Annotated in this window: 166 protein-coding genes and 2 pseudogenes (2 of these 168 running past the window's edge); 47 read left to right on the forward strand and 121 right to left on the reverse strand. The window is 42.2% G+C overall.

Translation table 11 applies throughout. The features are described from left to right. Nucleotides 1-57, forward strand: partial view of a hypothetical protein gene (locus B4G94_RS24370; protein ID WP_286862636.1) — the 3' end only. Its footprint begins 99 nt before the window's first position; only the last 57 of its 156 coding nucleotides appear in the window; its start codon lies beyond the left edge, outside the window; it ends in the stop codon at nucleotides 55-57. A 347-nt stretch (nucleotides 58-404) separates the two neighbouring features. Further along, nucleotides 405-566: a hypothetical protein gene (locus B4G94_RS24375; protein ID WP_165305996.1), complete on the forward strand. Its 162-nt coding sequence runs from the start codon at nucleotides 405-407 to the stop codon at nucleotides 564-566. Nucleotides 567-806: 240 nt separating this feature from the next. Here B4G94_RS24375 and B4G94_RS24380 read toward each other — a convergent pair whose 3' ends face one another. The 10 genes from B4G94_RS24380 to B4G94_RS24425 form a co-directional block, all read right to left on the reverse strand. Further along, nucleotides 807-2,039, reverse strand: a complete 1,233-nt coding sequence (locus B4G94_RS24380) for a Ca2+-dependent phosphoinositide-specific phospholipase C (RefSeq protein WP_286862640.1) — start codon at nucleotides 2,037-2,039, stop codon at nucleotides 807-809. Nucleotides 2,040-2,050: 11 nt separating this feature from the next. Further along, nucleotides 2,051-4,855 (reverse strand): TonB-dependent receptor, encoded by a 2,805-nt coding sequence (locus B4G94_RS24385; protein ID WP_286862642.1) that lies wholly within the window; start codon nucleotides 4,853-4,855, stop codon nucleotides 2,051-2,053. A 246-nt stretch (nucleotides 4,856-5,101) separates the two neighbouring features. Beyond that, nucleotides 5,102-6,274, reverse strand: coding sequence for a helix-turn-helix domain-containing protein (locus tag B4G94_RS24390; protein ID WP_286862644.1), 1,173 nt, complete (start codon nucleotides 6,272-6,274; stop codon nucleotides 5,102-5,104). 757 nt (nucleotides 6,275-7,031) lie between these two features. Next, a complete protein-coding gene (locus tag B4G94_RS24395; protein WP_286862645.1) occupies nucleotides 7,032-7,592 on the reverse strand; it encodes a hypothetical protein in 561 nt (186 codons plus the stop codon). A 296-nt stretch (nucleotides 7,593-7,888) separates the two neighbouring features. After that, complete coding sequence (locus tag B4G94_RS24400; RefSeq protein WP_286862646.1) at nucleotides 7,889-8,896, reverse strand: bestrophin family protein; 1,008 nt, start codon at nucleotides 8,894-8,896, stop codon at nucleotides 7,889-7,891. A 34-nt stretch (nucleotides 8,897-8,930) separates the two neighbouring features. Next, on the reverse strand, nucleotides 8,931-11,564 hold the full coding sequence (locus B4G94_RS24405) for a sigma-54-dependent Fis family transcriptional regulator (protein WP_286862648.1): 2,634 nt from the start codon (nucleotides 11,562-11,564) through the stop codon (nucleotides 8,931-8,933). Between the two features lie 93 nt (nucleotides 11,565-11,657). Further along, nucleotides 11,658-12,329, reverse strand: coding sequence for a succinate dehydrogenase cytochrome b subunit (locus tag B4G94_RS24410; protein WP_286862650.1), 672 nt, complete (start codon nucleotides 12,327-12,329; stop codon nucleotides 11,658-11,660). A 76-nt stretch (nucleotides 12,330-12,405) separates the two neighbouring features. After that, nucleotides 12,406-13,158, reverse strand: coding sequence for an SDR family oxidoreductase (locus B4G94_RS24415; RefSeq protein WP_286862652.1), 753 nt, complete (start codon nucleotides 13,156-13,158; stop codon nucleotides 12,406-12,408). A 337-nt stretch (nucleotides 13,159-13,495) separates the two neighbouring features. Further along, nucleotides 13,496-14,494, reverse strand: a complete 999-nt coding sequence (locus B4G94_RS24420; RefSeq protein WP_286862654.1) for a DUF6268 family outer membrane beta-barrel protein — start codon at nucleotides 14,492-14,494, stop codon at nucleotides 13,496-13,498. Between the two features lie 66 nt (nucleotides 14,495-14,560). Beyond that, the gene (locus tag B4G94_RS24425) at nucleotides 14,561-15,403 is read right to left on the reverse strand and encodes an AraC family transcriptional regulator (RefSeq protein ID WP_286862656.1); all 843 of its coding nucleotides are present in this window, start codon (nucleotides 15,401-15,403) and stop codon (nucleotides 14,561-14,563) included. Between the two features lie 367 nt (nucleotides 15,404-15,770). Between B4G94_RS24425 and B4G94_RS24430 the strand changes: the two genes are divergently transcribed. Then, nucleotides 15,771-16,580 carry an AraC family transcriptional regulator gene (locus B4G94_RS24430; RefSeq protein ID WP_286862658.1) on the forward strand — a complete coding sequence of 270 codons (810 nt, stop codon included), beginning with the start codon at nucleotides 15,771-15,773 and terminating at the stop codon, nucleotides 16,578-16,580. On the opposite strand, the gene B4G94_RS24435 is transcribed toward B4G94_RS24430, so the two are convergent. The 7 genes and pseudogenes from B4G94_RS24435 to B4G94_RS24465 form a co-directional block, all read right to left on the reverse strand. Continuing rightward, nucleotides 16,577-19,021, reverse strand: coding sequence for a TonB-dependent receptor (locus B4G94_RS24435; RefSeq protein ID WP_286862660.1), 2,445 nt, complete (start codon nucleotides 19,019-19,021; stop codon nucleotides 16,577-16,579). The genes B4G94_RS24430 and B4G94_RS24435 overlap by 4 nt on opposite strands. Nucleotides 19,022-19,197: 176 nt before the next feature. Continuing rightward, nucleotides 19,198-21,408, reverse strand: coding sequence for a DUF4838 domain-containing protein (locus B4G94_RS24440; RefSeq protein ID WP_286862662.1), 2,211 nt, complete (start codon nucleotides 21,406-21,408; stop codon nucleotides 19,198-19,200). 1 nt (nucleotide 21,409) lies between these two features. Next, nucleotides 21,410-22,942, reverse strand: a complete 1,533-nt coding sequence (locus B4G94_RS24445; protein WP_286862664.1) for a YaiO family outer membrane beta-barrel protein — start codon at nucleotides 22,940-22,942, stop codon at nucleotides 21,410-21,412. 4 nt (nucleotides 22,943-22,946) lie between these two features. Then, the gene (locus B4G94_RS24450; RefSeq protein ID WP_286862666.1) at nucleotides 22,947-24,383 is read right to left on the reverse strand and encodes a glycosyltransferase family 2 protein; all 1,437 of its coding nucleotides are present in this window, start codon (nucleotides 24,381-24,383) and stop codon (nucleotides 22,947-22,949) included. A 24-nt stretch (nucleotides 24,384-24,407) separates the two neighbouring features. Continuing rightward, nucleotides 24,408-25,544, reverse strand: coding sequence for a HEAT repeat domain-containing protein (locus B4G94_RS24455; protein ID WP_286862668.1), 1,137 nt, complete (start codon nucleotides 25,542-25,544; stop codon nucleotides 24,408-24,410). Beyond that, nucleotides 25,537-25,917, reverse strand: coding sequence for a response regulator (locus B4G94_RS24460; protein WP_108632712.1), 381 nt, complete (start codon nucleotides 25,915-25,917; stop codon nucleotides 25,537-25,539). The genes B4G94_RS24455 and B4G94_RS24460 overlap by 8 nt, the downstream gene beginning before the upstream one ends. Before the next feature lie 468 nt (nucleotides 25,918-26,385). Next, nucleotides 26,386-26,682: pseudogene (locus tag B4G94_RS24465) on the reverse strand (DUF2314 domain-containing protein); the annotation flags it as partial. Between the two features lie 259 nt (nucleotides 26,683-26,941). Between B4G94_RS24465 and B4G94_RS24470 the strand changes: the two are divergent. Next, the gene (locus tag B4G94_RS24470) at nucleotides 26,942-27,403 is read left to right on the forward strand and encodes a VOC family protein (protein ID WP_286862671.1); all 462 of its coding nucleotides are present in this window, start codon (nucleotides 26,942-26,944) and stop codon (nucleotides 27,401-27,403) included. A gap of 83 nt (nucleotides 27,404-27,486) precedes the next feature. Here the strand turns inward: B4G94_RS24470 and B4G94_RS24475 are convergent, their stop codons facing one another. Further along, a complete protein-coding gene (locus tag B4G94_RS24475; RefSeq protein ID WP_286862672.1) occupies nucleotides 27,487-28,905 on the reverse strand; it encodes a serine hydrolase in 1,419 nt (472 codons plus the stop codon). A 429-nt stretch (nucleotides 28,906-29,334) separates the two neighbouring features. Continuing rightward, nucleotides 29,335-32,217 carry a leucine-rich repeat domain-containing protein gene (locus B4G94_RS24480; protein ID WP_286862673.1) on the reverse strand — a complete coding sequence of 961 codons (2,883 nt, stop codon included), beginning with the start codon at nucleotides 32,215-32,217 and terminating at the stop codon, nucleotides 29,335-29,337. Here B4G94_RS24480 and B4G94_RS24485 point away from each other — a divergent pair. After that, nucleotides 32,201-32,428 carry a hypothetical protein gene (locus B4G94_RS24485; RefSeq protein ID WP_286862674.1) on the forward strand — a complete coding sequence of 76 codons (228 nt, stop codon included), beginning with the start codon at nucleotides 32,201-32,203 and terminating at the stop codon, nucleotides 32,426-32,428. The two genes, B4G94_RS24480 and B4G94_RS24485, sit on opposite strands and share 17 nt — an antisense overlap. A gap of 401 nt (nucleotides 32,429-32,829) precedes the next feature. Here B4G94_RS24485 and B4G94_RS24490 read toward each other — a convergent pair whose 3' ends face one another. From B4G94_RS24490 to B4G94_RS24565, 16 genes are all read right to left on the reverse strand, one after another. Next, complete coding sequence (locus tag B4G94_RS24490; protein WP_286862677.1) at nucleotides 32,830-33,972, reverse strand: TlpA disulfide reductase family protein; 1,143 nt, start codon at nucleotides 33,970-33,972, stop codon at nucleotides 32,830-32,832. Nucleotides 33,973-33,974: 2 nt separating this feature from the next. Next, nucleotides 33,975-35,618, reverse strand: coding sequence for a S41 family peptidase (locus B4G94_RS24495; protein WP_286862679.1), 1,644 nt, complete (start codon nucleotides 35,616-35,618; stop codon nucleotides 33,975-33,977). Nucleotides 35,619-35,642: 24 nt separating this feature from the next. Further along, the gene (locus B4G94_RS24500) at nucleotides 35,643-37,646 is read right to left on the reverse strand and encodes a TlpA family protein disulfide reductase (protein WP_286862681.1); all 2,004 of its coding nucleotides are present in this window, start codon (nucleotides 37,644-37,646) and stop codon (nucleotides 35,643-35,645) included. 10 nt (nucleotides 37,647-37,656) lie between these two features. After that, nucleotides 37,657-39,027 carry a RagB/SusD family nutrient uptake outer membrane protein gene (locus B4G94_RS24505; protein WP_286862683.1) on the reverse strand — a complete coding sequence of 457 codons (1,371 nt, stop codon included), beginning with the start codon at nucleotides 39,025-39,027 and terminating at the stop codon, nucleotides 37,657-37,659. Between the two features lie 11 nt (nucleotides 39,028-39,038). After that, nucleotides 39,039-42,596, reverse strand: a complete 3,558-nt coding sequence (locus B4G94_RS24510) for a SusC/RagA family TonB-linked outer membrane protein (protein WP_286862684.1) — start codon at nucleotides 42,594-42,596, stop codon at nucleotides 39,039-39,041. Between the two features lie 26 nt (nucleotides 42,597-42,622). Continuing rightward, entirely contained in the window at nucleotides 42,623-43,651 is a 1,029-nt protein-coding gene (locus tag B4G94_RS24515; RefSeq protein WP_108632721.1) for a FecR family protein, read from the reverse strand. A 173-nt stretch (nucleotides 43,652-43,824) separates the two neighbouring features. Beyond that, nucleotides 43,825-44,421, reverse strand: coding sequence for an RNA polymerase sigma factor (locus B4G94_RS24520; RefSeq protein ID WP_108632722.1), 597 nt, complete (start codon nucleotides 44,419-44,421; stop codon nucleotides 43,825-43,827). A 158-nt stretch (nucleotides 44,422-44,579) separates the two neighbouring features. Then, on the reverse strand, nucleotides 44,580-47,765 hold the full coding sequence (locus B4G94_RS24525) for a sensor histidine kinase (protein ID WP_286862686.1): 3,186 nt from the start codon (nucleotides 47,763-47,765) through the stop codon (nucleotides 44,580-44,582). A 127-nt stretch (nucleotides 47,766-47,892) separates the two neighbouring features. Further along, entirely contained in the window at nucleotides 47,893-48,783 is an 891-nt protein-coding gene (locus tag B4G94_RS24530; RefSeq protein WP_286862688.1) for a collagen-like triple helix repeat-containing protein, read from the reverse strand. 528 nt (nucleotides 48,784-49,311) lie between these two features. Next, nucleotides 49,312-49,767, reverse strand: a complete 456-nt coding sequence (locus tag B4G94_RS24535; RefSeq protein ID WP_286862689.1) for a hypothetical protein — start codon at nucleotides 49,765-49,767, stop codon at nucleotides 49,312-49,314. An 18-nt stretch (nucleotides 49,768-49,785) separates the two neighbouring features. Next, nucleotides 49,786-50,349: a CHAP domain-containing protein gene (locus tag B4G94_RS24540; RefSeq protein WP_286862691.1), complete on the reverse strand. Its 564-nt coding sequence runs from the start codon at nucleotides 50,347-50,349 to the stop codon at nucleotides 49,786-49,788. Further along, nucleotides 50,268-50,654 carry a hypothetical protein gene (locus B4G94_RS24545; protein WP_286862693.1) on the reverse strand — a complete coding sequence of 129 codons (387 nt, stop codon included), beginning with the start codon at nucleotides 50,652-50,654 and terminating at the stop codon, nucleotides 50,268-50,270. Before B4G94_RS24545 ends, B4G94_RS24540 begins: the two co-directional genes overlap by 82 nt. A gap of 40 nt (nucleotides 50,655-50,694) precedes the next feature. After that, nucleotides 50,695-51,249, reverse strand: coding sequence for a DUF6266 family protein (locus B4G94_RS24550; RefSeq protein WP_286862695.1), 555 nt, complete (start codon nucleotides 51,247-51,249; stop codon nucleotides 50,695-50,697). A gap of 90 nt (nucleotides 51,250-51,339) precedes the next feature. Further along, entirely contained in the window at nucleotides 51,340-51,984 is a 645-nt protein-coding gene (locus tag B4G94_RS24555) for a DUF6266 family protein (protein WP_286862696.1), read from the reverse strand. Between the two features lie 501 nt (nucleotides 51,985-52,485). Then, nucleotides 52,486-52,830, reverse strand: a complete 345-nt coding sequence (locus B4G94_RS24560) for a hypothetical protein (protein WP_286862697.1) — start codon at nucleotides 52,828-52,830, stop codon at nucleotides 52,486-52,488. Between the two features lie 116 nt (nucleotides 52,831-52,946). Further along, nucleotides 52,947-53,981: a hypothetical protein gene (locus B4G94_RS24565; RefSeq protein WP_286862698.1), complete on the reverse strand. Its 1,035-nt coding sequence runs from the start codon at nucleotides 53,979-53,981 to the stop codon at nucleotides 52,947-52,949. A 286-nt stretch (nucleotides 53,982-54,267) separates the two neighbouring features. Here B4G94_RS24565 and B4G94_RS24570 point away from each other — a divergent pair, with 286 nt between their 5' ends. The 5 genes from B4G94_RS24570 to B4G94_RS24590 all read left to right on the forward strand — a co-directional run bounded on the left by B4G94_RS24570 (nucleotide 54,268) and on the right by B4G94_RS24590 (nucleotide 55,977). Continuing rightward, nucleotides 54,268-54,888 (forward strand): hypothetical protein, encoded by a 621-nt coding sequence (locus B4G94_RS24570; RefSeq protein ID WP_286862700.1) that lies wholly within the window; start codon nucleotides 54,268-54,270, stop codon nucleotides 54,886-54,888. Next, nucleotides 54,869-55,054, forward strand: coding sequence for a hypothetical protein (locus tag B4G94_RS24575; protein WP_286862702.1), 186 nt, complete (start codon nucleotides 54,869-54,871; stop codon nucleotides 55,052-55,054). The genes B4G94_RS24570 and B4G94_RS24575 overlap by 20 nt, the downstream gene beginning before the upstream one ends. Before the next feature lie 9 nt (nucleotides 55,055-55,063). After that, nucleotides 55,064-55,483: a hypothetical protein gene (locus B4G94_RS24580; protein WP_286862704.1), complete on the forward strand. Its 420-nt coding sequence runs from the start codon at nucleotides 55,064-55,066 to the stop codon at nucleotides 55,481-55,483. A gap of 88 nt (nucleotides 55,484-55,571) precedes the next feature. Beyond that, nucleotides 55,572-55,715 (forward strand): hypothetical protein, encoded by a 144-nt coding sequence (locus B4G94_RS24585; RefSeq protein ID WP_286862706.1) that lies wholly within the window; start codon nucleotides 55,572-55,574, stop codon nucleotides 55,713-55,715. Nucleotides 55,716-55,749: 34 nt separating this feature from the next. Further along, on the forward strand, nucleotides 55,750-55,977 hold the full coding sequence (locus B4G94_RS24590) for a hypothetical protein (RefSeq protein ID WP_286862708.1): 228 nt from the start codon (nucleotides 55,750-55,752) through the stop codon (nucleotides 55,975-55,977). A gap of 98 nt (nucleotides 55,978-56,075) precedes the next feature. Here the strand turns inward: B4G94_RS24590 and B4G94_RS24595 are convergent, their stop codons facing one another. From B4G94_RS24595 to B4G94_RS24605, 3 genes are read right to left on the reverse strand one after another with little or no spacing between them, the layout of a single operon-like run. Next, a complete protein-coding gene (locus B4G94_RS24595; RefSeq protein ID WP_286862709.1) occupies nucleotides 56,076-57,341 on the reverse strand; it encodes a TlpA family protein disulfide reductase in 1,266 nt (421 codons plus the stop codon). Nucleotides 57,342-57,346: 5 nt separating this feature from the next. Next, nucleotides 57,347-58,711, reverse strand: a complete 1,365-nt coding sequence (locus B4G94_RS24600) for a RagB/SusD family nutrient uptake outer membrane protein (protein WP_286862710.1) — start codon at nucleotides 58,709-58,711, stop codon at nucleotides 57,347-57,349. Nucleotides 58,712-58,717: 6 nt separating this feature from the next. After that, a complete protein-coding gene (locus B4G94_RS24605) occupies nucleotides 58,718-62,059 on the reverse strand; it encodes a SusC/RagA family TonB-linked outer membrane protein (protein WP_286862712.1) in 3,342 nt (1,113 codons plus the stop codon). Nucleotides 62,060-62,748: 689 nt separating this feature from the next. Between B4G94_RS24605 and B4G94_RS24610 the strand changes: the two genes are divergently transcribed. The 4 genes from B4G94_RS24610 to B4G94_RS24625 all read left to right on the forward strand — a co-directional run bounded on the left by B4G94_RS24610 (nucleotide 62,749) and on the right by B4G94_RS24625 (nucleotide 65,401). Beyond that, on the forward strand, nucleotides 62,749-63,186 hold the full coding sequence (locus B4G94_RS24610) for a helix-turn-helix domain-containing protein (protein ID WP_286862714.1): 438 nt from the start codon (nucleotides 62,749-62,751) through the stop codon (nucleotides 63,184-63,186). A gap of 11 nt (nucleotides 63,187-63,197) precedes the next feature. Then, nucleotides 63,198-63,596, forward strand: coding sequence for a hypothetical protein (locus B4G94_RS24615; protein WP_286862715.1), 399 nt, complete (start codon nucleotides 63,198-63,200; stop codon nucleotides 63,594-63,596). Between the two features lie 117 nt (nucleotides 63,597-63,713). Beyond that, complete coding sequence (locus B4G94_RS24620; RefSeq protein WP_286862717.1) at nucleotides 63,714-64,484, forward strand: sensor histidine kinase; 771 nt, start codon at nucleotides 63,714-63,716, stop codon at nucleotides 64,482-64,484. A gap of 5 nt (nucleotides 64,485-64,489) precedes the next feature. Next, nucleotides 64,490-65,401, forward strand: coding sequence for a response regulator (locus B4G94_RS24625; RefSeq protein ID WP_286862719.1), 912 nt, complete (start codon nucleotides 64,490-64,492; stop codon nucleotides 65,399-65,401). A 129-nt stretch (nucleotides 65,402-65,530) separates the two neighbouring features. Here the strand turns inward: B4G94_RS24625 and B4G94_RS24630 are convergent, their stop codons facing one another. The 13 genes from B4G94_RS24630 to B4G94_RS24690 all read right to left on the reverse strand — a co-directional run bounded on the left by B4G94_RS24630 (nucleotide 65,531) and on the right by B4G94_RS24690 (nucleotide 85,778). After that, nucleotides 65,531-66,643, reverse strand: coding sequence for a thioredoxin domain-containing protein (locus B4G94_RS24630; RefSeq protein ID WP_286862721.1), 1,113 nt, complete (start codon nucleotides 66,641-66,643; stop codon nucleotides 65,531-65,533). A 21-nt stretch (nucleotides 66,644-66,664) separates the two neighbouring features. Next, a complete protein-coding gene (locus tag B4G94_RS24635; protein WP_286862723.1) occupies nucleotides 66,665-68,083 on the reverse strand; it encodes a RagB/SusD family nutrient uptake outer membrane protein in 1,419 nt (472 codons plus the stop codon). 4 nt (nucleotides 68,084-68,087) lie between these two features. Next, a complete protein-coding gene (locus B4G94_RS24640) occupies nucleotides 68,088-71,615 on the reverse strand; it encodes a SusC/RagA family TonB-linked outer membrane protein (protein WP_286862724.1) in 3,528 nt (1,175 codons plus the stop codon). Between the two features lie 237 nt (nucleotides 71,616-71,852). Then, nucleotides 71,853-72,983: a FecR family protein gene (locus B4G94_RS24645; RefSeq protein WP_286862725.1), complete on the reverse strand. Its 1,131-nt coding sequence runs from the start codon at nucleotides 72,981-72,983 to the stop codon at nucleotides 71,853-71,855. A gap of 124 nt (nucleotides 72,984-73,107) precedes the next feature. After that, nucleotides 73,108-73,701 carry an RNA polymerase sigma factor gene (locus B4G94_RS24650; RefSeq protein ID WP_282255839.1) on the reverse strand — a complete coding sequence of 198 codons (594 nt, stop codon included), beginning with the start codon at nucleotides 73,699-73,701 and terminating at the stop codon, nucleotides 73,108-73,110. Nucleotides 73,702-73,990: 289 nt separating this feature from the next. After that, entirely contained in the window at nucleotides 73,991-75,178 is a 1,188-nt protein-coding gene (locus B4G94_RS24655) for a sialidase family protein (protein WP_286862729.1), read from the reverse strand. A gap of 18 nt (nucleotides 75,179-75,196) precedes the next feature. Beyond that, nucleotides 75,197-76,690 carry a TlpA family protein disulfide reductase gene (locus B4G94_RS24660; RefSeq protein WP_286862730.1) on the reverse strand — a complete coding sequence of 498 codons (1,494 nt, stop codon included), beginning with the start codon at nucleotides 76,688-76,690 and terminating at the stop codon, nucleotides 75,197-75,199. An 88-nt stretch (nucleotides 76,691-76,778) separates the two neighbouring features. Continuing rightward, entirely contained in the window at nucleotides 76,779-78,218 is a 1,440-nt protein-coding gene (locus B4G94_RS24665; RefSeq protein ID WP_286862732.1) for a PKD-like family lipoprotein, read from the reverse strand. Nucleotides 78,219-78,229: 11 nt separating this feature from the next. Next, the gene (locus tag B4G94_RS24670) at nucleotides 78,230-78,937 is read right to left on the reverse strand and encodes a DUF4843 domain-containing protein (protein ID WP_286862733.1); all 708 of its coding nucleotides are present in this window, start codon (nucleotides 78,935-78,937) and stop codon (nucleotides 78,230-78,232) included. Nucleotides 78,938-78,981: 44 nt separating this feature from the next. Then, a complete protein-coding gene (locus tag B4G94_RS24675) occupies nucleotides 78,982-80,412 on the reverse strand; it encodes a RagB/SusD family nutrient uptake outer membrane protein (protein ID WP_286862734.1) in 1,431 nt (476 codons plus the stop codon). An 8-nt stretch (nucleotides 80,413-80,420) separates the two neighbouring features. Continuing rightward, nucleotides 80,421-83,723, reverse strand: a complete 3,303-nt coding sequence (locus B4G94_RS24680) for a SusC/RagA family TonB-linked outer membrane protein (protein WP_286862736.1) — start codon at nucleotides 83,721-83,723, stop codon at nucleotides 80,421-80,423. A 106-nt stretch (nucleotides 83,724-83,829) separates the two neighbouring features. Then, on the reverse strand, nucleotides 83,830-85,071 hold the full coding sequence (locus tag B4G94_RS24685) for a FecR family protein (RefSeq protein ID WP_286862738.1): 1,242 nt from the start codon (nucleotides 85,069-85,071) through the stop codon (nucleotides 83,830-83,832). A gap of 110 nt (nucleotides 85,072-85,181) precedes the next feature. Further along, complete coding sequence (locus tag B4G94_RS24690; RefSeq protein ID WP_286862740.1) at nucleotides 85,182-85,778, reverse strand: RNA polymerase sigma factor; 597 nt, start codon at nucleotides 85,776-85,778, stop codon at nucleotides 85,182-85,184. 994 nt (nucleotides 85,779-86,772) lie between these two features. Here B4G94_RS24690 and B4G94_RS24695 point away from each other — a divergent pair. Together B4G94_RS24695 and B4G94_RS24700 are read left to right on the forward strand one after the other, a co-directional pair. After that, the gene (locus B4G94_RS24695; RefSeq protein WP_286862742.1) at nucleotides 86,773-87,000 is read left to right on the forward strand and encodes a hypothetical protein; all 228 of its coding nucleotides are present in this window, start codon (nucleotides 86,773-86,775) and stop codon (nucleotides 86,998-87,000) included. 22 nt (nucleotides 87,001-87,022) lie between these two features. Continuing rightward, entirely contained in the window at nucleotides 87,023-88,768 is a 1,746-nt protein-coding gene (locus B4G94_RS24700) for a hypothetical protein (RefSeq protein ID WP_286862744.1), read from the forward strand. 410 nt (nucleotides 88,769-89,178) lie between these two features. Here the strand turns inward: B4G94_RS24700 and B4G94_RS24705 are convergent, their stop codons facing one another. The 14 genes from B4G94_RS24705 to B4G94_RS24770 form a co-directional block, all read right to left on the reverse strand. Next, nucleotides 89,179-90,117, reverse strand: a complete 939-nt coding sequence (locus B4G94_RS24705) for an ornithine cyclodeaminase family protein (RefSeq protein WP_286862746.1) — start codon at nucleotides 90,115-90,117, stop codon at nucleotides 89,179-89,181. 178 nt (nucleotides 90,118-90,295) lie between these two features. Beyond that, nucleotides 90,296-91,321 carry a DUF5007 domain-containing protein gene (locus tag B4G94_RS24710; RefSeq protein ID WP_286862748.1) on the reverse strand — a complete coding sequence of 342 codons (1,026 nt, stop codon included), beginning with the start codon at nucleotides 91,319-91,321 and terminating at the stop codon, nucleotides 90,296-90,298. A 28-nt stretch (nucleotides 91,322-91,349) separates the two neighbouring features. Next, the gene (locus B4G94_RS24715) at nucleotides 91,350-92,054 is read right to left on the reverse strand and encodes a hypothetical protein (protein WP_286862750.1); all 705 of its coding nucleotides are present in this window, start codon (nucleotides 92,052-92,054) and stop codon (nucleotides 91,350-91,352) included. Nucleotides 92,055-92,088: 34 nt separating this feature from the next. Beyond that, nucleotides 92,089-93,711 (reverse strand): RagB/SusD family nutrient uptake outer membrane protein, encoded by a 1,623-nt coding sequence (locus B4G94_RS24720; RefSeq protein WP_286862751.1) that lies wholly within the window; start codon nucleotides 93,709-93,711, stop codon nucleotides 92,089-92,091. Between the two features lie 10 nt (nucleotides 93,712-93,721). Next, complete coding sequence (locus B4G94_RS24725; RefSeq protein WP_286862754.1) at nucleotides 93,722-96,859, reverse strand: SusC/RagA family TonB-linked outer membrane protein; 3,138 nt, start codon at nucleotides 96,857-96,859, stop codon at nucleotides 93,722-93,724. A gap of 293 nt (nucleotides 96,860-97,152) precedes the next feature. After that, a complete protein-coding gene (locus tag B4G94_RS24730) occupies nucleotides 97,153-100,212 on the reverse strand; it encodes a beta-L-arabinofuranosidase domain-containing protein (protein WP_286862756.1) in 3,060 nt (1,019 codons plus the stop codon). A 44-nt stretch (nucleotides 100,213-100,256) separates the two neighbouring features. Then, the gene (locus tag B4G94_RS24735) at nucleotides 100,257-102,503 is read right to left on the reverse strand and encodes a S9 family peptidase (RefSeq protein WP_286862759.1); all 2,247 of its coding nucleotides are present in this window, start codon (nucleotides 102,501-102,503) and stop codon (nucleotides 100,257-100,259) included. Between the two features lie 73 nt (nucleotides 102,504-102,576). Then, nucleotides 102,577-103,998 (reverse strand): APC family permease, encoded by a 1,422-nt coding sequence (locus tag B4G94_RS24740; protein WP_286862761.1) that lies wholly within the window; start codon nucleotides 103,996-103,998, stop codon nucleotides 102,577-102,579. Nucleotides 103,999-104,018: 20 nt separating this feature from the next. Continuing rightward, nucleotides 104,019-105,794 carry a DUF885 family protein gene (locus B4G94_RS24745; RefSeq protein ID WP_286862763.1) on the reverse strand — a complete coding sequence of 592 codons (1,776 nt, stop codon included), beginning with the start codon at nucleotides 105,792-105,794 and terminating at the stop codon, nucleotides 104,019-104,021. Nucleotides 105,795-105,809: 15 nt separating this feature from the next. Then, a complete protein-coding gene (locus B4G94_RS24750) occupies nucleotides 105,810-107,069 on the reverse strand; it encodes an NAD(P)/FAD-dependent oxidoreductase (protein WP_286862765.1) in 1,260 nt (419 codons plus the stop codon). A 23-nt stretch (nucleotides 107,070-107,092) separates the two neighbouring features. Continuing rightward, on the reverse strand, nucleotides 107,093-108,094 hold the full coding sequence (locus B4G94_RS24755; RefSeq protein ID WP_108632520.1) for a 4-hydroxyproline epimerase: 1,002 nt from the start codon (nucleotides 108,092-108,094) through the stop codon (nucleotides 107,093-107,095). A gap of 21 nt (nucleotides 108,095-108,115) precedes the next feature. Further along, nucleotides 108,116-109,600, reverse strand: a complete 1,485-nt coding sequence (locus tag B4G94_RS24760; RefSeq protein WP_286862767.1) for an aldehyde dehydrogenase (NADP(+)) — start codon at nucleotides 109,598-109,600, stop codon at nucleotides 108,116-108,118. A 91-nt stretch (nucleotides 109,601-109,691) separates the two neighbouring features. After that, the gene (locus B4G94_RS24765; RefSeq protein WP_108632522.1) at nucleotides 109,692-110,594 is read right to left on the reverse strand and encodes a dihydrodipicolinate synthase family protein; all 903 of its coding nucleotides are present in this window, start codon (nucleotides 110,592-110,594) and stop codon (nucleotides 109,692-109,694) included. Nucleotides 110,595-110,707: 113 nt separating this feature from the next. Beyond that, nucleotides 110,708-111,571, reverse strand: a complete 864-nt coding sequence (locus tag B4G94_RS24770) for an AraC family transcriptional regulator (RefSeq protein ID WP_286862768.1) — start codon at nucleotides 111,569-111,571, stop codon at nucleotides 110,708-110,710. Between the two features lie 218 nt (nucleotides 111,572-111,789). Between B4G94_RS24770 and B4G94_RS24775 the strand changes: the two genes are divergently transcribed. Continuing rightward, nucleotides 111,790-114,519, forward strand: a complete 2,730-nt coding sequence (locus B4G94_RS24775; protein ID WP_286862770.1) for a DUF5695 domain-containing protein — start codon at nucleotides 111,790-111,792, stop codon at nucleotides 114,517-114,519. A 47-nt stretch (nucleotides 114,520-114,566) separates the two neighbouring features. Here B4G94_RS24775 and B4G94_RS24780 read toward each other — a convergent pair whose 3' ends face one another. From B4G94_RS24780 to B4G94_RS24830, 11 genes are all read right to left on the reverse strand, one after another. Further along, on the reverse strand, nucleotides 114,567-115,469 hold the full coding sequence (locus tag B4G94_RS24780) for an AraC family transcriptional regulator (protein ID WP_286862772.1): 903 nt from the start codon (nucleotides 115,467-115,469) through the stop codon (nucleotides 114,567-114,569). A 1-nt stretch (nucleotide 115,470) separates the two neighbouring features. Beyond that, complete coding sequence (locus B4G94_RS24785; protein ID WP_108632526.1) at nucleotides 115,471-115,935, reverse strand: hypothetical protein; 465 nt, start codon at nucleotides 115,933-115,935, stop codon at nucleotides 115,471-115,473. A gap of 39 nt (nucleotides 115,936-115,974) precedes the next feature. Continuing rightward, nucleotides 115,975-117,408, reverse strand: a complete 1,434-nt coding sequence (locus B4G94_RS24790) for an efflux transporter outer membrane subunit (protein ID WP_286862774.1) — start codon at nucleotides 117,406-117,408, stop codon at nucleotides 115,975-115,977. 30 nt (nucleotides 117,409-117,438) lie between these two features. Beyond that, on the reverse strand, nucleotides 117,439-120,606 hold the full coding sequence (locus tag B4G94_RS24795; protein WP_165306148.1) for an efflux RND transporter permease subunit: 3,168 nt from the start codon (nucleotides 120,604-120,606) through the stop codon (nucleotides 117,439-117,441). Between the two features lie 52 nt (nucleotides 120,607-120,658). Then, entirely contained in the window at nucleotides 120,659-121,762 is a 1,104-nt protein-coding gene (locus B4G94_RS24800; RefSeq protein WP_165306147.1) for an efflux RND transporter periplasmic adaptor subunit, read from the reverse strand. Nucleotides 121,763-122,054: 292 nt separating this feature from the next. Next, nucleotides 122,055-123,329 (reverse strand): pepsin/retropepsin-like aspartic protease family protein, encoded by a 1,275-nt coding sequence (locus B4G94_RS24805; RefSeq protein WP_286862778.1) that lies wholly within the window; start codon nucleotides 123,327-123,329, stop codon nucleotides 122,055-122,057. A gap of 2 nt (nucleotides 123,330-123,331) precedes the next feature. Beyond that, nucleotides 123,332-124,411 carry an alpha/beta hydrolase family protein gene (locus B4G94_RS24810; RefSeq protein WP_286862780.1) on the reverse strand — a complete coding sequence of 360 codons (1,080 nt, stop codon included), beginning with the start codon at nucleotides 124,409-124,411 and terminating at the stop codon, nucleotides 123,332-123,334. A gap of 21 nt (nucleotides 124,412-124,432) precedes the next feature. After that, nucleotides 124,433-126,376, reverse strand: a complete 1,944-nt coding sequence (locus B4G94_RS24815) for a TlpA family protein disulfide reductase (RefSeq protein WP_286862782.1) — start codon at nucleotides 126,374-126,376, stop codon at nucleotides 124,433-124,435. A gap of 21 nt (nucleotides 126,377-126,397) precedes the next feature. Next, on the reverse strand, nucleotides 126,398-127,864 hold the full coding sequence (locus tag B4G94_RS24820; protein ID WP_286862783.1) for a RagB/SusD family nutrient uptake outer membrane protein: 1,467 nt from the start codon (nucleotides 127,862-127,864) through the stop codon (nucleotides 126,398-126,400). An 11-nt stretch (nucleotides 127,865-127,875) separates the two neighbouring features. Further along, nucleotides 127,876-131,508, reverse strand: a complete 3,633-nt coding sequence (locus B4G94_RS24825; protein ID WP_286862785.1) for a SusC/RagA family TonB-linked outer membrane protein — start codon at nucleotides 131,506-131,508, stop codon at nucleotides 127,876-127,878. A 48-nt stretch (nucleotides 131,509-131,556) separates the two neighbouring features. Continuing rightward, nucleotides 131,557-132,576, reverse strand: coding sequence for a FecR family protein (locus B4G94_RS24830; protein WP_286862787.1), 1,020 nt, complete (start codon nucleotides 132,574-132,576; stop codon nucleotides 131,557-131,559). 272 nt (nucleotides 132,577-132,848) lie between these two features. Here B4G94_RS24830 and B4G94_RS24835 point away from each other — a divergent pair, with 272 nt between their 5' ends. Further along, nucleotides 132,849-133,442, forward strand: coding sequence for an RNA polymerase sigma factor (locus B4G94_RS24835; protein WP_286862788.1), 594 nt, complete (start codon nucleotides 132,849-132,851; stop codon nucleotides 133,440-133,442). 87 nt (nucleotides 133,443-133,529) lie between these two features. On the opposite strand, the gene B4G94_RS24840 is transcribed toward B4G94_RS24835, so the two are convergent. The 4 genes from B4G94_RS24840 to B4G94_RS24855 all read right to left on the reverse strand — a co-directional run bounded on the left by B4G94_RS24840 (nucleotide 133,530) and on the right by B4G94_RS24855 (nucleotide 136,663). After that, nucleotides 133,530-133,919, reverse strand: a complete 390-nt coding sequence (locus B4G94_RS24840; RefSeq protein WP_165306142.1) for a cupin domain-containing protein — start codon at nucleotides 133,917-133,919, stop codon at nucleotides 133,530-133,532. 186 nt (nucleotides 133,920-134,105) lie between these two features. Beyond that, a complete protein-coding gene (locus tag B4G94_RS24845) occupies nucleotides 134,106-134,546 on the reverse strand; it encodes a Rid family detoxifying hydrolase (protein ID WP_206531894.1) in 441 nt (146 codons plus the stop codon). Nucleotides 134,547-134,687: 141 nt separating this feature from the next. After that, nucleotides 134,688-135,596: an alpha/beta fold hydrolase gene (locus tag B4G94_RS24850; protein ID WP_165306141.1), complete on the reverse strand. Its 909-nt coding sequence runs from the start codon at nucleotides 135,594-135,596 to the stop codon at nucleotides 134,688-134,690. A gap of 239 nt (nucleotides 135,597-135,835) precedes the next feature. Next, the gene (locus B4G94_RS24855; protein ID WP_165306140.1) at nucleotides 135,836-136,663 is read right to left on the reverse strand and encodes a helix-turn-helix domain-containing protein; all 828 of its coding nucleotides are present in this window, start codon (nucleotides 136,661-136,663) and stop codon (nucleotides 135,836-135,838) included. 165 nt (nucleotides 136,664-136,828) lie between these two features. Between B4G94_RS24855 and B4G94_RS24860 the strand changes: the two genes are divergently transcribed. Then, nucleotides 136,829-137,179 carry a hypothetical protein gene (locus tag B4G94_RS24860; protein WP_165306139.1) on the forward strand — a complete coding sequence of 117 codons (351 nt, stop codon included), beginning with the start codon at nucleotides 136,829-136,831 and terminating at the stop codon, nucleotides 137,177-137,179. A 115-nt stretch (nucleotides 137,180-137,294) separates the two neighbouring features. Here the strand turns inward: B4G94_RS24860 and B4G94_RS24865 are convergent, their stop codons facing one another. The 17 genes from B4G94_RS24865 to B4G94_RS24945 all read right to left on the reverse strand — a co-directional run bounded on the left by B4G94_RS24865 (nucleotide 137,295) and on the right by B4G94_RS24945 (nucleotide 168,432). Continuing rightward, nucleotides 137,295-138,368 (reverse strand): TlpA disulfide reductase family protein, encoded by a 1,074-nt coding sequence (locus B4G94_RS24865; protein ID WP_165306138.1) that lies wholly within the window; start codon nucleotides 138,366-138,368, stop codon nucleotides 137,295-137,297. Between the two features lie 41 nt (nucleotides 138,369-138,409). Further along, nucleotides 138,410-139,606 carry a TlpA disulfide reductase family protein gene (locus tag B4G94_RS24870; RefSeq protein ID WP_165306137.1) on the reverse strand — a complete coding sequence of 399 codons (1,197 nt, stop codon included), beginning with the start codon at nucleotides 139,604-139,606 and terminating at the stop codon, nucleotides 138,410-138,412. A 7-nt stretch (nucleotides 139,607-139,613) separates the two neighbouring features. Next, complete coding sequence (locus tag B4G94_RS24875) at nucleotides 139,614-140,816, reverse strand: redoxin domain-containing protein (protein ID WP_286862795.1); 1,203 nt, start codon at nucleotides 140,814-140,816, stop codon at nucleotides 139,614-139,616. Nucleotides 140,817-140,906: 90 nt separating this feature from the next. Next, nucleotides 140,907-142,403, reverse strand: a complete 1,497-nt coding sequence (locus B4G94_RS24880) for a RagB/SusD family nutrient uptake outer membrane protein (RefSeq protein ID WP_286862797.1) — start codon at nucleotides 142,401-142,403, stop codon at nucleotides 140,907-140,909. Nucleotides 142,404-142,410: 7 nt separating this feature from the next. Continuing rightward, entirely contained in the window at nucleotides 142,411-145,866 is a 3,456-nt protein-coding gene (locus B4G94_RS24885) for a SusC/RagA family TonB-linked outer membrane protein (protein WP_286862798.1), read from the reverse strand. 229 nt (nucleotides 145,867-146,095) lie between these two features. Further along, nucleotides 146,096-147,265, reverse strand: coding sequence for a FecR family protein (locus B4G94_RS24890; RefSeq protein ID WP_286862799.1), 1,170 nt, complete (start codon nucleotides 147,263-147,265; stop codon nucleotides 146,096-146,098). A gap of 95 nt (nucleotides 147,266-147,360) precedes the next feature. Then, nucleotides 147,361-147,948: an RNA polymerase sigma factor gene (locus B4G94_RS24895; protein WP_286862801.1), complete on the reverse strand. Its 588-nt coding sequence runs from the start codon at nucleotides 147,946-147,948 to the stop codon at nucleotides 147,361-147,363. Nucleotides 147,949-148,147: 199 nt separating this feature from the next. Beyond that, on the reverse strand, nucleotides 148,148-150,622 hold the full coding sequence (locus tag B4G94_RS24900; protein WP_286862804.1) for a glycoside hydrolase family 2 TIM barrel-domain containing protein: 2,475 nt from the start codon (nucleotides 150,620-150,622) through the stop codon (nucleotides 148,148-148,150). A 63-nt stretch (nucleotides 150,623-150,685) separates the two neighbouring features. Then, nucleotides 150,686-151,714, reverse strand: coding sequence for a glycoside hydrolase family 53 protein (locus tag B4G94_RS24905; RefSeq protein ID WP_286862807.1), 1,029 nt, complete (start codon nucleotides 151,712-151,714; stop codon nucleotides 150,686-150,688). A gap of 38 nt (nucleotides 151,715-151,752) precedes the next feature. Then, nucleotides 151,753-152,805 (reverse strand): DUF5111 domain-containing protein, encoded by a 1,053-nt coding sequence (locus tag B4G94_RS24910; RefSeq protein WP_286862809.1) that lies wholly within the window; start codon nucleotides 152,803-152,805, stop codon nucleotides 151,753-151,755. A gap of 77 nt (nucleotides 152,806-152,882) precedes the next feature. After that, a complete protein-coding gene (locus B4G94_RS24915) occupies nucleotides 152,883-154,448 on the reverse strand; it encodes a RagB/SusD family nutrient uptake outer membrane protein (RefSeq protein ID WP_286862810.1) in 1,566 nt (521 codons plus the stop codon). Nucleotides 154,449-154,492: 44 nt separating this feature from the next. Beyond that, nucleotides 154,493-157,477: a SusC/RagA family TonB-linked outer membrane protein gene (locus B4G94_RS24920; RefSeq protein ID WP_286862812.1), complete on the reverse strand. Its 2,985-nt coding sequence runs from the start codon at nucleotides 157,475-157,477 to the stop codon at nucleotides 154,493-154,495. A 156-nt stretch (nucleotides 157,478-157,633) separates the two neighbouring features. Continuing rightward, nucleotides 157,634-160,207 (reverse strand): hypothetical protein, encoded by a 2,574-nt coding sequence (locus B4G94_RS24925; protein ID WP_286862813.1) that lies wholly within the window; start codon nucleotides 160,205-160,207, stop codon nucleotides 157,634-157,636. Between the two features lie 159 nt (nucleotides 160,208-160,366). After that, on the reverse strand, nucleotides 160,367-164,290 hold the full coding sequence (locus B4G94_RS24930; RefSeq protein WP_286862815.1) for an ATP-binding protein: 3,924 nt from the start codon (nucleotides 164,288-164,290) through the stop codon (nucleotides 160,367-160,369). Between the two features lie 98 nt (nucleotides 164,291-164,388). After that, nucleotides 164,389-165,861, reverse strand: a complete 1,473-nt coding sequence (locus B4G94_RS24935) for a hypothetical protein (protein ID WP_286862816.1) — start codon at nucleotides 165,859-165,861, stop codon at nucleotides 164,389-164,391. Between the two features lie 119 nt (nucleotides 165,862-165,980). Continuing rightward, entirely contained in the window at nucleotides 165,981-167,465 is a 1,485-nt protein-coding gene (locus B4G94_RS24940; RefSeq protein ID WP_286862818.1) for a tetratricopeptide repeat protein, read from the reverse strand. A 499-nt stretch (nucleotides 167,466-167,964) separates the two neighbouring features. After that, nucleotides 167,965-168,432, reverse strand: a complete 468-nt coding sequence (locus B4G94_RS24945) for a hypothetical protein (protein ID WP_286862819.1) — start codon at nucleotides 168,430-168,432, stop codon at nucleotides 167,965-167,967. 298 nt (nucleotides 168,433-168,730) lie between these two features. On the opposite strand from B4G94_RS24945, the gene B4G94_RS24950 reads away from it, so the two are divergent. Then, the gene (locus B4G94_RS24950) at nucleotides 168,731-169,105 is read left to right on the forward strand and encodes a nuclear transport factor 2 family protein (protein WP_286862820.1); all 375 of its coding nucleotides are present in this window, start codon (nucleotides 168,731-168,733) and stop codon (nucleotides 169,103-169,105) included. Between the two features lie 156 nt (nucleotides 169,106-169,261). Here the strand turns inward: B4G94_RS24950 and arsB are convergent, their stop codons facing one another. From arsB to B4G94_RS24970, 4 genes are read right to left on the reverse strand one after another with little or no spacing between them, the layout of a single operon-like run. After that, nucleotides 169,262-170,293, reverse strand: a complete 1,032-nt coding sequence (gene arsB / locus B4G94_RS24955) for an ACR3 family arsenite efflux transporter (RefSeq protein ID WP_286862821.1) — start codon at nucleotides 170,291-170,293, stop codon at nucleotides 169,262-169,264. Between the two features lie 3 nt (nucleotides 170,294-170,296). Continuing rightward, complete coding sequence (locus B4G94_RS24960; RefSeq protein ID WP_286862822.1) at nucleotides 170,297-170,908, reverse strand: low molecular weight phosphatase family protein; 612 nt, start codon at nucleotides 170,906-170,908, stop codon at nucleotides 170,297-170,299. A 39-nt stretch (nucleotides 170,909-170,947) separates the two neighbouring features. Then, nucleotides 170,948-171,421: a DUF6428 family protein gene (locus B4G94_RS24965; RefSeq protein ID WP_286862823.1), complete on the reverse strand. Its 474-nt coding sequence runs from the start codon at nucleotides 171,419-171,421 to the stop codon at nucleotides 170,948-170,950. Between the two features lie 56 nt (nucleotides 171,422-171,477). Beyond that, nucleotides 171,478-171,807, reverse strand: coding sequence for an ArsR/SmtB family transcription factor (locus B4G94_RS24970; protein WP_286862824.1), 330 nt, complete (start codon nucleotides 171,805-171,807; stop codon nucleotides 171,478-171,480). Nucleotides 171,808-172,215: 408 nt separating this feature from the next. Between B4G94_RS24970 and B4G94_RS24975 the strand changes: the two genes are divergently transcribed. From B4G94_RS24975 to B4G94_RS25055, 17 genes are all read left to right on the forward strand, one after another. Continuing rightward, nucleotides 172,216-176,322: a hybrid sensor histidine kinase/response regulator transcription factor gene (locus B4G94_RS24975; RefSeq protein ID WP_286862825.1), complete on the forward strand. Its 4,107-nt coding sequence runs from the start codon at nucleotides 172,216-172,218 to the stop codon at nucleotides 176,320-176,322. 212 nt (nucleotides 176,323-176,534) lie between these two features. Next, entirely contained in the window at nucleotides 176,535-179,681 is a 3,147-nt protein-coding gene (locus B4G94_RS24980; RefSeq protein WP_286862826.1) for a SusC/RagA family TonB-linked outer membrane protein, read from the forward strand. Nucleotides 179,682-179,699: 18 nt separating this feature from the next. Beyond that, nucleotides 179,700-181,277, forward strand: a complete 1,578-nt coding sequence (locus tag B4G94_RS24985; RefSeq protein WP_286862827.1) for a RagB/SusD family nutrient uptake outer membrane protein — start codon at nucleotides 179,700-179,702, stop codon at nucleotides 181,275-181,277. 8 nt (nucleotides 181,278-181,285) lie between these two features. Beyond that, nucleotides 181,286-182,353: a cell shape determination protein CcmA gene (locus B4G94_RS24990; protein WP_286862828.1), complete on the forward strand. Its 1,068-nt coding sequence runs from the start codon at nucleotides 181,286-181,288 to the stop codon at nucleotides 182,351-182,353. A 95-nt stretch (nucleotides 182,354-182,448) separates the two neighbouring features. Next, nucleotides 182,449-183,429 (forward strand): glycoside hydrolase family 5 protein, encoded by a 981-nt coding sequence (locus B4G94_RS24995; protein WP_286862829.1) that lies wholly within the window; start codon nucleotides 182,449-182,451, stop codon nucleotides 183,427-183,429. Nucleotides 183,430-183,432: 3 nt separating this feature from the next. Beyond that, complete coding sequence (locus B4G94_RS25000) at nucleotides 183,433-184,545, forward strand: glycoside hydrolase family 26 protein (protein WP_286862830.1); 1,113 nt, start codon at nucleotides 183,433-183,435, stop codon at nucleotides 184,543-184,545. A gap of 344 nt (nucleotides 184,546-184,889) precedes the next feature. Then, entirely contained in the window at nucleotides 184,890-186,944 is a 2,055-nt protein-coding gene (locus tag B4G94_RS25005; RefSeq protein ID WP_286862831.1) for a S41 family peptidase, read from the forward strand. 19 nt (nucleotides 186,945-186,963) lie between these two features. Continuing rightward, nucleotides 186,964-188,091: a TlpA disulfide reductase family protein gene (locus B4G94_RS25010; protein WP_286862832.1), complete on the forward strand. Its 1,128-nt coding sequence runs from the start codon at nucleotides 186,964-186,966 to the stop codon at nucleotides 188,089-188,091. 35 nt (nucleotides 188,092-188,126) lie between these two features. After that, entirely contained in the window at nucleotides 188,127-191,714 is a 3,588-nt protein-coding gene (locus B4G94_RS25015; RefSeq protein WP_286862833.1) for a SusC/RagA family TonB-linked outer membrane protein, read from the forward strand. Nucleotides 191,715-191,724: 10 nt separating this feature from the next. After that, complete coding sequence (locus B4G94_RS25020) at nucleotides 191,725-193,143, forward strand: RagB/SusD family nutrient uptake outer membrane protein (protein WP_286862834.1); 1,419 nt, start codon at nucleotides 191,725-191,727, stop codon at nucleotides 193,141-193,143. Between the two features lie 5 nt (nucleotides 193,144-193,148). After that, nucleotides 193,149-194,006 (forward strand): hypothetical protein, encoded by an 858-nt coding sequence (locus B4G94_RS25025; RefSeq protein WP_286862835.1) that lies wholly within the window; start codon nucleotides 193,149-193,151, stop codon nucleotides 194,004-194,006. Nucleotides 194,007-194,008: 2 nt separating this feature from the next. Then, the gene (locus B4G94_RS25030) at nucleotides 194,009-194,929 is read left to right on the forward strand and encodes an ABC transporter ATP-binding protein (RefSeq protein ID WP_313533097.1); all 921 of its coding nucleotides are present in this window, start codon (nucleotides 194,009-194,011) and stop codon (nucleotides 194,927-194,929) included. A gap of 117 nt (nucleotides 194,930-195,046) precedes the next feature. Further along, nucleotides 195,047-197,386, forward strand: coding sequence for a Gldg family protein (locus tag B4G94_RS25035; RefSeq protein WP_286862836.1), 2,340 nt, complete (start codon nucleotides 195,047-195,049; stop codon nucleotides 197,384-197,386). A gap of 9 nt (nucleotides 197,387-197,395) precedes the next feature. Next, complete coding sequence (locus tag B4G94_RS25040) at nucleotides 197,396-198,715, forward strand: MutS-related protein (protein ID WP_286862837.1); 1,320 nt, start codon at nucleotides 197,396-197,398, stop codon at nucleotides 198,713-198,715. 8 nt (nucleotides 198,716-198,723) lie between these two features. Further along, nucleotides 198,724-200,043 carry a MutS-related protein gene (locus B4G94_RS25045; protein ID WP_286862838.1) on the forward strand — a complete coding sequence of 440 codons (1,320 nt, stop codon included), beginning with the start codon at nucleotides 198,724-198,726 and terminating at the stop codon, nucleotides 200,041-200,043. A 73-nt stretch (nucleotides 200,044-200,116) separates the two neighbouring features. After that, a complete protein-coding gene (locus B4G94_RS25050; RefSeq protein ID WP_286862839.1) occupies nucleotides 200,117-200,746 on the forward strand; it encodes an RNA polymerase sigma-70 factor in 630 nt (209 codons plus the stop codon). A gap of 11 nt (nucleotides 200,747-200,757) precedes the next feature. Continuing rightward, nucleotides 200,758-201,888 carry a FecR family protein gene (locus tag B4G94_RS25055; protein ID WP_286862840.1) on the forward strand — a complete coding sequence of 377 codons (1,131 nt, stop codon included), beginning with the start codon at nucleotides 200,758-200,760 and terminating at the stop codon, nucleotides 201,886-201,888. A 126-nt stretch (nucleotides 201,889-202,014) separates the two neighbouring features. Here the strand turns inward: B4G94_RS25055 and B4G94_RS25060 are convergent, their stop codons facing one another. The 10 genes from B4G94_RS25060 to B4G94_RS25105 all read right to left on the reverse strand — a co-directional run bounded on the left by B4G94_RS25060 (nucleotide 202,015) and on the right by B4G94_RS25105 (nucleotide 208,972). Continuing rightward, nucleotides 202,015-202,701 carry a hypothetical protein gene (locus B4G94_RS25060; protein WP_286862841.1) on the reverse strand — a complete coding sequence of 229 codons (687 nt, stop codon included), beginning with the start codon at nucleotides 202,699-202,701 and terminating at the stop codon, nucleotides 202,015-202,017. A gap of 396 nt (nucleotides 202,702-203,097) precedes the next feature. Next, nucleotides 203,098-203,538, reverse strand: a complete 441-nt coding sequence (locus B4G94_RS25065) for a hypothetical protein (RefSeq protein ID WP_286862842.1) — start codon at nucleotides 203,536-203,538, stop codon at nucleotides 203,098-203,100. 11 nt (nucleotides 203,539-203,549) lie between these two features. Next, entirely contained in the window at nucleotides 203,550-204,140 is a 591-nt protein-coding gene (locus B4G94_RS25070; protein ID WP_286862843.1) for a CHAP domain-containing protein, read from the reverse strand. Beyond that, complete coding sequence (locus B4G94_RS25075) at nucleotides 204,059-204,445, reverse strand: hypothetical protein (RefSeq protein ID WP_286862844.1); 387 nt, start codon at nucleotides 204,443-204,445, stop codon at nucleotides 204,059-204,061. The genes B4G94_RS25070 and B4G94_RS25075 overlap by 82 nt, the downstream gene beginning before the upstream one ends. A gap of 81 nt (nucleotides 204,446-204,526) precedes the next feature. Further along, a complete protein-coding gene (locus B4G94_RS25080) occupies nucleotides 204,527-205,168 on the reverse strand; it encodes a DUF6266 family protein (RefSeq protein WP_286862845.1) in 642 nt (213 codons plus the stop codon). A gap of 546 nt (nucleotides 205,169-205,714) precedes the next feature. Continuing rightward, nucleotides 205,715-206,002, reverse strand: coding sequence for a helix-turn-helix domain-containing protein (locus B4G94_RS25085; protein ID WP_286862846.1), 288 nt, complete (start codon nucleotides 206,000-206,002; stop codon nucleotides 205,715-205,717). A gap of 46 nt (nucleotides 206,003-206,048) precedes the next feature. Continuing rightward, entirely contained in the window at nucleotides 206,049-206,792 is a 744-nt protein-coding gene (locus tag B4G94_RS25090; RefSeq protein ID WP_286862848.1) for a LytR/AlgR family response regulator transcription factor, read from the reverse strand. After that, on the reverse strand, nucleotides 206,789-207,469 hold the full coding sequence (locus B4G94_RS25095; RefSeq protein WP_286862849.1) for a hypothetical protein: 681 nt from the start codon (nucleotides 207,467-207,469) through the stop codon (nucleotides 206,789-206,791). The genes B4G94_RS25090 and B4G94_RS25095 overlap by 4 nt, the downstream gene beginning before the upstream one ends. A 398-nt stretch (nucleotides 207,470-207,867) precedes the next feature. Then, nucleotides 207,868-208,749 (reverse strand): hypothetical protein, encoded by an 882-nt coding sequence (locus B4G94_RS25100; protein ID WP_286862851.1) that lies wholly within the window; start codon nucleotides 208,747-208,749, stop codon nucleotides 207,868-207,870. 82 nt (nucleotides 208,750-208,831) lie between these two features. Further along, on the reverse strand, nucleotides 208,832-208,972 hold the full coding sequence (locus B4G94_RS25105; protein ID WP_286862853.1) for a hypothetical protein: 141 nt from the start codon (nucleotides 208,970-208,972) through the stop codon (nucleotides 208,832-208,834). A 316-nt stretch (nucleotides 208,973-209,288) separates the two neighbouring features. Between B4G94_RS25105 and B4G94_RS25110 the strand changes: the two genes are divergently transcribed. From B4G94_RS25110 to B4G94_RS25120, 3 genes are all read left to right on the forward strand, one after another. Next, entirely contained in the window at nucleotides 209,289-210,281 is a 993-nt protein-coding gene (locus B4G94_RS25110; protein ID WP_286862855.1) for an AraC family transcriptional regulator, read from the forward strand. Between the two features lie 30 nt (nucleotides 210,282-210,311). Further along, nucleotides 210,312-211,187, forward strand: a complete 876-nt coding sequence (locus B4G94_RS25115) for a hypothetical protein (RefSeq protein ID WP_286862856.1) — start codon at nucleotides 210,312-210,314, stop codon at nucleotides 211,185-211,187. A 100-nt stretch (nucleotides 211,188-211,287) separates the two neighbouring features. Then, complete coding sequence (locus B4G94_RS25120) at nucleotides 211,288-211,695, forward strand: hypothetical protein (protein WP_286862857.1); 408 nt, start codon at nucleotides 211,288-211,290, stop codon at nucleotides 211,693-211,695. A 50-nt stretch (nucleotides 211,696-211,745) separates the two neighbouring features. On the opposite strand, the gene B4G94_RS25125 is transcribed toward B4G94_RS25120, so the two are convergent. The 4 genes from B4G94_RS25125 to B4G94_RS25140 are packed head-to-tail and all read right to left on the reverse strand — an operon-like array spanning nucleotide 211,746 to nucleotide 217,312. Then, entirely contained in the window at nucleotides 211,746-213,110 is a 1,365-nt protein-coding gene (locus tag B4G94_RS25125) for a RagB/SusD family nutrient uptake outer membrane protein (RefSeq protein ID WP_286862858.1), read from the reverse strand. A gap of 14 nt (nucleotides 213,111-213,124) precedes the next feature. Beyond that, a complete protein-coding gene (locus tag B4G94_RS25130) occupies nucleotides 213,125-216,322 on the reverse strand; it encodes a SusC/RagA family TonB-linked outer membrane protein (protein ID WP_286862859.1) in 3,198 nt (1,065 codons plus the stop codon). Further along, entirely contained in the window at nucleotides 216,319-216,945 is a 627-nt protein-coding gene (locus tag B4G94_RS25135; RefSeq protein ID WP_286862860.1) for a TlpA family protein disulfide reductase, read from the reverse strand. The genes B4G94_RS25130 and B4G94_RS25135 overlap by 4 nt, the downstream gene beginning before the upstream one ends. A gap of 4 nt (nucleotides 216,946-216,949) precedes the next feature. After that, entirely contained in the window at nucleotides 216,950-217,312 is a 363-nt protein-coding gene (locus B4G94_RS25140) for a hypothetical protein (protein ID WP_286862861.1), read from the reverse strand. A 592-nt stretch (nucleotides 217,313-217,904) separates the two neighbouring features. Between B4G94_RS25140 and B4G94_RS25145 the strand changes: the two genes are divergently transcribed. Continuing rightward, nucleotides 217,905-218,459, forward strand: a complete 555-nt coding sequence (locus tag B4G94_RS25145; RefSeq protein WP_286862862.1) for a hypothetical protein — start codon at nucleotides 217,905-217,907, stop codon at nucleotides 218,457-218,459. Between the two features lie 50 nt (nucleotides 218,460-218,509). Further along, on the forward strand, nucleotides 218,510-219,115 hold the full coding sequence (locus B4G94_RS25150; protein ID WP_286862863.1) for a hypothetical protein: 606 nt from the start codon (nucleotides 218,510-218,512) through the stop codon (nucleotides 219,113-219,115). Between the two features lie 308 nt (nucleotides 219,116-219,423). On the opposite strand, the gene B4G94_RS28170 is transcribed toward B4G94_RS25150, so the two are convergent. Further along, nucleotides 219,424-219,576, reverse strand: a complete 153-nt coding sequence (locus B4G94_RS28170) for an SAVED domain-containing protein (protein WP_376786667.1) — start codon at nucleotides 219,574-219,576, stop codon at nucleotides 219,424-219,426. Nucleotides 219,577-219,648: 72 nt separating this feature from the next. Here B4G94_RS28170 and tnpA point away from each other — a divergent pair, with 72 nt between their 5' ends. The 3 genes and pseudogenes from tnpA to tnpC all read left to right on the forward strand — a co-directional run. After that, a complete protein-coding gene (gene tnpA, locus B4G94_RS25155; protein ID WP_286862864.1) occupies nucleotides 219,649-219,933 on the forward strand; it encodes an IS66 family insertion sequence element accessory protein TnpA in 285 nt (94 codons plus the stop codon). Next, the gene (tnpB, locus tag B4G94_RS25160; RefSeq protein WP_286862865.1) at nucleotides 219,933-220,271 is read left to right on the forward strand and encodes an IS66 family insertion sequence element accessory protein TnpB; all 339 of its coding nucleotides are present in this window, start codon (nucleotides 219,933-219,935) and stop codon (nucleotides 220,269-220,271) included. The genes tnpA and tnpB overlap by 1 nt, the downstream gene beginning before the upstream one ends. Before the next feature lie 190 nt (nucleotides 220,272-220,461). Beyond that, nucleotides 220,462-221,868 (forward strand): annotated as a pseudogene (gene tnpC / locus B4G94_RS25165) (IS66 family transposase); the annotation flags it as partial. 28 nt (nucleotides 221,869-221,896) lie between these two features. On the opposite strand, the gene B4G94_RS28175 reads toward tnpC, so the two are convergent. From B4G94_RS28175 to B4G94_RS25185, 5 genes are all read right to left on the reverse strand, one after another. Continuing rightward, nucleotides 221,897-222,190: a helix-turn-helix domain-containing protein gene (locus tag B4G94_RS28175; protein ID WP_414711839.1), complete on the reverse strand. Its 294-nt coding sequence runs from the start codon at nucleotides 222,188-222,190 to the stop codon at nucleotides 221,897-221,899. After that, nucleotides 222,087-222,317, reverse strand: a complete 231-nt coding sequence (locus B4G94_RS25170) for a hypothetical protein (RefSeq protein ID WP_286862866.1) — start codon at nucleotides 222,315-222,317, stop codon at nucleotides 222,087-222,089. Before B4G94_RS25170 ends, B4G94_RS28175 begins: the two co-directional genes overlap by 104 nt. Nucleotides 222,318-222,818: 501 nt before the next feature. Then, nucleotides 222,819-223,301 (reverse strand): hypothetical protein, encoded by a 483-nt coding sequence (locus B4G94_RS25175; protein ID WP_286862867.1) that lies wholly within the window; start codon nucleotides 223,299-223,301, stop codon nucleotides 222,819-222,821. An 85-nt stretch (nucleotides 223,302-223,386) separates the two neighbouring features. Then, the gene (locus B4G94_RS25180) at nucleotides 223,387-225,981 is read right to left on the reverse strand and encodes an AAA-like domain-containing protein (protein WP_286862868.1); all 2,595 of its coding nucleotides are present in this window, start codon (nucleotides 225,979-225,981) and stop codon (nucleotides 223,387-223,389) included. Further along, entirely contained in the window at nucleotides 225,981-227,609 is a 1,629-nt protein-coding gene (locus B4G94_RS25185; RefSeq protein WP_286862898.1) for a hypothetical protein, read from the reverse strand. The genes B4G94_RS25180 and B4G94_RS25185 overlap by 1 nt, the downstream gene beginning before the upstream one ends. A 355-nt stretch (nucleotides 227,610-227,964) precedes the next feature. Here B4G94_RS25185 and B4G94_RS25190 point away from each other — a divergent pair, with 355 nt between their 5' ends. Continuing rightward, nucleotides 227,965-228,945 (forward strand): AAA family ATPase, encoded by a 981-nt coding sequence (locus B4G94_RS25190; protein WP_286862869.1) that lies wholly within the window; start codon nucleotides 227,965-227,967, stop codon nucleotides 228,943-228,945. A 21-nt stretch (nucleotides 228,946-228,966) separates the two neighbouring features. Next, nucleotides 228,967-230,686, forward strand: the 5' portion of a protein-coding gene (locus tag B4G94_RS25195) for a S8 family peptidase (protein ID WP_286862870.1). 782 nt of this gene lie beyond the right edge of the window; the window shows 1,720 of its 2,502 coding nt (coding positions 1-1,720); its start codon is at nucleotides 228,967-228,969; its stop codon lies beyond the right edge, outside the window.

Genomic DNA, 230,686 nt, shown 5'->3' on the forward strand with positions numbered 1-230,686 from the left:
ACCGAAATGATCACTGCATTAAAGAATAAAGACAGTACTCATGAAAGAGAGTATTAGGTTAGCAAATCCCCGTTACAAAGGGATACTTAAACTTTTATTCTGGGTAAAAATGAGCATCGCTCTTAGATCCTACTCCAAATAACCCTCAGCCCACAATCACGCAATTTAAATTACAATATATTAAAACATCTATATTAAAAACTGTAAACATTTCTCTACAACCAAACTCATAGACCTAAAAACATCATAGTTAATCAAAAGGATACCAATATAATTGTAACACGAAATTTTAGAAGCTAAAGAAAAACATACAAAGCGAAGACTAGCTAAATCACACTTAAATAAAGTCTTTAGCTATATAGTACAACTAAAACAAATAATTACACAATTAAAAAAACAAAATCATGGACAAGAAACAAAGTTATTGCACACCGCAGATCCACATATCTGTGATCGAACTAGAGCAGGGAATTGCTGCAGGCTCAAACTCCCATCGACCTGAACATTCACATGAAGGAAAGGAATGGGGGCAAAGTCATAATCCTCATAATGATATGGACGAATAGCCATTATACCCCAGGAAATAAAAATCTTGGGGTTCATTTTTTTACTTCAAAACAGCCCCCTTTCCTGGTCTGGCATAAATTCCATATTTACTGGATACCTTCCCTTATGCAATTATAAATACTGGGCTATGAATCTCAGGCAGCAATAAACTACAAAGCATAAAGTCGCTCGGAATTTTTTCCAAACGACCTTGATTTCTCAGTTCTTCAATAGTATTAGCATAGCTGCCAGTATATCTATCACTTTACAGATCCCATATGCTTGGACTTTTTCATCATACTGTTTATAGGATTTGGGCGTGCGACCTTACTGTTTGGCAGTTTTACATAATAGGAAGTATGGTAACCGTTTCCTGGTCTAAAAAAATCTGTAGAAACAATTTGAGCGCCACTGTTAAATGCCGCATCTGCCCTACCGTAATCGTTGATCTTGGCTTCATATGTTTCAATATCGGATCTACTCCTGACGATATACCCTGCTTGCACCAGATCCTGAATTTCCTGTTGACGGACCAGCGCATTATCCAACAGAACAAAAGATGCAAAGCTATCATTGGGATTTGACTGCACAAACATCATCCGCTTTTCAAGATTAGGTCTGTTTTTGGTATAAGCAGATTCAAGATTCATCCCTGCTGTTGTTGGCAGTAGCAAGAAAATAAATTTTCCACGGGATGCCTTGACACTGGGCCAATGACCAGCACGCACTGCTTCACGCAAAGTACTGTAATCCCCACGTATATCATCAGGTGTAATGAGCTTTTCTTTTCCCAACACCTCGACAACTTCGGCATCCAACTCATCAAAAGCTTTTTCATCAAATGGAAGTATATCGGCACTATTGGGGAAAAGCGGAATGCCCTTATCTTTAGCTTCGACCATAATGAAAACAGGTAGGTGTCCGGGGTTCTTTTCTGACCAAGCCCGCAAAGCTATAAGCCCGCTACGGAAGGAGGCATAATGTGATCGAAAATCAAAATCCGCTATATGTAGCATCTTGAAACCGGGTTTTTCCAGCTCTTCTTTTTGATATGGAGCCAGATCCGAAACTCCCATTTTATTTAGTACTTCATATCCGGCAGGTCTATCAAACCGATGTCCTGTGGGATCGTAATATACATCCATTTCTAAACTTCTGATACCGCTATCAAGTTGTACGTCAAACGCTGGGTGATCGTATTTCAACCCTTCACTCATTGTCATTGGATTGGGATGGAATTCTTTAAATGAGCTCAGTTTATCAGGAGGAAATAGTGTTGCCATCTTCTCCGACATTTTCGAAAAAATGGGGTCAGCATATGCCGCGAGACGTGGATCTACTGGCCTTGCATAACTATTGTGTGTACCAAGCACCTGAATCTGATTAATCTTGAGCTGATCAAGCTGTGATAACTCGGGCTGCTGAGCAAAGGCTGTTCCTATACCCAGCGAAAGCAAGGATACTTTGATGAAAGTGATTTGTTTTAATTTCATATTGCTATTGTTTAAAAAAGTTTTGCGCTGATTCCGACCTGGCCGCGTACAGAATACCATTCGGCTTGTTCTGCACGATCATAAACACCATGATAATAGCGTACTGGGGCACCAGTAATGTTATTTAACTCAGCGAATATTCTGAACTTGGAGTTAATCGAATAAGAAGAAGAAAGGTCCACTGAAAAATTGCTCGAATACCATCGGTAATGTTCAGGTCCGGCAATCTGCCGAATGGCATCGAGGTATTTTCCTTTATAATTTCCGGCAATACGGGCCATAAATTTGCTATTTTCAAAGATTAGGGAAAGATTGAAAATGTGTTTAGCCTGCTTGGGAATCACGCTTTCATCTTCTATTCGTTTTCCCTTGTCAAAGCGCGGAACTTTAGCCTTAGAATCTGTAAACGTATAGTTGGCATCTATACCAAATCCTTTCCATATCCCTGGTAAATCGACAAATCGCTTGGATATCCCGGCTTCAAAACCTGCTAACCAAGCATTTTGGAGATTATCCGGTTCGTTTACATTGAACATGACACCATTGATATTTTGGGTAGATTGATTCGAATAAATCAAATTGGAAAGTTTTTTATAGAATGCTCCTACCGACACCATACCAATACCACCGAAATAATGCTCAGCCATCAGGTCAAAGTTGCTGGCAAAAGTAGGTTTCAAGTTGGGATTTCCCCGTGTAATGATCCGGTTGATATCGTCTTGGGTTGTACCCGGATTGAGGTTTCCAAAGTCGGGACGCGCGAAGCTTCGCGTAAATGCCAGTCTAATAAGATCATTTTCAGTCGCATTGATCTTCAGATGCAACATAGGTAGAAAGGCGTTGTAGCTATTGTCCTGATTAATGGCCTCGACTTGAGTGGATTTGTCTCCGAGAGTAGATACTTTGCTGCCAGAGAAAGTGACTTTGTTGTATTCGTTTCGTATACCTGCAATTACTGTAAGCTGATCAGTCAATTTGTATTCCGCAGAGCCATAAATGGCGTATACATTTTCTCTTCCACTGTAATAGTTAGCTGCACCTGTGGCGTTTTCAGCCGAATCAACGCGGAAAGGGTACAGCTTATTGTCTGCAATTCCTGCTGGCGAAGCAAGCTGTCTGACTGATTCCATCGACATCTGGTCGATGAGCACATTGCTGTAAGGTGATCCAATTTCGGTCAAAAAACCGCCACGATATGGATAGGGTTCAGTGCCTAAACCGGCGAGTGTCGGAGCTGGTCCTGAGACACCTGCCACATAAACGCTATAGGGATTTTCTACGTTTTTGTCCTTATGAATAAATTTTCCACCAACTTTGATGGTAAGCGAACTGCTAGGCGTATATTTTAAATTGATTCCAGCACGTTTGTTACTCTCCTGGTTTTTGCTCCTGATATTGACAACTTGTGTTAACTTCATAGCCTCAGCACTAATAGGGGTGGTAGATGAAAGCTGTGGTAGAATTTTGTCAATATAGTCCCCCTCTCCATCCGGTGAGTCCATGGCGAGGTATTTCTTCCCATCTGCAGCCATACCATCGTAAGAAACTTTTTGAGAGAAAGTCGCCATAGGATAGTAGTCCGGATCTTTAAATTTAAATGCAGATTTATCCATGCTAAAGGACCAATCCAATCCTATCTTTTCAGAAAAATTCGATTGTCCGCTCAGCTCTCCGGAATAAAGATTTGTATGATAATCCGCGGCTCGCGTTGTTATGGTTGCTGTTTTAGTATTAAAATAAAAATAATTTTCACGCACCTGTTGCGCATCCAGGTACTCACTATAAAGTCCCTTGAAGATAATTTTATGCCTTTCATTGAAAGCATATTCAAGACCTCCATTAAACCCAATGGTGCTTCTGTGGGCTATATAATCGCGTAATTGGAGATCGGTAATAGAAAAAGCTTGGCTCGCATTGCTGTTTCCAAAATCATAATTTAGATTGTATCGATCTTGGGCGGCTGTTCGGTCCCAGATCACTGCCGAAAGGATATAGCCCAATTTTCCCTTGGCAACACGATCGCCAAAGAGAAGAGAGCCATTATATGATGCTCTTTGAGACTGCCCATTGTATCCACCGGCAGCACTGATGTTGAGCGTACGCTTAAGTGGCGCTGTCTTGGTAATAAAATTGATCGACCCACCAATGGCATCTCCTTCCATATCAGGCGTGATCGCTTTTGACAATTGTACATATTGAATCATTTCGGATGGAAAAATATCCATCTGAATTCTTCTGTCCGCATAATCGAGACTAGCAGAAGGAAGCCTATTTCCATTTAACAGTGAAGCGCTCCATTGGATAGGTGTACCCCGGACCGAAACATACCTTCCCTCGCCTTGATCCCGTTCGATAGAGACGCCTTGAATACGTTGGACGGCTTCTGCAGCATTTCGATCTGGCAGTTTACCAATGGCATCAGCAGCCAGCACCTCCATAATAGCATTTGCACTCTTTTTAATATTCAGTGCTTTAAGCTGAGAGCCGGCAGAAGAGCCTACTACAATGACCTCACCCAAGCTATTGTTTGAGGGTTGTAATTTAATGTTTCCCAAATGGATACCTTCTGTGGAAACTACTGTATCCAGTGTGAATCCCTGGTAACCGGTGTAGAAAATGGAAAGTTGGATACGTCCTTTTTCTTTTAAGATCAACGTAAACTTACCATCAAGATTGGTTTGTGTCGCAACCTTCCCAACTTGTACTGTTGCTCCGGGCAATACCTCATCGGTTGTTGAAGTGACAGCTCCTGTAATTTGTTGTGCCTGTAGAAAAATAGGCATCAACGAAATCAAAAAGAATAACGTTCTTTTCATATCATGCAATCAATTTTGTTATTTGCTGCGAAATTGATATTTCATAGAATAAGGGTCGTCTTTCTCGATAAAGAAGAACGTACTACTTGAAACAGAAGATATAAACACCTGTACCTATGTTAGTTACACGTGTTAATTTTTTATTAAGCTTTGATTATCGACGGATTGGCACCTATTTAATGACACAGAAATACTCTTTTCCCTGACGTATTGAAAAAGTTTTTGCGACTGGTAAAGCAATACATGTTAGGTATTAAGTAGGTTATAATATGGTTTTTCTTTTAAGTAGGCTGATGGAGTACAGCCCTGGACTTTCTTGAAATATTGATTGAACGAAGATTTGGAATGGAACCCAGCCTGAAATGCCAACGAGAGGATATTGATGTTCTCTCCCCTACTTCTATACTTATCCATCAGGCTAACCACTTCCATAATCCGATACTCGTTGACATACTGATAAAAAGATTTTTCTTTGTACTGATTCAATGTTTCGGAAAGGTGATGACGTGATACCCCGGCCCTTGCCGCCAGGCTCTCGAGTGTGAGATTGGGATCTAAAAACACCTTATGTTGGGTCATCAATTTTTCTACGTTCTCTAAGATACCGGCATAGTCCACACTAGTGTTCTTTTCATTTTCTGCTGCAGATAGATAAGTAGGCGTGTCACCCATAATCGCTATCGAGTCTTTAAGATTATCGGCAGAATTTGGCTCGTTTAGTTCTTCTTGTTGATACATGTAAATGTAAAGAAAAGAACTTACTTTGACATAGATTATGGATATACAGATAATCACCAAAATAGAATAGATAAATACCCGAAACCATAAATGGATAAAAGAAAAATAAGTAGATATATCAAATAGTTGGGCCCAGGAAGTGATGAAAAGAAATGCCAAGCCGATCAATAGGAATAGACAAGCTGCTAATTTGATCATACGCTTTTCCAACTTCCAGAACATCGGTATCTTCTCAATCCTAGCGAGAATCTTTAAAGGGTAATGAATATATAATATCGTATATGCATAACCAGATATCGAATTGTACATTTTAATAAATGGCGGTAATTCACCGGAACTGTTAATCACATAAGCGGCGATCCAAAAATAGCCAACCAACGCACACATCGATGGAAACATGGCCAAAAGGATATCAATAGGCTTTCCTCTATGTTCAAGATAGCTCATATAACACCATAACAGTCCTGGGTAGGCCAAAGCAATAAATGTATTGAACTGTTGATGGATCTTTGAATTGGGCCAAAAGACATTCAATATAAAGGTGATAGCCAAGTGTAAAAAAATGGCAGCTAATAAATACGAAAGAATATTATCATGCTGCCGATTGTTTTTTTTATTTTTTAATAAAATACCCAGTGCCAATAATGCTTGGGTTGCCCCCACAATAATAATATAATTCACGTCCTTGATCTGATTATGCTGCTCAACAAAGTTAATAATCAGGTATTATCAAATTGTTAAATAACAGAAGCCTTCAAACTGAGAAATCTAGGCGATTATTATTTCTGATTTTTCATAACTATTCAATTATTATCAAGAGATCAAGTCGTTAATATCCATTCTGTCCATACGTGTTTTAAGCGTCTCCAATTTGCAGTCAGGAAGGTTAATTAATAACAAATGTCCAATCTATTTTTCCATAATTTTTAGTCCAATAGCTTGTTCAATTCCGCAAACCGATCATTTGTAGAGTCATCGTCCCAATTATATTCCGTTCGCTGTGCAATAGCCAGGGCTTGTCCCTTGCCAGAAGACTTTGGATTTAATGATGCATTGAATAGGGATTTCTCTTTTTTCAGCTTCTAATTTACGTGTTTTACATAGGTAATTTTAAGGTCACTAAATGGAACAATTACTTACAGCTGGTGCCGAAGCACTGAGAAAGGCTGATACAGGACATTGTCGAAACAAAGTAATCATTAGTATTAGAAAGTTTATAGTATATACAACCCTAATTTTAAACCCCTCGAATTCGAGAGGTTTAGAAAACAAGCTGGTCTCAATAGTTTAATTAACAGCGCTCAACTTAAAAACGATTCCTTGCGATTTAGTACTGTTTATCCGTCGGGTAGCGGTTCATCGGGCTATTATTAAATTTTCTTTTCAGAAAGAGATTAGTTTTAATGGAATTGGAAAATTTCCTTTTACCCTAAAGTAGCTACTTTAAGGTATCGTTTATACTGATTTCTATTGGGATATCAATAAGCTTTTCAGGCCCTTGATCAATTTGTAATTTGAGCTGTACCGAACCTTTTAATTTTGAAAAAAATTGTTTGGTCTGTATCATTACACCTACATTTTGACAGAGTTTATGATCATAGTCCCAAAGACCAAAACGTTGCAGATATAATGGATTTTGAGCGGTATCCACCAAGTTCATTTCTTCGTTTTTTTCATTCCTAAGCTCAACACGTGTGAGCGTGCAATGTATTCCATCTGCTAAATCCGTTGCAAAGCTGCCTTGTTGCTTAGATACGAGTTCCATGGCCTTAGTTTCCGCTTGAGTCAATGGATAATAGCTCGCCAATAAAAACTGATTGGCCGGAATACGCTTTGCTTCGGTAAGATCGGTAATGCTAGGATGCATGTGACTGCCTAACGCATCTAAAACAGCTTGCTGTTCCGATACGCTCATCCTATCAGGCGTAGGTTTCGAATCGTTGTGACAATTTGAAAATAAAATTGCGGAAACTAATATTGGGAATAGTCTATTCATCATCTATTATTCATTAAATTTCATTGACTGGCTTTACTTACGCTGTAATCCAACACATCCTTTTCACTAAAATAAGTACTTTTTAAGCATTTTGTCCGGACAGTTACAATTCGCTGAGGCTAGTTTATTATTTGTTGAGCGTAAACTGATAAGCGCTTTGTAAATGAAAGCGACAATTCATAAATGAATTCAACTGTTGAGGTTAGTTTTCACAAGATTTTCTAACAAATTCAACTTGATCAATGAAATCAATCGTTTCTAAATTTAAATTTTTGGAATATGAAGATCTTCTGTTCCTATCACATAATAATATTATTTGGATTAACAATGGTCTGTGCAGGTCTCGCATCTCCCCATATATCTCTTATCTCATTTTCAAGAGTATAACATATGTGCGAAATAGGGATATCATTGGGGCTGCCCTCAAAAGGATTTTCAGTACTCTCTCCCACTTGATCTAATGATGTATATACCCAGGATATTATCATGCTGAAAGGGATGACAAGCCACACCATGTGGCCCCTCATCCATCCAGTTGTAAATTCATTGAATGAATTAAACTCCTTTAACATAGCAAAAGGCAGCAGAAGACAAAAAAGCCAAACAAATATCCGATTAACAGTGGCATACTGCCTTGGGTAAGGAAAATTTTTTATTTTTTCACTTCTCGCTTGTAAGGTAGAAAATTCACGCAAATATTTATGTAGTTCAAAAAAACGGGAATTATCAAGCGCACCGGTGTCAGACAACCTCGCCAGTGCGGCGCTTTGTAGACTCATCAGCTGTGTCAGGGGATTACTGGAGGAAATCACTTCTTCAAGTTCTTCATGACGAATATATTTTTGTAGTACTGTTGATAAGGCCATTTCCCGCTCTGGAATCGTGTAAAAGCTAGCATATTCACGATTATAAGACTTATCAATATTTTCCCAAGCCCGCTTGGAGCGTAACTCATACCGCAGCAGTGTGAGCCATGCCAAATGGCGAAATGCAATCTCACGTGCAGTATCCCGTTCTTTGATAAAATCGCGACACATTATTGCCCAAGCCCTGCTCATGCCGATCTTCAGCCCCCAAATGTCACGTGCCTCCCACGTCCTGTTGTAGGTCTGTTGGTTTTTAAATCCGACGACAAAGGCCGTAGCTGTTCCTAAAAAAGCCACTATTGGCCAGGGTACTACCATCCAGTGAAGGCCCAATAATTCATACATCAAGACTGGAACAATACTGATCAAGAGCAACAAAAACAGATTTCGTCGCGTCCAAAAAAGAAATTCGGTTATTTTATAGGTTCTTCCAATGTACATCGTTCAATGTCTTATTAAAAATAATGATAATCAATCAGGTAAAATATTCGCTCTTTCGAATATTTAGTTTTTTCATCTTTGAATGTAGGGTATTGCCAGGAATTTGCAGAATTTCTGATGCACTTCCCGGTCCCGAAATCTTCCCGGAACAACGCTTTAAAACCTGGATAATATAATTGCGCTCCAATTCATCGAGTGAATAATTTAAATACTGCAGCTCTTCCTGTCCAGATTCAGCATGCACCTTAGGAAGATAAACATAGTCAATCTCTGCAGTTGTGGTCAAAAGAATTGTCCTTTCAATCAAATGTTCGAGTTCGCGTACATTTCCGGGCCAGCTATAGCTACGCAATTGCTGAATTACTTTTGATCCTATTTTCTTCATTTTACGCCCTGTATTGCGACTATATTTCTGCATAAAAAAGTCGGTAAGCTGGGGGAGATCTTCCAGCCGCTCCCGTAGTGGTGGTAGGTGTATCGGAAATACATTGAGCCTGAAATACAGATCGGCCCTAAAACGTCCTGCCTTTACCTCTTCTTCCAAATTGCGATTGGTAGCCGCAATAAGTCGGACATCAATTTTTATGGTCTGCTGCCCACCGATCCTTTCCAGTTCGCGTTCCTGAATAATCCGCAACAATTTTGATTGCGCTTCTAACGGAAGTTCTCCAATCTCATCCAAAAAAAGTGTGCTTTGGTGCGCCATTTCAAATTTACCGATACGGCGTTCTACGGCGCCTGTAAATGCGCCTTTTTCGTGTCCAAATAATTCGCTTTCGATCAGATGGGCAGGCAAAGCTGCACAATTTACCTTGACCATGACTTTATCTTTTCGATCCGAGGATATATGGATACCCCGGGCGACCAGCTCTTTTCCAGTCCCGGTTTCACCTGTAATCAAGATGGTAGTAGCTGTACCCGCAACGAGCGACATCAGGTGATATACGTGTTGCATAGCCTCTCCACTGCCGATGATTTCAGAAAAATTGTAAATAGTTTTGATCTGCTCTTTTAAGTAATCATTCTCTATTTCCAAATTCTTTTTATAGGCCAATAGTTGCTCATTAGCACGGATATTGTCAATGGCAATTGAAATTTGTGAACAAATGCCTTTGATAAGCATCTTATTGAGCTGGTCCGCCAGCAACCATATCGTACCGATATTTTTGTCACCGATCCGCAAAGGCAGACCATACATATTCCTTCGCCCTGTGGTCTTCCATAATCGGGCATAATCGTTTCCTTTTTTAATTTCCTCCTCAACATTGAACACAAGCCCCTCCTTGCTGGCCAATACTTGGGCAGTATATAGCTCGTTGACTGTAATAAGATTGTTCGCTAATTTATCAAAATCGGATTTTGCGTCGGCAAACAGTGCGGCATCATACATAAAAGGAGATAAGTGGATGCCATCGGCTTCGATCACACGGATCATGGATAATCTTGTGGACAGGGTTTTATCCAGAACCCTACTGATCGCTGACTGGAGGTCTTGCTTTGTCCTCAGCTGGGTAATATCATTGCTGAAATCTAATAAAAAAGATTGCTCTTGCTGCTTTTTAACCAGCTGTTCATTAGCTAGCGTATTGGAAATCGCTGTTGAGATCTGCGCACAAATGCTCTGGAGTAAGGGGATATTGATTTCGGCAGTCTCCAATAACAACAGGCCTAAATTGGTCTCACCATTCCGCAAACGTATCCCTGTAAATGTCGCTATCCCCAATGACTTCCAATAATGGAGATAACCTGAGGAAATACCACGCTGCACCTCCCGGTCTACATCAAATAACAAAGGAATCGCACTTGTTAAAATACGATTCTGTAAACCATCATTGAGCGGTAATTGTTGGAACCAATCCACTTTGTTTTTCGGTACGGGATGCGTTCCGAAATCATAAATATAGGGTTCTGTAAAAGATTTCGTATCACCACAGATTCGTCGAATGACAAAACTTCCCGTAGGACTAAGTTGCTTCAATACATCGCGAACAGTCTCCGTTAACTCTTGCTTCGTCCGAACGGCGGCCATTCGGCTGCTGAATTCGAGCAGAAAAGTCTTCTCCTTTTCCCTTTTAAGTAGCTCTTCGTTTTTTATGATATTGGAAACTGCACTCGATATTTGGGGAATAATACCAACGATGACATCTCTGAAATTCTGGCTAAAGCCATTTATTTTATCGGTATAAATATGAAGGAAGCCAATAGCACGTCCCTCACGCATCAATTTGGCCATTAAAATTTCCCGTACACCTTTTTCATAATTGACGCGCAGAAATTTTGGGCTTCCCGGATCGTCCATAATATCCGATAACACAAATGAAACTGGCTCGGTTGAATTCAATACAGCTTGAATAAATGGTTCATTAAGGGGAAAACGGGCTTTTATCATTTCTGCATAACGTGGATGATCCCTGATCGGGGATCCGTCATTGTCAAGTAGAAAGGGGCTGTAGGTATCGTCTTTGTAATCGATGGTCGTAACAATGGTATGGGTAATAAAGTATAAGCCTTTTATGCCTTCCTTAAAAAGCCGAATGAGATCATTTTTGTCTCGAACTTTTGTTAGATCATTGCCCAATGCTAATAGTATCTCGCGCTCTTTCTGGTAATATGCGATACTCGGCTTGGACACCTCATTTTTAGGAATGGTTGTTTTATTTGCTTTCATGATATACAGAAGTGCGGTACGACGGTACCCTTACATTTTTACTCATGCGTTTATGTAGTTGGCTATAGTTCGAATATACGCAATTCTGAGTAATCAATTTATCCACTTAAAATAAATCGACAGTGGCATCAAGAATAATATAAGGGGCACAATTACTGAAAAGCTCGTTCCCATCCATTTTATAAAACCATTGTACCGACGATGCGATATACCGAGCGAAGTAAAAGCACTGGTAAAACCATGCAAGAGATGCCAAAATAAGGAGACACAACCAAATAAATAAACCAACACTTCCAGCGGGTTGCTAAACTTCTCCAGCATCAAATCATAAAGTGGCAGCTCCTCATCATAACGAAACTGGTGAATACGATTTGCTATCCAAAAGTTGGAGGTGTGTATCACTAAAAACAAAAGCAAAAGTGTCCCCAGCAAGGTCATACTCTTGCTATACCATTTTATTTTAGGCGTAGCCAATGGATAAGCATATTTAATGGGGCGCGCATCCCTATTTTTTTTCCATAATAGGAGCCCTTGCACGATATGGAGAACAAATCCAACAATAAGAACGATTTCCAAGGTCCTGATCACGGGATTTGTGGCCATAAAATGTGCGCCAATTGTAAACGTCGCTCCGCCATCATTATAGAATATGAGTGCATTGACCGACATATGCACCAACAAAAAACTGATAAGGAACAGTCCGCTCAATGCCATTGTAAATTTTCGGCCCAAAGAGCTCGTAAAGGTGTTATAAAAACTCTTCATAGTTATAATCTTTTTAAGAAGGGATAGATAGGCTTCGAAATCCAAGGGCATTATCTGCCCTTGGATCGGAATATATTTATTTTTGAGCACTAAGGCGAAACCATTCTTCAAAGGTTAGCTTACCCAATTTTGCATCCGAGGAAGGCACTAAAGTTAATTCTTCCAAGGGCGCACCAAAATATAAGGCATCCTTACTTCCAACAACTTTTTTGGAATTTTCTGTTTTGATCAAATATTGTTGCACCAGGCCTGCAAGTTCAAATTGTTCGGGGCCACCAATTTCCACGATTCCATTCATAGGCTGGCCAAGTACGAATTCGGTAACAAAAGAAGAAACATCCTCAGCTGCGATCGGTTGTATTTTAGCGGTCGACAGATTGATCACATCTCCATCCTGTGCAGAAGCAACGATGCCGCCTAAAAATTCTAAAAATTGCGTGGAATGAATGATCGTGTAGGGAATGCCTGATTTGACAATAAGATCCTCTTGTACTTGTTTTGCCCTAAAATATCCACTTGCCTGGAGGCGGCTCGTACCAACAACAGACAATGCAATATGGTGTTTAACTCCAGCATTAATTTCGGCTGCCAACAAATTTTTCCCAGAAGTCTCAAAAAATTCCATCACATCCTTATCCGCAAATGATGGTGAATTAGCAAGATCAATCACCACTTCGGCTCCGTTCACAGCTTCTGCTAAGCCTTCGCCCGTAATCGTATTTATACCAGTATTAGGGGATGCTGCAATAACTTCAAGCCCGAGTGCTCTCAACTTAGCTACAGTTTTTGTTCCGATCAATCCTGTGCCTCCAATAACTAAAATCTTCATATTTTTAAATTTAAAGTTTATCAATTCTTTATGGCGACTGAGACAACAGTGAGGCCAAAAGAAACAACTCTTTAATAATCAGATTTTTAAAAAACTACAACTATTTAACAGTTCCTGAAATAAAGTGATATCACCCGAATGATCACTATATATCGTGATTCTGCGTCTTTTAATTGTGTCTAAGAAATAGAGATCCCACCATCCACTGGTATAATAGTGCCTGTGGTCCACTTGGAATCTAAAATAGCTACGACAACAGAAACAATGTCTTCAACATTCCCTCTACGTTGCAAAGGAATTTGTACTAAATCGCCTGAAGGTTCTTTGGTTTAATCATTTATCTCCTGCCAATACGGTAGCTCAGTGCAGCTTTTCCATATGCCATGTTGGAAATAGAGAAATCATTGACTGTCTTTTGTTTGCTGTCGAACAGTTCATAACGATTCAAAAGTCCCATGCCGCCTTGTACCTGAAGCCAGATTCCTCCTATCAGGCGTTGATGTACCTGTAGGCCACCATGTATAGTGGAGAACTGCGCATAATCGACTTCCTTACCACTGTAACCACGATAATTTTTCAAATTAAATCGGGTCCAATCTATTGACCCCGCCAAACCAACCTGTGTGTTTGCACTCACACTATAAAGCACATTTAATCTGGGCCAATAAAACTGGGCTAACCATTTGTTATTTGGACTCCGATAATCAATTGATATTCCTGGGGTAATTAAAGTCTCGCCAAAGGAATGTAAAGCATGAACACCAAATCCAATTTCGAGATTCGATTCAGCCCCAAATTTTTTCGATACACCAAGTATTCCGTCCAGGATCAGGTCATCTAAGGAGAGCGATTTTTTAAAATCCGTAGCAAGGGTTGGCATTGCTATTCCCAAAATAGACCATTTGCCTGAAATGGGGTGTCGGATAATAATTACTGATTTTATCTCATGAATTCTTTCAATCCGGTTTGGATCTTCTATCGTCTCGTTGCCATAATTGAAATCCATTAAACGATAATTCAGATTACTAAAAACGCTTGTTCTGCCAATTTTTAAAGGAGGAATAGGCAGCCAGACATCATAGGTCTTCAGTTGAAATTTATTTCCTGAAAGGGAACTTTCTGAAGGCAAATCTTTAAAGTTAGCTTTACCATGGACAGTGGTGGCAATACCGCCAACATCCTGAATGATCTGACTATTGCTTTTATTTGAAAAGAGGAGCGTTAAAATAAAAATACCAAGATATGACCATCTGGGTGTCATCCGGTTTTTACAATAGGAAGTAAATTGGAGGTCAGTCCTGATGCCAAGGTTTCTAATAGCGATTAGTGTTTTCATTTTCTTTGAATTTAATAATACAAAGGTGGACTGAAAACATGCATTGCTTTAAAACTAAACCACTTTTTACTCGGACAAATCTTGCATAAAGGCAATTCTATATTCGGATGGGGTTACTCCTGTTATCTTTTTAAATAGGCGTCCGAAATAGCTAGGATCGCCATAATTGAGCTCAAAAGCAATTTCAGAAATACTCTTGGTCAGGTCCTGCAAAAGCAGCTGGCTCTGCAGGACACTTACTTTATTGATCCATTCCTTTGGACTTTCACCGATGGTTTCCTTGACACATCTATGGAGATAGTTTTCAGAAACAGACAGCTCGCCGGCATAAAATAAGACTGACTTATGTTTCAGATAGTATCTGTAAACCAGCTCTTTGAAGTTAAAAGTAATCTCTGCACCCCGATTTATACTTTTATTCAGTTCTTTACTTGAGGTAAGAATTTTCTGTAGTCCTGCCTGCAAAAGAGAATAGCAAACACCAAGATTCGGATTTGGGTAATATATCTCAATGCTCAATAGTTCAAACAGAGATGTTAACCATACGCTACTCTCCTCTGACAGATGAATAATTGTATTCGCAGAAAAGAGTTTAATGAGCTCCTGTTTTGACAACAATTGACTGAGTGTCTGATCTTCAAATAAAATCATGTATCCTGCAGCATCTGGGCTGACCTCCTTTAATGAAGTTACGTTTCCTTGCCTGACAAATAAGATTTCATTCTCTTTTATTGACACCAAATTAGCATCTACCTGTTGTTTTGCGCTTCCCCTTGTAATATGAACAATGAAGTTGAACTCGGGTCTATGTAACGGCGTGGGGACTTTAATGAAACTAGATGTTTTTCCGATATCATGTATCTGAACAGGTGTTCTTAAAATTGCAAAGTCAGTTGACATCTCTGACATAAACTGCCCCCTGAAATCTGTTGGAGTTATTCTCTTTATTTTAGTCACAGCACAAAACTATAGGGTAAATGATATCATGTATAAACTTTCATTAACAAATGAACGGAATTTAGATTTATCATTGTTGTTTTTATTGATAAAATAACTTCATTTTCTATTCTCAAATCATTTTTTTTAAATTCCTCTCCAGACATTATTAAGTCTAAAGGGTTGGGTTCAAGATGCAAAGAATAACTTATGAAATTAAAAATAACAATAAGGAAGTCCTAGCTGGCTACGGTGATGCTTAAGGCCTGATCTAGGACAATTTCCTTCAATACCACAAAACACGAGGATTTATTTTATTTTTACCTTTCAAATGACTTACATGGCTAGCAAAACAATTATCGTAAAAGATAAACTCGAACCCCAGAAATTATTAAAGGTTGTTGCATTTGACAATTCAAAAGCCATAACCAAACCACATAGACACAATGGATACCTTGAATTGGTATTTTTATCAAAAACATCTGGAAAACAAATTATTGACAACTGCAAAAGCCTAGTTAAGACGCCATGTATATTGATTATTCGCAAGGAATCCGTACATTGCTGGGAATTGGAGGTTCCAATCGAGGGCTATGTGCTCTTACTAAAAAAATCTTTCGTAGAACAGAGCTTAGATCTTGAAATCGCAAGGTTAGTCGATGAGATCAGTCAATTTGACATTCTTTACCTAAAAGAAAATAGAGTCATTCCGACCCTTCTGCAATTGCTATCACAGGAAGAAAACAAAATATGTCAGGAGGGATTGTTTAAATCACTTTTAGCTAAAACTCTTGAAAATATTGGCAAGACGGAGCAATCCACATCGGTCTCCAACGACCTGTATGTAAAATTTATTGAGCTGTTAAATACTGATTCGAAAATCATAAACAATGTCGCTTACTATGCAGGCCTGCTCCACACAAGTCCTCAAAATCTGAGTGCAGCTTGCAAGAGAAATGCCAATTACACGGCCTCTCAGGTATTGGCAACTTATATTATCAAAGAGGCGAAAAGACTTATTTTCTATACCAACAACTCAATCGCCGAAATTGCTTTTGTCTTGGGTTTCTCCGATAAATCAAACTTTTCAAAATACTTTAAGCGATACACAAACTTCACCCCTTCCGAATTCAAGAGACAACATAACTAAAATTCTTTTTCGCCAAACTCACTCTTAGGCAGTTTCAAAAGCTGATTCAGCTTATAAAAATTAAAATTGAGGTTAAGCATCAATATATTCTTTTCGTAAATATAATTAGTGGTGGTGAAAAAGTCATTTGAGGATGTCGTAATACGCTGCTCATTGACTCCCCATTTACCAAGTTCAATGAACTGCCATTGAAACTGTGCTTTAATTGCTCCTTTCAAAAAAGCCTTGCTCAGATTAAAGTGGGGGGCGACAAACCTGGAATCCTTTCCCTGTACCGTAGGCCTTTCTGAGAGATAGTTTACCTGCAAACCTGTACTCCAATTCTTGGCCAGATCTGCCTGAACCCCAGCGTTCAGGGAATACACCCAGTCACTATTACTGTTTGTCTCCTGATAAGTAAGCACTCGTCCAGATATCTTATAACGATACAGGTTAAGTCCACCGTTGACTTTTAACCAAGGGAGAAGCTTTCCCTCCCCTCCCAGTTCTGCCCCCAAACGGGTAGCATAGTCAGCATTGGTAAACACCCGATTGAGTATTGTATCTGCATACACCGAATTGACCCGTTGGATCGGATTTTTCGTGTGTTGGTAGTAGGTGTTTAAGAATATACTTCCTGTTTTTAACTTCTTCACAATACCAGTCTCGACATTAGTTGTAAATTCTGGAAGCAAGTTGGGATCTCCTTGTTCCAATGTCTCCGAGTGTTCGCGTTCGGGTATGGGATTTAGCTCAAAATTATTGTTTCGTTGAACTCGACGGGCAGCAGCAAATTTCCAGGACCAATCCTCGCTGAGGTTATGCATTAAATTGAACGTAGGATACAATTGGTGGACAGAATATGGATATTCCATCCCGGTATTGACTAACAGTACATCACGTTGATAATATTCATAACGAAGTCCAAGTGACAACTGTGTTCTTTCAAGTTTATGATCATATTGGCTAAAAATAGCATGCACCGTATTATTTGCATTTAACTTTCCTGTAAATTCGGGAATAAGTTTAATTGCCTCACCTGGCTTTTCCGTGGCAAAATATTCAAAGTTACCTTTCTGCCGATCATTTCTTAGTTGATAACCACTCAATAGCTCCCCATGCGACAATTTCCATTGATGTTGGACTGAAATCCGTAGCCCGTGTAAAGGATTGGTATAATTGTTATTTGTCCATTGGACAGTATCAATCCGATGTTCGATATTCGCGTTCTTGGTCGATCCATATATATTGGCGTACTCATAAATAGCACCTGCCTGCAATAAATGGGTATCACTAAACTTGTACTTATAATTGAAATCGATAAGATAAAATTCTCCCTGTTTATTCTGCAGATTGGAGTTGAAATAATTTATTTTTGAAAGTTCTTCACCTGTTGATGGACGAACTGTTCGATTTGTATAATCGATATCGGCCAGTCGATCCTGAAATTTCCGGGATGCCAACATACCTAAGTTAATTTGCTGTTTCTTTGATAGTTCATATGAACCATTCAATCTGAGACCAAAATTATACTTGTCAAAACTCCGTTCGCCTTTAGATGGAAAGAACGTCTGCCGATCGCCAATAATGGTATAAACGCTACCTTCTCTGAAACCAGCATTGTCGTTGCGCAGATAATTAGCCGAGCCGCTCAATTCGAGCTTATTTTTTTTTAGCTGGAAGGAGATATCTCCACCAAATCGTTTTTGCCTCCTCTTGTTCCCATGATTATCTATACTCGGCAATCCACCTTGGAGATTAACTATCCAAGCAAATCCATCCGATGAAGCTTTTTTCGTCCTGAGATTGATAATCCCTCCTTTGCCATCAGGATCAAATTGAGCTGAGGGGCTGGTAATATACTCTACATCGGTTACATCATTAGCTGCGATCTGGCTTAATATTGTCGCAGGATCTAGCAAGGAAGGTTTACCATTGATAAGTACAATAATGCCCGTATTCCCGCGCATGCTTATATTGCCATTCCCATCCACAGCAGCCGAGGGTAGATTTTTCACGATATCCAAAGCTGTACCGCCAACAGCATTTCCATACTGACTAGCCTGATAGCGCTGCCTATCAGCGGAGTGCTTCTGCGCGGCAAGCTCTCCAGTAATCTTTACTTCGGTCAACCGCTGATCCGTACTGACAAGCGCGATTTCAGCTAGATTGGTCTGGCTTCTACCATCGAAGTCCACTACTAGTTTTTTCTGGCGGTAACCGATAAATTTAACCACAATAGCATATTGCCCTCTTTTCAGATCGAAAAATCGGAAACCACCTATCGAATCAGCAACCGCACCATCGACAACATGACCATCCATATCGAGGACAGCGATAGTAGCAAAAGAGATTGGTAAACTTGAGATAGAATCCTTTATACTTCCAAAAAGCAAGGATTTTTGCGCATGCACTACTGTTAGCGTAAATAAAAGGTAGAATAGAATAAAAAATCTTTTCACGGGTGTCTAAGTTTCCCCAAAAATAGAAAAGTTAATAAAGATGGTGTACATACCTGAAAATTATACCACAGTTTTTTCAAATCGACCTTAATCTTACTGAAACAAAATGTTATACCTGGCGTTGCTATCTTTAAAATCGAATAAGAGTGGACGTCTGAACCATCTTCATTCTTATGTTAGTCCACCCAGATTTCATCACAAGCGATAGAGACTTTTCGTGTGGGATGATAGCGCCATTCTGGCAGGGAGGGAAATGGTAAGGCATAAACGCGAATTATTTTAACATCATCCGCTACTGGAGCTTTAAATTTGACTTTCTGCACTGTATAGTCTTCGTCTATTTCTTCAATTTTAGAGGAAAGTAACTCCTTAAAATTTTCACCATCTTTTGAAGCCGTGATACGGATCTCTTTTGGAATAAAAATCCAATGCCGTGCATCCTGAAGGAAATTGAGTTCTATAGCCTCCACCTTTTTTGCCTTTTCGAAGTTAAAGGCAATCTCCATAGGTTCTCCAGTCCATAAGAGCCAATTATAGCTATAATCCAGATAGCCGGGGACACGATCAGTCAGGGTCTGCATACCGTTGGCAGGGAATGAAGGGTCAAAAGGGTATTTCATCGTCATTTTTGCTTCAGCAGCTTTATTCACACGTACTCCTGTGCTAAATATCTCGCTCCATTCTTTCGCATATTGGTTGGGTGAGGCACCGCCCTCGGCAAGTTCAGCTACGCCGAGTTTCTTGGCATCTTCAACAAACTGTTGCAGCTTGCGCTGTACATTCGGCCTTACGTGCCACTCTCCATTCTCGTTGCTAAATATCCCATGTTGCCGTGGCCCATAAAACCGAGCCTGTTGTAAATAGGTATAATCCAGACCTAGTCCCAACCGTCTGATACGTTGTTCCAATACCAGGTTGCCTTCACTCCATATTTCAGCCTTTTCCAATAATGTACTATAGTGATCCATTTGCTCCGCACTTAAATAATCCTTTCTATTATCAATGGGATTTCCATAGATCGATAGCGCTGATGAGGCAGCAGGCAGAGCCTTTCGCCGAGCATTGAGGTAGGCTTTGACAGCTTGACCGGCCTTGCCATAATAAGCATTTACAAATTCATCCGTAAGCTGTTCTTCAGAGATCGTATTGTCCCACAACAAGTGGGACAGAATATAAGCATTTAATTCAGCCATATCACTATAGCTAGCACCCCCACCCTGCAAAAACACGCCCTCCACGCCTTGCTGTTTTAAATAACCCAGACTTTTTTGCAATGTTCCCTGAATAGGAAAAGGAACCAGATAATTTGTAAACTGTGTTAAATAATCCCACACAAAGACATGTGCAGCTTTGGATTTCCAATCACGCAGCTGCCTGCGGAATGTCGCTGCAGAAGGTTCGTTGCCAATATCACCTTTACGAAAAGCATCAATATTGCTTAATATCACCGAAACATTATTCGCCACGCGTAGATGGGCGGGGGCATTCGCTGTCTGTAAGTATGCGAGCGTTGTAAATTGCTTATCCGGAAATTTAGCGGCTACTCTATTCACAAAATAGATCAATGACCCCTGGGCTCCGCCTTCGCGTTTATCAATCGCTTGACAGCGATCACAGGTGCAGCTACCAATGTCATCATTTTGCGCTATCGACCAGTATTTAGCTTGCGGATTTTCAAGCATTCTTTGCCTGAAATATGCAACGGTATGTTCAAAAACAGCTTCGTTGGAAAGGCAGAGCTGGGTAGCTTGTCTTTTCCCATGATACAGTGAGTAGTATTCGGGATGTTCTTTAAAATAAATGGATGGCGGTAATATCTTGTTGAACGTATGTCCCCAATCCCCCCATTTTTCTTCTAAATTATGCAGTCCATACCAGTCTAAATATTCCTGATCCAATTCGATCGGGAAATAAACTTCGCGAAACTGGAAGTTAGGTTTCGCGAAAACGTGAAAATCGGCATCCACCACTAGCGAAGACAACTCGGGAACGAAGGTATTCTCCCTACCGGTATACCATTTCTTTGCACCGATAATATCTCTCACGTAACGGTAAGCGCCATAAAGAACCCCTTTTCCACTACCTTTAATATACATATTAGCCCCTCTAAACTGTATTGAATAGCTGTCTTCCGGGTAGCTTTTGCTTAGTGGCACCTGCTCCAGTATAATTGCCGGCCGATCCTGTTCCCGGGCCTGCAATTCAAAGCCTGTCCCCGTGCTCAATAAGGTAAATTCGTTGATTACCGCTGCTGCTTTCAGCAGGGCCGAGTTGTTTTGGTCAGTACGGATAACATAATTGGCCACACCTTCATTCACCAATGTAATCCGTTCTTTAGCCTGAGCGATTGTTGTGAAAAAAAACAGCGCTAACATATACTTCCACATATTAAAAATATTTCCTTAATGAAAGATTCAGATCATACTGATTGATAAATCTGTTTTCAGCCACCTTATAATAACTCCATCCACCCATAAGCGTAAATCCCCAGCTTTCGATACGATGTTGCCATCCGGCGTTGACTGATCGTGACAAAAAACCAAACCTGTCGTTTAAAAATTGGTACCGAGAAGGATCATCCGGAGATGTTCCGATATTAGCAATGACGGTGACATAAGAATTAGGCTTTTCACTATTGTAATAGTGCCTTACTGCCAGCGAGTAGGCCTGATTCCAACGCTGTTCATCATGCAACAAAAATCCCCGGAGATAGACAAAGGTCGGCCCAAGATACCGGCCTACCGAGGCCACCATGCCATAGTTTCCGTTATGGTCTGCCGATCGCACGTAACGCCCGCCTACATCAAAGAGCCAGGGGCCGGCCTCCCGATAAAGACTATATGCCGCCCGCCATGTCGGAAATACTGTTCCATCGGCCCAAGACAAATGATGATAGGCATATATTTTTGCGCTATAATTCAACCAAGCATCCAATCCCACCTGATACCCTTTTTCTCCTCTTCTGTTTCCATAGTTAAACTGACCAATGAACATCCCCTTTGTGCCCACTTTCTTCCCATATTCCACTCCAGAAATAAAGAAGTGTCCGTTGGGCCTATCTTGTGCGCTTTGGGTATGATTTAAGCCGACATAGAAGCTATAGGGTAAATTTTCCCGGTATACTTTTGCCTGTTGACGATAACTTTCCACTTGCGGTGATTGCCGCGACAGTCGTTGCATATAGGTCAGAGCGGTCTGATAATCTTTATTTGCAACAGCGATATTCGCTAACTGTTCTTGTATAAACACGGTACTATCCCCTTTATCCCAAAGCATCTCATAGCCACTTTTGGCTTTATTATAGTCGTTACCGGACATATAAGCACTGGAGCGGAGGTATAAATACCGGTTATCGCCAGCATCTGCCCGCTGCATACTGTCCGAAATTGATATGGCTTTTTGCAGCTCTCCACGTGCAATACATTTTAGGCCTTCTTTGTACCAATTGTCGATGTTATTGTTGACAGCATTTCGCATGCTCCTAGATTCATATTCCCGGTAAGCAGCTGCCAGCTCCATATCATCAGGAAATCGCGTGCGTGCCAGCTGCCAAACTTTATCGGCTTTGTCTAGATCGCCTTTCGCTTCATACAATAATGCTAGGGGCGAGTAGCAGTCTTTATACTTCGCATCATTTGCCATTACCTTTTCGAAATACGGAACAGCCCAATCTCCCCGGCCCATCTTTTGATAACTCAGTCCCAAAATATAGTTAAAATCGGTGTACTGCGGGTATTTTGCCAACACGGTGCGGCTCAGCATAACCGACTGATCAAGCTTTCCCTCATGCAGATAGCTGATTGCCTGCGGCACCAAACTATCCACATCGCATTTTTTATTTTGCCAGACCACCTGTGCGGAAATGGTATACGCTAACAAGGATTGCAAGAAAACGACCATCAATATCAATAATTTTTTCATTGCTCTATTTTTTAGTCCCATTCGGTGATAAGGCTGTTAAGGTACCTTTACGTTTCATTTCTCCCCAGGCATGTTTTTTACCGAAAAGCTCCTGTATATATCCTTTTATGGAACTGTACACAATGATCGGATGATATATAAAAGGTTCTAAAAATACAGTAAGGCATAAGCGGACAATATCCTCCCTGCGCTTGTAATACTTATAGACATAATTGTCCAACAAGATCGAAAAGCTGGTTAAAAAAACCGAAAACGCATATACGAAAATCAGTAACAGGATGGCCATCTGCCAATTGATACCATTTGTCAAGATCAGGTAGATATAAAAGAAAATACCCAGAATTTCCATAACCGGCGCGAAGAATTCAAAAATGGCATTGTAGGGAAATACGACCAGCCCAAACCTTTTATAGCTGGGATTGAAGAAAGCCCTGCGATGGGTGCGCATGATCTGCATCAAGCCCCTAGCCCACCGGATCCGCTGTCGGGTCAGCATTTTAAGGCTATCCGGCCCCTCAGTCCAGCATAATGTCTGGGGAATATATTTGACCTCATATTTTTCGTTATTGTCGCACATCTTCATACACATCCTGGTCACCATCTCCATATCCTCCCCTAGGGATTTTGGGTCATAACCACCCGCCATGATAAGTATTTCCTTGTCAAATAAGCCAAGGCCACCAGATACATTGGGGATACAATTCAGGTAATTCCATCCCATTTTACCGAGAAGGTATGACCGGATATACTCCATCTCCTGAAATCGCGCCAAGATGGGTTTAGGTAAGGCTGCTTCGACCAACATCCCTGAGTCCACATAGCTTGAATTGGACATCCGTAAAGTGGCCCCCACGGCGATGACCCGTTCTTTAGCGTCCAATACCGCCTCCATCAGATATACCAGTGTATCATTGGCAAGTACACAGTCAACATCTGTATTCAATATGTACGGAAAGGCCGCAACGTTTATTCCTGCATTGACCGCATCCGCCTTGCTTCCGCCGTTTATCTTGTCAACGACAGTCAGGTGTTTATGGGAAATATCACGCGATTTATAAATGGCTTTAATTTCCTTACAGGGAACCAAATAATCGACCAGAAAATCGACCGCTACCAGATCAAATTCTTTGATCAGTTTTGCCAAAGTATCATCCTTACTTCCGTCATTAACGATAACCACCTCATATCGCGGATAAAACAGCGTCATCAATGAACGCACGTTATTAACGATAGTCACGGACTCATTATAAGCAGGTGCGACAATACTTACCCCCGGCGCAATTTCCGATTCCATCAGCGTCTGGACATGTCTAGACCTGTGTTTTTGGAGATTCCTACGAATTGATAGCCATGACATGCGAAACAGCATCACATATACGACCAGCAGCAAAAGACAGTACAATCCAAAAACAAACTCTACTGAAGAAATAAAATGTGTCATATCAAACCCCTTCCTTTTAACTCTTTAAATGTAATGGACCATTGGGTGATTAACATAGCGGATGAGTTTACTTTCTACGCGATCCACCTGTTCATCTATTTTTCGCAAAAGCGGTATACTGTAAGGTCTTTGAGCGACCAATGAGCGATAAGCATGTTTTCGCAGGCTTAATGGCAAATTGCTGTCCATAAACAATCGGTTCAGAAAATCAATGGATTTTCCTTGTCCGACACGGCCGAGTGCCTTTAGTATTTCCAGCTTGGCTGCCAAGTTGCTTTCCTCTGTATATAAATCCTGCAATCGCTCCTCACTATCCTTAGCCAATAGCTTTCCCAACGAGTTAACGGCTTTTAAAGCAGTTTTTGATTCTTTATTGGCAGTAATTAATGCCCAGAGCCCAGCTTCGTTTAACTCCTGATAGTAGACCATCAGGTCCATGAACAAGCTGTTAACGGCAAAGGACTTTGACACATTCAACCATTGCGAAAACATATAGTTACCGTAATAGTCTCCCTGAACAACCGTCTGAAAGATATCGAGCGCCTGAAGCTGACTGATCCCAATTAGTCCTTCAAATACCCTGTCAAAGGCCTGTTCGCCTTCCACTTGCAGGAGGTATTTAGATGCTGCGACACGGATTTCAACCTGAGGGCTTTTGAGCAGCTGATCCAGGATCTTTTCCTGAATGGGTACCTTCATCAAGGCCAAATTGGCCAGAGATCCTACTGTTGTCACCATGTTTGTGGCCGAATGTCTGATTTCATATTGCGCTTCTTTATCAAAGCCCAACTCATTGAAAAGACGCCGCAGACTCTGCCCTTTCTCTCCGCCGACGGTGAAGATAAACTCGTGTATAATATGTCGGACCACATTGCCTACGAGCTTATTATGCAAGTCCAGTCCCAATTTATCCACTGGGAAATGACTGGCCCTATTGTTCACCAAAATCTGCTCATAGATAAAATCCCTTAATGCCGGATAGATCCGGGAATAGACATTCCGATATCGATAATCACGGTAATAAAAAAAGGCGATTCCAATTAGACAAATAGTCCAAAACAACACGCTCAAAAGCAGGGCTACGGTAACAAGTACCGCCCAGCCGTCACCTTCAAAAAAGGCGCGAATATCACGGATGATATGTACCAATGTGCTAAGCATGGCCAATTCTCAAACGTACACGTGAAATCAGCTCGGTAGGCGATATAGGCTTTTTCATATAATCGTTTGCCCCCACTTCAAAACCCTCAACAATACTGTTGTCGTCGTGATAGCCTGAAATAATTATAACCGGTACCTGATTATTTGTATTGCTCTTTCTGATCCGGTCTATAATTTCAAAACCATTGGCAAAGGGTAGTGCCAGATCAGTAATGACCAGATCAATTGATTCGTCCGAGACCAGAGTAAGAGCTTCCTTGCCTGATTTGGCTAGGAGTAGATCATACCCCTCACGTAAAAGAACAAATTGCATGGTGCCCAACAGAATCTCATTATCTTCGACAACAAGGATTCTCTTTTTTTTGTCCCACATAGTGTGTTTATATTAGTTTTTCATGGTGAAACAAAATTTGATAAAAAAAAAATCAATCTCTGTAGTGGAAGCACTACAGACTCGTTTAATGCATTTAAACTGCATTAATCACAAAAAACAACCAATAAAATGACATTAAAAAGACAATAGAAACAAAATTTGTATCAACTTCTAGTTGAGCTATTATATAAATTTAAACTCTTAGGATCAATCGCATCAAAATTGCTATAAGTCAACTCCGCCCCACTTTCTACCATATCACTAGCGCTGTTTCTACCTAAGGATCAGCGCTATATTGTCCTAATTTGGCCTTGTAAAGTCAGCAGATGAACAATACGGAAGGTTCATTATTCGTGACTAACTTAATTAGTAGTTTAAATATTTATAGCGCATAGTTATTTTATGTGCAAAACAACAATAGGGCATTGTTCGGTCTGCATTTGAGGTATTAAGGGGCTGGAATAATAGCTAATCTTCTATCGTAAAATCGATCGATCTGTTGAATTCTTCTTTTTCCGTTTCTGACAGCTGCTCACGCATGGCGCGGATCGTATATCCGCCGCGTAATACTCCTTTATCCAGATACATCCAATCTGATATTTTTTGTTTATCAACGACTATGGTGTCACCGATAGCTACCTCTTTTGTAGAGACGGGGCTGTTATGGACAACACCCGTAAATTGACCATTTAGATAGATGAGATTTCCTACCCAAATGTGCTCCAAACTGTTGTCGGGTGTATCAAACGCCAGTTTGAGGGCAAAACCTTCATACCCCCCTTTGCGGTTTTTGAAAAGCTTGTATAATTTCTTTTCCTATGCCAAGTTGACCGAAAAACAAATCGTTTAAATTTGTAAGACTGTCAATGATCAAAATTTAGATAGGATGAATAGAAGAACCTCAATTGTTTGTTTACCGATTTTAAAAAATCGCCGGAAGATGCCTGACATAAATTTAAACAGCTGGGGATAGTCGATTTTTCAGGTCCTAAGAAAATAAAAAAATAACCAAAATATAAAAGCTATGCAAAAGATAATTCCAAACCTATGGTTTGACAGCAACGCACAGGAGGCCGCAGAATATTATCTGTCGGTTTTCAAAGATGGTAAGATCATCAATATTACTTATTACCCGAATTCAGAAACCGAAGGACTGGCTGATTTCCAGAAGGATTTCGCGGGGAAAGTACTTACCGTTGAGTTTGAGATTCTGGGAATGCGTTTCATCGGGATTAATGCCGGACCGATATTCAAATTTAACGAAGCTATTTCGCTGATGATCCCCTGCAAAGACCAGACTGAAATAGACTACTATTGGGAAGCACTTACATCGGGTGGAGGACAAGAGAGCGTCTGTGGCTGGCTGAAAGACAAATACGGATTAAGCTGGCAGGTTTCTCCTGAAAATTGGGCGGAACTCAACAAAAGACCCGGTGCATTCAAAAAAATGATGGGAATGAAAAAGATCATTATTGCTGATTTCTAAAAGCAAGGTAACGACAAAGTCCATGTTCCAGCACTATAAACTGGAAAAGAAGCTTATGTGCTGGTACATTGGGCTCAGTTGTGCTATAAGCAATGTTCAAATATCGAAAATCCGATAGTCGAGACATCTAAGGCAGCATTGGACAGAATAACAATTGCTTTTTGGGATTTATCATCAAATGCAACAAAAGACCTAAATCCGCCTGTACCTCCAGAATGATGAAATATCTTTCTGTTTCCAGCTTTTTTAATACGCCAACCCAACGCCATACTTTGATCATTATCCACAAAAGTTATCTGATGGGTCAAATGAATGGCTTTTGTCAGTTTATTCTCGGAACCTAACTGTGCCTCCATAAAAGTAATCATGTCATCCAATGTCGATCTTATGGCCCCAGACCCCGCCAAAGATCCCAAGTGCCAATACGAGGTTGGTCTTCCTTTTTCATTGTATCCTTGTATGGCACCGGCATCTTTTAATGATGTATTTTTCATTCCCAGGGGCATACAAATATTGTCAATGACCAACTGTTCAATACTTTTATTATTATGGCGTTCTAATGCTACACCTAATACACCTGCGCCTAAATTTGAGTAAGAAAACTTGATTCCGGTTTGAGACAAAACTTTATATTTTTTCAAAAAATGGAAGAGCGAATCAACCGTGTAATGACTATATGGATCAGCCAGAATGACATTGGTCGTAAAAATATTCTCCGGGAGCCGAGGAAATCCTGCGGTATGATTGGACAGTTGCACCAGTGAAATCGGATGACCACGCCATGCTAAACGAGGAATAGAATCGGGCAGATATTTACTGATCGGATCGTCCAATTGCATATTGCCGCCAACTACTTCTTTTGCCAATAACAGTGAGGTGAAAATTTTTGTAACCGAACCGATCTCAAAAATACTTTTAGAAGCGTGCGGGAGTTGATTGCTTGTCTTAGCGATAGTCCCATAACTATATTTTCTTTGCTGCTTTCCATTAATTACCGCTAACATAACACCTGCGGTAGCGCCCTTTTGGATATACGGCCTGACGAATTTTTCAACCAGTAAATCTATGGAGTCTTTTAATGGATTATTGCTCCCGACCACGAAATTCTTATCTTGTATGACAAATGGCATTTCTTTGAAATTCATCCTTAGGACCCGCTTTTCATGATCGAGCAGAACAGAAAATAATTGGTCAGAGTTTTCAAATTTAATGGTATAATTGTATCCGCTGGCAGTCGAATCAACAAAAGAAAACTGCTCCATTGCGCCCACATTTGCCACAAACTTCTTCATACCCAGTGAAAACTTTTCTTTTGAAATTTTAGCCTGATAGATGGCAGATGATCGCCCATAGATCTCACCCGATTTTTTTTCATTGAAAAGCCCTTGAAACTCTTTCATAAAAGAATCGTAATCGGAACGAGTAACTTGGGCAGGCAAGAACTGAACTGAAAGCAGAAATAAAAGGAGAACGTAAAACTTATAATTTAGTTTAATTTTCATTTTATTACTAAATCAACTCATTCGCCAAAAACGCAAGAAACTTATAATGAACAAATTAAAAACGTCATATATTTAGAACTTGTTCAAAATCGGACAACTTATGTTCATTTATGAACAAGCTAAAAAGCTATTTGGATAAACTCTAAAATCGACATGTGATATCAAGGCCTTGTTACAAAATATGCTATTAATATCTGGAGTTCCACCGAAATCGGATATATCGAGTTACCAGCCGCTTCCATATTATTAGCCCCCCCCCAACGGTTCATAAATCGCATTAAACGAATTGTAAACCCCTTCATAAATAAGACAAAACCTCTATATATGTAAAATTGGAAGGTCTGTAATACTTGCCGTTATAGCATTGAATCAATAGCCGTGTTACATGTCTGCAAGGCATTGTTAATATAGATGCCCTAGACATAGCAATTAACGTAGTTTTTCCATCGCAAGTGTCAAATCTCTTATTGCCTGTTTTTGCAAATTACTTAAAGTAGTAGTAGTATCAGTCCACTGGAGCAGCAGATCATACCCCCAACTCCTACTCACTTTTCCCTCGACCGCTGACGGATTAAAATTGGGTTTCCTATTTCCGGTAATGTCCATCACAGAATTTAAATAAAGGTATATGGGAGTCAGATCTTTGGCTTTCATGTCGGCACCGATACTTAGGGCATATTTTACCGCTTTCTCATGCTGGTTGGATACGATATATATTTCCAGAATACAGAGCTGAAACAATTGCCTGTTTGCTGAGCCTTCCTTTTCATGGGCAATACGTTCAAAATAGTAGTCTATACTGTTTTGAAATGCTTCCAGCGCTTTCTCATCCGCATTCATCTTCTGATACAACGCTCCAACATCGGTCCAGCTTTCAGGTCTAAACCGCTTGGATAACGTAAGATAATCCTGCAACGCCGCCATGGTATCTTGGATGGCAAGGTAACTTCGCGCTCTATTGTCAAATGCAGGGACAACAAAATTCATTATACGGATCGGACCTATTGTATCCCGTTGAATAGCTCTGGTCAAATCAGAAATCGCCTCCCTATAATCACCCAGCCTAAACCTCGCTTCACCAAGATCGCGAAAGTTGAGTCTTTTTTTAGCCAAATCAGGATTAATTTCAAGAGCTTTATCCGCCAATTCGACTGTCGCCTTATAATCCTGATCATAGATAAAACATTGGCTGCTCCGATCTGCAAGAGCATGTACCATATCATTATCATGAGGTAGATCATCCATATCCATCAGCCCTATCTGCTGGAAGTACAGCAGCACACCACCTCGCTTTTCCGCGTGGCTATTCTGATTTTTAGGTGATTTTGGAAGTTTATTTTGTCGGAAATTCAATTCTGCCAAAAAGGGGCTGTTGATCATGTCCTTGGGTACCTCCTGAATATTATTTGATCCCAGACGCAGCTCCTTACCTAAAAAACTATCCCATCCGCTAGATGGCAGATTGGAAATATTACAGCTCGATAGATCAACAGCGTAGTATTTTGAGGGAATTGTGAATAATGATTTAAGAATATCAAAAGATGAAAAATCGTTATTGAAAATTCGTATTATCTTAATGTTTGACCAGTTTTTAAGATCACTTGGAAACTCGCGCAGCGCGGTACTTGCAAGTTGTCTATCGGTCTTCGGATTATCTTTACGCAAAATTTCCCTGGTATAATCGTATACATTGTAATGTGAAGGACGGTCATTGATTGCATAAAACTCCGTTAAATTTGAAAGCTGACCTAAGGACTCTGGCAGAATAGTTATATCGTTATGGCTTATATTTAATATTTTGAGCTGATCCATACTGCCGATAGAAATCGGTAGCTTTTTCAGCTGATTGATATCGATATACAGCTCACGAAGATTAGTTAACACGCCTAACTGATCTGGAAGTTTTTGCAGGAGATTGGTAGAAACGCGTAAGTTCTCAAGCGTAGATAGCTTGGTGATACTTTCTGGTAGTGCTGTTAAAAAATTATCACTTGCATCCAAACTCTTTAAACTAGATAAGGCCCCGATATCTTCCGGCAACGACATCAAATTGCAAAACGATAAATTTAATGTTTCGAGCTTTTTCAATCCCCCTAGCGATGGTAACGTAGCTAGCGGATTAGCTTGTAAGTTCAATTGCTGCAATCGGTGAAAGTTGCCTATAGCTGCAGGCACATCATGCAATTTATTACTTTGAAGTTCCAATGTTTTGAGGCCCTTAAGCGCTCCTATTTTATTGGAGATTCCAGTCAGCTGATTATGCGATAGGTTTAGGTCAGTCAATTCACTTAACTGGAATAGACCATAAGGTAAGGTGTCAATTGCATTTTCAGAAAGATCAAGCACACGTAGTTTTTTCAATCGCGATAGCTGCTCAGGCAAATAAAGTACAGATCTTGTTTTTGTAATCCGCAATTCCCTCAATTCTTTAAATTGAAACAGACCCAATGAAATCTGCTTGAGAGGGCCGTATACAAATGATAGTTTCTCCAGTTTGGCACTGCTGCTAAAATTGCCCATAAACCGGCCTAGATCATCGATATCATTGAAATATAATTCCAGCTTTTTTAGGGACTTCAATCCCCTATCCAAATACGTTACTGTATCTTTATTCTTAAAGGAGCTTAAACTTAGCGTTTCTATTCTTTTTTTATTGGGAAGTATCTCCAATATATGATCAATGCGATCATTTGGCGATGTGGAGCTGATCGCAATTTCACTTATTTGGGGTGGAAATTCAAATAGATCCATCAAGGGTTTATATTCAAACGAGATACCCCTCAATTGACTATTGTCTTTCAAACCTTTCGGAATATGCTGAGCGGGGAAAGCCCTGAAAATTAAATAATTTAACATTGGGAGCTTATTTAGCTCAGCAATTTCCCCAGCTAAGTTTATCTTGGAGTTTCCTTCGAATGCCAGGGCCCTTAATTGTTTCTGTTTATAAAATTCATTGTCCAGATGTAATGTCCCGGCAGGCTCCAAAGTGTCTATTCGAAAACTAAATTCCTTGAAAACAACAGCCTCCAAATTGGGAAATAGAAATAACGATTGACATAGACTATCCAGTTGGGACTGGTTTTCAAATTCTAGCCCTAGGTAACGGACCTGAGGCAAGCTATCCACAAGATCTTTTAGAAGAACAATATCCTTGGCAGTTATACGGGCAAAGGATATTCGATTGCTAGGGTGGTGATTTTTTATGAATCTTACATTACTTGGGAGGCCATCAAGAATTGCCTTATATCCAAGCAGATCCTGGGCGCTTAGCTGTAGGCTAAAAAAACTGAAAGCGATGAATAAAAACCTCATCAGACTTAATCTGGCAATCAAATTATTTCCCTTAACCATTTTATCAACTATTATATATCAGGTTCGAGGCCCTGCTGTGCTTAAAAAGAAAAGTTTCCCCCGCCACATCAAACAAATCGATAACAAAGTTATTATCGAAAGTTTAATTATTGGTGCGGGGATAATTAAGGTATTCCAGCCCGAAAGGACCAAATCCTTGAAAGAGATATAAAATCCAACCCATATTAATATCGTCATTAAGAAGAGTAGAATAAAAACTTGTTTTATTAATTCAGACTTCATATATCGGCTTTTGTTTCTTAAATATAAATATACTTATACTATCTAGCAAACAAAACCATATACCATTGAAAATCTATTGTAAGTTTTTTGTACAGGAAACCAGTAACAGAACAGCCGAGGGACCAAAAGCCGCTATTTCACTTGCTAAGAATCAAATAGGCCAACTATATCCAGCACCATAACTCGCGATCAGCAACGCAGGCTTTCACTGACCGTTATTAGGAAACTTATAAAAAAAGAAGCCGTATCTAACTTTTAACGTTTTGATACGGCCTCATTCCTTTCTAACCAAACATATGCCAGCACAGGATAGCTGGTACCGGCAAAAATCTATTTTGCAAAAATTTCTGCCAGTTTTTTATCTAGCGCCTCACCACGCAAATATTTAGCGATGATTTTGCCGTTCGGATCCACTAAGAAATTCATTGGGATTGCCTTCACATCGTACATCACCCCGGCTTCATTTTCCCACCCTTTGAGATCTCCGACCTGTTTCCAGGTAAGTCCATCATCCTGGATCGCTTTTAACCACTTCGCCTTATCGGCCGCCTTGTCCATCGATACGCCCAGGATCTCAAATCCTTCTTTTTGATATTTGGCATATGATTTTACCAGATTCGGGTTTTCCCGTCGGCACGGTGCACACCAGGATGCCCAAAAGTCGATCAACACATATTTTCCACGGTAATCGGACAACTTCACGGGTTTACCGTCAACATCAGGTTGTGTGAAATCCTGAGCCTCCACCCCTTCGCTTGTTTTTTTGACCAATGCGATGCGCTTTGCCAGGTCTTTCCCGAGGATGGAAGCCTGTAGGCTTGGATCTAATGTGGCAAATATCTTTTCGGCTTTAACAGCATCGAATTCAGGCGGTAAAGTAGAATTAAAAGCCATTAATCCCATATAGCTTTTTGGATTCCTGGCGACATAGTCCAATTTGGCGTCAATCGTCTGCTGCTGTATCGCATTTGCCCGATCCTCCAATGACTTGATATATTTCGGATCCTGCTGATCCGCAAGAGATTTGGCCTTATACTCATTATTCAAAGCCTCATATTGATCATAAATCGGTTTTAGTAACGCATTCACGCGCTCATTCTCCGCATTTAAAGGTGATCCCGAGATTTTGGCATGTTTGATGGAATCCGCGGCCACAAATTTAATCGTTGCTCCCTCAATTAAAAATGGTAGTATATCCTGTTTCGGTGGTTTGGCCGGATCAAAAGGAGCATTGTCGTGGATTATACGCAAATGCGCTTCCATCGGTGATGGGATACTTCCCTTAAATTCAAATTTTCCATTTTTCATCTCAACCGAATCGATCCGTTCCTTTCCGTCGTAATTAAGACGCAGGTAAGCTTTCGCTGGCTTATCTAATTTGCCTACTGTACCCTGTATTGTATAGTTTTGTTGTGCATATCCCAATACCGGTAATACACATGCCAGGGCCAGCGCCCATTTCATATTCTTCATATTTATTTAGTTTTTATTTTATGCTGTTCTACGTTTTTTTGGGAAAGCTGTCCCACGGTTCCTGACTGTAACAATTGTTTATATAGCTTTTCGTCACGAAGTACAGCTAAGGCTTGCTTAAAACTTTGGTTAGCTTCATTACTTACGCGGGCCTGGTAATCACCGTCCGTATATAATAGTGAACCCACTTGCGCCTTAAATTCAATATCAATGGCCGTATGTGCCCCAACCTGTTCTTCGGGCGGAACAGCCACAGCGAGTTTACGCGCAGCTCCAATCAGCTGCGAGTGAACTTCCCGGGGCACTTGAAAGCGGGTATTGAAGGTAGGGAAGTCTGGATAAGCCTTAAGAAGAGCATCACGATTTTGTTGTACAAACTCCAGACCTCCTTTGGCTACAATCCCATTGTTCATGAGCTGTGCCATCCACGTGCTATACTCATTTGTATCGATAGGCACAAAGCGGTCCGGCATAATCCCGCCACCGCCGTAGACAATTCTTTTGCTGGCAAGCGTTGTATATTTTAAGGAATCAGGAAAGGAACTATGTCCTTCTTCCAGCAATTCTTTGGATGCCATCCGGCGGTTAAAATCCTGAAAATAATCATCTTTCCCTTTGGTATATGGTTTTTGAATCGAACGTCCCGAGGGGGTATAGTAACGGGCACCAGTAAGCTGCATTTCCGAACCGTCAGATAGCGGAACGGGTTTCTGCATCAGCCCTTTTCCGAAACTGCGGCGGCCGATCACGACAGCACGATCCCAGTCCTGTAGCGCTCCGGTTACGATTTCACTGGATGAAGCGGTGGATTCATCAATCAGGACAACCAACTGACCGTCATAAAACTGACCGTAACCGCCTGTGAAGTAGTAATCCTTTCCGCCTTGGTTGGGTACTGAATAGAAGACTATTTTCTCTTTGGGCAAAAATTCGTCAACCACGCCAATAGCAGACTCCACATACCCACCGCCATTACTCTGCAGGTCAAGAATCAATTTTTTCATACCCTGCTCCTTAAGTTTTTTTAAGACGGCGTCTATCTCCTGCCGGGTAGTCCGATTGAAAATCGTAAGCGCAATATAGCCGATTTCCTTATCCACCATATAACTTTCACGAACAGACTTCTCCAGTATATTTTCTCGAATAATGCGCACATTCTTCACATCCCTGCTTCCTGATGATAAAATCCCGAGCACCACGGGTATATCTTTTTCACCGCGCAATTTTTCCATAATCTCCCGATTGCCCCATTTTTTTCCGGCAATACTGTCGCCATCGATACGAAGGATCTGATCGCCAGCCCGTATTCCTGCACGCATGGCCGGGCCATCGGGATTGACTTTAGTGACAATGGTCTGGTCATTATTTTTTAGAAATTGAATGCCTATCCCGGCAAAGCTTCCACTCATGGCTACGCGCATTTGCTCTGCTTCCTCACGGCTTGTGTAACGCGAATGGGGATCTAAATCCGATATCATCGCTTTGATCGCTGCATCCACCAGATGTTCTTCATTGACCTGATCCACATAATTCTGCTGAATAAGCTTCAATGCCTCCTCAAATTTATATTTTGGATTCATCTGTGCCTGTAAGGACAGACTCAGACCTACCATCCCTACGAGCAAGCTCGTTGCTTTCCTGTTCATATATTGTATAAATGATTTAATATTCTATTTTTCGTTTTTGAGGGTTTCGATGGCCAGGGACAGCTCGTCCATCAATTTACTCGGGCTTCCGGAGTAACCTCCGGAACAATAGCGCACACGACCGTCTTTCACGATGATCTTACGCGGAATGGACGAGTCCCCAAACAATGGAACCAATTGTTTGAATACCAGGTCCTGCTCATTGGTCTTTGGATTGACGGAATCGTGCAACAAATTGAAACGAAAGCCTTCTCCACGAACATAGTTTACCGATTTGCTCCTGTAATCTCCGGTCTGCATGGTTCCCAACATATAAACGGCTACATGGCTATCCCGGGCATATTTGTCTACCAGCAATTGCATCCCCGGAAACGCCATGATACAAGGCCGACACCACGTGGCCCAGAAATCCACCACAACGATCTTATCTTTCCAGTCTTCAGGTGTAATAAATAGTCCATCTGCAGTTTCCAGGCGGAAATCGGGCATAGGATGATTGACCCAATGATGATCCACATAGGCTTTCATTGCCGCTTTTTCTTCGTTGGATTTTAATCCCGCCAGATAAATTTGATACCCACTTTCATCGCCGGCATGTTCTTTTACGTAAATTGCCCTGAGTTTATCAAACATACGCGGTGTCATCGCATTGTACTTTGCAGTCATCTCCAATAAGGGCAATAATTGCTTGTCATCTCCCAAGCCCTCCAGCACCCGTAGATTGATCTCGTTCAGTTCAGCATTGTTGTATTTGCCATCTTCGGAGAGCAACAAGAAATATTTTCGGGCTTCCACATACTTTTTGAGGTCATTTAATAAGGAGATATGCGTGAAAAGGCGGTCATCCAAATTCTTGACCACATTGGAATCTGCCTGTGCCCTGTGGTCAAAATCTTCTTTGTATGAATTGTCGCCCCGGCGTGCAATCAATTTAGGCAGAATTGCCTCAGATACTTGATAAAGACTGTCTTTACCTACCATTTTAAACATGTAAGCACGCATGATGTTCCACCGCATCAGTTCATTTCCTGTACGGAAATCGACCTCATCGTAAAGCTTCGCGAACTTGTCAAACTGTTTCGATTCGAAATACGCCGTCCCCAGTCCACGGTACACCGTATAGTAGATGAATCCCTGACCATTGGGATGCTGGCGCCATTGTTGAACAGGAAAACGTCTCAAAAAATTCTCATACGAAGCGATTACGGCAGCCTTGTCCGGGCTGCTTCCCAGGGTATTGCTATAGGCAATAAAACGTGCTGTCGCACCGCTCGGAAAGTCATTATTTACTCGTTTTTCAATCAATTGAGTCAATTCCTTATCCTGGAGACGGCTACTTGAAAATGAATAGAGTTGATTAAGAACTTGGTCCGATACATCTTTTTGTTTTAATCCATCCACAATCAATTTTTTGGCATAAGCCGGAAAAGCATCTCCCAAAGCCAGCTTCTGCAAGGTCATAAAAGGCTGAAAATAGCTGAGGTATTGTTTTCCGGATAAAGCATACTCATGCTCGGCCAGGCTCTTCAGATAATTAGCGGGCAACACTTTAGGTTGATTGGTATAATAAGAAAAGATTCCGCCGCCGGCTATTGTAGGCACCTGAAAAGCAGCCTCGCCCAGATAGGCGCCCGGTACTGCTTTCCCTTTTGCATCGCTCAGGGAGACTGCATAGCCTTGGTCCTGATTGTTGTCCAGTAGATCCGGATGGTCAAGTGTTCCCTGATAGAATTTTGCGGCGATAAAGGCTGTTGTTGCTTTTACCGGTACCGTTGCAATCCATAGGCCAGCCGCATTCTTTTGCAGCGGTACGCTGATCTGCCTCCATGCGTAATCTTCGAATAAATATAAGGCCGCCTGTATGTCATCACTAAATTCCAGGTCCTTGTCTTTGGCATCGTAGACCACTTGCACAAGCGCCGTTGTTTTGGGTTTCGTCGGTTTAAAGACAGTGCTGTCAAATCGAGGCTGCGCATATAACACAGCCTGGACAAACAACAGCACTAAAAAAATCGTCTGTTTTTTCATGTTCTATAAATTATCGAGGGTTCTGACCAATTTCTGGGTTGAGTGTTAGCACTTCCTGGTTAATCGGATACACCAACCGTGGGCTGGAAGCTGTTAGGGTATAGGTCTGTCCATTGAATGTCCGACTGACGGCTTTAAAATAAGAGCCATCCAAAGTAAGGCGGCGCATATCATACCAACGAAGGTCAGTACCCACAAATTCCCTACGCCTTTCATCGATGACCGACTGCAACAAGTCGCCACTGACGTCTGCTGCTGTAAGGGCTACATATTTATCTGCTGCAAAACGCTTTTTTCGCAAAAGGTTTAGCAGCGCCACCACCTGAGCGCTGTTGTTCTGCCGTGCATATACTTCGGCACGGTTAAGCAGTATTTCGGGACTGCTCAAACCGACATAGGAGTTATTGGTGTAACCGCTGCTATTAAAAACTGGTTTCATATACTTGTATCCCTTATATGTCCCTGCATCGTTTCCGATGAACAGTTTTAATCGAAGATCACCCTCCCTATATAAGGAAATAAGTTCCGGATTTAATGGTCCGAGAACATAACCGGCACTTACCTTGGAAAGCAGGACTTCCTTGTCGTCGATGAGACGCGGGAAGGTCACCTCTTTGGTATAATCCTCAAGATTATAGACTGTCGGGTCCAGTGCAAGGGCAAGATCAGCATATCTGCCAGATTCTTCAAAATTGCGCATCGTCAGGTATACTCTTGACAACAGCGCATAAGCCGCAATCTTGGAGGGATGGTAATTGAAAGTTGGATAATTGGATAAATTTTCCGTTGCCGTGCTCAGGTCTGTAACGATCTGCTCATAAATGCGAGCTAATGACACGCGGCTTAAATTCTGAAAGAGATCAGCAGTCAGCAGCAAAGGCAGTCCTTGCTGACCTTCGGCTTTTGTGGGATCATATATCGGGGCGTACTGATTGGCCAGCGCATAATAAGCAAATGCGCGGTGGACACGAGCTTCAGCTGCCACAGCCAGCTTTTGCGCGGTAGTTCCATTTTGGCTTTCCATGACTCCGCCGAGAATCTCATTGGCAATATAAATCTGTTTATACAGATTGTTCCAAGCGACGTCCTGCTGATTGTCGACGTAGAAATACGCATTCCAGATATAGGCCCGTTGGTAATTTTCTCCCCAGGCTGATGAAGCTGATAAAGCGACCTCCGGAGCGATATTATCACTTGTGATAAGCGGAAGCACATAAGAACTTTCAAAGTTACTTTTATTGTTGAGTAAGTACAGGTAATCGTCCGTTGTCTTTAGCGTACGTTTATCATATTGATCTACTTCCACAAATTTCCGGCAAGAAGATACGAAAAGCGTACCGGAAGCAATTAAGCTATAGAGGATAATATGTTTGATTTTCATAATTTCACAGGTTAAAAGGACAGGTTTAGACTCATAAAATACGTTGGCGAAGGCGGAAGGTTTGAATAATTATTCAATGTCCGGTAGCTTGGATCTATACCGTCTTTATTTTTGCGCCAAATTAAGCCGAGATTACGCACGCTGGCATTTACATTGACCGATTTAAACGGCGTACGTTCCAGCATTTTAAATGGAAAATTATAGCCTAGATCAATCTGCTGTAGCCGAATATTACTACCACTGATCACTAAAACATCCGAATTGGCGTAACGGGATAAGCTATTATACTGGTAGCCCGCTTTGCTTAATCCAGGTACATTCGTAAAAGCTTCATCCCCCGGTTGACGCCACCTTTTTGCTAGATCAGACTGGAGTCCAATAGCCCCTGAATAGGGAGCATAGTCCGGATAGTTTTGTACCGAAAGACGTCTGAATACGTGCCCCATTTCATAGGTGATGCGAACCCCCAAAGTAAAGTTGCGATAAGAAAATGTATTGAATAGTCCCCCGAAATAAGGAGGCGTGGTACGGCCCACTTTCACCAGGTCTTCGGGCGTGAGGGCTGTTGCCGGTGCATCGGCACTCACAATTTCGCCGTTTTGTTTATATATCTGCGAACGTCCCTGGTTATCCAGACCCGCCCAACGATAAGCATACATATAGTCAGTAGCATTTCCTACGATCGGAATAGTTCCGGTGATATAATCAAGCACACGGGTAGGGCTTTTAAAACGGGAATCCGTCACTTCATTGGTATTGTAGCCAAAATTGAATAATGTTTTCCATTCCACCTTCGACCGCAACCAGATGGCACTCATTCCCAAATCAATTCCATGCCCCTCCATGGTGGAGCTATTGAATTTCAGGCTTGTCCAGCCATAGGTCGGATTATATGGGAAATCGTAGATAATGTCGGAAGATTTCTTCGTGTAATAATCCAGGTTAAACTGTAGTCTATTATTCCAGATTCCGTAGTCTATCCCTACATTAAATGTTTTCACCTTTTCCCAGCTGATCTGACTGTTGGCAGGTGATGCGATTGTTGCCGTTACTTCATTTGTGATCAGATCGTTGCTTGTGTTGATTACGACAACTCTATTTGCTCCTGTCGGAAGCGTACCATTCACGCCATAGGTCATCCGGATACCTAATGCATCCGCCCATTTTGACTCCTTTAAAAAGTTCTCTTTTTTAGCGTCCCATTTTCCCCCTATTGACCAAAGCGGTTTGCCGCGCTCGCTGCGCGAGGCACCGACTAAGGTAAAATCATCAAACCTTATGCTTCCGGAAAGAACATATTTACCGTTAAATGCCGAAAATGCTCCATTGGAATAATATGAAAGTGCACGATTTCTATTTTTTGCAATGGAAGTATTAGAGCTGAAATAACTGTCCCACCCGTAAATTGTCTTGTAGCTTCCTCTGGGATTGATCACAGCAGAAGAATAGGTATCGGCATTAAAGCCCAAATAGGCATCTGTAGAGGAACGATAGCTATTCTGTTTCCATTCTGCCCCTGCCAGAAAATTCAGATTGTGCTCGCTGGCGGCACCCAGCGGCTTGTTGATATTCAGCTGTGTCCTAAATAAATACTGGGATCCATTGTAATTGCGGATGCCTAATCTCCCCCCCATGGGGTATCCATATACATAATTACCTTTATCGTTGAATGTAGTACCGATGTTGATCAAATTCCGCTGACCATAGCTATTGACACCATCGATATTTTCCTGATTTTCCAGTTCGCGCTGCCATTGCCCCATGACCGAAAAGTCCGCCCAGCTCGTCAACTTGGTATTGATATCCATATGCATCCGTAGACGGTGGGACTGGTCATTATAACTCGCCGCATCAAGCTCTTCGATGGGGTTATAAGCCCAATCGAGATAGCCCTTTTTCTCAAAATCTTGCATTATTTCGGGTCTGAATTGAATATAACGACGGATATTATTTCCATTATCATCTTTCAACTGTTCGTAAGGAAGCAGACCACCGGAGCTAATATTTGACGATAACGCATTAATTGCTGCCGAATTACCAATGGAGTTTCCATAGTTATAAGTAATGCCGGTGGCGAGTTTTACCCGGTCGTTGAACAGCATATTGGTCAAATTGGCTGTTGTATTAAAGCTCTCTGCTTTATTGGCCCGGAATACAGGAACATCTTTATTATAATTGGCCGAGACAAAATAGGTATTCTTGTTGGCTCCGCCTGACACGGATAGATTATACTGCTGTGAAGTGGCCTTTTGTAAGAGATAGTCCTTAAGCTGACTCCGATTATCGGCGGCGGCAAGCCTTGCCAGAGCGGCATCACGCTCCTGTTCTGTTGCTGTACCCCGTTTTACACGAAAGATCCATTCGAGTGATTCGGAGTGCGGCTTACTGATATTAAATGGATCCCAGCTATTTTTTACGATATTGTCGGCTATAAAACCTTCTTCTACCAATTGTTTTTCGAGGTCAATATATTGCGCAGAAGACATGCGGTCCATTTTATTAAGGTCAGCCGGAGAAGCAATGCTCAGTGAGGTTCCAAAATTGACCGACGGTGCTGTATTTCTACCTTTTTTTGTTTCAATGACGATGACTCCATTTGCAGCTTTTGCTCCCCAGATGGAGGAGGCCGCGGCATCTTTCAACACCGTAATACTTTCAATATCGTTGGGATTGATGCGGCTTAAAATCGCACCGCCCGAGCTCTGTGTATTTCCTTTATCGGTCAAAGAAAAACGTGCATCCACTGTTTCCGCCATCGGGAAACCATCAATAACAATCAAAGGATCTCTTGGTGTATCACTACCAAAGGTATTAACACCGCGGATCTTAATGGCATTGGTACGCGGATCTACGTATACGCCGGGGACCAGCCCCTGTATACGTTCCAGTATGTTGATGGACGGTGTTTCCTGAAGCTGTTTGGCAGTGACCCGACCAAAAGCCCCGGTTGCACGCTCTTTGGGCAAACTGGTATAACCCATCGAAACAACCTCCACGTCATCCAATACATTGACCACCTGTTCCATCGTCACGTTGATCTGGTCGCTGCTACCGATTACGCGACGTTGTGGCTCCATGCCCATGTAGGAGAAAATAAGGGCATCGGCCGGATTTGTCAGTCGCAGGGTATAGCTACCATCACTACTTGTTGTTACCCCCGTACGCACAGCGTATCCGTCAGACATAACTGTAACACCAACTAATGGCGCTCCTTTACTGTCTTTCACCCTGCCGGAGATAATTTTCCAAAAACGTTCATCACCGTCGTTATCCTTCTTACCACGGCTATCACGAATAATGGTAAAATAATTGTTTTGCACGTACAGAAAGAGATAATTGTTTGGATACAATAATTCTTTCAATACGGATTCAACGGGTAGTCTTTTGTTTTTCGGGATATGTTCACTGTTGACAAAAGCGTCGCGAATAAGCCCTTCTTCATAAGAAAATTTGGTTCCATAGATGCGTGTTACCTCGCTAAGAGCCTGGCTGAGACTAGCCCTTTTTTGTGCAAAGCTACCTGTGGTACTCATCAGGCAGACGATAGGCACAAGAAGTTTAGTTTTCATAGATTTTGATTGATTAATACTTGTTTCTAGTTAGGTTTTATCACGATTTGTTTGTTTTTCACTTCAATGTTCACATTCATGGTATGTTTGATGACAAAGAGAATGTCATCAATTCCTTTTACTGGTATAACACCGGTAAATCTTTTGTGGAGCAGTGCCGAATCCTGAACAATAACCTGATAACCGTAATTATCTTCCAGTACACTGATAATATTGGCCAGGTCACTGTGTTCGATGCTAAGTTCGCCCCGAGTCCAAGATAGTGCCCGATTCACATCACTGTGGACGATTTGGTTTGCTTTTTCATTTTCATCATAGATGAACATCTCCCCAGGTGCCAGCAAACGATCCATCCCGTCCTTTCCCTGAACCCGTAGGCTACCTTCGAACAATGCCACTTCGATACGCCCACGACGGTCTTTTACATTAAACTTAGTCCCCAGCACAGTCAGCGAGAGGTCTCCCACATGCACTACAAAGAAATCATTCTCGCGCAGGCGATTTTTAATTGCGGTATGTTTTACCTCAAACATACCCTCGCCTTCAAACCATACTTCCCGGGGTTTGTCCGTTTTCCAGCCACGTACATAGGACAGGCTGGAATTACTGTTCAGTTTGATAATGGAAGCATCCGGAAGGGCAACTTCGCGTTGCTGGCCAAAGGCGGTGTTTGTCGCTTTAGGACCATACTGACTGATCTCATAGGTCAACATTGCAAAAAGTAACAGCGCAGCGGCTGAAGCAGTCCATCGCAGTATTTTCCGGATAACGCGTGTTTGCCTTTGTTTCTTTTCATATACCGGAATTTGTGCCATGATACCTGCCCAACGCTGATGACTACTCAAACCACTAGGGGCAAGTTCCTGCCCCTTGATCAGCAGTATCCACATCGTTGCGCGTTCCATCTCTGCAATCAAATCAGGAAAATGATCCCCCAGCTCAGACCAAAAATCGTTTTGAGGATCTCCATTTTGGAACGTCGTCTGCACAAAGTCTTCATCCGCAAAAAAGTCTGCTGCCTTAAAATCTTTATATTTAGCTAACCGAGAGTTCATACTGTTTTATATAGGTTACACCTCTCGACAAAATTTTACCCCAATAAATTTTATTTTTTTTAAAAAAATAGGCAATACCAGCTTGATCATCATAAAAACAGCGAAAGCACCATTTATGATCGTCTTATACTGGTTATTATTTATCAGAGAAAACTTGCCTGCAAGTGCGAGATTTAATTGTAACGTAACTGATTGAGTAAATGGAGCAACAGCAATAAACCAAACCTGCCAAAATGCTTCTTCAGGCTATCTAGCGCTCGGTAGTACAGTTTATAGGTATCCTTGGTGGACAACCCCATAATTTCTGCGATCTCCGGATAGGGCAATTCTTCAAAAAAACGGAGGTGGATAATCTCGCGCTGACGGGCAGTCATCTGCTGCAACGCTTGGTCAAGCCTGTCCCGGACCTCCAGGGCACGTTCTTGACGGATCATGCTGAGATCATGAGGAAGCTCAATGGTAAATGGCAAGTAATCGACAGAAGAACTGGTCATATCCGCCCGTCTGAGTGACTGTTCAATTTTCTTCACCAGTGTACGACGGAAGGCTTTATATAGGTAGTTTTTAACGGCGACATCCGAACTTAAATTGTCTTTGTTGCACCACAACTTGACAAATAGTTCCTGAATACTGTCTTCAATGATATCTTCATCCTGCGTAAACTTAAATCCATAATTGAACAACAGGCGATTATACCGTTCAAAAAGTATTTTGAACGAAGGTTCATGCCCTACTTGAAACATTTGCCAAATCTGTTGATCGGAGTTCATTTAGTAATGCGCGGTTTTTTGTTTTTCAGTTTAAGTAGATAAAATATTCATTCAAATCTACTAAAAAAAAATTTTCGACCTACACCACATAAGCGATTCTCCAGAAAACATGTAGCAGCTTACTGTTTCAGCATGCTATTCATCTTTTAGGACAAGTTCTATTGTACATTTTTCAGGAGGGGCAGCATCATCGAAACCTTGACCGTAAAATCTTCCTCCTGCGGGTTTTTGTCAATTTCGAGCCAAGCGGAGTTCGGCAATTTTTCGCTATTGATCATCCGCAGCCTATCCTCAACCCCCATTATACCGAAAGAGGCACTTTTAAAAGGATTTAAATTAGGTTTAGGAGCGAAATCAAAACCGACACCGTTGTCCATAATTTCAATACACAAATTATTATCCTTTTTAGTGGCTTTTATACTGATCTTGCCCCTACGTCCACTCAGATGTCTGACACCATGATGCACCGCATTTTCGACCAGCGGCTGTATCAGCATCGAGGGGATCCTATAGCTGCTTTTGATCAGATCCTCATCGACATGTATCACATAGTCAAAAGTCTGCCCAAAACGTTCCTGCTCCAGTTCCAGATAGAGCTTCACCAATTGCAGTTCGGAAGCTATGCTAGCCATGGAAAACTGAGAGTTCTCCAATACGAGACGGCTTAACGTCGCAAATTTATGGATCAATTTGCTGGCATGGCGGGCATCATTTTCCACGACATAGGCCTCAATCGAGTTTAATATATTAAAGATAAAATGGGGATTCATCTGTGACCGAATTGCTTTCAGCTCACTTTCATATAGTTTTTGCCTAAACTCAGAAGCCAGTTTCTTTTCCTTTTCCACCTCCAGTACCTCTGCCTGTTCCCGGATCTTGATCTCATTTTGCTTCAACTCCTGTTGTAAGGTCAGACTGAACTCATGCTGCAGCCGATTTATTTTCTTCTGATGCGCAATTCCATAAAGCAGTATCAGGATTACGGCAAGGAAAATACAGGCGATCAAACCTATTTTAAACCAGAGCCCCTGATACCAGAGCAGCTTCACCGAAAGCGGGATAACCAGCTGATGCGTGGACCATTTTCCGTTCTGATCCTCCACCCGGAGAAAAAAGCGGTAATTGCCTCCGGGGACATTACTGTATACGGCCTCATGCCTGTCCTCGGCATCAATCCAGTCCCGATCAATCCCTTCGAGTTTATAGCTGAAGCGCAAATTTTTACCATTCATGATCTCCGCTGCGGAAAAATGAAAAGAGAATGTATTTTCACGAGGCTGAAGCAAGATTCGCCCTGTCCTTAACCGATATGAATTATCGCGGTTAAGGATCTTGAATGCACTTATTATCGGTTTTATTTCCCGTCTGTTTTCATTTAACGCTTTGATCGACCCCTTGATCAGCCCTTTATCCGTAGTCCATACTAAGTTATCGGAATCCAGGTAAAAGTCGTAAATATGGAAACGGTCAGGCGGTACAACCCCCTGCCCCGGATCAAGCTGGTCAAATGTTGAATACCCCGGATCGAAGATCGTCATTCCGTCCGGAGTCCGCATCCAGATCCGTCCTTTGAAATCATCTTTTAAAGCATAAGCATAAATACGGGGAAAACGGTTCCGGTCATTGACCTGTCGAAAACGCACATTGGCGGCCGATCCAGTGATCTGCCCGATCCCCTGCTGACTGCTGCTATACCAAAAATTGCGATCAGCATCCAGCAGAAATGAAAACACGGTATTTACGGCCAGGCTCGTAGGTGGTTTTCCATGTTTAAAATGAATAAACTTCATACCGAGCTTGTCTTCAACCTTGACCGCACCAAAGCCGTCCATACCCATCCAGAGGGCGCCTGCGGCATCCCTTGCCAAAGTAATTATTTTATGGTCAATCAAGCCCTTTGTTTTGTCATACCGTACGACGCTATTTGCCTGCATATCGTACCGATACAATCCATCGCTCCATGAGCCTATCCACAGTACCGGTCTTCCGCCTACCGTATCGGCGACGATGCGATTACAGTCGGCATGTTCCAATCCGAAAGCGTTGCCGACGACCTTTAAAGGCCCGAGCGTCTTTTTTGCCGTATCGAATACGAATATACCCCGATCCAATGTGGAGATATAGATCCTGCCATCCAATGCCATCAGCTGGCTGACGCTCAGTTTAGCCAGGGGAAATACCGATATCCGGGTTCGGAAATCAGCCGAAAGCTGGCCGATCCCCCCCGCTGTCAGGTACCAGATGCTGTCATTGACCTTGATCAATCTATGGATGGGCTGCTGTCCACCGGAAATGAAATCCGTTATCTGATTTATTTCTTTTGAATAATAATAAAGGCCATTGTCGGAGCATATAAAATACCCCTGTCTGACCGGTACTATGCGGTTGATCCTGTTCGGCTTTCCTGATCCATCAGGTACGTTTAAGTTCCAGTCCACTTCCTCGACATGCTTATCCTGTAGTCCATAGCGGTATAGTTTTCCATTTCTATGCGCTGCCAGTACGATATTCTCTTCCGGAAAAAAGGCGGCCTCATCGATATTGTTATCATAAAGTGATACATTGGGCCCCAGGCCGAGTACATCTTTTTGTTTAATTTCCCGGAGAACAGGATCTACATGGATCAGGTTATAGTTATAATAGGATGCAAATATCTTGCCGCCGACATCACATACAGCCGTGACAGCATTTTCACCCAGATTGGCCAAGCCATAATGAACGATCTTCTTCGATCTGGGATCATAAGAAAACAGCCCGTGATAGCGCGTGCCGATCCACAGTAGCCCTTGTCGGTCTTTATGGATACGGAATATGGTCATACAAGACTTTCCATCCAGTTTTATAACTGTGATATGCCCCGATGCCAAATCCAGCATCTGGAGATCTGTCTCCTGTCCGCCAAAGTAAACTTTGCCCGCTGATTCATGAACGGCATAGAGTTCATGTTTTACGAGTGCCCCCTGATTGACGCTGGCAGCATATTTCGTCCAGGCCAGATCCGATGGTTTGCTTCTGTCGTAGCACAGCAGTCCCCTGTTGTAGCTCGTGACCCATATTTTGTTGCCTTCACCGATACTGATGCTACTCAGGTCATAAGAAAAATCTCCTTTTTGGTCAAAACTGACCGGGTGGAATGTTTTCCCGTCAAAATAACAGAGGCCCCGCGCGGTGGCCATCCAGAGCAGGCCGTCCGGATCCGTTGCCGCGTCCCTGATCTTATCGCTGGGCAGGCCTTCCCGACTTGTGAAATGGCTGAAATTATAGATCCGCTGTGGCAATCGTTCTTGGGCAAATGCGATGAAAGCAGTTAGGAGCAAGTAAATAAAGACCACAATTCTAGCCATAACACAAGATTAAATACCAAACAACCTTCCCATGAGATTGATCATCACATTAAATTTTCATCAACAGGTTGTAAGCGATGACAGCTCCTTATAAATTTACGCTATTTTTTTGATTGCCATATCATTATCACTGTTCCTCTTTCAGGGCTGACTCTATGGCCTGGTTGTTATTTAAGTCGACACCCTTTCTTTTAAGGCTAGCCATAACTCCACCGGGAATTAATACATAGCGAAACTTCAAAAATGAGTACATTCTGATCGAATTGCTTCCATCATGTGCGAACCGATAAACGATGATCTGATTGATCTTTGACACGAATGAAATGGTATTGGTTTTTCCTCCGGCATTAGAAGTGTAAGGCAGGGCAAACAATCCCCCTCCATAATCCATATAAACTAATATAGCACTATTGTTGAGGTAAATTGCTGTCAATCCATTTGCAGGGAGGTGGCCTAACCTGCAGGATGTAGCATCAATTACAGAATCCTTATTAACATCCTTGGCATATTGCCAGCCACTATAGATGACATTTGCCGCACCCGTAGCTCCCTTTAGATTAATCCCCGCTCCCCAGCCGGAAGCTGTTTTGGGTCCAAAAAGCTGATAGGTATCGGTTTTAAAATAGAAATCACCCACGGCACCGAGTGATACCGCAGGTATTGCGGTTCCGCTTAATATTTTCGTTCCTGCGGCACCGTTGGTTCCATTGGTACCATTTGTACCTGCGGCACCTCGAAACGAGGTTGCTACCCCCCAGCCGGCATCAGTTTTGGGACCGTACATCTCAGAAGTATTTTTTCGGATATAATAGTCACCATTTTTCCCCAGTGTAGCGCCGGGAACAGTAGTCCCGCTAAAAATTGTTGCTCCGTCGGCACCTTTTTCCCCTTGCATACCGGTAGTGCCCTGATCACCTTTAGGCCCTTGCTGTCCCGGTTGACCGGTATCCCCTTTTTTACAGGAAAATAACATGATCAATCCCAGATTGACCATCGCTAATGTCTTTACTACGTTCATTGGTCTTATTTGTTTATAATTACTGTTCAAATATATTTCCTGTAGGACAAGGAAAAATCAACAATGTGTGAAACAGGTCAACCAATGCGTAGACGGGGCTTTTCATTTAGCCAAGCATCCGATCCGCCTCTTCGGGCACATCCATTCCTCACACTTCTTCCCACTATTTTTGTTGCAAAGAGTGCGATATATCAAGGCGATATATATTGCGTTATGAAAACCGCAACATCCCGATTGTCCCTGAGAAGCGCGGTAACCTATCGGGTCGTAGCCCATAAAACAGATGGCACCTATGTTGACCAGGCCGCCCACCATACTGCCTTTGGAAATTGGGTTGATTTTGTCACAACTTTGGGACTGGGGACTTCAGACTTTACCGCTGCCCATGTGATGACCAGCAGAAAGAGTAAAGATATTAAATTAACTTTTCCTGCGGCTTGCTATAGAGGCGTACAAAATGGAAAATTATTCCAATGCGCCAAGAAAAAGCCCGNNCGGGCTTTTTCTTGGCGCATTGAAGACAGTTTGTCAACGCGGGAAAGCTTTAAAAGATTTTCTAAATCTCCAGCCTATCATAAGTCCCAGCAGGAGCATACTTAGTAGCCAAAACTTAGGGGCCGATAACGAGCTGCGCTTATCCCTTGTTGACTTTTGTCCCTTTTGCAAGGCCATATCGCTGGCCTGCATGGAAACTCCATTTATAACGCTCGCATTCGACTTCGATTCCCGCATAAAAAGCATGCCTTGCTGCCCAGTCAGTCCGCTATCCGGATGAAAATGAAAGCCGCTGTCCGATGCGAAATACCAGTATCGGGATAGACTGTCCTGCCGCAGTCCATACCATCGTTGGGCAAGCCAATCCTTTTGTACCTGCGCGCTCGAAGACTGCAGCTCTTCCCTGCTTTTATTCTGATAGAGCTTACAGGAGCTCAGCCCCATCAGACCTATGAAGCAGATCAATCGATAATTCACGATAGTATTCACTTCTTTTCCTCCCTCCCCTCATTCCAGCCAGTTTGAAAAAGCATAAACCGTAGCCAAGAGACGCCGTTTGGACAATACCCTATTCGCTACATTCCCCTCCACGGTCAGGATATACCTGTCCTCCAGTTTCCGGACAATACCCACATGATTGATGCGACCCTGCTGCTGGCTATAGATACCGAATAGGTCTGCTGGCCGGATATTCTCCTGCTGTGACAGACCGGCAGCGTAGCGGCGACCGTTGGGAAAGAGCGCCGGGCTCCAGGCATTGCGCGGAGCTGAGAGCCCAACCTTTCCGTAACACCAGGACACAAAAGCCGCACACCAGGCGTAACCTTTGCCTAGACCCGTATAAGCTAAATACTCCTCTACCCGCTGTCCATCGTTATTGCCTGTCGCTTCGCGGACACCGATCTCCTGTACCGCAATACTTACAATACGTTCACGAACATGTGCTATTCGCTTTTGATGAACGGGTCGATTTACAACTGTCTCCCGCCCTACAGCACGATGGCCAAAACCACCAGAAAAGAGAACAGCGACAAAAAGAATACCGAAAAATAAAGAATGCATTGTTGCCATGATGTCAATTGATTAAAGTGATGACCAAATTCCTGACGGAAAAATTTAAACGGCTGCCAAAGGATCTCCTGCAGCCAATAGCAGCAGTAGATCACAAGCAACCATGCCAATATGCCGAATAGCAGTACGGACAATATGCCGATATCCAATACACCCGCCGTGGGGTCTATGGCTTGGAGCAAAAGGCCCGCTGAAATAAAAAACAGGCATAGACAGGCCAGCACAATGCCGAGCAGCTGCCTGCTTGTTAGCGGCCAATAGATATCCTCGATATCAAAGACCAGTTGTTTTTGTAATGATTTCATTGATTTTTATATAAATAAACTTACTTACACAATCCTGTCGCTAGCTAAATAGCCCCAAATATTGGCTATCGGAAAAATTAGCTCTGTCTCTATCATGTACAATCAAGTACAGGTGTACGGGCAGCTCTTCCATTCCTTCCGGTAACTCCATCCACAACCCACCCTGATGCCGCAGAGCCTCTTCCTCATTGATTGCCGCCAGCTCCTGCGCTATCGCATAGGCACAGAGAATGACGCCATCATCCCGTTCCGTGCGCCTTATCTTTTCCGCTACCGGATCCCAGGTGATTCCAATGGTAGCTCCCCGACGTTCGACGGAGTGGATCCGCATGGAAGCCTTCACGCCCACGCTCAATTTTGCTTTGGCCGGATCTACTTCAATATTGGGATAAGTACCGGTCATGGCACCCTGCAAGATTGCCGACATCGCCCGCCCGATAGGTGTCTTTTTATTTTTACGTGATGCATAGCCCATCTGCACGATATAATTCACCGGATTGAGAAACTTCCTCGCTTTAGTGAATTTCATCCGGACCGTTTCCGTCCCATTCACCACAAAAGCTTTACTTTCTTTTTGTTTCGATAGTATTTTCATTTTACTTAATATTAACTCCCACGTCTATACGCGGGTAAAACAATAATTATCCTATGACCGGCAGCAAGTACCGGCCATAGGATTCATCCACTACAGCAGGTCTAATTCCCCGAGATAGTTTGTACGACTGATCCGCTTGTTCTTGCGGTCAGCAAAGAAGAGCCAGAGCTGTCCCTTTTCACCCAAAAAATGATCCGGCAATTCAATGTCGATGGTTCCATCTCCACGTACCGGCGGCTCGGGTGCAGTCAGAAACTCATCCAGTGCCGGGTGGTACAGTAAGATGTAAACGGGATCATCTAATTGCCCCTTTTGAATTTTAATCGCTTTATTCGACCATACAACGTTTAAGATCCCATTACCGACAGATGCGGCAACAGAGCCTCCCGGCTGCAAACTTCCCTGAGAAATCTTTACCTTGGAATAGTCCAGCATAAAGTTGGGGTAAGTGCCCACCACGGCAGTGTTGATATTGGCCTGTATTGCCACATTTGTCGGCGTCATCGTATCCGCATTGATCTGCGAGAAGCCTACCTGCACAAAGGGTGCGATCGGCATGATAAATTTGGCAATGGCATAGAAGCGCGCCTGCTGGATCAGTTGCTCTTCGGTCTTAGGCTTGTTGCTCTTTTTTGAAAGCCCCCGGATGTAATCAATACTTTTCCAGCTAGCTCCTATAACTGATCCAGCTTTACCGCTGAATCCACCATTTGCTCCTTTTCTAATTGTTCCCATGTTATTATTTTTTAAAAGTTTAATTCGTAAAAACTTGGTTTATACCGGTATATCACGCTTTACAGCAACAAACATAAAATCAATAAAGCGGAATATCAAGGCGCAAAAAGGGATAGTCCGGTCACTGTCCGGCCACTATTTTTCAACGGGCCAACAGCGGATATTTATGTCCATTTGCTGTCCGGACCAAAAAGATTCCTGTCACCCTGCCAATCGGGCTTTATCCCGATGTTGCTTCGATCCCGCTTCGGAACCGGTCCGTACCCTGTTCGGCATTTCTCTACCGTTTGTCTACCTATCCCCTACTGTTTCCCTACTCTTTTAGTAGGCAATAGGTGGACAATATATAGCAGAACAGCAGACGCATTGCGAACATGGGGCGAACCAAGGGCGAAGAAGAGGCAAAGGATACACGAGGAAATCAAAAGTACGGGGCGGTCCCGATCTAAAAAAACCGAAAGAAAACGAAAGAAGAAAATCAATGAATCGGATTATGGAAAATTAATCCGGAAGGTGGTGGTATTTCTTTTTAAAGGCCACCATATCCGCATGTAAAAAGTATTTGCCGGTATGGTCCTTTTTTACAGGAAGGATCAGGCCTTGCTTTTCGCAGCGGTAGAGCGTTTTGGAGACGATGCCCACATAGCGGCAGACTTCTTTGCTGTGGACCAGCTGCAAGGGAGGGTCAGGAATTTTGCAATGGATCAGCGCCTTCACCTGCTCCGTGGATTCCACAATTTTACCGACAAGGATCTGCAAAGCATCGTGCAGACAGGGGGCCTTACAGGCATTGGGCTTTACAGATAGGGTAAAGCAACTCCCACAGTGTAATTTTTCACTCATCATATAGGAATTTAATGATCTAGCCTGTTCTCCTTTTGAAGTGGAGAGACAAAAGAGATCGGATTAACACAAAGGCCTGCGCCGTTTTAACGACGCAGGCCTCTGCCATAAAAGTGTTCTCATTGTGTATCCCGTATCTTCAGCAATCTGTTTCGGTATTGCTTTACCTGAGCAGACAAGATATTGATCAACTTACTTTTTATCAGGCTTGAGCTTTTTCCGATCAGATTAGACCTCCTTAGCTGCGTGTCAAATGTCTTGCTTGCATACTTTAAAAATTGCGGGTGAGTGGTACGAATGACCTGGATCATAAATATTTTTAACAGCATGGTACTCGGGGCATTGGCTGTCTCGATCAGTGTAAAACTTTCGCGCAGGACAGATTCATAGTAAAACAGCTCTACCCGTCCCCCATACATCTTTGTTCCCTTGAGGATCATAGCCCTGATGTGGTCGACCAATGAATCTATCTGATCCAATAGCAGTTGCAATGTATCAGTATCTTTAAACTTGCCATACATGACACATTCCTCTAGCTGGCGCAGTAATTTTTCAAAGGTATGCCTATCCCATATTTCTTCACTCGCAACCTGCATATAGGCCTTCGTTATGACCTGAAAATGTGCATTCAAATTCAAAGGTTTTATTTTTACCAAAAACTCCTCAAAGGTGATATCCAGTTTAATAAAATGAAAATAGTAGGTATAGATCTTAAAATATGTAAGCTCTTCAAATGGCATAAGGTAGACAAGCGGAATTTCCGAACAGATGATTTTCATCCTGGCCTTTTCGCCTTTATCACGAAGCTTTTCAAATTCCTTTTGCAGCCCCTCCATATAGCATTTTAATTCTCTGAGATCCCAGTTTATCAGCGGCAGGTAGCGCATATCTAACAACTTTACCTCGGGACAAGAACAAATATCCGATTCGCCCTCCAATCTCCGTGCGATATCATCAAAAGAAATATTATAATAACGAGCAAGACGGTAAGCCTCAGGAAAGCTCAAGTAAGTATCACCGCGTTGTCTATTACGGAGCGATCTGTTTTCTACGTGAAGCAGTTGCTGCAATTCCTTGGTCAACTGGGAAGAATTTCCCACTCTCTCAGCTATTATTTCAAAAAGTGCGCGTTGAGTATTAATATCTACTTGCATTTATCTCGGTGTTAAAATTAATTCAGGAAATACAAAAACACTAAAATAAGTTTATTTATCATAAGAACAAAGATAAACCATAAAGAAATACGTGTTTAAAGTGTGATTTAAGCCATTTCGGTAAAAATTATACCATGAAATTTTTTTTTGGTAAAAAAAATACCGACTTCCATCATAACAAGATGGATTAATGGAAAAATAAATACCTTTTAAAGAAAGTTTATCCTTGCTAATTTCACAACTAAAAGTATTACCAATTTATAATCAAGCCAATATATAAACTAAAATGAACAAACCATCAGTTATTAAGGAACGTCTGCTCCCCTATTTTTTGCATCGTTTACACGAGAGCGGCGTGCCACAGCCAAGCTATCCGGACGAATTGACAGATGCAATTACCGTCCATTACATCCCGCCCGGGCAGCGCATTGATCAACCCATTCCCTGCTTATTCTTTCTCGCGCACGGTCTACTCAAAGAATATTACCGAAGCAAACGCAGCGTGCAACCCTCTTCGTTAGTCCAACTGTTAATGCCTGACGACCTCTGGGTTTACAACCGGGCCACATACAAGTTCAGGACCCGTGCCCTTCTACCTACCTGGTTGCTGGAGATCTCACTCGATAAACTGCATTGCATCATTGATACTTCCCATAGCTTAAGGCTATGGCTCGAGCAATTGGAGATGTGCTATCGTTCCAAACATTGCTTTTCCAGTTTTTTGAAAGCTCAACCTGATCAAAACGAACGTATTCTCTTTTTTCTGGAAGAATATGGTCCATATATTGATTTTTTGAGCAGCAATGAAATCCAGCATTATACCGGGCTTAACAAATGGAAGATTGAAAAACTTCGCGCTATTGCATTTTTATACCAACGCTTTGACTATGGGAACATACTACTCTGAAAAAGATGCGCTTCAGGCCCTTTATACCTATTGGGAAAAACTCCATCCCGGTCTCGAAGATTTTCATAAGCGCTGGTTGCAGAAAAATGGAGAGATTATACCGATGACCAGAGGTCAGATCCTATCGGAAACACCGCAGATGCAATCCGCACTCTATATTGTATGAGTAGGTTTATTGGCAAAAGAACGTTACTGTCCTGATCGGGACGAACGACTGATTATGACCGTGGCCCTGCCCCATATGGGATTTTTTACGACCATGCATTTTTTTAGCAGAAGCCCCGCTTTGGGTGATATTGTCTGTTTAAAACCGGGACTAGTCCTCAAGATCCCCTACAAAGCCATAGGCCCCCACCGCAATCAGGAAAAAGCCATCGACACATTGATTGATCTGCTGGTCAATAAGAAAAAATATCAGCTGGACCATCTGCGGGTGATGGATTCATTGCTTATATCCACTGATCGTTATTTCTATTTTGCGGATCATCTGCCGCAGCTCTATCATGCCCTTAGTCAAAGCCAGCAGGCCCGGCTATTAAAGATGTCGGTACGATCTATTCAACGGGCCAAGCGATTATACGTGCGTCGCAGGTAATTTACCGCCACCTGGTGGCGGTGTTTTGGCTAAAAATCCTGCTATATCTTTGAATTAACGAAAGAAGAAAAATTAATAGATCTAAGACATGGGAAAAAATAGGAAATGGTTTCGGAATAAGTTTGCGGTATTTCCCGAAGGGGTACTGGGGGAAATTAAAACGCTGCTGCTGGCTGCTGGATTGGAGAAAGCACAGCCGTTCCAGAAATGGGGCGTGACCAATTTGGAGTAAATTATGATATTTTTAATCGAAGAACGGAGTCATTATGGCATGGTTTTCATTTACGGGCTCGGATCCAGCTGATCCGGCCGACTACACATTATCGAGTTCACAACCATCTTGTACAGGGACACCACAGCAACTGTGTGCTATCCAAGCTACTAATAACGGTGGTCATCCCGATTTGGATACAAACATCCTTTCGGAAATGGTGCAAGCTTTGAACAATCAGGCAAACACCACAAATGTGAAATTAAAAGTTCGTCCAGCTTAATTGAGTGGATAGCATAGCAATGCTCATTATAGAAGGATCTGACGCACCAGATCCTTCTTTTTATTATTAAATACGGTTACGGTGAAAACTCCTATAAACTATTTGCTTTCCTCAATGACCAGCACATCTATCTCTTCCATACCAATTTCAGCTTCTATACCATAATAGATCAGTTGACGATTTAATTGCTCAAGTGTATCAAACGGGTTCAATTCTATTATCCCTTTATAATTCACCTTATCTTTAGCAGGTGGAAATTTTTCTGAATAATCCAAGGAAAGCACCAAGGCTTCGCTTGTATTTATTCGAGTGACTTTCGCTCCCATTACCCTTGTGCCTTTGGCTGGTGAGCATGGTTTGAGTACCAATGTCTTGATCTTATGTTTTGCCTCGAATACATTTATACCAAAGAAGTTTTTAAAATCCTCCAAAATTATCCTTGCCTGAGCAGAGTCTGACCGTCCAAACGGGTCGTATCGTTCATAGCAAAATCCATTTTTAATAAGCCATGACTCAAAGCCTTTTCTTTCAAAATCATCGTAAATGCTCGTGTCCTTAACATTTAATATGACTCTTTCTTTTCTGGGCATATAGATACTGGTATTGATCTTTGCCTTGCTAGCGAGCGCCCTTAACGAGGCCAACAATGAATTATTATAGGTTGAACTCTTATATTGCCCGGTTACAGTATCCTGCACAAATTCCCAAGCCTGAAAGGGAACACCATTTTGATATCCTGAAATCATTACACCAGCTTTTAATTTTTCAATATTTAGATCTGTCTTATGAAAAAGATCAGCTTTTCCATAGTCGTCTTTAAGAGGAAGATCGATATTACCCTCATTATAAAGCTTCAATAAGGTCTCTTCGGTGATAAATTCGCTAGAGCTAATGGCCTGCACCTTACCTTTGTATACAAGTACTTCGTGGGGCACACCTTGATGCGGAAACAGCCCCTTTAAATAGCTGTCATTATAAATCACCGGAAGATTAACCTGATGTTCCTTCAGATAGGCATTTGTTGCAAATAACTTTTCCATCGTCTGTCTATCTTGCCAAGTCACAGTGATCACCTTTATTTTGTCGCCATATTGCTCCTGTAGTTTCTGTAGCTTCGGCATGATCTTAATACAGCTCGCACAAAAGGAGTCAAAAAAATCGAGTAAGATAACTTTTCCTTCCAATTTTCCCCAGTCGATGACCTTGCCATCACCCCGCATGGACAAGACTTCCTGTGGAGCGACAAAGGAGTCGCCTATTTTTAAACTTTTTGCAAAATCTGGCTTAAAATTTGGCTGTGCACAAAGTGAAGCACAGCATAACAATAGTATAAAGACTAAAATATTACTTTTCGTTGTTTTCATTTTAATTATCGTTTATTTTGATCTAATCCGCCGATATTAATCACCGGCTCCGCAAGCCTAAAAGCATACCGTGCACTATTTGCGTTCAGTTTGTAGACCTCATTTCCAATTCTCCGTTCCAGTGTCTTTTGAAATCTGGGGTCCAGATTCAATCTTTTCAGATCCGCCCATCTCCGTCCCCTGAATACCAGCTCCCGTCTTCGCTCATCCAATATTATTTTCAGCAACTTATCTGGATCCGATTCCTTGATTTCGATTGAAGCATTTTTATTCCAGCGCATTTTTAACAAGGTATTTAATGCCGACAGTGCCTCACTCACTTTCCCTATCCGACAGGCCGCCTCCGCTTTGACAAGGTAAACCTCACTTGTCGTAATACCCACAAACATTGTAGCAGCGTTCTTATCGTAGCTTCCTTTAAAATAAAAGGATCCTGAAGGGTTAGCATTACTTCTAAAAAATATAGCTTTTCGCAAATCATTCATATCATACGACTGATACAATGAGGTATCGATCAGGGCGTTCGTCGCACCGAGTATCCCAAGGTTTACACTCAACGCGGGGAACAGTACTTCTACATTAAACCTCGGAATTGGCAATGCATCTGTGATTTTGAGGGAGTTGTAATCCAGAAGATCCGGACTCAAAGTAAGACAGGAATCTGCAAATAGATAAGCCTTGACGAAATCTTCCATGTCAAGATTCACTCTTGCAAGCGCGGCATAGGCTGCAGCTTTTGAGGGCCGTCCCTTTACTGCTTCAACTTCTGGAAGGTCGGCAGCAGCCTTTGTGAAATCAGCGATAATCTGAGCATAAGTTTCCTGTAGGGACGATCTCTTGGATACCTCATCCAGATTTGGACTGGAACGCAGTGGAAGCCCCTGCTCATTTACCGCTTGCGCCTTTACATAAGCAGGGCAATGGACCGCAGCCAATTGCTGTAAGGCAAATGCCCGATAAAAAAAAGCACCACCAGTCAGACGCTTGTATTCATTGGTATTTTCTGCGGGATTGAGTTTGGAAAGAACATCCAACACCTGATTGGCAATATACACCGTTTTGTAAGGGCGTTGCCATTGCATAATATCTAAATAAGGCTCATCAGTCCACAGATAGGCATTGCGCTGTTCGACATTGGAAGCTGATTCCCACCGTTCTTTGGTCAGATAATAATCGTCAGTTCCAATTTCGCCCCATATGGGATAACCACCATTCAGGTTGGTATAATCATTCAGTAATAGATTGGCATCCTCCAGTGTATTGGGTATGGCCATTTTAATATCAGGTTTTAAATCCAGGTATTTATTGCAGGAAATGACTGACAAAGCCAGTACTGCAAGGATCAAAATAAAATTTCTATTCATCATCATAACTGTTTAAAGATTAAAATTAAGACCAAAGGAGACCATCATCGGATCCGGTATCCACTTACCATACTCAGGATCTATCCCTTTTTTGTTGCCCCGCCATAGCGTCGCCACATGCTGTAGGTAGCCATAAATTCTCATATTTTTAAAACCATATTTAGTCAACTGAGGCAGCTGCAGGCTACATTGGATATCACGCAGTTTGATCTGTCCGGCATTCTCAACCAATGCAGATGAACTCACATAAATATTGCTTGCCGCAGAATTACTCGGATAGATAAAAGCAGGAACATCCGTATGCTGTTCATCGCCCGGATTTTTCCAACGGTAGGCGTAGTCAGCATGACCGGCGCCAACATTTAAAAAGGAATAATTATTAAACGTAGTACGGATAAATTTGTGTCCCAGCTGATAAGATATATTCCAGGAAAGCTCCACATTTTTAAAACGGATGCTATTTCTGAACGAACCAAAATATAACGGCATCTGTGAGCCATGATTTTCTAAGCTTGATACCTTGGCATTTAGTATGGCAATGTAATCTTTCGAGACCTCTCCATTTAAGTAAGCCCTGACAGCCCCATCCTCCGGATCCAGCCCCGCCCATTTATACGTTAAGAGACTATACAGATCCATCCCCTCTATAGGTGTCTTCTGAAAAGAAAGCGCCTTGCTCACATTGTACTGCGCATTATCATTTGAAAGAAATGCTTTGACCACCTTTGTACGGTTATAGGCGAACACCAAATTGCTGTTCCATTCCCAGTCCCCGGTTACAAAAGGCTTTCCATTAAGTGAAATATCCCAGCCCTTGGTGTCCAGGTTTGCGACATTCATCATGAGTGATGCAAAACCCACTGTCGGATCCACCTGTCCGTCTGCAATCAAATCTTTCGGCGTTTTATGATAGTATTCCACACTTCCATTCAACCTATTTCCCTTCAGCCCAAAATCAAATCCCAGATTGAGGATTCCTACCCGTTCCCATCGTAATCTGGGATTTGGCGGTATATTGATCTGCGCATAATTCTGCCCTGTCGTACCATTCGGAATGGTCTCTACCTTCATTACCGGATAGGCCGATATGGTGTTATTCACATTGCCGTTGTACCCAAATGTGGAGCGTAGCTTTATCAGTGAGAATGGGCTATTCTTAAAAAAATCCTCTTCTGTAGCCACCCAGGCAAGGCCCAGCGACCAGAATGGTTGTCCTTTATTATTACTTTTCACACCAAAAAGATTAGAAGCATCCTTTCGGAAACTACCGCTAAGAATATATTTTTTCAGATAACTGTACGATCCGTTTCCGTAGTACGAAACAAAGCGATTTCGAAGCTGGTCAAAGACATTCCGGTCAGGCAGATTGTTCACACCGAGCAGTCCATTCATCATCTGTATTTCGCGTCCCAGCTGCATAGGCTGAAATGTTCCATCCTCAGGGTCAAAGCCAAAATATTGAGAAGCACGCATATCCTGCCCCACCTCACGGACATCAAAGCCTGCCAACAAAGACACTTGATGTCCTTTGCCCCAAGATTTGTTAAAATCTGCTGTCAACCTTCCCTGATGGGAAAAACTCGAAGCATTCAGTTCATATCGATAATCTCCGACAGGCATATTCCAATACACCTGCGTATCGTCCCAAGTTGCAAAATTGTTGATTTCAAAGCGCTGCTGAAATGTATTTATTCCCTTCCACTCGACAATAGGATTTATATTACGCTGAAACGCATATAACCCCTGAATACTCAGTCCAAACGGAAATGCATATTGCACGGAAAGATTGGACATGATTTCTCTGTTGGTCTGTTCTGACCTTGAATCGTGCAGCTCTTTTAAGGGTTTATAACTCCAGTCAAGCAACCGTCCCCCAGCGACGGTATCCTGAAAAGTAGGATTGAATGCGGGAATGTATACTTCCAAGGGATTTCCCTTATCGTCTGCAAGCCGCATATAAGGTGCATTAGCTATGCCATTGGCCAATGCATTGTATCCCACCCCATAGTAGCTATCATTCTTTTTTGATTCAGAATAGGTGAGCCCGAGATTGATCAACAGATTTTGTATTGGCTTAAACTGCATGTTGCCCTGTAGATTCATCCGATTATAGTTTGAGGTCACCAGCTCATTCAAATTCTTGTCATATCCTACCCCTGCGGAAGCATTGACTTTTTCACCACCTGCATTAATCCGTACGCTATATTGCTGATTGATTGCCTTTCGATAGATATATTTGAGAAAATCGTCGCGCATATCGTAACCCCTTAATTGATCTAGTTCAGCCTTTAGCTGTTCTTCGGAGATTTTGCCATCCTTCTGGTCTTTCATTCGCTGTACGATCGGCTCCACATTATTGCCCCAATATCCGAGCGTAGCATTATATCGACCCCGTTTAAACAGATCGCCGATCAGATCAATATAGTCCGAAGTTCCTATCTGTGGATAATAATAGAGATCAGGCTTTTCTTTTATGCTGACATTCATATTAAAATCAACATTGGTCTTTTCATTGAACTTGCCTTTTTTAGTAGTGATTACAATGACACCATTACCGGCCCGTGCACCCCAGATGGATGCCGCCGCGGCATCCTTTAGTACAGTAACATTTTCTATATCATTAGGATTGATATTATTAAAATTCGCTAAGCCATAGGCCGCAAACTTGCTTTCATAAGGGATACCATCGATGACCAATAAGGGGAACTTGTCTGGCGATAAGGTACTTTCGCCCCTGACATTGATATTTAAATAATTTCCCCTCAAATCAGGGGACATCTTTGCACTGGAAAGCCCGGGCACCACATCCTCCAGCCGACTCACAAAATCGGTGGATACTTTGCGATTGAGCAGTTTATTATCAACGAATTCAAAGCTACCTGTCGCCCTTTCTTTAGGGATCTTTTGATAACCTGTGGAGACTACTTCCACCTCCTCCAATTGATTCTCCAGCGGTATCATCTTAACAGCTAATGATACTCCCGCAGTGAATTCGACTTCAAGGGGCTTGTAGCCTATGTAAGTAAATTTTACTACCCCGTTTCTATGGTTGACTGGAAGTGTAAAACTACCATCCTTGTTGGATGATGCCCGCTGTTTCTGGGACTCAATACGTATAGATACCCCCTGCAAAGGCTTTCCATCTGGAGCTGAAACTACAGTGCCTTGCAAATTATATAGCCCATCGGCCCCGCTGTCCTTGCGGGGCGACTGAGCTGATAAACTAAACATAGAAAACATTACAATACCCCAGATCAGGATTGTTAGTTTTAAGCGGTTCGATTTAGTTAATTGTGGGCAGGAGCATTGTATACCAATAGGCAGTTCACTCCCACCCTTGTAAAAATGAGTCATTTTTAAAGGTGTTAATGGGGCTGTGACCTGCTTGGATTAGAAATCCTTCTCTGACACTTACAAACGCATCGCCTTTGCTCCTAAGCCTAGCTTAGGTCACAAATAAATAAAAAGGTTAATAAAAAATCGAAGGGCGTTTGAATGGTTATTTTCAAAGGTATATAGTAGGGGTCGTCACGCTCTTTACGATTGAAAAAGTCATATAGACTTTTCGCCTCGAGAGCTACTCTGGAGAACGGACTAAATTTTTGTAAAGTTGCTTTTTCATACTCGTTTCTATTGGTTAAACGAGTCTTTTTGGTGGGGTATAATTGCTATAAGCATGGAGCCCCAACCTATGGTCCTGGAGGGTTGGAACGCCCTTGAACACACATAAGAAGGGAACCCCATACTTATAGCATGGGAGTTCTTACTTCTCATCTTGTGTTCCATACGAAGGTTCCAATTTCCAGGACAAGACTCGAAGCAGAAGCTTCATTTCTTTCTATTGAAGTTCTGCAAAGTTACTAAATCAAGTAAACTTTTACTACTTTGATTTTTAAATCTATTTCAATAATTATTTATACACAAAAGTAAATAAAAAAGGTAAATATTACTATTTTTTTTAGTATATTTACCCTTATAAAAAGTAGCTAAAAACTACTTACCAATTAAACTTCAATAATTCAGAATGATTAAATTTGTAGCTTATGGCAAATGAAGACAAACGTCCCTTTTTAGAATTGGATAACAAAAAAATAGGACATAAAATTTATATTCAACGAAAGATTGCTGGTCTTAAAGCGTTTGATGTTGCCGAACAGCTTGGTATCAAGGAAGCTGCTTATACCAAATATGAACGCGGAGAAACAAAAATTACGATTGATTTTGTTAAAAAAATAGCAATAATTTTTGACATAGACCCGCTCTTGATATTGTCTACAGCACCAGATACGTTTTACTCTCAAATTACGAATTCGACTATTCTCAATGCGTCTCATTTCCAAAATTTCCATGGAACTAGTGAAAAACAAAATGAATCAATTTTGTTTTTGATTGATAATGTCGTAAAATTAAACGAACGTATGATGTTGTTGTTAGAAAAATTAGATAATAAAAATACTGAAACGCCTAAGAATAATTTATAATCACATTGATAATGGAAGAAAAAAATATACAGCCAATAGAACTAGATCACAAAAGAATAGGTTTCGAATTCTATCTACATAGGCAAAATTCTGGTTTGACTACACAAGAAACCGCGCAGGGGTTGGAAATTCTAAAGGAAGATTATGAAAACCTAGAAAAAGGAAATGGAAAATTTACTATTGAATTAATTGAGAAAGGAGCTCGATTATTTAAGAAAGATCCATTGCATTTCCTTTCGCAAACTTCCAGTCATACATTTAGTGGTATTGAAAACGCAACTATCCTTAATGCTTCTACCTTCCATACTTTCATTGGAGTGAACGAAAAACAGAATGATGCTATTCTAGCATTAATAAACAATGTCACAGAAATGAATAGAAAAATATTTGAAATGATTGAGCAAAAGTAATTTTGCTCTTTAGGTGCGGATGACTTCCCTATTTGTTGCTCGCATTTTAATAAAAAAACCATTTATACCCCCAAATACTCTTAAATAAAGAACAAAGCCAATATTAATGCTATTGTTATGACAAAGAAAAAACAATATATACCCAAGCCAAGGCATAACCCAGAGGTTCAAGCCAAAAGAATCGAAAGGACAAGGGAAGAGCTTGAGAAATTGAAACTAACAATTACTCTAATAACAGATTCAAATGAAAAGCATTACCAATTATTAGGAAATTTTGCAAGACATGATATTAAAAATATTATCATTAACCTAAATAGTATCCTTGAACTATACGAAGGACAATTGGACGAAAATATAAAAAATGCTATCCAAATAAACGTCGATTCTTTAAGTTCAATAATTGGAAATTTTTCCAAACTCATTCCACATGCTGAAAACTCTAAATTCAAATTTTCCGATCTATTTATCGCTCTAAGAATTTTAGTTGCATCAAATCTAGAAAAAGAAGAAATTGATTATAAAATAAACTATAATAGTAACGACAATACTGAAGTGAATCTTCCTTTTCAGGCGATGCTACAAATGTTAAATAATCTTATCGTGAATGCTGTAAAAGCTACAGAAAATTTAAAAGAGCAAAAAAGACTGTTTTTAGATGCCAGAATTAAAGATAATATACTAAATTTAGAAATATATGACAATGGAACAAAAATTACGGATGAAATAGTGGACAAAATTTTTAATTTTAACTTTTCAACAACGGGAGGATCTGGGATTGGCCTTAACCACGCAAAATATCTGTGTGAGAAATTTAATGGTACCATCAAACTTGAACGTAGTGATGAAAACAAATTTAATAAATGTTTTGTTATTCAAATACCACTTTAAAAATCATGGATAAAACTGTATTAATAATAGACGACGAAAACCTTCAGGCTCTTTCTTTGAAAAAAAGCTTATCCGAAAAATTAAGTGGCTATAACTTTGAAAGCTATTATGAAAAAGAAACTATACTCGCAGCGATCGAGAATCGTTTCTTTAACTTAGCTGTTGTGGATCTTAGAATGGATAAGCTAGGAATCGATGGAATCGAAATAATTGAAAGAATTTTCCAGTTAAACCCAATTGCACATATCATCATAATCTCTGCCTATAAAGAGGAGTATTTTGAACAACTGAAAGGTATATTAAAAACAGGTAAAATTCTTGATGTTATAAATAAAGGTGCAAAAACAGCTGAAACAGCCGAAAAACTAGAGCCAGTCATAAATGATTACTACAAAAAGTTAGATGAGAATATATCATTGTATAACAGCGGCTTAATGCAATATTATTCTGATGCTAAAAATGAACAAGATACTTTCAAAAAAGGAATACTATTTGAAAGATTTCTCGGTCTTTTATTCGGCTCTATGGGGTACCGTGAACTAAAAAAACGTGTGATAGATACTTCACGAAACGAAGTAGATTTAATAGTAAGAAATGAAACCAAAGATCCATTTTTAAATAAATTTGGAAAATATTTTTTGATTGAATGCAAGAATAAGCCGGACTATAAAGTCGGAAAAAATGACTTTATTGTATTTTCCAACAAATTGAAAAATTCAAATGGACTATCAGAACTCGGTATCATAGCCACGACCGGAGGGTTTGCAAAGACTAGTTATTTGGAAGCAATGCGAGACTCGAGAGATGGATATAAAATTCTGTTCTTATCTAATACTGAATTCTTGACTTTAATTCTGTCAGAGAATAAACTAGAAGATTTTAAAAATATTATCGACGACCAGGTTAAGAACAATTGAAACTAATTGACGAGGATCTAAACCGTTAAAGATATGACAATTCAACCTATTTTTACACGGGACTTATGCCCTCATCGTAAATAATGGGTACCATAATTGATTATGATACCCATTATTTATTTTTTGAGTTTACATCTTATTTTTATATTCAGCCAATTTCTTTTTGTATTCTTCTACTGTATAATCCATCACGGTACCTACCATTTCTCCGTCTTTAAGCGCTTTTTCAGCTATCGCTAAAGCTTTAGCTTGATTATCCGCCGCTTTTGCATACTGACCAGCTTTTGCATAACAAGTTGCCAATGCATCTAAAATCAATGGATTGTTCACTTCTGCCGTGCTGCCAAAATTGTCTGCCACCCATGCATAGGTATCTTTGGAAAGGTTATCTGTTTTATACACCTCTCCCAGAAATAACGATGGTGCAGTTTTATATTCTTTTTGAAATTCTGTGGCAAAGGCAATGGCCTGCTTCTCATCTACATCGGTCAACAATGTCTTAAATTTAAGAAGGCTCATGGAAATTTTAAAGTCTGGCTTTTCAGCAACCAATTTATCCATTAACTCAAATGCTTTTTTGTGATCTTTAGCTGTTAAAGCCTCCTGAATTGGATTGAACATAGCCATCATAGCCTCACTTTCCTCCCGGGCCTTCTGAGCAGCTTTATCAGACTTTTCCTTGAACACCTTCATATCATAAGACCCACCTAATACTTGTGGAATGATAGAATCCAATTGACCGGGGTGTCCAACCCAAATAATATGATTTTCTTTGACTATAAAACTCGCTGGTATTCCGTTTTGCCCAGCTGCCCGCAGCCATTTATTACCCATACCCTGGTCTTTATCATCGACAATAACACTATAACCCATATTGGCATCATTCCCACGCACGAATTTTTCCACCGCCGGAACTACCGTTTCGTAAGACTGACCTTTTGGAATCTTTTCCCATACATTGACACCTACAAAGGTAATCTTACCTTCATATTGTTTTTGTAAAACGGTAAGATGAGGCATAGCTGCTTTACAAGGGCTACACCAGGTAGCCCAAAACTCCATCACATAGATTTGCGCTGGATCAAACGAGTCGAACTGTTTCCCTTTCAACCACTTCGAATAGCTGATTGCCGGGGCGGGATCACCTACATTTAACTTTCCACTTGTCTGTGCATAGCCGCCAATAGCAAACATTGATAATGTGAAGATCAGGATGCAGCTTATTATAGAATGCTTTTTCATTATTATTTGTTTTTGTATTTATTAATAGTTCTGTGTGAGTGTTGTATTAAACTGGGTGGCGCTCTGTGGAAATGGCAAGATCCATAGCGGCGAATTAGGTTTTAAGACATAGGTCTTACCTCCAATAGTTCTATTGATGGTTTCCGCATAAGCCGCTTCGGTATTCCAGCGCTTTACATCGACAAAATTGCGCCAGGTAAATAAAAATTCTATCCGTGAGACTTTTTTCAGATAAGCCATCGCCTCGGTGGCATCTTTAACCACGAGTGGAGCATACACTTCTGGCGCAATGCGACGGACCCGGATCTTTTCAATTTCTTCCATACCAGCTGAAAGTTTATTGCTGCGGATCAAACACTCAGCTTTCATAAGCACGAGATCTGACACGGTCATTCCGGCACTATTTCCTTCATAACTAATCGCAATCCAGGCAGGAATATCAGGTAGCCCAACATAGATCATTCCATATTGGTAATTATAGACATTGGTATAGTCTTTAATAATATTTCCAGGCTCATAGTAATCTTTTAGTATCTCATAAGTAGGTGTGAGCAAAGATGGATCGAATGTATTAGAAAATGCATAAAACAAATTATCCGGGGCAGTGAGGCCCTTTCGGCTCAGAACACGATTGGCCATTACCGGTTCGGACAGCAGATAGCGGTGGTCCTCCAATGTATTGTTAATTGCCAGCGCATTATTTACGGCTTCTAATGCACCACTGTAATTGCGTAGAGACATCAAAATTTTTGCTTTCAAAGCATAAGCAAATCCCCTCCCAAACCGCATGCTATTTTTAGGCCGATCAGGCAATGCTTCTGCTGCCAATGCGGCATCAATATCTGCAAGCATCTTATCGTAAACCTCCTGTACTGTTACTTTGGCATTCTCTTTCTCAAAGTTAATATCAGTGACGTAGGGAATACCGCCATCTGTTGATGCCGTGGCAGGATCATACGCTTTCGCATACATATTGACCAAAAGGAAATGCATAAAAGATCTAAGCACATAAGCCTCCGCTTTGAGCTGTTCCAGAAGCTTTTTGTCCCCGCTGGCCTGATCGGCGTTCGCCAATACAATATTGGCGACCATGGCGATGTTTTTATAAAGTCCGTCGTATCGTGCATCAGTAGGTGTAAGCGCTGCACGGTCGGCAGCTTCGTCATAAGTCAACAGCACTTTATCCATGGTCAATACATTGGATGAAATCACATTAGGTACATTGTATGCCAGTAGATACATGTCATTGACAATCAGAGAAAGCTTATTCATGTTAAAGAGATTACCAGAATAATTTACATTCATCAACTGATCAAGGTCATCGGCACGATTGAGCAAGTTTTGCCCCTTGGGTACAAAATCAGTGTATTTTGCACAACCATTTATTCCGAACAACGAAATAAAAAGGGCCAAAAGGTATAGTTTAAATCTTAATTTCATAGTTTTAAAAATTTGCATTGATACCAAAGACAAAAGATGTTTGAAGAGGTGCTCCTCCAGTTTCGGGATCTACATGCACATCTTTCTGTCTGATCCATAATGATCTTGGATTATTGATCTGAAACCGCAGCTTTAGATTCCTGGCTTTGATCCTTGTTGCCAGATCTGCCGGTAATAAATAACCTAAGGCTATATTTCTAATTTTAATAAAATCTGCACTGCGCACTAGATTGTCTGAGTAATAGTATTGATTTGAAGGAGCAATCTGATAATACTGGCCACTTCCGGGAATATCTGTATCAGTATTTTCGGGTGTCCAGCTATCCAGTAAATAAGATGGCATAGCACCATAATTAGCTGACGGGTATGCCAATGGTACTGGTCTAGCCCTAAAATAGTGACCACCGTAATACATAGCAAAAATACTGAGGGTGAATCCCCTGTATGAAAAGTCATTGTTAAATCCCATCGTGATCTTAGGATCACCGCTGCCTGAAAAAACGATAGCATCTGCATCTGTGGGACCCAATGTTGCCTTAGTCGGTACACCAGCTGTATTATACCACTGTGCCATGCCCATATCATCAAGCCCTGCAAAACGAAAAGAGAACAATGAATTTACAGGGTATCCTTTACGGTACGAATCACCGGCTGCCAGCGTAATCGGATTTCTGGTCAATTCATCTACATCGGTAATACGGTTTTGATTATAAGCCCCTGTTAAATTACTCGTCCAGCCAAATGTTTCCCGTGAAGTGGCCCTAAACCAATCATAACTCAAATTGAATTCCACTCCGTTATTGACCATGCTGGCGTTGTTGATAACCATGGATGCAAAGCCTTCGGATGGGTCAAGCCTTTTCTGTGCAAATAGGTCTGTCCCCTTGCGACGGTACCAATCTAGGGTACCCCGTAGACGACTTTCGAAAAGGCTAAAATCGATACCGATGTTGGCCGTAGCTGTCTTTTCCCATCGCAATTGCGGATTCGGTGGATTGGAGACTGTAGCATTGGGCTCTTGGGTCAAGTTGTTGATCCCTGCTGTTCCCACCAAAAGTGCACTTACATTCCGGATATTGCCCGTTAACCCGTATGATGTCCGAACCTTTAAATAGTCAATCCAAGTATATTGCTTGATAAAATCTTCATTGGATGCAACCCAGGATACACCAACTGACCAAAGTGGTCTACCTCTATATTTTTCGTCTCCACCAAAAAGGTCAGCATAATCTTTACGTATAGACCCAAAAAGATTATATTTTTGATCATAGGTATAAGTCAGATTAGCATACCCAGAGGCAAAGCGGTGCATAATGTCTTTTTGAAGGCCCATGGACACAGCCTCGCCAAAATGATATTGATACAAAGGATAATTCGCATTCCAAAGCGTACCCATCTTTTTCTCATCCATGGCGTCAAAATTGACCACGTTGGTCAGTTGGGTCTGCAACTGATCATCATACCCTAACAAGACGCCATTTGTGCCATAAGACCTAGTCTGGCGAAATTCCATACCGGCCAGGGCAATAAAGCGATGTCTGTTAAATGTACGGTCAAAATTAGCCTGAAAACGCGCTGTATAGTTGGGACTACGTAAATGGGATGTGGCCAATTTTCCGCCTTTTGGAATATAAGATGGGTAGGAAACAGCTTTCGTTACAGGATCTTCATACCGATACGTGTACACATTATGCAACCAACGCATCGTATAACTATCTTCTTCCGAATAACCCGATACATCTGTGCGGATATCTTCATATTGGAACATCGGCTGCAAAGACAAGCCATTGAAAGGTCTGATATTTAAATTTAAATAATACCGGGTATTTAGTGTACTAGTATTCACAAAATCGCGTTCCAATTCGTCCATGTGATTGAACGAAGCGGACTGTAGTTCTGGTCGGCTCTCGGCAATAGTGTTATAGACATTAAAACGATTGTTCGTATAGTATGCTCTGCTACCATCATCATTGAACAATCTGAAATAAGAAGGAACATTAAAAGGGGTAAGTGCAAATTGGTTATTGTGAGTGCGAGCCCTCCCGATGACACTATTGATGCCGTAATCGATATCAAGCCACTTATCTACACTATAACCGCCTTTATAGTGTAAATTAATACGGCGATCAAATGCATTAATAATACCTTTATTGTCATTCATATAATTTAATACAAAGCTATTTTGAGCTTTACCGGTATTTGTCCGTAACGCCAGATTGTATTGTTGGGTTACACCTTTCAGCAGGGCATGATCATGATATTCTTTTGCAAAATCATTCTCCTTGTAATTTTTTAATTGTGCATCGAGTTCAGATTGATTAATGCGATTGGTGTTGAGCTGATAATATGCATATTGGACAGGGGTAATTGCCTGCCCGGTGGCGATATTACTTTCAAAGTCTTGAATAGGTTGCTTAACTGTTCCACTACCGCCACTGAACCACCATTTATAATAATTGCTCTCCCAGTCTACCTGCTGGCCCGGCGACATAAAATTGTTATAGCTATAATCCGGTTTTTCGGTAACTGTCACATTGGCCGAAGCTTCAACAGTAGTACTCCCCTTTTCTGTTGCTTTTTTTGTCGATATGACAATCACTCCATTGGAGGCTCTGGCACCATATATGGCTGCAGCCGCAGCATCTTTTAACACGGTCACCGTTTCTATATCATAGGGATTGACATCCGCAATGGATCCTTCGATCGGCAAACCATCGACAACAACCAAAATACCTGTTGAAGCCTCCATTGTGCTGGTACCGCGAATAGTGGCCTTGCCTTGATACTGCACCAAGCCGGGAACGATGCCTTCGAGATTGTCCATCACGTTGATACTATTGCGTTTTTCGATATCTTTGCTGGTCACAGTAGTCACGGAACCGGTAATATTTTCTCTACTGATCTTTTGAAAACCGGTATTGACAACTTTTACTTCGTCCAGACTGCGCAGCGTAGGCTTCATGTTGATGATCATATACTCTTTTTGCGCTAATTGTCCAGCTGTCACTGTCGTTTCGCTGGTTTCGTAGCCCACATAGCTCACCTCAAGAATATCATTGACCTCAAGCCGATCAAAACGAAAGAAACCTTTGTTGTCTGTAGCTGAGACCTGATTGGTTCTTTTTATTTTCACTGTAGCACCTGCCAAAGGGATAGACTTTTCTCCCACCACCAAACCTGCTAATCCTTGCTGCATGCTCAGCCCGCTATCAGTCGATTCATCTTTTAACTTAGGCTTCTTTAGACTTGTGATCACAACGGACTTTCCTTCAATAGAGAAGGCGAGGTCACGCCCCTTCGTAAGTGATTGCAGAGCCTGATCAAGACTTATGTTCTGAAGATCGAGATGAATCGATCGATGTTGTTGAAAAATAGCCTTGTCCAGCAAAAAGTCATATCCCGTCTGTTGCCGCAGCTGTTTTATGATCTGTTCTAAGGAGGCATTTCGCTCCATTATCGTGACACGTTGTGCATACGAGGCCCCGTAGGTATGCATCAACATACATGTCATGATAAAAAAAACTAATTTCATAATAAATAGTAGTTTAGGTAAAGGCCGCATGGGGTAAAAAACACCCAATAGCACATTTTTTTTCATACTTTTGTTTTGGTTAAATGGTTCATGTCTGATTAGTGTCGTTCGTTTTTTAATGGGCATCTTTTGGGCAGCATCATTTTTCTTTTATAGCCGCGAGGTGGTGATGCACCTTGCGGTTTTCTCGAAAATTCACCTTTCGGTCGTTCCCCTGCTGATTTAAGATAAATAGGTTTAATTTGTTACTATAAGGGTCCTTTCTTTAATTTTGAATTTTACTTTGTTTGTTCTTTCAATTTGGCGTAATGTGGTTACTAAATCATTTGATCTGGAGATGTATCCCCACAAATTGAGCGACTTTGGCGCATCTGCTGTAAACTGGACATCCATATTGTACCAACGTCCTATGGACAGCATGATATCGTGAAGATTTCCGTCAATTTTAAAGAAACCATTCTTCCACGCCAAAATCTCTTCCGTATCTTGCTCATGGACATTGATTTGCCCAAGTCGGTTGACAGCTTGTTCGCCAGGTTTGATAATACGTTCTCCTGAGCTGCTCACCACATTGACTTTCCCTTCAATAAGCGTGGTTTTGACAAGCCCCTTTGATTCTGCATAGGCATTGATGTTGAAATGCGTACCAAGGACTCGAACATGCTGAGATGCCGTTGCGACAATAAATGGTCTAGAATTTTTGCTTACTTCAAAATATCCTTCACCCTGCAATTTAACTGTACGTACAGCACTGGTAGCAAGATTGGAATCAAAAGTCAAACTAGACGCGGCATTAAGCCAAGCTTTCGAACCGTCCGGAAGGACGACTTGGTACATTTCTCCATTTTTTGTGGTGATAGTATTGCGAGCTGCTTTAATGGGCTGAGGATTGGCGTGATTTGCCGTGAAAACAAGTACGCCATCTGCATTTTTGGAGATAACGACTCCTTGCTCCGTAGTGATTTCACCTACATTGGCAGTATTGAGATCAATCTTCGAACCATCGGACAGCGTTAAAGTAGCACCCTCATGTCCAGCTTTGATCTCCGGTCCTGTATAGTTGGCTACCTCATATTCCCGATGGCGTTGCTGCAGTTTGTATATACCTAGAATGCCTGTGAATAATAAAACAGCAGCTGCATAGGATATCCATTTCCGTTTCTTCAAAACCCGAACTTGAGGCTGGCATCGCTGATCAATAATAGCCCACATCGCTGATTTTATCCTTTTAAAATCTTCAGTAGAGTCGATAGCAGATTGGTCCAGGCGGTTAAAGGCGTACCATTCTTCGACAACACGCTGTTCCATCTGCGTGGCCGTACCTGAAAGATATTTCTCTACGAGCTCTGCTCCAAGTTTCTTTTCCATAAATCGAAGTCGGGTTTAGTAACCGTTTAGTGTGTTATACAGTTGAGGAAAGCTTAGGGGGTAGATAAATTTTCAAAATAATTATAACCCACTAAATAAGAACAATATAAGATAATCAGAAATCTCAGTTGTCTCTTAAAAAGATCAGCAGCAGTATCCCTAGAGAATTATAATTCGACAGTCTAACTTTAAGAATTTTTAATGCGTTTTGAACTTGCTTTTTCACGGTGGATTCGCTCAAATTTAGTCTTTCTGCAATTTCACGATGAGACAAATCCTCCAATCTGCTCAGTTCAAAGACTTCTCGCATTTTAGCAGGCAGTCTGGCTATTTCACTTGTTAGTAATAGCATCAGATCCTTCTCGTCTATTTTTTCTAATGTTTCATCATTCACCTGAAGGCTGTACTTTCCAATTTCAGTAAGGTAATCGCTTTTTGTTTTTCCTCTTTGAATATAGTTGAGGACGCGATTGCGAGCGGCCACATATAAGTAAGATGAGATACCAACGTTGTCCCTGATCAGATCGCACTTTTCCCATATTGATGTGAAGAGATCCTGTACCAGATCTTTGGACGCATTCTCATCACGAAGCATTTGATTTACCTTATAATAAATCATCATGCTGTATCGATCGTAAATTTCGGCAAAAGCTTCCCTATCTCCATGTTTGAGCAAAGAAACAAGTTCACTGTCTGACAAAATTTTATACTTATCCATTTTACTTGTCTCACTGCTTTATAAAAGCACTACGGTAGTATAGGTAAATTTCAAAAATTAATAATCTGCTACAATAGTAGAAAAATATTATAAATTATATTCGTATTTTTTAAAATTTTAGCATTGTTTGCTAGAGATCTTATATCTCGTTGCGACAATATTCTAAAAAAAACGATCGAAGAAAATAAGGAAAGTTTGATGGAAGTTAGGAGAAATAAAACACAGAAAGCCGTTTGATCAAAAATGGCTTTCTGTATAAAATTGAAACTATTAAAATTGTATTACACAACTATAGTTTCCATTTCGTAAATTTCAATGTACTATTATTGGGATAATCTATCCAAAAAGCGAAAAACTCCTTATTCTGAACAAGGAGTTTTTGATAAGCACCAAGGTATTCTTTAAAAATATTCGATACTATCGGCTTTGCTAAATACATCTCCTTCGCCACGGAATAGTTATCCTTTAGTGCTCTGTAGTTAACAGAAAACTTTTGGTCACTGAAATCCGAATAGATACAATGGATACCGCCATCATTGCCAAAAGCAGTAGAAAGAAGATTTCCAGTAGAAGTGATCAGATGTGGGCTAGACCACGACTCCCCTGCATTTCGACTCATGGATAACCATACCTCATTTCGCTGATGTGGATTTTGCCAGCTTAATACAAGATCATTGCCCCGGGTCGTTAATTCCGTCATTGCTGAGCCAAGTCTCTTAGATATGCTGCCTACAACCTTTGCTGTCTCAAATCTTACTTTTTCGTCATCAGCGATTCTCCTGGTTAGAAAAATTCCCTTACTACCATATGAACCCGCCGAAATTAAAAGCTGGTTTCCCTTGACCATAGCCATCGCTGGTCCTAAATAATTAATTGTTTGATCAGTAAACACATTAACGGGTTCTGTCCAGGTAGCGCCCTTGTCTTTGGACACTTGATATTTTACAGCATTTTTAAAGTTTTTAGTATAGGCAACATAAACCAGATGGATTTCATCTCCGTAACATACGATAGAAGGTTTGTCTAGCAGATTATCACTGCTCTTAATTGGCACTGATTTCAGATTAAAAACTTTGGTATTGAAATCAAATTCATACAAAGAAATATTTCCGGAAAAAAAATCCTGCCCGATATGCATACAGACGACATAGGTATCTCCTTTTTGGTTATTATACACAAAAGGATTCCCAGTGGCGAAGGTATTTGGCAGATCAATTATTCCTTTTGCCGACCAGGTCCGACCATTGTTATCTGATGCGCGATAGGCAACCTGCATATCGGCTGCCTCTTCACTATTATCTTTCCGGGAGGGACGTTTTTCCATCCATACAGTAACGAGACTGTTCTTTGATGGTTTACATGCACTTACCTCGAATGCCCTAACATCGCTCAGGAGCTCTGATCTATCCGACTGTGCAAAGGCTTGCCCGACTACCGAAACAAACGCACACAATAAAAGTGCGTATATTATTTTCATATATCTTTCTCCTTGTTATTAACCCTTTTTTGCGAACGTGATCATATTGGATAGTTCTCTCACCGCCTTATCAGCATCGGCACCAAAACCTGAAGTACTGAAACGTATCTGCCCATGTGTATCAATAATAATTTTGGTAGGGATGCCATCTACCTTATATGCTGATGCGACAGCACTCGCATTTGTTTTCGGATCGCGCAAATCCATTAATACTTCAAATGAATATTTATTGTCGGTTACATATTTTTTTGCATTAGTTGTTGGATCGCCGCCACCTTTTTCCCAGGTATGCAAAAATAAAAACTTGACATTGGGATCATTTTTGTATTTATCTACCGCTTTTTGCATAGCGGGAAATGAGGCTTTACACGGCCCACACCAAGTGGCCCAAAAATCAAGTACCACCACTTTTCCTTTCAGGTCACTAAGCTTCACAAGATTGCCGTCAACGTCTTTTAGCTCAAAATCAGGTGCAGGTTTATTAATTGCCATTTTTGCGATTTCGGACTGAAGCTTTTCTTCTTGGATAACCAGTAAATTACTTTCGTAGCCTTGATAACCCGAATCAGAGCCATTTACAGCAATATAAGCAGTTTTAAGTTGCTCCATCATCGCCTGATTGGCGTGATCTTCTTTAACCGCATTCTCTAGATAGGGCAACGCTTCTTTAAACCTCTTGGTCTTGATCAGCGTCTGTACATAGGCTCCCTCCAGATATTTTAACGAACGGGGATCAGCTGTCTTATCTTCTTGGAGTGCCAAATATGCCTTTTGCCCTTCCTGATATCCTTTTTCCGCATCCTTACCGTTAGACAAAGCTGTAACATAATTAGTCAGAACAGCAAAATAGTTATTTTGGGCACGTGACAAAAGATTAGGATCAGGACTTGAGCTTGCTTTCATTTCCGCCAAAGATGCCTTTGCAGCATCTACGCCATACTTTAAATAGCCTGCTGCCAGCTCAGGGTTGGCCTTAACCATGGATCCGGCCATCATGGCATAAATAGCTTCTTTCGCAATGGGATTTCCTTTTCCATCTGTAGCTCCCTTTCCATAGATATCTGCATAGAAACGCATCTTGGCATCATCGCCCCTAGCAGCGAAATCCTGACTCAGCGAATAGGTCAGAAAACCAAAGTTTTCATCGGGATATTCTTTATAAAGCGCCACAAAACTCTTGTCTCTACCGTCAAGATCGGAAATCTCACCTATCTCCTGTATTTTTTGCTGTAGGGCAAGTCGTCCTTTTGGAAACTTCTTGAGAATTTCATTTTGAAGATTATCGGCTTGTTCCGCCATGCCTTTGGATGAATAATAACTATATGCTACAAGATAATTTTCCTCGACTGTTCCCTGTTGCAGCTCTTTTAATTTTGCAGTCAAAGCTGTCGGATCCGTAATTGTGTTTAACTCTGCCAACCTTTGTCTGATAGTATTACCAGTATTCGCTTGTTGTGCTTTTGCAGTAAACAGCAAGAATGCTGAAAATACTGTCAATATGATTTTTTTCATTTTTATATTTATATTATATTGTTACTTATTTGCCTGATCCACCATCAACTTTATTTCATCAACGGTTTATTCTTACTTCTTTTTCCTATTAAGAAGCTTTACGATAGCTAATGTTTGTAATCTGCCCAAAGCCAGTATATACTATTTCTTTTCTACTGCTGTCGATATCGCCAAACTCGTTCAGAAAGATACAGTGTACCTCACCAGATGTTCCTTTGTTGACCGCGAAGACGAGCTGGCGGTTGGCATCATCGCCAGCTTTAAGCATTTTGAGATCTACTATTTCAGCGCCATTCGGTAAGCTGAATAATTCGGTGACCGATCCATTGGCAGCGGAAATCTTATAGATTTTATTTTTTGAAGAGTAATATGCCCTCTCAACATCGGATGCCGCGGCAAATCCGGTGTATTGGTCGAGCTCTTTTGCTCCTGCCAAAGAGGTATAATAGCCATCAGGAATGTTGTCATCCGAACTTAATCTGAAAGCATAAATATAAGCCTGCTTTTCATCAGTCATCAAACTCAGGTAATTATTTCCTAAAGTAAAATCACTTCCTATCATAGTCCTCTGAATATTATTGATATTATACTGTCCATTTGTGGTAACACGAGATGGAACGGTTAGCTCTCTCCCCTGATAGTTAGCAGACATAAAGCGTTTATTTTTATTATCATAGAAATAAGTTGTAAAGGCAGCATCAGCAAAAACAAAGGGAAACATCGAATAATCCCCTTCAAAACGCTCAGAAAATTTACCAAAGTCAGTATTCTGCCCAAAGCTCAATCCATTAGCCGCATACAATTCACCATTATAAATTAAATACTGGTCGAGATTGTACGCATTAGTGCCATAAGCCGGAATTTTTGAAAAAGACTTATTTCCATAGAAATATTCATTTAAATCCATTGTCTGTAACATGGTCTCGGCATCAAAAACCCGCAAACCGTTCTCAGTGAAGTAAAATAACTGAGAAAAGGTTCCAAAAAATGCGGATGGTACAACACCTGATACAGCTGCAATAACTTTTTCAGGATAAATGCCACCATTGACCTCCTCTAACGGATTAATATACACCTGTTGGTCTGCAGTTCTGATAAATGACATTTGACCTTTTCCGTTCAAATTGTTACCCACTAGCCATCCCTCCGGAAAAGCACCTGTCACTTTTAAAGCATAAAGCTGGCTGATTGCTTTAATACCAGTTGTCGGATCCGTCACCAAAAACTGAATGCTATAATCATCAACTGCAAAATCAATTTTTATATTTAAATCCTGCGTTGTAGCCAAAATTTTATAAGACTCACCAACATATAACCGCCATTGGTAGGTATATTGTTTATCTGCTTGAAGACCTTTCAACTGAGGACTAATCGATAGGTTTTGCAGCTGTGCTCGTACAATGGTTGTGTCCTGAGGAGAAACCACGGCTATATCCTCTATGTCATTATAAGGCTGGAATTTTTCTTCTTTACAGCTCCAAAAATTAAGCGCTAATAAGAAGGCCAGCAATAAACTAATACTTTTCATTTGATCAAATTTTAAAATAACACTTGATTACCATTTTCATCTATAAGCGGTCCATTGACTTCTTCGTAAGCTTTTTGAGCAGCCCTAAGCCTAAGCCTCATATTGAGTAATTCTCCAGTTGAATAGTCGCCAAAGGGAGTATCCTGACCATATACCATAAACATAAATCTCAACTTAGCAACACTAAATTCACCCACATACCGCTCTATATCATCCCAATACGATGGTTTTGAAAGATAGTCGTTAAATTTGATCTTATATCTGGCAATGCTGGAAGACTTCTTTCCGATCTCTATTCCTACCGCACCTTTTTCAAAAGTATCAGATGCTTTAACTGTTACGTTTAAATTCAACGTTCTATCTTTTAACTTCGGACTACGTAATAAAATAACGGGGTACAATGTTCTAACGGAGTCTGCAGGTAAGTTAACTTCCGGAAGAATATAATCTTGGCCTTCTACCGCTGTACTTCCTGAATCCGCATAAAGACGGAACAGTCGGTTGGCCGATGATGTGCGCCCCTGTATTCTAACCTTTAAAAGCAGTGTATCACGTGTTCGTGAATCCAGACCTGAGGCAAAGGAATAAGCTGTGCTATCTGGCTCATATTGATTTACATAAATACTCAAGGCATCCTTGCCTTCAAAAAACATAATCTCATCCTTTTTGCAATTGACAAACAGCAAGGATATAATTAGTACTATAATAAGTCTTCTCATAATTATGATTTGATTAATAGTTTTATGAATAAACTTCATCGACTTTAATAATTTGGATTAAATTCCATTTCATCCTTTGGAATCGGAAGTGTATAGTTTTTTACATTAAAGGTTTTCATAGCAGTTGGTTTGAAGGGTATATCTGTCAAATTGCGGCGTTTATAGTAATAGAACACCTGCCCTTCGGCATACATTTCTTTCTGATATTCTTTACCAATCTCATTTTGGATAAACGTTCGATCTAAATTGCCCGTTGTTACAGGGAGTGCAGGAACAGTACGTGCCAGCCTGACTTGATTGAGCTGATTTAAAGCTTCTTCTGCCGAGGGAGACGTTTCAGCAAGTATATAACGCATTTCACTACAGCGGATCACGGGAACCATATGATCAAGCCTTAGGCTATCAATGGAAGTGGACGAGGTCTGCCAGAATTTGGAAGGAAATTTAAAGCCTTGGCTATTTTCAAAAAGATTGAGCCATCGAATATCAGCTTCACCAACATTGGTCACTTCATACAGTTTTTTAAAGTCTGCCTCGGATCTACTCAGGCGATCTGAAAAATTCCCATAAAATGTAAAATACAGGTTGTAAGCCCAGTTCAGCAAGTTTCTATTCCGAATAGCAAACACAAGTTCGCTTTTAAAAAGGCGATCTTTATTATCTGCTCTTGCGCTCACATTTGCTTTGTTGACAAAAGGGAAAAGTCCTGAATCTACAATCTCCTTAGCCGAAGTATAGGCTTTTGATTTTTCATCACGGTACAAGTAAATTCTGGCAAGAGTTCCCCTTACGGCAAAATAGTTAAATTTATACCTTCTTTCGGACGCCCCACTTAATACTGGATCTACTTGTTTAAGCAGCTCTGCAGATTCCTGCAAATCTTTAACACAAAGTTCTGTCACCTCTCTTACGGTGGCTGGAACTTGAGAATAATGATCTATTGTAATCCTGTAAGGAATTGCTTTAGACTCCATACCTAAGAAAAAAGACGGAGCAAACATGCGTAGAAGTTCAAAATGCAAAAAGCCGCGCAGCCCCAGGGCTTCACCCTTTATTTCATTATAGGCTTTTTCTGAAAGCACTCCTCGTTTTTCCTCACAGAATTTAAGAATATTATTTAGTCCGGCGATTCCATTATAGGCGCTAGACCATATCTGACCCGTATAGTTTATCACTTCCGAGGATTCATAGTCATAGTTTCGCGTCTTGACGAATAGACCTGAATTACCTGAAGTATTATAGTTTTGGGCCAAAGCTGCCACAAAACCCATTGATAAGTTATCACCATATAAGTTTCGACTGGCAATGGAGGAATAAACACCATTTAAAGCCTGGCGAAAACCGATTTCCGAAGCAAACATTTCTTCTTCGGCCACGCTCGATTTAGGCGCAATGTCCAAATACTTCTTACAACTTTGTAAAGCTATACATGAAATTGAAAGACATAGTATATAATTAACGATTGATTTCATCATATTTCAGTTTAAATTCCCACACGTAGTGAAAGGGCAAACGTGCGCGCAAATGGATTAGAAGTTCCTCTTTCTATTTCAATGGAGCTCCAGCGAAATAGGTCATTTGTGATCCCAGTAATTTGCAAACTCCGCAGACCTATCCGTTTGATCCAAGCTTTTTGATAAAAATTGTATCCCAAAGACAGTGAACTCAAAGTCAGCGTATTATTATCCTGTACAAACCTAGAGGTTAATCTAGTCGCAGGATTGCCCACACCTATGGCCGTAAATTGGCTCACACTCCCCGGGCCGGTCCAACCCAGATCATACGCTCTTCGGTCAACATTCAGTGTCGGATCAACAGACTCAACACGATCTATCAGTGTTTGATTATAAAGCTGTCCACCGTATTGATAATTAAATATTAATCCCAATTCAAAACCTTTGTGGTTGAGATTCGTACCAAAGTTGCCGTTCCATTTGGGAATACTGACACCGTAGGCGACTTTATCGGCAGCATTCCATTGATAGGTGCGTTGCCCATCCCTTGTCAGAAAAATTTCCGAACCTGTAGTGGGATCTACTCCGAGCGATTTTACGACAAAAATTGCGTCCATGGATTGCCCTTCCTCCAGCAATATATTCGGAGCGGTCTGCGCGGTATTATTTTCGTTCAATCTGTCGTTTGAAGATTTCAGTCTGTTGGAAAGCTCTTTGAGGGTATTTTTATTGGTGAATCCATTCAGATAAATCGACCATAGCGTACCTGTTTCTTTTTTCTCTAAGAGCTTATAGCGCGCAGAAAACTCAAAGCCATTATTCTCCACTTTTCCAAGATTCTCCGAAAAGCTATTAAATCCAGTTGAAGGAGCCAAAGTCAAATTTGTCAATGTATTATCCGTGATATCCTTATAGACATCAAATCGCAAATCAAGCTTTTGCTTAAATAATATGGCTTCAACCCCAATATTTAATTTTCTCACATTTTGCCAGCTAAGATTAGGATTACCAAGGTTGCCTATAGTTGCTCCCAAATCATTATAATAGCCACTCTCCACACCAAAATTATACCTGGTTTGTGACGAATAAGCCGGTATATTTAAGGAACCGGTAGTACCATAACTCCCCCGCAGCTTAAGCCTGTTCACCATATCATTTGTTTTAAAAAAGGCCTCATTGTGGATGTTCCAGCCAAGTCCAGTGGACCAAAAAGTTCCGAATCTTTTGTCCGTACCATATTGCGAGGATCCATCCCGTTTGATAGAAACATCTGCCAAGAATCTATTATCATAGGAATAATTGGCATTGTAAAGATACCCTACCCGCCTTACCGTACTTTCATCCCCTGTAGGCTTCCCATTTAACTGATACTGATTGGCAAAAAGCAAATTGTCTAGTCTATCATATGGAAATCCTTCGGCAATAATTTGTGTAAAATTATTTTTTGCACTGGAAAAATTTATGGATGCTGTAGATACCCATTGATGTTTGCCACGCATAAATGTATAGTTCAGATTGGTCATACTTTCATACGAGGATAGCTCATCATTTCGGTCGGTGTATGATCCCCTGCGGTTAGGGTCAGCAATCTGCTCAAACCTGCTATCTTGAGCAGAATAAAATTGATCTGTGCCCCCTTTTTGTTTGGTAAAACTTAAATTTGACTCAATGTAAAAATTAGGCTGAAACGAATACCTGACTTGAAAATTATTGGTTATACCCAATGAGCTAGTTTGGTTAACGGAATGTAAAGTGGCATCATATACAGGATTGGGTTGGATAAAGTTTCTGCCTACATATTGAAAATTTTCCAGATATCGCTGTATATTCCCTTTTTCATCATAGGGAGTCCAATACGGATTTAATGTAAGATATCTGCTAAAGTTTCCATAGGGAGATTCGTTGGACACGTTTTGGTAAACGCGCAATGAATTCCTGAACTGCAATTTTTTCACTAAATAAGTTAGATCAAACTGCCCAGAATAATTTTTTCTATCCTGTCCCTTCATCACGCCTTGTTGCAGATCCGCTGTTGCTAAAACACCATATCGCAGGTATTCATCCCCTCCTTGAAGACTGATATTAGTTCTGTTGTTAAATCCAATTTGTGTGGGTATCTTCTTCCAGTCGGTATCAATGCCGCGCTGTACATTTTTCAAACGTTCGTTATAAATCTGTTCCATACGCAAATAATCCTGATCAAACGTTGCATCGTAGACACCCGTTCTCTTCTCAAAATCTAGTTTTTCACGTGCATTTAAATAATTGTACACAGAAAGGTCTGGCAGTGACAACCTGAAATCATTATTGAGCGTGACCTGAATTTTGCCTGGTTTAGGAGCAATGGTGTTGACAACCATAACACCATTGGCGCCACGGGAACCATATATTGCTGTGGCGGAAGCATCTTTCAAAATCGTCACGCTTGCGATCATATTCATATCGAGGTCAACGATACGCTGAAGTGTTACTTCGAAACCATCCAGTATAAAAAGTGGTTGATTAGGGTTGGAAGAAAGCTCTCCATTTAAGTTGGGCAAAGAATTTTGACCACGAAGCTGTATTTCTGGTAATTGATTTATACTTCCGCCCGTAACATTATTTGGCATGATACGAAAGGAGGGTTCGATGGCTGAAATACCAGCAAAAATATTATTTGTGGAGATTTTCTTGAGGTCTTCACCCGAAATTGTTCGCGATGCTCCGGTAAAGCTCTCGGCACTCCGATTGAATATACCTGTGACCACAACTTCTTCAATGTCTTCGGTCTTTTCTTCCATCTCCACCTTATATTTAACAGAGGCAGTGATGGGTATAATCAGCTTCTTGTATCCAATAAAATTGAATTCCAAGGTTTTGGCATATTCGGGAACATTTAAAGTAAAATTCCCTCTATTATCGGTTTTGGTCTGTATATTCTTCTCGCCTACTGTTACCGTCACCCCCGGCATAGGCTGTTTAGAAGCGGTATTAAGCACCTGCCCCTGAAGTATTATATTTTCAGCTTTCTCCTCATCAATCAGCACAATCGTCTGATTTTTAAAAATGTAGATAACCCCGGTATTCGAATTAAAGTATTGACTTAAAACTTTAAGGATGTTTTCATTGGTAAAATTTGGGCTTACCTTTTTACCAAAATCCAATTTGGAAGATGTAAAAACAAAGTCGTATCCCGTCTGCCTTCTGATCTCCGACAAAAATTCATTCAGTGTAATGTTCTTTTTGTTGATCGTCACCGTTTGGGTCTGCGCATCTGCACTGTGAAGACATATACTGGCGTATATAGATGTGCAAACCGCAATTTTCAGCAATTTTTTGTTAAAATTCCCCATAAAAATGGTTGTATTAGTTTACCCGATCTGCTATACAGAATGGGGATCTAGGTTAGTAGTAAAATGATGGTTTTAGATGTAAGTTAGTTTTTCATAAATAAAAATATTAGCGCATGACAATAACCTCCTTTCCTTTTTGCTGGAATTTGATATGATTTGCTTTTTCTAGAATTTCGAGCACTTCCTTCAGTTTTTTCGTTCTTGAAATTTGCCCCCAAACACGTTCGCCCGGTATCTTACCTTGATAATTAATGTCTACATCATACCAACGGCTAATCTGTTGTAATACTTCTTGGATAGGTAGATCAGCAAAGTAAAAATAATTATTCTTCCAGGCGAGGCTTGATTCAAGATCAGCTGGCTGTTTGGTAAGTCCCGTATGATCTATAACCACAAGTTCATTTGGTTTCATCAGTACCTCATGCCCCGTATTCACTGACCTTACCCGGACGCTACCTTCTATTAAAGTTGTTTTGATCGCATCGGCGTCATTATAGGCGGAAATATTAAATTGGGTACCATAAACACTGATCTCCTGCTTCTGATTTCCGACATTTGTATTGACAAAAAATCGTCGCGTCTTATCTTTTGCTACTTCAAAATAACCTTCTCCTTCGAAAGTCACCCGCCTTTCATCCTTTCCGAATGTTGTCGGAAAACTCAATCTGGATTCCGCATTTAAATGAACAACTGTACCATCGCCTAACATTATCCTATATGTACGTCCACGAGGTGTGGTAATCGTATTGATGTTATTAGCATAATTACGTTCTTGTTCAATACCGGGTTTCAACTGGATAAGTAAAGTACCGTCCGAAGTACGTTGTAGGTGTACGCCGTCCTTTTCGATTACTTTACCCGAATCTAAACTTTCGAGTGCCAGACGTGAGCCGTTAGCCATTTGTAAGATCGTGTTTTTATTGGCCAACATATCGTCTCGATATGCTTTTTCCTTACCTGACGGATTATTATCAATTTGTTCTTTCTTATTAACGACATTGAGATCTTTAAATAGCTGTTTTTGCGTGCCAAGCCATATGGTGGAAAACAGTATACCCAAGAAAATTGCTGCTGCTGCAGTCCATTTCAAATAGTTAAACCTTTTTACCGAAGGTATCTTAGTATCGACGGCATAAATGGCTTCGAGGATCTGATGCTGCCGTTGGGAAGGCATATCGATCAGCTCCTTTTGTTGAAAAAACAAGTCTAACAGGACGGCATCCAAATTTTCCAGGACGTTTTTATCTGAAAGATAGCCATCAAGCTCATCTCTCTCAGCCTTTGACTCCTGCCCGCTCAGGCAAAGATCCAAAAGGTATCTCAATCTATTATCGTTGGATGGGGTCATAATTTTTCAAACTATGAGCAAAAGAATAATCATCAATTGATGCTTCTTCTGCCAATCTAAGTAAAGGACGATCGATGAAATACTTTGGGGGTATTGGTGTTAAAAAAAAATTAAAAATGTTTTAAGAAAAAATGAAGTAGCAGGACCAGCGGTATGTCTTTCATATGGGCAGTACAATACGCACGGATACTTTTCATTGCTTGATCAAGGTTGGACTTAACTGTCTCAGGCGACACCTGAAGTATTTCGGCTGCTTCCTCACGCTTTAGATATTGCTCCCGGATCAATCGATAGGTTTCTTTTTGTTTTGCCGGAAGCCGTTCGATTGCCTCATCCAGCAAACGCTTGAAATCTTTATCCTGAGTCAAATAATCCGCCTCCGGATAAACGCGAAGTAAAGCGTTTTTGGCTTCCTCCTGCGAATAGGTTTTATAATGTGCTTTCTTTTTAATGATATCCAGGGCGATATTTTTGGATAGCACATAAAGCCAGGTTTCAAAATTAGCAATTGCCGGAATCTGCTGCCGATGAATCCATACTTTAACGAAGGTATCCTGAACGATATCTTCGGCCATCCATTCGTTGTTAGTAACGCGCAAGGCGGTTGTATAAATATTTGGGCGATAGGTATCAAACAGCACTTTGAAGGCTACCTCATCTCCTTCAGCAACACGCATCAAAATAGATGTATCTATTTGCAAAGCCATTTTCAAATATCGTCTGTTTTCTGCAAAAATAGTTTTTATGTTCTTATTAATAGCATCTTATATCAAAAATGGCAGGTAAAAACTATGTGAAATGCCAAATCCTTTTGATGGCTTTACCAAAAATTGCTTCTTTTTACCATTTAAATGGGAGAAATCTTTACATATTTGATGGATAGAATTTCCGATCTGAAAGACTGGCGCATGTCCGCGCCTTTGGAATTATAAGGCGGGTTAGTTCCAGTATTGGTATACCGCTCCTCATTCAACGCAATCTTCGGTTCAAATGGCACTGGAAGGTCTATCCTACTGCAAGCTCTATTCAGGTAGCGGCCGGAGCTTTCTTTCTAGATCTTCCAAAAATAGTCAATCGTCGACATATTCAGGAAAACGAAATCCATTTCTCAATGAATATGATTTCAAAACAAACCGAGTATTTTACGCCCTTAATAGTTGAAGTCACCTCTCCACAAATTGAGAAGTGTGCTAAAATAGAAAATTCCGCTGTTTGAAAAGACCGCCCGTAGCTGAACACCTACATTATAAATTTTATTGCCGTTCTGTCGATATTTTCAGCCAAAACTCCACATATTCTTTTGTAACATTGCTAAATATTATTGATTACAAACCGCTTTATAACTAAAATAATCTATTGTCTATTAAACAAATAACAAAACTAAAAACTCGTTTATAGTTCTACATCATAATGTACGACAGCTGAAATGCTAAAGTAATTTTAATATTATTTCTTTTTGTCAAACTTCATCTATCCGTTCAAAAAGAGTACAATATTTTTTAGGTACGATAGCCATATTTCAGTTAATAAGAACGCGATATATTGACTAATTATTTAAATGAAATAGAAATTAACATACAGCATTAAATTTAGGTTATCACGAAAAGTACTAACAAATAAAATCTATGCTCAAAAAAAACATTTATCAACAGAATACAACGGATTTAATCCATGATTAAACAGGGTATCATGTTTCAGTAAATGTCGAATATAAACCAAATAATAAAAATGAACATGAAAAAGAAAACTGAAAAAGCGATCTACGTGACACCCGTAATCGAGCGGTTACAGGTGATGATGGAAGAAGGTGTGGCTGCAGGCTCGGCAGGGTCAGCCCAACCCGGAGGAGGCTCCGGCGTTAGCGAAACAGACTGGAATAACGGCGGATCAGAAACCCAAGATCCGAGTAGCTGTGAATGGTGGAACTAATCAAAAATTATTTAAAACAATTATGAAAAAAATGCATCAGATCATAAAGACAAAACTGGCTTTAATTGTCTTTCTAGCAATTGCCGTTTCCTGTAGCAAGGAGAAAGGTGAAAATACTATTGAAGTGAATAAAGGGATAAAACTGGCTTTAACTGAAGCCCAATTCGGCGGAGATAATATATCCGTGGCGAAAGCTTCGGCAAAGGCCGGCGCAACCGAACCTTTAACGATAACAAAAGAAATTCAGTCGGGACCGTTTAGCATCACCGCAGAACTGACCGAAAATACCCCAAGTAACAGCGGGCTTAAAGCTTCTACCGGTAAAAAGGCCGCAACGAAATTGCTGTCATTGAGAGGTCCGGTAACCTATCGGGTAGTGGCCTATGAAACAGACGGTACCTACATCGATCAGTCCGTTGGCGATGCTTCGGATTCAACCCAGGTATTCTTTGGGGATAAATTGATCGCGGGTAATAAATATACCTTTGTGATCTATTCATTAGGTTCTACGACCACCCCTCCTCCTGCAGCTCCAACAACAAACCTGTATACAGCAGGTCAGGTGAATTTCGCTTTTACAAGCTATGAAGAGAATGGAGGTGACTTTATGTATGCCATCGAAAAAGACGTCACCATACTCGGCAACAATACTCCGACTCCGTTGACGACACCATTGCAGCACATGTTTACCCGTGTGACCCTGCTTGTCGACAATAGCGATGCGACGGGTACATTTGGTACTGCAAACTATGTAAAAGGAGGTTACCTTTCGGAGGTTCCGGTACAAGCTGAATGGGTTTCACCTTTCGCTAACCCAACTGTCGACCTGAGTACCGGCGAAACCCTATCCGCTACCAATGCGATAAACGTACCCCCTGTTTCAAATCTAAATGCAACAGCACGGACTTTTATCGTCAACCAGAGTCAGTCAACCAATTTTTCAATTGCATTAACAATACCAAGCGGTCAGATCAAAATCGGTCATGATGTCAATGCGCAAGCGGTAAGCTTTAATTTTTCAAATGCGGGTCTAGGCTTAAAACCGGGCTTTTCTTACACCATGAAATTACGTTTTAACAGCGACCGTTTTGTCAATGCGTCCAATGTCACCAGAAGCGCTACTGCTGCTGATGCACGCTATGCTGTCATCGCCGGCTATCGTTGGGATCGTTTTAACCTTGGTGTGGTCGATGTAAACCCTGCAACCAATAATCCTGATGCCGTTCCTTCTGTACAGGCACTATACGGTAATTACTACCAATGGGGCCGTCAGGCTGCAGTGGCAAATGCTTACAGTGGTGATGCTGCAATCCCGGGATGGGATACTTCATCAGCTCCGGACGGTTCATGGAATAATGGTACCGCAGCGGCTCCTATAAAGGCAGCATTGGATCCATGTGGTACAGGAGATAGAGTACCTAGTCAAGCTGAATATACCCGTTTAGGAACTTATACCCGCCATACTTCCATTGGAAACTGGATTCCAAATACAGGAACTTCAGCTGGATTATCCGACTTTACAGCGGCACATATTATGACCAGTAGAAAAAGTAGTGATATTAAATTAAGCTTTCCTGCAAATGGTCATAGAGAAACAGTTGACGGATCTCAGCGTCTCAGACAAGCAACTGCTATTTACTGGTTAAATATGGAAGTCGGCGGTAATGATAGAGCTTATCAGGGCCGAGGATTCCAAAGTGGTTCTTGGGATGTACAGAATTATTTCAAACGTGCGGCTTACCCGGTACGTTGTATCCAGGATAAATAAGAGGCTTAAAAATTTTCATAAGTAGTCATTATATAATCCCTATTTGACTAGAAATTTCCTATTGAAAACAATAGGAAGAAAAGCCCGGCTGGTTTATCCAAGCCGGGCTTTTTCTCCTATACATAATTTTACTCTCCATTCGATTCAAAGCTATCCATCTCTAACATTGCTTTACTGTTCACCTACGACGCTTCCAATTTCTCCAAGTTCTTAAAAAAATGTACCGGGGAGTTTCAGAAAAAGTCTCTATTGTCCAGATTACGCATCTATACCGGAGAAATAATCACGGCATTTTTGTCATGCGGTTCAATTTGGTACAGAAAGTGTATTACTTTAAATTTATAATTTAAGTTTAACATTAGTTAGGTTAAAACGCTTTAATCTCCCCAGTTCAATATTGATTCTTTTCCTTAAATCACGTGCTGATAGACGAGCAAAGCCGCAGCCAGATCTTCTATCGCTAAACCCGCCGACTTAAATAAAGTGATTTCCTCCAAAGATGATCTTCCCCTAATCTCACCACAGCAAAGTTCTTTAATATCTCCTTTGATACTGTTTGGATCAAGAATTCCAGATGCAATCGGAATCGCCAACTCCCCCGTCTCATGTAGCGCGCCGGCTCGCGAATCCACAAATATGCTACTCTTCAATATAGCCATGTCGTCTACTTCGCGTGTTTTAGGCGTATGGGACCCGATCAGGTCCAGATGTGTACCTGCCTTTATCCACTCTCCTTTTACCAGCGGTTCATGACTTAGCGTAGCACAAGAAATAACATCTGCCCTACCCACAGCTTCTTCCAAATTATCGGCATATGCAACCTTACTAAATCCTGCCTGTTGTAAGCTGGATACCAGTTCTACACCTTTCGTTGCATTTCTTGTCCAGATCAAAATTTGGTCATACTGACGGACAACAGAATGTGCTTGCACAAGATGCTGGGCAACTTTCCCGCCGCCAACAATTAACAAGGTTTTTGAATCCTCCCGAGCTAAATAAGAAGCCGCTAAAGCAGAAGTACAGGCCGTTCGGCGGGAGGTCAGTCCGGCAGCATCCATCTGAACTAAAAATTCTCCGGTGACTGCATCCAATAAAGTATATAGGGCATGTATTGCCGGCAGGTTTTTACGATGATTCTCGGGAGCAACAACAACCTGTTTGATTCCGATATAGGTATCTGTCCAGGAAGGCATTAAAATAAGCGTATTTTCAATTCCCTCAGCATTTTGATAAAAGTGATGATGCCGAACGGGCATCGTAAAAGCTGACTGAAAAACCTGCCGCAACGCTTCAATCAATTCATCATATTTAAGTACAGCATCAATCGTTTCTTTTTCAATGATTCTCATATTTTCAACAGCATCTTGTAAAACCATAAACATAGCAAATAATCCGAGCTGCACATCCTTATAAACTGACCATTCATTACCGTTTTTTACCCAAAGCGCCACAAGTGCTTAATTAACACTTGACGCTTTGGGTAATTAGCAGCAAAGGATCTTTAACAATACAACCTGCTATACTTGGTTACAATCCTGTCGCAGGTGGTCCCGATGAATTAATTGCAGCCACATTTGTCAGCTTCACTTCCACCTCAAATGTTCCCTCCATCAGGACACGAAAGCCAAAAACTGGGTTAATATTATGGTTAGGATGTCCATCCATTGCTGCAAAGCGCATCGGTATACGGTAATAAATATTGTAATCCCAATTGGTCTTACCATCATTAAATTTTGTGAGGGGAAACGGAGCCACTTCATAGTCACATACCAATGCCGTGTTTGTCGCAACGACCGGATTGAAACGAACGTGCGATTCAAAGGTCGGACGATCACCACGTTTGATCACCTGCCCCGCACTTGGATCCCATGCGCGACCATTCTTATCGACAATTTTCAAGATCACGCGCGCCCCCTCATCGGAGACTTTGGTACAGGTCAATTTGATGTTATTATTATAAGCCGGTGTAAACGTCTCAGCAGCATTAGATCCGGTCAATGAGGCATAAGTCAACTCAAAAATATCCTCCAAAAAAGGTTCGATGACATGGATCTCCGCAAAGGATTTATAGATCTTAGTACCTTTACGGTTCGTTGCCTGCAAATCAAAAGTATAGACCCCTAGTGGTAAATTTGCAGATGCGCGATTAAAACTAATCTGTCCGCTAATGGGGCTAAATTCCATCGGAGTTACCTGCTTCAATTCACGTTTCGCTTTCAACAGGGCGACCGTTGTATCCGTTGCCGCATTGAAAGTCATGCCTTCCTTAAAAACTTCAATTTCATACATTTTTGTGAATTCCTCCGGTGCAGGCTCTCCCGTCGACTTATTCCGCAGATTTAACATTTTGAATTCAAATGGTGGAGTCGATCCGTCTACATTTATCCGATCCGAAAGCGTGAGCGTCATTCCACGCTTACAATAGATCACACTGTCACGATATCGAATGGTATCACTTATAAAACCCTCCTCTATTTTTGAACAGGAGGAGATGATTATACCGATCATTATTCCCAATAGGATCGTGTACCTTGTTATATGATTCATTTTCATTGACATATATTTTTTTAATCCCTCCTACTTAGTTGGAAGCCATTTTTTCTTTATTAAAAAATAAACGATGATCACCGTGCAACACGTGTATGACACCCGTGGTCGTGATAATCCCCGAAGTCTGTACATCTACGCGCACATCTCGCGCTGCTTCCGGAATCGTATTTTGATCAGGTTCCTCCGAATCCAGCGTTCCATTCACTTTCGTGTAATATAAATAGTCAACATAGTCCACATAGGAACTATAATCTCTCGTTCGTCTCAATCCCAACTGAAATCGAACCCCGGGGATAGGTCCAAACAAATTGGCAAAGTATGCACCATTAATATCCAGCTTATCACGTTCCACCTTTCCTTTAAACATATATATCTTCAAAGAATCCAATCTTTTTGGATCAATATCATCAATGGAAAAGGAAATATTTTCATCGCCTACCTCTGCGATACGCTGTTGTTTCTTAGCACTCACATAGTCCGCTACCCCCCAATTTGTCGTTGCATAAAAGGTGATATCACTGTTCACCAACTCTTTTAAGTTCGCACGGTCAATGATCCGCACCAGCGAATCAAATTTTGGATGCGATGCCAGATAATCATAGGTGCTCATATTAACTTTCGCTTGATGGATACCGCCATCGTTGATATAATCGTTTTTCGAGCATGAGGTCAATACCTGAAAAAACAACAGGGCAAACAATAGATATGCACAGGTCTTTTTTATTATTTTAGTCATTATTTCTAAAGATTTTAAGTTTCTAAATCTATCATTAAATCTTTCCGCGCCAGTATGCTGTCTGAACTAAAAGTCTATTCTCACTAAATAAACGGGGATCTACCGGCCAGAAAAAACCACCTTGTTTAAAACGGGCCTCGCTCAGCCAAGTGATATGATCCGAGTAGGTCCGCGTGCGAATCATATCAAAAAATAGATGACCTTCCAGATACAGTTCTTTTCCGCGTTCGATCATATATTCTTTCATGACTTCCGTTTTTGTCAGGCTAGGTTTTAATAAACTCGAGGGATCAGCGCCATAGCGCGCTCTTGACGCATTGATGATAGTAATCGCGCGACCGGGATTATTTTGATAGAGGGCTATTTCCGCCTGCAGCAATTTAATATCGCTCAACCGAAATAAAATCAAATTATTACTGTTATAAGGTTCAAGCTGCTGTCCCGGATTCCGAAAGACAATATTGCTGTATTTAATACATACAGGTTTATCCGATGTATAATTGACAAAATTATTTTTGAAGCGTACATCCAATGTATCAAGCCCCCGAGATTGTACAGTTTCCCAGACCCATTGCCTGATATCTTCATGCCATACCCAGTCCTCTTTCTCTTCGATCTTGTAAAAATGACTGCTCAGATAAGCCGGTTTGGTGAAAAAATCGGCTGTTGCAGCATAAGTCGGAATATAGTCACTATTTAAAAATTTCATCCCGATATGTGCACTCGAGCCTTCCAGCGTATTTTCACTGACATTTAATTCAAAAATACCCTCGCTCGATCTCCCTTTAAAAACATCCGCATATTTAGCGGTATCGGCAAGTGTATACCCACCTTGAGCGAGCAAGGTATTGATTGTCGTGTCGGCACGCGTTACGTCATCCATTATCGGTGTATTTGATGCCAGATCTGCTGTCGTCGCCCGCCAAAGGTACAGATGTGCCATTAGGGCATAAGCCGAACCTCTGTTTGCCGTAACAGCGCGTTCTGCGGTTGTTTTATAGCCCCAACTCAATAAGCCGATCGCATGACGGCAATCTTCCTCGATCTGTTTCATCACCGCAATGCGGGGGGTACGACCCAGGTGAGGCGCATTAATCGGATCATCATATGCCTCGGTTACCAGCGGTACATCCCCCCAGATTCTGGTCAGCATGAAATAAGAAAACGCCCGAATAAAATAAGCTTGTCCCATAATTTTTTTTCGGAAAGCCTCCGGATCTGTCTGTTCTAGGATCAAAATATCATTCGGTACCAAAGGCATTTCTTTGAGAATGATATTGGACATGGCTATTGTTTTATAAAATACGGTCCAATTGCCATAAGACTGCGCAAAATAATTGCTGGTCCAATTGCCTTTTCCAATTTCAGGATGGCTGTAGCTATCCCGATTGATACCGATATAAATATCTGGCGTCATATCCCCGTAGATATAATAGCGGTTTCCAACGCCATAAAAACCATCCATCAGGGCGTTCCTCAATAGCGCATAATTACCTGCAATCGCACTTTCTCCTGCTTTTGGATCTTTCCAATACACCTCCTTATAAGTGGAATTTCGAGGCTCCTCTTCCAAAAATTTATTGCACGACACGCAGCTCAGGCCGATAGCCAAAAGCAGCACCAACTTCCAATAATTGATTATAAATAATGTTTTCATAATGCGCTGATTAAAATTGTAACTCCACACCAAACGTGAACTTTCTGGGGATTGGATAACCATTGCCCTCATATTCACCATAATAATTTACAGCTTCGGCATCCGGTAATCTTTTCGAACGCTGGAACATCATTAAATTATCCACGATGCCGTACATCCGAATACTCTTCATCCCCCATCCAGATACTAAACGATTGGGCAGACTGTAAGAAAGGCTCACACTTTTCACTCTGAAATAGTCTCCTTTATCCATGAAAAATGTCTGACCCGCCACCGTATAGTAGCGCCAGGATCCTAAAGGGTAAGCCGGATAATCTGCACGATCGCCCGGTTGACGCCAGATATTGATCTTACTAAAATCTGGTGTTGCATACCGTGCAAAATCATAGGTGGAATTGGTCGCAGCACCGTTCTCAAATAGATCAGATTGATATAAATTGAGCACATCTCTGTCAAACAAAAAGGTGAAGAGTATGCCAAGATTGAAATTCTTCCAGGTCACATTATTTGTCCAGCCGCCCGTGAATTTAGGATTTGGATCGCCGAGCGGAAGTTTATCAGGGTTTATGCCATCATTGAAAGGATCGGTCATATAGTCTCCATCCACATCCCTGATCCACATATCACCCGGCGCATAGGCACTTCCACCGGCATTATAGCGATCACCTGTCAGGGGATTGATCGGAATATCGTTGAGCGTGGAATAGATTCCCAAAGTCTGGTACAAGTAGAAGGTATTGATCGGGCTGCCCACCGATAAAATATGTGTTTTATCAAAACGGGAACCGGAGACCACCAAATCCCGGCCCGAATTAGGAAGGTTCATAATTTTATTCCGCACATAGGAGACATTCAGGCGACTGAACCACTGCACAGGGCTGGTTCTTGGCAGCGGATTGGCCATCAAGACCACCTCAGCGCCATAATTACGGACGCCCACCGAATTGGTCAATGCCCGGTCATATCCGGTTGTCACAGGCAGGGCCACATCAAATAAAGATTGCTTATTTTCCTTATTAAAAACGTCAAAGGCAAAAGAAAACCGTCCATTGGCAATCTCACCATCCAAACCAATATTCCATTGCATGGAGCGCTCCCAGCTGATATTGGGCTGCGCCACCCCATCGACAAGATTGGGTGTTATAGCGGTAACACCATTATAGGAAGTAGCATTGTCATTTCCCCAGAAATTTCCGGCGTTGACCCTGTAAAGATTATACTGTAGATAATTATTGCCCGGTAATCCACCTGTCGTGCCCAAACTGGCACGGAGTTTTAACATGGAAAACGGAGACTGCCCGTCTTTCATAAAAGATTCTTCCGAAACCAACCATGCAACTGAAGCAGAAGGAAAATACCCCCACTTATTGCCATTCCCAAAACGAGATGAACCATCCCCGCGTATACTTGCTGACAGCAAATAACGGGAATCATAGTCATAAGCCAGCCGCGAATAAAAAGAAGCCATACTGTAAGCCTGGTAATCGGAAAAAGCAGTGAGATAACGTTGCTGAAATCCCTGGATGACTTTAATCTGGTCCGAAGCACCATTGGAAGCACCTGCCCCCACAGACCGGTATTGATTGTATTCCAGGTCACTGCCCAAGATCATACTCAGGCTATGTTTATTAAATTCTTTATTATAACTAAAATAATTAGAGGACAGCACATTGACTTGATTATCGGAAAAGACATCCTGTCTGTTTCCGGTAAAATTAGCCACGGAAGAAGGTGTGCTCACATCACGCCTACTGTTTGAATAGATATAAGAAGTCTGAGATGTAAATTTTAACTCTTTTGAAAAATCATACCCTAGATTCAGGTTGAATGTAAATTGATTTCCCGTATTTACATCCGAATCATCATTGTACATCCCAAGAAGATAATTTTTTCGCGTTTCACTCAGGTTGAAATACGATGCAGGCGTGTATCTGGCCGTCACTCCAACTCCGCCGCCGCCAGCCCGGGTACGCTCCGTTCGCGAATAAGCTACAATCGGATTGATCATCAAGCGTTCATTCAGCGCTTTGGACATTAAGTTCAACCGTGTTGAATAGCGCTTGAACCCCGTAGCCTTGACAATTCCCTGCTCATCATATAATCCGGCACTGAAACGATAATTGGATCCTCCCGGGCCGCCGCCGCTCAAACTCAGATCAGCATTGTTCACCATCCCTTTCCGATAATACATGTCCTGCCAATCGGTTGATCCGTTAAAAGCGGGATTTAAGCTATCGGTAAGCAAAAGAGATATATTTCTATTTTCAATGTCAGGACGATATTGCTGTAATTCTTCCAAGATGCGCATCTTTTGCCTTCGCTCTTCGGCCCCCAATGCCACATCCCGCAATTCCGGCCGTTGTGTCAATCCCGTATAGGCCGAAACCATCACCTGTGGCTCCCTGCTGATCCCTTTTTTAGTCGTGATCAGGATCACACCACTGGAAGCCCTTGATCCATAGATGGCAGCAGCAGAAGCATCTTTCAGTACATCGATACTTTCAATGTCCTGCGGATTTATGCCAGCTATAAAATTTGTTCCCGTTCCCGTTACCGGCGAAGTGTACTGTTGCGGTGGCTGAGGAACGCCATCAACGACATACAAAGGTGCATTTCCGACACTAAATTCATCGTACTCTCGATTTAAGCTTGTATTTCCACGTACCTGAACTGTGGGGGTTGCCCCAGGTTCCCCTGTAAAGTTCTGAACATTTACCCCCGATAAACGTCCCTGAAGAAGCTGGTCAAAACTTGCCGCCGGCAGATTCGCCAGTTCTTTTCCCGAGATGCTGGAAATCGCTGCGGTGGCTTTCTTTCGGGAGACTTTTTGATAGCCAATGACAACGGTTTCATCCAACGTGGAAAATGTGGCGTTCAATTCAAAATTTAGCCGTGATTCCGAACTGACCGTTAGTCGCTTTGATTCATATCCAAGCAAGCTTGCCTCGATAATATCGCCTGATTTTGCTACCATCGTAAACTCCCCCTTGCCATTCGTTTGCGCACTTATCTGCGTAGACAAATTTCTCAGCGTAGCTCCTACCATTGCACTTCCCGAAACATCCCGAACAACGCCTGTTACCTGTTGTGCAAATAAATCGACAGAAAGGAGAAGCACTAGGACTAATAAAAGACCTGCGTTTTTCATGATTGATTAATTTGGTTAATTGATATTAGTTGTTAACTGATATTCGAAGTTAACGTAGAATCAGGTCTGATTTCAGTCCGAATTTAACCAATCGCGCTTCGATTGTAACCAAAGGCAACAGTCAGACATCATTTAAAAAATGATCGTCAACCATCACGACTATGATCTCAGCCAATTGATCGGTTGAGATGGAGCAAGAAAAGTGAGTGGGAATAATTTTATGGCTTGTATTTGTAAAAAAAGGGGTACTTCGCCAAGCAAAGTACCCCTCAAAATTTTAGCATATAGTGCAATTATTTCAATGTAACATCCAGATAAACCGAGTGTCGTCCGTAGGTATCATAGAATGGTTTAAAATCAACCCCATCAATCTTAAACGCTAAACTTTGCGGATCACCTGTGATAGATTTGCTGATATCCTTTGCATCCAGCGTCACTTTACGCCAGTCTTTTCTCGCCTCGGGTTCCTGAGCCGCCAATAAGATCGGTCCATAAAATAAACTGGCAATGTTCTGTTGATCCATAACCGGATCTAAATGAAACTGGAAAGGCATTTTGAGCTTGATACGATCACCGTTTTTCCAGTTGCGGCTCAATTTCAAGTACGTTCCCGGCTCTGCCTGTACTTTTTGATCTTTACCGTTAATAGTCACATAAAATCCTTTAGTTGCCCAGCCCGGCACACGAACATAAAGATCAAATTTGCCGTTCCCTTTTATGGTCAGCTCCGTCTCGTCTTGCTTTGGAAAACTCGTTTTCTGCACTACAGTCACCTTCCGTTCGGTCCATTCCAAAGTAGAAGGAATAAATAGATTGACATATAAAGCCTGATCATCCCTGCTTTTAAAATAAATACTATTTTGCAATTTGGTGCTACTCTCGATTGCAGTACCATTACAACAGGTGAAGCCCGTCATATCGGGATTCCCAAATTGCTTTATTGCTCCCGGTCGCAGAGGCACATGGTACGTATTAGCCGGCGTATTTTCAGCCACAGAAGCTAAAATATGGTTATACAATCCGCGTTCATAGTAATCCATATATTCGGTGCGTTGGTCAAAAAGAAACAAGTTGCTTGTTAATTTCAGCATATTGTAAGTTGCACAGGTTTCATTCTGTCCACCTTCGGAAAAACCATTTTTATATAAGGTAGCCGGTTCTGCTGTAAAAACTTCCGCATTGGCCGGATTGCGCGCGCCCGCGACCCCGCCTATACTGTACATGTAATCATTTACAGCTTTGTACCAAAAGTTGTCGGCCACCCGGTAGTATTCCGGCAGATTGGAAACCTGATATAGCTCGATACTTCCCACAATCTGTGGAATATGCTGATTGGCATGCAATCCACGAAAAGTATCGACATTCTTAGCCAATCCATGTGCATGCTGCGCATTACCAAAGAACATATCGATATTGTCAAAAAATTGCGCGGTTTTCAGATAATGTTCCTTATGGGTGATGCGGTAAAGATGTGCCAATGTCTCATTCATTCCTCCAAATTCGCCGGCAATATACGTATTCCACACCTGTATCAGCGTTTCCTTTGGCAGCTGACTAAGCCGCGCATGCACCCAGTCTGCCATACCCGTGGCCACCTGAAGCGCCTTTTCATTGCCGCTCACTTCATAGATATCAATTAAGCCGGCCAAAATTTTATGTAAAGTATAATAGGGCGCCCAAACCTGTGTTTTCTGTCCCCCATATTTCGCCCCTTTTTCCAACATAATAAATTGATCCGGTGGATACGCGCTAATATAGCCCACTCCCCAATTCCAATAATCCGTGCGGATTCCTTCGCGGCTCAGATCCGAGTCATAGGTTGATTTACCGGGACCATAAGGGATGGCGGTCGGGTCAGCTACGGACGCAGCGCCTGCCTGCTGCGGTTTACCCGACAATTGAGCCAGGTCATACAGCGTATTGACCATGTAGTTCATTTTCCCGGCAAAATTAGCTTGCAATGTTTTATCATATCCGGTACTTGCATAAGCCTGTGCGATCGCAGTCAGATAATGACCCGTCGCATGACCTCTAAGTTTGGTATCCTGACTATCCCATACCCCCAGCGGTTTAGCGCCCTGCGGTTGTGGCTGTCCAAATGCATCGCGAAACATATAGAGAAAAGAGTTGGGATCAGTAACCGCCAAAGTCTTGATAAATTTATTCCGATTTTCAATAAATTTTGTTTCTTGATTTTGCGCGTCAGCTTGCAAAGAAACCTGACTAAGATCAAAAGCTTCCAGCTTCAACTTTGGTGCGGCAGCGGTCTTTCCGGCCTTTATGGTCACGATTGCTTTAGGCTGTATCGCTGTTCCCGGAACACGGCCCGTAATGGTATAACGTCCGGCTTCCAGAACGGTACTGTTATCCGCTGGCGAAGGCCATAATACCCGTACTTTGGGACCGATCACCCCCTCTTTATAGGTGCCCGGTACATAGCTTGGCAAACGTGGCAAATCTCCCAATGCCGTTTCCACCTGCACATCCGGGACAGCAAGCAAGTATGCATTATAGAGTTGCGCTTGCGTCAATGGAAATTCAGGCAGATTATCCTCTACCTTAGTTACATTTACAGCACGATTGCTTACTCCACGTTGCGAATTGGTATAAATCCCCGTAAGCTGATTTTTACTCAACGGAACACGGTAGATCCGAAAATCATGCAACATACCATCCAATGTCGGCGATCCTGCCAAAAGTGATTTTCCGATATACAATTTATTCTTATCTCCGGATGATCCAAACACTTCCGTCAATTCACGCGGTATTTGCTTCGATTCACCAACTGGTACAGCATCTACATAAGTCGTCATCGTTTTAGCGGGAATATCCACCACGATCGTCAGGTAAACCCACTTATTCAATGCCAATGCCGGCGCGATAGCTCCTTTTTGATTATTTTCTCCTGTAGTCAGTACACTTTGGAATCCAGCTTGAACATTCGTTCCCGAAGGAGCCGCAAAGAAATGCTTATGCGCATCTTTTCCAAAGTCAAATAAAACCTGGCCTTCTTTTTTCGAACGCAAATAAATCCAACCCGAGATACTCAATGACTCCATATCGGTCAATGCATCGGCAGGGATCTGTATAAAATCATTTTTTTCACCCGATAGCGACAGCACTTTTCCAAAGCGCTTGTCGTTGACAAAAGTAGCATGCTGGCCGGCTGTAGCATGCAGGTTGTTGCGGGACCAATCTTTCAGATCTCCGTTAAATACATATCGCGCGATCATGCCCGTTTCACCGATTCCATCCAATATCTGATCACCGCTTTGTGCCCGTACCATAACGAACCCTTTCGTCAGTATTGTGGCAACAAGAATAAAACGCAAAAAAAATAGGTAACTTTTCATCGCTATATCATCAATTATGAGCTCGCAAGCTCGATTTTTGTTCGCTAATAAGTATTCCAGGCCGGAGGTTCTACCCCGAGTAAGTGTTTCACGAAATAATCGCGACGTTTCTTTTCTCCAAAATCACCGCCAGAGGCATGCCCCATTCCCGGAACCATAATGAAGTCGTGATCCTTACCATGTTTGATCAACTGGTTGACAAACTGGTAGGTCGATGCAGGGTCCACATTATCATCCAGCTCCCCTACGATCAACAGCAACTTTCCTTCTAATCTATACGCATTTTCAATGTTAGAACACGCCGCATATTCAGGCCCGATCGGCCAGCCCATCCATTGTTCATTCCACCATATTTTGTCCATACGATTGTCATGACAGCCACAGGATGAAACCCCTACCTTATAAAATTCAGGATGAAACAAGAGCGCTCCGGCAGATGACTGTCCTCCGGCAGAAGTACCATAAATACCGACTTTTTCGATGTCCATAGACGGATATCTAATCGCAGCAGCCTTCATCCATGCAATACGGTCAGGGAAACCCGCATCTTTCAGATTTTTCCAGGCGACATCCTGAAAAGCCTTTGAACGATTGGACGTTCCCATTCCGTCGATTTGCACCACGATAAAGCCCAGTTCAGCAAGCTCAGCAAGTCCTGCCGGATTAGCTGAAAATGATTTCGGAACAAAGGCGCTATGTGGACCGGCATAGATATACTCAATCACCGGATATTTTTTGTTCGGGTCGAAATTTCGTGGCCGGACGATAATGCCCCAGATATCAGTTTTACCATCTCTGGCCAAGGACTTAAATACTTCAGGTTTACGCCATCCCGTAGCCTCCAGCTCCGAAATATCCGCCTGTTCCAGATTCATGACGATCTGTCCGTCGGCTACCCGACGTAATACGGCCTGCGGAGCCTGGTCAACCCGGGAATATAGATCGACAAATAAAGAATGGTCCGCATTAAATGTTGCCTGATGATTGGCTGCTTCCGGAGTAAGTTCTTTCAAACCCTTGCCATCAAAACCAATTGCATAATAACGGATAAGATAGGGATCCTCTTCCTTATGCATGCCACTCGCCTCAAAAATAATCTTTTTGTTATCTTCATCGACGTTGACAACTTTGCGCACCACCCAATTTCCTTTTGTGATCTGCTGTTTCAATGCACCTGTTTTTGCATCAAACAGATACAGATGATTCCATCCGTCACGTTCCGACGCCCAAATGATATCCGCTGTTTTTTTGAGATCATTCCGGTATTTCTTTCCGCTATAATCAATAAATGTCGCACTACGTTCTGAAATAACAGTTCTGGTTTTTCCGTCCATAGCACTCAATTCCATCACATCGTACCGTTGATGACCACGTTGGTTATATTCAAATGTGATTCCACTGTTATCCGCTTTCCATACAAGTGCAGAAAGTGAAAATTGATTGGCTACCTGAGCAGGATCTACCGTTATCACCCGCCCCCCGATGACATCAATAATGGTCGGATAGTATTGCGACAGCGCATCTCCGGGTTTATTATAGTCTCTGGTCTGTAATTTTGGCTGCAATTGATCGGTCGGCGAAGACTCCAATAAAGTCAACTGTCTGATTTCAGCCTTCCTCACTTTTGAAGCAGCCAATTTTTTTGAATCATTGGACCATTGGATACGGGCGCTATAGTACTCCCCGGGACTTCCATCAAAGGTCAACTGGCGCTCACTTTTTGAATCCTCTTTTTTGCGGATATATACATTGCTATTTTTAATATAAGCCGTATAGACCTTATCGGGCGAATCTGTCGGTTCACCTTTGCTATCGTCCCAGCGTGCTCCCCAATATCCACCCGATCGACGGTCAGTACCACCAGTTGTAGGCATATCACGCAATCTGCTCAGCTTATTTTCTTCCCCATTCCACTTCCACACCACGTTGTCTTCCGTAAACTCAACTTCGTTTGCCGACAGCACTTTCAGATCCCTTCCCCACAAAACACCTAATTTCACTTCTTTACCCAGCTGAGCGGATAACTGTTTTTCAATCTGGGCAACATCGGTAGCTATTTTTTTTCTGTTGAGCGCATCCACCAGATATAGGCTCCTTTTGCTGTCTTTCTGATTCACCCAATAACAAAAACTATCTCCTTTTTCAGACCAGATAATCTGCTGTGGTACCTGATATACCTTGCCAAATGAACTTCTGATCTCTTTGGCACGTTTATAGTCCGCCAATGTCCCCTGTGCCATTGTCGTAAGCTGAAATATCATCAATAAAACAGCTGTAAATGTTAACTTCATATCTGTTATTCTTTAAATCCTATGTGTTGTTTTGCCTCCTATTGCAACTAGGCAAGATTAAAAATAAGTAGGTTTATGTCTTCGCTTCTTTTTGTTTCACAAAATAATATAACGGAATCCCCAAAAGTGTGATAATAATGCCCGGCCAGGTAAATTGCGGTTTATAGATGACCAACAAAACAATAAACGAGATCCCCATCAAAATATAGACGGCCGGAATAAAAGGATAGCCAAAAGCTTTATAAGGCCGCGGTACATCCGGTCGTTTATATCTTAGCCAAAAGATGCCGATGATGCACAAAACATAGAACATAACTACCACGCAGGTAATCATATCCAGCAGATCACCATACTTACCTGTCAGACACCATATCGATGCAATGAGCGCCTGTAACCACAAGGCGTAAGCCGGTACTGCATTCTTATTTAGGGTCGCTGTCTTCTTAAAAAACAAACCATCCTTAGCCATGGAGTAATAGATCCTTGCACCAGCCAGAATCAGTCCGTTATTACAGCCAAAAGTGCTGACCATAATCATGATCGCCAAGATGGCGATTCCAACGGGACCGAAAATTTCTTGCGCCACGAGCATAGCCACGCGATCTTTAGGTGCACTGGACATCTGTTCGATCATCAACACACCGGTATACATCACATTGGTCAAAATATAGATCACCGTCACGATCAGGGTACCCAAGGCTAAACTCAAACCAATATTGCGTTGTGGATTCTTGATTTCGCCCGCTACCGCAGAAGATGAATGCCAGGAATCGCTGCTGAATAATGCCCCCACAAGTGCTGCAGACATCGCACCAAATGCACCGAAGGTAGTATAATCCACTGTCGATCCATCCACATTTAATCGCTGTAGATTCCACATACGCGCTGCAGACCAGTTTTGATTCCAGACCTCCGGATCGAAAGCCGCAAAGCCGAAGATGACCAGCAGCACCAAACTTAGTATTTTGATCAGTGTCAGCACGGTCTGTACTGTCTTACCATTCTTTACACCACCGGTATTAATAAAGGTGAGCAGCAAAATAACAGCAATAGCCAACACCTGAGCAGATGAAATATGATAGTCTCCTATCACCAGCAAATAAACATCTTCATCCAGTACCGGAAATAAATAAGCTGTAAACTTAGCGAAAGCTACCCCTACGGCTGCAATCGTAGCCGTCTGGATAACGGCAAAAAAAGTCCAGCCAAACGTAAAGCTGACCACCGGTCCATAGGCTTCTTTGAGATAAACATACTGACCACCGGCTTTCGGAAACATGGCACTGAGCTCACCATAACTCAAGGCAGCAGCCAGCGTCATAAATCCGCAGATCAACCACACCACCATCAGCAAGCCGGCAGAACCCGTATTTCGGGCGATATCCGACGATACAATAAAGATCCCCGAGCCGATCATGCTTCCGGCAACAAGCATCGTTGCGTCCAATAAACCCAATGACTTTTTGAAATCTTGACTATTTTCCTGATTACTCATAATTTAGGGTTGGATCACACTTATTTAAAATTATAAAATTTCCATTTCGCTTGATGGTTAGGTTCAAGCTTTTGGTTTGTCAATGTCGCCCTGACCATCTCCATGGGTAAGTAATTTTCCTTGATGACCCGGTCATGAAATTCCGCGTAAGACATTTTCCCCGACCCGACCAATTCATCACTGATACTCAACAGCTGTAGGCCACCGATCAAATAAGCCAATTGATATAAAGGATCATAAGAACCTTCAAAAGATCGCTTCACCTCTCCATGTGCATTTGCGGGTTCATGGCCGACCTTGTTGACTAAGTAGTCTATACACTGTTGCGGTGTCCATTCGCCCAAATGAAATTTAATGCTGAAAGTAATCCGCGCACAACGATGCATTCGCCAAAATAACATCCCGATACGTTCTTCCGGTGTCTTGGCAAAACCCATTCTATACAACAGTAACTCCCAATATAAGGTCCAGCCTTCGGTCCAGAATGGTGTATTGAAATTCTGCTCCCGATAGGGCTTATATCTTTTATTCATAAAATACTGTAAATGATGTCCCGGATTGAGTTCATGCTGCACCGTACCCAAAGAAAAGTATGGATTGTTACCGCGCATGCTCATCATTTTCTGGTCATAGGTCATGGTATTGGTTGGATAAGAAATACTGATCTCCCGTCCTCCCGTAAAAAATGGATTAACCAATTGCCGCTCAGGAGTCATCATGATCATCCCCCAGGTTTCATCTGCCAGTTCAGGAATCGTGATGAGCTTATGCTGCTTGATAAATGTTTGGGCTCGATCATATAACTGATTGATCAGACCGGGCTGCTGTCCTTCCGGTACATAGGTATTTTTAACCTTTTCTTGAGCTGCTTTCCAATCGTCTCCGAATCCCATCTCACGGGAAGCTTTTAATAACTCTGCGACACACCATTCCCATTCCTGATCTGCGATACGCAAGAGTTCATCCGCATCGTAAGCAATCATTTCTTCGCGCAGCTTTTTGTCAAGCGCAGTTTTTCCGATCGGCTGTCCGCCAATATTACTGCCATCATTAAAGACTTTCCAATTGCTCCTGGCCTGCAAAGCACTTTTATATTGATTTAATTTTTCGTTTAAACTTTCATAAGATTTGGGCACCCACCAGGTAAACATCGGATCATATCCATTATAGAAATCAAATGCGCTTTCCAAACGGGTTCGCAATGACTCTACCATATTGACCAAAAAATTGACATCGGCAGATTCGATCGATGATACATTTGTTAGATTTTGGATCGCCGCCTCGACCTGATCTGTGGTTTTTTCAAATATTACCGCCACGTCCTTTCCCACGACCGCGGCACCCCTGCGACGCTTCTGTTCAAATTGAAGGATATTGTCCGCAAACGGTAAGTAAAGCTGCAACCGATTATATAAAGCGGATGTCTCTTTGAGCTCCACTTTATGCCGCAGCACTTTTTGGTTCAATAGCACGTAATCGACCTGACCACTGGTATTCAGCCGCTTATAATCAAAACTTTTCAATTTAGCCAAATAGTCATCATCTACTTTAATCAGTCTATTGATCTGCTCGGGGGAGGCCGCTGACTGCTGAAACCCCCAGTTTTTGGGCATAGGACCATAAAAGTAATTAACAGCCTGCAGATCATGGCGGTATTGAATGATATAAGGCTCAATGGGTGTTGTGTGTTGATACAAATCCATCTCTTGGGCATCTGTTAGCGAAGAAGCCATACAAAGCACGCCTATGACTATAAATTTCTTTGGGTTAGGGTTATTGTGGTTTTTCTTCATCATTTGATTTATTTTTGTCTATTGAAACCGATCCGGACTAAAGCCCCTAATATCCGTTTCGGTGGCTTTGTCGGACAGTAAAGCCGTAATCGCTTTTCCATAAGCAGGTCCCAGACTCAAACCCATCATCCCCCCTGCCCCCGCGATGCTGACATTGCTATATTTGGAAGTCCTGCCCAAATAAGGAAGTCCATCCGGTGAACACGGCCTGTAGCCAAACCAGATATCCTGCGGATAATCGACCTGTAGATCCGGGAAATATTTAGGGATAGATTCGACGATACCTTTGACGCGATTGCTGTATATCTTATCATTTGCCGGACCTAATTCCATAGTTCCACTAAAGCGAATCTGATTATTCATTGGCGTCACCGCTACGCGAGCCTCCAAGAGCAAAGCGGCATGGATCATCTGGTTATTGCCCGTTGTATTATACATGAAAGAATACCCCTTTCCGGGCATTAAAGGCAACTCTAAATGCAGCTTCGACGCTAATGCCGGTAGCGATGCTCCCCCGGTTACGACAATTTCATCAGCATGAAATGCTCCTTTTGACGTACCTATTTCGGATACCCTTTTGCCTGAAAACCTGAACCCTGTCACTTCTGTCTGATAGTTGATCTGTACCCCATGGGCAAGCAGGTAGTCTGTCAATATTTTCATTAGTTTGGGTGGATACAAGATACCGTCGCATTTGTATAAAATACCGCCGATCGTATCCATTCGTAAATTAGGCTCCAAAGCCTGAATGCCTGCCTGATCAAAAATTTCTACATCCAGTCCCAGGTTTTGGGCTTTTTCTGCGAGTTCAATTTCTTCCTGCTCGACATGACCGGACTTGTAGAGCATCATAATACCGTTTTGCCTAAGCTCAAAATCAAACCCCTCCTGCCGGGCCAGTTCATCATATGAGCGGCTGCTCGCAAGATTCAGATCACGTATCGCTGCTGCATTTCGATTTACATGTTTTTCATTGGCATGTTTCAGGAACTTCAGTCCCCAGTCGATCAATGAGAGATTCAATGTGGGTCTGACGTAAAACGGGCTTTTACTGTTCAACATCCATTTTACTCCCTGTGCCACGATGCCCGGTGCGGCCAATGGGGTAAAATGGCTGGGAACGATCATTCCTGCATTTCCATAGGAACAATTGTCCAGCCCGTCACCTTTCTCCAAAATCTGAACCTCCCAACCATCCTGTAAGAGATAATAAGCGGTGGACAATCCTGCGATACCCGCTCCTATGATAGCCACTTTTCCTTTATGCTGTGTTGACACGTTTTTTGCTATTTTAATAATAATTACATAACCTGAAATCCTTCTTTATACGGGTCTTCGTCATCAATAATGATCTGACTGTAACCCGTAATTCTTGCCCATCCCTCTACCGAAGGAATAATTGCTGGCTGGCCCGTTATTGTAGTCGTTTCTTCTTCGATACGACCGACGAATTGCGAACCGATGTAACTCTCATGAACAAATTCCTCTCCCTTTTTCAACTTTCCTTTGGCATACCATTGTGCCATGCGCGCAGAAGTTCCCGTACCGCAAGGAGACCTATCCAATGCATTTTCACCTACCAACACCGCATTTCTTCCCGTGGAATTTGCCTTAGTTGGTTTTCCGGTCCATTGAATATGGCTAAGACCATATATATTTTCATCTTCGGGATGAATAAAGTCCGTTTTCTCATTGAGTAAGCGGCGAATAATTTTCCCGTAATGAATGAGCTGGCTCGCCGAAAAATCACTGATGTCCCTAAAATTTTTCTGAGGGTCAACGATGGCGTAGAAATTTCCGCCATAGGCAACGTCGACGATAATCTCCCCCAAATCCGGGCATACGACGCTAAGCCCTTCTTTGTAAAGAAAAGACTTGACATTTGTGAGTTTCACGGTTTTAACCTTTGGCCCATCTTGTACATAATCAATCAGAATCAAGCCTGCGGGTGTCTCCAGACGGAGCTTTCCAGGTACTTTAGGTCTTACCAGCCCCTCTTCGATGGCAATGGTCACCGTACCGATCGTCCCGTGGCCACACATCGGAAGACATCCACTCGTCTCAATATAAAGTACGCCGGTATCGTTGTTGGGGTCTATAGGCGGATAAAGCATACTCCCGCTCATCATATCATGTCCACGCGGCTCAAACATCAATCCTTTACGAATCCAGTCATATTCTTTTATAAAATGTAGCCGGCGTTCCATCATCGAATGCCCTTGCAGCACCGGTGCTCCTCCTGCGACCAACCTCACCGGACATCCACAGGTGTGGGAGTCGATACAAAAAAATGTTTTCTTCATCAGTTGCTATACAAAAATGTCTTAAATACTTGCTTTTGTCGCACTACCATTTACGATACGTACGATGCCCAATGCATTTTCATTTTTCAACTCTACTGGCAGGAATTCATCAGGCCAATTCTGAAAAGCTAAGGGGCGTACAAAACGCTTCACCGCATCCGGTCCGACAGAGGTAAATCGCGGATCCGTACAGGAAGGAAAAGGGCCGCCATGCTGCATGGCATAGACCACCTCTACCCCGGTTGGCATACCATTAAACAGCAGCCGTCCCGCTTTATCTTTCACCACATTGAAAATCTCCTGATGTACCCGCACATCTTCGTTTGTCGCTGCAATGGTAATGGTTAGCTGTCCTTTGAGCTGTCGCGCAATTGCCAGTACTTCCTCCGCATTTTCAGCTTCCACCAGGACAGCAAAAGGGCCAAATACTTCTTCGCTCAATACCTGGTTTTTTAAAAAATTGTGTGCTGAGGTACTGATGATTCTGGGACGGCCCTGCCCTTGGACGGCTTCCACACTTGATTCTGCGAGCATGCTCACCTCAGCCTGTCCGCTTAAAGTCGCTTTATTTTTTTCAAAATGCGCATAGATGCCCGTATTTAGCATTGTAGCCGGTGCAGTAGCAAGGATGGCCGATGCCAGCGCTTTTTTGAAACGCTCCAGACCATCGCCTTTTACCGCTATAAATACCCCGGGATTGGTACAGAACTGTCCTACACCCAAGGTCAACGAAGCCGCATATTCCTTGGCCAGTGCTTCAGCGCGATCCTCTAACAGCTGTGAAAAGGCAAACACCGGATTTACGCTACCCATCTCGGCAAACACGGGGATCGGTTCTTCGCGCTGATTAGCAATATCAAACAAGGCTTTTCCCCCCCAGTATGATCCGGTAAATCCGACCGCTTTAACTCTTGGGTGAGCAGTCAGATAGGCCCCTATCTTCGTATCTGTTCCTATGACATTATCCCCTAGAATATGGCTAAAGACCCCTTCCGGCCAGCCATAATCTTTGATAACCGCGGCGATCGCATCAGCCATCATAGTCGACGTTCGGGTATGCCCGGAATGTCCTTTAACAATTACCGGACATCCTGCGCCGATCGCACTCGCCGTATCACCGCCAGCTGTTGAAAAGGCAAATGGGAAATTACTCGCTCCAAATACCACTACTGGCCCTATCCCCAAATTAAACTTCCGAATATCACTTTTACCTGTTTCACTATTTGGCAAATCAATGCGGGCTTCGGTATAGATACCTAAGGCTACCGCATTGGCATAACTGCGCCACTGCCCTACCGTACGCGCTTTCTCTCCTGTGAGCCGGGCTAAAGGAAGTGCCGTCTCCGCATGGGCAGTGTCTAACAATTCAGGGCCTAATCCCTCAATTTTATCAGCAACAGCATGCATAAATGCAGCACGCACAGCAATCGTCGTGGATTTCAAAAATTGAAATGCCTCGACCGCCATACAAACCCGGTCATCTAAAAATTCTTGTGGTTGATTCATTCTATTTCGGATTTTTTTTAAAAAACGAGCTGTAGGCGAACAGTATCCACCAATCGCCTACAGTATCTTATTTCTGTTTAATCTGCAGCTCTTAATTTAACTGAGGACGACTGGCAATCCCGTCAGCAATAACCTGATTGATCCGTTCAGCCTCTTCACCCACCAATGGTAGTCTAGGGGCACGTAAATGCGGCGTGCTTATTCCTTCTGCCGTTGCAGCCAACTTAATATATTGAATAAGCTTTGGATGGATATCCAGTTCCAATAACGGCATAAACCAGCGGTATATTTCCAATGCCTTCTCATAATCACCATTCACCGCATGATTATACATGGCAACAGTTTCATTCGGAAATGCATCGACCAAACCAAAAACCCAGCCATCGGCTCCAACGACCAAGGATTCCAGTGAGATTGTATCCACCCCACCTAAAATGTGAAATCTATCGCCAAATTTGTTTTTCATCCGGGTGATATTTGTCAGATCGCGCGTGGACTCTTTCACCGCAACAATCGTGGGACAGTCTTTCAGTTCATCGAACATATCCGTTGACACAAAAACCGAATAATCCACTGGATTGTTGTAAATCAAAATGGGCAAGTCCGTCGCATGCGCTACTGCTTTAAAATAAGTGACCACTTCACGGTCGTCGGCCCGATAACGCATTGGAGGCAATAACATTAAACCATCCGCACCCAGTTCTTTTGCTTTAATGGCAAAATTAACCGCATTTTTAGTTGTATTTTCTGCAATATTCAGTATCACCGGGATCCGACCTGCAATTAGCTGACGTGCGAAAGTCAATAGTTCAAACTTTTCATCGGTATCAAGTACGGCGGCATCACCCAATGATCCCGCGATGATAATACCATGCACCCCTGCTTTGATCTGTGCTTCCGTATTCTTAGCAAACATGTCAAAGTCAATCTCACCATTCTCTTTAAAGGGAGTCAGTACTGCTGGGTAAACACCCTTCCAATTTAATTCAGCCATAGTTGGTTTTTACTTAATTAGTTTAAATATTTTCTTTTATCAAAGAAACCAACTATAAAAGAAGTATACTAACCGAGTTTTAATAATTACTTATTGGATATTAACATTTAGACCTACCCGTAAAGTAAATTCCTATAATTAGCAACATACATTTTGGGTGAGATTCCTAAGATACTTCGAAAAACCCGGTTGAAATTGGTAACACTATTGAAACCGGCGTTATAAGCAACGATCGAAATGCAGTCGTAGTCTTTTCCGCCAAGTAAACGGCAGGCCTCTCTTACCCGCAATTCATTCAAATAAGAAATGAACGTTTTGCCCGTACTTTTCTTGAAATAACGACAGAAGGCCTGCGGAGTCAAATTAGCCTTTTCGGCGATCTCATTGAGACCGATATTCTCCTTGTAATTATTTTCGAGAAAATTACATAAGGTCGCAATTCGAAACGAACCACCTGTGACAAAATCAGCGGCAGTAACCCCCGAAAGGGGCTTAAGATTCAATGAAAGTCGATTTAATGACTTTAACAGATAAAAAAAACTAACAAGCTGACCTAGACTATCCGAATTTTTGAGCGCCTCTATTCTCCTGCTGACTTGTGGCAGATGTGTTTTAGGAACTTTAAAGCCGCGTCCATTTTTATCAATAAAATCCAGCAGCATACTTAATTCAGGCAAATTCAAGATCCCGGACAATGTTCCTTTTAAATTAAAAAAGACAGAAACGGACTGAACAAATCCGTCCATAAAATCATTTTTAAAAACATGCGCCTGGTTAGAGCCTAAAAGGAAAATATCGCCGCGTTCAAAATGATGTACATTATCATCGACCAATAGCTGTCCCGTCCCCTCCTTGATCCAAATTAACTGGTACTCCTCGTGACGATGCATATAAGGATAAAACTTATCCAACAAATCCTCCTGAATAAAAACGGTCCTATCTTTGGGAATAGGTACTTGGTATTGAATTGGTTTCATAAATTAGAATCGTTTAAGGTTAAAATGATTTTTAATAAACGTCATTTATACACTAAATTTAACATTTAGATGTTTACAAAACAACTCGTTCAGTGGAAATATCAAAAACGTACTGTATTAGGTTAAAATCTGGCAATTAAAAGAGCGCTCAATAAATCAAATTTGTACCGGTTTACTTTCCGATCCATACAGAACAATAAATTTATAAACCTGACAATATGAATTTAAAGAATAGTTACTACATCCTGATTACTTTATTTTATGTCCAGCAGACCAATCCCGTATTCAGCCAACAGGATGAGCATCCCGTATGGAAAGCTACCAAAAGCCAGCCTGCGACTCTGGGTATCGATCAGGGATCCAAAAGCTTTGCTTTAGCTAAATTAAAAATAAAGGTGCTCAATAACTCACAGACTTTATCAGCCTTTCAGCCACTAAATGGTGATGCTGCTTTCGACTATACGCCTGTGGAAATGTTAGCAAAACGGGACCGCAACAATTTCTTTCATATCGGCGACATCAACGTCGGTCTCAAACGTCAGGGAGAAACGCATTGGTCGTATTATTCTTCAGCCAAAGACCGCAAGAAGGTAATCGAATTGTCCCCTTCTAAAACGATCTTAGCTGCCGCGGACATCACGCCGACATTAGGCGACATTCCCCTAAAAGTCAAGCGCAGCTGGGAGAATGCTGGGGGCGATCTGATCCTAAAATTTCAGCTAACAAATCCTACCGATCAGGCAATTGAAATCGGATCATTGGGAATACCCCTTCCATTCAATAACAATATGGATTGGAAAAACCTGAACCAAGCACATGCACAAAATGTTTTTTTCGACCCCTATATCGGTAAAGATGCAGGTTATATGCAAGTCAACCATTTACATGGAAACGGACCGAGCCTATTAGTCTTGCCCTATATCAATGCTGGATTCGAAGCATACAATCCCCTGAATAGTGACCCGACACCAAAAAGTATCACGTTCGAAGGTTTTCATGAATGGATGATCCACAGCAAGGCACTTGCCGAAACCGAGTGGAAGGGAGTAGAACAATGGAACATGGCGACTTCAACCCTATTAAAACCCAATGAGTCCAAAATAGTTGCCCTCAGATTTGCACTGGCACCGAGTATAAGAGAAATTGAAAGCACGCTTTTAAAAAACGACAGACCTGTAGCAATCGGAGCTCCGGGCTATGTTGTTCCTTTGGATAGTCCGGTCAAACTATTTGTCAAATACCACAAAGCAATAAAAAATATAGCTGTTTACCCTGAAGGTGCTTTAACCGTTTCCAAGCTGAAAGACACTCCGCACAAATGGCATCAGTATGAGATAAAGGGACAGCAATGGGGCCGGGCGAGATTGACCATTACCTATCAGGATGGTATCGAACAAACGATTCAGTATAAAGTCATCAAAGCCGAAAGAGATGTGGTCAATGATCTTGGAAATTTCCTGACAACCACACAGTGGTACGAGAATGACAAAGATCTTTTTGGCCGGTCACCATCTGTTATCACCTACGATTACGAAGAAAAAAAACTCGTTACCCAAGAACAGCGCGCCTGGTATGCCGGTCTGAGCGATGAAGCCGGAGCAGCAAGTTGGCTGGCAGCTATCATGAAACAGGTCTTACAACCCAATCCTGCTGAGATCAGCAAATTAAAACGTTTTGTCAATGAAACGATGTATGGTCATATCCAGCACAGGGAAGGCAGTCAAAAATATGGGGTGGTCAAGAGCTTATTTTACTACGAACCGGATACTATGCCAGCAGGCACCTACCGAACGGATATCAACTGGAAGACCTGGTCGGCATGGCCTAAAAAAGAAGCCGATAACATCGGCCGCTCCTACAATTATCCCCATGTTGCGGCAGCACATTGGGTCATGTATCGACTCGCTCGCAACTACCGCAATCTGATACAAGAAGAAAGCTGGGATATCTATTTAGACCGTGCTTTTCAAACCAGCATGGCGATGATCGAAAAAGCACCTTATTATGCACAGTTCGGACAGATGGAAGGCAGCATATTTTTGCTTGTCCTCCAGGATCTGCGTCGTGAGGGTTTCACAGATCAAGCTAATCAATTGGAAGCTGTGATGCGTAAACGTGCCGAACACTGGAAAAGCCTTGATTATCCATTCGGGAGTGAAATGCCCTGGGATTCAACCGGTCAGGAAGAAGTCTACTTATGGTCTCGCTACTTTGGTTTTGACGACAAAACCCGGGTTACCTTAAATGCCATTCTAGCATATATGCCTACCGTGCCGCATTGGGGATACAACGGTAGTGCCCGTCGCTACTGGGATTTTGTCTATGGCGGTAAATTATCCCGAATCGAACGTCAGCTTCATCATTATGGTTCAGCTTTAAATGCGATCCCGGTATTAACCGAATACCGGGACCATCCGGATGATTTCTACCTCCTTCGTGTAGGCCACGCCGGTATGATGGGCGCATTGGCCAATGTCACCACAGATGGCTTTGGTCCTGCAGCATTCCACTCCTATCCTTCGACATTAGCTAACGATGGTATATCGGGTGATTACGGGACCGGGTTTTATGGTTATGCTGTCAATTCAGGCACTTATATCCTGGAACATCCCGAATTTGGCTGGCTGGCATTCAGCGGAAATCTCAAAGTAGCTAAAAGCAACATCGAAGTGGGCATAAAAACAGCTTCCAAAGGCCGCATTTTCTTGGCAAAAGAAAATTTATGGCTGACGACTGATGCCGGAGAAATCGAAACACTGACATACAATCAAACGGATAAAAGTGTGGTGTTAAATTTTGATACAAGTCAATCGGCTATGGTGCCTAATTTTTTACTAAACGTCAATCCGGAAAGTGGTTATGAAATTGAAGGGATCAAGAAAGATAAACTCAATCGTTACGAAATTCCATCTTCTACAAACACGCTGATACTTAGAAAAACAAAATAACTTCAGTGCTAATATTAAATCCGATGATTCCCAACTGTACCTATAAGTTATTCATTTTTGTGACTGCGGTATACCAAGGGGGATTGCCCAAGATGGCCTTTAAAAAATTTGCTAAATGTACCAAAATCCGAAAAATTAAGTTCCTGCATCACATCCTTTACCGACATACTGGATACATTCATTAAAATAACGGCCTCAGAAATCACAATTTCCTCGAGGATGGCCTTTGGGCCAAAGCCAGTTACATCTTTCACAATACGGGTCAGATGTTTTCTCGAGATAAACAACCGGTCGGCATAATACTGTACCGACCGATTGGTTTTAAAATGAAGGGATGCCAGGTTCAAAAACTCCATCACCATCCTATTTTTGCGCTCAAATCCGGCGCGTGTCCGCTCTAGGTTGTTACTCACCTTGGCGCTGATCTCATAGAAAAGTAGCATCAGCGTCATTTTGATGATTTCCAGGCGGAATAGCGCCTCCTGCGGCGCCGTATTCTGATATTCTAGATTCATCAAATATTCATAAAAGCGGTTTGAATCGCTTTTATCAAGGTGAAGGATCGTGTCATTCTCATGCCCCAATTTCTCCATGGAATAGACTTTGTAAACAGGAAGTCCTATTTTTTGAAAAAAATCAAACTCCGTAAACAGCGTGTACATCTCGATATCGTCCGAACTCTCCATCACCTGCATAACGACCATGGGCGACAAAAAATACATGGTGTCAGCTTCAAGTATATGATCGACAAAATTAAGTGATAATTTTAATCTTCCTTTCCGTATCAAACATATGCCCAAATGATCAATGCGGATGGGCCGACGGCATAAATAATGCTGAATTTCGGCTTTTGTGGACCGATACATAATCAGACCTTGATAAAACCTGTTATCCATCGCTTTTTCCGATAGATAATCTTTAAACGAGAGCTTTGTTATTTCTTTGACCATCTCAGCTGTCTTTCGTGATACAATACTTAAAATACGTGATGTCCGGCTCAGAAAAAAAATATTTTTCCAAAAAGCCCTGCAACAAGTCACCTTCATTTTGTTTGATTGCTTTCTTCAACGGCTCCAAACGTGTGGAAAAAAAGTCTTTTGTTGCAAAATATTGTTTCAGGATGGGATTTCCGGCAACAAGTTTTTTTCGCATCGCAATGATATTTCCCAACAGTTCTTCCCTATTTTTTGTATGTTGAATTTTCAGCGCAATCAAACGATAGCACTGCGATAGCTCATGGTAGATTGTCAATTCCATGATACCTATCATACCTCCAAAATACCGAAAGAATTTTGCTTTGGAGATTTTTGTCGACGTCAAAATATCCACTACTTTCGCTTTTTGAAAGCCCTGATTCAGAAATACCGGTTTCGAATCCTCGATGGCCCGTAGTATAAAATCTTTCGTTGCAACCATAATTATAGTGTTAAAATCCACTGATTTTGGAGGGCCTTGTTAGTTCAGCCCCCCACCCAGAGCTTTATAAAGTGCTACCTCTGCATATAACATTTTGCTTTTCACCTGCATCTGATCGAGCTCCGCCTGCAGTTTGCTCTGCTGCGCTGCGAGCACCTCCAGGTAGGTTGCCATATCATTCTTAAATAAAATTTTTGCCTGTTGGATCAGCTGTCGATTACGTTCGACCAATTGGTCATTATAGCGTTGTTGATCTTGAAGGGAAGCAATTTGTTCCATCGTGGTAGACACTTCACTTGCTGCCTGCAGCACCGCTTCTTTAAACTGTAGTTCGGCCTGTTCGGAGCGGATGACAGCTTGGTTGAGCGCAGTTTTCAGCCTTCTTCCTTGCAGCAAAGGCTGTGTCAATGATCCAGATACCATCCCAAACAAAGATCCGGGAATATTGAACCAATTGCTTGACGTAAACGAGTTTAATCCGCCTTGTGCCGTGATCCGTAGCGCAGGATACATATTGGCCCGACTGACCTTAACATCCGATACCGTCTGTAAGAAAGCATATTCAGCTGCCTTGATATCTGGCCTTCTGCTCAACATTGCCGCCGGCACGCCGGTACCGAATACGGTGCGTTCTTTCAGCGCCAGCAGGCTTCCCCTGCCCGTTTGCAAAGCCGGTAATTTTCCGACAAGCGCAGACAGTGCATTTTCCTGAATAGCCGTATTTTCTGCTATGATACGGATAGATTTCAGCAAATTGTCGCGGCTATTTTCCATTTGTTGCACCGCCAGCGAATTGCTCAGCCCAAGACGCTGCTGCACTTTGGTGATGTGTAATGTACTATCTATAATGGCCAAGTTCTGCTGGCTAATGATCTTTTGCTGATCGAACAATAACAGGTTATAATAGCCTTGGGCTATGCCCGCGATCAATCCTGTTCGCACCGCATTAGCGGCTTCCTTTTGTGACAAGTACGCCGCTAATGCTCCCGCCTTCTGATTTTTGATCTTACCCCAGATATCCGCCTCCCAGGATATTGACAGTGTGGAGGAATAGTCTTCCATATACGATTTGCCCATAAACTGGCTGGCCATCATACCATTCATACTATTGTTGGATGGTCTGTTGATGGAAGCAGCGCCGATAGACAGGTCGGCCGTCGGAAGATAGCCCCACTTCATCTGCTTCAATGTTTCTTGGGCAGATTCAATTTGTTTGACTGCAACAAGCATATTATTATTACGCTGCAAGCCACTGTCGATCAAGGCAATCAATTGTTCGTCGCTAAAGAAATCGCGGTAAGAAAGCTCCGCAAGGTTTGCACTTGTATCAGTTGCTAAGGACGCGCTCCTATTTAAAAATTCTGTTGGCAGCTGTTCCTTTTGCAATTTTGGAATTTCTTTATTCGTTTGGCATCCGATCATGGTCAATAGACCCAACGCTAGTCCCCACGAAAAAATATTTTTTGATCTCATTATCATATTCTTACTAATTTATGAACTTTTTTAATGCTGTTCCTGCAACAGCTGTTCTTCATATTCCCAATCTTTTGGATCAATCGCTTTACCGCTTACCCGTTCCTGTACATATTGGAACACGACAAATAGGATCGGTGTAAAAAAGACCCCGAGTACTGTTCCGGCCAACATGCCGAAGACCGCCGCATATCCGATCGAATGGTTACCGATAGCTGAAGGCCCTATCGCCGTCAAGAGTGGGATCAAGCCCGCTATAAATGCAAGGGAAGTCATTAGGATAGGCCGCAAACGCGCTTTTGCACCCTCGATAGCTGCTGCTGCCAATGGTTTTCCGGCTTTGCGCCTTTGCAAGGCAAATTCCACGATCAAAATTGCATTCTTGGCCAATAGCCCGATCAGCATGACCAAGGCCACCTGTACATAGATGTTGTTGGATAGCCCACCGATGGATATTCCCCAGAATACCCCCAGTAACCCCACAGGAATTGCCAACAGTACGGCAAACGGTAAAATATAACTTTCGTATTGCGCTGATAACAAGAAATACACAAATACGATACACAGTCCAAAGATTGCCGCCGTCTGTCCCGAGGCTCCCCGCTCCTCGCGTGCCATTCCCTTCCAATCGACGGTATATCCCTGCGGCAGGGAAGATTTACCCACCTCTTCAATTGCCGCCATGGCCTGTCCTGTGCTATAGCCCGGAGCTGTCATGATGGTGAGATTAATGGCATTGAAAAGGTTAAAGTGTTCCACATTTTCAGGCCCCGATACCGGCTTTAGATCAACCACGCTCTTCAAGGGCACCATCTGTCCCAATTTGTTCTTGATGCTGATGGTCTCGATCGACTTTGGATCAGCCCGGAATCCAGGTTCGGATTGTAGCACCACCCGATAATATTTCCCAAAACGATTAAAATCAGAGGCCTGCATGCTGCCGTAGTAGGCTTGCATCGCCGCCAATACATCGCTCACATTGAGGCTGAGCTGTTTTGCCAGCCCTTCATTCACTTTCATCTCATACTGCGGAAAAGAGGCATTAAAGGTTGTGAACGCAAAAGCTATTTCTGGGCGCTGCATCAGACTGCCCACAAATGAATTCGATACGTCATTAAAAGCTTGTAAAGTACCCGAATTACGATCCTGTAAAACGACTTCAAGCCCCGAGGTATTTCCAAATCCCGGCACAGTAGGCATCCCGGCCACTAAAAATGTCGTTTCATCCTGTTGGGCTAATATCCCTTGAAACTGGCCGATCAATTGATTGATATCCCGTACTTCCCCCCGCTCCTTCAAGGGCTTCAGGCGCAGCATGATCGCTCCGGCAGATGAAGACGTACTGAAACTCATCATATTGAGCCCTGATATATTGATGATACTTTCGATTGCAGGATGATCCTTCAACAAGTTTTCAGCTTGCTTAAGGTGTTTGCTTGTCCGGTCCAGGGAAGCTCCCGGAGGGTCATTTGCCAGTACCATCAAGAAACTCTGGTCTTCATCCGGAATAAAACCCGTTGGCGTTGACCGAAAGGCATAGACAAAAAGACCAATAAAGAGTATCAGACCAGCGAAGGCTACTGATTTCTTTTTGATCAAAAAGATAATGGACTTGGCATACCGATTGGTCAACTTATCAAATCCGGCATTGAATCCAGCAAAGAAACGCTGTTTGAAAGAAACCTTTACATCCTGGTGATGGTCGTGAGATTTTAGCAGGATTGCACAGAGCGCCGGACTTAATGTCAATGCATTGATTGCAGATATCAAGATCGCCATGGCCAATGTCAATGCAAACTGCTGGTAGAATACCCCGGTAGGACCATCCATAAAAGCGACAGGTATAAAGACGGCAGACATGACCAAAGTAATCGAAATGATGGCGCCAGTGATCTCACTCATGGCAGACATCGTTGCCGAACGAGCATTCAGCTTCTTTTTCTCCATTTTGGCATGTACAGCCTCAACCACCACAATGGCATCATCCACCACAATACCAATGGCGAGCACCAGCGCAAATAAGGTCAATAAATTGATCGAAAAGCCAAATACCTGCATAAAGAAAAAGGTTCCGACAATAGACACCGGTACTGCAATAGCTGGTATCAAGGTTGACCGAAAATCCTGCAGGAAGATAAATACCACAATAAATACCAGGATGAATGCTTCCAGGAGGGTGCTCAACACCTGCTTTATCGATTGATCCAAGGACTCTTTTGAACTATACGGAACTTTATATTTTAATCCGGGAGGAAACGACGCTGATAATTCTTTCAGACGCTCATTCATCGCAATTTCCACCGCATTTGCATTCGATCCTGCGGTCTGATACAAAGCGACCATGACCGCAGGCTTGTTGTCAAAACTTGTGGTTACGGTATTGGTATAAGAGCCAAATTCCACCCGGGCAACATCTTTGAGCAATAAAGACGAACCGTTGTTATTGGCCCGCAGAATAATATGCTCATACTGTTCCGGTTCGGTATACTTTCCCTGATAGCGAATGGTGTATTCGATCGCCTCCTTGGAGCTTTCGCCAAATTTGCCCGGCGCTGCCTCCTTATTTTGTGCCTGTATGGCTGCTGTAATCTCTTCGGGGCTGATATCATAAGCAGCCATGCGTTGCGGATCCAGCCATATACGCATCGAATAATCCTTGTTGCCAAATACCTGTGCGTCCCCCACACCGGTGATACGTTTTAACTCGGGAACAATATTGATTTTGGCATAATTCTCCAAAAAGAGCTCATCAATCCCCTTTTTATCGGCATACAAAGTCACCATGGCCACCATACTATTCTGCCGCTTCATGGTCGTCACACCAATTTGATTGACCTCAGCTGGTAACATACTCGTGGCCTGGGAGACCCTATTCTGCACGTTTACCGCAGCCTGATCCGGATCTGTACCGAGCTTAAAGACAACGCTGACCATCAAACTTCCGTCATTACTAGCCGTTGAAGTCAGGTAGTCCATATTTTCTACCCCATTGATCGCATTTTCCAACGGCGGAGCCACTGATTTTGAGATAACCTCTGCACTCGCTCCGGGATATGTCGCCATCACCGTCACCGTGGGCGGCGCGATTTCGGGGAATTTGGTGATCGGCAAGGAGGTCATCGCCACCACGCCCAAAATAACCAATAGTATTGATATAACGGTCGCGAGTACCGGCCGTTTTATTATTTTCTTCAGCATAATATTTTGATAAATAAGACCCAGCAAATTGTGCTGCGTCGATAGATATAACTTACTTTTTAGGTTTTACGACAGCACCTGGCCGCACAAAACCCAGACCACCTGTGATCACACGGTCTCCGGCCTGCAATCCGGACTTGACATAATACTCTTCGGTGGTTTTTCCCGCGATCTGCAGTTCCACCTGTTCAGCCTTATTGTCTTTATCCAGTTTATAAGTATAAATTTTATCCTGCACAGCCAATGTTGCTTTTATCGGAACAAGCAGGACATCGTCCAGCGCTGCAGTCATCTCGATCCGGCCCGTATTCCCGGCCCGCAACTGCCTATTTGGATTGGCAAAGCGCGCCCGAATCGATATCGATCCCGTATTTTTATCAAACTGTCCCGTCACCGCATCAATGACACCTTTTTGTGTATATTTTTTTCCATTCGATAAGATCAGGTCTACCGAGTCTCTGTCCGATGAACTATTTTTTTTATCCTGAAAATTCACAAAATCAGCCTCACTCATGCTGAAATAAGCATACACCTGATTGATATCCGTCAGCAAGGTCAGCGGTTCTACCGAAGCGGCATTTACCAGACTTCCCAAGCGATAAGGAATACGGCCGATATAACCCGATACCGGAGCTTTTACCAGGCAAAAGTCAACGTTTATTTTAGCCGCATTCATTGTCGCCCGGGCCTGTTCGAGGCTCGCAAGCGATGCTTCATACGAAGCTTTGGCCTGGGTGACCTGTAGGTCAGATACAATTTTATTGTCCACAAGCTCGACCTTGCGGTCGAGATCAATTTTAAGATTTTTCAAATTTGCTTCCGCGACATGTACAGCAGCCTTGGCAGTTTTGTATTGTTCTACAAAAGGTCGATCATCAATTTTAAAGAGCGCCTGTCCCGCATGTACATAGGCACCTTCATCGACAAAGATCTTACTTAAATAACCCGATGTCTGCGGCCTCACTTCTACATTTGTGATCCCTTCAATAGAGGCCGAGTATGTATTTTTGGAAATTCCGTTTCCAAGTTGAACCTGATGTACCGATACTTCCGGGGCTGAAGGGTTTGCTGCCGGCGTTCCTTTGCTCTGACACGAAAAAACACTGACGAGTATTCCTAAACCTACAACAGTATTTAGACTGCTCTTTAAATTCATATATTTTCCTTAATTTTTTATGCGTACAAATATAAAATCCATGTTTTCGCCTCGAAAGACAGGAAGATCCATCAAGTTGGTAAAAAGACGTATGCCATCATTATGACTTAAATCGGATAAATCTGAAAGGAAAATAACGGACAAAAGAAAAGGGACAATCCTCCTGCCGGATGACGTCCCTCTTCGCTGTCCTTATAATATACACGTAAAGTTACCTGCGTTTCAGGTATTTTAAAAGTTAAAAAGATGCTTTCTATTAGGGAAAAGAGCCCCTTTTCGCTTTTTTATGGCATCAATAAAAACTGATTGTATTTTTCTTAAAATTTAGCGTCATTTTGTACTGATTTAAAAATGGGGTACCCAACAGCCCATCAATGGGCAGCGCATCATGGCCTATGCCTCCACCTATAGATTGATCTGTGATCACCGTGTACATATCCTGCAAGGGAAGTCCGCCCAATTTTCCCCGCATCAGATAAGCGATACGGTTTCCTTTGCTGGTACCATTTACACCATTGATGTCCACCTCGCCCTCTTCGTAATCAATAAAGGGTTTCAGTGTTGTATCAAGCGATTTCTTCAACACGTTGGCATTTGCCCCACAATCTATCCCCATTGGGTATGTTTTTGTTCCAAACGCGATATCCACTATTGGAATATGTCTCTTCATCCGCAACGGAAAACGCCCCATTAATTTACCTTTCAGAATTTCCTTCGCGAGTAGCTCACCGCTATTGTCTATCCGCTCCAGCAGTAATAACTGCTGGGCATAATCCAAAGTGAACTGATAATCCTTGAGCAAACCTATTCCAAGTAATCCAAAAATTGGCGTACCGTCTTCGAGAGCCATGTCAGCCATATTCGAAACCGGAGCTTCAAAATTGTCCAGCACTAGTGCTCCGATTGCCAAACTATTGTCCGCCGACCAGACGACACCGTCCATTTGCCCGCCAACACCAAAGAAATCGACAGATACATCCGGCCTAATCTTATCCGCATCCACAAATTTCTTCCGCAAGATAATTACCGGCGCACCGCTATCAAACTGGAAGCAGCCCTTAGTGCCATTCAGTGTCGATTCGATGTAGATCAGACCATTCACCAATCGAAAGGGAATGCTTAATGTATCAGGCAACCGCGAACGAGTCAGGGCGTCGGACAATGCTTTTTCAGGATCACCTTTCAATCTTCCCTTAATAATGCCCAGATTAACGATCTGCCCCTGTTTATTGAACAAAAAAGTAGGCTTCCCCGGTTTTCCATCGTGATAAGTGACTTCTACTTGAATCAATTCATCGCCATTATTCTGTTGATTTCGATGGATAACTTTAAACGTATTAATCGCCGAAAATTTTTTCAGTATATCCGGCACCGCAATAGCATTATTCAGCTTGGGAAGATTACCGATCGTTGCAGTATCAGCCATCATTGAAAGCAGTGCATCCGCATCTTTCTTGTTGATGGATTCAATAATTCTATCGAGCGATTTGATATTGTCCACCTGTTGAGCCGAGACACTATTTCCTAGCGCACCCAAGAAGAATATGATAAAAATAACCTTCTGCATGATTATTTAACCGTTTGACCCAGCCATTTTACAATTGAATCCAATGTACTGTCGGGTATGTCACCAAGTTTGCTATATTCTGATGGCGTACATTCCTTACAAGGCTGCAACAAATGGTTTACATTTGGCAATAGTAGCGTCGTTACCTTTCCCTGCTGCCCCGATCGGCTATATTGCTTCCAATAATCTAAATTTACCGGATCTACAAAAACGTCTTTACTCCCATTGATCGCCAAGATCGGTACTTCCACGTTACCTAAAAAAAGCTGCGGCTCATATTTTACAAAATAACGGTACCAGGGGCCGATCGCATATTGCACATAAGACCAGATCGGAAAACGGAAGTGATCAAATTCAATACCGAGTGTCTTAAAATAGCTATCATCTTTTTGCTTCCAGTAATTGTATACAGCATTTAACTTACTTTCCAGACTATCAGAGGTAGCATATTGAAAAGCAGTCGCAAACATCAGGCGATTGATTTCATTGGACCTTTTTTTGTCGACTTCTGGTAAGGGGGAGTTATTGACCAAATTTTCATTTTGCACAAATAGCGACTCCAGACCATTTGAAGCCAGGCCAGCCAAACTCACTAAAAATGTCACATCTTTACTTTTGGAAGCCGCTATAGAAATAACTGCTCCCCCTTCGCTATGTCCTAGCAGACCGATATGATTGAGGTCAACATTCTTTTCGGCTTTCAAAAATTCCACCGCGCCCAATACATCCAGTGCAAAATCCGCTGTCGTTGCATAGCGGTATTCGCCCGTGGTTTTACCTATACCACGGTCATCCATCCGCAGGACAATGTATCCTTTTGGCGTCAGATAATTGGCAATACGCGCAAACATCTTGGTACCGCCCATGGTCCCATCACGATCCTGCGCTCCTGTCCCCGAAGCAATAATTATTGCGGGGTATTTACCGGCCTTTTCCGGCGACGAAATAGTCGCCCCTATGGTAATACTGTCTGCTTTTGATTTAAAAACAACATCTTTGCTTTTAATATTTTGCGCGGATAGCTGCCCCACAGCAAATAAAAAAACCGAAGTTAACGCAATCGCAATTTTGTTCATTTTCATCCTTATAAATTGTTTATTCTTTTATTTTCCTGATTTTAACACACTGACCATTTCAATAATTTCATCGGATAGCTCCGAAGCGCTTCCCATATACCCCACTTCAGAGAATCGAATTTTGCCGTTTTTATCGACAACTATTTTATGCGGGATTGCGCCTACGCCAAAACTTTTTGACACACTGCTTTCTGTATCGAGCAAGACGGTGAATGGATAATTATTTTCTTTTACGTAATTAGCAACATATTCCTTTGCGTCCGGGCGCTTTTCTTGTGTATCTACAAAATAAAAGACAACATTGGGGTCATTTTTAAAGTGTTCGACAGCTATTTTCATTCCTGGAAAAGCGGCCTTGCAAGGTGCACACCAGGAGGCCCAAAAATCAAGAATAACGATCTTTCCCTTTTGCTGTTCTAATGTCACTGTATTTCCAAATTGATCTTTTAATTGAAATGCCGGTGCATTTTTATTGACCAATTGCTGAAGAACCTTATTCTTTAATTCGCCCTGAAGGTTGGCATCCTTAAGACCGGACAGATAATCAATATATCCCTTATCATTTCCTTTTTCGGCAATGTAGATCTCTTTCATTAAATCCAACATATACGGCGAGCTCTGATTGACCCGATAACTAGCTTCGAGGCTTTCTTTCAATTCCTTTTTCTTACCCTGTGCTTTTAATATGCGCGTGAATGTGTCATTTAAGCTAGCATCTTCAAAGCCTTTCTCACTTTTAGCAGCAGTAGCGTAAACAAATGCCTCATCAAAAAGTGCATTATCTGCCAATATTTTGGCAAACAAAGCGGCATTAGCATAATACAGCTGGCTATATTCGTCGCCCTGAAAATTATCCTTATAATAATTCAAGCGATCCAGTACAACGCGGGTATAGGGCAAAATTTCTTTGGCTGTTTTTGAGTTCTGTGAAATGTAAGGAACGGAAATACTCCTGTAGATGACATTTGCCAAAGACATGTAAGGTTCAGCTTTTGACACATATTTTTTATACATTTCAAAATCATTCTTCATACTGGTATAGACAGAAATCGTCCAATAAGCACTGATATGACTGATCCGATGTGCCTCGTTAAAGGCAACTTCCGATTCACGATAAGGGTGCTTATCCACAAAGTCCATTGCGGCTTTCAATCGCTCGTCATCCGTTTTTGCTTTTTGAATAAGATTAAAATCTGCCAATCGTTGCTGATCCTTGACATATTGTCCCTGCGGATATTGTAGACGGATCTTTTGTTCCAGCTCATTTGTTTTCATCGTATCGTTCAGCACCTCTTTATATACCCTAAATACCTGCAATAAATCCTCTTCTTTCACATTAGGCATGGACTGCAGGGCATTCAGCTCATTTTGGAGTTTTGACAGCGATTCAGCTGTATTGATATGCTTCAAGGCATTGGCGACAGGATATAATACTTTAAATCTATTTTCAGGATGTCCTTGCAACTCATATTTGGCCCACATGATCAATATCTCATCGGTTTTATAGGCGGATTTATCCACTACGAAAGGAGTCCCCGGAACAATATCCGGTGTGCGTAACATGCCCCATCCGATCATACCACCCGAGACCTGTTTCCCGTCTTTTCCAGAAATCAAATAAGAATAGGTTAGATCGCCCCCCCGATCATAAAGCGTATCTGCCTGAAACGCAAAATTGACCAGCGCCATCTTCTCCGGAACAATATAACTCGCCGTCCAAATGGAATCTTTTTTGGTAAACTTTAAGGTATTCTGCACCCAACGAAAATCCTGGTATCCCGTCAGGGTACCCGAAATGGACTGCGCATCTTTCAGGTTTGTCTTACGGGCGTCATATACAAATTGTATGGTATCACGTTCTTTTGGCAATTCGGGAATCACTTTAAAATTAGGCGTTTGTGCTTGTACAGAGGCAGCAACACCAAGAAATGCTGTACCCAACATTGCTCCCAATGATTGTTTTGTTTTCATATGAATAGTTTGTTTAATTTTTTATGGATTTTGAACAATTTCTGGACTTAAATTAATCTCATACTGTGCTATTGGAAACACATAGCGATTGCTATTTGGCGCAAGGGAAACTGTTTTACCGGCAAATGTACGCGTATATGTCTTTTGGAATAATGCATCATCTTTCAAGCGGCGCATATCCCACCATCTCAGCATGCGGAACATAAATTCCCGGCGGCGCTCTGCAACGACTTTAAGCAAGGCATCATTCGCGTCGCTAGCCGATAGATTGACGGTTCCCTTCGAAAGGATTCGCTTGGCCCGAAGCTGGTTGACTAAGGCCATTGCCGCTGCGGGTTTATTGTTTCGCGCTTCGCTCTCCGCTTTAATCAATAGCATTTCAGGAACGGTGGGCCCGACATTTCGGCCTTCGTTCATGACGTAATCCAGGTAGTAATATCGGCCTTCGTATACATCCCAAGACGAAATAATGTCACCATTCACGGTAAATAAATTATAGCGTTGGTCATCTTCTCCAAATAGTTTGATCAGGTCGCTGCTCAAACGAAAGGCCGTTGGGGTATAAGCGGATACGCCATTTACAGGTACCTTTGATAGCAGAATCTCCTGGTTAAATACTCTTTTGGGGTAATTGGAGGCCGTCAGCTGATCCAAAGCAGTCAAATCAATCAATGTACTGTTTAGCGCCAAGGCCTGATCTGCCGCAGCAGCAGCCTCGCTATAGCTGTTCATGTAAAGATAAGTACGTGCCAGCAATCCATATGCGGCGGCCTTGCTGGGCAGCGTCGTATATTGCTGCTCATTTGGCAACAATGGAGTCGCCTCCTGAATATCCTTTAGAATGGCATCATAGACCCTCTGCACAGGCACCCTTACCAAAGGTTGCTCTGTCGACGGGGACAGCAACAGGGGAACTCCCAGATCAGTGCCTGCTGTTGCCTGTTGGAAAGGCTTGGCATAGGTATTGACCAGCATCAGATAAGCGGCGGCGCGATGAATTTTGGCTTCGGCCATCAATTCCGCCTTTTCCAGATCACTTCCATCCGTCACCGACGGGACCTCGTTGATCACCGTATTTGCATAGGCAATCGTATTGTACAACGCACCCCATGTATCATCTTTATGATACAAATTTTCAATTGGATAGATCACATCTGACCATTGATAAGCCCGGCTATAGTAGCCATAATAATCGCTACTCACCAGACCCTTCTGCTGTGCACTTCCATCTATAATTTCCAGGTCATCAGCCGCCATATCAGAAATAGAAGGTGCAGCTTCAAATGCATTTGTATTGTTCAGCAGATAACGATAATTTTCAATCGTACCCGGAGTTAGTTGCCCCTGCGTTTTGATGTCAACATATTTTTCACAGCTTGCAAATATTGCCAGGGAAATTGCTGCTAAAGCTGTGGTATAAGAAAAGTTAAACTTCAATCTTCTCATAACAGATTGATTGCTATTATTTTCAGTTGTTCGGTTTTTCATATCAATCCGGGTTAAAAGCTTACATTAATTGAAAAATTATACGAAGGCACCGGACGCAGATTTGTCGTATTGCCCACGAGATTAGTAAAGTCAGGATCATAGCCTTCTTTATTCGCTGTCCAAATCAGACCCAAATTCCGCACCGAACCAGCTAGCTGGATATTTTCAACTTTCAGTCTGTTCAGCAGATTTTTTGGTAGGCCATAGCTCAGTGAAATTTCCCGGAGACGGATATAATCTCCCTTTAAGACATTGATATCCGAATTTTGATAACGCTGTAGACTATAGGAGCTATAGATATCGGCAGTTAAGGCCGGGACATTTGTAAAAGCTTCATCACCTGCCTGCCGCCATCTATCTGCAATGTCAGCGCTCAGATCAAATTTAGGGATTGTCAACCCCCGGCTCGGAGCCATATAAGACTCGACGCTAGGTTTCATAAAAACATTGCCAAACTGATAAGAAATCAAAGCGTAAACCGACCATTGTTTATAGCGTAAATTAGTCCTAAAAGACCCATAGTATGGAGCCACCCTGCGACCGGCATAGGCCAGATCCTCCACCCCGCTTAAGGTCTGCGTGACTGGAATAATTTCATTATTCTTATTATAAATCTGTGTAAGTCCCTTCTCATCTAATCCAGCATGGCGAAAGACAAAGATTTTATCACTGGGATAACCTTCTAGATAACTGATGCCAATGGGATTATACGAGTAGGTAAACGCAGAAATATCTTTTGGATCAAATCTATTGTCAGTGATCGTATTGGTATTGTACGAAAAGTTCAATGTGGCATCCAAGTTCCAATCCGTATTGCGCAAAAAAGTACCCGTTAAGCCCAGGTCAATCCCTTTGCCCGACATGGATGCTGTATTTCTTTTTAATGAACCGGCACCGATGGTTCCGACATAAGGTGCTGCGATCGGGAAACTATATAAGAGGTCTTTACCATTTTTACGGTAATAATCTATGGTACCGGTAAGACGGTTATCCAATAGACCAAAGTCCAGTCCTAAATTGGTTACATAAGTCTTCTCCCAACGCAACTGCGGGTTTGCCACAGCAATAATGCTTGCCGAAGGCTGACCTGTCGGGTTGTAAGCAGCATTATCAAAAGAAATGTAAGTAAAAGGTCTGACATCTTGTGTAATGTTGCCATTGACACCATATGTAGCACGGAGCCCAAGCTGGTTCAACCAGGTAAACTTTCGCATAAAATGCTCTTTTGCCAGATTCCACTTTAGGCCCGAAGACCACAAGGGCGTCGCCCGAAAGCTACGGTCCAAGCCAAAATTGTTATAATCATCATACCGCACACTTCCTGAAACCGTATACTTTCCATTTAATGTATAAGCAGCATTAGAAAAGTAAGATAAAAAACGTCTTGTTCTGTCGGCTTGTGTGGGGCCTCCACTTAAGCCCGAGAGATAACCCATCAGCGTATTGTAACTATTTTGGGCATAGCTAACATCTCTATTAAAACCCGTCTGTGGATTGTAGCCGTACATCGTTTTCATCCCCTGACCAGCCTGTGTCTGTCTGATCTCCGAACCGGCGATGGCCGTGATCTCATGTTTTTGATCGAAGGTTGCATCGTAATTCAGTTGTCCACGAACCGTATAGTTGTTGATGCTGCTGTTAATGATATTGTAGATTCCACCCTTGTTAATGCCAATGGTATTTGTCGTCTCCCCAATTGGAGTAAATTCATTCAGCAGCAGGCGATTTTTATAGGACTTCTCGTCATTAAACGCCCTATTCTCACCAAAAGAGCGTTCATTTGCATAACTTACCGACCCCTTTAAGCCTTTATACAAAGGCACTTCCAAGTTAATGACCGCTGAATAGTTATTATCTTTCTGTAGGTTGTCCAGCAGTTGCAACTCCTGCAAATAGTTATACCGCCAGTCCTTATAAGCTGGACCTAAAGGTTGCGTAAACCCAGGGTTTATTCGATCATAATAAATCCCATTTCCATTCTGGTCAGCCAAAAGTTGGTAAGGCAGCAAAGTCGAACTATTTGCATCATACAGCTGGGCAATATCAATTCCATTTTTGCTGTTTCTGAAGAACGTTCCCCTGACACTGGTCGAAAGGGTGGCGATTTTAAATATCTTCCAGTTATTGTTTAAGCTAAAGGTGAACCTCTTTCCATTTTCACCTTTTGTGAATGGGTTTTCGTTGGCATACGATGCCGAGTAGAAATAATTATTATTTTCCGTGCCGTTGCTGATGGACAGGTTATACTGCTGGTTGTTCATCGGGCGCAGCAAATATTGCTGGATCTGCGCCCTATTGTCAATCTGCTTCAATGGATTGACAAGCGCATCATAATCGGCCTGGCTTATCAGTCCATTTTTGAGGCGTATTGCAGCAGCAGCCACTTCACCTGGATAATAGCTCGACGCATACATGTATAAATTCGCTGCAATATTGTTTGAATTCAAGATATTTTTTGCGACCAGCTCCTCTTGGTAATCGATCATTTGGGCACTGTTCATGGTACGGAGATAGCCCAGATCAGGTTTACCGGAGAATGCGGTATTAAAAGAAAAGTTTATCCTTGGCACCCCGGTATTCGATCCTTTCTTTGTCGTCACCACAATGACCCCATTGGCTGCACGGACTCCATAGATGGAAGCTGCGGCGGCATCTTTCAAGATCGTAATGTTATCCACGTCGTTGGGATTGAGCATAGCCAAATCGATATTGGATATAGCGCCATCAATCACGATTAGGGGCGACTTTTCGGTATCTGTGTCTATCGATCCAACACCACGAACAGTGAGGTTATAGTCATTTTGTCCGATGGTACGGGTACTGGAGTAAATCCCCATTTGATTGTTGTTGTAGGTAAAGGTACGATCCCCCGAACCGAGGGACACCTGAAGGCCGGGAGCCAAGCCTTCCATTCGGTTGATTAAGTTGGGTGATGGATTTTTTTCCAATTCCTTGGCGCTAATTACTGTTGCCGATCCTGTAGCTCTTTCCTTGGAGATTTTTTGGTAACCTGTAGAAATGACGACTTCTTCGAGCATATTTTCTTCAGCTTCCATGACAACCACCATTTGCTCACGATTTCCGGCCATCACAGTCTTACTTTTGTAACCTACTGCTGTAAAAACAAGTTCGTTTGTTGGCGCTAGGTCATACAACATAAATCGGCCATTTTCATCTACCTTCCCTCCCTTGCGTGTATCTTTTATCCAGATACTTGCAAAAGGTATGGTTTTGCCACTTGCAGAACGCACTGTACCCGACACACGCTCCATCCCGGTGCCCGCAGTCCGCTCATTTTCGGATATACTTTGCTGATTCCGGCTACTTGTTTCCTGACGACGGACGATGGAATAAGACCTATCATCAACATATAAGAATACCAGCTGATTGGGATACAATACTTTTTTAAGTACTTCCTCTAAGCGATTTCCTTTTAACGATGCCGGATCCACAAATTTGCCGTTCAGAAGGTTGTGCTCATAACTTAAGTTAGCGTTGAATTGCTGCTCGATCCGTTTGATTGCTTGGGCAAGCGGCAACTTCTCTTGGGCCAATGCCTGTTGCCCGACAGTAAATAGTAGCGAACAGACCGGAACCATCAAGATGCTCCGTATCGGCTGCCACCTGTTGTCTGTAATTTTCATTTTTAGTTAGGTTAGCTATAGTAATGTATTAGATTGATATTGTTTTTCTCATTTAGGGTCAAGGTAGATGGTATCTTTTTCCGTGCGGATGTTGGCTTGTAATATATTAGCAATCGTGTAAACAATGCTTTCTGGGGAATTTAACGAGATACGGCCATCAATTTTTCGGTTTAACAATGTTGTATCATTAACGATGATCTCTTTTCCATAGACATAGCGAAATTCATTGATGAGATCAGCTATAGATAAGTTTTCCCCGGTCAGTGTCTTTTGGGTCCAGGCTACGGTTTGCTGCACGGTTCGCTTGTCACTAAGCACATTTCGAAAGCCCTGGTCTCCAGCCATAACGATATCACCGGGGGCAAGAATCCGCGGCGCTCCGCCCTGTTTCACATTGCGCAGGGCAATGCGTCCTTCCAATAGCGATACGGTTACTTTGTTATCTCTATTTTTTAGATTAAACTTGGTACCTAGCACTTCTACGGCCAGCTCACCGGTATAGGCTGTGAAACGCTCCTCCTGGCGAATAGCAGTAATGTCCTTATTCAGATGTCTTACTGTTAATAAGGCCTCACCTGTCGTATGTACTTCCCGCTTAGATAACCAGTTCCAGGCACGGCGATAGGCCACCGAGGAGTTAGCATTCAACTGAACAGTACTGCTATCCGGCAAGATTACGGTCTGTAAGGCACCGCTTCCAGTCTGTATCACAATCATGGATTGGTAGTACCAGGCTGCTGTTACAAAAAGAGCCACTGCCGCTGCGCCCGCCAAGGATGCCCATATGCGGATGATATGGTTTCTTCTTTTCTTTCTATTATCGACGATGCCTCTTTCAATATCGCGGAATAGGCTGTCCGTGAAGTCCAGATCAGGCCGTATGCGCGTGATCCCCATCAGGGCCTGGAGGTAAGCTAGCGCCTCATCATACGCTTTTGCATTTGGCGGATTGCCCGCACGCCATTTATGCCAATAGCCGAATTCCTCCTGATCCGGCATTTTAGCAAAACGGACAAAGTTCAGGTCGTCCAAAAAATCCTGCGTATTATAGGTATGATAGTTTTCCATTAGTAAGCCTTTGTTAAGTAGATGACAAATTGGGATTGGATTTTATCCCATGTAATTTTATTTTTTTTAAAAAAACTTTAAAAGCTATCTATAAATCTTGTCAAATTCATAATTTCGTAGCCAAACAAGCCCTTTTAAACCAAGTTTTTAGTGGAATTGACAATCTACTGACGATAGTGTGCTATTTAAACGCAGGCTTGTGTTAATGTTATTAAATCTTTACTATTTTTGAAAAGCGATAATCTATTTCTTTAACTGACGCAAACGCTGAAATGAGTAATACGATCATAGATCTGTGTTGGAATGATTTTATTGAGGGCGATAAAAAGGCCTTCGAGCAGATCTATCGTGCCCTATTGCCCAGCTTGTACGAATATGGTATGCGACGTGTAAAAGATGAAGATTATGTCAGAGATGCTATCCAGGAAGTATTTATCAAATTTTGGGAAAATCGCAATAAATTAAAAGTCATATCCAATCCGAAGCATTATCTACTGGTTGCACTTAAGAACAGCTTATTAAACACGCAATTACGTGACGGGAGGCTGAGCTCATTTGGTGAAAATGATGATTTCCAGCTGACTTACGATGTGGAGTCCAGCTACATCGCTGCCGAGGAACAACGAAGCAATGCACTTAAACTGATTCAGGCACTTGAACAATTAACCGGCAAACAGAAAGAAGTTATTTTTCTTCGATATTTTGAAGAAATGAGCTATGAAGAGATCAGCGTGCTGACCAATATCTCCGTGAAAAGCTTATACAAATTGAATAATCGCGCTATGGCGACACTCAAAGAAATCATGGGTATGCCAAAACAATCTCTCCTTGTCTTGCTTTATATCATTAAATTTTTGTATTCATAACAATCTATCAAATGGATCGGGAGCTAACATCCAATTATTCGGGCAAAAAAAAAACACAATCTTATAAATTGTGTTTTTTTTTATTGCTTATTTTTTATAGACAAGTAGTGGTTTATCCTTTCTAACAATGTAAGTTGCGAGTTCAGATGCTTTGCCCGTTCCAATATTTTTGGCAGAATGATTCTTTCCTGCGGGAATAAAGAGTACCTCGCCAGCTTTCAGTACAACAGGCTTCTCGCCTTCCAACTGGTATTCAAAAATACCTTCCAGGACATAGATAACTTCCTCCCCAGGATGTGAATGCATCCCTACAGCTGTGCCAGGCGCTAAGTCTATCCGCGCTTGAATGGTTTCATATCCGACGGCTTCAAGCGGATGTCTTTGGAGATCTGTCCGTTTGACGCCAGATTGTTGCGCATATACCCCAGTCGATACGAATGTTGTCAATAAACCCAAGGCTAAAATTATTTTTTTCATGATCTTTGTTATTTGTGCTTGTTGTTAAAAATTTATAATACAAAGTTGGGCTAAATTAAGACGCCCTACAATGGATAGCTTTCGCTTTGGATTGCACTTTTTACCTAGCGCAATAATCAAAAACCATTGTAAGACAAAACGCCTTTTCAAAATCTTCCACATTGTGGGATTACACAAAGGAAATTCTCATTTCTTAACCGCAACACATTCTATTTCGATGCTCGCATTTTTTGGCAATGAAACCACCTCGATCGTACTTCTGGCTGGGAAACGATGGCCAAAATAAGTACCGTATACGCTATTGACCGTTTCAAATTGGGTTATATCTGTGATATAAATCGTTGTCTTGGTTATATGTGCTAAATCCGAATGATTATTTTCAAGAATCACTTTTAGATTTTCAAAGATCTGAACTGTCTGTTGTTCGATTCCAGGCTTTAGGTTGTTTGTTTTGGGATCCAAACCAATTTGCCCTGACACAAATATCAGATTGCCGACGCTAGTCGAGTGGCTATAGGGACCTATTGGTTTTGGTAAATTAGGATGTTCAATGATGGCGATGTTTTTCCTTATGCTGCAGGATGCCATTGATAGTAAAAAAAACAGGAATAATACAATTCTGTTCATGTGGTGATAGTTTATAAAGGTGGTCAAAAAGTAAAGCAGAAGCTCCGAGAATTCGATTGCTAAAATATTCCTGTAAAGAGATCTAGGAGAAATAAAAATAAGGCTATCCAAACAGATTGGACAGCCTTATGCGATTAGCGCTTATTTTTTAATGAAATTTAACAGTTCGGTATTGAATTTTTCCAGTTCTTCGATGAAGAGTGCGTGGCCACTTTTTTCGAATGGAACCAAGGTTGAATTTTTAAGCAAAGACTTCATCTGTTCGGCAAGATCATAGGAACAAATTTTGTCGAGTTTGCCATGAAGGATCAATGTAGGCACAGTTATTTTTTTCAGGTCATCACGCAAATCGCTATCCCGTAAAGTTTTTAATCCTTCAGCCATTGCATAGGGCGAAGCCTGAGCCTGAATTGTTCCTAACCACGCGCCATGTCCAGCAGATACACTGTTTTCATTGGCAGGGAAGATTTTACCGAATGTTGCAAACAGTTCCGGGCGGTTTGTATTGTTGAGATTGATCAAACCATTGACATCCTCTTTTGTCCAGAGCCCATGGTTGAAGTCCGCACGTTTTGTCCAGATCGGTGCCGCCGCTCCGAAAAGTGCCATTTTGGACACATGGGCTGCATTGTATTTCGCTACATAGTGAATGACAGTCGCTCCGCCCATCGAGAATCCACCTATTGTAGCATTTTCAATTTTTAATTTGTCCAGTACAACTTTGATATCATCGGCAAAAACATCGTAATTATATTTTCCTGCGGGCTTATCAGATAAGCCAAAGCCTCTCAAGGTGATGCCGATCACACGGTATCCTTTTTGTATAAAATCGGCATATTGGTATTCATACATGGCATCACTCAAAGGCCAGCCATGAATCAAAACAATGGGTTGCCCTTCGCCAAGATCCGTTACATGTAGCCTGACATTTTTTTCAACCTCGATATATTCTTCACGTCCAAATGAAGCTGCAATTCTGTTGGTTTGCGCAAATACAGCGCTGGATAATAATGTTGTGAAAAGTAAGAATGCTAAAATTAAATTTTTCATGTTTTCTAATATTAAATTGTTTTAAATGCTGTTGTTATTTTGATATCACAAAGTTGGCCCAATTCTGCCCGTCTTACAATGGATGGTTTTCCCTTTGAATTGCACTTTTTTCTCTTCTTTATTTTACGCAGGATTTTTTTAGCACGTATTCTCTTCAGATGTGCTGTTAGGAGATGGCTTAAACGGAAAAAGCACAATCCCTGGATTGTGCTTTTTTCGTTTTCAATAAGGAAATGTTATTATTTAAACTGTTTTCTAAATGTGATTGGTGAGATGCCCGTGTTTTTAGTAAAAAAGCGGATAAAATAAGCGTCGTCCTCATAGTTAAGACTGTATGCAATTTCTTTAACCGTCATTGTCGTATGGGCCAAAAGGCGTTTGCTTTCCAGGATAATTCGGTTTTTAATAATTTCGTTGGGAGTTGCTTTACTGACCAATCCTATTTTCTTACTTAAATTTTTGGGCGTAACAAAGAGTAGATCTGCATATTCTGCGACTGTATGCCGTTTTTTATAATGCTGTTCGACCAACTTACTGAATTTTCTTAAAAACTGTACGTCAGTTTGCTGGTCCTTTGTGGCAAGTTGATGCTGCTCTTTCCAGATACGTGTCGATTTGAGGATAATCATTTTTAGGAGTATCCTTAACATTTCTTCCGTACTGGAATCTTCATTGCTCATTTCCACTTGAATTTCCCGAATAATCCGCTGTATGTCATCGGACTGCGCTTGGTTCAAATTAATAAAAGGAATTTCAAAGACATTATTGTATAAAATACCATCACAGGCTACTTCCTGATCATGAATTTCGATACAGTAAAAATCTTTATTAAAATGCATCAGCTGGCCACCAACGGTCTCACAGGGCTTTAAGACTACATTGGGGTTAATAAACAACAAAGCGTCGGTTTCCATTGCTATTTCCTGAAAATCGACTTGGATAATTGCATTTTTAGGAATAAAAAGGATCTTGATATGCCCCTCGATTGCGGTCAACGCATGATCTTGTAGCGCGGATTTGCTAAATTCTAAATTGCCAAATTGTTTGAATGAAAATTCTTTGATCATATAAGCTTTAAAGCATGTTATAAATTTCTCTTCTCAAAAATAGCAATAAAAATGTGGCAACATCGGCTTTTGATTCGGTAAAGCAGATGCAGCTGTATAAAAATTGTTTAGCAGCTGGATCACACCACAATATTTTGTAGTTTTAACACACTAACAAAACAAAAAATGAGCAATAGGATATTTATTGGAGGAATAATTGGAGCATTTATTTTGGCAAGCGCGAGTTCATGCTCCAGCCAAAAGAAAACAGTTAATATGGAACAACAAGTTTCACAACAAGAAATTACAGGCACCATTACAGCCATCGAAAACGGAAAAGATGGCTATATGGCAAGCGTTAAGGACGAAAAGGGTACAATATCGATTGTAACCATAAGTGTTGTCAATCTTCAGAAATCAGGTGGAACATTCAAACGTTACAATATTGGTGATAGGATCCAAGCCAAAGGAGAATTCTGGAAAGACCAGGCCGGTGTCATGCATATCACTGCCAAGTCTATAATGGAAGTCAAATAGATTTATTTCCAGTCTATCGAATGGGCATAGGATAAAAGGACGGCCTTATGCCGGTCGTCCTTTTATTTGTCAAAAATTCAATCAATCGGATCTAGTCCGCAATATCTTGTCCTTTTTACTTATCAAAAAGTTCTTTCAGTTTTTCACTCAATGTCTCTCCACGTAGGTCTTTGGCAATAATCACGCCGTTGGGATCAACAAGCAAGGTACTCGGGATTCCCATAATACCATAGTAAGAAGAGACTTCATTATTAAAACCTTTTAGATCAGAAACCTGAGTCCATGGCATTGCATCGTCCTTAATGGCCTTTTTCCACTTGTCTTCATTATCATCCAGTGAAATACCCAAAACTGTAAAGTTCTTATCTTTATATTTATTGTATTCTTTCAAGACGTTGGGATTCTCTTGCCGGCATGGCCCACACCAGCTTGCCCAAAAATCAACGAGTACATATTTTCCTTTAAAGGATGAAAATGACACTAACTTTTTGTCGAGGTCTGCCTGCGAAAAATTTAACATTGCAGTACCGATAGCACTACGTTTTAATATGTCTAATCTATTGGCCAGCGCTTTTCCCTGCATGGTATTTTTCATCGGTGCTGTTAAGACGGCATACAGGGGTTGAATGTCTTCATACTTACCCATCATAGCACGGTCAGCAACTAAACTAAGGCTATAAAAACTGGACGGATACTTCTTGATGTATTCTGCGGCGCGTTCCCTTTTTATATCTCTAAATTTACTAATCTTCGCTTCAATTTGCTTTTTTTCTTCCGCGGTCGCTTTTCCATACTGTTGATAGAGTGGATTTTCCTGATCAGTTATATCTTGTAAAGATTTTTGATAGGCATCCGCTTCGTCTTGTAGAGAAGATCCTTTTACTTGCAGTTTGCCTAATTCTTCTGCAGTTCCAGTTAACGTCATATTTTTTGCTTCAGCAAAAAATTCAACATACCGTTCTGGAAACATGATGGAAATTTTCTGCGGTTCATGGATCTCTGCTGACCAGGTAAATTGGCCGCCTTTAGTCTGAATGGTATCCATTTTGGGTGCTCCATTTACTGATCTATAAAAGACGATCTGCCCATCTTTTAATCCCTTAATATTTCCGTTGAGCTGTGCTTTCTGAGCCAATGCAGCGCAGGTCACCAATAGTAATCCTACTGTTAATTTAATTTTGTTTATCATTTTATACTTTTTTATAAGTGATTATAATCCTGTTATGTCGATTAAAATATCTCTGTAAGCTTTTTATCGAGGTCTGCATCTGTCCCGGCACCACTACCATAACGTCCAATGATCTGACCTTGGGGATCGATCAATATTTTTGTTGGTAATGTTGTTATGCCATATTGACCACCGATGTAGTTATCATCCCGCTCTCCCTTTCTTAATTTCTCGATATTTTGTCCTGACAACACGTGCTTCCACACAGAAATCTTATCGTCTTCGACAGCTTTTCGCCATGCCTTTTCATTCCCATCATCAGATGCTACGCCAATGATCTCAAGGCCCTTTTCCTTGTATTTAGCATAAAGGGCCAGTAAATGTGGATTTCCTTTACGACAGGGCACACACCAGCTTGCCCAAAAGTCAAGCAATACATATTTCCCTTTATGAGCCGATAAGCTTAATGGAGCACCATTAACGTCTGTACTCGCGAAATCGGGTGCATTTACCCCCACAGACCCACGGCGAATGGCCTGTATTTTAGATTGGACATAACGACCTGCGATACTGCGTTTGGCTCCAGTACTGAGGGCTTCATATCTTTTCACAGACTCCTCCAGCGGCAACTGGCCTACCGCATACATCAGTCGATTTGCGGCAGTAAATCCGTTAGGATAATGTTCCAATACTTGATCCTCGGTCGCACGAATTTGTGCATGAAAGGGCTCCATCTCTTTCTGAACAGCATCCATTTCAGCCCGTATAATTTTTGATGCAACCGTATCTTTCTGTTCTCTAATAGCCAGGTATTTCTCTACCACACGATTATAGTGTTGTTGGGCGGGTTGCATATTGATCCGGATGCTGGCTTGTTTTTTATTGAGCATATCTTGCTCCGCATTAGAAACAGAACCTTTAAGCTCGCCTAGCTCAAATTGGTTATAATCGATGGACAACGTCATCTCTCCAGGTTCAAGAATAACAGGTAAACGCTTATCTGCTAAATGTTCACTCTTTTTTTCCATCAAAATTTCGGCTTTCGTGGGGTACTCAAGCTGTCCCCTGAAGATAAATTTCCCTTGATTTAACTGTATACTATCCATCCGTCCATTTTCGCTATCTGCCATCGAGAGGTAGATATAGCCATCCGCTTTTCCAGCTACTTTTCCAATCAGCGTAAATGATTTGGACTGCGCGAAAAGTGGTCCAGCTATCAATAGCAAGCTAATTTGTACTATAATTTTTATTGCATTCATCTGTAAATTATTTACTAAAAATTGCATTCAATTTTGCATCAAGATCAGCATCAGATCCGCCTCCCGAACCATAGCGACCAATAATAATACCTTGGGGGTCAATTAATATTTTGGTGGGAAGCGTATGAATGCCATAATGTTCGGATATGTCCTGCGAGCGGTCGATGACGTTGTTTTCCATTTTAAGTCCACGAAGTACATGTTTCCAGATCTGGATCTGATCTTGCTCCACCGCTTTCTTCCAGGCAGCTTCGTTACGGTCGTCATCAGAAATACCGATGATCTCAAAACCGGCATCTTTATATTTATTATAGACACTGATTAAATGTGGATTTCCCTGTCTACAGGGCACGCACCAACTCGCCCAGAAATCGAGCAGCACATATTTGCCCCTGTAATCTGCCAAACTAAGGGGGTTACCATCTATATCAGATTTTGAAAAGACATAAGCAGGGTTTCCCGGAGACCCGCTACGCATTTTATTAATTTCATTGAGGAGCTCTTTTCCATAACTGCTTTTTTTCACGTCGGAAGTGAAAGTATTGTATACTTTTTCAGCTTCCGTCAATGTCATCCCCGATATCTTAAAACGCATCAGATAGGCAGATACAATAGACTGTGGATTTTTCGCTATAAAGTCGCGGTCTATCGCTTCCTGCTGCTTTTGGAAAGGTTCAAACTTGTCCCGGAAAGCATAGTTATCAATTTTCATAGCCTCTACCTTCTGTTCCATTTCTTTTAGCGCTTTGCTTGCTTTGGCATATTCTTCATTACGCTTCTGATACTCGGCACGCAGCGGTTCCATGGCTTTATTGATCGGTGCCTTTTGCTCATCGAGGCTTTTTAATTTATCGTTCTCTTTCGATCCGGTAAGTCTACTTTTATTTATACTGTCCCGATCGAGCGTCATTTTCATTGTTGTAGGTTCGAGAACAACTGAAAAAACATCGTCAAACGAAAGTGCCCGCCCGCCCAGGCTGATGTAGCCAAATGTTGGCCCGGCAACGACTCCAGTAAACTTGAACTTCCCATTAGCAACCACAACACTGTCTTTTATTTGATTATCGTTACCGGTACCATAAGACAGATGGACATACTTTCCATTCAGCTCTGGAGCCTGTCCATTAATCACAAATTTCTTTTGGGCTGACGCGGTTAAAGTAGCCGCCATTAGGGCCATAAGGACTATAAATTTATTACTAGTATTCATGTTTTATCTCTTTAATTTTTACTTTTTGTTTATTCCTGCCGATGCTTTTTAAATCAGGCATATCTGCTATTCTGTTGATGTCAACTATAGTTATGGGTTTTGCACGAGATTTGGATTGCTCGCAATTTCTTCATCCGGGATCTTCATCAGTATTTTTCCTTCGGTAGGTTGTACCGTCATAGGCGAAGATTTGCCCGATGCATAATTGCGTACCATCGAAAGGCCATTTCTAAATTCATCGTAACTCGCATGGCCTTCAAAGGCAAGTTCAATTTTACGCTGTTTTAAAATCTCTTTGAATAGCGCCTCACCTGCTAAGTTCTCAAGCTCAGTCAATCCCGCACGTTTCCTGATGATGTTTACGTCAGCAAGAGCCGCAGCATTTTTCCCCAATTTGACCAATGCTTCGGCTCTATTCAGATACATCTCTGCTAATCTTAGATAACGGTAGGGAGAACGACTGTATAAAGAAGCATAGCCAATATTGTATTTATTACAAGCCAAGTGATCCTCTGGAAAGCCCGGTGTTATATTTTCGACATAGAATGCTTTTCTAAGGTCCTTTTCATCAAATAGAGAAAGAAGATAAGGTGAAGGTCGATAGAGCCCACCTGTATAATTTATTTGTGAAGGCATCTTAAAGAGGTTGGCAATCAAACCATTCATAAATTCACCGTTAATAGCAAATATGTCTTCTTTGTTGTTCAGGTTGTCCGTATCGTAATATTTTTTAAAGGCATCCCCTTGTATAAGTTCGTAGCCCCCCTGACGAATGACCCTATCAGCGTATTCGAAGGCTTTTTGATTCGCTTCACTATTTGGAGACGAAAAAGTGCCGCCCCTATAGAGTTCCACCCGCGATAATAGTGCTTCCGCCGCCAAACCGCTGGCATAACTATTGGATTTCTGCTGTTTAAACAATGGGATCGAAGTTTTCAGATCGGATACGACCTGCTCATATATTTCAGCGACAGTTGCTCGTTTGGGTGCGAGACTCGGCGCAAATTCATCATTGACCACCAACATCACACCGAGCGAATTTCCATTACCTTGGTAGAATGGCATTCCATACAAACGGACCAGATTAAAGTAAATATAACCACGAAGAAATAATGCTTCCGCCTTTGCCTGCAGAATTACTGGATTAGTTTCGTCGCTTTTCACGTTGGCAAGCACTTTATTAATGTGCAACAAAACGTTGTAGCTATTGCGCCAAAAGGCATACGTATAGGAGAGATCTCTATTTGAAGAATTAATATAGTCAAATAGGTCAGTATTCCGGTTTACTTGCGCATCAAGGGCACGTATGGTATTCCCCCTTGCTTCTGAAAGAAAAATCTGCAAATCGGTAAAGCCACCCCCTGTAGCGCTTTCTGACCCAACAGTAATTAGATTATAGATACCCAACACTGCTTTTGAATAGCCAGACGGCGTATCAAATTGTCTTTCTTCAAAAATGACGTTGTGCGGTCTGAGCTCATCAAGTTGTTTGTTGCAGGATGTAAGGCCTAACAAAGTCAATGCGATTAGAACAACATATCGTAATGCATATAATTGTCTATTTTTATATTGAATATTTTTCATCATTTACAAATTAAAATGTCAGCTGCATCCCGAGTAAAAATCTTCTTGGATTGGCAAAACCGGTACCCGCCCCACCATAGCTTGTGTTCACCCCACCTAAGACTGCTCCTTCCGGATCTACACCCACAAAATCCTTATGCTTGATCACATATAAATTATCACCACTAACAAAAACATCCGCGCGGGCTAGCTTCAACGCTTTTAACACGCCGATAGGCAAGCTATAGGTAAACCTGACATTACGCAGACGGGCATGGCTTGCATTTCCCCACATTTTGGATGAACGATAGGTGAGTGCAGTCCATGCATTCGGATCGGTGCTGAATACATCAGGATAATTCGCTTGCGTATCCCCGGGCCCTTGCCAGATATGTTGATTATCGGCAAAAACAACATTATTGCGGCCAAGCCTAGGCGCAGTTGGGGACTGGAAATTATTCACTAAGGACATCTGGGTATAGTTGCCCACCTGAAACCACCACTCTACATTTAAGCTATAATTTTTGTATTGGAAGCTGTTGGTAAATCCACCGAAAAAGCGTGGTGTGGCCTGCCCCACCCGTTGCCAGTTCGCCAAGTTGCTCACTTGCCCAATACCTTCCACAATTATTTGATTACCCTTTTCATCAAAATTATAGTGCTGCATATTACCATTCTCGGGGTTGATGCCTGCAAATTGAATCGCTTTGATCACATTGATATCTTCACCAATTTTTCGGTAATATGATCTGGAGTAAGAATCCAAAAGCGAGTCCTGATACAGTTTGGTAAGTTTATTTTTATTATAACTAAAATTAAAACTGGTACGCCAGTTGAAATGAGCAGACTTTACATTATGCGTGCTCAACGAGACTTCGATACCTCGGTTAACGATCTGTCCAACATTCTGATATTGGGCTAATGCACCCTGCGCAGAAGGCAAACTGACTTGCTGTAAAAGGCCATCACTACGCTTGTGGTAGATATCCGCAGACAAATTGATCCTATTCTTTAAAACAGCGATATCGAGACCAATATTGCTGTTGTGAAGTGTCTCCCAAGAAATGATCGGGTTTGCTAATTGCGTGATCACTGCACCGATATTATCGACCTGCTCATATCGACCTGTCTCCGAATAAAATGTGGTATTTAGGTATCCGTCCCCCAAGTCTCTACCAGATGTACCATAAGAAGCGCGAAGACGCAAATTATCAATAGCCTCAATATTTTTAAAAAAGTTTTCTTTGGATATATTCCATCCGCCACTAAAGGAGTAAAAAGTACCATATCGTTTGTCGCGTCCAAAATTGGTCGTCGCATCCGTACGAACGGAAAACGAAGCCATATAGCGGCCTGCATAGCTGTAGTCAGCCTGTCCGAACACTGAAAAGGTGGCGCGTTCCTGATAATTACCCGTCGGTCTATAGGGAAATCCATATGCCACATTAATCGCACCGCCGAAATTTTGGGCTGCCCCCATATTCCTTTCATTGGGCAATAGATTGTACATATCTATATCCATGATTTCTGTAGTTCTTTTACCCCATTCTTGCCCTACCAATGCACTGATAACATGATTACCGGCGACTGTCTTGTTGAAATTCAATGTATTGGACATGAGGTAATCAACGAATTTAGTATCATCAATCTCTAGCGTTCCATTGGGTAAAACTGCACTTGCCGAAGAGAATAAATAGGGGTATCCACCATACTTTCCGGAAAATGAACGTGGGTCTAAGTAAGAATTAACATTGGTGCCCACGAAATTAAGCGAGTTGGAAGTCTGAACGCTTAAAAAAGGAAGTATATTATACCGCAGACTTATGCTGGCTAAATGATTTTGTACCTTTGTCAGCCTCGTATTATCATAAGCCGTTTCCGCAAGGAAATTTTGCGTCCATGTTGTGTAAGCAGGCCCATAATTACTCGACTGTCGTACAGGCAGACTGTCCAACAGATTGCCTGCATGATCATACGGATACATAAATGGCTGAATCATATATAATTCTGGCAGCCCGTTGCGTTTGGTGGTCCGATCGATAATAGAACTTACATTGATACGTGTATGTAGCTTACTTGAAATAGCATGGTCAATATTAAATCTTATATTTTTTCGATCAAACCCATTATCATATAATGCTCCATTTTCCTTAAACCAACCGACTCCCATATAAAATTTAGTTTTATCGGTACCATGACGTACCCCCACCTCCGAATTCGTAAAATTTCCATTGCTGTAAATTTTATCTTCCCAATTGAAATTACGGGTACGATCTTCATCCGTATAGACGCGGCGTTCGCGAATAAAATCAGCGACGTTCGGAAATGTCGTGCGTATGGAAGGAGTTTGCTCCCAATAGCGTTTCATCTGCGTATCCATAAAATCAATAAGTTCGGTCGTGTTCATAAACCGGATGTCCCTTACTGGCTGTATTACCCCAGCCTGTACCCGCGCTTCCACTGTGCTTTTACCAGCCTGTCCACGTTTCGTAGTCACGACAATGACCCCTTGGGCAGCCCGGGATCCATAAATGGCTGTAGATGCAGCATCTTTCAGTACGCTGATGTCTTCAATATCAGCCGGATTGACGGCATCCTGTAAGGACTGATAATTGGTGATCACACCATCGACAACAATGAGCGGACCGAGGTAATTGTTTGTAGGAGTGGTCATTGACGATTGTCCCCTTGCAACCACCTGCCCTTTTGCCCCCGACTCTCCGGTACTCTCGGTAATATATAAACCTGTCGTTTTCCCTTTAAGCATCGATAGCACATTGGGGGTACTGACGCTGTTACGAAGTTCTTCACCCTTGACAGATTGCACTGCGCCGGTCACTTCAGAAGCCCGTTTTGTTATGTATCCCACCACAACAAGCTCTTCAAGGCTTTCAGCAAGAACATCCATCCTGATGGTTCCTATATTTTCAGTCGCAGCCAGATGAAGGCGCCGATAGCCAAGCAATGATATTTCCAAAAAACTTTGTTTTGGGACACTTTCAATAGTGATTTCCCCATGGCTATCTGATTTAGACTCCTTTACAACACGTTTATTAGCCGAAATAACCCTGATGGTCACGCCAATTAGGGGCCTGGCCAGCGAATCGACTATCCGCCCCCTAACTGTTATCGTCTCTTGTTGTCTATTATCGCCTATTTGCTCAAGATTAGCTACTGTTGGGGTGTTTTCTCTTTCTCTGATGGTGATGAGCTTGCCCTGTATCTTGTAGCTTAGCTGTAAACCATGAATAATCTGTTGGATGGCTTGATCCAACTCCATGTTTTTTATATCAATGGCAATTCGGGTATTGCTATTGACCCGCTTTGCAGACCACAGATAATGGTAACCAGTTTGCTTATTGACTTCGCGGAAAGCCTCTTTGAGTGTGATACTCTTATTTTTCAGTGTCACCTTTTGTGCAAGAGCCGTAGCACTTATCTGTAGACAGACCAAAAAGCAGCTGATGGTTGTCAGTGAAATTTTCATAATGTAGGGTTTCGTTCGACTAAAAAGCCGATGCACATCTTTTTTAATTATTTTATACATTTGTTTGGTTAGTTAGGTATTAAATGAGTTTTCAAGATGGTTTGATAACGGCTAACTTAATGATCGGGAGCGCTCCAACGCTCCTGATTATTTTTACTGTCCATACGTTATCTTTTTGTCGCTTTTCTTACTTCATAGGCTATCGGGTATTTTAGCTGGTTTATAAAATCTATTTTCTTTTCACGTATACGGTATTCGAATGAACAGTAAATTGGACTTCACCGGTACTCGCTAAGGCGTCCAATACAAAAGTTAAATTCTGGTTACGGGGTAATACCCCTTCAAACTTCAGTTTTCGCAAACTTTCGTCCTCATATTTCACCTGTACATTATACCAGCGGCCTATTTGATTCAAAATATGATTTAGGTCTTCATCAGAAAAGGTAAATGTGCCATCTTTCCACGAGACATAATTTACTGGATCAACCGGAATAAAAGTAATGCTGTTATTCTGGACAATCGCCTGCTGATTGGGTTGCAGTTGATGTAGCTTTTTATTTCCTTTTATATTAATAGCCACTTTACCTTCGACCAAAGTAGTCCGAGTAGCCTCGCCCGAATAGGCCGAAATGTTAAATGCTGTACCCAATACTTGCACTGTCTGAGTGGGCGTCTTAACGAGAAAAGGCACTTTGATCCGCTTGTTGTTCTGAATAATATATCTTGTAGCCACCTCAAAAAAAGCTTCTCCCTCCAGGTCCAATTCTCTAGGTTGTTCTTTACTTCTGATTTTATACGTCAATCTGGAGTCCGAATTTAACCAGATCTTAGACCCGTCTGCTAATATGATGTGGTAGGTCCCACCTTTCGGTACCGTGATTACCATGTCCTGATGTATCGATTCATGGCTTTCCAAACCTTCGACGGAAGCCCCATCCGCGTACATGAGCTCATCGCCAAGAACGATACTTTCGTGTTTATTACTGAGCGCAATTTCTCTTCCGTCGGCGAGCCGTAATGAGGCAATACTCGTACCCGGTTTTATCGTATTTCGCTCATCGTTATCCAAACGTGACAGCATCCACAAAGACGCTCCGATACTGACGACTAAGAGTGCCGCTGCAGCTACCGTTTTCTTCCAATTCCAGTTTAAATAGCGGGTTTTAGATCGAGTGCTTCTTATATTTGCCAATACATTAGTTTCCAATTCTGCAAACCAATTCAGTTCAACATGTGGATACTCTTCCACATTAGCCGATATTTCATTGTCGATCAACGAACGTAGAGCTCGTTCCTGATCATCTGACGCCAACAAAAGTTGAAATTCTAACATTTCATCCTTGGTTAGCGCATCGTTCAGATATTTATTGAACAGCTCTTCAAATCTAGGGTTTTGCATACGTTCTTTTCTTACATATACGTTTGGAAATGAAAAACCAATGAAGTGAATTCAAAAAAAAATAAAGAAAATATAAAATTAGGTTTAAGAAATTGTTAAGTGTTCAACAATTTCGCAGAAAGCAGTGCCAGCACAATAAGGAAAGACAAATCAGGTCGCTGCTGAAAATAATTTCTAAGCGTCATATTCGCGTTTGTGATATGGGTATTTACTGTTGCCACCGAGATTGACAATAAGCGGCTTACTTCTTCATAACTTCGGCCTTCAATCTTACAAAGTATAAAAACACGTCGGCGCTGCTCTGGCAACTGTTCAATTGCCTGATTTAAAATATCTTTCGTTTCCTGATTAAAAACCCCTTCCTCGATATGGGAATAAACTTCAGTTAAGTGCGTAAAATAGTCTGCAACTAGGCGTTTTTCATGCGCTAACTTACGCAATCGATCGTATACCAAATTACCCGCGATCCGATATATAAAAGCATGAAAAGACAGATCAGTATTGATATCCTGCCTACGTGTCCAAATACGGATAAAGAGCTCCTGCAGCAGATCCTCTACCTCTTCCTGCGACTTCAGTATACGCATCATCGACTGCGCTAAAGTGCTTTTATATTTCGTGATCAATTCCTTCATGGCTAATTCATCTCCATCCTTGAGGCGATTAATTATTGAAGTATCCACGAGACCAATGCTTTTCAAATCGATGCTTTTATTAGGTCTCTAAAGGTAGTTAATCACAGGTAAAACTCCAAATTTACAATTTATCAAGTTTCTGCATCTAATTCTCTTGATACACACGAGTACGGGACCAGCGCCAATTGTCGTTGGCAGCCTACCCGCCTTTACCCCATTAACCCTAACCAAGGCTAAAATCCAGTCCTTAAGGCGCGGCAACGGCATTAACAAGCAATGCATCTTTTTTTAGGCCTTTGCTTTGCGCCTGTACCTGGATCTTACCCGCCTCTTCGGCAGCCTGTACGATCAGTGTAAGCTGTCCGTTAAACAAGTGCATCTGTGGCTTATGAAAAGCCTCAAGGTTGGTCGGATCGCCATTGGCCAAAGCCTTGAATGTACCGGCTCCTTTTACCTCAAACTGTACCAGACCGTCTGCATGTGGGCACAAATTCCCATCTTTGTCCACTGCCTTAACGCGAATATAAGCCAATGCGCGTCCATCCGCAGCAAGAGTGCCGTGCACCGTCTCCATTTTTATCTGGTACGGTTTTCCAGCTGTCCTTACGATTTTCTCATCTGCGGCTTTTCCATTTTCATCGTAGGCCACCACCTTGATTTCTCCAGGTTCGTAAACCGCATTCATCCACATCAGGCGGTAACGTTCTTCGCGTGATGCTTTGCTTTTTCGTTGTATCCCCTGGCTCTTACCGTTGATAAATAGTTCGGCACTTGGATAATCCGTATAAACGAATACCGGAGTTTGTTGCCCTACACGATCAGGCCATGTCCAATGGGGCAGTATGTGCAAGGTATGTTCATTTTTATTCCAAAGGCTTCGGTAGAGGTAGTAACGGTCCTTGGGTATGCTCGCCAAATCAATAATGCCAAACATTGAACTGTGGTTGGGCCAGGCATCCGTATCGTAAGGCGATGGTTCGCCGAGGTAATCAAAACCAGTCCAGACAAATTGCCCCATGGTCCAATGATGGTCTTCGGCCAATGCAAAGTCCTCATCCGGCAAGTTTGACCAGGAACAATGTTCCATATCATAGGAAGAAGACTGATGGTCGGGATATAGCATGTCTCCCTTTTTCACGACCGGAAATTTATATACACCACGGGAACTCACCGTTGAGGCCGTTTCCGAACCCAGCACAAGGTTTTGTGGCAATTTGGCATAAGCTTCTTCATAACGGTGCGTACGGTAGTTGAGCCCCGGGACGTCCAGCAGACTGGCAAAACCATTTTCCAGTACACAGGTCACTTGGTCCATCCCGCAGGTAACAGGCCGCGTAGGATCTTCACGATGGCAGATATCCTGCAAAAATGAAGCAACCTTATACCCTTCGGCACTACACTGCGTCGGCACTTCATTTCCGATGCTCCACATCACCACCGAAGGATTGTTTCTAAAATGATGGATCATATTGACCATGTCGCGTTCCGCCCATTCCCCAAAAAAGCGATGGTAACCATTCTTGCATTTGGCAATATCCCATTCGTCGAAAGGTTCAATCATCATCATCAGGCCCAATTCATCGCAGAGGGCTACCAACTCCGGAGCGGGCATATTGTGCGCCGTACGAATGGCATCACAGCCCATATCTTTGAGCAACTGCAACTGGTAGCGCAAGGCCGAGACATTGATTGCAGCCCCCAAGGGACCAAGGTCATGATGATTGCATACCCCCTGAAATTTTCGAATTTTACCGTTTAGCATAAATCCCTTATCCGCAATGATACGGACTTCCCGAATTCCAAAGCGGGTTTCAAAATTATCCGTCAATTTGCCATCGACATATACTTGCGTTGATGCCTGATACAGATTGGGATGTTCTGGGCTCCATAGAGCAGGGTTCGTCACCTCAAAATTTTGTACGAAAGGCTTGCCATAGTTTATTTTCTGTTGATTTTCCTTCTGCGCCACCACACGCCCCTTCGCGTCGGTGATGGCAGTCACCATCCGCACCAATTTGCCATCGGCATTTTTCAGATTAGTTTCGAGTTTCACCGAAGCCAGGCTATCCGACACAAAGGGCGTCGTTATATAAGTGCCCCAGACCGGCACATGGACCTTTTCGGTAACGATCACATGGACGTTGCGGTAGAGTCCAGCTCCCGGATACCAGCGCGAGGACTGTGCTTTATTTTCCAAGCGCACAGCAAGCTTGTTGTTCATTCCATCGGCATGCAACAGCTCCGTCACATCACAATGAAAAGCATTATAGCCGTACGGCCAAAAGCAGGCTTCTTTTCCATTGACATAAACCCGAGCCTCACTCATGGCGCCATCAAATTTCAGGACCACACGTTTTGTGTTGGCGTCAAATTGAGGAATATCGAACTGATTACGATACCAGCCCACACCGACATACGGCAAACCACCTGTCCGGCCCGTCTTTACGGAAGCCTTCTTCTCCCCATTCTGTGTTACGGCCACATCCTGCAAATCATGTGCACGGTCAAAAGGCCCATAAATAGCCCAGTCATGCGGCACGGTAACAGGTTCCCAGGCCGCATCATTCAGTGCAGTGGACTCGCCCCGATCGACCTCACCCTGAAAAAAACGCCAGTTTTTCTCCAGTAAAAAAGAGTTTCGGATCAGCTGTCCTTGTGATGTTGTCGGAATAAAGAAGAACAAAAGGAACAGAAAGTAAGTAGCATGCAGTAATTTCATCATTCAGGTGTTTGTCGTCTGTCGTTTAAGCTAATCATTCGCTATTTTAAGCGTATAAATATACTATTATTTAAATGCATTCAATGCCTTTGTCGGTCGTCCATTGTTATCCAAGGCGCCTAAAGTGTAACCATTCCAGCCATTGTGCGCCAGGGGCTCCCAGTAAAATATGCCCAGCACATTTTGATCGGGAATTGCCTCCACCGCACTGAAAAGATCGTTGAGCCAGATTTCGGCCGTATCCGCCTCATCCCAGCTCATGCCCACCTCGCAGATCATTACCTGCGTGTTGTACCGTGCGATCATATCTTTGATATTGCCGACACAGGCCGTATTGCGTTCTTTCCAATTATCTTTTGTTGGATACAGTGACATCCCGATCACATCCCATTTTCCGTCGTTATTTTCCAGCCCATCAAACATCCAGCGGAACAGTGCATTATCGTAGCCATTATGGAGGTGTATGATGACTTTAGCCGCCGGAAAAACAGCTTTCACCGCATCGTAGCCCGCATTGTTCAAAGTGGCATAGTTAGCCATGCTGACTGAGGCTCTACCTTCCTCCCACAGCATCCCATCTCCGGTTTCATTACCCACCTGTACCCATTCCGGTTCGATACCATTGTCCTTCAGCAATTGCAATACCGCAGTGGTATGGTCGCTAACAGCTTTCTTTAAGCCATCAAATGCTAAGCCTTTCCAGGCGGCAGGTTTTGTTTGCTGACCCGGATCCGCCCAGGTATCGCTGTAATGGAAATCCACCATGAGACGCATCCCCAAATGATGCGCCCGACGTGCTTTGACCAATACATCATTTTGATTACACCAGCCCCGTTCGGGATCTACCCATACCCGCAGGCGTACCGCATCCATTCCCAGTCCATGCAGTAACTTGAGCCCGTCCACCGCTACACCTCCGGCGTTAAAAAACTGCACACCGGCAGCCTCCATTTCCGTTATCCAGCTGATATCTGCTCCTTTGGCCAAATGCGTTTTATTTTCGGCTGGCACAAGATTATCCTTGTCGCTGCAACTTGACAGGCCAAAATACAAACCCATCAAGCCTAAAGCCATCCCTATTTTTAGTGCTTTCATTAATTCCTTTTTTTATAGCGTGTTATAGCCTAAAATGACTACTCTACATGATATTTGAATTGCTTTGGATCAGTCAGATCGAGGATCAGGGTATGCGTACCCACCTTATCGTAGGCAAATCCACTTCCGTCAGCCGTGTACAATGCACAGTTGCCCTCCCCTTCTGCTGCACCAAAGAACCAGGTCCAGCTGCCGTTGATCAATACTTTAATGCCCCATTGTTCGGCGGCCGTGGTTGTAATTGTCGCTTTCCATACCTTTGCCGCCTGATCATAAGCCATCGGAGTGGCCGTGGCGCTCCAACCATTAAAATCACCGGTCACAGCCAGCGACTCCACGGAGGTTTCCTTCCAGCTCATCTTATTGACATCAGCCGTTAGGTACAGGTAGCCGCCCAGGCTCGTCCAGCAGTTCCAACGGTCTGCCCCGCTATACAGGATGTATTGACTACCGTCCAATGGATAAGAACCATAGATAAGCGAAGCATTTGCACTTTCTTCATTTGTGAAATAAAAATTATACCATTGGTCGAGGCGTACAAATCCATCGTAAAACCCATCTTCTTTGCGCGAACACAGTTTCCAGGAAAATTGGTTCAGCTCCTTATTCGCCAGATAGAGATAAGCAGCCTCTTGGATGGGAGCATAGGCCGTAACCGCAATGGAGACCACGTTGCTGTAAAGCCAATCGGTATTGGCTCCCAGCCGCGAGGCAATGCGGACATAAAGCGCTTTTTTCTCACCGGGTACAAATCCCATACCCGATACAAGACTGTTTAGCTGCTCATGGGTATAACTGATTGCGCTAGCTTCTTGTTCAATGCTTTTCGCGAGGGTTGAAAAAGAAGCATCAGCAGCTATCTCAATCTTATTTTTCAGTGCCGACTGCGCCATTGCTGCAGCACTCTGCAAGACCGCCTCATCCCATACAAGCTGCAGCGCGACGGCTTTTCGGTCCGTGGCCTTTAAGGTAAGCTCCTGCGTGCTGCTGTGCAACACAGCTGGCCTAATGCCAGTGACGGCAGGCATTCCGCCTTCCTTTTTACAGGCCACAAGGAGCAATGCCAAGATATAGAGTGTCAATTGTTTCATGTGTCAATATTTATCGTTAAAAGGCCATATGGAATACCATTTTAGCCTATTCCTTTGTCGTTAACCAACTTCAACCATTAATAGCCCGGATTTTGTACCAGATTGGGGTTTGCGCTCATATCAGTCGTCGGAATTGGATACAGGTTAAATTTAGCATCCACACTACGGCCATTTATTTCACCACCTTTCCATTGCCAGAGGTACGCGTTGCCGGTAAATCGTCCAAACCGAATCAGGTCGGTACGGCGCGTGCACTCCCAGAACAATTCCCGGCCCCGTTCCGCCAGGATAAAATCCAGTGTCAGCTGCGCCTGATCAATAGATCCAGTCCCATTTCCGTAGGCCCGTTCACGAAGACGGTTGACCAGCGTAATGGCTTCCTGTACACTGCCACCACCGCCACGCAATACCGCCTCGGCATACATCAGATAGACATCAGCCAGGCGGATCATTGGAAAATCAGTGCTCACCAATCCTTCATCCGTCTTATAACTGCCATCATCGTTCAAATTTGTAAACTTGACCATGCCATAGCCCTGGCTTGACGCCCCCGGGTCTTCCACATCCAGTGACTGTCCATTTTTCCAAAAATCCCCCCTTTTATCTTGCGTCTGAAATAAGGCGACAAATTCACGTAAGGTGCGGAAACTGTTCCAACCCGACAGCACACCATAATCTGATGCTTTCATGCTGCCTACAATCGGGCCATTGACCAGATACGTGGTGGCACCCCAGGTCGTCGTATGCGCCACATCAGCCTGAATCGGAAAAATGATCTCATTTGTACGTTTATCATTGTCTGCATTGAACAGCTGTTTGTAATTGGAATGCAGGGTGTATCCGCCGTCGATTACTTTCTTGGCATAATTTAAGCAGTCCGCATAGCGCGCAGTGCCCGTGTAGACTTGCGCATTTAAATAGTTCTTAGCCAATAAAGACCATGCCGCAGCACGGCTCACACGTCCATATTCATTCTGGCGCGCTTCAGGCAGCAGCGTCGCTACTTCGGTCAATTCTTTTTCAATAAATGCGAAGAGCTCGCCCCTTGTCATCCTCGGCGGAAAAAATGCAGCTACGGGATCCTTTTCTGTTACAAAAGGAACATTTCCATACAGATCCATGGCATGACTATAAGCCAATGCGCGCAGAAAACGCGCTTCGGCAGCAAATGCGGTGATTTGAGCCTGTTCGGTCGAACTGAAGGCTGCTAATTTTTCCGCTGTTGCATTCCTTAAAAACTCGTTGCAGATCGCTACCGTATAGTAAATCCGGTAATACATCGCATTGACCCATGTATCCGAAGCGCCCCAGGTCATATACTGAATATCGGTCATGTTGTCTCCACCAGCCCAGGTATAGATCACCTCATCCGTGGGTACCTCCTGTAGGTTAAAGTACACCCGAAGGTAACCCCAAGAGGCGGTGCTACTCGCCATATCCGGATCCGCATCCCCACGGCCATTGCCGGCAACGGCAAACGAGCCGTATAATTTGGCAAGCACAGACCGGTAGCCATCCACCGAGGTATATACCGACTCCGAAGTCGTCTCCACCGTAGGATATTGGTTCAAGTCTTTTGTGCAGGACTGCAGCAGCAATATCATGCTCAGCAATCCAAAACAATATGTTCTTATCTTTTTCATCCTTTTCATTTGTTTCAATTAGTTATCTATTTTTCAGGTACCGCTTAAAAATCCAAATTGAGGCTTAACGAAAACGTCCGCGAGCGTGGATAAAATGAACTGTCAAATCCACTCGGAACCTCAGGGTCCATTCCACTATAGTTGCTCACAATAAAGACATTCTGTGCCACCGCCCCCACACGTAGGTTCGAGATCTTGCCCACCTTGCCAAAATTGTAGTTCACCGAAAGGTTTTCCATGCGGAGGAAGGATGCGTTTTCGACATAGTAATCCGAATAATATTGCCTCGTTTGAAAACCCGTATTGAAATAGTCACGATGTAAGTTATTGATTGCCGGGTCTACATATTGTAGCGTCTCCCAGGCACTCAGGTTCATTTTGGTATTGTTAAACACATAGTTTCCGACATTTGCCCGCAGGGTCGTTGCTGCAGTCCATTTTTTATAGGTCAATTGCGTATTGAAGCCAAACAGCCATTTTGCAGCCGGCGACTGATAGCGGTACAGATCCTTTTCATTGACGGCTCCATCCCCATTCAGGTCAGCATAAACACCTTCCAGGGGTTTGCCCGCCTCATTATATAACTGTTTATAGACGTAGAACATATTTGGCTGATAGCCAGTCGTCAGGATTTGAATTCCCCGGCCACTGACATTCGGACCCACATAGGTCCCCACAGCATTGGCATCCTGAACCAATGCAATATTAGTCACTTTTGTATGCTGGTTGGTCGCATTGAAATTAACTTCCCAACGCAGATTATCCTTTTCTACCGGGACCGTATTCAATTGGAATTCAAATCCGCGGCTTTCCACATTGCCCACATTAATGGTGGCATTCTGGTCAAAGTTTGTTCCTGCAGCTACCGGCACATTAGCCAGCAAGTCATGCGTTTTTCTCGTGTAGTACTCAACCGAGCCCGAAATCCTGTTCTTCCACAGGGCAAAATCCAAACCATAGTTAAAAGCCTTGGTCGTTTCCCAGCGTAGATCACGGTTATACACCGACGGACGGTACACCAGATGATACTGATCGCCAAAGCGGTATTGCGCATAAGCCGTTCCCAAATTATAGACCGGCAGATATTCGTAATTCCCTATGCCCTCCTGCTGTCCGGTCACGCCATAGCTGGCCCGAAGTTTTAGGTCGTCCAGGAAGGAGATTCCTTTCATGAACGACTCCTGTGAAAGACGCCAGGCCAAAGCGACCGAGGGAAATGTCCCCCAGCGGTTTTCGGGACTGAAGCGCGAGGTTCCATCCTTTCGAATGGTGGCCGTCAGCAAATAACGGCTGTCATAGTTGTAGTTGATCCGACCATACCAGGAGATCAAGGTATGGCGTTCGTCCGAGGCAATTGCCGTAGAGCGTATATTATCGCCAGCCTCATTATAGTATACGATCGGCGGCCGCCTTGCGCTCCAATATTGATAATCATGGCCTGCGGTCACATCAATTGTACTCTTGATGTCCGCAAAGAACTTATTGTAATTTAAATAGCCGGTAAACAACTTATTCTTGAGCGTCTGCTCATAGCGGTCAAAAGCACCACCGATCGTGAAATTATTGGCCGCACTTGCCGGGATCAGGTTGGACCCATTTCCTCTGGCATAGTCATATCCCAAAGTTACGTGAGCTTTTAATTCCGGCAGCATATGTAATTTATAGTCCAGGTCAAGGTTACCTACAGCGCGATTGACCGTACTGCGGTGTTTTTCCTGCTTGAGTAGCCCTAGCGGATTGAGGTTGGCCCCAGTTGCCGGCAGTCCAGCATTATCCAGGCTCTCATAATAGCCCCCATAAGTATCCACCCCCGAGTAGATCGGCTGCGTGGGATTAAAAGCCACAGCAGACCATATAGCGTCAGTATTGGCAAAGCTGTTGTTGTTCCGTGCAGCTTTGACATTGAGGTTTACAGTCAAGTGTTTATTGAAAAATGTAGGGTTAACAACCAATGCGCCGGTCATCCGTTCCGTTTTGTCTGTCCGCAAGGTACCCTGCTGGTTATAATACCCCACCGAGGCACGAAAAGGCAAGACCTTACCCATCTTTCCCTGCAAACTCAGGTTATTATCCGTACCCATCGCCTGCTGAAATACCTCAGACAACCAATCGGTTGAAGTATTGCCCAGTAAAGCTTTCTGTGCCGCTGTTCCTTTGCTATTGATCAGCTCGGCAAACTCATCGCGCGACATCATATCCGCTACCCCTAGCGCCTGCTGCATGGATACAATAGACGAAAAAGACAGCCGGAGTGCATCGCCCTTTCCTTTTTTTGTCGTGATCAACAAAACACCGTTTGAGGCACGCGATCCATAGATCGCTGTAGAAGATGCATCTTTGAGCACCGTCATGCTTTCGATATCGTTGGGGTTGATCAAACTCAGGAAATTGCCGCTGTTGCCACTAATTCCACCCGTCTCCAAGGGCACGCCGTCCAATACGATCAATGGATCATTGCTCGCGCTTAACGAAGCACCACCGCGGATCCGTATGGTACTGCCAGAAGAAGGCGAACCACTGTTAGACATTACCTGCACGCCAGCCGTTTTACCATTGATCAGCTGCTCGGGAGAGCCCACCAGTCCACCATTAAAATCCTTGCTCCCGACGGTATTGACCGCACCAGTCAGGTCCTTTTTCGTTGTACTGCCGTAGCCCACCACCACCAGTTCCTCCAACACATTTCCGGCCGGCAGCATATTAACATTCAGCGTCGCACCCGTCACTGTCAAGGTCTGGCTGCTATAGCCCACCATGGAAAATAGCAGCTGCGATTTCCCTTTCGGCAAAGCAATGCGGTACGAACCGTCACTTGCCGTGGAGGTACCCACCGTAGTTCCAGCCACCAAAACCGTCACACCCGCCATCCCCTGTCCTTGCTCATTACGTACCACACCGCGGATATCCTGCTGTTGCATCAACCCTATCCACCTGCTCTCTGCACGCGTTGCTGCTTGTAGCTGTGTTTCCCCAAGACAGGATAGCAATGACAAGCCCAATAAACTTGTTTTAAATGCAAAACCCTTCATTTTATTTAGCTTTATATTCGTTTATAATTGTTTTTTTACGTTATTTCGCTTCTTATGGCGCTGCTGGGGGCTACAAATATTCCAGCCAGACTACTCCAACCAGATCGTTGGCATATTGCCCGCCAAGTTGTTCGACCGCTGCCGTTTATTGTCCGACTACTCCAGCCATACAGCCCCAATGGATAAAGATAGCCCCGCCATCTGCTGTCCTGATAGGATCAACTTTTCGATCTCCGTGCTGTTAAACTCAGCAGGAACAACCGGTTTAAAAAACCGTTCAAGAAAGACGGGATAAGGCGCCGGTAATAAAGCTGTAGGCACAAGCTGTAGATCCGCCAGTTGGATACGAACAGTTGTTTGTGCCGAATCAAGCGCAATATCTTTCATATAGGTATACCCATTTTTTGTCACAAAACCAGCTTTGAGTACAGCCCCTTGCCCCGTATGCTTTACTAGAAGACAAAGCTGTTTGGCGGCAGCCAGTCCTGCAGGCCTTCCCTGCGCCACTGCTTTAATATCCTTTACCCAAAAATATTGCGCTCCGGCATCCTTTGCCTGGAACGTATACGTCCAAACAGGGATCTGTCCCAGATCCTGCTGTTGCCACACCGAAGTCATATGAGCCGTTTCGGGGATCGCAAAGCTTTCGAAAGAAGATGCCTTGTCAAGCGATTCGAACAATGGAATCCGGGCATGCTGTTCGTACAATCCAACCGTCCAATACCGATTGACGCTATAATCCCAATCGAGCGGAGCACCGGCAAGATTGTCCGGGTAGGTTACTTGTTTACCGGCGACGAATACAGTAGCGGTATATTTCAATTCATTTCCCGATAACCAGGATGCCGGTATTTCCGCTTCATAGGTATCATGGTCTTTGGCGACCAGTTTGATGTAGGGATTATTGTCTTTCCAAAACGAGACCTGATCCGTCTGTAGTACGATCGAGTCCGGCTGTTGCTCATATACCAGGCGGAACTGCAATTTCCCCGAACGGCCTTTTTCCAATACTTCCGGTTGCTGATGGATCAAGATCGGCTGTTTCAGCGCCTCGGTCTTCGGTGCATAATAGTTGTCCAGACGGCCATTTTTCCATAGTGAGGATGCAGTCCAGTTCGTATGCAGCTGTAGATCCTTACGTTGTAAGAGATAGACGCCAGGCTGGGCGACAAAGGTCGTAGCATCTACAGCAATAGCCTTTGTGGCGTCATGCTGCACCGAAAGCGGCTGCACCGTAAAACGCTCGCCCAAATCAGGGATCCGGATAGCGATCTCTTGCGGCCGGTATAGGATATGCACAACCTCACGGTTGAGGGAAGGCTTGGCAAAGGGATCCGCAATTTTCTCGGCATCCGGCATTACCTCCAAGCGCCATAGTCCATCTTCCAGACGATCCAAAAAATAAGCACCCGAGCCCGCATAGTTTACGACAGGAGAAGAACCATGGCCAGCAATATGCTGCAACTTTTCCGGCTGTACCGGCTTGACCCTGGTATCATTGCTATAAAAAAACTTGTCAGGCGCATTCATCAGCGAGAGATCCTGTTCATAGCTGACCAGGAAATCGCCAAAGACTGTATTTTGTGGATAGGGCGCAAATTTTTGGTTTCTCGGTATATTATACGCCACTTCGGCAGCAATCATTGTACTGATCGCCTTTGCAGGAGTATAGGCTAAATTGAGATAATGCGTCTGATATTCGGTATTGTAGGCAGCGATGTCCATTGGATCGTAAGCAAACTGGGTGATCCATTGAAATCCAGCCGAACGGAAGGTACGGCTCATCGCAGGGTGCATATAGCTATAGAGGTTATCCGCAGGATCATACTCATAGACCGCCTTCGCTTTATTGGCAAACCCCTTCAGGTTTGAAAATGGAATAACATATTGATCGATATAGGGCAGAAAATTGCCTTGGCGTTGCCGCCCGGCCACCAGCCCTACAGGATACCATTGGTAGGTAGTGCCCTGGATATCGGCATTGAAGTAAGCCGAAACATGTTCCATGTTATGGCTGACATTGTAAAAAATCGGCTTTTTATTACCGCTTTTCTTCATCGCTGCAACCATGCGCGCAATATAGTCCGAGGTGGTCTGCACAGCACCCGTATGACAAGGTTCATTATTGATTTCAAATCCAATGACGTACGGATCCTCCAGATAAGAATGGCCAGTATAAGGGTTGACATGGCGCAGTAATTGTCCGATATACCGTTCCTGAGCAGCTATAGCCTCGGGGTTGGCATGCACCTGGCATTTGTCATAGTGGTAGGTAAATGCATCCGTATTTTCATTTCGCTCCGGATAACCGTTGCCAAAATTGGTCATGCCCGTAATCAGAATGCGGATCCCTTTTTGCTGGAGCTTAAAAAATAAATAATCCAGCAAGTCCAGGTGCTCATTACTGATCAGGTTTCCATTTTTATCCGAGATTTCAACATCCCAGATATGGATGCGATAAGCATTATATCCCAAACGGGCAAAATGGTAAACATCACGGTCAATAGCCTGCTTATGGTCAATCCCCTTTTCGCGCAGCGCACGGTAAGCATGGGCAAAAGGGACGGTATAGTTGACACCATAAAAGGAAGCCTCCGCCTTGGAGTCAGACCAACGCATCACACCCCGAGGGTCGACAAATACCGTTGGTACCTTTTTGTTGACCTTAATCTGTGCATAGGATTTGATATACCCCAAAAGAGCAAAGCAGCATAAAATAATTACACGCATGGATTGTATCGATTTATAATTTTCTGGTTATTACTATTGCAAACCTATCAATCGACACGATCTTTTAAAGCCACAAATCGGACAAAGAACAACACAAATTAGACAATTTTCGCTTGTCCAATTTGGACATAAGCCCAAAATACACTAAATATCAACAACTTAACTAAAACTTTCCATATAGGTCTTTGGCGGCATACCAAATTCCGACTGAAAGCATTTTGAGAAATACGAAGCGTTGGAGAAACCGACCATATACATGACCTCAGCCACGGTAAACTTTTTTTGCTGCAGCAATAAGGCCGCTTTTTTGATGCGGATACTGCGGATATATTCTACCGGCGTATAACCTGTCAGCTGTTTGATCTTGCGGTAAAGCTGTTTGGCGGCCACATCCGTCAGGTCACTGAGGCGCTGGACCGAAAATTCAGAATCATCGATATGCTCTTCGATGAGCTGAGTCACCTGCACCAGGAACTTTTCATCCGGCGATTGCACTGGGAGGGGCTCCGCTGGTTTGCTGATTTCGTCTATACGCAATTGCGTTACGAGTTTCTCTTTTCTGTCCAACAGCTGGAGCAATTGCATCTGGAGGATTTCCAAATCAAAAGGTTTGGTCATATAAGCATCCACTCCGGCCGTCACCCATTCGCGCTGGATCAGTTCATCATGTTGTGCAGTCAGCAGAATGATCGGTATTGTTGCTGTAGCCGTATTTTGGCGAAGCTTTCTGACCATTTCAATTCCCCCCATATTGGGCATCATGGCATCCGTGATGACAATATCGGGCATGAAGGTATGTCCATCGATCACGTGCAGTGCCTGACGACCGTCCCCCACAATGCTACAATCATACGTAGTTTGTAAAGCGTTTACCAAGAAATCAGCAAGTTCAGCATTATCCTCGACGATCAGCAGTTTACGTTTGTCGCCCCGATCACGATTTCCCGTATCTGCCTTGGGATTATCCCTACTGTCCGTATCGTCTATGCGCGCCAATTTCAAGTGAAGTGTCACTTTGGTTCCCTCCTGATTGCTTGCTATCCCGATGTTCCAGCCCAACTGATCACAATAGCTTTTGACCAAGAAAAGGCCAACCCCGGTCCCCTGCACCCCGCTTACGTCTTTTAAGGAAGAGCGGTAGAATTTGCTAAAAACATAAGGCAGGTCGTCCGCAGCAATTCCAATTCCGGTATCCTTCACGACCAGTTGCACGCCGGTATCCATTGCTTGCAGGGAAACATCCACCCTTCCATCCGGCCGATTGTATTTGCAGGCATTCGCGAGCAGGTTATTGACTATCGATCCCAGTTTGGCCACATCCGTTTGTACAAAAAAACTTTCCAAATCACTTTCAAAGCGAATGGTGAGGGCCGTATACTCAGGGAGCTGCTGCCAGTCTTCGGTAATCTGCCTGACATAAGGCACGAGGTCAATCTGTGATGTAAGCAATCCCTGCAGCGGTGTTTCCTGCTGCTCCACCCGATCAAAGGTCATGAGTTCCTGAATCAGGTGACTGATTTTTAAGGCATTTCGGTGCACACCATCCAGCTGTTTCTTTTTATCGCTGTTTTTTGTCTGCCGCATCAGTTGGCTCACGGGCGCCAGGATTAAGCTCAATGGTGTTTTCAGCTCATGTGATATGGCTGCCAGAAAGTCCATTTTCATCTTCGTTAGTTCGAGCACCTTCCGTCGCTCCCGCCGCTCCCATTTCAAAGTATTGCGCACACGGAAAAAATTAACGATCCAAAACAACAAGCAGCCAGCGATAAGTACATACACGCCCTTGGCCCAATATGAGGCATACCAAGGATAGCGAATCTGGATATGATAAGTATAAATTTCAGAAACAACATGGCCAGCAATATCCACTTTGGCCAATTGTAGATCATAGCTACCCGAATTTAAGTTGGATAGCAGCACCTTATTATCGCCACGTTCCATGGGGATCCAGGTTTCGTTTTGACCTTTGAAGGCATAGGCCAGACGATAGCCGAGATGATTCCCATAGTCCAAGTCCGAAAATTCAAGCCTAAGGTTGTTCTGATCGTGATCCAATGTAATTTCATTCCGATAGCGCAAACCATAGCCGTAATTGCCGAAGAGTTCGTTGTTGATGTACATTGCAGTAAGTACGATCTTTTTTGAGCGGTCTATACCCGTAAGCTCCTTTTGATCAGGCAGCAACACCACTTCATCAATTCCCCCGAGCACCACCTCCGCCCGTTCGGCATCGTAATACATGGACGAAATCCGCTGCCCATAGCGCAACAGTTCGGCCTTAAGGCTTTTCTTATTGATCTGCCAGACCCCAGCGTTTGTAGCCACCCAAATAGCGTCATCCACTTCGACCATGGCTGTGACTTCGCCCCTACCGACAGGGTCAAAGCGAATCCGTTTACTTTTCCCATCTGCGCTGATCTGTCTTAGCTCACCGTGCTCCCCTACCCATAGGGTATGCTGTCTGTCTTTCAGCATAAAGGTCGCCTGCGCAAACGAATGCCCAGCACTATCCTTCAATTCGCTTATCTTGCCGGTGCCCCTATTGATGCTACTGATACCCTTATTATAAAATAAGGCCAGCATTTTGCCCCGGCCATTGTCGACGATCTGGTTGGCAAAATCTTCCAAAAGCCCGTCTGCTTTACTAAAATTCTTGCTTGCTATAATTGGTCCCTTTGTTTCCAATAGCGTATTCCGGTTGACGACAAATATTCCCCCCATGTAAGAAGCAATCCACAGATTATCCGCCTCATCCTCCAGAATATCGTACGCCCACTTTGCATTTCTCCGTCCACTGGCATCCACGATCGTAAAGTTTCTGAACTGCTGGCTATGGACATCAAAAACATTCACTCCGCCGTCAGAAGCAATCCACACCAAACCGCTACGATCCTCATAAATATCCCGAATACGGTTATGTGCCAGCCGATAGTCCTTGGCATCCATGCGATACCAAAAGCTTTCCGAAGTGTGGCCGCCCAATCCATGGCTACGGATCAAGCCATTATCCCCGCCCAGCCAGTACCATCCCTTGCGGTCCTTTGAAATTTTGTAAAAGCGGTTGCCATCACTGCTTGATGTCAATTGATAGATGGGTAATATTTTTTCTACTTTGCGGTTTGACCATAAGGAAAAACCAAGGTCGGTGCCCAGCCAGATATTTTCCGATCGGTCTTTAAAGATACTCCATACAATATTGTTGGCCAGTGAATTTCTATTACGCGAATCATGTTTGATCCGCGTGACCAACTGCCGATCCAGCTGATAGCTAAACAGACCATCATCCGTCCCCACGAGCAGGGTATTTTTGTCCTTGGAGGCCATCGCCTTGATCGGATGATTTTGAAGCACGGGGCTCTTTCGGAGGGTACGGGTGCTATTTTCATACAGATACAGGCCATATTCGGTACCGATAAAGGTTCTGGCAGACTCCTTGATGGTAAATATCGAATTCACAAATTGATTGCTACCCGCTCTGTAATCCGGGAGTACCAAAGGCAATGCCTCTTTTTGAGCAGGGTTCAATTCAAAAAGCCCATTATACGTACCGATTAAGAGCCTATCCCCGACCTGATCAAGCGCATAAACAGCAGTTTTAATCTTATTATTAGGGACAGATTTGCCATAATCCACGAGCTGACGCGTCGCAATATCATAGCAGTATAAACCGGAGATTGAACCTATCCACAATTTATCACCTACACGTAGTAAAGCCCTGACATCCGAAGGCCCGCCTGTTGGAAAGGCCTCAAAACGGTCTTCCTGATAATTGTAAAGCAGTACCCCTTGTCCGGTACCCAGCGCAAAGCGCTTGTCGTCTATCAGCGCAATGCAGTAGACAAAGGTCTGAAAAGGAGATTTGGCCCCGGTTAGCGCCTGTAAAGAATAGCCATCGTAATTAAAAAGTCCATTGTTACTGCCCAGCCAGAGCATTCCCAAACTATCCTGCGCAAAGGAATGCACCGTATTTGCATTCGTTCCCAACGAAATATTCCGAAAAGAAGGCTGATCCAGTGATTGCCCAAGGAGGGAGCTACTGATCAACGAACTGACAAATAAACAATAGAAATAAAAAGAATGCATGATATACGCGCTATACTACAAACTTAATTAATTCCCCATCGTTTTCAACTATTTACTACATTTCCGCTACAATAAGATTCTCTATGTTGTGATCGAACTCAACATTCCTCCTTCTCCGCCAACCCACGCATCCAGGTATTGAAATCTGCTTCCGAAGGAATTTCAAGCTTCTTGCGCAACCTGTTTTTGCGGACCTGTACAGCCCGGACAGTGACAAAGGTATATTCCGCTATGTTTTTTGTCGAAAAATTAAGAAAAGCCATGGCACAAAACTCCAGTTCTGTCGTTCTGATCTTCGGGTCAAAGGTTTTCAAGGTCTGGATAAACTGCGGATAGAGTTCAGCAAATAATGTCAGGAACTCCGGATTATTACTTTTGGCCAGGTCGATCAGGTTAATGAACTTGTTTTCGCCGATCTGCTCTGTCAGCTCCTTATTGAGGGTTTCTGTTTCATGTAGCGCCTCTTCCTTTTGTCCAAGCAGCTTACGGTTGTGCCTTACGCGCCATACAGAAAAGGCAATGGCAATAATAAGTACCGCCAGGATGACTAAAGAGACAGTAACCGATTTTGAGACCTTGTTAGCAGCTTCCTTATCTTTTGATTTTTTAAGCTGAATCATTACCGCATCCATTACTAGCTTATTTTCTTTTTCCAATGAATCATTGAGCAGACGGTAAGCGAGATCATATTCATCTGCTTTCTGACTCCCCAGGTTATAAAATCGATAAAAGTAAGCTAAGGATTTGTACCTTCTACAAACAGCGTCCCAATTCCCAACTTTCTGCATATTTTCGAGGCCTTTTTCTGAAAAAGTCGCTGCTTTTTTGTAATTCCCTTTTGCTTGTTCCAGATTCGTTAAATAGCTCATCGTATTAAAAAATACGAGAACTTTATACTTCTCCACGAGTGCCAGCGATTTATCGAGATAGTGTTGTGCTTTCGTTAAATCGCCCTTTTTGGTATAAAAATTACCTAGATCAGCATAAACCTCCACGTAAAGCGATGCATTTTCCTTTTCATCAAACCCCTTCAAACCATCGAGCTGAAGTTCAATATATTTTAATAAAGAGTCACGTTTATCCAGTCTTTGATAAACACTACTTAAATTTGAATATGCATAGATAGCGGATCTTTTTTGTTGTTCAGCATCCAGTTTCTTGGCACAGGCAAGCTGAAAGTGAAACTCTTGAGTGGCTTGGTGATACAAACCTAGTGCTAGATACCCTTTGCCTTTCAGTCTATGTGTTTCGGACTGCATAAGGATTTTCTTCGCATAATACCTTGTTGTTTCAATACTTGTAAGATGTTTAAATGCTTCTTTAAACAGACCAATATTCAAGAGCGCATCAGCCGCCCAAAAGTGCGCTTTCGATTGTCCTTCATCGTACTTATATTTATTGGCCAATTCAAGGCCCTTTATGGCAAACTCCAGTTGCGGCACTACTTCAACAGCGATATGGAATTCTCTCGCTTTAGCCAAGATTGAATCAACCTCTTGCTTTTTGGTATCGTCAGCAATTGCCTTTAGCGTCAGTAGGCATAAAATAAAAAATAAAAATTGTTTCATCATTGATTTATAGGTTATTTAGTTTAAAAAGCAGCTAATATTAGAAGCGATAAAATTAGCGTTTTTCTTACAAATAAATTACCGCATCTCAATAAATTTTACTCTGATAAGACCTTTAAATTTCATGATGTCCTGTTCTGTTCTTCATTTTCTGCTAGTCCACGCATCCAAGTATTGAAATCTACTACCGAAGGGATCTCTAGCTTCTTACGCAACCTATTTTTCCGAACCTGTACTGCCCTAACTGTGACAAAAGTGTATTCCGCAATGTTTTTCGTCGTAAAATTAAGAAAAGCCATTGCACAAAACTCCAGCTCTGTTGTTCTAATATTGGGATCAAATAGTTTTAAGGATTGTATAAATTGAGGATAAAGTTCAGTAAATAACGTCAGAAACTCCGGATTATTACTTTTGGCTAGGTCAATCAGGTTATTGAATTTATTTTCGGCAATCTGCCCAGTAAGTTTCTGATTCATTATTTCTGTCTCCTCTAATGCCTCTTCCTTTTTCGCCAGAAGCTCACGATTATGCCTCACGCGCCATACAAAAAACGTGATTACAACAACGAGCAAAATAAGGGCGATTATCGAAATAGAAACTAATTTTGAAACCCTTAAGGCGGCTTCTTTTTCTTTCGATCTCTTGATTTGATCCATCACCACATCTATGATCTCTTTATTTTTTTTCTCCAAAGAATCATTGATCCAGGTATAGCCCATTTCATATTTTTCAACTTTTTGGCTCCCAAATTTATGATACCGATAATAGTTAACTAGAAATTTGTAACGCCCCCTGATCGCATCCCATGCTCCAACCTTTTCCATATTTGCCAAGCTCTCTTCAAAGTAGATCAATGCTTTTTTATAATTTCTTTTCTCTTTTTCTAAATTACCTAAATAGGTTTTGGTATTAAAAAATGTGGGAATTTGGTATTTATTCACAAGATCGAGCGACTTGTTGAGATATAGCTCTGCTTTTGCAAAATCCCTCCGTTGTGTATAAAAATTTCCAAATCCATCATAAGTATCCAAATAAAGCAATACGTTTTCCTTTTCATTGAGTTCCAGCAAAACATCCAATTGCAACTTATTATATTTCAGTACAGAGTCAGGTTTTCCAAGTCGACTAAAAACAGTCGCCAAGTTACCAAAAGCATGCACAAGGTTCTTTCTTTGTAATTTGTCTTTCAACTTCTTAGCACAGGTAAGCTGTACGTGAAACTCTTGATGTGCTTGCTGCAGCAAATTCAGTCCTATATATCCTTTTCCTTTTAATCCATGGGTCTCAGCTTGAAATTCAAGATCTTCGCCATCAAATTTCAGTGCCTGTAGCTGTTTTAGATACTGAAAGCCCTCCCTATAAAGACCAATTTTGAAAAGTACCTCTGCAACCCAAAAATGAGCTTTCGCATTTCCTTTTTTATCACCTAGTTCATTAGCTGAATTAAGAGCCTTCATTGCAGTCTCCAACTGCGGCAACAGTTTGCCCGCGTTATGAAATTCTTTTGTTTTATTTAATAATGAATCAACCTGTTGCTGTTTGCTATCTGCAGCAATCGTTTTAAAGGTCAGCAAGCAAACAATAAAAATTGAAAATAATGTTTTCATTGACTTCGTAAGTCATTATATAGTTAAAGGAAGATATATTACAGCCCTTTGAGTCATAAAAATAGTATATTTTAAACAAACGAAACTATCGTTTTCAATAATATTAGGGATGATTTTTTGCTGATTTTTGGACTCCATGTTGTTGTTCATTTCAATAGCTACAAAATTGTCGTTTACTAACTTGAAAATCAAAATCAGCGATATCACATTTTTATCACAATTATATCGCATTTCCTTTTTCAGCGGACAATTAAACAATATCTTTTTCCGCAAGATATTAATTCGAATTAGGGTTGCGAAATAAAAAAAGGAAATCGAAAACTCCCATGCACGCGTCTTTAATTGATGCGGGCTCGACATTGTTGTAATCAATTCGTAGATAAGCATAATAAATAGCAGGATGATCTGCAACTTGCATAAGCTTGCTAAAGTTATCCTCCGTACAGAATACCAGTGTCATTATTTCCTATCGCTGACATAGTTGATGAGCTCATTTAAGTTAACCGCTTTTGTTAGTGTTAGGGTAATAAGTCTGCTGCAGCTCTTGAAGCTGTTTCACCACCGCATCATTACTGCGCTCACGTGCAATGGTAATTATTTTGTGAAAGAAAAACTGTGTTGGGCTGAATGGGTAATTTAGCTCCGCAGAGACCTTATCAAAATGCTTGCGAATGGCCGCCGGATCTTTTAACGCATCCCTGAAGTTCCAGCGATAAGATCCAAAGATAAAACGCAAACCATCATTGTTGCCCGGCAATGGCACAGTGCCATGATCGTCCTCTTCATAGAAAGCATATTTCCATCGAAGATTTTTTAACCGTTCCTTTTCCAATACCGTTCTAAATTTGGCGATCGCAATTTCATGTTCATCGTCGGTCACATTCCGGAGCCGGGCATTATTGGCCTGGGCAAGAAAAAGGCGGATATCCTTAAAGTCCCTTTGCGTACTGTCGGTCTTCCTGATCAACAGCTCATTATCCCAACAGAGGCTAGGATCATTGGCAATATAAGCATTAAACCCGCTACTGAAACAGCAGTCGGCGTCAGGTCTCGCGTCCGGTCCGTATTGGGAATACCAACGAGAATAGCCTGCGGCAGGATGCCGAAGGGCTCGCAGCTCGGTACATTGTTATCCGCTGATTCAATCCATTCATCGACAGGTAGTTTTAAGACAAAACCAATTGATCGTGGCCATCGTTCTTATTGACAATCGTTTTCGATTGTATTGGAAATAGGAATGGAATTTTTACAAAAATTAGCTTATCATGGAAACAGAAATTATCGAACTTGAAAAGGAATATTGGCAGGCAATGGAAGACCGCAACTTCGGGACCATTAAGCGACTGACCCGTTTTCCCTGCCTGGTGGCTGGAAAAAACGGAATACGCCAAGTTGATGAAACTACTTTTAAAACGATGTTTGATTCGAGCGAAGGCGTGAAATTAAGAGTGCTGGAAATAAAGTCAGAAGAATCACAAGTCATTCAGGGACAGACTGCAGTTATTGCCTATCTGATCAAAATGGAGTATGTGGCTCAAGGTGAGAAAACGTCATTTAATTGCGCCTGTACATCAACCTGGGTCAAAGAAAATGAGGAATGGATCTGTGCGATGCACACCGAAACTGACCTGGCAGAATAAGGTGAGACCGATCGTTTATCCAAAAAATAACAAAGGCTAGGAGATCAACACCTAGCCTCAAAAAATACAATATCTAACTATTTAAGGAACTCCCCAAAAAACCGTTGTCGACGCAAAAAAGTTTTAATTAAAACAATTTTTGCCCCGGTTACAGCATCAACGATAATACCTTTTCTTTAACCATAGACTTGCCCTTACCAACAATATAAGGACAGGCACTTCCACCAGCGGACCGATAACCCCTACAAAAGCCTGCGGAGAGTGTATTCCGAATACAGCTATAGCAACGGCTATGGCCAGCTCAAAATTATTTCCCGTTGCAGTAAAGGCAATAGAAGCATTCTTTTCATAAGGAATATCCATCGATCGATTGATAAAAAAGCTGAGAAAAAACATGCATACAAAATAGATCACCAAGGGAATGGCCACTTTAACGACATCCATAGGTAGTTCCAATATTTTACCCCCTTTGAGACTAAACATCAACACGATGGTAAAGAGTAATGCATATAATGTGACAGGTGAAACCTTGGGTATAAACTTTCTGTTGAACCATTCTTTTCCATTTATACTGATCAGTATATATCGGCTTAAAAATCCAGCCAAAAAGGGAATTCCAAGATAGATCAGCACACTTTGTGTCACATCCTTTATCGATACACTTACGTCGAATTCAGCCAATCCCAACTTACTGGGCAGGATATTAATAAACAACCAGACCATAAAGCTGTAGGTGAAAACCTGAAAAATACTGTTCAATGCCACCAACAGAGCGGCATATTCCCTGTTCCCTTTTGCCAGGTCATTCCAGACAATCACCATAGCGATACACCTCGCCAGTCCGATAAGGATCAATCCGACCATATAGTCAGGTTCATCCCGTAAAAAAATAACCGCCAGCGCAAACATAAGGACTGGGCCGATGCCCCAGTTAAGTAAAAGTGAAATGCCAATAGCCTTTTTATCCTTCACCGCTAGCGGGAGAATCGAGTAGTCCACCTTTGCAAGCGGCGGGTACATCATCAGGATCAATCCGATCGCCAGTGGTATATTGGTTGTCCCAACGGAAAGCGAGTTCGTAACATTAGCTATTCCGGGGAAATAATGGCCTATCCCAACACCGATTGCCATAGCGAGAAATATCCATAGGGTAAGATAGCGGTCAAGAAATTTTAGTTTTGGCTGCATAGGTTACTTTTTGATCTGTGAAAAGACGTAGAACATCTCGCAGGCAATCTCCAGGCTCCGTTGCCGGTAAACCTGGGTCTGTTCAGGCGTTCCATCCGAAATCTTTGGATCTTCGTATTTTATCGGAAATCTTGCTTCAGCACCCATCACAATGGGGCACCCTTCATCGGCATTACTGCAGGTCATGATGGCACCAAATCCATTCGCCGGATTGAATCTGTTGTCGTAAACCTTTGAAAAGCACATGATCGGCGGTTCATTTGGGGCATACTTAACAGCATAGACCGGATTGCTACCTTCAGCCAATTGTAGGATCTCAAAACCCTGGCTGGCGAGTGTCTCCGCTACCTTTGGGAACATCGCCGTAGCTTCCGTTCCACCAGAATAGCAGAACAGATCTTTCAATCCAAAATGGTGGGCCATGGTTTGTGCCCAAACCTGCGAGAGGTGGCTCCTGCGGCTATTGTGGGTACAGATGAAATTTAAACGGATACCTTCCACTTTGTCCACTTTCTCATTTAAATAGGCTATTAAGGGTTGTAGGCACATTTCCCTTTCCACTGACACAGCTTCAGACGAAAGTCCTCCGATTGTTTCTAGTATTTTATCGTTCATGTTTTCTCGACTTAATTTTTTCTTATTGTACCGCGATTTCTAGCAACAGCCGCTTCCGGGGGTACAAGAAGAACCGGGATTGACACCGAGCTGTACAAGGTTTATCTTTTGTTTTGCAGCTGGGATCCCACAGGCATCCTGCGCCAGGCATGCCGTGGTCTTATTTTTCAGCACAAATGTCTTTCCGTCAAAGCCGAGGTCGTATTTGCCGATCGTGCCACTTTGGTATTCTACCTCAATGTCGCCTTCTTCAAGACCCAGCTTTTCTTCCGAAAGTTTGATGATATTTAACAGCTTTCCGGGTTTTAGACGATGTTCATAATCGTCCGCGTTCCAAAGCTGAAAATTGACAGTCTTTTCTTTACGGATCACTCCGCCGCAGTCAATGAAGTTTTTGGTGATCTGACCAACTTCGGTTACGTGGAAGTACTCCGGTACAAATGTACCATCTTCCAGCTTAAACGCTACATTTTCTAATCCCTGTAGGATTTCCTTGATTTCTGATAGTTTCATGACCTTATATTTAAATGTTATATTGCTATTTTACGATGATATTATGAAAAAAATGCCTAACAGCATTTCTTGGCGCAGACATCCTGGTCAAAGAACAGATTGAACTGCTTTTGAAATTCTTTCCAGATTTTTTCGTCAATGCAATAACAGACGGACTTTCCTTCAATCGTTCCCTGAATGACGCCGATATTTTTAAGCTCTTTTAAGTGCTGGGAGATCGTTGCCTGGGCAAGTCCCAACTCCTCAACCAGGTCATTACAGATACAGGTTTTCTGATCGATAATATACTGGAGGATGGCAATCCGGGCAGGATGACCAAGTATTTTAAGCATCAAGCCCAGCTTGTTGTGTTCGGCACTGTATATTTCTGTCCTTGTTATTCCCATGACAATTTTGTTATATTGCAATATTACTATATATAATTCAAATGTGCAAATATTTAACCTAGTCTTCAAGTAAACCGTCTCATCCTTTCCAATATATTGAACCTCCTTTTACAAAACAATAGACTGACTGCTGGGTCATCTTAAATTTTTATTCGCATTGCTGCTGATAAACATTTCATTCTTCTCTTCGGAAATAATTTCCAAAAAGCGTTCGTAGTGTTTGAGCACATCACTGATCAGCTCATTCTTGGTAAAATACTGCACATCATATTCCTCACGGTAGTAAAGTTCGTTGCCTGGATAAATGGGCTTGAGATAAAATTAACTTAAAGTTTTTTCGGCACAAAATAAATAGTAATTTCAGCCCTACAACCGATTATTCGAAATTGCGTGGATAAAATCAATATAATGCAGCGATGTTTATGTTTTCTGATAGCTTGTCTGATCACCATTCAACTAGCTGCACAAACCAGACCCATTGCTCGTTTCAGCCATCTAACCACCGCAGAGGGCCTATCACAAAGCACTGTCACCTGCATCCTAAAAGATAAATATGGCTTTATGTGGTTTGGTACCATGGACGGACTCAATAAATATGACGGTTACCAGTTTAAAATCTATAGAACCAAACAAAACAATAAGAAAAGTCTTCCTAACAATCAGATAAAATCACTGTACGAAGACCCCCATGGCGAGCTATGGATCGGGACGATGGGTGGCGGTCTGGCCCGTTATGATCGGGACAATGACTCTTTTGAACATGTCATCAAACCCCAAATTGGAAATAACAGAATTGATATGAGCGTCAATGCCATCCTGGAAGATAGCAAAGGAAACTTTTGGGTGGGGACCTATACCGATCTCTATTCAATGGACAAAAAGACAGGTCATTTGACCCGCCATCAGTTCAGAGATACCAAGGGGCATGCTATCACGGCTGTTGTTACGTCTATTTTTGAAGATAACCGGCGAAATCTGTGGGTAGGAACGGAAAACGGCCTTATCCTGTTGAACAAAGAAACCCAGCGCAGCACTTATTTCACTTCGACAGGTGCCCCGGGCGCACTGAGCAATAATAAGATCAATGTAATTACACAGCATGGAGACGGGTATTTATGGGTAGGGACGTATGGAGGCTTAAACCGCTTCGATTACCATACCAATACATTTACCACCTACAAAAATGAACAAGGCAACAGCAAAACAATAAGCAATAATGTTGTACTTTCAATCGTTCCCGACGGTGCGCATAAACTCTGGGTAGGCACCGAAGAAGCATTAGAATTATTCGACTGCAAAACCGGGCATTTCACACATTATCAGAACAATTTCGCCGACGAGGAGAGCCTGAACCATAACTCGATATACGCGCTGTTATTGGACAAGGAAGGGATCCTATGGATAGGAACATTTGCCGGTGGAATCAACAAATATGACCTGAATCATACCTATTTCCAGCTTTTTAAAAATTTTCACGTCACATCAGGTCAGAGCACAAGCACCATTACTTCATTTGCCGAACAGGCTAACGGGGATATATGGGTGGGTTCGGATGGCGGATCACTCAATCTTTGGAAACGGGCAACCAATGAATTTATCCACTGGGATCCCAATGATAAAAAGGGATTAAATTCATTCTCCGTGCTCTCTTTACTGACAACAAGAGATAAAAAAAGTTTATGGATCGGAACCTATGAACGCGGGCTTAAGAGACTGGACCTGAGCACAGGTACATTTAGCCATTTCTATAGCGGTAAGGGACCGTTCCAGTTGAGCAACAATACTATTTATGCGCTGGCAGAAGATCGACTTGGTAATATTTGGCTTGGAACCAATGGCGACGGAATCAACATCATACAAAAAAATACACCGGAGATCAGGAAACATCGGGCCGATGGCCAGGCCAACGCACTCAACAACAACTTTATTCGCGCATTTTATGAAGATGACAATGGCGATATGTGGATCGCTACCTATGGCGGTGGCATCAATATCTATCATCCGGCGGACAACCGTTTCACCTGTTACAACAGGGCAAACAGCAATCTTCAGAGTGATATCATCAATACCATTTATGGCGATTCTGACCACAACATCTGGATCGGTACGATTGACGGTGGCTTACACCGTTTCGATAGACAGCGCAAGACATTTGTCAATTATCGTGAGGAACAGGGCCTGCCCAGCAATGTGGTGAATAGTATTGTTGAAGACAATAATAGGCAGTTATGGATCAGCACGAATAATGGTGTAAGCCGGTACAGCCTGGATCAGCATACATTTTCAAATTATAACCGGTATAATGGCTTACAAGGAAAAGAATTCCTCGCGGGCGCAGATCTCAAAACGAGCAGGGGGGAAATTCTGTTCGGTGGCAACAACGGATTTAATGTTCTTCAGACGGCTAGTATCCGGCGAAATGTACATGCCCCTACGGTAGTCTTTACCGATTTCCAGTTATTTAACAAACCTGTTGTGATAGGTGCCGAAAACTCGCCGCTGACGCGCAATATCAACGAGACCAACGAACTGGCGCTGAACTATGATCAAACTGTATTCACCATTGAATTTGCGGCGCTCGGTTATACCATTCCCGAGGAGAACCAATATGCTTATCTACTGGAGGGCTTTGACAAAGAGTGGAACTATGTAGGCAATAACCGAAGAGCTACGTACACCAATCTGGATGCAGGCACATATACGTTTAAAGTAAGGGCCGCCAACAGCGATGGGATATGGAACTCCAAGGAGGCGATATTGAAAATTGTCGTTGCTCCCCCTTTTTGGCGGACCGCCTGGGCATATTGCCTATATGGGCTGATCACCGCTGTTATACTCTACCTGCTTTTTCTGGAAATAAAATCAAGGGAAAAGCTCAAAAATGATGTGCTTTTAGAGCGATTAGCCGCAAAAAAGAATGAAGAGATCAATGCGATAAAGGTCAATTTCTTTACCAATATCTCACATGAATTACGTACTCCCCTTTCATTGATCCTGGATCCGCTTCGAAAAATCATCCATCAGGACATCAGCATGGATCAGGTGAAGACCTACAGCAGGCTCGTGTACAAAAATGCAGACCGCTTGCTCAACCTAGTCAACCAACTACTAGATTTTAGACGCCTGGAAACCGGGGCCGCGTCATTCAAAGCGCATACCGTAAACCTGGTCGAATTGATCAACGAAATATGCGAAGCTTTTAAGGAACGTGCCCAGGCACGGGAAATAGACTTTTCTACCCGCTATGCCAGCCCCGTCATACGGCTTTCCATTGATGAAGATAAATTTGAAAAAATTCTTTCCAATCTGCTTTCCAATGCATTTAAGTTTACACCAAACGGAGGAAAGATCGAAGTCGTGGTAGCACAAAGTGAAACTGTCGTCGAAATCCACGTCATCGATAATGGCATTGGAATTCCCGAAGCAGACAGGGAACGTATTTTTGAAATATTCTACAAAGTAGATGGGGTACATCCTTATGAAAACAAGTCATCCGGCATCGGTCTGGCTTTGACCAAGGAGCTTGTCGAATTGCATGGTGGAAAAATAACGGTTCAGAGTGAAGTAGGCCGCGGCTCGGACTTTGCCGTCCACCTATCTACCCAAGGTACGATATTGCAGGATAAGGACGATGCTTTTGTCGCGCGGTATGAAGAATTGCTATCGCCCCTCTTCAGTCAGGAAACAGAACAGCTACCGGCTATCGAAACAGATACTCCTCAGAAAGAAGACCGGCCGATCGTGCTGTTGATTGAGGATAATCCCGATCTACAGGCCTATATCCGTCACGAGCTGTCGGCATATTTTGAAATTCTGAGTGCCACCAATGGACTTGATGGGCTGGAACTCGCCAGACAGTCTGTTCCTGACCTGGTAGTCAGCGATATTATGATGCCCAAAATGAATGGGCTGCAAGTCTGTCAGGAACTCAAAGCCGATGAACGCACCAGCCACATTCCAATTGTTTTACTGACCGCCAAGCAAACCGACGACAACAAGATCGAAGGGTATACACATGGTGCGGATGCCTATATTCCAAAACCCTTTGCAATGGATTTACTGATTGCACGCATCTCTAACCTGCTCCTCTCAAGAAGAAAATTACGGGAGCTATTTGACAGCGCACACAGGCAGGATACTTCCGGCAACTTACCGGAGCTGAACAGCCTTGGCGCGATCGACCGTGACTTTTTGCAGAAAGTAGAACAGCTGGTGGAAGAAAACCTGAACAATAAAGGATTTAATGTTGATCAATTAGCTGAGCTGCTGCATATGAGCAGACGTCAGCTCTACCGCAAGATAAAAGCTTTGACAAATCAGGGCGTACAGGAATACATATTGAGCGTGAGCCTCAAACACGCCCGCAATATGCTGCTCACAGGTAAATATACCATAGCCGAAATCGCTTATAGGGTCGGTTTCTCAGAACCCTCAAATTTTAGCAGGTCATTTTCCAAATATTTTGGAATGAGCCCCAAAAACTACCTTGAATGGGCTGAAAAGCAAAATAATTAGCTTTTTGGCATTCGCTGATATGCTTTTGGCACACACTGATAATTACTTTTTTCACATTTAAGTCTAATATTGCCTATTGACGGCCGGGCGTCCAGTCCGGCCGCCTAGGGCATAACTAATTATTGTGTGAATGGAAAAAACGTAAACAGTATTGTACATGATCAGATCTGTACGCCAATTATTTTATCAAAAATTTAAATAACCAATTTTATATGATCTCAAAGTTATTATCTAAGCCGATCGGTCTGGTCTGGCTTGTGAGTGCGCCTGCCTTGTTAACGGCGCAGGTTGCAAATAAAAAAGTGGATGGTATTGTCAAGAATGAGTCGGGCATGGTATTGTCCGGTGTGTCGGTCAAGGTAAAGGATAAGACGGCCACCGCTGTGACCGATCGTTTCGGGCATTATCAGATCAACGCCGCTCCTACAGACGTGCTGATATTCTCCTATGTCGGTATGCAGACATCCCAAGTACCCGTCGGAAATCAGGCATTGGTCAATGTCACCCTGACTACTGCTGCTACGCAGCTGGAAGATGTCGTCGTCGTGGGCTACGGTACCATGAGGCGTGCCGACGTCACCTCTTCGATCTCCTCCGTAAGTGCAGAGGCCATAAAGGACCTGCCTGTTGCAGGAGCTGATCAAATGCTGCAGGGGAAAGTCGCCGGGGTAAGTGTTTCGGCCAATGGTGGCCAGCCCGGTGGAGGAATATCCGTACGCGTAAGGGGACTGACTTCCATCAATGGAAACGAACCGCTCTATGTGATAGACGGTATTATCGTCCCTACCGGAAAAAGCACCATCGCACAGGATAAACTTGGCGGAATGGCCGGTTCCACCTCCCAAAGCGGAATTGCAGGGATTAACCCCAATGATATTGAAAAAATTGATATCCTCAAGGATGCTTCCGCACAAGCCATCTACGGTTCCCGTGGTGCCAATGGTGTAGTACTGATTACCACAAAACGCGGAAAAGCCGGCGAAGGAAAAGTAAGCTATGATATGTATTATGGTGAATCGAAAGTCCCTACCCGTCTTGATCTGATGAACTTAAGCCAGTTTGCACAGTATAACAATCAGGTCTTGCAGGAAATCAGTACCGTTACCGGAAATCCCTATGTGCCTATCGGCGAATACCAGCGTCCGGAAGTCCTGGGCGAAGGGACCAACTGGCAAGATGCCATCTTTCAGAAAGGCAAGATGCAAAATCATCAATTAAGTTTTTCGGGAGGAAGTGAAAAGACGACCTATTATTTGGGTTTAAATTACTTTAAACAGGACGGTACGATCATCAACTCCGGATTTGACAGGTTGTCCCTGCGGTTTAACCTTGACCACCAGATCAAAAGCTGGCTGAAGGTCGGTATCAGCAGCAGCACCGCCCGCACCAATCAAAAAACCACATTGACCAACGGATCTGATGCCATCGTCAACGTTGCCGCTTTCAATAGTCCAGCCGCCCCGATCTTTGGACTGAATGGCGATTTTGCACCACCGGTATCCATCGGAGGCTATGCCTTCGGGAACCCCGTAAATCCTGTCGCACTGGCGCAGTTGCGCCAAAATACAGGCGATCAGTTCAAGGCCTTTGGAAGTGTGTACGGAGAGCTGATTTTCACCAAGTTTTTAACCATGCGAAATGAGATCAACTACGACGTTACAAATGATAATAACATGTCTTTCCAGCCCTTCCTCTCCTCGGGCGGGACGACAATACTCGCTCCAAGTAAAATCGTCGAACAACGCAATCCCAGCTATTACTGGGCATTAAGGAATTACCTGAATTACAACCAATCCTTTGGTCAACATAACATCAATGCACAGATCGGACATGAAGCCCAGGCCTCCTATTATGACAATATATTGGCTTCACGGCAAAATCTGGCCCTGAATATACCCTCTATTGCAGCAGGTGAACAGGAAAACCAGGTCATCGAAGGAGGCAAAGGAGACTGGGCCATGGAGTCCTATTTCCTGCGGGCCGGTTACGCGTATGACAACCGCTACTCTGTCAACCTCTCCCTGAGACGTGACGGCTCCTCCAACTTTGGGCCAGACCGTAAGCTGGGCTACTTCCCTGCGGCCTCCGTGGGATGGACGGTTACAAATGAGCAATTTGCCAAAAATCTCAAGGTATTGAATTACCTGAAAGTACGGGCCGGAGTCGGAGCTGTGGGCAGTTCAAATGTCGGCGGGGCAAGCTATGCGACCAATATCCGTCTATTCGCTACCGGCCCCTTTGGCGCGGGCGGCGTACCCGACAATGTCGGCAACCCGGCACTCGGCTGGGAATCTGTCACCACCTACAACGGTGGATTTGATGCCGGTTTCCTCAATGGACGTCTGGATGTCACCTTCGATATCTATAAAAAGATCACCTCTGATATGCTTATGGCAACCCGACTGCCCAAATATACAGGCATAGGGACGGAATGGAATGATATCAAATCGCCCAATGTCAATGCAGGCCGGATGACAAATACCGGATTTGACATCGGCATATCTTCTACCAATATCAATAAAAATGGCTTCACTTGGAAAACAAACCTCGTGCTATCCCATTATAAAAATCGCCTAGACAAACTAAACAGCGACCAAGCTGACCTGATGCGTTATACGGAATATAGCAATGCCGTTATCCTGACCCGTACCGTTCCGGGCGGACCTATCGGCCGCTTTTATGGATTTATATCCGACGGGTTGTTTACCTCCGAAGATGAGCTGCACAACCATGCGAATCAAGGGCAAGCTATTGGGGCAAAAGGCTTATGGCTGGGGGATGTCAAATATCGCGATCTCGACGGCAATAATGTCATCAATGATGGCGACATGACCTATATAGGAGATCCTAATCCAAACTTTACATTCGGATTGACCAACTCATTCAAGTATAAAGGATTTGACTTATCTATTTTCCTACAGGGTTCTCAAGGTAATGATATCCTAAATTATACCAAGAGATCATTGGAAACACCGGTCAATGTATACTGGAATCAATTGCAGACCTCCTTGACAGATCGCTATTCAGAATTGTTCAATACCAATGGTACTGTACCCCGGTACAACCAGTGGCATCAGGATAATAAACGGGTGTCAAGCCGTTTTGTAGAAGATGGCTCATACCTACGGATCCAAAATATTACCCTCGGTTATAATTTGCCTACCGCCTGGATCAACAGAATCAAAATGCAGGCCGCCCGGATTTATGTTTCAGGACAGAATATCTACACCTTTACAAAATACAGCGGATACGATCCTGAATTGGGCTCTTACAACAATGACGCATTGATGCAGAATATTGACCTGGGCAATTATCCCAACCCGAGAACCTTTACGATCGGTGCTAATATAACTTTTTAAACCTTTGAACAAGACATTATGAAGACAAAACTGATATACACAATACTTGGCGGCCTATTGTTTTTGGGATCCTGTAAAAAAAGTTTTCTGGACAGGCCTTCACAGAATAATCCAACGCTGGATACCTATTATAATTCCGATGCCGAAGTAAGGGGTGCAACCGGCTATCTCTACAATACCGTATGGTATGATTACCAGGATAAAGCCTTCCATGCCATCGGCGAGGTGCTATCGGGCAATATGTACACCGGTGATCCCGTCTACAATACCTTCTTGAATTTTACGGTATCCGGAACCGACGAACAGGTGAGCCGTTCCTGGTATTCATTTTATAAAGTAGCAGGAAACGCCACGGTGCTGATCAATACCTTTGAAGAAAAAATGAGCAAAGGCGGTGATCCCTCCTATCTGACGCAAGGAATTGCGGAAGCAAAGTTTATCCGGGCGGTCGCTTATTTTTATCTAGCCCGAGTCTTTAAGGATGTTCCCATCGTCACCGACCCGGTCGCCATGGCCACCACGGGCAACTTTAATACACCACGGTATCTGCAAGCCGATGTCATTAAGTTTGCATTGGATGATATGGCTTTTGCGGAGGCAAACCTGAAAGATAACGATACCCCCGGACGAGTGACCAAGCTCTCGGCTACGGGTATGATGGCCAAAATGTATCTCTACTTAAAAGACTACGAAAATGCGCGAAAAAAGGCGGAAACCGTCATCAATGCCAAAAAATATAGCCTATATCCCGATTATGGGAAGATGTTTACCGATCAGACTGCCAATAACAATTCCGAGAGCCTCTTTGCCTTACAGTGGGCAGCCGCAGGCGGGTATGGTGTCGGCAATCCGATCCAGGCCTATGTAGGTCCCGAACCCTTATTGAAAGAAACCACAGGAGCCGGATGGTCCGCTATTATCCCGTCAATCGATCTATTGGACAGCTATGAAGTGGGCGACAAACGCAAAGGCTGGTCCATTATGGAGCAGGGATTTCATCGGGATGACTGGAAGAATTCTGCATTTCCCAATGGTTTTACCTACGACACAACATGGACAAGCTCCAATGACAATGCACGGAAGATAAAAACAGGTACCCGTTCCAACGCGCTGAAATACGTGGTCGGTCCGGGCGGCGGCGGTCAGGATGTCAATGGCACCTCCACGAGCATCTGTACCTACATCCTGCGCTATGCCGATGTATTACTGATCTATGCGGAAGCCGTATTGGCCGATCAGGCACAGAGCACAGATGCGAAAGCACTGGCTGCTGTCAATGAAATAAGACACCGTGCCGGACTGGGCACCTCACGCGATCTGACGGTATTGACCCCAGCGAATATTTTACATGAGCGACGGGTAGAATTTGCATTCGAGGGCGATTATTGGTTTGACATTCAACGCCAAGGATTCACGAAGGCCAAACAGCTGGTGGAAGCGCAGGAAAGAGGCACCTATAGTGCAGCGGGCAAGCCATTGGTGGATCATCTCAGCGTGACGCTCAGCAGTGAAGACAAGTTATATCTTCCGATCCCGACAACAGAGGTGGTCAACAATCCAGAGCTGGCCAAACCCGCCGTTCCTTATAAACCTTAATAATGATAATGAAAAAACTTATGAAGACCTTATATCACTACATCTGCATCCTTGCAATAGCATGCTTTGCATTTGTTTCCTGTAAAAAAGACGATAAGCTGTCCCCATCAGGAAATCCCCAAGCTGATCCATTGGAAGTGACATCCGGTGCTCCGGGTACGGTAATCGTACTGACCGGCCAGGGGCTTGCTGGCATGAAATCCATCATTTTTGAAACGGGAAATGTTCCTGCCGGCTTCAATCCAGCTTTTAACAATGACCATGCGCTGGTATTCCGTGTACCGGACACAGCCGCAGCAGGGCAACAGGACATCATCCTGACCAATATGTTGGACAAGCAATTGCGGGTTCCCTTCAATGTCACACCGTTACCTTCCGTTGCCACAGTTTCAGACTACAACTTTACCCCCGCGGTCACCCAGCTTACCCTGAGCGGCAACTATTTAAATGATGTAACGGAGGTGACGCTGACCGGTACGGATGCAAAGGCCACCATCGTGAGCAAAAGTCAACGTCAGCTGGTGTTGACCCTACCGCAGACAGAAGTCAGCAGAACAAAACTCGATATCAGAAGCGAAGCCGGAGAAATTACGACAACGCAGGAATTTGTCAACGTTAATCAGGCTTTCAGACTCTTTACGGATACCTATCAAAATGGTTTTGAAGGCTGGGGCTGGGGAGCCGTAACAATTAGTACGACGACCTTTAAGTCAGGAAATGCATCTTCAAAAATGGTTTACGGCAAAGGAAGCTGGTCTGCCAATGGCATGGCCAACTGGGGTGATGGCATGGCCAAGAATGCCGACCTAAAATTTCTTTCATTCTGGATTAAAGGCGGTTCGCAGGACTATACACTTTATCTTACCAGCGACGGGCGCGCTGCGGGCTTTGGAAATGCCGATAGATCCACCCCCATCCGTGTGCCGGCAGGCGTATGGACCTATGTCCGCCTGGATCTCGCGGATATCGGCCTCTGGAGCAAGGGCAATGCCTTCAAACAGCTCGGTCTATGGATCGAGGGACCAGATGCACAGGATGAAACGTTCTATTTAGACGACGTTATTTTCTTTAAATAGCAGGTCAAGATCATTATTGCAGCGGCATTTGCTTCCGATCAAATGCCGCTCAGTAAATTATCATCGATTATTCGATGAGTTAGCACCCCTTATAAATGATGAAGCATATAAAAATTTTTACGGTAGCGGTGATCCTATGCCTGCTCCATAACAGCGGAATTTCGCAGACCGCAGTACAAAGGCATGGTAGCCTCCGTATAAAACAAGGAAAAATAGTAGACCAACAGGACAAGATCGTCCAATTGCGCGGCATCAGTTTCTCCTGGAGTGTATGGGGCGGCAAAAAGTACTATACCCCAGCAGTCGTTGACCGGCTGGTCGACGATTTTAATGTCAACTTGATCCGTGTTGCACTAGCCGTAGAACCGGACGGTGGTTATCTGCAATCCCCTGAAGAACAATTCACACTGATCAAGAACGTTGTCGACCGGGCATTGCAGCGGGGCATCTATGTCCTGATAGACTGGCACGACCACCATGCCGACCGCAATATCAATCAGGCCAAAGCTTTCTTTACCCGGATGGCACAGCAGTATCCGGATCATCCACAGCTTATTTATGAGATCTGGAATGAACCCGAAAGAACGACCTGGCAAGTGGTCAAGTCCTATGCTGAGGAGCTGATACGCACGATCCGCAAGGACGCCAAAAACACTATTATTGTCGTCGGATCTCCGCATTGGGATCAAAATGTGGATAGCGTGGCCAAGGATCGGATTCTGGGCTTTAATAACATTGCGTATTCTTTTCATTTCTATGCCAGCGACCCCAATCATCAGGAGCAACTGAGAGACCGTGCACAGCAAGCAATCGATCAACAATTGCCGCTGTTCATTACCGAATGGGGCGTAGGAGAAGCCGATGGCAATGGCCAGTTTGACCTAAACAAAACGAAGATCTGGCTCGACTGGATGGAACACAATCAACTCAGCTGGGCAAACTGGAATCTGACGGATAAAGACGAAACAACCGCTCTGCTTAGACCGATGGCTCCCCTGCATGGCCGTTGGAAGAAACAACATCTTACCCCGGCGGGGCAATACATCAAGGCGCAATTGAGAACACTTAACCCCTAAAGCATGAGAATCTTCTTGTTTTTTAATTTACTCATGCTCGGGCTGCAGAGCTGGGGGCAGCAGCAACTGATCGATAAAGAGGCAACGCTACAAGCACAGGCGCTGTATAAAAACCTCAAAAGATGGGCAGGCAGTCATGTCTTGTTTGGCCAGCAGGATGCAACAGTCTACGGACATGGATGGCAGGGAGATAGAGACCGATCGGATGTAAAATCAGTCACCGGTTCGCATCCGGCTGTCATCGGCTTTGACTTTATGGGTTTTTCAGGTCAATCTCCCAAAGCCATTTCCGAAAACCAGCAGCTGCTCCTGCAACAGGTCAGCGACACCTACAACCGTGGTGGCATTACGACCATTTGCTGGCATATGAACAATCCGGTTTCCAATGATGGTTTTTACTGGAACGACTCCACATCCATAGCGGCGATGGCCGCCATAAAACCGGGCGGTACACATCACCGGCACTATAAAAAACTGCTGAAATCCATAGCGGCGTTTGCACATCGTGCCAAGGGACAGGACGGAGCAGCAATACCTATTATTTTTCGTCCTTTCCACGAATTTGACGGAGACTGGTTCTGGTGGGGAAAAAAATACACCTCGCGCGAAGATTTTATCGCCGTCTGGCGATTTACGGTAAGTTATCTCCGGGATCAATTGAAGGTACATAACTTTATTTATGCCTTTTCACCCGACTGTCAATTTAATTCCGAACAGGAATTTTTGGAACGTTATCCAGGCAATGACTGGGTAGATATCGTCGGAATGGATAATTACGCAGATTTTGGCCGCGATGGCCATTATGATCTACCGGCAGCAATCCATAAACTCAAAATCCTAAGTTTCTTTGCGGAAAAGAACGGTAAAATTGCCGCCTTAACAGAAACAGGTCTGGAATCCATTCCCAATCCGCAATGGTGGAGCGATGTATTGCTGAAAGTGCTAAAAACAGCAGGCGTTAACATGGCCTACGCATTGGTATGGCGCAATGATACGAATAGTCCTACACACTATTATGCCCCTTTTCCCGGACAGATCAGTGCGGCAGACTTCCTGAAATTTTACCAGGATCCATTTACCTTATTCGAAAAAGATCTAAAACAACCCGATCAATAAGTCCAATAAACAACATAAACAAAGAGGGGGATTTGCGCACCCCCTCTTTGTTTATGTATCGGCGTTTAACTGATTCACCAATTGTTGAACTATTCCTAATACGGTTCATTTCAGGTTTTACCCTTTTTATAATAGTAGAACCAATTGAAATAAAACTATACGTAGCTGAAGGCAGCTAAAGATTACCACATATTTAATTCTTTGCCCTCATTTTTACCTTGCTAACAATAGTTTAAAGAAAAGATAAAAAAAAAATCATACGGGATTCACCCTATTTAGACATTCGATTGCCTTATATATAAAGGGCCTTGTCTAGTTCAAGGTATACTAAGCAATGACTAACCATGATTCGAATTCCTAAATTTAATCTGAGAACGAAGGTTCTCGTCGCATTGTCCCTGTGGGCTTGTAGTACTAACGCTCTTGCTGACGCTGGCGGTGGTCTATTTGATGATGAACAGAAAAAGCTCATTCTCAAAACCACAATGTATTACATTAACCAAAAGCATATACAGCCGCCGGTACTGAACGATGAGTTTTCATCAAAAGTCTGGCAGAAATATTTTGATTATGTTGACGGAAGCCATAAAATTTTTCTTGCCGAGGACATTCAATCGCTTCAAAAATATAAGACAGCATTGGACGAGGCAATCCAGAATAATTCGGTCGATTTTTTTAGGGCTGCCGAATTGCTTTACAGCAAACGTATGCTTGCATTGCAGGCTATCTGTGATGATATCCTTGCCAAACCTTTTACATTTACAAAGCAAGAAGTGTTGAAGGAGGAGACCAGTTTTCCAACTTCGCTACAGGAACAAAAAGAACGGTGGCGCAAATCGCTTAAATTAAGTGTCCTCAAAAAATACCTGTCATTAAAAGAAAAAAATAAAGGGAAGAAAGATGCTGTACTGGAGACAGAGAGCCGCATGGCAGTAAGAAAATGGATGGCCGCATTTTTTGCCCGAATGACCAAACCAAAAGCCGCAGATATCAATTTCAGCTATTTTATCAATGCCATCCTCTTTCAGGTCGATCCGCATACGATCTATAATATCCCAGCGCAAACACAATTGAAGCAAGAGAATATCTCCAAGCGCTTTTTTGGCATCGGTATTTCGATGAAAGAAACCGATGGCGAATATGTTGTGGAGACACTCGCACCGGGGGGTGAGGCAGCCAATACAGGTCTATTACAGGTAGGAGACCATATTCTCCGCATCGAGAATGCCCAAGGGGAATTACAGGATGTCTTTGCGATGCCTGCGGATGATGTTGTCGGCTTGATACGGGGCGACAAAGGCAGCTATGTCCGGTTGCAGATCCGGAATCAAAAAGGTGAAGATCGCATCGTCAGCCTCAAGCGTACGGAACTCAAAGATGAAGCAAAATTGGCGCGAAGCGCACTTTTTGTTAAAGGGAATGAAAAAGTCGGAATCGTCTATCTCCCCGATTTTTACGATGATGTTGCTGATCCGAAGGGTGCGCATGCCGCGAATGACGTGATACAGCAGATTATACAGCTCAAGACCCGCGGGATGACCAGGCTAATCATTGATCTGCGCAATAATCCCGGCGGATCGCTCAATCAGGTCGTCGTACTTGCTGCGGCATTATTAGGCGACGGTCCCAAGGCGCAGCTGAAAGGAAGGACTGGCATCCAGATTATGCAGAGCAATATGGAACCGATATTCAGCGGACCACTGGCCGTCATGATCAATGAACGAAGTGCTTCGGCTTCCGAAATATTTGCAGCCGTGATCCAAGACTACAGACGCGGAGTCATTATCGGTGGGCCAACCTCCTATGGCAAGGGAACAGCACAGGATCAATGGCCAATCGGCAAGATGGGAGATTCCAGCAAAAATGTTCCGGCAGTAAGTTTAGGTTCCCTGACCCTCACCTCTTTTATGTTCTACCGGGCGACAGGTCAATCCACACAGCGCAGCGGTGTTATGCCAGATATTTTACTACCAAGTCCCACAGCCTATAGTAGTGAGCTGGAAAGAGATTATAATTCAGCATTGCCAAATGTGCCTATCCCTACAGCACAATATCAATATTCCAATACATTGTCTGCCGAACGGATTGCAGATCTCAAACAGCAGCTTCGCTATACATCCATTTTCCAAAAAATTGATAGCATTGCCAAATTGATCGCCAGGGAGGACAAAGCTCCGGTTGCCTTGGACACGAAGTCTTTTCTCGCACAACAAACGCGGAGGAAAATAAGAACTGATCAACTCAATACCTGGCTACAGATCGCAAAAAAAGAACAGGCTGAACTATTGCCCGAAGATAATCAGACCATTACTGCCGAAAAGTGGTACCGCGACTGGTTGAACGATACGCAAAAAGATGTCTATGTAGCACAGACCTGCGATTTACTCTATAAACTCTAATCTATCCAAACCCAAAAAAATGACCAGAAAAACGAAAAGAAACCTCCTGTGGACAGCCCTACTTATGTCCTTACCCGCTACACAGCTGTTGGCTCAGCAGCAACTAAAAATAAATGCCGAGTTGCCCGGATTGAAAGATGGCGATAAGGTCTATCTAATCGACTATGTTAAACAGCAGATGGATTCTACACGTGTTGAAAACCACAAGTTTGAATTTGTAGCCAAGGCCGATTCCAGTTCGCTTTACGTGGTGCAGGTTGGCCTGCAGCCGAAAGAAAATCAATATTTCTATATGGACATGGGAGCCGGTGAGCTGAAGGTGTCCGGAAAAGGCGATTCGTTTAAAGATGCAGCATTTACAGGGAGTCCCTTTGTTGCCAAGTGGAAGGAGCTGGATGCGTTCTTGCAGCAGCAATGTGGTGCGGGGATAAACCATATCGGTGAACTTACCCAGAAACTGGGGCAAGCACAGGCCGTGGGTGATGCACAAGCACTGGAGGATCTCCAAAAGCAATATCTTGCTTATATTGAAAAGAGTAAGGTCGCGGCCAAAGAGTGGATTGCCAAAAACCCCGATGAACCGATCAGTGCCTATGTGATCAATGCATTTCTATTTAACAAAATACCCTTGGAGGAAGTACAGGCATTGTTAAAAGGCCTTGGACCAAAAGCTCAAAAATCAAAATTGGCAGCCGCCATGTTGCGCGCCCAGGCACCCAAGATGACCAGCGCGCTGGTCAATCAGCAGGCACCTGATTTCACCTTGACTGACGCCGAAGGCAAACAGGTTAAGCTGTCGGATTTTAAAGGTAAGTATGTCCTACTGGATTTTTGGGCAAGCTGGTGCGCTCCTTGTCGCCGGGAAATGCCCTTTTTAAAGGCAGCATATGAAAAATACAATACCCAGAATTTTACGATCTTGAGCGTGTCGATGGATACAGAGACAGACAAATGGCGAAAAGCATTAAATGATGAAAAAATGCCTTGGACGCAGCTCCTGGATGACAGCAAACAGCAAACATCCACTTTATATAGTGTACAGTTTATCCCAACAAATTTTTTAATAGACCCTGCCGGAAAAGTGATTGCCTTTGGCCTTTATGGAGAAGAAGTCAGCAAACAGCTGGGTAGTATGCTGAAGAATTAACCCTAAACAGAATGAACTAACCTAAATCATGAGATATGAAAAAAAATCGCTTTCTCCGTTTTGTTTTAACGACTGCGGTATGGGTTTCCTTGGGGGGGACTGTTGCCTTTTCGCAGTCGTTAAATAATAAGACAGTGACGCTGTCGATCAAGCAGGCAAAACTCGGTAAGATCCTCAAGTCCATTCAGGAAAAGTCGGCGACACAGATTGTATATAATGGGCAACTGGTCGATAAGGTTGCCGCGCAGACGGTTGTCGCCAAAAATGAAAAACTGACCGATCTGTTGGACAGGATTCTCAGAGGAACCGGACTTAGCTATACGATTGAAAATAATGTGATCATTATTCAACCGGTCAGGCCGTCAACCGGTGGTGTCACACTTTCCATCAATACAACAGTTATTCAGTTTGCTGCGGCTCAGGGCAAGGTACAGTTGTCCAACGGACAGCCCAAGCCATTGGTGACGATCGTGAATAAAGAAACGGGTACACATACCCTGTCTGATGCCAACGGCAATTTTATAATCAATGCCAAGGAGGGCGACCATCTCCAATTTAGCCATGTGGGGTTCAAGCCCTATCAGGTGACTGTGCGTAATTTTAAGGAAATGAAAGTCACCCTGGAGGAGCAGGAATCGACTTTGGAGGAAGTGGTACTGACCGGATATCAGACGATCGAAAAAAAACTGTCCACCGGTTCTATTGTCACATTAAAAGGAAAGGATGTCGCTGAGCCAAATGTCCCCAACATAGCATCGATGCTACAGGGTAAAGTACCGGGATTGGCTATAGAGACTTTGTCCGGAAGCCCGAATTCCATTCCCCGCATGCGGATGCGGGGAACATCCACCCTGATCGGAAATGCCAATCCGATTTGGGTCGTGAATGGAATCGTGCGGGAAAACCCATCGGATATGAATCCTGACAATCCGATGGGGCTAAACCCCGATTTCCTCAATCAATTTCTTCGTTCGGGGACCACACTTGCGAGTGCTGACCTGATGGGAAATTCGATCGGCGGGATCAATATTAACGATGTAGAGAGCATCAGCTTTTTAAAAGATGCTGCTGCAACGGCTTTGTATGGTGTAAAGGCCGCCAATGGCGTGATCCTGATCACAACAAAAAAAGGAAAGGCCGGCCCTAGTATCTTAAACTACTCAACATCAATGGGTTTTGTACAAAAACCATCCTACAAACACCTCAATCTGATGAATTCCAAAGAGCGTGTACAGCTTTCACGGGAACTTATCAATGAAGGAACGCTATTTCAGGACATGCCGATAGACCTGGGCTACGAAAGCCAATATTTAAACCTGATCAATGGCCGTATCACGGAAGATGTATTCAATGAACGCGTGCGGCAGATGGAAACGGTAAATACCGACTGGTTCGATCTCCTGTTTCGTAATAGTTTCAATCAGTCTCATGCCGTTAATCTTTCCGGAGGTTCGGATAACACAACCTTTTACTCCTCGCTCAATTATAAAGATAACAAAGGGGCCGCCAAAAATGATACCCGTAAATCCTTTGGGGGATCATTATCAGTCAATTCAAAGCTCAATAAAAAATTAACTATTGGTTTTGAATTAATGGGCGACTACGCGAAAGCGGTCGGTTACAATCCACAGATTATTAACCCAATGACCTACGCATTGACAACGAGCAGAACAATCCCATCAGATCTGTTTTATGAAACCAAGATTCCTGTTTTTGGTAATCACCCCCCATTTTCTACAGCCCCGTTACATTTTAACGCTTTAAATGAGATCGATCAGTCGGGCAATATGACGAAAACCGTATTCTTAAATAGTGCGTTAAATCTGAGTTATAAAATCACCAATGACTTACAGCTGAGTTCGATATTGAGCGGGAATTTTAGTATGCAAAATTCCGAGCAGTATTCCACCGAGCGCAGCTTTGATGTGGCCAAGGTAAGAGGTTATGATTATGGATCTGTTGTACCGGGCGGGCAGGAGGAAACATTTTCAGCCTTGCCTTTTGGCGGTATTTTGGACCATCGAAATTCAAATCTGTACGGTTATTCATGGCGCAATACTTTGGTGTATAAACGCAGGCTCTTTAATGACCGTGATCAACTGGATATTACTTTGGGCCAAGAGCTAAATAGCACAAAGCGAGAAGGTTATAACCAATACCAATATGGCTACCTCAAAGATCGTGGTGAAGGTTTTGCACAGCTTGAAATTTATTATCCCTGGATGCTTCAGCGCAAGGAAAATAAAATAGATAATTTTCTTTCCGGTTTCGTCGCGGCCAGTTATGCCTTTAAAGAGAAGTACATTGTTAGTGGTAGCTTGCGCACAGATGCATCCAACCGCTTTGGCCAATACACCAATAGTAGATTTTTGCCCGCCTGGAGTGTATCGGGACGGTGGAATGTCTCGGATGAACCTTGGTTACAAAACAGTAAGATTATCGAGAACTTAAGCTTAAGTGGATCCTATGGCTGGCGGGGAAACGCAGTGCCAAGTGTTGGTCCGGATCTGATTATGGAGATCTCCCAAAACACGGGACCATTGAATCCCATTGCAAATGAATATCAGTTGACCATGCGATCGCTGGCCTATCCAGATTTGCGCTGGGAACGCTCAGTAGATAATAATCTCGCTATTAATTTTGGTCTATTCCGTTCATTAATCAACGTTAACGCACAATTCTATTCCAGAAAGACCCACGATGCGATAATCGACTTAAATGTCCCCTATGAATATGGTGTATCGTCCATGTATATCAATGGCGGGACACTGACAAATAAAGGAATGGATCTGAGTGTCTCCCTTAGGTTAATACGCAAACAAGATTGGACCTGGACGGTTTCCGGAAATACATCCAAGAATAAAAATAACCTGACAAAAGGAAGCGATATCACCACTTATTCCCTTCCAGATCATTTAAATGGACAAGCTAGGCTGCCCGGTCAGCCGCTTGGGACTTTCTATGTCTTCGACTTTAAAGGACTAGATCCGGAGAATGGAACACCACGGTATAACGTGATTGATGACGTTGAGGATCCAAAAAAACTTGGTATGTACGACTATCTGATCAAGGCAGGAACCAAGAACTATCCGTTTACCGGTGGGCTAAGTACAAACCTCAGGTATCGCAATTTGTCGCTATCCATGAATTTTACCTTCGGTCTGGGTGCACATAAACTACGAAATGCATTGTTTAATGGTCAGGATTTTCAATATGCACCTAAACCCGATCAAAATGCGCAACGATGGCTATTGGATCGCTGGCGGAAACCTGGCGATGAGCTGCATACCAATATCCCGCGTTTCGCCGACAGGCTGAGCGATCAGCGGATAGATGTCGGGGGCCGTATAATGAGTCGTTATATGATGTATGATTATTCAACCGTACAATTGTCAAAGGCTGATTATCTTAAATGCCGCGGACTTCAGCTTAATTATGTTTTACCACATTCAGTATTACAGCCGATGCATTTATCACAAGCTTCGGTGACTTTTAGCATGAGCAATGTCTTTACAATAGCGAGCAAGGAATGGAAGGGACAGGATCCCGAAATACTGGGTGTGGGTAGCAGTGCATTGCCCCAACTGCCTACCTATGATTTAAGTATTAACGTTTCATTTTAAAAATTAAGTTATGAAACATACTATAATATTATTTGCTGTCGGCTTATCTATGCTGGCAAGTTCATGTTCGAAGTTTTTGGAGGAATCCACACAATCCGAACTGGTACCACGTTCTGCCGAAACGCTCAATGAATATCTTCTGGGCGATGCCTATCCGAATACATTTGCCATAAATCCCTTGGACATGTACATGAATGATGATATCGGTATGATCGCCTATGTCACCACGACGTCAACCCATTCTGTATATACCTGGCAACCGGATATGGTTGAGACGGGGCAGGGAGCCTCAAGTAATCAATCCTCCTGGAAATCGCTCTATGCCGCTATTCAAGCCTGTAATACGACTTTGGATTACCTGCCGAAAGTAACGGGAACGGAGGCTTTCAAGAGTTATGTTGGCGGACAGGCACAGCTATTACGTGCATTCTATTATTTCAACCTGGTCAATATCTATGGATTGCCCTATAACGACAAACTAAGTGATCCTAAAACCAATTTAGGTGTCCCCATGTTGTTGTCGGGCGGAGTTGAAACCACATTGAAAACACGCAATTCTGTAGCGGATATATACAGCCAAATAGAAAAGGACCTGAACGAAGGGACTGCACTTATGGATCAAAGTAAGCAAGTGCATAGCAAATATCGATTTGGTAGTGCCGCTGCGCATCTTTTGGCGTCCCGTGTGTATCTCTATATGGAAAAATGGGACGAGGTGATCAAACATACCGACCCCTTGCTGAATGGGCCTTATCAGCTGATGGACCTGCGCGCTTGGGGACAAGTGAATCCACTGGAAAAACCTGTTATCAGTGCGAGTAACCCCGAAACGATCTGGGCATTTGGACTTAGAGGAGATGTGATCATGCAGGATACAGCCGCTTATCGCATGCCTATGGAGTTAAGAAATAGCTATAGCGAAGGCGACCTTCGCCATGGTGTCTATTGGGCTAATGGTGTAACCAAAAAATTGCACATTGGCGATTTTGGATTGAAAAGCGCACAGGCCTTTCGTCTTTCAGAGGCTTATCTTAATCGGGCAGAAGCATTGGCTCAATTGTATAAACAAGGAAACGCAGATGCGGGACAAAAATGCGTCAACTTGATCAATAGCTTGCGTGAAAAGAGGTTTCAGACCAACAAGTATACGCCCTGGAAGTTGGAACAAATTTCCAACGATATTTTGCAATATATACGAGACGAACGACGCCGGGAGCTCTTCAGTGAAGGGGGCCGATGGTTTGATTTACGTCGTTATGGAATGCCCCGCATTCAACATACATTTTTTACCTCGACGGCACAAAATGAAAATTACATCTTAGAGGAGCGAGATCCGAGTTATGTTCAGCCTATACCGCTACGGGTCATTGATTTGAATCCCAAGATAATTCAAAATCCATTATCCCCCATTCGTCAACCTAAAAATTAACTATCATGCGAAACAAAATTAGATTACTTTTCGTCAGTCTTGTGGTTGTAATGATGTCAGGATCTTGCAAAAAAGAGCTGCTGAAAGCTGATGATTCCCAGCCAATGTATACCTTGCCACAAGGTGATCATGCTTTTGACCAATATATTGTAGATTTTCATCAGAAATATGGAACCTACATTTTATATCAATTTAATGACGTCGATTTCCGCTGGGACTTTACCCACAATATTCCCTTTGTGGGTACAGCAGGGGATCCAGAACGTGTAGCTGCCAGCTTAACATTTCTGAAAGATGAGTTCTTTGGTTTCTATGCTGAGGATCTTTTCACAAAAATGGTTCCCTATAAAATTATGCTGTGCAAGCAAATTACTCCTTTGGAACCTTCCTCCGAGGTACCCTTAGCGGGATTGGCAGATGCGGTCTGGTCGCAGAGCCACATTGCATTTGGGCATGTTGACAAGCGATGGGATGGCTTTTCAGAACAACAGAAAAAACAGGCCAAAGGAGCGATTCACGGTGCCTTCTGGGCTGCCGCTTGCGCAGGAAACAAAATCCAGATCGCTCCCGATTTTATTAAAGGAATTCCCTACTCCTATTTGAACCAAAACAATTATAAAATGTATGGGGTTTTTGCGGTGCCCACTACCCCATATAAAGACTTATATGAGTATATATCTCGTATCACAAGCCATACCAAAGCTGAATTAGCAGAGAAATTTTTCAATACACAATTTGACCCCACGGGCGTATATCAAAGAAAGTACAATGATTTGATTTCCTTCTACAAAATCAACTATAAAATCGACCTGCAAGCTATTGGAGATGCCAAGCTGCATGAATTACTAAAGAAAAATAACTGAACATGAGTATTTTAAAAGTGAGCCATTTGTCACATAAATATGCGTTGAACTGGGCCATACGTGATATCAATATAGAAGTCAACCAAACGGGGATTGTCGGACTGCTGGGATCGAATGGTGCCGGCAAGTCCACGACCATGAACATTATCTGCGGAGCACTGAACCAGACCGAGGGTACAGTGTTGATCAATGGGATCGACCTGCGGGCAGAGCCACTCCTTGCCAAACAGCAGATCGGGTTTCTGCCGCAGATCCTGCCTTTGTATACCGACCTGACCGTAGATGAATACCTGCGTTATACCGCAGAATTGCGTTTGATGAAATCCAGCGAGATTACTTCGGCTGTTGGAGAGGTGAAAGAAAAATGCCAGATCAGTCATTTTAGCAACCGTCTGATCAAAAATCTTTCCGGAGGGTACAAACAGCGTGTCGGTATCGCGCAATCCATTATCCACAAACCCAGCCTGGTCGTGATGGATGAGCCTACAAACGGACTGGATCCCAATCAATTGATCGAAGTACGTAAGTTGATCCGCGAAATTGCACAGGACCGCACGGTATTGCTTTCCTCGCACGTGATGAGTGAGATTCATGCCCTGTGCCGGGATGTTATCATGATTGAAGGCGGGCGGGTCATCTTTTCGGATACCATGGATGCCTTTAATAATTACCTGCAGCCACAGAGCCTGTTGATCCACTTGGAAAACCCGCCTGTATCCGGCGCACTACAAGCCGTTGATGGCGTGACCAAAATAGACTTCCTGAGCGAAAAACAGGTACGTGTTTTCTTTGACCAGGGCGAGGATATCGCCGAACGCCTCGTTGCTGCCAGTGTGGAACAGGGTTGGCGACTGAGGGAGATCAGCATGGAAAAAGGTGTACTGGAGGATGTGTTCAAGCAGCTCTCGAGCCAAGCGAATTAATTGGGAAAATTTAATACACAATAATTGCCTGTTAATTGAAATACCCCTTGGTTGAAAAGCACAGCCATGACATGAAAATAAGCCGGGTATTCCATATGGCCTTTAAAATATATCGCTATGAAACTTATATGCAAGATTGCGCAAAATGAAATCCGTAATCTTTTTTACTCGCCCGTCGCCTGGTTCTTAGGAATCGCTTTTTGGGTACTGTGTGCTTTTACCTTTACGGATAGCCTGGTTCGGATGGTCAATATTCAGGAAGTCAGCATTGAAAATAATCCTGCTTTCGAAGGTTTTCTGTGGGCATCCCTGACCAATATCATTTTAATTCAGGGGGCGCTCTTTTCGACCGTGATCAGCAATCTCTATTTCTTTCTGCCCCTGTTGACAATGGGACTCATTAGCCGAGAGTTAAATAACGGAACGATCAAGCTGCTTCACTCCTCCCCTGTCAAGCCCATACACATTGTACTCGGTAAATACCTGGCAATCGTATTTTATTGTGTTTGCCTGTTGGGGATCCTGAGCATTTTTTTGGTCATCAGCTTATTCACCATCATGAACGTCGATGGGGGCATTGTACTCGCTGCGCTACTGGCCTTATTTTTATTAATCTGTACTTACGCCGCTATAGGAATCTTTATGAGCTGCCTCAGTACGTATCAGATTGTGTCGGGGGTAGCGACATTCCTGCTTATCTTTGCCTTATCCGCCATTGGACAACTCTGGCAGGAGTATGACTTCGTTCGCGAACTGACCTATTTCCTATCAATAGGAGGCCGTACCGAACGTATGCTGCGGGGCCTCATTACCACCAGCGATGTCATTTACTTCCTATTGATCATCGCCATGTTTGTGTCATTTACCTATTTTAAGGTTAGAAGTGCAACGGAATCAAAACCCTGGGCAAAAGCCTCGTCGCAATATGCCCTTGTGGTTGTGATCGTTCTCGCATTTGGGTACATCTCATCCAGACCTGCTTGCATCGTTTATTGGGACGTGACAAGAAATGATGTGAATACAATTCATCCCAAAGTCCAGGATATCCTCCAGAAATTTGATAAAGAATCCCCCCTAAAAGTCACCTTATATGTCAACTTGCTGGACAATAGTATCGGAAGAGGCGGAACACCGGATCAAAGAAAAGGCTACGAAATGAACCTCTGGGAAGGCTATGTCCGATTTAAACCCGATATGCAATTTGACTATGTCTATTACTACGATGTGATGCCCGGTGACAGCAGCCTGTATAAACAGTATCCTAACAAATCGCTCAAACAGATTGCCGAAATCGTAGGGAAAATAATACGTGTCAATCCTGACCGGTTTATTTCACCGGAGGAGATCCGTAAACGCATCGATCTGACGCCTGAAAATAAGCGTGTTGTGATGCACCTGGAATACAAAGATAAGAAGACCTTCCTGCGAACCTATGATGATGGCATGTTTTGGCCAGATCAGATGAACACGGCTGCTGCTTTCAAGCGCTTGTTGCAAGACGACCTTCCTAAGGTACTTTTTACCAGCGGAAATCTCGAACGCAGTATCTATAAGACCGGAGAGCGGGAGTACAACTACCTTTCACGGGATATCAGCAACCGAAAGGCTTTGATCAATATGGGCTTTGACAGTGACACCATCGACCTGGATCGTCAGGATATCCCAAAAGGCATCACGGCGTTGGTCGTCGCAGACCCAAAAACAAGCCTCAGCACATTAAAACAGGAGAAAATACGTACATATATTAAAAATGGTGGGCATGCCATGTTGATCGGAGAGCCGGGCAAACAGGACTTATTGAACCCCTTGCTTAATGATCTGGGTGTGCAGTTTAGTCCGGGAACACTTGTCGAAGTAACGAAGAATGAAACCCCCGATATGATACGCCCAATGATTACAAAAGAAGGCTTTAGCCTGAGCGATCAATATCAGATCGAGCGGGACCGCTTGCGGATCGGCAAGCCTGTAGCCCAAGGCTCCATTGCGATGCCGGGCATGGTGGCGGTGTCCCTGACAGGGAAAACAGACTTTAAGCCACTACAAATTTTGACAACAGACCCTAAGCGCAAAGCATACAATACAATAGATAAACTGATTGTTGACTCGGTCCCGCCTGTGTTCACGCCGTTCCGTGGTGATACACAAAAGGAAAGTTACATAGCCATGCTAGGTCTATCACGCAAAAAAGGTGATACCGAGCAGCGTATCCTCGTCGCCGGAGATGGAGATTTTCTATCCAAATTAAGGCAAGGTGGGGGCATGTTTTCATTGGCCATGTTCAGCTGGCTGGACAATAACCGCCTACCGGTATATGTAGTTCCCCCCGAACCAATAGATATATTCTTCACGATATCAAATGCAACAGCGACGACTATCCGTGTTGTGACGTTATATATTATGCCAGCACTGTTATTGCTCACGGGTATTGTGATATTAATTAGACGTAAACGTAAATAAACGGAGATTATGCTACTAGAAACAGATGTACAGACCCTAGAAGACCTACGGATCTTTGGAAAAAGGGACCAGTCAGGAATTTTCGAAATCTACAATAAAACACGTACGCGCGGAGGTGAAAATCTCCTGCGCGACCTGTTTCGCCAGCCATCAGCAGATCAGAAAACGATAGCCGATCGCGTGGCCATTTTCACCTATTTCTCCCAACAGCAGATCGCCTTTCCTTTTGATCCGGCGATGTTTGATTTGACGGAAAAATATATTCGAAATCGCTCGGTATCCACAAGAGCCAGTAGCCAGGGCTTGGGCGAGCGCGACATCCAGAATGGTGTGTCGGCCATTATCCAGTTCTTGAACGGGCTGCGAAACTTTATGGAGACCGAAGCAATGGTCAAAGCAACAGTTTACGCTACGCAACGGAGTGCTATCTGTGCGATTCTGAATGAGGCTGTATTTGGCCCTGTATTTAGAGAGCATGTCGGTGGCAAAGTAGCTTTCTCAGCGATAGCCGCTTATGATCTGCTTTTTCGAACTAAGATATATGCACAGATTGAATCTTTGTTGAATCAGGTTTATTTACTGGATGTGTATCTTGCGATTGCAGGCATCGCCAGGGAGCGCAATTTTACGCTCCCCTCCATACATGCGAAGGGAACCCGAATACTGAAAATTGAGGGGCTCTATCATCCTGAGCTGAAGCAGCCCGTAGCCAACGATGTGACGATGACGGGTACGATGAGCCTGACCCTATTGACAGGTGCGAATATGGCTGGCAAGAGTACTTTTCTAAGGTCCATTGGAACGGCAGTATATCTCGCACATATGGGTTTTCCAATTGCTGCAAAAGCCATTGATATTTCGGTCATGGACGGATTATATACCACGATCAACTTACCGGACAACTTAGGTATCGGTGCAAGTCATTTCTACGCAGAGGTACTGCGGGTCAAGAAAATAGCAGCTGAACTGGGCAAAGGCAGATCGCTATTCGTCATTTTTGACGAGCTGTTCCGCGGCACCAATGTCAAAGACGCACATGAAGCGACAGTAGAAGTTGCCAGGGCATTTGCCCGAAAAGATACAAGCCGATTTATTATTTCGTCACATATTGTGGAGGCAGCCGAGCAATTGAGCCAAGTGAACGGAGTCAATTTTTGGTACCTGCCCACACGGATGGAAGGGACTAAGCCCGTCTATACCTATACCCTGGAGCCGGGCGTCACCAACGATCGGCATGGGATGCTCATTATTCAAAATGAAGGTATACTCGATATCCTAAAAAACGGAAAAAAGAAATTGGGAACGCCCAAATTGGAAAAAACGATATAACGAGAACGATGAATAAATTTAAAATAGATAAACAAACCCTCGACGAACTTAATCTGTTGGGAAAATTTAGATCGGGTACCATCTACAATTTATTTAATCAGGTACAGACCAGGGGGGGGGAGCAACTGCTGGATGAGATGTTTCACAACCCACTGACCGATAGGCAGGCGATCAATGACCGGAGTGCTGTATTCCAGTTTTTTCAGCAGCAGGATGTTGTATTTGACTTAGACCGCCAATCGATGGCAACCATACAGGAGTATCTGGACACCAGTTCTTTTGGAAGCAAAACATTGGTCTATGGGGCAGCTGTATTACACAAACTATTGGCCGGCCTGACCCGTGACGATCGCTATAAGAAGAATGTGCAGGGACTCCAGGCTGTCATTCAGCTGCTGAATACCATAAAAGCAATAATGCACGAGCTCAAAGGAGCGCCCGGTCCGTTTAAAAAAAGATTCCAAGAGGTCGAGGCGCTATTGGCCAACCCCTATCTGGCCAAATTGGCTCAGATGGACATTTATCAGGCCTTACCCCTGGGAGTATTGGCTTTTTACGAGCACCTGCTCAAAGGCAAGTTATTGACTAGTTTGGAGTCGCTGCTGCTATTTGTGTATGAAGTGGATGTCTACCAGTCTGTCGCAAAAACTGCGGAAACCCATCATTTCACCTATGCCAAAGCACTGCCGGAAACGGAAAATAGCCTACGCTGCGAAAATCTGAAACACCCCTGTATTCCCGGCGCCATAGGAAATGATCTGTTCTTGCATGAGTCGAGCAATGTCCAGTTTCTTACCGGAGCGAATATGGCCGGAAAATCCACCTGGATGAAATCATTGGGAATAGGACTCTACCTGGCACACATGGGATTTCCAGTGGCTGCGGACAGCCTGGAATTTTCAGTGCGCGAGGGCCTGTATTCGTCGATCAATGTGGCCGACAATATTGGACTTGGTTACAGCCATTTTTACGCCGAAGTAATCCGTGTTAAAGAGGCGGCCTTAGCCGCTGCAAGCGGAGCCCGGCTCCTACTGATCTTTGATGAACTATTTAAGGGGACAAATGTGAAGGATGCTTATGATGGTACGCTGGCCGTGACAAGCGAGTTTGCCGAGTATGAAGCTTGCCTGTTTGTGGTGTCCACCCATATCATCGAAGTGGGTGAAGAACTCCAGTCTGTAGAAAATATACAATTTCGTTATATGCCAACGGTGCTGGAAAATAATATCCCACGTTATACTTATCGTCTGGAGGAAGGTATTACAGCGGATCGGCAGGGTATGATGATCATCCGGAATGAGCGCATTTTGGAGATGATGGAAACTTAAAATGGGTTAGGTAGGTCAGTAGAGCGGATACAAAAAAGATATAATTGATCATTCTGATTTTAATTTAATTTCTATGAATACTTCGTATATTGGTATGGTTAAACCTATGGAAATTATGTATAATTCTTTAGAAGAGAAGGAGAATCAGCATGCTTCCGAAGTCCCTATAATGCTTTCGGAGCAGCTATTGAATAAGTTTTTTGATGAACATTATTCTTTTCTTTGCCAAGTTGCCATGCATGTTATTGACGACGTCGAGGCGGCCAAGGATATTGTGCAGAATTTCTTTTTATATTGTTGGGAAAAAAAATCCCGTTTGAAAATTCAGGGAAGTTTAAAATCCTATGCCTATCGTTCGGTGCGCAACTCATCATTAAATTATTTGAAACGCTTGGCAAAGGTAAACTACGATAGTGAATATATCTTTACTGAAGCAGTAAAGATACCCTTGGATTCGGAAAAAGAACGGCATGCCCTTGAAGATAAACGCGAAAAGATGCTATGGGATACCATAGCACAAATGCCCGATAAACGGAAAGAGATCTTTTTATTAAGCCAAAGGGAGGGCTTGACTTACGTTCAGATCGCTAAGAACCTGGATATTTCAGTGAATACGGTGAAAACACATATTAAACTGGCCTATGTTTTTCTTCGATCAGAATGTAAGTGGTTGGTGGTTGTTATTGGTTGGTTGTTAATCTAAATAGAGAAGATATGAAAGATGATCACATTGATTGGGACAAGCTATTGGCACAGCTTGACGCCAAAGAGCATCAAAATATGGATGAGTTATCCAAGGAGGAAGTGGACATGCTCCTATTCACCGAAGAGGTCCGCTTTAAATTGAGGAAAGAACAAGCTAATGAGCAATTTCCTGTACGTGAGGGAAAACTTGAATTTTCCCGGCGAAAAAAACGGCACAGCCTTTTGCAATTTTTGCCCTATGCTGCGGTGCTGCTGATTTGCCTGGGAGCAGGTATATGGATGCTAACCCGCAATACGGCACCTGTCGATACCGCAAAGGAATCAGTATGGGCGGGCAATCCCTCCAAAAAAATCACTTTGCAAAGAGCTGATGGCGAAAAAATAGCGATTGATACACAACATCAGCAGCTGGATGAAAATGGGAACACTGTCCTGATCAACAACGGCGAAATAAGCTACCTAGGGCAAAAATCTGATCAAAGATCGACAGCTAAGCTCGCATTAAACCGACTAGATGTACCCTACGGTCTTCAGACGAAAGTAGAACTGGCCGATGGGACAAAAGTCTGGGTAAATTCGGGGACTTCATTCAGCTATCCGATTGCTTTCTCTGCGGATAAAAGGGAGGTATATGTGCAGGGTGAAGCCTATTTTGACGTGGCGCATGATCCCAATAAACCTTTTGTGGTCCATTGCGGTAAGGTAGGCGTTAAAGTCCTGGGAACAGCTTTTGGCGTGAATACATTTGGTAATACCGTAGTGACCGCTTTGGTGCGGGGGAAAGTGGAGCTACAGGTCAATGGTCAATCGCAACAGTTAACGCCCGGTAATGTTGGAAAATATAACAATGACTCCAACAAGCTCTATTTATCCGATGACCCTGTCCGTGATTGGGTAGCCTGGAAGGATCATGTGCTCTATTTTGATGACATGACGCTGGGAGAGATTGTTGAGAGGTTGACCAGACAGTATGACTATCGCTTTGTATTTGATGATCCGGCGCTGAAGGAACTTCGATTTACCATCGATATCGAGCAGACTACAGCCATACAGACGGTATTGAAATACCTACAGGCGAGTGTACAAAACGTTGATTTTAAAGTGGTCGGGCGAGAGGTGCATGTGATGGAGGTAAAATAAGCAAAACAAGGCTGTCTCGGTACGCTGAGGCAGCCTTGCTTGAGTTTGATTATTGGTCGCCCCCATTTCCAAAGGATGGAGCTGTGTTTTCCGAACGCAGCTATTTCCGTTGTTAAGAATATATTTCTATTTTTTCGCTTCGGTATTGGCAAAAGTTACTGGAATTTCTTTTCCTACTTGTGTAGAAAACCAAAATCCGCTCAAGCTTCCATATGTATTTTTAATTCGGAAAAAGTTTTTGCGATCTTCTTCAATCAATAGCACATATCCGTTTTCCAATGTTACGATTTCGGCAAAAGATTGCTCCTCGTTGTTTTGATATTGATAAGTGGTTTGATCGTATGAAGGATCTTCTTTCCAACCATTTACTTTCCAATTCAGCATCATCTTTCTACCATTAATGGTAGTTGAAAAAGTCGTTTGTTCTAGTAATGGTAATTCAACTAAAGCTGCTGCGCTATCAGCCGCTGCTGCTGCCGCTTCTACGGCAACAGTTGCCGCTTCAGCAGCAATAGGATCGCCCGGTTCTTCTGCGGTAACAAAATCTTCAAAATTACCATCAAAGGCTATCAGATCTTTAAACAAACCGCCATACCATTGCTCTTTGAATTGAATTAAATCAACATAGCGCAAGACATAATTCTCCTCTTTGTTCTTGTTGCTTTTGACCCAGATAAAACCGCTGTATTCTATAATACCTTCAAAATTTTTGGCTTTATTGTTATCAGATTTAATTTCTTGGATGTACAAATCTTGCCAGTTGATTTCCCCATTTTTAACGTCACAAAAATCTTCCAGTATTTTCCCCATCATTTTATAATATCTGCTTTCGTTGTACACCTCGATTAGGGCGGAACTACGGGCATCAAAATCACCACTGCTGATCCTGATTTCGGAAAATGTTTTTTGATCGGGCCACAATGTTTTGAAAGCCTTAGCATCACTGTTTTTTATCGCTTCAAATGCTTTGCGCAAATGTTTCTCGGGTGCAGCATTTTGCGCCATCGCTATTGTGTTTACTAGAATAACTAGTACGAGTAAAAGGTGTTTTTTCATAAAAGAAAGAAATAATGAATTTTTTAAATATAAAAATATTCATCCCTGAAATGGGAAGCCATTTAACATTCGCAGTGTTTCTTTTAAGATTCGTGCTTTTATTCAGGGACAAGCGACACCAGACTCTGCCCCATCCTGCATTGCCTTCTAAACCTACAAACGAAATCTGCTCCGCCTCCAGAGCAGAAACAGGATCAAGACAAAGCCAACAGTCCACAATGACTTCGCAGATAGCACCGTATTACGGCTCTTTTCATGCCTGGTCTCCTTTTGCTTTCCCTGTTCATTTTTGCGGGTAAAGTCTTGCATATGTCTGCTCGTACTGCCTGTTGACTCCTGCCCTAGTAGACTCCCTGACTGTGCGAACAGTCCACTATCCGGATGGAAGCGGAAAGCACTGTCCGTCCAAAAATACCATGAGCGGGAAAGCGTATCCTGCTGGAAGGTATATAGGCGTTGCCGCCACTCGAGGCTATGCCAGTCCATCTTTATCTCTTCCCATTTATCGCGCTTTTTATTTTCGTAGATCTTGCAAGAAGTCAGTGAGATCAACCCAATGAGTATAATTAAAATAGCAGTTCCTTTTATTTCCATACCCCCTCCTCTCAATCCAGCCAGTTTGAAAAAGCATAAACCGTAGCTAGTGGCCGCCGTTTGGACAATACCCCATTCGCTACATTCCCCTCCACGGTCAGGATATACCTGTCCCCCAGTTTCCGGACAATACCCACATGATTGATGCGGCGAAGCCCTTGACTATAGATACCGAATAGGTCTGCTGGCCGGATATTCTCCTGCTGTGACAGACCGGCAGCGTAGCGGCGACCGTTGGGAAAGAGTGCCGGACTCCAGGCATTGCGCGGAGCTGAGAGCCCAACCTTTCCGTAACACCAGGAGACAAAAGCCGCGCACCAGGCGTAACCTTTGCCTAGACCCGTATAAGCTAAATACTCCTCTACCCGCTGGCCATCGTTATTGCCTGTCGCTTCGCGGACACCGATCTCCTGTACCGCAATATTTACAATACGTTCACGAATATGTGCTATTCGCTTTTGATGAACGGGCCCGGATCCAACAGCCATGGCCCCGGGCCCATTTCCAACTGTCTCCCGCCCTACAGCACGATGGCCAAAACCGCCAGAAAAGAGAACAGCGACAAAAAGAATACTGAAAAATAAAGAATGCATTGTTGCCATGATGTCAATTGATTAAAATGATGACCAAATTCCTGACGGAAAAATTTAAACGGCTGCCAAAGGATCTCCTGCAGCCAATAGCAGCAGTAGATCACAAGCAATCCCGCCAATATGCCGAATAGCAGTACGGACAATATGCCGATATCCAATACCCCCGCAGTGGGATCTATGGCTTGGAGCAAAAGGCCCGCTGAAATAAAAAACAGGCATAGACAGGCCAGCACAATGCCGAGAAGCTGCCTGCTTGTTAGCGGCCAATAGATATCCTCGATATCAAAGACCAGTTGTTTTTGTAATGATTTCATTTTTAATACTTTTAGATATTAATAAAAACTTTCTTTAAAAAGGAGGCACTCCCAATGGAGCACCTCCTACATGCAGATGGTCTATGTTAAGACAAACTCACCCAAATATTGACTACTGGAGGTGATCACACCATCCCGATGAATATTGAACGTCCAACCAACTATTGTCTTACCTGTATAGCTGTCAGGCAAGGTTATCTCCATAGTTGCATCCAGCCTTGTTGCACCTTCGTAAGCAAAAAAGAGATTATCTACCTGATCGTATAGGATCACGAGCACTTGGTCATCATCAAAAGCATTGAAGCGATTGCCGATCGGATCCCAGGTTAAAGACAGTACTTTAGGAAAAGCCTCAACAGCCTGTAACCCTACTAAAGAAGCTAATCCTCCGCTCGCGATCTTTACCGCAGCATAATCAATGGTAAAGTTGGGATAAGAGCCCACAAAGGCATTGTTTATAAACTGCTTAAACGCCACATTATAACCTGTCTTGTTCCGTTGTTTGCTATCTGAAAAGCCCAGCATCAACACATCTTTGATGGATTTGAGAAAACTTGTTGTCATCCCAAACTTCATCCGTTGCGCAATCTGATCTTCCGATGCAGCTTTTGAACTCTTCTTTGGGAGCGAACGGACATAGTCTATACCTCGCCAGGAGCTCCCTACGATGCTTCCCACTTTACCCTGGTATGATCCGTGTATTCCTTTTATGAATCTTGCCATAATATTAATTTTTTAAAATTTTATCCTATGTGGCGCTGCAGGCTGCCACGATACCGATATCATGATGCTAAGGTAGTTCGCAAAGGAAAGGAAAGACGAGAAATGGCGTCATCTGGCGTCATTTGACTTACAATGCCGTTTTCAGCGACAATAAAATTAAATTATTCCAAAAATCGTATGCAGGTCTGCCGCTTATTTGAGGAATATACAAGGCATTTAAATGGGGAATCCTTTGCCATTAATCGGCCGACGCCAGGCTCTTTTTTTGCTCGGCAGGCAAGGAAATAGCCTAGAAAAGGCAAACAAATAGCAGAGAAATACCAAACCATCCCCAAGCCAATCCCCTAGCAAGACCAAAGGATAAGCAATAAATAAACAAAGAAACAACAGACAATCGACAAAGAAATGGCAGAGAATAAGCAAAGAAATAGCAGAGAAATAGCAGAGAATAAGCAACCGAACACCAAAGAATAGGCAACATACGAACGTTATCTAAACAGAAAAAGGCTAGCCCTTTTCGAACCAGCCTCAGTCAAAAGGACCCGATCAAATTATCCCCCTCTCAATACTTCTCTTGATGGCATCCTGCAGATGCTCCTCATGGTAGTAATGTTTGTTGCCTAGATAAATGGGTTTAAGAATTCCGGACTTGACCCATCGGTTGTAGGTCCGTTCGGAAATCCCCAGCTTTGACACCACAGCCATGCGGGTCATCAGTTTATCAACTTGCCATCCTGTGCTCCTACCTTCTGTCGGAAGGATGTGGTGTGCTGTGCCGGACAGCTTCTCGTTGATTTCTCGTAGCAATTGTACGATTTCATCCAATTGTGACATAAATTATTCCATTGGTCGATACCATGAAATGGGGGCAGCCTACCCTTTACTTGTTATTTTGCTTATAAACTTCATACTGATGTCTAAAATTTTCTTTAAAAGATCTCGTCATTGTGATACGAATCCCATTTCTAGGTTTGACAAGATAAATCTCATCGGGCCGTACAAGATCGACCTTTGCTAAATTGACTAAGGTATTATTTCGAGGCCTTGAAAATTTGGTCGCCGGAAGTTCCATTTGCAATGCTCTGAGATTTCCCTTAAATTGATAGTCTATATCTTCTAAGAATATATTAATAATATCATTATCTACATAGGCATAATAAATCTGATCCACTTCAATGTCAATGATGTTGTTTTGCAAATCTTTGAACACGATATTGTTAACATCCCTATTTTGCATCTCCAGTTTTTTATCCACTTTATCAACCACATCCAACATTTTTGCCTTTAATGCATTGAAACTAATCTTTTTGCTGAAGTAGGTATAGATACCCGCCTCATTCGCCTTGAAAATATAATCTGCATGCGCCGTACAGGCAACCATAATAGGTGGATTGGGAATTAACCTAGCCAATTTAACCCCGTCCAGATCGGCCTCCCCTAGATCCATGTCCAGCATTATAATATCCACTTCATTTTCTTTTATATATTCGAGCGCTTCGATTGGTTTTTGAACGATCTTGATTTCATCATTGATAAAGGGTAATTCTTTTAATGACATTAGAATATAAATCAACGAATCTGGATTGTCGTCAACAATTAATAATCTATAGTTAAGCTTGTTCATTTTACTTCATTAAAATTTAGTTTCATATTCACAGAAAAAGTGTCTCCATCTAAACTCGTTTCTACCGAAGTATGGAAGTCAACCTGAGCAAGTTTGGCATGCAATAAAGCAAAGCCCGTCTCTGATTTAACCCTATGATCTTTTGGAGACCAAAAATTTTTGCATGCTATTTGCACACTTGAGTTATGACTATAAATTTCAAATGTAATCGGACTATCCGTTGATATTGATGCATGTTTTAGACAATTTTCCAACGGAAAAAATAGTATTCCCGATGGTATATGGGGATAATTAATATCTTCTAGTGCTTTTTTGTAGTGCATTGCTCTTTCGCCATAATATACTTTTAACAACCTAACAAAACAATTAAGTTCGTCCATCTCTTCTAAGAAAGATTTCAGTCCGCCATTTTTTTCGATTTCAAAAAGATATCCCAAAAATTGAATAATGTCCATTTTAGTACTTTTATCTTTAGGTTCTTCATCGATAAGCATTTTACCGAAATTGGTGAGAAAGATAGTCGTCAAAAAGTGTGATGTATACCTAAGATCCGTAGCCCGTTGCCGAAACTTCGTTAAATCTTCATTAATTCGGTCTCTTTCCTTTTTTAAAATTGAAACCCGATAACGCCAAACAACAAGTAAAGCCAAAAGATTAGCCACCAAATAGCCGCTCATAATTCGAAAATGGAATTTGGGTAAATTTAGGGGCTGTTTCGTCCGGGAGAAACGTATGCCAAAATTTGGGAGAATATCATAAACGGCGATTTTCACAAAAGAGTATACTGTCAATGAAATAAAAATATAGATTAATGCACTGAAGATCTTCAATATTATGTTTTCACTCCAAAATTGGAATATCAAAATTGCGATGAGGCAGCTATACAGACAGTATAACAAAGCTGCAGTTGCGATCTGATGTAGTGGAATCTCTTCGTCATTGAAAAGTATATTTGCCACCCATACGGCAGAAAACATAAAAGCAAAAATAAAAATATGATTATAAAATAAAGCACGTACACTTTTCATGGCATTTAGGTATAAGTCTTTCAACCAAATTACTTTAAAATATATTTTTATTCAAGTAAGTAACAAAAATGTTTCCTGTTAAAAACACCACGTTTATTCCCCAGCATTAGATCTATATTTCCATCCGAATCAAGTCCGATATGACCTGGTTTGCTGAGCGGTACCTCATAGCAGTTTAATTCGTGCAGATAACTCCAGCATTCCCAGTGCCAGGAATGTGTCCTTATTTGATCACCCAAAAACTGATATAAAAATTGCATACATCGTTTTATATAATCGTCTTTGCTTTCATTTTCTTTTTTCAATAATGGTGTTCCAGTAAATAAATCGCAATGATTTTCATATTGGTAATGTGAAACAGGTATTACCGGAGCTTGCAACAGATAACTGAGCAGTGCGATGCCTTTGCGTGCGTAGATCGTGCTTTCCAAAAAATTGATCTGTACTTTTCTATCGAGCGAATCACGCGCTCCACTATTGCCATCCGCAAATAGTACTAAATGCCGCCCTTCCCTTATTGTAGATCTCGCCTTTAACAGCACTTTTGGATCGTCGCTCATTAAAAAACGGTAATATCGACCAGTTTTACGAAGCCTATCCTGCATAACTTGCATTTCATGACCGTTCTTTTGAAATACTTTTGTATCCATTAGCAAATCAAAATGAATTCCCTGATCAGCCAACACCAAAGGGATTTGCCCATGCATCCCCAAATGGTAAAGACATATAATTTTAGGATCTCCGTCGTACAACTGATCGAGTGCCGACACATCCCATTCAATCGAATATTTAAGGGGTTTAGGCTGATGGTAAGCTATCCATTTATTGTAAATTATTACGTGATCTTCCCATTTCAAATGGGGTAGATAGCGGTGAATATGCGCGGAAAAAATAGCATATTCCCAGGTTAAGTGTTGTTTTGTAAACATGAATTAGGTCAATTGATTTATATTTAAAGAGGGAAAGTGCTATTGTGCCCTTCCCCCCTTATTGGGTATTTGGCTGCAACAATTAGAACGTTAAGATGGGACAGCTTTCTCCGCTATCCATTTCATCAGCGATAAAGGGCAGCAGTTCGTTCCATTGCAGAATTAACTGTCCACCATTTACCTGATCCTTGTTGGTAAACACCCGTTCTTTCAAGATTTCCATTTCATAACATCTTTGCTTTACAATCGGCTCTCCAAAGGGCTGTACCCTCCCTATGTCGAACACATTATTACTCCATAATGGATCCAATGGCAGCAAAGATGTTAGCAGCGGGAAATGATTTCAAAAAAAAATGTACATACACTGAAAATTGACAGTTACGATACAAGTACAACACAGACATGTCATTTGCAATCCAAAAATGTCAGTTACATTTCAAATTGGTCAATCACAGCCAAAAATCAGTCATGTACAATTTTATTTGGCTTTCAACATTAGATCTTCATAAAATCATCTTTTAACTAATTATAAAATAAAGATGAAAAGACCTTATAATTTGACATTTAGTGAGGATTTTAGCCTTATTAATCATCCTCGAAAAAAAGTAAGTTTCTCCATTCGCAATGCCAAGGAAATGCATTGGCAATCCGCACGTAACCAGATCAGCGAACAGACCTTTGATGGCCGCTATGCATATCTCTATTACTACGAGTATTGGATCAGCGAGCCAATGAATTTAACAGTAGAGATTATTATGCACGATCTGCATTTAATCTATCCCTTATTGAATGAAGTGCTTATTTCCGGAAAAAGAATGGATCAGGAATTCACCTTTGAACTTTCCCCAGCAGAAGGTGCTTATTTTTATCTCGCCCCGGGTCAATATCAGCTACACTTACCCGTCGGTCGTCATATCCTGGTTGGTTTTGTTGTCGATGCGGGGATGTTCAGACCGCCTGCCATACAGCATTTCCCTTTCCTCAAAAATCTGATTCAGGCAAAAAAAGAAGGTTCACTGACCACAGTCAAAAGTGTGGGTTTTCGTGTTGGCTCCATTACCATTAAATACCTTTGCATCCTGTTCAGTATCCTAAATCCGAACACCCTTAACAATGAGCATATCCTGCTCAAACATTTGATTTTCCTGATCGATCTTAGCCGTTTCAAACTTTTGGACGCACCATATTCCACACAACCAATTGCAAAACAGACCAGACAACTGCTGGAGATTATGATCTTACAAAACGGTGCTCAAGCACTCATCAAAGAAATAGCTCAGATATTTCTCAAAGCTCCAGCACAGTTGAGCCGCGAATATCAAGAGTTTCATGGTCTCAGTATTCAGGACGACCGCAACAAGCTTCTGCTTGAACATATCCAACAGCTCATTGTCGAGCATGACAAAGTAGGGATTACAGCCCATGAAGTCGGATTTAGTGGTCCAAGTGAAATGAACCGCTTTATCAAAAAAATGACCGGGCTGACCTCATCCCAGTTTAAACAACAAGCCGAACAAAAATTCAAACGCTAAAACCAAAACAAACCTTGATAAACTCAACACATGAAATTTGAAAACAACAAAAAACTAGATTTAAAAACCACCTATGCCATCCTGCAAGACACATATGATGCAGTCCCGCAACTGATGCGGCTGCTTGCACCAGCGGGCTGGCAGGAAAGTTTCTTTCATCAAGAACTCATGAACTATCGAAAGATATTGTACGAGGAATACCTCAGCACCGATGAAAATCGACTAAGCGGATCAGAACTAACTATTTATTTTAAAAGCGATGACACCTCCACTGAGAAAAAAATGAGTCTTGAGCAATATTTATATATGTGCTTCCCGCCACTCGGCAACGATTATTTAGAGCTCTTCTACATTGTTTCCTCTATACTTGCCGAAATCACTTATGTCAGTAATCTCTATCAGAATCATGAAATTGGTACGTACTATTTTGACGAAATAGCAATTGAGGATTTCGTGATCCAACTGACATATGAGAAGAAGCAAATCGATAAAGACCGGGCAGAGGCGATGGTATTTGCATTTCCAGTCCCCTATCTGGATGATATGGAAGTGCATTATTGTCTGGAAGTCTTATTTTCCATCTTGATGAAACATGGTTTTAAGCTCGACTACCGGCACAATGATCTGTTAAACATTGTTGATCTGCAGCATATGTATCAGGAAATATTATACAGCAATCTAGCCTATCAGGATAAAGAGCGACAGCGCGAAATAATTAAAGAAGATATCAGCGAAGTTCTTCGATTATACGACAGATCAGTTATTGATCCGCTCGATCTACCTGCTATCATTGCTATGTTTAATCGTCGGGAAGTGTGCCCCTTAGTCCTCGCCTACCTTCATGTTTATCATGAATTTCCAAAGGGCTACCCCTATTTATTGACCGACTATCAAGGTTATCTATAGATCGCCCTTGTCAAACTTGGCCTACTGATAGATCAAGTTTGGCCTAACACGGGGGGTACCTTAGGTTGTAATTTAGCATTGTAATCAAAACACTTTAGTTATGATGAAACATATTTTTTCAGTGAAGGCATCACTCTTCACTTTAATCTTGGCACTAGTCGCATTCAGTACGATTGCAGTAGCTGCAGTGATGACCAAAAAGAAGCCTATCGAAGTAACCAAAAACGAACGGCTTTTACAGAACTGGTATTTTACGGGTAATCAAAGTGATGATCCGACAGACCCGGACAACTATTCTCCAGAACCTTTGGAGGGAAAACAATGTTCGGAAACCTATCAGGTAATCTGTCAGATCCAAGCACCGGATGACGGTAATGGAAAACCGGACATGTCAGCTACGGCGGGAAGCGGTACAGTAGAAAGCGAGATCAATACAATCCACGCTTCCCTACCTTCCACTACGCCAATTTCAGGTAACAGTACCGTATTGGCTTTTAGAGCCAACTAATTTCATTCCTTTACACGACAACGGGTTCGCAATTGCGAACCCGTTGTTATTTATCTGGGGTTTTGGATATATTTATTGTCCAACATGGCTTTTTGAGGAACCAAAAATGTATACCTTAAATCATTTGGTGGCAATATAAATTCATAGCGCTCTTTGCCGTCATTTATCACGCGAGAAAGTGAGACATTCCATGTCCCTTCCTTATTCAACCTTCGAAGGTCGAGCCAGCGCTGTCCACGACAGACCAGCTCCTTTCTACGCTCGACGAGGACTTTTTCAAGTAATTCCTTTTCAGAATCCGCCATTAAAGGCTCAAATTTTAGCTTATCAAAGCGGTTGCTCAACAACTTATTCAAATAGAATAGACCTTCGGTAATTCGATTTTTCCGAGCAAGACATTCGGCTTTGATCAAGTAAAGCTCATCCATCATAAGCCCCCCATAATAACCCGAGCGCACACCATTCTGAAACCCCTTAAACTTATAACCTAGCTTATCTTTTTCAAAGAAAATTTCTTTTCTTAGATCTCCATCTCCGTACATTTTATACAGTTCTTCATTGACATACACATTGGCATCCAAAATAAAAAACGAAGATGATCCACTAGCGCCAGTATAAATAATCTCCCTGTTATTATTTATGTTAAACGGCAAACTAGCCATCGGATCCAAACCTGTATAATTCAACAAGCTAGATTGCGTTTTAAAAACCTGATCCACCATTAATTCCGCTTGTTCATAATTACCGATAACGAGGTATATCCTAGCTAATGCAGCATAAGCCGCATTCCGAGAAGGCCTAGTTACAAACTCCTGCGTTTCAGGCAACAGGGCAGTTGCTTTCGTCAGATCTTCAATAATCTGGTCGTATGTCTGTTTTAGGCTCGCTCTTTTTTCGTGAATCACCGCACTGGAATTTTTCAAGATGACCATCCCCAGACCATCTCCAATATCTGAAAAAGTAAAAGGCTGGCAATAGGTCTGAGCCAAATAAAATAAGGCCCAGCCTCTTAAAAAAAGTGCTTCTCCTTCAATACTTCTCCGCTCCACCTGGTTTCCCGTAGTGATCCGCTCCAACCCCTCCAATATTACATTTGCATTGGAAATCACTTTATACGGCATACTCCACCAGCCACCCTGAATACCCTGATCATTCCAGGTATAACAATCCTGCCCTTCTTGATAAAATGACCAATAACCATCGTCAGTGATCAAGAAGTCATCTGCTGCGATCTCGAGCTGTGCAGGATAAAAATTATTGATTTCAATATCATAATCCAGTATCGCTCTTAGATCTTTTATGGTACTTGGCACGTTGATCGAACTATTGGATTTTGCATCTAAAAATTTCTCACAACTGATACACGTCATTGCTAATATGATAGATAACAACACTACTTTTATTACATTTTTCATAAACATAGTTGAATTTAAAATTTGATGTTCATACCGAGTGCATATCGCCTAGCAGGCGGTAACTCATAATAATCCGGGTCTAGTCCAAACCTGTTCGCTCTCCAGAGCAATCCCAGGTTATTTGCTTTTAAATAGATATTAACGGTGACCTTATGCCGCCCTATTTTTGGGCTCAACTGATAATTCAATCCTATATCCTGTAGTCGTATCAAATCACCCTTTTGAATATTAGGTTCTGCGCTACCATAAAAACGATCGCGATTGTTTACTGCAGGATAGACCATAGAGGGAATTGTTGTATGCTCTTCATCTCCCTGTTTCTGCCAGCGCTGTTGATAATCACTGTGGCCATTCCACGAGCCAAAAAGACTGTTGTAATTGATGGTCTTTTTTTGAAAATAGTGGCCTAATTTATAGCTGAACAGCATTGTCAGTGTAAAATTTTTCCAACTGAATTCCTGTATAAATGAGCCATAATAGGGTGGCAATGCAGTTCCATAGTAATGTAAGTTTTGTACAGAATCGAGCAGCATCTTATTATAATCTTTTGATACCTCTCCCCTATACCGACCACGGGGATCACCGTTGGCTGGATCCAAACCCTCAAAATAATAAGCAAACACAGGATATATCTGCTTCCCCAGTACTGGATTGATTGCTCTACCCGTATTTTCAGCGTAACTACTCCCCATTACCACGGTACCATAAAACTTATCAACTTCCGTCCGACTTTTTGAAAAGTTTAGTGTACTACGCATCCGCCACGGCCCCAGTCGATAGTTAGAAGAAAGCCTAATATCTATCCCCTTTCCAATCAGTGTGGCCACGTTACGGATTGCGGAGTTGTAACCCGATGTAATATCCAATGGATCTACCGATAAGAGATCCGTAGATTTTTTAGTATAATATTCTACTGTTCCTGTGAGTACACCACCTTTGGCACCAAAATCAATTCCCATATTAATTGTCCGTACATCCTCCCATTTTAGATCTGGGTTTGATGGTGTTGTAATAATTGCCTTGGGTACGGTTGTTAGCGAATTTATTGGATTGCCATATGATATCAATGGCAAGGGATTGGCGGCACCTCCAGAATTTCCACTATGCCCATATGTCGCCCTAAGCTTCAACAGATCCAGCCAGGAAACATTTGCCATAAAAGGTTCCCTATTGATATGCCAGCTTATTCCCCCCGACCATAAGGGATTCCACTTATCATTTGTATTGACTCCAAACAGATTTGAAGCATCTTTCCGGGTCGACAAGCTAATGCCATATCTTTCCCTATATTGATATCCTATATTCCCATAGATGGATACATATCGGCTATATTGTCTACCAAAAGTACTCATGCTAGGTATCCTCGCATTTGAGCTCAAACCATCGTAGATCGGATACAAATTCACATAGTCCGCTACTTGCTCTAACATTGTTTCTTCGTCATATCCATACACACGAAATGATCTAGCGTCTGTCCGTCTACTTGATATCTCCGTTCCGACCAGCACATTGACATCATGAACACTATTCAACTGTTTCTGATAACTCGCTTGTGCTCTCAGATTGTAAGCTTTAGTAGATTCTGTAGTAGCGTTTTTGATACCTCCAAGCGGTACGATATATTTTACAACATCGTCAGTCACCTGTGAAAAGCGATTGATCAGATTGCGTGCGAAGAAGGAACTTTGACGATAGAGAAGCTCATGGTCATAGTTCTCATTTTCCATATTATAGGTCATATTTAGAGCCATGCCCTCTACAGGACGGTAATGTAGACTTAATTGTGCCTGTATATGGTTCCTAGCATTTTCAGTGACCGAAGTCCCAACCTCATCAGCAGGATAATACAACCAACTCTGTAATGGTGTTCCTTCCAATCCCTTCACATATTCGAGGTTATAAGTATTAGGGATGGCCAAGGCGCTCCCCTGTCCGTCTTGGAACTGTGCATACGGATACAACCTATTCTTGCCTCCGCCAATGAAATAATTATAATCCATCAGGTCTGGATAAGACTGTCCCGTTCTCAAATCGTAGGCTAATATTCCTTCGATCGATAATTTTGTTGTCAGATCTAGCTTACTTATCGTACGGATATTGAACCGATTAGTTTCAGTTCCCCTTTTATCTCCAATATTGCGATCAAAACCTACGGAAAGACGATTTGAGAAGTTATCGGAAGTATTGGACAATGCCAAATAATACTGCTGCACCTTTGGTTTATTGTAAAACAAATCGAGCATTTCTTGGCGATAGTCGATCTTTCCCAGACGTTTTATCTCTTGGTCAACAAAATCCGGACTTAAACTATTTTCCCGTTGTTTGAAAAGCAGCTCTACTACAGGGGAGTATATTGTATTCTTTTTTACTCGGGCCGTTCCCGTGTATGTATTATCATAGTACCCTTTTTCAAATAGAAACTGTTCGACATCAATAAAATCAGCGGAACTGAGTTGGGGGAAATAAGACAAGTTTGGTTTTTCCGAAATGTCCAGTGTACTTGAATACTCAACAGCAATGCGCTGCGCTCGAGATGCGCGTTTACTTGTGATCACAATCACACCATTGCCTGCTCTAGCTCCCCATATAGAAGCAGCAGCAGCATCTTTCAGTATAGTAACTGATTCGATATCATTGGGATTGATATTCGCTAGATCACCTTGATAGGGAAAATTGTCCAATATGATCAAAGGTCCTGCCAAGGTAGGTGTAAGCGTATTTATTCCCCTGATATTCATCAAAATATCACCTTCTCGCCGTTTATCAAACTGTAGACTTGGAGAAAGACCTTCAAGCCGCTCTAAAACATTTCCACCGGTACGTAAGTTGAACGATTTATTATCTATCAGCTCAAAACTACCTGTTGCCCGTTCTTTTGGCAATTGCTGATAGCCAGTATTCACCTGCACCTCTTCCAGTGTATTTTCACGTGGATATAGTGTGACCTTCGTAAAGCCCCTGGCATTGGTCAGCAATACGACCCGTTCAGCGTAACCAAGGTGACGGAATGTCAACTTGATTGAGTCGACATTACTCTTCCATTCAAATTGACCGTCACTTGCAGTTTTTATGGTTCGATTGTGGGTGGTGCTGGATATTGTTGTTTGTGCAATTGGATTTCCCAAACTGTCGACCACTTTGCCCCTTAGGGTGACTTGTGCTTTTATTGTCACAACAAACAATAGAAAGCTCAATAAAATTGGTATTCTCATCGTTTTTGATCAATAAAAGGTGCTTGATAATTGCGGTCGAGAAGATTTCTGAATGTTATCAGCTGCAAGATGCCATATGTATTGATCCAAAAATAAGTTGGGTAGCCGTTTGAAGGAAGCATTTTCGATAGATACTCATCTTCAATAATGGAAGTAAAATTATTAATACCCAACTGTTTAAACCAATCCGCTTTAGTCATATGGGTTATCTTTTCTAAGTTGTCTCTGGTATTTTTACTATTGACCATGATTACGACCAAATTATCAGCATATTTCTCCTTGAAATAGTTGATTTCTTTCTGATGAAGAAGACATTTGGTACAGCCTGTAAACCAAAAATCAAGTACTAACATTTTTCCTTTGTAATGGTCGAAGGATCTTCTGATGGTATCACCGTTACTATAGAAAAGATGCTTTTTTGACCAGAAATCTTCGGGAACCTTTTGTCCTAAGAAAACAGGATCAATTTTTAATGCCCCATCGGCCCCGCTGTCCTTGCGGGGCGTCTGAGCTGATAAACTAAACATAGAAACTAGAAGGTATAAGATGACGAGTACCGCGATCTTTAATATCTGAATATGTAGCAATACACTGTTATTGGATTGTAGTTTTAATCTTTTCATAATTCTAGGAATTGGTATTGGATGTGGATACACGATTAAAGAAAGCGGAAATCGATTTCGATGTCTCTATCTCCTCATTGTTTATCTCTAGTGAAATTGATACCTTACCTAGATCCATTTGATGCGTGTGGATCATAAAATAAGCTATTAATGTGCGCAGAAGTTCGACTGAAAATTCAGACAATTTTGGATTATCCTTTTCCTTATCATCAATTTTAGGCTGCAATGCAACAATATAGTCTTGAATTGCGATTAAGGGATACTGTTCCCAAAAATCCTGAACATTCTTAACAGGATCATATCCTGATTGATGCGTCTCGAAAATCACCATATCAAGGAGGACTAGGTGGGCGTAATTAGATCTCATTTTTTAGATTTTTAATCTCAAGCTTAGGGCATAGCTTTTCCAGTCCGACTGAATCAGCTACTTTTTCAGGCCATAAGCCACGTGTAATAAAATTGATTAATTGGGGGAGCTAGAATTCTTTTGAATGAGTATCACTAGGTAAATAATTGGGCGTCTCGAATTCCATAGCTGATGTGACCAGATCATTGCTGGCTGAATCATACCGAACTACTCGGGCGATTTAAAAATGTTTTTTGTGGTTTGTTTTTTTGTCATAATTCTATTGTTTATTTCTATGAGGAGAAACTAGCAGAAACAATAGAATTAATTAGATCACCCTATTGCTTGTTCTGCCGAGAAGGCGTAGGACAGCCACCGTCTTTCGACGGCCGAGCACAGAACAAGCAGGGTGACCAAGTCTTATGACTATACAAAGATAACATAAGACAAAGGTCTTTCCTACTCCTTGCACTCGAACGTCCTACTTTTCTCCGCAAGATTTTTAAAGTATTCACATCACTAAACAATTCAAATATACATATTATATGTATATAAATACAAATAATATGTGAAAATATTGCATCAAACTACTTTTAAATATTGATGTAATATTATGGAAAAGAAGAAACGAATTTTAAATGCATTTGGGGAATATTTAGAGAAAAGATCTATAAACAAAGCGCAGGTATGTAAAAGAACTGGGATACATCCAACTAGAATGACTTGGCTATGTTATGCACCTGTTTTATATATACGTTGCAATGAGTTACAATTGATTTCATTGGCTATAAACGTGGAGGTTTGCCAAATGCAGAAAGAGTTATTTGGAGCTTTAAAGCTTAAAGAAGAATTCACTTATTCCGAGCAACTAATCAACAATTTTTCAAGAATACTGAACGATCAAGGCCTAATAGCTAAATATGAGATTACACAAAAGGACATTGAACGGATAGCCATTATTCTTCCTTTTTGTGTAGAGGCAAAAAATGAAACTGAAATATTAGAATTAGTAGGTCTCAAACGAAGAAGTTCCAAATTAGTTGCATCGATCAAAGCATGCGTTGAAGCCGGCTTATTGAGTTTACATATGAAAAATTTAGTGGGAAACATTGTTTCTGAATATATATTAACTGATTTCGGAAAAGAGACTATTGAAATTGGCTTATAATTGAATTTAATAATACATATGCTATTCTTTGATTTTAATCAATAAAAGTGATGGAACATAAAAATGGGCATTTACCTTCGGATTTAAGACAAATCCTTTTAAGTAGACTTAAAGGATATTCACAACTCATATGTGAATCAATGATCCATATTGATGCCTGCTTAAAAATTGAACATAATAGATTTCCCAAATTAAATACAGAAGAAAATTCTGTATTACATGTAATTCATTATAAACTTGCTATAATTGAAGCTTCTAAGCTACTTAATTATAAAATCTCTGATGGCAAATACAGCAAGAACGAAAATGATAAATATTCAGTTTTTGCAATATTATCATTTATAGATGGTCTAAAGCCACAGTATAAAAGTAAATATCTTTCGAATACGCTAGAGAGTTTAAAGAGCGAATTGAGTTCTTGGAAAGAATTCCATAGTAATGTCTTGGATCTCAGAAATGAATGGTTTGCGCATTTTGGAACTGAAAACCGTCGAAATTCAATAAATTATGTCAATACTGGACATTTAAACAATCTAATTGTGTTACTTAATGAATTTCAGTCCATATTAAACTCTGAATATAATTTGGGTCTCTCAAATTTGTTAGAACTTGATCTAGAAATTATTGCTAAAATATATGAGAAGGGTTTTTCATAAAATCGAACTATATATCCACTAGGAATGCTATCATTAATAATTAGTTTGTAGCAGCAGCATTTAATTTAATTCAAATACGGTTACATACGTCAAATAATAAAATTGGTACTCATATGCACAAAAACTAATCAGAACTAGACAGCCTCTCCTGTTAAAATTAGGTTAAATAATGAAATTTATTTACTTATTAAGGAGTATTTAAAGATTAAGTAGGTAACCATATAAATAAAAATGCTGAGTCCGATCCTCTGAATTCAGCATTTTTAAAAATCGTACTGCTTGTGTTAATTGCACAACCATTTTCTCTTTTATTCATGTTTCAAACCTAATGCCTCTATAAAACCTCCTAAGTTTGAATTTTGATCATAAATTTTTACAGTCATATCAGCTTTTGGCATCCATACCCTTCCAAATTCAACAGCTAGAGCAACGGGCATCGCGGGAAATAAATGGAGAACCACATCTTGTCCATGCGTATCCGTCCTACCAAGTACATATTGACTTAGGTTGCCTCAGTTTTTAGCTTTGTTGCTATGAACAACCTTCAAGAAAAACGTGAGCGTATGCTGTCTATGATAGCAGACTGGAAGCAGAGCGGAAAAAGTAAGAAAGCTTACTGCGCGGAAAATGGGATCAACGAAGCGACCTTTTATTATTTGTTTTCGCACAGTAAAGAAAATGAAACATCCCGCGGTAGCTTTATAACAATCAATAAGACGCGGGGAAAGGGCGATGTTGAGATTATTTATCCCAACGGTGTGCGGATAAAGGCTGAAAATGATCTTGCCCTTGTATCACAGCTGATCCGTCTGTACTGATGTTTGCACTGGGTTCATCGCACCGCTTTTATCTTTATGATGGTTTTTGCGACATGAGAAAATCATTCGACGGACTCTGCGGACTGATCAGTTCAGGGATGCAACGTCAGGCTACCAGTGGTGAGGTTTTCGTTTTTCTGAACCGTAGCCGTACACATATGAAGCTACTGCACTGGGAAAAAGGAGGCTTTGTACTTTATTATAAGCGCCTGGAGAGCGGTACCTTCATGCCGCCGAACGTAAAAAACGGTGAATTGTCCTGGAGTGACCTGGTACTGATGGTTGAAGGTATACAGGTAGTGAAAAGTGTTCAAAAAAAACGCTATTCACTGGTTTAAAAGTGCTTTTTTTATTGCTTAAGCGCATCTTTTTGTGTATTTTTAGGGTATGCAAACAGAGCTGTAAAACCTCTCGAAAGAAGAGCTTATAAAGATTGCCAGGCAGCAATTGTCGGGGCAGAAATCTTTGGAGCGTAAGACACAGGCACAGCAGGCCGAGATCGAGCGCCTGACCCGGGAGCGTGATTACCTGAAGGCCCAGGTAGAGATGTTCCAGCGGATGCAGTTCGGCCAGAAACGAGAGCGCTTTGAAGGCGATCCTGCTCAGACTATGCTTCCTTTTAATGCGGAGCCTGCTGAAGTAGAGCATCAACAGGAAGAAATCAAAGAAAAAATCGAGTATGTGCGCAAGCGCCCCAATCATCACGGGCGGGCAAAACTCCCTGAGCACTTACCGGTAGAAGAGATCGAGATCCACCCCGAGGGAGATCTATCCCGGATGGTGTGCATCGGTAAAGAAATTACCGAAGAGCTTGAATGTGAGCCGGCAAAGTTCTATATCAAACGCTACATCCGTTATAAGTATGCCGCCAAAAACGGTGAAGGTGTAAAGATCGCCGAGCTTCCCGAGCGTGTCATCGCTAAGGGGATCCCGGGGGCCGGCCTGCTGGCGATGATCCTGACCGACAAATATGTGGACCACCTCCCGCTGTATCGGCAGAAGCAGCGGTTTGCGCGGGAAAATATCCACATACCCTCTTCCACAATCGATGGCTGGGCGAAAGAAGCACTGATCAAACTCGAACCGCTTTACGACCAGCTGGTATTCGATACCAAAGCAAAAGGATATCTTCAGGTGGACGAGAGTCCCATTAAAGTGCTGGACAGCGATAAAAAAGGTGCTGCCCACCAAGGGTACTATTGGGTATATTATGCCCCGCTGGAAGGAACGGTGCTTTTCGACTACAGTCCCACCCGTGGCGGTAGTGCCCCATTGCCTATATTGGGCAGCTTCAGCGGTTATCTCCAGACCGATGGCTATGCGGTATACGAAAAGTATGCAAAGAAAAAAGAGGTCACCCACCTTGCCTGTTGGGCACACGCGCGCCGCGAGTTCGAAAGGGCGCTGGAAAATAACCGGGCAAGGGCGGAAAAGGCGCTCTGCTATATCCAGCAGCTGTATGCTGTTGAACGCAAGGCAAGGGATGCTGGTCTGGATGCAGAAGCAACCAAACAGCTCCGCCTGGAGGAAGCCTTCCCAGTGGCTAATGAGCTTGGGATGTGGATCGGCAGGGAGATAAAAACTACATTACCAAAAAGTCAGATCGGAAAAGCCATGGACTATGCCGCCGACAGGTGGGATCCGTTGACTGAATACCTTAAAGACGGAAGCCTCCATATAGATAACAACCAAATCGAAAATGCCATCAGGCCCCTGGCCCTGGGACGCAAAAATTACCTGTTCGCCGGAAGTCACGATGCGGCACAAAGGGCAGCAATGATATATTCCTTCTTTGCTATCTGTAAAAAGCATGGTGTGAACCCATTCCAATGGTTAAAGCACACACTGCAAAACATCATGTCCATAAACCACAAGAACCTGAAGGATCTGTACCCGCAGAACTATAAGAAACAAATCGAGCAATCAAATATGTAGTTTATCGGGCGGATACGCAGTTTACGTGTTACGCCAACTCTCTTAAGCTCTTTCTCCAGATGGGGCAGACGTTCTTTGAGATCCTCGAATCTGGGATCACGATAGGCCGGATTGCCTGAATGCAGCAACCCTTCCAGAACAGGATCTTCCACAGCAAAAGGTCGCTCATATTCAACTTTGCCGGCCCTATCTTGTAGAGGTAGGACTTTACGGTATTCTTACTTATACTCAGACTGCGGGCTATCGACTTGATAGCATAGCCCTGCTGTTGCAGCCTGATCATCTGTTTTATCTGACTCATGGGTCTGGTTTTTCCGGCCATTGGGTAATATCATTTCCCCAAAAGTAAAACCAAAATCAGCCCCCAGGCAAGGGGTCAATATCTTCCGGAATTCTGAAGTCCCAATAATATAAGAGGGAGCAGCATGATCCAGAATAATAGTGATCAAAACAGAAATATACTATACGACAGGGGCAACATGCTCCGGAATATATTGCTGTTTGAACAATAGAGGGGTCAGTATCTGACGGAATGCCATGCGATAACAACGATAAAACAACCATGGTGTACCTAAACTAAGCCCGGAATCAGGGGGTCAGCATGCTCCGGTATATGCACTTGAGTTCCTTTTAAAACAAATACTAACGAAAAATCAAATTCCTCTTTTTCCATTTGCTGTGTCTAATATAAAAATTCTTTATTTGACACAGTTTACTTTACACCCTCCCAAAGGTAATCAGTGCATTGGTAAGCTTTAATTTTTTCTTTTTTTCCCTCCTATTTAAAATTTATGAATCATCACCGAATACTCTACTTTTAAATACACCAGTTTTTCGGAGAGAGATCAATTTTTCTTAAAAATAATGCCCCTAAATTGATTACATTGCTTAAGTTCTGGAATATTATAAATGTTGCTATTTCTCATTAGAAAACCTCTCGAATGTCCATTCTAATTAAACCTTTGGGTTAAAAATCTATAAAAAGATAACATTAAGCAAATAGCTCCAATAATTCCAAAAATCACATATGTAATCCTATATAAATTTTTATGAGAAAAATGAGTTTTAAGAAGACCATTTTTTTGAGATCTCAAAAAAATGGTCTCTTTCTCTTCTAAACTAAAAATACGAAAATCATCACTATCTAGATATTTGTTTTCAATTTTCTTAATTATTGACTCAGAATGCTTAATTAGGAAACTATTTCTGTCATCTATTTTTATAAATATAAAGGAAATAATCATCTGAATTAATCCAAACAATGCTCCAAAAGACGACAAACCAAAAGAAGGCTGCATTGATGTAACCGTTGCAGTTGTTAAAAGAGAGGAAAACAAAATAAAATAATTAAAATGCTGAACCCGTTGTTGTGAATGTTGTACAAAATATTTGAACCCTAGATCCAACCACTCTTTATCAGTAATATTGTTCATTTGCATTAAAAATAATGTATAAAATTCCCATAAATTCAATCGTTAATTTCTCGTCATAAATACCGCTAAAAATAGGCTATTCCAGCTATATAATCACACAGCTACCATTCTCATAATCTTTTTCAATTTTCTTAAATTTGCAAACGACTTCTTTACCATCCATATATCGAACAGTTACCAACTTGTTTCTTTCCGGTTTTGGATCTTTCACGAGAGGAACTCTAATATTAAACCCATCTAAAGTCTGATTACATTCATTAACTATTACTGGTAAATTAGTCGCTAATAATTTACTGTTGGATTTAACAGCATTACTACGGTTAACACGTTCTAAAATTTCTGCTGCTTTGATTTTTGCGTCGGTGATTTTACCTGTTTTCTTCAAAAAGATAAGTTCAAAAAAACTAACAATGAGAAATGCATCTTTTATTTCTTTTGGGACTCTTTCCTCTAAATTTTGTATACGCCTTATCAGATAGTAAGCTCTAGCAGTTTCATTATTCTCAAGTAATTGATTAATATTAAATAACAGCAATGTTATAATTTCTAAGGTAAGATCATTTTGATCATTATTAACGAAGAAATCCAATAAACTAGTAATATAAACACTTTCCCCATCCCTTTTAAGTGAAAACGACAAACTACTTAATAATGTTAATAGATTTCTTTTAATAAGTGAATTATGTGGCGGATAGTTTATGTAGAAATATTCTGCCAGTGAAAATATAAAATCATCAGAACGATCAATTTCCTGAGCAAAGCCGACTAACTTATCTAGTATTTTCTCCTTTGAATATCCGGATCGTATTTTATCTTCATAATCAATTAATCTATCAAAATCACTAATCTTGTTTGATGCAAACAAATATATTTGAAGCTTTCTTAAATGATCGACATCAAATTTACTCTCGAAGTCATTTGCATTTTTATGTAAAGTAAGTTTATTTTCAAAAATGGAATTTAGAGCGTAGTTTAAATACAAAAGTTTTTCTTCTTTTTCAGACGTGATTTCATACAAAGCAAGATTAAAGTTAGCCTTAGATTCATTTGGTATATCGTTAGATATACTTTTCAAATATATTATCTGCTCATTAGTATCAAAATCTTCAATTGACAAGAATTTCGATAGTTTAAAAGCAGTAAACTTTGATTCGAAGAAAACACCTGGAGATTGCAATATAAAATCTTCAACTTTTGATGTTATTACCTCTTTCAAATAAACCTTTCCAATATTTTGCAATTTTACGTCATCAGAATCTGCCGCTATTTGTATTAAATTAATCTTTGCAGAAGCATAAAAATCATTTTTTAAATCTAGATCAACAACATCAACAAAAGCTGCCCAAGCATTATCAAAATCTTTTTCTTTAATAAAAAGATATCCCAGGTGCAGTCTCCACAATAAATAGAAATTTCCAAATTCTTTTTTATCAAAATCAACTTTTAATAATTCACTTTTTGAATTTTCAAATTGGTTGTCATAATAGTAACTTAAACCTAAATAAAACGTTGCAAGATTAGCATTTTTCAAATTTAATTTTTCTTCACCAACGCTTCTAATAAGATTTTCAATAGCTAATTTAAATACCGATTTATTATAATAATCAATACCTCGTCCTAGGTAATCGGTTGTATCTTCGATCAATGATTCTATCCACGATACAGACAATGACTGTTTTATTATTCGATTTTTAACCACAATAGTATCCTCACTAAAATTAACAATACCAGATAAGTATAATTTTTGTTTTAGTTGGTCTGAGATTAATTTTCCCTTACCATATTCCATCTCGATAAGAGCATCTTGTAGTGATTTATCACTTTTTACAATTTCTCTTATGTTATCAATAGGAGGTTTATCAAACTGAGTTAAATAATGTTTTTTGACAATTTCATCAATTTCCATAATTTCACTAATCTCTGCATCATTTCCTTCAATTAGACTTAACAAATCCCAAGTGAGACGTGGATTTCCATTAGCCCAATAGTAAACTCGTTCTTGAATTCCATCTGATAAATGCCCCAATCCTGCTTTCTTCAAAAACTCTTGATATTCAGATTTGTTAAAATCATTTAAAAAAATCTTTTCTCCGATGTTGAAAGGTGATATCTTAGGATTTTTTATTAGGTCAGAAGGTTCTACAACCCCTGACAATAAATACGTAAGGCGATCAAATTCTTCGTAATTTGCTCTAGCAAAATAAATACTACGAATTTGGGAAAATATTTGATCGGAATAATCTGTTTTGGTTAACGCGTCTATTTCATCTAATACTATTATCAATTTTCCTTTTATTGCTTTGAGCAGAATTCTAAGTTCGCCTTCATGTTGTTTTTGGGGAGGTAAATGAGAAAATTTTAAACGGAAATTTTCAATTTCTAAGTCTGTGGAAGAAAACGCATCTAAATTAGTTTCAATTGCCAAGTCAATTATGTTTCTGAAACATGTTAATTCATCATAAAACAAATTACTTAAATCAACATAAACAAACTTATCGTTTTCATTAGTGAATTTTCTTCTGGCATTCAGTAAAAGATTTGTTTTTCCCATTTGTCTAGAAACTAATACATATCCTGGTCGCCCCATTTCCTGTATAATATTCTCCACCTGGCGATCAGCAGATCTTTCCACGTAAAGATTAGCGGGAACTATGGTATAAGGTTTTAATTTTCTATCCATTACACAACATTTTGACTTTTAGTTTGGGAAATTGCATTATCTATATTTTCTGAAGTAAAACCACCTAGTATCACAGTCGTTTTTAACATATTTTTAATCCATCGAGGAGAGCCATTGCTTTCCTCGATGATTATTTTCTTTTTCGAATCCTCTATTGAAATATTAAGTTCTCTTTCAAAGATAGATATAAGAGCTAAACATTCTTCCGTAGTCCAATTCTCGAAATTGAAAAATTTAATATGATTCTTCACCTTGTTCTGGAACTCTAAAATAAAAGGTTCTGGAGAATAGATGGAAGAAAGGGCATACTTAACCTCAACTCCATTACAATTCAAAGCAGATGAAATAAAAAGAGAGCAAATTCTTTGAACAAACTCAGCAAACTTCTCGTCATTACCAAGAGGTATTTCGTCGATCAAAATAAATATTGTTTTCGATTTTGAATACTCTTCAATAATATTATTGATCTTTCTAACGCATGTTTGATAATCACGTTTTTGTTCAATTTCAACCCCCGGTCTAAGCTTATACATCAATTCAACATAAATTTCATAAAAAAAATCGTCGATACGTAGACCAATGCAGCTCGCTAGAGTAATTGAGATATAATCAATCCGATCTTTAATTATATTTCTGATGAGTGCAATTGATTTTCCTCTACCAGACTTTCCACTAACCCAAATAGATGAATATTTAAGATGATCCAATAATAAATCATCAGCGACTCTATTCAAATAAAATTGTTCCTTGCGATCATCGTAAAGTTCAAAAAGTACTCTATTTACTAAAATTGGATCCAATTTACCTGAAGTAGGTGTATTCCCTGAGTACGCGTACAATTCAATATGTTCAAACGATTTAAGGCTTGAAAAAACTTCTAAACATAGAGATACTGCAGATCTCATAGCGGTTTTTTGGTTAACGTCTTTATTTTTATCTTTGTTTCCATCAGCATAATCGCAAATACCTTTAACTAAAATCCATTCTGTCAGACTTGAAGCTGCGGTATACAATCCTGCTCCTTCCATTTCTCCACCTTTTGCTAACGAATTATAAGCTTGAAGTTCTTGCCTCCGATCAATATGATTTATTAGTTCCTCCCCTGAGAAAATTGGGGCAACAATTTTCATCGCTGAACGATTTTCCAAAGGAAACTCCCAATTCCGAACGTTTCTAAACCTATCCAGCAGTAGTTTACTTGTTGGAACGGGAAGAGATCGAATAATGGTAGCCCCTTCTGTAATCTTTTTATTATCATAAGGAATTACATTATCCGCAACAATTACATCACCGATTTCTTGCGTTGAGGGATCAATTCCGAAAGCAATACCAATCATAATAGTAATTTTTGGCTTAAATAGTTTTACAGAGTCTCTAACTGTAACAATAGAACTTGCTGATCCTATAGACCCCATAGTACCACATTGAATATGGAAACACAAATATGCTCCAAATACCCCTACAAAATAAGTCTTATCCTCATAAGGACACTGAATAATTTTATCACCTTTTTGGATAGGTCTTAAATGTTCATGAAGTATTTCTGTCTCAATATCAGTCGCAGTAACTATCAAAATAGCATTTCCGACGAAACATTCTATTTCCTTATATTCTGTTTCACGATACATATCTTTCAAAAAAATATAGTTTGTTAGATAAATGAATTTTTAGAACAGAATTGATCAATGCGATAATTAACTTCAGTTATTTCTTTTATTATTTTATTCTCTAAAAAATATTCTTTACTTTTCATAAGTCAGTTTTAATAGTGCTAAGATAAAAACTTTAGATATTTAATCTGACAGTTATTTTAAAAAAATAAAAACGTTCGATCTGGATTAAGATCGAATATAAAGATCTCATAAAAATGATCCTTTAATTAGAATCAAAAATTCTATATCTTTAAAATATAAAACATCTAAAAGTTCGGCACCTATTTTGATTATATAACCTTATATTTGCAAAAATTTTGAGTAAAGCATAATGGCAGCATTAGAACAAATAAAGAGCTTGATTCGCTCATTTGGCGAAGGAGACGAAAGTCGTTTCTATGCTACTGCTATGCAGATAGCTGCCGCAGAAGCACGCCAAGGCCATACTGCTTTAGCTGAAGAGCTCAAAAAAATGATCGATAAGGCAAAACTTTCAAAAAGTAAGGAATCAGTTCTTATCAAAAAGCTTCCTGTCAATAGTGCTCAAAAAGAATTAGACGATTTATTAGAACTCATACGTCCTGAGGTAAAACTCAAGGACATGGTGCTTTCAAAAAGTGTACGAATCTCAATCCAACGTGTACTCGACGAACAACGTAAAATAGATATTCTCGAAAGTCATGGTTTGACTGCCCGTAGAAAATTACTTTTTACTGGTGCACCAGGTTGTGGTAAGACGATGAGTGCTCACGTACTGGCGAGTGAACTGGGCCTTCCCCTATTCATCATCAGACTCGACGGGTTGATTAGCCGATATATGGGCGAGTCGATTGCAAAGCTTCGCCTAGTATTTGACGCCATGCGTGATTTTAGAGCTGTATATCTTTTCGACGAGTTTGATAGCATTGGTACTTCCCGTTCCGCTGGAAATGAAGTGGGTGAAATAAAACGCGTACTTAACAGCTTCTTACTCCAAATTGAAAAAGATGATTCAAGAAGTTTGATCATCGCAGCAACCAATCTCCCTGAATCTTTGGATGTTGCGCTATTTAGACGCTTTGATGATATCATCCAGTTTCCTCTTCCCACTGAGGAGGATATTTACCAATTATTTGATTTAGAATTCACTGGGTTTGACCTCCCCTATACTATAGATCTAAAAAAAATTGCTCATAAAGCCATCGGATTAAGCTTTGCAGACATCCACCGTATTGTAAGTGATGTATGGAAAGATTATCTCGTCTATGGCGATAAGAATGTGAGTGAAGAAAAAATACTACAATATGTAGAGGGAAGGAAAAGACCTTTTTAAGGGACTTATTCTTTTTTCAATATGCCAGAAAATAACCTGCCCCATCTAGTACTAGGTGGAAATTTTTATGATGCCAAAAATTATACCTCTAATATTCAAGGAGGCCCTACCGTATTAGCGCGTAGTGGTATTAATCGTCAGCAACAAGGTGATTTCGTCAAGGTCAGATTCAATGAAGCCTTGGATGACTTTTGGAATGGTAAACAGATTCAAGACTTTGTTTATATAGTTTTTAAATCTGCCCCCGACTTCCCACTTGATATTGATAAGTTTGATGATAAATCAAGTTTTCGTATTGCATTTACAAGAATATGTGAAGCTATAGATGAAGAGGGTAATACCTTTGAATTTCAAGAAGCTGGCATATATTTAGACAAAACAGCAATCGTTAACTTCTTGAAAAAAGTAGATGAATTTATTACTAAGAATACACCTCAAAGTGAAAAGGCTGGAGATCCTAAACCTAGAAATTATTCTTTAATAGCAAATATCGAGGATATTCGCGCAGCCACTTTAGCAGCATTTTGGCAGGAACCTGAAAACGAATTTCCCAATGCAGACCAAAGTATATGGTGGGAAGTATGGCTAGATTATGATAATAACAATGATTACATTGAACAGTGCAAAGATTTTCTACTGCAACACGGAATCCAAATTGGCCAACAATGGATCTGCTTTCCTGAACACACTGTAGGTTACATAAAAGGCACTCCACTGCAAATGGAGAACTTACTCTATTTGGAATGTCTAAGTGAGTTACGTAAACCTCGTGATTTAACAGATTTTTTCACATACGCTACTCGCATCGAACAAGATAATTGGATTAATGATTTATTACAACGAGTATCCAATAGCGCTGATCAAAATAAAATATCTGTATGTTTATTGGACACCGGAGTAAATCATGGTAATCCATTATTAACACCTCATATTAAGGAACACTATCTCTCGACAGTCTTTGCCGATGGCCATGTTGCCGACAGGACAGACATGCGCAATGGCCACGGGACTCCCATGGCGGGACTGATCCTGTACGGAGATCTATCTGAAGTATTTGGTCACAACCATCCTGTAAACATTCCCTTTAAATTCGAGAGCGTAAGAGTCATAGATCACAATAAACCACATGATCCACTGAATTATGGTTTCGTAACGATCGATGCTGTCTCTAATGCCGAAATCATGAATCCGGATCATAAACGCACTATTTGCATGGCTGTAACATCTAATGATAATCAGCACTTAGGAAAACCGTCAGTTTGGTCCGCCACTATTGACATGCTTTCTTTTGGAACAGAAGAAATTAATGAAAGAAACTTGTTTATCATTTCTTCTGGAAATTTGACTGAGGAAATCCGTAATGGATATCCAATAATAAATGATGATCATAGTATAAATGATCCTGCACAAGCATTTAATGCTATAACAGTAGGAGCATATACATTGAAAGATCAGCTAGACCTTAATCTATTTCCCGATGCCGAAATACTAGCACGCAGAGGAGCTATGTCGCCTTGTAATACCACATCTTCCATTTGGACAAACGAATGGTCTAGAAAGCCTGATATTGTAATGGAAGGTGGTAATCAAGCCATACAACATGGCGGTGTATTGAGTCCAGATTCACTTCAATTATTAAGTACCTCCTGTGGAAAAACTTTAAACATGCTTACAGCATTTGGAGATACTAGTGCGGCTACGGCTCTCGCCAGCCGGTTCGCTGCACAACTTTATACAAATT

The sequence above is a fragment of the Sphingobacterium sp. UBA7625 genome (assembly GCF_002484085.1).
Taxonomy (GTDB): Bacteria; Bacteroidota; Bacteroidia; order Sphingobacteriales; family Sphingobacteriaceae; genus Sphingobacterium; species Sphingobacterium athyrii.

Bases quoted from the DNA above. Each gene is read 5' to 3' on its own strand.
- B4G94_RS24375 (WP_165305996.1), top strand. From the start codon at position 405: ATGGACAAGAAACAAAGTTATTGCACACCGCAGATCCACATATCTGTG.
- B4G94_RS24380 (WP_286862640.1), bottom strand. From the start codon at position 2,039: ATGAAATTAAAACAAATCACTTTCATCAAAGTATCCTTGCTTTCGCTG.
- B4G94_RS24385 (WP_286862642.1), bottom strand. From the start codon at position 4,855: ATGAAAAGAACGTTATTCTTTTTGATTTCGTTGATGCCTATTTTTCTA.
- B4G94_RS24395 (WP_286862645.1), bottom strand. From the start codon at position 7,592: ATGATGAATAGACTATTCCCAATATTAGTTTCCGCAATTTTATTTTCA.
- B4G94_RS24400 (WP_286862646.1), bottom strand. From the start codon at position 8,896: ATGTACATTGGAAGAACCTATAAAATAACCGAATTTCTTTTTTGGACG.
- B4G94_RS24405 (WP_286862648.1), bottom strand. From the start codon at position 11,564: ATGAAAGCAAATAAAACAACCATTCCTAAAAATGAGGTGTCCAAGCCG.
- B4G94_RS24410 (WP_286862650.1), bottom strand. From the start codon at position 12,329: ATGAAGAGTTTTTATAACACCTTTACGAGCTCTTTGGGCCGAAAATTT.
- B4G94_RS24415 (WP_286862652.1), bottom strand. From the start codon at position 13,158: ATGAAGATTTTAGTTATTGGAGGCACAGGATTGATCGGAACAAAAACT.
- B4G94_RS24420 (WP_286862654.1), bottom strand. From the start codon at position 14,494: ATGAAAACACTAATCGCTATTAGAAACCTTGGCATCAGGACTGACCTC.
- B4G94_RS24425 (WP_286862656.1), bottom strand. From the start codon at position 15,403: ATGTCAGAGATGTCAACTGACTTTGCAATTTTAAGAACACCTGTTCAG.
- B4G94_RS24430 (WP_286862658.1), top strand. From the start codon at position 15,771: ATGGCTAGCAAAACAATTATCGTAAAAGATAAACTCGAACCCCAGAAA.
- B4G94_RS24440 (WP_286862662.1), bottom strand. From the start codon at position 21,408: ATGTGGAAGTATATGTTAGCGCTGTTTTTTTTCACAACAATCGCTCAG.
- B4G94_RS24445 (WP_286862664.1), bottom strand. From the start codon at position 22,942: ATGAAAAAATTATTGATATTGATGGTCGTTTTCTTGCAATCCTTGTTA.
- B4G94_RS24450 (WP_286862666.1), bottom strand. From the start codon at position 24,383: ATGACACATTTTATTTCTTCAGTAGAGTTTGTTTTTGGATTGTACTGT.
- B4G94_RS24455 (WP_286862668.1), bottom strand. From the start codon at position 25,544: ATGCTTAGCACATTGGTACATATCATCCGTGATATTCGCGCCTTTTTT.
- B4G94_RS24460 (WP_108632712.1), bottom strand. From the start codon at position 25,917: ATGTGGGACAAAAAAAAGAGAATCCTTGTTGTCGAAGATAATGAGATT.
- B4G94_RS24470 (WP_286862671.1), top strand. From the start codon at position 26,942: ATGCAAAAGATAATTCCAAACCTATGGTTTGACAGCAACGCACAGGAG.
- B4G94_RS24475 (WP_286862672.1), bottom strand. From the start codon at position 28,905: ATGAAAATTAAACTAAATTATAAGTTTTACGTTCTCCTTTTATTTCTG.
- B4G94_RS24485 (WP_286862674.1), top strand. From the start codon at position 32,201: ATGAATAAAAACCTCATCAGACTTAATCTGGCAATCAAATTATTTCCC.
- B4G94_RS24480 (WP_286862673.1), bottom strand. From the start codon at position 32,217: ATGAGGTTTTTATTCATCGCTTTCAGTTTTTTTAGCCTACAGCTAAGC.
- B4G94_RS24490 (WP_286862677.1), bottom strand. From the start codon at position 33,972: ATGAAGAATATGAAATGGGCGCTGGCCCTGGCATGTGTATTACCGGTA.
- B4G94_RS24495 (WP_286862679.1), bottom strand. From the start codon at position 35,618: ATGAACAGGAAAGCAACGAGCTTGCTCGTAGGGATGGTAGGTCTGAGT.
- B4G94_RS24500 (WP_286862681.1), bottom strand. From the start codon at position 37,646: ATGAAAAAACAGACGATTTTTTTAGTGCTGTTGTTTGTCCAGGCTGTG.
- B4G94_RS24505 (WP_286862683.1), bottom strand. From the start codon at position 39,027: ATGAAAATCAAACATATTATCCTCTATAGCTTAATTGCTTCCGGTACG.
- B4G94_RS24510 (WP_286862684.1), bottom strand. From the start codon at position 42,596: ATGAAAACTAAACTTCTTGTGCCTATCGTCTGCCTGATGAGTACCACA.
- B4G94_RS24515 (WP_108632721.1), bottom strand. From the start codon at position 43,651: ATGAACTCTCGGTTAGCTAAATATAAAGATTTTAAGGCAGCAGACTTT.
- B4G94_RS24520 (WP_108632722.1), bottom strand. From the start codon at position 44,421: ATGAACTCCGATCAACAGATTTGGCAAATGTTTCAAGTAGGGCATGAA.
- B4G94_RS24525 (WP_286862686.1), bottom strand. From the start codon at position 47,765: ATGGCTAGAATTGTGGTCTTTATTTACTTGCTCCTAACTGCTTTCATC.
- B4G94_RS24530 (WP_286862688.1), bottom strand. From the start codon at position 48,783: ATGAACGTAGTAAAGACATTAGCGATGGTCAATCTGGGATTGATCATG.
- B4G94_RS24540 (WP_286862691.1), bottom strand. From the start codon at position 50,349: ATGGCAACAATGCATTCTTTATTTTTCGGTATTCTTTTTGTCGCTGTT.
- B4G94_RS24545 (WP_286862693.1), bottom strand. From the start codon at position 50,654: ATGAAATCATTACAAAAACAACTGGTCTTTGATATCGAGGATATCTAT.
- B4G94_RS24550 (WP_286862695.1), bottom strand. From the start codon at position 51,249: ATGAAAATACTATCGAAACAAAAAGAAAGTAAAGCTTTTGTGGTGAAT.
- B4G94_RS24555 (WP_286862696.1), bottom strand. From the start codon at position 51,984: ATGGGAACAATTAGAAAAGGAGCAAATGGTGGATTCAGCGGTAAAGCT.
- B4G94_RS24560 (WP_286862697.1), bottom strand. From the start codon at position 52,830: ATGATGAGTGAAAAATTACACTGTGGGAGTTGCTTTACCCTATCTGTA.
- B4G94_RS24565 (WP_286862698.1), bottom strand. From the start codon at position 53,981: ATGCAAGTAGATATTAATACTCAACGCGCACTTTTTGAAATAATAGCT.
- B4G94_RS24570 (WP_286862700.1), top strand. From the start codon at position 54,268: ATGAACAAACCATCAGTTATTAAGGAACGTCTGCTCCCCTATTTTTTG.
- B4G94_RS24575 (WP_286862702.1), top strand. From the start codon at position 54,869: ATGGGAACATACTACTCTGAAAAAGATGCGCTTCAGGCCCTTTATACC.
- B4G94_RS24585 (WP_286862706.1), top strand. From the start codon at position 55,572: ATGGGAAAAAATAGGAAATGGTTTCGGAATAAGTTTGCGGTATTTCCC.
- B4G94_RS24590 (WP_286862708.1), top strand. From the start codon at position 55,750: ATGGCATGGTTTTCATTTACGGGCTCGGATCCAGCTGATCCGGCCGAC.
- B4G94_RS24595 (WP_286862709.1), bottom strand. From the start codon at position 57,341: ATGAAAACAACGAAAAGTAATATTTTAGTCTTTATACTATTGTTATGC.
- B4G94_RS24600 (WP_286862710.1), bottom strand. From the start codon at position 58,711: ATGATGATGAATAGAAATTTTATTTTGATCCTTGCAGTACTGGCTTTG.
- B4G94_RS24605 (WP_286862712.1), bottom strand. From the start codon at position 62,059: ATGACTCATTTTTACAAGGGTGGGAGTGAACTGCCTATTGGTATACAA.
- B4G94_RS24610 (WP_286862714.1), top strand. From the start codon at position 62,749: ATGGCAAATGAAGACAAACGTCCCTTTTTAGAATTGGATAACAAAAAA.
- B4G94_RS24615 (WP_286862715.1), top strand. From the start codon at position 63,198: ATGGAAGAAAAAAATATACAGCCAATAGAACTAGATCACAAAAGAATA.
- B4G94_RS24620 (WP_286862717.1), top strand. From the start codon at position 63,714: ATGACAAAGAAAAAACAATATATACCCAAGCCAAGGCATAACCCAGAG.
- B4G94_RS24625 (WP_286862719.1), top strand. From the start codon at position 64,490: ATGGATAAAACTGTATTAATAATAGACGACGAAAACCTTCAGGCTCTT.
- B4G94_RS24630 (WP_286862721.1), bottom strand. From the start codon at position 66,643: ATGAAAAAGCATTCTATAATAAGCTGCATCCTGATCTTCACATTATCA.
- B4G94_RS24635 (WP_286862723.1), bottom strand. From the start codon at position 68,083: ATGAAATTAAGATTTAAACTATACCTTTTGGCCCTTTTTATTTCGTTG.
- B4G94_RS24640 (WP_286862724.1), bottom strand. From the start codon at position 71,615: ATGAAATTAGTTTTTTTTATCATGACATGTATGTTGATGCATACCTAC.
- B4G94_RS24645 (WP_286862725.1), bottom strand. From the start codon at position 72,983: ATGGAAAAGAAACTTGGAGCAGAGCTCGTAGAGAAATATCTTTCAGGT.
- B4G94_RS24650 (WP_282255839.1), bottom strand. From the start codon at position 73,701: ATGGATAAGTATAAAATTTTGTCAGACAGTGAACTTGTTTCTTTGCTC.
- B4G94_RS24655 (WP_286862729.1), bottom strand. From the start codon at position 75,178: ATGAAAATAATATACGCACTTTTATTGTGTGCGTTTGTTTCGGTAGTC.
- B4G94_RS24660 (WP_286862730.1), bottom strand. From the start codon at position 76,690: ATGAAAAAAATCATATTGACAGTATTTTCAGCATTCTTGCTGTTTACT.
- B4G94_RS24665 (WP_286862732.1), bottom strand. From the start codon at position 78,218: ATGAAAAGTATTAGTTTATTGCTGGCCTTCTTATTAGCGCTTAATTTT.
- B4G94_RS24670 (WP_286862733.1), bottom strand. From the start codon at position 78,937: ATGAGAAGACTTATTATAGTACTAATTATATCCTTGCTGTTTGTCAAT.
- B4G94_RS24675 (WP_286862734.1), bottom strand. From the start codon at position 80,412: ATGATGAAATCAATCGTTAATTATATACTATGTCTTTCAATTTCATGT.
- B4G94_RS24680 (WP_286862736.1), bottom strand. From the start codon at position 83,723: ATGGGGAATTTTAACAAAAAATTGCTGAAAATTGCGGTTTGCACATCT.
- B4G94_RS24685 (WP_286862738.1), bottom strand. From the start codon at position 85,071: ATGACCCCATCCAACGATAATAGATTGAGATACCTTTTGGATCTTTGC.
- B4G94_RS24690 (WP_286862740.1), bottom strand. From the start codon at position 85,778: ATGGCTTTGCAAATAGATACATCTATTTTGATGCGTGTTGCTGAAGGA.
- B4G94_RS24695 (WP_286862742.1), top strand. From the start codon at position 86,773: ATGTCGAATATAAACCAAATAATAAAAATGAACATGAAAAAGAAAACT.
- B4G94_RS24700 (WP_286862744.1), top strand. From the start codon at position 87,023: ATGAAAAAAATGCATCAGATCATAAAGACAAAACTGGCTTTAATTGTC.
- B4G94_RS24705 (WP_286862746.1), bottom strand. From the start codon at position 90,117: ATGAGAATCATTGAAAAAGAAACGATTGATGCTGTACTTAAATATGAT.
- B4G94_RS24710 (WP_286862748.1), bottom strand. From the start codon at position 91,321: ATGAAAATGAATCATATAACAAGGTACACGATCCTATTGGGAATAATG.
- B4G94_RS24715 (WP_286862750.1), bottom strand. From the start codon at position 92,054: ATGACTAAAATAATAAAAAAGACCTGTGCATATCTATTGTTTGCCCTG.
- B4G94_RS24720 (WP_286862751.1), bottom strand. From the start codon at position 93,711: ATGAAAACATTATTTATAATCAATTATTGGAAGTTGGTGCTGCTTTTG.
- B4G94_RS24725 (WP_286862754.1), bottom strand. From the start codon at position 96,859: ATGAAAAACGCAGGTCTTTTATTAGTCCTAGTGCTTCTCCTTTCTGTC.
- B4G94_RS24730 (WP_286862756.1), bottom strand. From the start codon at position 100,212: ATGAAAAGTTACCTATTTTTTTTGCGTTTTATTCTTGTTGCCACAATA.
- B4G94_RS24735 (WP_286862759.1), bottom strand. From the start codon at position 102,503: ATGAAGTTAACATTTACAGCTGTTTTATTGATGATATTTCAGCTTACG.
- B4G94_RS24740 (WP_286862761.1), bottom strand. From the start codon at position 103,998: ATGAGTAATCAGGAAAATAGTCAAGATTTCAAAAAGTCATTGGGTTTA.
- B4G94_RS24745 (WP_286862763.1), bottom strand. From the start codon at position 105,794: ATGATGAAGAAAAACCACAATAACCCTAACCCAAAGAAATTTATAGTC.
- B4G94_RS24755 (WP_108632520.1), bottom strand. From the start codon at position 108,094: ATGAAGAAAACATTTTTTTGTATCGACTCCCACACCTGTGGATGTCCG.
- B4G94_RS24760 (WP_286862767.1), bottom strand. From the start codon at position 109,600: ATGAATCAACCACAAGAATTTTTAGATGACCGGGTTTGTATGGCGGTC.
- B4G94_RS24765 (WP_108632522.1), bottom strand. From the start codon at position 110,594: ATGGCTGAATTAAATTGGAAGGGTGTTTACCCAGCAGTACTGACTCCC.
- B4G94_RS24770 (WP_286862768.1), bottom strand. From the start codon at position 111,571: ATGAAACCAATTCAATACCAAGTACCTATTCCCAAAGATAGGACCGTT.
- B4G94_RS24775 (WP_286862770.1), top strand. From the start codon at position 111,790: ATGAATTTAAAGAATAGTTACTACATCCTGATTACTTTATTTTATGTC.
- B4G94_RS24780 (WP_286862772.1), bottom strand. From the start codon at position 115,469: ATGGTCAAAGAAATAACAAAGCTCTCGTTTAAAGATTATCTATCGGAA.
- B4G94_RS24785 (WP_108632526.1), bottom strand. From the start codon at position 115,935: ATGGTTGCAACGAAAGATTTTATACTACGGGCCATCGAGGATTCGAAA.
- B4G94_RS24790 (WP_286862774.1), bottom strand. From the start codon at position 117,408: ATGAGATCAAAAAATATTTTTTCGTGGGGACTAGCGTTGGGTCTATTG.
- B4G94_RS24795 (WP_165306148.1), bottom strand. From the start codon at position 120,606: ATGCTGAAGAAAATAATAAAACGGCCGGTACTCGCGACCGTTATATCA.
- B4G94_RS24800 (WP_165306147.1), bottom strand. From the start codon at position 121,762: ATGAATTTAAAGAGCAGTCTAAATACTGTTGTAGGTTTAGGAATACTC.
- B4G94_RS24805 (WP_286862778.1), bottom strand. From the start codon at position 123,329: ATGCAGAAGGTTATTTTTATCATATTCTTCTTGGGTGCGCTAGGAAAT.
- B4G94_RS24810 (WP_286862780.1), bottom strand. From the start codon at position 124,411: ATGAAAATGAACAAAATTGCGATTGCGTTAACTTCGGTTTTTTTATTT.
- B4G94_RS24815 (WP_286862782.1), bottom strand. From the start codon at position 126,376: ATGAAAACAAAACAATCATTGGGAGCAATGTTGGGTACAGCATTTCTT.
- B4G94_RS24820 (WP_286862783.1), bottom strand. From the start codon at position 127,864: ATGAAAAACCGAACAACTGAAAATAATAGCAATCAATCTGTTATGAGA.
- B4G94_RS24825 (WP_286862785.1), bottom strand. From the start codon at position 131,508: ATGAAAATTACAGACAACAGGTGGCAGCCGATACGGAGCATCTTGATG.
- B4G94_RS24830 (WP_286862787.1), bottom strand. From the start codon at position 132,576: ATGGAAAACTATCATACCTATAATACGCAGGATTTTTTGGACGACCTG.
- B4G94_RS24835 (WP_286862788.1), top strand. From the start codon at position 132,849: ATGAGTAATACGATCATAGATCTGTGTTGGAATGATTTTATTGAGGGC.
- B4G94_RS24840 (WP_165306142.1), bottom strand. From the start codon at position 133,919: ATGAAAAAAATAATTTTAGCCTTGGGTTTATTGACAACATTCGTATCG.
- B4G94_RS24845 (WP_206531894.1), bottom strand. From the start codon at position 134,546: ATGAACAGAATTGTATTATTCCTGTTTTTTTTACTATCAATGGCATCC.
- B4G94_RS24850 (WP_165306141.1), bottom strand. From the start codon at position 135,596: ATGAAAAATTTAATTTTAGCATTCTTACTTTTCACAACATTATTATCC.
- B4G94_RS24855 (WP_165306140.1), bottom strand. From the start codon at position 136,663: ATGATCAAAGAATTTTCATTCAAACAATTTGGCAATTTAGAATTTAGC.
- B4G94_RS24860 (WP_165306139.1), top strand. From the start codon at position 136,829: ATGAGCAATAGGATATTTATTGGAGGAATAATTGGAGCATTTATTTTG.
- B4G94_RS24865 (WP_165306138.1), bottom strand. From the start codon at position 138,368: ATGATAAACAAAATTAAATTAACAGTAGGATTACTATTGGTGACCTGC.
- B4G94_RS24870 (WP_165306137.1), bottom strand. From the start codon at position 139,606: ATGAATGCAATAAAAATTATAGTACAAATTAGCTTGCTATTGATAGCT.
- B4G94_RS24875 (WP_286862795.1), bottom strand. From the start codon at position 140,816: ATGAATACTAGTAATAAATTTATAGTCCTTATGGCCCTAATGGCGGCT.
- B4G94_RS24880 (WP_286862797.1), bottom strand. From the start codon at position 142,403: ATGATGAAAAATATTCAATATAAAAATAGACAATTATATGCATTACGA.
- B4G94_RS24885 (WP_286862798.1), bottom strand. From the start codon at position 145,866: ATGAAAATTTCACTGACAACCATCAGCTGCTTTTTGGTCTGTCTACAG.
- B4G94_RS24890 (WP_286862799.1), bottom strand. From the start codon at position 147,265: ATGCAAAACCCTAGATTTGAAGAGCTGTTCAATAAATATCTGAACGAT.
- B4G94_RS24900 (WP_286862804.1), bottom strand. From the start codon at position 150,622: ATGATGAAATTACTGCATGCTACTTACTTTCTGTTCCTTTTGTTCTTC.
- B4G94_RS24905 (WP_286862807.1), bottom strand. From the start codon at position 151,714: ATGAAAGCACTAAAAATAGGGATGGCTTTAGGCTTGATGGGTTTGTAT.
- B4G94_RS24910 (WP_286862809.1), bottom strand. From the start codon at position 152,805: ATGAAACAATTGACACTCTATATCTTGGCATTGCTCCTTGTGGCCTGT.
- B4G94_RS24915 (WP_286862810.1), bottom strand. From the start codon at position 154,448: ATGAAAAAGATAAGAACATATTGTTTTGGATTGCTGAGCATGATATTG.
- B4G94_RS24920 (WP_286862812.1), bottom strand. From the start codon at position 157,477: ATGAAGGGTTTTGCATTTAAAACAAGTTTATTGGGCTTGTCATTGCTA.
- B4G94_RS24925 (WP_286862813.1), bottom strand. From the start codon at position 160,207: ATGCGTGTAATTATTTTATGCTGCTTTGCTCTTTTGGGGTATATCAAA.
- B4G94_RS24930 (WP_286862815.1), bottom strand. From the start codon at position 164,290: ATGCATTCTTTTTATTTCTATTGTTTATTTGTCAGTTCGTTGATCAGT.
- B4G94_RS24935 (WP_286862816.1), bottom strand. From the start codon at position 165,861: ATGATGAAACAATTTTTATTTTTTATTTTATGCCTACTGACGCTAAAG.
- B4G94_RS24940 (WP_286862818.1), bottom strand. From the start codon at position 167,465: ATGAAAACATTATTTTCAATTTTTATTGTTTGCTTGCTGACCTTTAAA.
- B4G94_RS24950 (WP_286862820.1), top strand. From the start codon at position 168,731: ATGGAAACAGAAATTATCGAACTTGAAAAGGAATATTGGCAGGCAATG.
- arsB (WP_286862821.1), bottom strand. From the start codon at position 170,293: ATGCAGCCAAAACTAAAATTTCTTGACCGCTATCTTACCCTATGGATA.
- B4G94_RS24960 (WP_286862822.1), bottom strand. From the start codon at position 170,908: ATGAACGATAAAATACTAGAAACAATCGGAGGACTTTCGTCTGAAGCT.
- B4G94_RS24965 (WP_286862823.1), bottom strand. From the start codon at position 171,421: ATGAAACTATCAGAAATCAAGGAAATCCTACAGGGATTAGAAAATGTA.
- B4G94_RS24970 (WP_286862824.1), bottom strand. From the start codon at position 171,807: ATGGGAATAACAAGGACAGAAATATACAGTGCCGAACACAACAAGCTG.
- B4G94_RS24975 (WP_286862825.1), top strand. From the start codon at position 172,216: ATGCAGCGATGTTTATGTTTTCTGATAGCTTGTCTGATCACCATTCAA.
- B4G94_RS24980 (WP_286862826.1), top strand. From the start codon at position 176,535: ATGATCTCAAAGTTATTATCTAAGCCGATCGGTCTGGTCTGGCTTGTG.
- B4G94_RS24985 (WP_286862827.1), top strand. From the start codon at position 179,700: ATGAAGACAAAACTGATATACACAATACTTGGCGGCCTATTGTTTTTG.
- B4G94_RS24990 (WP_286862828.1), top strand. From the start codon at position 181,286: ATGAAAAAACTTATGAAGACCTTATATCACTACATCTGCATCCTTGCA.
- B4G94_RS24995 (WP_286862829.1), top strand. From the start codon at position 182,449: ATGATGAAGCATATAAAAATTTTTACGGTAGCGGTGATCCTATGCCTG.
- B4G94_RS25000 (WP_286862830.1), top strand. From the start codon at position 183,433: ATGAGAATCTTCTTGTTTTTTAATTTACTCATGCTCGGGCTGCAGAGC.
- B4G94_RS25005 (WP_286862831.1), top strand. From the start codon at position 184,890: ATGATTCGAATTCCTAAATTTAATCTGAGAACGAAGGTTCTCGTCGCA.
- B4G94_RS25010 (WP_286862832.1), top strand. From the start codon at position 186,964: ATGACCAGAAAAACGAAAAGAAACCTCCTGTGGACAGCCCTACTTATG.
- B4G94_RS25015 (WP_286862833.1), top strand. From the start codon at position 188,127: ATGAAAAAAAATCGCTTTCTCCGTTTTGTTTTAACGACTGCGGTATGG.
- B4G94_RS25020 (WP_286862834.1), top strand. From the start codon at position 191,725: ATGAAACATACTATAATATTATTTGCTGTCGGCTTATCTATGCTGGCA.
- B4G94_RS25025 (WP_286862835.1), top strand. From the start codon at position 193,149: ATGCGAAACAAAATTAGATTACTTTTCGTCAGTCTTGTGGTTGTAATG.
- B4G94_RS25030 (WP_313533097.1), top strand. From the start codon at position 194,009: ATGAGTATTTTAAAAGTGAGCCATTTGTCACATAAATATGCGTTGAAC.
- B4G94_RS25035 (WP_286862836.1), top strand. From the start codon at position 195,047: ATGAAACTTATATGCAAGATTGCGCAAAATGAAATCCGTAATCTTTTT.
- B4G94_RS25040 (WP_286862837.1), top strand. From the start codon at position 197,396: ATGCTACTAGAAACAGATGTACAGACCCTAGAAGACCTACGGATCTTT.
- B4G94_RS25045 (WP_286862838.1), top strand. From the start codon at position 198,724: ATGAATAAATTTAAAATAGATAAACAAACCCTCGACGAACTTAATCTG.
- B4G94_RS25050 (WP_286862839.1), top strand. From the start codon at position 200,117: ATGAATACTTCGTATATTGGTATGGTTAAACCTATGGAAATTATGTAT.
- B4G94_RS25055 (WP_286862840.1), top strand. From the start codon at position 200,758: ATGAAAGATGATCACATTGATTGGGACAAGCTATTGGCACAGCTTGAC.
- B4G94_RS25060 (WP_286862841.1), bottom strand. From the start codon at position 202,701: ATGATGGGGAAAATACTGGAAGATTTTTGTGACGTTAAAAATGGGGAA.
- B4G94_RS25065 (WP_286862842.1), bottom strand. From the start codon at position 203,538: ATGGAAATAAAAGGAACTGCTATTTTAATTATACTCATTGGGTTGATC.
- B4G94_RS25070 (WP_286862843.1), bottom strand. From the start codon at position 204,140: ATGGCAACAATGCATTCTTTATTTTTCAGTATTCTTTTTGTCGCTGTT.
- B4G94_RS25075 (WP_286862844.1), bottom strand. From the start codon at position 204,445: ATGAAATCATTACAAAAACAACTGGTCTTTGATATCGAGGATATCTAT.
- B4G94_RS25080 (WP_286862845.1), bottom strand. From the start codon at position 205,168: ATGGCAAGATTCATAAAAGGAATACACGGATCATACCAGGGTAAAGTG.
- B4G94_RS25085 (WP_286862846.1), bottom strand. From the start codon at position 206,002: ATGTCACAATTGGATGAAATCGTACAATTGCTACGAGAAATCAACGAG.
- B4G94_RS25090 (WP_286862848.1), bottom strand. From the start codon at position 206,792: ATGAACAAGCTTAACTATAGATTATTAATTGTTGACGACAATCCAGAT.
- B4G94_RS25095 (WP_286862849.1), bottom strand. From the start codon at position 207,469: ATGAGCGGCTATTTGGTGGCTAATCTTTTGGCTTTACTTGTTGTTTGG.
- B4G94_RS25100 (WP_286862851.1), bottom strand. From the start codon at position 208,749: ATGTTTACAAAACAACACTTAACCTGGGAATATGCTATTTTTTCCGCG.
- B4G94_RS25105 (WP_286862853.1), bottom strand. From the start codon at position 208,972: ATGGAAATCTTGAAAGAACGGGTGTTTACCAACAAGGATCAGGTAAAT.
- B4G94_RS25110 (WP_286862855.1), top strand. From the start codon at position 209,289: ATGAAAAGACCTTATAATTTGACATTTAGTGAGGATTTTAGCCTTATT.
- B4G94_RS25115 (WP_286862856.1), top strand. From the start codon at position 210,312: ATGAAATTTGAAAACAACAAAAAACTAGATTTAAAAACCACCTATGCC.
- B4G94_RS25120 (WP_286862857.1), top strand. From the start codon at position 211,288: ATGATGAAACATATTTTTTCAGTGAAGGCATCACTCTTCACTTTAATC.
- B4G94_RS25125 (WP_286862858.1), bottom strand. From the start codon at position 213,110: ATGAAAAATGTAATAAAAGTAGTGTTGTTATCTATCATATTAGCAATG.
- B4G94_RS25130 (WP_286862859.1), bottom strand. From the start codon at position 216,322: ATGAGAATACCAATTTTATTGAGCTTTCTATTGTTTGTTGTGACAATA.
- B4G94_RS25135 (WP_286862860.1), bottom strand. From the start codon at position 216,945: ATGAAAAGATTAAAACTACAATCCAATAACAGTGTATTGCTACATATT.
- B4G94_RS25140 (WP_286862861.1), bottom strand. From the start codon at position 217,312: ATGAGATCTAATTACGCCCACCTAGTCCTCCTTGATATGGTGATTTTC.
- B4G94_RS25145 (WP_286862862.1), top strand. From the start codon at position 217,905: ATGGAAAAGAAGAAACGAATTTTAAATGCATTTGGGGAATATTTAGAG.
- B4G94_RS25150 (WP_286862863.1), top strand. From the start codon at position 218,510: ATGGAACATAAAAATGGGCATTTACCTTCGGATTTAAGACAAATCCTT.
- tnpA (WP_286862864.1), top strand. From the start codon at position 219,649: ATGAACAACCTTCAAGAAAAACGTGAGCGTATGCTGTCTATGATAGCA.
- tnpB (WP_286862865.1), top strand. From the start codon at position 219,933: ATGTTTGCACTGGGTTCATCGCACCGCTTTTATCTTTATGATGGTTTT.
- B4G94_RS28175 (WP_414711839.1), bottom strand. From the start codon at position 222,190: ATGGCCGGAAAAACCAGACCCATGAGTCAGATAAAACAGATGATCAGG.
- B4G94_RS25175 (WP_286862867.1), bottom strand. From the start codon at position 223,301: ATGAACAATATTACTGATAAAGAGTGGTTGGATCTAGGGTTCAAATAT.
- B4G94_RS25180 (WP_286862868.1), bottom strand. From the start codon at position 225,981: ATGGATAGAAAATTAAAACCTTATACCATAGTTCCCGCTAATCTTTAC.
- B4G94_RS25185 (WP_286862898.1), bottom strand. From the start codon at position 227,609: ATGTATCGTGAAACAGAATATAAGGAAATAGAATGTTTCGTCGGAAAT.
- B4G94_RS25190 (WP_286862869.1), top strand. From the start codon at position 227,965: ATGGCAGCATTAGAACAAATAAAGAGCTTGATTCGCTCATTTGGCGAA.